Genomic DNA, 230,686 nt, shown 5'->3' with positions numbered 1-230,686 from the left:
ATGTTACTGAATAAGTGTTGAGCAAGTTTAGTTACAAGCGTTTGGTGAGAAAGCTCGAGTTTGTCTTGAATCAGTTGGTAAACCTTTTCAAGCAGAACCGGCACTACATTTTCACGCGCGGTCATATTCACACTCCACATTAGAATTGTTGTTTTGTAGGGGGACTTAGTAGCTAGGTTGTTACCTTAGAAACTAAGCATAGGTAATGCATGTGCCCATTGTAAAAGCATAATTACAAATGTTTAACAACTAATCGTAGTGGTAAGAGGTGAAATGTCCGATTCTGTGACTAAGATTCCTATTTAACTCTCTGCAAATACAATACATCACAGAGTTTCTAACTTAAGAAACTTATTATTTTGGTCAGTTGTTAGTCTAAACTGGCCTCTAACGCCCAATTGACTAAGAAATGGTCTAAATCTCGCGGCGGGTAACTGCAAACGCAAACCGTTGTGTGTGACAACTTGAACAACACTTGCCGCACCAGAATAATGAGATAAAAACGTTTGATATGAAATGTTGAGATTGAAGTAGTAATAGTTCATGAAGTGAAAACTAAGTGACATAAACAAATAAGGTGGTCTAAATGACCACCCTATTGTGTTGTTTACTATTCGTCTAGTGCTTTAGTCACTTTTTCGAATAGATCTTTAGCAAGATTATCCATTGCTTTGAGCTTTTCAAGTTCTGCACGAATCATTGCTTGGCGAGCTTCATCGTATTTACGGAACTTAAGCAAAGGATCAATCATTCGAGAAGCTACTTGTGGGTTCGAATCATTTAGTTGGCGAAGAATTTCACCGGCAAACTGGTAACCTACACCGGATTTATCATGGAAACGTACAGGGTTCGCACTTAAGAACGAGCCAATTAAGCTGCGCGTACGGTTCGGATTTTTCAAACTAAATGCTTCGTGGTTCATGGTTGCTTTTACTTTTTCAAGAGCATCCTCTGCAGGATTGCTACCTTGAAGTGCAAACCACTTATCCATAACCAAACCATCGTGCTTCCATTTATCGCTATAATCAGCCATAAGTGCTTCACGACACTCGAGCTGAGCGTTATTTGCGGCACTCATCGCAGCAATCGTATCTGTCATGTTATTTGCAGATGCGTACTGCGCGTTGACTAAATCATTACCTTTTTCCGTATATGCTAGGTACTGAAGGCAACGGTTACGTAAAGCACGCTTGCCAATAGCAGCATGGTCGATCGTATACTCTGTTTGCTTAAGCGTGTGATAAGTTGCACTTAGCTCATCTTCTAATTCCTTAGAAAGTGACACTGTAATGCTGTTTAGCACTTTGTCTACGGCATCGATATCAATTTGCTGGTACCAACCAGTAATCTCATTGATTGAAGGCATAGAGAAAACTTGAGCAATGAAAGCTGGCTCAAGCGTTTCATCCAACAGCACACCGCGGAAAGCATCTATCACACCTTCAGAAAGCGATACTTCTTGTCCCGCTTGAACATTTTTCACATTCTGACGAATGTATTTAGCCAATAGCATTTGGCTAGCGTCCCATCGAGCAAAATCGTTCGTTGCGTGCTTCATCAAGAAGACTAACTCGTCATCGCTGTAATCGTATTCTAATTTGACTGGTGCCGAGAATTCACGCAACAAAGATGGCACTGGCTGTTCTTCGACATTTTCAAATACGAACGTTTGCTTATCTTGTTTAATATCCAGCACGTTATGAACAGATTCACCGTTAATCACCAGTGGGATAACTCGACCTTTCGAATCATACAACTCGATATCGAACGGAATATGCAGCGCTTGTTTTTCTGCTTGGTCTTGCGTCGGCTCCGTAAATTGCTCTACCGTTAGTGCGTAAGTTTTTGCATCAGCGTTGTATTCGCTATTTACGCGCAGCGTTGGTGTACCCGATTGGCTGTACCACAGGCGGAACTGTTTTAAATCAACACCGGTGGCATCTTCCATTGCAGAAACAAAGTCTTCACACGTCGCGGCGGTACCATCGTGACGTTCAAAATAAAGTTTCATTCCTTTTTGGAAGCCCTCTTCGCCAAGGAGTGTATGGTACATGCGAATAACTTCGCTGCCCTTTTCATACACCGTTAGCGTGTAGAAGTTATTCATCTCAATGACTTTGTCAGGACGAATCGGGTGAGACATTGGGCTTGCATCTTCCGCAAATTGAGGACCACGAATAATACGTACGTTATCAATACGGTTATCAGCACGAGAGCCTAAGTCAGAAGAGAATTCTTGGTCACGGAATACGGTTAAGCCTTCTTTTAGACTTAGTTGGAACCAGTCACGACAAGTGACACGGTTGCCAGTCCAGTTGTGGAAGTACTCATGACCGATCACAGCTTCGATGCCTAAATAATCACGATCTGTCGCAGTTTGATCGTTCGCCAGAACATATTTTGAGTTAAAAATGTTCAAGCCTTTGTTTTCCATTGCACCCATGTTGAAGAAATCAACAGCAACGATCATGTAAATATCCAGATCGTATTCCAGGCCAAAGCGTTCCTCATCCCACTTCATCGAGTTGATCAGCGATGTCATCGCATGACCTCCACGATCTAAGTTACCTTTATCAACAAAGATTTCTAAATCAACACTGCGACCTGACATCGTTGTATATTTGTCACGCAATACATCAAAGTCGCCTGCAACAAGGGCGAACAAGTAAGCTGGTTTTGGATGCGGATCCTGCCATTGAACCCAGTGACGACCGTTCTCTGCATCGCCTTCTGCAATTCGGTTACCATTGCTCAGCAAATATGGGTAAGCCGCTTTATCTGCGATCACTTTTGTTGTGTATTTTGCTAGAACATCCGGACGGTCTAGATAGTACGTGATACGGCGGAAGCCCTCAGCCTCACACTGAGTACAAAATGCGCCGCCTGATTTGTACAAACCTTCGAGTGCTGTATTCGCTTCAGGATCAATTTTGGTGACGATTTCAAGTTCAAACTCGGATGGAAGATCGGTCAGTACCAGCGATGACTCCTTCACCTCGTGATGAGCCCAATCCTCACCATTTACTTTTACAGCGCGTAGCTCAAGCCCTTCGCCATCGAGTTCTAGCGTTGTTGTATCGCCTTTTTGAGCAACTTTTGATACCGCCGTAACGATTGTGTCATTGTCATATAGATCAAACGTTAGATCGATATCAGTAATCGCATGAGATGGCTCTTTATAATCTTTACGATATTTGGCCAGGGGAGCTTGAGACATGAGCATAAATCCTTGTATGTCGAACAACAAAAATACCAGACTGCATGATCAAAAATGCATTTCTGGTATCACTATATAAGCTATTTGTAGGGGTTGTGGTATCAGAATACAAGTCTTTCCATCAAAAAACGGAGCTTTTAGTGCTCTAGCTCCGTTTTTTGATTAACATTTAAACAACATTAATGACTTACCGTACGCACGCGTAATTTGGCGCATGTTAAAGGCATCATGGCGTAACTCTATTGAGTACGGCGTACATATCACCATTGGAATCTTCGATCGTTAGCTCATTCTTGTTGAGCTTATACGTGGTTCCATGCTCGCCATTTTCATACAGCAGAACCAAAAACTCATCTTCTGTGTAAAACACACCTTGTTTGATGGACTCATCTCCTTCTTCGTTCGAAACCCTAAACATGAACACGAAATCAGGTTGAAGTATCAAATCCATCTGATTAATGTTGTTGGCCACAAGACCGTCGCCAGATACGTGAGAGCTAGACCAAATACCTGCAAGTGAATTAGATAATCCTTTAGTGAACGTTACACCATTAAGATCAAGCGTATTATGGTTGTTGCGATAGGCATAAATTTGAGGCTCGTCGGTGTTTAAACCAAGAACGATGGTGTCTTCATTTGCGTTATACAGCCCTTCCCAATGGTCAACGGAATAGTCTTTCTTTTGAATATCAATAGAAAAGCTGTAGTCAGAACCTAATGAGAGTTTGATCGCGCGAAAGTTTTCAGCCGACTCTTCGGGGTTTGGGTTCATTAAATACCAGTCTCCGATGAGAAACGGCGTGTCAAAGTGACTTAATTCATCTTCTCTGGTGTTTTCTCCACCAAACACACTAAAGCAGCAAAAGCTAAGTAAAATAAAGAACCACTTCATATCGGCATCCTTATCGTTTTCTTTTAGCTTAGCCAGTAGTCCTCACTTTCGCGAAATTTTAGATGTAGATCACGTAAATTATTGGGGGAAAATAAGCGAATATCTTGCTCGATATCGAGACAGCGGAAGACAAAAAGGCATAAAAAAAGAGTGAATCTGAAAGACTCACTCTTTTTATTCTAAATTGCCAGTTCTTATGACTGATTTTCCTGCTTAAGTAGATCGACCATAATCGCGACAGACTCATCTAAATAAACATCAGGAGCCTCGTAGTCTTTTGGTATGTCATCCAATGTTTTGAATGCTTTTTTACCCAAAGCAGCTTGACGTTCATTTATGCGTTGTAATCGAAGTGCTTCCGCTTTATCCGATTCAGCTTTACGAACTTTCTCGTTCAAAGACAAAGTATTATCGTCTTTTTCTTTACGATATTTCTCGATGTCTTCATTGATAAAGCGGAACTCCATCTCATCAGAAATACGCTTGTTATGAAGAGCAGTAAGTTTTTCAACTAAGGCGTCGTTACTTGGAAACGTTTGATATTGTGCTTTATCAATCTGATCCCAAGGTAAAGCATTGTCTTCAACACTTTCACCAGTTTCAGAAGCCTCAATTGGCGTTGGGTACGAAATATCTGGTGCAACACCGCGATTTTGCGTACTTCCACCGTCAATACGATAAAATTTCTGAATCGTGTACTGAACATAACCTAGCTCTTTATCGAAAAGATCATAAATATGATTCAGTGAACGATGTTGCTGAACTGTACCTTTACCGAAAGAGTTTTCACCTAAGATGATTGCACGATTATAATCTTGCATTGCCGCTGCAAAAATTTCAGATGCTGAAGCACTGTAGCGGTTAATCAATACCGTCAATGGGCCATCATAACTCACTTTTCCATCGGTATCGGCATTCACCTTGATGCGGCCATAGCTGTCACGGACTTGAACTACAGGGCCTTCTTTAATGAATAGACCTGTCAATGCCGTTGCTTCTGTTAGCGCACCACCGCCATTGTTGCGTAGATCAACGATTACGCCGTCAACGTTTTTGGTTTTCAACTCAGCTAGTAATTTATCGGTGTCTTTCGATAAGCCGACGTAGAAACTTGGTACTTCTAAAATACCAATCTTCTTACCGTCTTTTTCGATGATTTCTGACTTAACCGCACGATCTTCTAAGCGAACTTTGTCACGAACAATTGTGACAATGTAACTCTTCGCATCGTTACCTTCTGGCAAGATCTGTAGATTAACCTTTGTGCCTTTAGGGCCTTTGATTAACTGAACAACATCATCCAGACGCCAACCGATCACGTCGACAATTTCTTCACCGTCTTGTCCAACACCAGTGATTCGGTCCCCTTCACCAAGTTGCTTACTCTTTGATGCCGGACCGCCAACAACAAGTGAACGAATTACTGTGTAATCGTCTGTCATTTGCAAAACGGCGCCGATGCCTTCTAGAGAAAGATTCATTTCCGATTGGAATTGCTCGGCATTACGTGGAGAAAGGTAGCTTGTATGAGGGTCAACCTGTCGCGCGAAGGCATTCATATACAACTGAAATGCGTCTTCATTGTTGGTCTGTGTGATGCGCTTCATCGCGTTGTTATAACGCTTCTCTAAAACTTCTTTAATCTCTGGCCACTCTTTGCCAGTCAGTTTCAGATTTAACGCGTCATATTTCACACGCTTGCGCCACAACTCGTTGAGCTCTGCTTCGTCTTTTGGCCATGCGGCCTCAGAGCGGTCTAACTCTATCTCGTCATCGGTATCAAACTTGATCTCTTCATCGAGTAGAGTTAACGCATAAGCAAAACGATCGAAACGCTTCTGCATTGAGAGGTTGTAAACATCAAAAGCAATTTGGTTGTTGCCCGATTTAAGCTGATCATCAAGCTCGACTGACCAATTTTTAAATGAGCTGATGTCTGCTTGAGTGAAAATATTTCTATTGTAATCAAGCAACTCTACATAGCGTTCAAAGATCGCTTTAGAGAAATCATCATTGAGGCTGAAGTGCTTATAATGAGAGCGGGTAAATCGCGAGGTGACTCGTTTGCTAGCTGTTTCATGCTGAACTTCAGGAGAAAGAACCGGCAGGTCATCTTTATGTAGTTTGGCTTCAAGAGCCTGAGCTGATGCTGCTAGCCATAAGCTAGCAGCAATCAGGGTCACTTTTGAACGGCAATTCATGCGTAGGAGTATCTCCTTTATGCGCGCAAGTGCTCCGCTTTCACAACCATTTGTAGGCCGTTAGCAAGTTGAACACGTACATCATCCTTATTGATTTCAACAATGGTCGCTGCCATGTTTCCTTTGCCCATGTTCACGTTAACTGCGTTACCTACTGTGATTTCATCAGCATTTAGAGCGCGCGTTTCTACAGGCTTAGTTGGTTTTTGTACTTTTGGTTTATTAGTACGACGAGGCTGTTGAGGCTTTTTAGCCGCAGGTTTCACTTTCGCCTTACCCTCTTCACGAGCTTTTTGTGCTTGTTCTTTACGACGAGCCTGAACTTTCGCCTTGCTTTCTGCAAGTGTCGCTTTCGCGTGTTCAACGTGCTCTTCTTCTAGCTCACCACAAGGGTTGCCATCTAGGTCTACACGTACTGCACCTGGTTTTACACCGTGTAGGTAACGCCATGATGAAGTGTACTGTCTTAACGCTGCACGAAGCTGTGTTTTGCTTACTTTTTCGTCTTCATTTAGACGTTCCGCAAGATCTTGAAAAATACCAATTTTCAGAGGTTTTGCTTCACCTTCTAAAGTAAAGCACTTAGGGAAACATTCAGCAATATATGCAATAACTTCTTTGCTGTTTTTTAACTTTTCAGTCATGAGGGGTCCTGATTTGAGCGGATTTCCGCGAGCATTAAGAAAAAATATTCTCGTATTATAGTGACATGCCAAGGAAAAACCACACTCGAAGGCTAATTTATGCGTCGTTCGCGTGTGAATTAAGCAGCTTTTCTACTTCAACCATGAAATGAGTGAGACCTTCTTCGTCTGTTTCATTAAATCGGCCAATACTTGGACTATCAATATCAAGTACACCAACCACCTTTCCATTAATAGAAAATGGAATCACAATTTCTGAATTGCTCGCTGCATCGCACGCAATATGCCCCTCAAATTCGTGAACGTCGTATACTCTTTGTATAGTATTAGTTTGTGCAGCAGTACCGCAGACGCCTCGACCCATTGGGATACGAACACAAGCTGGTTTTCCTTGGAACGGACCAAGAACAAGCTCTTCACCTTTTGTTAGGTAAAAGCCTGCCCAGTTAAGATCGTCAAGTTCCATGAAAAGCAATGAGCTCAAGTTTGCTAGGTTCGCAATAAAGTCTGGTTCAGACTCAATTAGAGCAACAGCTTGTTTGGTTAGTCTTTGGTATTGTTCTAAGTTCATATTAACTTCCTACTTACTATAAAAGCTTCCATTCTCAATGTATGGCGCTAAAATGCAGCCCTACTTTATAATAGGACTTATTCTCAATTACAATGCTTCTGAAAAATGACACTATTAGCCGTTCTTGGTTGATAACACAAGTAAAAAAGCACAAGTCCAAGCTGATCATAGCGAACTTGATAGCGGTGCTTGCAACCTTGATTAGTGTTCCAATTCCCCTCCTCATGCCTTTGATGGTTGATGAGGTCTTATTGGACCAACCTGCAAAAGGCTTAGATGCCATGAATGCCATTCTCCCTGAAGCGTGGCACACTCCGACAGGCTATATTTTCTTCACCCTGTTCTTGGTTGTTCTTATGCGAGCTGCGAGCCAAGGATTAAATATCCTTCAAAGCCGACAATTTACGCTTGTTTCAAAAACCATCACGTTTGAGATGCGCAGTAAAATGATCGACAAACTCGGCCGTATCAGCATCCGACAATACGAGACCAAAGGTAGCGGAGGAATCAACGCACACCTTATCACTGACATTGAGACCATTGATAAATTTATTGGTTCTACGTTAGCAAAATTCGTTATCAGTTTTCTGACTGTTATTGGTACTGCTATCGTTCTACTTTGGCTCGATTGGCGACTTGGTCTGTTTATCCTGTTAGTTAACCCTATTGTCATTTACTTCTCACGTAAACTAGGCAGTATGGTTAAACATCTGAAACGGAAGGAAAATCATTCTTTTGAAATTTTCCAAAACCGTTTAGTTGAAACATTAGATGGAATCTACCAACTACGCGCGGCCAATAAAGAGCGAGAATTTCTCCAGCAACTCAAAGACAGTGCGAACCAAGTTCGCGTTGATGCAGACAAGTATGCTTGGCAATCTGAAGCGGCTGGTCGCGTTTCTTTTCTTCTCTTTTTGATCGGCTTTGAATTATTCAGAGCTGTCGCAATGTTAATGGTCATGTTCAGTGACCTTACTATTGGCCAAATATTTGCCGTTTTTGGTTACCTATGGTTCATGCTTTCTCCTGTTCAAGAGTTGCTTGGGATTCAGTTTTCTTGGTACAGCGCTAAAGCCGCATTAAAACGCATCAACGACTTATTAGAGTTAGAAGAAGAGCAGAGACCGGTTCCTAAGGTAAATCCTTTCAAAGAAGGTAGAGAAGTTGATGTTAAAGTAGAAAACATTAATTTCTCTTACAATAATGAAAACAAAGTCCTAGATAATCTTTCTTTACATATGCCGGCAGGAAAGAAAGTGGCGTTGGTTGGTGCAAGCGGCGGTGGTAAGTCAACCTTGATACAATTACTTATTGGGGTTTACCGTCAAAACTCCGGTAGCATTCGCTTTAATGATGAATTAACAGAAGATATTGGTTTTGAAGTAATTCGCGACAAAATTGCCGTGGTATTACAGCAACCTATACTATTTAACGATACCTTGAGGCATAATCTAACGCTTGGTGGGAATTTTGACGAAATGTCACTTTGGCGTGCGCTTGAAGTGGCTCAGCTGCATGATGTAATTTCTCAACTTAACCACGGCTTGGATACTCAAGTTGGTCGTAATGGCATTCGTTTGTCAGGAGGTCAACGACAACGGCTTGCCATTGCTAGAATGGTGCTGAGTAATCCTCAATTTGTTATTTTAGACGAAGCCACGTCTGCGCTAGATACCGCTACTGAAGCGGCTTTACACAAAGCACTGACCGAGTTCTTACGTGGTAGAACAACATTAATCGTTGCGCACCGACTATCCGCTGTGAAACAAGCCGATTTGATCTACGTGCTTGAAGATGGGAAAGTGACGCAAACAGGTACTCATGGTGAGTTAGTTGAGCAAGAAGGCTTATATCAAACCTTATATGGGGGCATACAGTCCCACGCTTAAATCGTTCAAGCTAGAGAGGTCGTTATGACCTCTCTGTCTAAGCACGCCATGCAACCCAATAACGTACGTTTGTGCCAAGGTTGTGAATTGCCTGTCGACATCGTCGACTTACCCCATGGCAAAAATGCACACTGCCCTCGTTGTGGTACACAATTATATCGCGGAGGTAGCCCTAGCCTCTCTGGTAATCTAGCCGTCGCGATAACCTGTATCCTACTATTTATTCCATCGCACTTTTTTAACTTTATTAGCATCCGACTCTTTGGTGTGATGATTCCGGCAACCCTGCCTTCAGGGATGATCACATTGATGGAAGAAGGATTTGTTCTTCTTTCATTGCTCATTCTATTTTGTAGCTCTCTAGCGCCACTGACGGTTTGTGTTTCAGTGGTAACGGCGCATATTTCTTTACATCAACGATGGTTCCGTGGGCTTCGTATCTCACTGTGGCTAATTCAACATTTGAAGCATTGGGTTATGTTGGATGTGTTCTTAGTTAGCATCGCCATTTCCTGTTTTAAACTCCAAGATTATTCCGACATTTTCGTCGGCCCAGGGTTAATTGGTCTGGTTCTTTTGCAGATATTTACCGTTTTGTTAGTTTCAAGAATCAGCGTGCGTCGTTATTGGGAAGCTTGGAAACCAGAAAGTTTATATGCTTTTGAGCATAAAGATGTGCATTGCCATGAATGCCACTTGTCCCAGCCTGAAGGTGACCATTGCCAGCGTTGTCATCACGAGTTATATCATCGCAAGCCAAACTCCATTCAGAAAACATGGGCTTACCTCATCGCAGCAACGGTCGCCATCTTCCCCGCTAACCTGATCCCTATTTCCATCTTGCTTACCAATGGTAAGCGTTTGGAGGACACTATTTTTTCAGGCGTGGCTGGTTTGGTAAAAAGCGGCATGTATGGAATCGCTGCGATCATTTTTGTTGCCAGTATCGTTGTCCCGGTGATTAAAATACTTGGGCTCGCCTACATCATGCTTTGCATCCAATTCAAACGTTCGGTGTTTAAGAGACAACGAATGATGGTTTACTTTGTTGTTAAATGGATCGGTAAATGGTCTGTGATGGATTTGTTTGTTATTTCTATCATGATGACGTTAGTCGATCGTGGTCAGATACTGGATTTCACACCAGGATATGGCGCGGTAGCATTTGGTGTTGTCGTTGTATTGACCATGCTTGCAGCAGAAAGTATTGATCCAAGGCTAATCTGGGACCAAACAAGCCCAAAACAATCAGAAAAAGAGTCAATGAATGAGTGATCAGAACAGTTCTCAAACGTCATACGTACCAGATGTAAAGCGGAGTAAAGGCATATCTCCTCTTTGGCTGTTGCCAATTTTGACCATGGTCTTAGCTGGCTGGCTTGTGGTGAAGTCGATACACGATGCAGGACAACGAGTGCAAATCTATTTTTCTGATGCCGCTGGTCTGGTCGCCGGCCGAACCACTATCCGTTACCAAGGATTAGAAGTCGGCATGGTAAGAGACATTAACCTCACCGAAGATCTCGGCAGTATTTATGTCGATGCTGATATCTATCCTGAAGCTGCAAAGTTACTGAACGATAAAACACGCTTTTGGTTAGTAAAACCAACAGCTAGCCTAACGGGAGTTTCCGGACTGGATGCGCTCGTCTCAGGTAACTACATCTCGATTCAACCCGGAGATGGTCAAGAGTTTGAGACAACATTCCATGCGTTAGACTCTGCTCCAACAGATTTACGCGTTTCTCAAGGTTTGAATATTAAGCTCAAAAGCCGTGATTTAGGTGGTGTATCGGTTGGCTCTCAAATTGTTTATAAGAAAATCCCAATCGGTGAAGTGTACAGTTACCAGCTAGATGAAGATGCAAAATCTATCACTATTCAGGCCAACATTCAGGATCAATACCGACATATCATTAACAACCGCAGTCGATTCTGGAACGTCAGTGGAATTGGTGCCAGCATCGGTTTTGAAGGTGTCGATGTAAGACTAGAAAGCATGAGTGCCCTCCTAGGTGGCGCCATCGCCGTCGACTCTCCGGATGATGGTGAGCCTGTAGAAGAGAACACCGAGTTCCGTTTGTATAAAGATTTGAAAACTGCTGGTCGAGGCATCGCGGTTAAAATCGTCCTACCTGATGACAGCAAGATAAGCGGAGAAGGCGCTCCAATTATGTATCGCGGAATCGAAATTGGCCAAGTTACGGACTTGAGCCTTTCCGAAGGTCGAGAAGTGATATTGGCGTCAGCGGCAATTCAACCCGCTTTTAGTGACATGCTGACGACAGGTACTCGATTTGTTTTAGAAGAAGCAAAAGTGTCCCTTTCTGGTGTTGAAAACATTGCTAATTTAGTGCGAGGAAACTTCTTAACGATCGTGCCGGGCGCGGGTGAACGCTCTCGCCGCTTTACTGCCATTCGTAAAAACGTGTTTAACCAACAGCAAGAAAAGTCCATCGCGATTCGGTTGGTGTCCGACAATTCGTTTGGCCTAGATAGCGGTGCCAATGTACTTTATAAAGGCATCGTTGTTGGTTCAATTATCAAAGTGGGCCTAGTTAAGGAAGATAAAAAATCACAACACGAAGTATTTATGGATGTATTGATTGACCATGAATACAAACATCTGATCAAATCAAACAATCGTTTTTATGTAACCGGCAGTGCGTCAGCAGAGTTAACTGAATCGGGGCTCAGCGTTACCGTTCCTCCAGCAAAGCAGTTGTTAACCGGGTCAATTAGTTTTGTGAGCGAAGGCAAGCAGGATATTCAAAAAGAGTATCAACTGTTCCAAAATGAATCATTGGCTGAATTGGCGCAGTACAATCAAAGTGGCTCTAGGGCTCTAACACTATTTGCTTCTGAATTGCCGCCGATTTCCAAAGGCAGCCCTCTACTCTATCGTAATCTTCCAGTTGGTAACGTCTCCGATTTCCAACTAGTTGATGGCGGAGTACTAATTAAGGCTACCATCGAAAACCGCTTCGCTTATCTTGTAACGCCACAAACCGTTTTTTGGAATCGTTCAGGGATCGAGATAGATGCATCATTAGCCGGAGTTAGTGTGAAAGCGCACCCTTTAAAATCGTTAATCGAAGGTGGCATCGCTTTTGACTCCGTGCCAGGCGTTGAAAACAAAATCGGAGAAAACTGGAAGCTGTATTCTGATCAAAAAACCGCTCGCAAGTTTGGGCGCGTCATTGCTTTAGAAACCGACGGTTCGCAAGAGATAGCTAAAGGAATGCCGATTGAATATCAAGGTGTTAAAGTTGGTGAAATCACTCTGGTTGTACCGAATTTTCGTCGTAACATGGTTGAAGTCACTGCAAGGATCCTACCTGAATACGTAGAAAACATTGCTGTTGAAGGCTCACATTTTTGGCTAACTGAACCAGAAATTGGTTTAGGTGGCGTTAAAAACCTCGGGGCGTTGGTGTCGAAATCCATCAGTGTTGAACCAGGTAAAGGTAAAGCTAAATTTGATTTTCAATTAGAAAATAGTTCAGAACGCGTGCATGGAATCATGTTTACGTTACAAAGTGAACAAAGAGGCTCAGTACAAGTCGGTACACCTATTCTTTACCGCCAGATGGAAGTTGGCCAAGTGACCGACGTAAGCCTAGGAGAATTTGCTGATCGCATCGTCACGACTATCAAAATACAGCCTGAATACGCTTACCTCGTTCGTCAAAACAGTGTGTTCTGGAATGTTTCAGGAGTAGATGTTTCCATCGGGCTTACCGGCGCTAACATCAAAGCGGGAACCTTTGATAGTTTAGTTCGCGGAGGAATTGCGTTTTCAACGCCAGAGCAATCGACTATTCCACCAGCGGCAAAGAGTGGGCAATCTTTCTTTTTGTATCCACAAGCCGAAGAAGGTTGGACTCAATGGCGTACAGCGATTCCTAAGCCGTAGAATAAAGCTCAATTCACGTACAATTGAAGTTTGAGCACTTTAAAAGAGCAGCAATCGCTGCTCTTTTTTAATGCTCGGCCCTTGTCACTATTCGTTTCTGCTTCGCTTTCGTATATTATTTGCCACAAATTCTGCAAACGAGATCCCACATTGCATCCTAATGTTTACATCCCAGACGCGTTTCTGGAAAAAATCCAAACGATCCTTCCTGCTCACCTCAACATGGAAGACTTTATCGCGTCTTGCCAAAAGCCATTGCGCAAAAGTATTCGAGTTAATACGTTGAAGATCACTGTTGAAGCGTTTCTAGAACGAGCAGAAACAAAAGGCTGGAAGCTTTCTCCTGTGCCTTGGTGTGACACGGGGTTTTGGATTGAAGCGGACGAGTCAGTTGTACCATTAGGCAACACAGCAGAACACATGTCTGGCTTATTCTACATTCAAGAAGCCAGTTCGATGATGCCGGTATCTGCTCTGTTTATGAATGATGAATCTTACGATGCCGTGTTAGATACCGCAGCCGCTCCAGGCTCAAAAACCACTCAAATTGCAGCTTTAATGAACAACGAAGGTGTACTTGTGGCCAATGAATACGCCGCAAGTCGTGTAAAAGTACTGCACGCTAATGTGGAACGTTGTGGGGTACGTAACGCCGCACTAAGTAACTTCGATGGACGCGTTTTTGGCGGTTGGCTACCAGAACAATTTGATGCGGTTTTGCTCGACGCGCCTTGCTCTGGAGAAGGCACCGTTCGCAAAGACGAAGATGCGATGAAAAACTGGACGCAAGCTTCCGTACTCGACATCGCTGACACGCAGAAAGATCTTATTGAAAGCGCCTTCCATGCATTAAAGCCCGGTGGTGTGATGGTTTACTCAACATGTACGCTCAGTACAGAAGAAAACCAACAAGTTTGTCATCACTTGAAAGAAACCTTTGGGGATGCTGTAGAGTTTGAAAGCCTTGAGAACTTGTTTGAGAACGCAGAGGCAGCTCTAACTGAAGAAGGCTTTTTGCATATTTTCCCGCAGGTCTACGACTGTGAAGGGTTCTTTGTTGCAAGAATTCGCAAACTGGCTGCTGTTGAGGCGCCAGAAGTCAAAAAGCGCATGGGGAAATTCCCCTTTGCTAAAACTTCAAAAAAAGAATCGACAGAAATTGCTCAACAACTCCAAAGCGCGTTAGGTATTAAACTTCCAAATGACAGTTCTGTATGGCTTCGCGATAAAGATGTCTGGTTATTCCCTAATGCTTTAGAACCGATGATCGGCGAATTACGCTTCTCCCGTATGGGTATAAAGATCGCGGAAGCCCATAAAAATGGCTACCGTTGGCAACACCAAGTCGCGACTGCCCTGGCGACAGGTTCTGAAAGCAACGCCATTGAACTCAGTATTGAAGAAGCGCGCGAATGGTACATGGGGCGTGATGTTCGCCCACAAACCATTCCTGAGGGAATGAAAACAGGTAAAGGCGAAGTACTTGTCACCTATCAAGGCGCAGTTATTGGCCTTGGCAAGTGGGTAAGCAACCGAATAAAGAATGGTCTTCCTCGCGAATTAGTACGAGATAAGAACTTATTTTAAAGAAGTAGCGAATCATAAATAAATGAAAAGCCATCGTATTTGCGATGGCTTTTTAATTCGTAAGTATGAAAGCAACTGGGCTCGCTAGCGATCCGGATACGCTGTACTAAACTAGTTGTATCAAAGTAATGCTTTGATGTGGCATTTCTCTCTATGTTCACCAACAAAATTATTGTTGGACAAGTTTAGCGCAGGCTCTGCGGAGCCGTTTCCCCTAGGCCCAAAAAAAGGAAAAGTTTGGGCCGTTTTTTTGGCTGCAGATCCGCTATACGTGAGTTAGGACTACGCTAGACGAATACCGTCTTTCTCAATGACAATTTTACCCTGCTTGTATAAGCCACCGATGGTCTTTTTATAAGTCCCTTTACTTGTGCGGAAAGCATCAAAAATCGCTTCAGGAGACGACTTGTCATTCAAAGGCAAAAATCCGCCTTTCTTCTCTAGCAGGTCAAGGATCTTACTAGAAAGATCGTCCATTTTCGCCACACCAACTTTTTGTAGAGCAAGGTCGATTTTGCCATCTTCACGAATGTGCTTAATAAAGCCTTTCAGCTTTTTACCGATGTAAAGCTTACCAAAAACATCCGATGGGAAAATCATGCCCCAATGCTTACTGTTAACGATAGCTTTATAACCAAGTTGACTACGCTCTGCGATGATCAAATCAACTTGCTCGTTAACTTCATAATTCGCTGGAGTTTTATCTAACCATTTATTGAACTTAGTCGTACCAACAATGCGACCTGACGCTTTGTCGGTATAAACATACACTAAAATGGTTTGTCCGGCAGAGAAGCGAGTGCGTTGCTCACTAAAAGGAATCAGTAAGTCCTTTTCTTTGATGCCCCAATTTACAAAAGCACCTGTCGCATTCACACCCTCAATCTTCATTAAACCCCATTCACCCACTTGGGCAATTGGTCTTTCAATGGTCGCAGCAAGTTGGCTTTCTGAATCGAAGTACAGAAATACGTCTACATGCTCACCAATTTCAGTACCCTCTGGTACATACTTACTAGGTAGTAGAACAGAACCGTAATCATCGCCATCCAGAAATACGCCAAAATCAGCCTTTTTAATGACTTCTAAGCTGTTAATTTGACCAATTTTAATCATTGATTTTGTCTCTTTTTAAATTTACGTGGAATTATACCTAAACTAACAAGAAAATCAGAGAGAAAAGCATAGTGCTCTGTTATGCTGTTGTCGTTCAGCTATATGCCCCAGTCACTCTTTTAGCACTCTTATACTTATCTGCTCAACGGAACGCATAAGTTAAGAATGCTTTAGCAAAGTCAGGAGCTTTCTTTGGTCACCGTCGATAAACAAGACTCAATAACATTAAAAATCAGTCATGCACTCGCAAAGAGCAAAAGTGTCGACCTAGATATTTACTTTTTTATACCTGGTGAGCTTGGTTTAAACGCCGATATCATCAGTGAATCCGAATTTTATTACACCTCAATAACACAGCAACGATCTTATTACAGTACTGAAATCCTTCTTCCGCTAGTACACAGTCGACTTGCCAAACGTGGACGCCTGTCGAATCAGCAATACCGAGTAAGTTTGAGTTTGTTCGCTTACCAATACGTTATCGCGCTAGACAAAGCGGTAGCAAGTTTAAACAAACATGAGAACAACTCCGTAACGGAAGATGAAGTGGACGAAGTTATCGAGCTCACGCTTGAGATCTTAAAGCGCTTGCGGCGTTCTATTCCTTACGAAGAGAACTTAAAACGCTACTACGTTAACATCGATAACTATCTGTCTTGGTATACCGAGCAAAAGTTCCTGTCACTGGTGGCCCACCTACCACGTGAAGGCGACTATGGCACGATCAAGAAGCGCCTGATCACGCTATGTGAGAAAGAGCAAGCCCATCGTAAACTCAACAAATACAACTCATCAAGAGTCGTTGAAGACGTTACTCGCTTATCTAACAAAATGCGCTTGCTAAGGCGATTGATTGAACACCCTATCGTGCTTCGTGAAGAAACCATATCGATGGGTAACAACATCAAGCGTGCAATCAAAGGCATTGCAACCGGTTTAGTTATGGTTGTCGTGACCTCTACCGTGATTCTCGCTCGCGATTATCTGGGGGAAATTTCTGCCTCATTCATTATCGCGATGTCTTTTATTTACGCTTTACGAGAAATCTTTAAAGATGATTTACGCGATGCTATGTGGCGATGGATCCGTAAAGGCAAGCCAAAATGGCGTAAGAAGTATGTTGATCCAACGACGAAAAAAGTGGTTGGCAAAAAATTGGAGTGGCTCGATTATCGTACCTTAAGTAGCTTGCCGGATAAGATTCAAAGAATACGTAAAAAACGCGTCGTTCAACGTGAAGAGCAGATTCTTCATTATCACGAGAAAACCGAAATGGCGACCTCTCTTTTCTTGAGTGGTTACGAACAAACGAGAGAAACATTGAACATCAGTTTACGCCCTATCATCCGCTTGATGGATAAAAGCTCAAATCGAGTTTACCGTTTAAATGAAGGTCAAGTAACCAAAGAGTCAGTAGAGAAACGTCATTTGCTCAATGTGATTGTCAAAGAGGACAACCACACCGATGAGCCTGTTTATTACCGCTGGAAAGTGGTCTTAAATCGCTCCAAAATCGTCTCTATCGAGAAGATTGAACTCAATTAAGCCAACGCCTTTAAACAAACGAGCCACAAACCACTAGGCAGCCTCTTTTCTTTGTTGGGCTGCTTTTTTTATCGAAAGAGTAAGCGAGAATTCAGCCATTGGCTCGTCACCATGTAAGTTAGGACACAGCGCGACAATTTTTACGTCACGATTTACTCGTTCACCTGTTGCCAAGGTGTGCTCGAGCATCTCATCAATGACATGACCATCGTTACAAACAAAGTGCACATCGGCTTCCGGGCGCTTTAAAAACTCGGCTTTCACACCTTTAAATGCTAGCGAGATCGCTTCTCCCTTTTCTTGCGCTTTACTCATAGCAAGAAAACCACCAGCAACATCAGCGCCAACGGCTAAAGCGCCGAAATACATGCTATTCAGGTGGTTCTTCGTTCTTCTGCGCAATGGGATACGAACCTCAACATGCTTGCTATCTATCGCAATGATTTTAGGGTGGCAAAGCCAAATCAGCGGCACTTTCGAAAAGCCAAACAGATTTAGATACAAATTCGCACGACGTAGAGCTGATAACATTTTGGTCTCCTTACCAATCTAGTCAGACCAGTTAATCAACGAAAGAAATAGATGTCAAAGAAATGTTAACAAAAGCTCGATCTCACGAGTTATTTAACCCTCACAAAGTGACGGCGTCACCCGTAAGGTATGAAGTTTATCGCAGTTACTTAGATTACCTTACAGCGAGATAGATAAAATGGTTATAAATTCAAATGTATATATATTGATTTAATGATCAAGTTTTGTCATTTATACATAAGTCATTTAAATGAATACCTACACCTTTGTATACAATTCGGTATTTCCTGGCGAAGATTCCCGTGAAACGGTTTATTCCTGCCTGTAATTCCGTTATCTTTACCCCTTCGCAATAGAGAATAAAGCTATAACATGCCTATAAAAACAGATGAATTGAGAACCCAGCCTTTGGGTCCAATGCCTACCCCAGCAGAGCTAGGTAGTGTACATCCTATTACGGATGACGTTGCAGACCGTATCGCTCAATCTCGTCGTCAGATTGAAAACATTTTATCGGGTGAAGACGATCGCCTTCTTGCGATTGTAGGTCCGTGTTCTGTTCACGACACTGAAGCTGCCATTGATTACGCCACTCGCCTGAGTGAAATCCAAGACAAGTACAAAGACGAACTGTTTATCGTGATGCGTACTTACTTTGAAAAGCCTCGTACAGTAGTTGGTTGGAAAGGTTTGATTACGGACCCTAACCTAGATGGTTCTTACGCACTTGAAGCTGGTCTTCATAAAGCTCGTAAACTACTACTGGATATCAACAAGCTTGGTCTTGCGACTGCTACTGAGTTTCTTGATATGATCACTGGTCAATACATCGCGGATTTGATCACTTGGGGCGCGATTGGTGCTCGCACAACGGAATCACAAATTCACCGTGAAATGGCGTCGGCACTATCTTGCCCAGTTGGTTTCAAAAATGGCACAAATGGCAACGTAAAAATTGCAATTGATGCAATTCGCGCATCGAAAGCATCGCATTACTTCTACTCGCCAGATAAGAACGGTCGAATGACGGTTTACCGCACAAGTGGCAACCCTTACGGTCATATTATTCTGCGCGGTGGAGAAAAAGGCCCTAACTTTGATGAAGCATCAGTCAAACAAGCATGTGATGCTTTAGCTGAGTTTGGATTGCCACAACGTTTGGTTGTGGATTTCAGCCATGCAAACTGTCAGAAGCAACACAGAAAACAAATCGACGTAGCTCAGGACATTTGTAACCAAATTAAGTCAGGCAGCACTCGTATTGCGGGTATCATGGCTGAAAGCTTTATTCTTGAAGGCAATCAGCCAATGACTGACATCAATAACCTAACGTATGGTCAGTCTATTACAGATCCATGCCTAGGTTGGGAAGACACTGCTACAATGCTAGATATGCTGGCAAGCGCTGTTAAGTCCCGAAAGTCCCTATAACAAAATAATCAAGGAATCTTCATGCCATCGTTTGATATTGTTTCTGAAATCGATACGGTTGAACTACGTAACGCCGTTGATAACGCTAACCGTGAATTGTCTACTCGTTTCGATTTCCGCAACGTAAATGCGAGCTTTGAGCTAGTAGAAGAAAACGTAAAAATGTCTGCGGAAGGTGACTTCCAACTTAAGCAAATGCGCGATATTTTACGCGGCCACTTAGCGAAGCGTAACATTGACGCGAACGCAATGGATGCACAAGACCCAGACGTTACTGGTAAAAACTGGCACCAAACTCTGCTTTTCCGCCAAGGTATTGATACTCCAACGGCGAAAAAAGTAGTGAAACTTATCAAAGACGCAAAGTTAAAAGTACAAGCCTCTATTCAAGGCGACAAAGTACGTGTTACTGGTAAGAAACGCGACGACCTGCAAGCGACAATGGCAGCGATTCGTGAAGCAGAGATGGGTATCCCATTCCAGTTTAACAACTTCCGTGATTAATCAATCTGAGAAGTAAATAAAAACGCCAGCGCATAATCCGCTGGCGTTTTTTATTGGCTTTAGTGTAACGAACTACGTATCCACTTTAGCATTTGGCATTGCTAGATAACTAAGTCCTGCCCTTGCAGCAATACGAATTCGCTCGTTCCTTGTGGTATGAACACGCAAATTCGAAGCTTTTCAGCTTTAGCCTTGGCCAGCATATCCGAAAGCTCAGCAGCGCTCGAGAAAGCTTCTCTTTCTGCATCTCTTCGTATTAGTTCTAACACATTCGCTTCACATCGAGTTGAGTACAGAGCCAGCTCCGCTTGTTGCATATAGCGTACGGCTTTTATTGGCAACATCTCAACATCTTTCCCAACATGAACCCAAGTACAACTTCCCTTTTCATCTAAAGGTGTTGCCATGGTCGCTTGGTAAATTGCTTCTAACTCTCGATTATCTCGTGCGTTTTCAACCTCGGGATTCGAGAAGAATTGCTCCCAAAACTTACGGCGTAAATCGACGCTAGGCAATGCCTCTTTAATTGAGTTTCGCTTTGAGTTAGCAAAATCCGCCATCAACCCCATGTTTTGTGGCAGTATCGATTCAAGTTTTTCACGGATGTTTCGAATTAAAACTGGCGAAGCTCCACCACTAGAGATAGCGATTTGGATGCGGCCACGATTAATCATAGACGGCGTGATGAAATCACAATAAGGCTTATCATCCACAACGTTAACCAAGATGCCTAGCTCTTTGGCATCTTTGTACACTTGGTGATTTAGCTCAGGATTGTCTGTCGTCGCCCACACTTGAACAAAGCTTTTAGTGACAATGTCACTCGAATAGAAACGTTGTACCCAGCGCAGTTGATGCTCAGAAGCAAGCTTAGACAGAAAATCAACCAACGTCGGAGAAACGATAGTCACATCCGCCCCAGCCTTTAGCAACGCTTCCACCTTTCGGCTTGCCACCTCACCGCCACCCACGACGAGAACGGGTTTATTAATTAAATCTAAGAACAGAGGAAAATATCGCATTTCAATCCATGATTACTCTAATTAGCTGTTGTAGACCATGCTACCAAAAATGGGGCAAGCTCATCACCCTGTTTCGGTATCACAAATAATTTTTGTTTGAATTTTTACTAAACTTCACCTTGCTCAGCTAATGACAGTTTTAATAACAACTTTTTATTCTTTTGTATTGTTCACTCTTCTATTGATTGTTCTGATGCACCAAATTGTCCATGAATTGCACTATTTACAAACAATTAACATTTCGTCATTCTAAATCTCAAGGCACTTTGTAAGTTCTCTCAAAACTTCATTTAAATTATATATTTGAGAATTAACAGATCCTTTCCTACGCTTATAACTGGTTGATCTATCGAATGCCGTTTCTTCGAAAATCAATCACGTAGGACGATAACTCTAACGAATTGGACACGTTATTTCAGGTCACTCCTGATTAAACATGGATCATACAGGAAGGATACAAATGGCAAATAAACTCACAGTTCTTGCTTCCGTCGTAGCGGCTTCTACTGCGATGATGGCAACATCAGCTCAAGCAGCAGACACTACTCTGGACAAAGTCACAAAACAAGGCTTTCTTACTTGTGGCGTAAGTACCGGTCTACCTGGTTTCTCTAACCCTAACTCAAAAGGCGAATGGGAAGGTATCGACGTAGAATATTGCCAAGCACTGGCTGCAGCCGTTCTTGGGGATAAAACGAAAGTTAAATATGTACCCCTAACCGCAAAAGAACGTTTCACTGCGCTTCAATCTGGTGAGATTGATGTGCTTTCCCGTAACACGACCTGGACTCTCCACCGTGACACTGCACTGGGCCTAAACTTCGTAGGTGTGAACTACTACGACGGTCAAGGCTTTATGGTGAAGAAGGAACTTGGTATATCAAGTGCTAAAGAGCTTGATGGTGCGTCGGTATGTGTTCAATCAGGTACAACAACCGAGCTAAACCTTGCAGATTATTTCCGCAACCAAGGCATGGCGTACAAACCAGTGGTATTCGACACAGCTGCGCAAACTTCGAAAGGTTTTGATGCGGGACGCTGTGACGTATTAACAACTGACCAATCTGGCCTTTATGCACTGCGTTTGAATTTGAAAGATCCGTCCTCTGCGGCCGTTCTTCCAGAAATCATCTCTAAAGAGCCACTAGGTCCAGTCGTTCGTCAAGGCGATGATCAATGGTTTAACATCGCTAAGTGGACATTGTCTGCGATGATTAACGCTGAAGAATACGGTATTAGTTCGAAGAATGCGGATGAAATGCTGAAGTCAACAGATCCAAACATCAAACGTATCCTCGGTGTTGATGGCCCTAAAGGCAAAGGTTTGGGTATTCGTGACGATTGGGGCTACCAAGTTATCAAACAAGTTGGTAATTATGGTGAAAGCTTCGAACGTACAGTCGGTACTGGTTCGCCGTTAGAAATCTCTCGTGGCGTTAATGCGCTATGGAATGCAGGCGGCTTTATGTACGCGCCACCAATCCGATAGAAAGAGTTAATCAGGGCGGTTCATGCCGCCCTTTTTCTTGATTATATCTCACTGTATGAGTAAGGATCGCTCATTGGATGGCGAAAAGCGCTCGCTTTGTGGAACGGCTTTAAAGGTTCGTAAGCCACTAGACATGAGAGCGTTATTCTTTAGCCAGCAAGGACGAAACTTCGTTATACAGGCCGATATCTATAACTAAGGTTTGAGGTTATCGCTGTATGAAACCGACACAAGATGCATCGCCAAGTACGATGTCCAAACCAAGTGGAAGCAAGAGCCTGATTTATAATCCTGCCTTTCGTTCTGCTATTTTCCAGATCATTGCCATTGCTGCACTGGTATTTTTCTTTTACACGATTGTAAACAACGCTCTCAATAACTTAGATGCTCGTGGTATTGCAACGGGCTTCGGTTTTCTGAATCAAGAAGCCGGGTTTGGTATTGGGTTAACATTAATTGAATACGATGAAACGTACTCTTACGGTAGAACATTTATCATCGGCCTTCTTAATACGGCGTTAGTCTCCGTATTAGGTATTATTCTGGCTACTGTGATTGGCTTTACCATGGGGGTTGCCCGCCTTTCTTCTAACTGGTTAGTTAGTCGTTTAGCGGCAGTTTATATCGAAACTTTCCGAAATATCCCCCTTCTTCTGCAAATATTCTTCTGGTATTTCGCTGTTCTTCAAGCATTACCCTCACCACGCCAAAGCTTAAGTCTTGGTGAAGCTATTTTCCTGAACGTTCGTGGCTTATATTTCCCTGCACCGACTATGGAACCTGGCAGTAGCTACGTTATTGCCGCGTTAATCTTCGGGGTAATCGCAAGCTTATTAATTAATGTATGGGCGAATAATAAGCAACGTCTCACTGGGCAACAAACCCCAATGGGAAGAATAGTTTTGGGTTTAGTTGTTGGCCTTCCATTGGTTGTGTACTTCCTTGCTGGTATGCCAATTTCACTGAATTATCCTGAACTAAAAGGGTTTAACTTCCGAGGTGGTATTAGCATTATTCCTGAATTGGCTGCGCTACTTTTGGCATTGAGTGTTTATACAGCTTCTTTCATTGCTGAGATTGTGCGCTCTGGTATTAATGCGGTTAGCCATGGTCAAACCGAAGCAGCGATGTCGCTAGGCTTACCACGCTCGAAAACTTTAAAGCTTGTTGTCATTCCTCAAGCGTTACGAATTATTATTCCACCTTTAACCAGTCAATATCTCAACCTCACCAAAAACTCATCGTTAGCGATGGCGATTGGTTACCCAGATCTTGTCTCTGTGTTTGCTGGTACTACCCTGAACCAAACGGGACAAGCGATTGAGATCATTGCGATGACGATGGGCGTGTACTTGACATTAAGTCTGATTACGTCTGCATTAATGAACTTGTATAACCGTAAAGTCGCGCTGGTGGAGAGATAATATGAGTACTCATCAATTTCAACCGGATCTCCCACCACCCGCCAATACTGTAGGCTTCGTTGGTTGGATGCGGAAAAATCTATTTAATGGCCCTGTCAATTCCATTGTTACTGTCATTCTTGCGTATATTGTCGTAACTGCAATATGGTATATCGTGGATTGGGCGTTTATTAACGCAGACTGGATTGGCTCAACGCGTGACGACTGTAGCCGAGATGGTGCTTGCTGGGTATTTATCAGCGTGCGCTGGGAGCAGTTCATGTATGGTTTTTATCCAGAGTCCGAACTATGGCGCCCTCGCCTTTTCTATATCACATTGGCCATATTTACTGTTTTACTCGCGTATGAGAAGACACCGAAACGGATGTGGATTTGGCTTTTCTTCGTAAACATCTACCCATTCATCATCGCTGGACTTTTATACGGTGGTGTCTTTGGACTAGAAGTGGTCGATACACACAAATGGGGTGGACTACTCGTTACGCTCATTATTGCGTTAGTTGGTATCGTAGTTTCACTGCCAATTGGTGTGGTGCTTGCGCTTGGTAGACGTTCAGAGATGCCGATCATTCGCAGCATTTGTACCGTCTACATTGAAGTTTGGCGTGGCGTTCCGCTGATTACGGTTTTGTTCATGGCTTCGGTTATGCTTCCATTATTTATGTCTGAAGGTTCAGAGACAGATAAACTGATTCGCGCCCTTATCGGTGTGGTTATGTTTGCCTCCGCTTACATGGCAGAAGTGGTACGCGGTGGTCTACAAGCCATTCCGAAAGGTCAATATGAAGCCGCTGATGCGCTTGGGTTAAGTTACTGGAAAAAGACTGGGCTGATTATCTTGCCACAGGCGCTAAAGATTACTATTCCTTCTATCGTGAACACCTTCATCGGTTTGTTTAAAGACACCAGTTTGGTACTCATCATTGGTATGTTTGACGTACTCGGTATAGGGCAAGCAGCAAACACCGACCCTGAATGGTTAGGCTTTGCTACAGAAAGTTATGTATTTGTCGCGTTAGTGTTTTGGGTGTTTTGTTTTGGCATGTCACGCTATTCGATATGGCTTGAAAACAAACTTCATACCGGTCACAAACGATAACTCATCAAGATCAAGGACGTATTATGACGCAACAACAAGACTACATGATCCAATTGAAGGACATGAATAAATGGTATGGTGAGTTTCACGTACTAAAAAATATTAACCTCGACGTTAAGCGCGGCGAGAAAATCGTTATCTGTGGTCCATCAGGGTCGGGAAAATCAACGATGATTCGCTGTATTAACCGTCTTGAAGAGCACCAAGCAGGCAGCATTTACGTCTCTGGTACGGAATTAACTGAAGACTTAAAGAACATTGAAGCAGTGCGCCGAGAAGTGGGCATGTGCTTTCAACACTTTAATCTCTTCCCTCATTTAACCGTACTGGAAAACTGTACGCTCGCGCCTATCTGGGTGAAGAAGATGCCAAAAGATGAGGCAGAAGCAGTTGCGATGAAATATCTGGAACGTGTAAAAATTCCAGACCAAGCGGAGAAGTATCCCGGTCAGTTGTCTGGTGGTCAGCAACAACGTGTGGCGATTGCTCGCTCTTTGTGTATGAACCCTAAAGTCATGCTTTTTGATGAGCCAACATCTGCACTCGACCCGGAAATGGTTCGCGAAGTACTGGATGTAATGGTCGAACTCGCCGAGGAAGGCATGACTATGCTTTGTGTGACACATGAAATGGGCTTTGCTAAAGAGGTTGCCGATCGCGTGATATTCATGGACGCAGGAGAGATCATCGAAGAAAACAACCCGGTCGACTTCTTTGAGAATCCTCAATCGGATAGGACCCAAAACTTCCTAGCGCAAATCTTACACCACTAAGATTTAGCCGAATCGACATAAAAAAGCACTGGTTTCTATGAAGCCAGTGCTTTTGTTACTAAATTCAAAAATCTGTGTGAGAATCAACATAGCTATGCTAGGCAGTAATATTGTGTTACAAGTTGCCAAATACATAACATCTTATTTCCATTATCATTTTATCTAGGATATGCATGAAAAGGGCTTGATTTTTTGAACTTTCAGCCCCATAAATGTACCAATAGTAAACTCCCTTATTGAGGATAATTATGAACAGTCCAATGTTTACTCGTTCAACAAGTGTTCCTAATACACTAGAAACTAACAAAGTACTGAAAAACACTTACTTCCTACTGTCGATGACACTGATGACCAGTGCTATCGCAGCAGTCGCGACTATGGCAATGCAAATTTCACCAATCATGGCAATTGTGATGCAGCTTGCAGCGATTGGTATTTTGTTCTTTGTTATGCCAAAGGCAATCAACTCATCATCTGGTATCGTTTGGACATTCGTTTTCACGACTCTAATGGGTGGTGCTTTAGGTCCAATGCTTAACTACTACGCATCAATTCCAAACGGTCCTACTATCATTGCTCAAGCTCTAGGTTTGACTGGTATGGTGTTCCTTGGCCTATCGGCTTACACCATTTCAAGCAAGAAAGATTTCTCTTTCATGCGCAACTTCCTGATGGCAGGTTTGATCATTGTGATCGTTGCAGCGCTGATTAACATCTTCGTTGGTTCAACAATGGCTCACCTAGTAATCAGCAGTGTTTCTGCACTCGTGTTCTCTGGTTTCATCCTATTCGATACAAGTCGTATCGTTCGTGGCGAAGAGACAAACTACATCAGTGCAACAATTTCGATGTACCTAAACATCCTTAACTTGTTCACTAGTCTACTAAGCATTCTAGGTATTATGAACGACGATTAATCGTTTCTCGTTAAGTAGAATAAAAAAGCCCGAAGGTAATTCCTTCGGGCTTTTTCTTTGTGTGCAATTCAGTGTATTACGCCTGCTCTACAGACAACTCGATAACTTCGTCAGCTTCTGGATTTTCTCTAAAGCGTCTTACTTTGATCGTTTCCTCTCCTAACATGATTTGCTTGGCGATTCGGTGCATACCGTCAAAAACACGATAGTCACTGGTTAAGATTACCGGATACGACAAATCAGCATTGTTGATTCGTTGGCAATGTTTTGCAATTTCACGGCAGGTTGGCCGTGGCCCTTCATGACTAAACCAAGTCACTTCATTTGGGCCCTTTATATCATCAATCGCAATTTCTTCTACAGGTAAGGATTCTGCAAGTTGCCAAATTCGCTCGATGGACCAAGTGGATTTTACATTGTCATTAATCTCAATGTAACGTTGTTTCGACATGACTAACTCCTTGTCATCATTGTTGTTTCTAACCTGAATACAGGCTTTTCATCAATCAAAGAGAATATCGGTCTATGAAAACAAACACAACGTTGTCAGCTATTCATTCACCCATAAAATCCCATAATCAGACAAGTAGCCAAGAAAAAACCAAAACAAAAATGAATAAGCCTGGGTATCCATGCAATTTCGTTGGTACTCACCCCGAAAAATTTCTAACAAACTGAATAGTTTCCTATTTATTTGAATAAAAGAGCATTTATATCAAAGCACCTGGCTTAGTCAAAAAGCACTCACCATTTTGTACGCTTTTGCTTCGCTCGGCACTACTTCGAGATTCTTTTGTTGAGAACATTCTCGGCTGTCGCTAATCTATAAACATCCATGTTTACTTAACGGATAAAACGTTATGTTCGTTTACAACGGCAAAGAAATTGAAACGGATGCTCAAGGCTACTTATTGGATCATACTCAATGGGAAGAAGGTATGATTGAGCTTTTAGCAAAAGAAGAAGACATCGAGCTTACGGATGCTCATTTGGAAGTTGTGCATTTTGTGCGAGACTTTTATGAAGAGTTTAATACCTCCCCTGCAGTGCGTATGCTTGTGAAAGCGATGGAAAAAGCGCACGGCCCAGAAAAAGGTAACAGTAAGTATCTATTCAAGCTGTTTAAAAAGGGACCAGCCAAACAAGCAACCAAATTAGCCGGCCTACCAAAGCCAGCTAAATGCTTGTAGATTCATAAAATTTTAAAACCGCGTAACGGCTTATACGACGCAGGCTCCTGCATCACATGCTCTACTGTTGCCGTTCGCGGTCCTTCTTGTAACCATTCCGAAAACGCAACTATTTGCGCGTCTGTTCCACACGCCATCACTTCAACATCACCATTGTTTAGGTTCTTCGCATAACCTGTTAACCCTAGCTTCAATCCTTGATGGGAAGTATGGTAACGAAAGCCCACGCCTTGAACGTGACCTTTTACTATAAATCTCTCACACTTTACGTTCATCTTTGTACCGCTTCTTTTTACTGAGTGATATATTCTTTTCGTCTATTCACCCCACTAAGGATAGTGGGTTTTTGTACGGTTATTATAATTATGAAAGAAATTCCATTCCGCTGGATTGATAAGTATCTCATTCACTTAAAGATTCAAGAAAAGTTCTATTTGCTCTTCGTTCTCCCTCTTCTTGCTTTAGTCATTCTCACACTCGTCCTTAATAGCGCGGCTAATACACTGATTCTCAAATATGTACCAAGAAGAGCTCATGCTTATGAAAGGTCTGATAGAGGCAGGCAACCTTTCTCAATCTCAAGTAGCAAGCCTCATAGCGGGTTCAGAAACCGTTTCTATTGGCTCAGGGCCGCAATCCGTGTCAGTTTTAAATGGTGCGTACAGCTTGGTTGCAAACCATGAACTTTCTTTATGGACTGCCCTATCAACGACTCAAGTGAGCATCATCTGTGTGAGCTTGTTTATTCTCGCTCTTGGCGTTTACTACATCATGACGTTTATTGGCGGCGCGATGTTCACGATGAACAAAGCCTTAAACACTCTTGCTGGTGGCGACCTAACCGCGAGAATGAACTTCTTCCCTGTTCGCGACGAGTTTAGTGAAATTGCTATTACGATAGACAAAGTTGCAGAACGAGAGCAACAAATGGTGCTGTCGATTCAAGAGTCTGTGGCTTTAATGCAACAAATTAGCTCAGATTCTGAATCAATCGATTCATCACAGTTCAGATATTTCAGCGACTCAGCAGGAACACCTCAACTCTCTTGCGAGTGCAACTGAACAGATGGCATCAACGATTCGAGAAGTCGCGACACTAGCTCACGATTCAAGCACGCAAACCGATGATGCACGTAACGTGGCTCAGTCTGGACAAGTGAAAGTTGAGAATACGCTTCACTCGATTTCGAACCTTTCTAATGAGATTCAATCTGCGTCTCAAGCCGTTGCCGAGTTAGATGCCAATGCAGCACAAATTGATGAAGTCGTGACAACCATCAATGGGATCTCCGAGCAAACCAACCTACTTGCTCTGAACGCGGCTATTGAAGCTGCACGTGCTGGAGAACAAGGTCGTGGATTTGCGGTCGTTGCGGATGAGGTTCGCGCTCTTGCGGGACGCACTCAGCAAGCGACAGTTGAAATCCAAACGATGATTGAATCATTACAGCGTAACAGCCAGTCGCTTACTAAGCTGATGGAAGTGACAGTTAATAATGCAAATGAGGGACAAAACCTCATGACGGAAGTGAATCACGAAATCGGCTCTTTGGCAGATAAAAATCAAACTATCTCCGACAGTAGCATTCAAATTGCAACAGCAGCTGAAGAGCAAGGTGTAGTCGCGGACAATATCGCCTCAAGCGTTGAAGAAATTCGAGTTCAAGCAGATAACGTGTGCAATATGATAAGCACGACTTCACAAAACGTTGATCAACTGCGTAAGCAAAGCGACACAATGGAAGCACTACTTACTGGACTTAAAGCATAGCAACGGAATCTGTTACAGCAAATTCAAATAAAAGGGTCACTTTAGTGACCTTTTTTGTATTTAAAAGTCACTACAATGTACTGGATTGCCGAGGGATATTGCTTTTACCATTCACATCCCGGACAATACGCCCCTTTCAAAATTCAACAAGAGCTAATGAAATGACAGCTGCTATCTATTTGGTTAAAGGTCGCGAGAAATCGGTCAAGCGCAAGCACCCTTGGATCTTCTCTCGAGGCATCAACAAAGTTGAGGGCGAACCTGCTCTTGGCGAAACGGTTGATGTATTCACTCACGACGGTAAATGGCTAGCTAAGGCGGCATATTCGCCAGCTTCACAAATTCGTGCTCGTATTTGGAGTTTTGAGAAAGAAGAAATCGACACCGCGTTTTTCGTTAAACGACTTAAAGACGCACAACTTCTTCGTGAAGACATTATCGAACGTGATGGCCTTACGGGTTATCGCCTTATCGCAGCAGAGTCTGACGGCTTACCAGGCGTTACGATCGACCGTTACCAAAATTTCTTTGTGTGCCAACTTCTCAGTGCTGGCGCAGAACACAATAAGCAGGCTATTGTTGACGCTCTGGTTGAGTGCTTCCCTGATTGTAATGTGTACGAGCGCTCTGACGTGGCCGTTCGTAAAAAAGAAGGTTTAAAAGAGATCACAGGCGTCTTGCACGGCGAAGAGCCACCTAAATCAGTCGTCATCGAAGAAAATGGCGTAAAGATTAGTGTAGATATCGTTGGCGGACACAAAACAGGTTTCTACCTAGATCAACGTGATAGTCGCCAGCAAGCGATGAAATATATGAAAGGCAAAGAAGTTCTTAACTGCTTCTCTTACACTGGTGGCTTCGGACTTTACGCTCTAAAAGGTGATGCAAAGCGTGTGATTAACGCTGACGTGTCGCAACCTGCTTTAGATACCGCAAAATTCAACGCAGAGCTAAACGATTTTGATATTTCGAAGAAGCGTGCCGTGTTCCTAAATGCAGACGTGTTTAAGCTGCTTCGTGAGTATCGTGATCAAGGAACTCAGTTCGATGTTGTGATCATGGACCCACCGAAGTTCGCAGAGAGCAAAGCACAACTCAACGGCGCATGTCGTGGTTACAAAGACATCAACATGCTAGCAATGCAAATTCTAAAACCGGGCGGCACGCTACTGACCTACTCTTGCTCTGGCTTGATGGATCAAGTTCTGTTCCAGAAAATCATCGCTGATGCAGCCGTAGACGCTAACCGCCAAGTAAAGTTTGTGGAGCGTTTTGAACAAGCCGCTGACCACCCAACCGATACAGCATATCCAGAAGGTTTCTACTTAAAAGGTTTTGCATGTAAAGTGCTTTAATTATTGCCTGAACTTACTGCATTACTAAATGAAAAACGGAGCTTTCGCTCCGTTTTTCATTTTGAATCATTTACTCTCGTAATTGTTCAAGATTAGAAATCAAACTATTGGCGATATCAGAAGCAGAAGCTCCGTCAAAATTAACCTCCAACTGTTGTCCATCTTTATTTATGGTCAGAGTTGAGTTACCTCCACTTTCAGTCACCGCCACCGTGATATCATCCACGCTTCCGTGATAATCGCCAGAGCCGAGATCATCAAGTAATGTGGAAATATCAGTACCACTCATATCATCAAATACATCGGTAAAATCGAGCTGATCCCCGTCACTGAAATCCGTCACGGTGTCAGTTGCGGATTGCATCTCTGTCCACTTGAAGATGTCATCACCTCCGCCACCAGTCAAAATATCATTACCTAGACCACCAATTAGAATATCATTACCATCGGTGCCTACAAGAACATCATCTTGGTCTGTTCCCATGATGATATTAGGCTCTTGCTGTAACGAAGCAGTCTGTGTACCGAAAGCGGTCACTGTTTCAAAAGAGACATTGTTAAAATCAATATCAACGGTTGCAGTGGTATCGCTTTCTAAACCATCTGAGTCAATCGCTTTGTAATCAAACGAGTCGTTTACATTATTAAAACTTGTAATCTGAGTACCAACTAGAGTAAAGCTGGCTTTATCACTTGAACTGTCTGTTTCAGGGAACAAGCGAATCTCATCAAAACTGCCATTACTTAGCGATACGTCAGCGTAACCTTCTTGATTACCAGTAAATACGATGTCACTGGTGTGTATGGTTTGTATATCAACAAGAGTATCGCCCATATAAAAGTATGCTTGAATCCAAGCGCCGCCACTGTTAAACCTATCATTCAAGCTTGCTAGGTTTAACCTTGCTTCTTTAGCTTCAAGCCCTTCATCTAATTCAATGGCAATGAACTCACTCGTACTAATTTCATCCCCTTGGCCAGTTTCGCCCGGTGACACTACAACTAAACCTACCTGCTGAGCGGCAAAGTCGACCTTGATTTGAGCATTATTGACAAAGTCACCATTACCATCAATGGTTCCTCCAAAGAAACTTAAACCGTTAACATCGACTGAATCGGCAATGAAGTCTTTAGAAAATTCATCGAGTAAATCTTGGGAATCAAAGCTTTGCTCATCAAAGAAGTCTTCCGTTAGTGCATATCTGACTTCCGTAGTTTCTGGAATCACATCACCAATGTCCAATATGACTTCATTGTTCTGATCATCCAAGTAATAGAGATAGCCATAGTCTGGAAGCGTCGTGACACAGATGCTCGTTTCTTTATCATCTTGAAGATCAAAGTCATCTTCAAAGTCTTGCGCATGTGGTGCAAAGTCAATTAAAGCGTCTCCTCCCACACTAAGGTCAACCGAAATGCCAAAGTCTTCTACTGTCGGAGGTGTATTGTCATCATCAATAATAGTACCAAGGCCTGACGCTGCAGGTGATTGCCCTTGAATCGAACCAGTTAAAACAAAGTTTTCTGAAGATTCATAAATCTGGTCTTCAACAGTGTTTACCGTAACACTAAAGTTAGTATCACTCGCAGGTACCGAGACATCAAACGTTCCATCAGGGTTTACCGCAATAACTTCCGTCGTGTTATCAGCATAAGTAATGGTCACACTCGTAGCGTTAAAATCATCTCCAGCGACAGCGGTTCCGTCTAAGAGAGACATACTAACCATAATCGCAACCGCACTTGCATTACTCAGTGTAACGTTAAACTTCGCATCGTTACCTTCCACCACTTGAATATCCGTAATTTCAGTGACAGTTGGTATGTCTGCATCATCGTTAATCGTTACGGTACCGACCGCAGCAGTTGTTTGCACAGTAGTGGCACCGGATAATGTAAAGTTCTCATCACCCTCATAAATATCATCGTTTAACGTCACCATAGTAACGCTAAATGTTGTGTCTAAAGCTGGTACAATGACATCAAACGTACCATCTGGGTTCACTGAAATAACGTCGGTACTACTATCAGCGTAGGTAACGGTTACTGTCGTATTTGTATAATCCGAACCTCCTTCAGCTGTCCCATTTGCTAATGTCATATTAACAACGGTGTTTGTGGTACTTGCATTGCTTAAAGTGACTTCAAGCGTTGCCAGCTCACCTTCACTAACTATGGCATCCGTAATCGCTGCTACAGTCGGGCGGTCATCATCAGGATCTGGTCCTGGGCCACTACCATCATCAACAATAGTACCGGTACCAATCACAGAGCCAACTTGGTTATCAGTGTTACCTGATAACGTAAAGGTTTCAGGTCCTTCGAATAAGTCATCATCTGTTGTACTTACAGAAACACTATAAGTCGTATCATTTGCGGGCACATCGACAATAAAGCTGCCATCTGGATTTACCGTAACGACTTCTATGCCGCCACTCTCATAAGTAATTGTTACTGAAGTATCGGTGTAATCAACACCGCCTTCTGCTGATCCGTCAGTCAGCATCATATTGACAGTGGTGTTGGTGGTGCTTTCATTACTCAACGTTACATCTAGTGTTGCAATATCACCTTCGTTTACCGTTGTAGAGGTAATCGCTGCCACTGTTGGGCGATCGTCATCTGGATCAGGTCCTGGCCCCGAACCATCATCAAGAAGAGTCCCTGTACCCATTGCAGATGTAATTTGAGTGGCAGTTTTACCCGAGAGTGTTAAAGTCTCTGCGCCTTCGAATAGGTCATCATCAATAGTATTGACTGTGACGCTGAATGAGACGTCGTTCGCGGGAACTGAAACATCAAATGTTCCGTTTGCGTTGACAGTAATGACATCTGTTGAGTTATCCGCATAGGTAACTGTAACCGATGTATTGATGTAGTCTATGCCCCCCTCTGCGCTACCATCAGCGAGCACCATATTGACCAAACTTTCACTATCACTAGGGTTACTTAAAGTAACATCAAAAATGATAGGTTCACCTTCATTAACCACTTCACTAGAAATAGAGGCAACGCTGACTGTATCGTTATCAAGAATCGTTACCGTGCCTATAACCGGAGTTGTTTGTATCTCGGTCTGTCCAATTAATGTGAAATTTTCATCGCTTTCGAACAGCTCATCGTCGGTGGTACTTATCACAACGTCAAAGGTCATATCACCAGCTGGTACGGACACATTAAATGTACCATCAGGGTTCACAGGGATAACGTCTGATGAACTATCTGCATAGGTAACAGTAACAGACGATTTGGTGTAATCTACCCCTCCCTCTGCTGTGCCATCATTAAGTGTCAGATTAACGAGAGTATCCGTAGTGCTTAGGTTACTCAAAGTGACAACCAACGTAGCAGACTCACCTTCGTTTACGGTTCTATCACTAATTGCCGCAACAACCGGACGGTCATCATCCGGATCGGGTCCAGGGCCACTGCCATCATCCACAATCGTTGCTGTACCCGTATCGCTGCCTTGTACCGCCCCAATGCCAGTCACCGTCACACTGAAATCTTCAGGGCCTTCATAAACGGTGTCATCAATGGAAGCGATACGCACATCAAACTCGGTTTGCCCGGCTGGCACCGTCACCACGCCATCATTTGGCACTGCAACCCAACCACTTCCCGTGTTGTATTCTAAGGTACCTAAGTCACCGGCTTCGGTATCGCCGAGATTAAGACCCAGTTCCACCTGCGTTTCCGCTTCAGACGCGTTCGATAAGGTGACTTTGAAGTTCGCAGTCTCACCCTCATTAATGGTGCCAGCATCCGTAATAGTCACACTTGGGCGGTCATCGTCCGGATCAGGGCCCGGGCCACTGCCATCATCCACTATCGTTGCTGTACCCGTATCACTGCCTTGCACCGCCCCGATGCCAGTTACTGTCACACTGAAATCTTCAGGGCCTTCATAAACGGTGTCATCAATGGAAGCGATACGCACATCAAATTCGGTTTGCCCGGCTGGCACCGTCACCACGCCATCGTTTGGCACTGCGACCCAACCACTTCCCGTGTTGTATTCTAAGGTACCTAAGTCACCGGCTTCGGTGTCACCTAAGTTGAGGCCAAGTTCCACTTGAACTGCAGATTCGGAGGCATTCGATAAGGTGGCTTTGAAGTTCGCAGTCTCACCCTCATTAATGGTGCCAGCATCGGTAATAGTCACGCTTGGGCGGTCATCATCGGGATCAGGTCCTGGACCACTGCCGTCGTCCACTATCGTCGCCGTCCCCGTATCACTGCCTTGTACCGCCCCAATGCCAGTTACCGTCACACTGAAATCTTCAGGGTCTTCATAAACGGTGTCATCAATGGAAGCGATACGCACATCAAACTCAGTTTGCCCGGCTGGCACCGTTACCACGCCATCGTTTGGCACTGTGACCCAACCGCTTCCCGTGTTGTATTCTAAGGTACCTAAGTCACCGGCTTCGGTATCGCCGAGATTAAGACCCAACTCCACTTGCGTTTCCGCTTCAGACGCGTTCGATAAGGTGACTGTGAAGTTCGCAGTCTCACCCTCATTAATGGTGCCAGCATCCGTAATAGTCACATTCGGGCGGTCATCGTCCGGATCTGGACCCGGGCCACTGCCGTCATCCACTATCGTCGCCGTACCCGTATCGCTGCCTTGCACTGCCCCAATGCCAGTCACCGTCACGCTGAAATCTTCTGGGCCTTCGTACACCGCGTCATCAATGGAAGCGATACGCACATCAAACTCGGTTTGCCCTGCTGGCACCGTCACCACGCCATCGTTTGGCACTGCAACCCAACCGCTTCCGGTGTTGTATTCTAAGGTGCCTAAGTCACCGGCTTCAGTGTCACCCAAGTTTAGGCCTAGCTCGACTTGAACAGTGGACTCGGAGGCATTCGATAGCGTCACTTTGAAGTTCGCCGTATCACCTTCATTAATAATGCCAGCATCGGTAATAGTCACGCTTGGGCGATCATCATCGGGATCAGGTCCTGGACCACTGCCATCATCCACAATCGTTGCTGTACCCGTATCACTGCCTTGCACCGCGCCAATGCCAGTCACCGTCACGCTGAAATCTTCTGGGCCTTCATAAACGGCGTCATCAATGGAAGCGATACGCACATCAAATTCGGTTTGCTCGGCTGGCACCGTCACCACGCCATCGTTTGGCACTGTGACCCAACCGCTTCCCGTGTTGTATTCTAGGGTGCCCAAATCTCCAACTTCGGTATCACCAAGATTAAGACCCAGTTCCACCTGCGTTTCCGCTTCAGACGCGTTCGATAAGGTGACTGTGAAGTTCGCCGTATTCCCCTCATTGATGGTGCCAGCGTCTGAAATAGTCACGCTTGGGCGGTCATCATCCGGATCAGGGCCCGGACCACTGCCATCGTCCACTATCGTTGCCGTACCCGTATCGCTACCTTGCACCGCGCCAATGCCAGTTACTGTCACACTGAAATCTTCAGGGCCTTCATAAACGGCATCATCAATAGAAGCAATGCGCACATCAAACTCGGTTTGCCCTGCTGGCACGGTCACCACGCCATCATTTGGCACTGCAACCCAGCCACTTCCCGTGTTGTATTCTAAGGTACCTAAGTCACCGGCTTCGGTATCGCCGAGATTAAGACCCAGTTCCACCTGCGTTTCCGCTTCAGACGCGTTCGATAAGGTGACTTTGAAGTTCGCAGTCTCACCCTCATTAATGGTGCCAGCATCGGTAATAGTCACGCTTGGGCGGTCATCATCCGGATCAGGGCCCGGGCCACTGCCATCATCAACAATGGTTGCCACCCCGGTTGCAGGTGTATTTTGTTCTTCTGTTGTGCCAGAAAGCGTAAACGTTTCTGGGCCTTCGAATATAGAGTCATCTATAGAGTCGAGAGAAACCGTAAACCCGCTTTCACCTAATGGGACCGAGACTGTAAAAGTACCGTTATCATCAACCAAGATTTCTTCCGTTGTACCATCAGAAAATGTTATGAGAACACGCTCATTAACGTAGTCACTTCCGCTCTCGTCAGTTGAACCGCCAGTTGCGGTACCATCAAGTAGCGACAAAGTGACATCAGTATTGTCCTCTGTTGCTTGGTTTAAAGTAATATCGAATACAACCTGATCACCTTCGTTGATAGTCGGACTGGATATTTCCTGAACAATTATCGTTGCAGGAACGGGGATTGCTGTTGGTTCTGGTGGTTGTATTTGGAGAATATCGAGTAGCGTCTCTACCTGAGTACTTGAAAATCCTGTTCCGTCAGTTCCCACTGTCTCAAAATTGGTACTAGCGAGTAATTCAGCACCTGTGCGATCTATAGCTCCCGTATTCTGTGGGCTAGACCCGTTTCCTTCACCTGCAGCAGGTTCAAACTCTTCACCCAGCTCAGTCGGGTCTTCCCCACTCGCAATTGCTTCAATTAACGCAGTGATATCATCAGTTACATTTATTGAACTTCCTTGTGGTGTCACCTGCTCGATAACAAGTTCAGAAGTATCTGATACTTCATCGATTATTAACTCTCCTGGTTGAGGTAGTTGACCCTGACCTAAAGTCCTAATCTCACCGTCCAACCCGATAACGACAATGTTGCCCGCCAATGAGCTAAAAGTTACACGTTCCATATCTACCTCGCCCCACTTCAAACCAAGTCAAAAGTTTGTCACCCCTACATTTACGTCTATAGTTTAGTCAAAATCATCATATTTTCGTTGTATGTGTAGCTTGTAGGACGTTTGATAACTCTAGGGGCAGAGTTACAAAAAAGCGCAGAGTGACACAGGCCGTGAAACGCTATGATATTAAGAATTCAAGCTTTTCTCCGAGCTAAACTTGCTATGTTGCTAAGCAACATTCGACATATGTGCTAAGGTTTTAAAAGGCGAAATCTTGGATTTTTGAAACAAAAGCTTTGTTTTAACAGTAGGTTGATAAATCCCTTACTCAAGCACTGTTATTTATGATGTTTCGTCTCAGTTATGAGATGAAATAGCAAAAAGCAACACGAATTTTTAGGAGAAATACCGTGAAATGGAACCGACTAAATATTGCTTGCTGCTGTAGTTTAATGGTGTCTATACCCGTTTTCGGTCAAACTTTAGAGCAAGCCGTGGCATTGACGTTAAAAAACAACCCTGACATTAAGAGTGCATTTAATGAATTTACGAGCCGAAAATACGTAAATGAAGCATCTTCGGGTGCTTACTTGCCCTCTATTGATCTAGATGCGGGGATTGGGTATGAAGGATTAGACCCTTCTGACGAGGTGGGACGTGGAGATACAGATTACACTCGAAAAGAAGCATCGGTGACACTAACCCAACTTATCTGGGACGGCAGTGCGACTCTTAATGATATCGACCGAACTGCAGCGGATGCTGAATCAGTAAGATTTCAACTTTTGGCCGACGCATCGGATAAAGCACTTGAAGTCACCAAAGTGTATCTAGACGCTGTAAAAGCTTACGAAATACTCAAGCTGTCTGAAAACAACCTGGCTGTTCACAAAGATATCTACGATGACATTAAAAAACGAGTCAACTCGGGTATCGGCTCTACCGCTGACTTAACGCAAGTAGAAGCACGTTTGGCAAAAGCACACGGCAACTTAGCCGCTGCTCAAAATAACCTGTATGACTCTCACACGATGTTCACTCGTTTAGTCGGTCAAACACCGCAAGGGCTAATCTTTCCGAGAGCTGACCAAAACTTTATTCCGTACACAGTTGATGAAGCGGTAGGCTTGGCATTTGAACTGCATCCCGTTATTCAAGTGGCGCTCGCAGACGTAGACTCGGCTAAGTTTCAATACAAACAGTCTAAAGGTGTTAACTACCCAACCATTTCCATTGAAGCTTCGCAAACATGGCGTGACGACGCTGATGGTTTAAAAGGTCGCAGTGATGAGACACTTGCCATGCTGCGCCTACGCTACAACCTATTCAATGGCGGCAGTGATGCAGCGAACTCAGAAAACTTCGCCTACCAGCTAAATAAAGCAAAAGACTTGCGTGAAGGTGCCTATCGCAATGTTGAAGAAGGGTTAAGACTTTCTTGGAGTGCGCTTGATTTAACATTACAACAAAAAGAGTTTCTATCAGATCATGTAGACTCTGCGTCTGAGACCGTAATTGCTTACGAGAAGCAATATCGCATCGGTAAACGAACACTGCTTGATCTATTGAACACTGAAAACGAGCTCTTTGAGGCGCGTAAAGACTACTTAGATTCTAAATACGCAGAGCAGTACGCCAAATATCGAGTGATGAACGCAACAGGTCAACTGTTGAGTGCATTAAGGGTCGAAATGCCTAAAGAATGGCTAGAAGAAGTGGAGTATTAATTATGAAACACATAACTCTTATTGCACTCTCATTGATGATTTCGGCATGCAGTTCATCCGATAAAGGCGATGAGTATGATTACATCGATACGCCAATTGCCGATCAGTGGGCTGATCATATAGATGATGACTCAGACGGTGTTATTAACGAGCGCGATTTGTGTCCGGGTACTCCTTTAGGAGCCGAGATAGATAACGATGGCTGCGGTTCGTATGTCGACTCCTCACAAGAAATGCAAATTCGAGTCCTATTTGCGAACGATTCCGATGTTATAAACCCTATCTTTACGCAACAAATTCGTGAGTTGTCCGATTTCTTGAAAGAGTACCCAAATACGTCTATCGAGATTCAGGGCTATGCTAGTCGCACTGGTACTGCAGAACACAATCTCGACTTATCCAAGCGCCGGGCTGAGAACGTTAGAAAAGAACTCATGACGAATGGTATTAGTGGGGATAGAGTTACCATTGTGGGCTATGGAGACACAGTGCTTGCAACACAAGGCACTGACCAAGTGAGTCACGCGCTAAACCGTCGAGTAACCGCAACAGTGATTGGTCACAAGGGTGAAGTTAAGAAAGAGTGGACCGTTTTCACTACACTTCCAAAAAGCTAACACAACCATAAACAGAACGTAAAAATAAAAGGTCTAGCAAATTGCTAGACCTTTTTTGATTTTCAATTTTACCTAAATGGTAACGCCACTACATATCTTTGTATTGCGCCTCTAAACTTGCAATCAAGCTTTGAGTCACATCATCAACACTTGCACCGTCAAAATGGATGTCTAATGTCGAGCTACCTTTTGTAATACTCAGGTTTGCCTCAGAGCTGCCATCTGGTGCCACTTCTACGTGATACTCTCCGACATCACCGGTATGATCACCTGATTGAAGATCATTAAGAAGCTCTCCAATTTCATCTTTAGATAAGTCATCAAAGAGATCAGAGAAGTCTAGAGTGTCTTCTTCTTTATTGAAGTCAGTGACAGTGTCGCGTTCATTGGACACATCAATCCATTTAAAGATGTCTTCACCGTCCCCCCCTGTCAAAATATCATTGCCGAAACCACCAATTAAAATATCATTATCTGCACCACCGAACAGCTTGTCGTCACCGCCTTGTCCAAACAAAATATCATCTCCTGAACCACCAGAGATGGTATCTGCCTGGTCGTAATAACGAGACTGTTCAAATTCTGCTTGGTTTTCAGTAATGTAGTGATGAACTTCTTCTTTGGTAACTAACGAAACATCCTTACCTAGTTGAGAAGCTACGTAGTTTTGCAGCGCGGAAACTCCTTGCTCACCATCGACGTCGAAACGCATGGCATCACCAAAAATAATGTCATTTCCATCAAGGCTGTTAATCTCATCTTTGCCTTGCATCAATGAAACTTCCTTACCAAGGATCACTTCTGCTAGTTGGTTTACATCTATGTTAGCTCTTACTACACCATCAGAGTCGAAGTTTTCTAACGAATCTTCATCTAAGTAGCGACCAAGACCTATCGAACGAACCTCACTAAATTCAGCCAATGCTTGATATGCGTTATTCGCTTGAGATAGAACATTATTTCCATAATCATCATAGACATATGAGTTAAGCATTCTCCCCACCTGTTCACCAGTAGAGAGCGAATACACCGCCCCGCGAAAATCTATGATTGTTTTATTGTTGTATGTGACTGTATCACCAAACCTGTAATCACTTGGCAAAACATCCGCTAGCGTCACTAACTTTTGTTCTGACACGCCAAGTACGACACCCTCCCAACCACTAAACCAACTCGTATTGTTATCCGTAGCTTGGTTTGGTTGACCATCAGATATGAAATAACTTAGGTTTGTTGCGCCACTATCGGCATTAGCAAACCAGTCTAGTGCAGATTGGAACCCGGCTTCATAATTTGTATTACCATCACCGATTTGTAAAATTGCATCCAATGTAGACTCTATTTGCGATGTTGCGTTGTCAGCACTCAAATCTAATTCAAGTACCTGAGAACTCCCAGTAGCAAATGTGGTCAATAAAACGTTCACTTTGCCCGAATGAGGGCCACAAGCACTTTCGGTAAGAGTATTCAACACTGTTTTTAGCTCACCTAGCGCTAGACCAACGTCGTAACCCATGCTGCCTGATGTATCGAGCATAAAAGCAATGTTGTAGTCCTGCCCCTCGACAATCTGTAATCCTTGAACATCGCCAACAATCACATCATTGCTATCAGATCCAGCTATCTTGTTATCACCATGCGTACCGGAAACAAAATCATAATCTCGAACTGAAACAGAAGCCGTGTCCGTTCCCATTTGAGTATTGTTATTAACTTCAACACTTCCTGCCGTCGCTGTTACATCAAAATCTAACGAACCATTGTAATCGGCTGGTACAGTAATCGTACCGCTTAGTTGATGACTGGTTTGATTTGGTTCACTTGAAAGGTCAACCGTGTAAGAACCATCGCTGTTTTCAGTAACCGTTTTGCCATTCACCTCTAATGTTAGCCCTGAAGGAATTCCCGTTAAGGTGACGCTATCGTTAATGAATGACTCACTTCCATCCACATCGATAAGATCAAGGTTCAGGTCAAAAGAGACTTGCTGCTCTGTAAGTACAACATACTCTCCTGTGTTGTTATTTAGCTTGATAATGGCATCTTGGAAGATAAGTTGTTCAATTTCATAAAGGTGGTCACCCGACTCTTTATGAGTGCTCGAAACAACATCTTTTGTATCAATAAATCGGCTATCTTCGACAATCCAATACGGGACCTCTGAGTGGTCAGATGCAGGGTAATAGTTGAAGTTGTAATCAGACAACTTGCCAGAGTAAACAACTGTGTCCGTCTCCGCTTGATCATCTAATGAACCAATACCGCCATAGATAGAATCATTACCTCCTCCAGTCACAAAGATATCACTGCCTTGAGCATCAACGTTCGCACCTGCTTGTTGATCTCCGACAAAGCTCAGTGGCGATTCAGTGTCACCGCTTAGCATTAAGTCATTACCAACATGTCCGTTATTAAACGTTTGTGTCACCACATGTTCAAAGTCAAGCCCTGGTAAATTACTTGCCTCAAGCAGCTCTTTAAGTTCTTCGTCTGTAGACCAGCTTCCGCCTAGTGTCACAGGTACAGACGTTACTGGACCGAAAGTAAGGTCAATCTTAATTGGGTCCGCGACAGGCTCTATGTCGATACTCAACGTACCTGAAGCAGAAGAATTGCCATCACTAACAGTGAAATGAATCTGCTCGTAAGTATCCAAGCCGTTCCCAACACCGTCTTTATCGAAAACATTTGCACCAGACTCATGTTCAGCAGGAACATAACGAACAAGACCATTTTCGATATCAGAAGCGAGTACACTGCCAGAAACCTCTTCCCAACCATCAGAACCTTTCACTTGCAGTGAGCCATTTAGAGCAGAAGTGTCAAACTCAACACTTATACTACTATCAACGATGCCTAAATGTTCTAGTGTTATAACAATAGCTTCGTCTTCTAATCCGGAAATTTCGTTGCTTTGAACTGCTGGCGGAACATCATTATCATCAATATAGCCAACGCCAGATACATCTCCGACTTTAATCACAAGACTCTCTGTTGATTCAACCAACTGATCATCAATACTTGGAATGGTAATCTCAAAGCCATTCACTCCGGCTGGAACAATAAGGTATCCACCCAAATACTTCACGCCATTAGTAAAAGTTGCGTTCGACAAATCAATGTCTTGAGAGCTCACACTAGAACCCTCTGCAGAGAAATCCACTTGATACTTAACGGTCTGATCTGTCGCGTTATTTAGAGAAACAGAAAACGTGACATCGTCACCCTCAACAACAGTAACACCTGCAATGCTCTCCACCACAGGTCCATTTTCCGCAACATTACCATCTAGTATTTCGTTAACGATATTGACCGTAGACGGATCACTAACTCCACTTTCAGAATCGACTGCCACATATCCAAAGCTATCTCCGGCAGGAATACCTTCTACATAACGTAACTCCCAGTTCCCTTCATTTTTCGTAGAAAAATCTAACTGAGTAATGACCGAACCTTCAGGAAGAGCTAGTTCCTGCCCAAAACCAACGCTTGTTTCTTGGAATAGCATGAAGTTGCCTTCAGGCTTCAAGAACTCGAACGTTTGAGTCTGTTCGATATTATTTGAATCTAAATACGTAACCGTAATAAGCGCAGCGTTGTCATCACCGTAATCAAACAATCCACCTAATCCATCTAAGCCAAGGTTTACGCTGCCCACAGGGTTATTAGACAAATCGATCGTAATTGTCTCGCCTTTCTCAATACCCTGCCCATCATTGTCAGCAATACCGTTTCCGATATGTGACACTTGGCGGTTGTATTGAGCAAGTTCACCACTATCAGAAGATATAGTGATGGAGGAACCATTAACTAAATGCTCAGTACGGGAGTGTGATGGACCTCCGTCCTCACTTAGCCCCCAATTATTGAAATCTGTTGTAGACTCGGAACTATTTGGTGTATCTGGGCGATCCTTGATACCTAATAAGAAACCCACATTATCAGCTTCATAGTAAAGGCTATCTTTTTCATAAAGAGTGTCACTGACTTCTTTTATTTCATGCAGTTCACCGTTGTTATCTCTGAAGAACAATGTTCCTGAGGTCGGTAGTTCAGTAATCTGCACATGCAAGTCGTTGCCATTTAAGTCATCTTCAATATCCGCTATATGATCCTGAGAGTCGCCATCACCTAAAGGTTTCGTATCAGTATCAAATACAACTTGCGTCACAGGCTTGTCAGTCACATGCGTAAAGTCCTCACTGTCAGGCTTGTCATTGACTGGTGTGACATCGACGTTCACCGTGGTGGACTCACTGACCCCACCGGACGTGACGATGTAGGTAAAGCTGTCTGTACCGTGGAAGTTGTCGTTTGGCGTGTAAGTCACGCTGCCGTCCGGGTTGACCGAGACCGTGCCGTTCGCTGGACCGTTGTTGGTATCGAGCGACACCACTTTGTCGTCGCCTTCGAACGTGTCGTTACCTAAGACCTTGATGATGGTTGGCGTGTCTTCCACGACCGTTGCTTTATCTGCCACGATGTCCGCCACAGGCGCCACTGTGAAGTTCACCGTTTGGCTAACACTTTCGCCGCTTGGATCGGTAGCCGTAAAGGTTAGGATTTCTGAGCCGTTCCAGTCAGCGGTTGGAGTGAACGTAGCAATGCCATTGACGATCGCCACTTGAATGTTGCTGTTGCCAGAGACACTGAAGCTCAACTCGCCATCCACGTTATCCACATCACTGAAAGCGGTATTCAGATCGATGCTGTATGGCGTAAAGTCTTCCGCCAAGGTTTGGTCTGCAATGCTGCTTTCAACCACAGGCGCGTCGTTCACCGCATTCACGGTGACGTTGACCGTTGCTTGGTCAGTCAGTGCACCATCGGTGACGGTATAAGTGATTTCAGCATCACCATGGAAGTTCTCAGCCGGTGTGAAGACCAATTTGCCGTCAACAATCTCGACTGTGCCTTGTGTTTCAGGTACGGACGCCGATTGGATAGACAGCATATCACCATCGATGTCGGTGTCGTTTGGTAGGACATCAATTGTCACTGGCGTGTCTTCGTCAGTAACAGCTGTATCATCTTTTGCCACTGGCGCATCGTTCACTGGCGTGACATCGACGTTCACCGTGGTGAATTCCGATACCCCACCGGACGTAACGATGTAGGTAAAGCTGTCTGTACCGTGGTAGTTGTCGTTTGGCGTGTAGGTTACGCTGCCATCTGGGTTGACCGAGACCGTGCCGTTAGCTGGACCGTTATTGGTATCCAGCGACACCACTTTATCGTCGCCTTCAAACGTATCGTTATCTAAGACCTTGATGATGGTTGGCGTGTCTTCCACCACCGTCGCTTTGTCTGCCACGATGTCCGCCACAGGCGCTACTGTGAAGTTCACCGTTTGGCTAACGCTTTCACCGCTTGGATCGGTCGCCGTAAAGGTTAACGCTTCTGAGCCGTTCCAGTCTGCCGTTGGGCTAATGGTCGCGATGCCATTTTCAATCGACACCAACACGTTGTTGTTGCCAGAAACGCTGAAGCTCAGCTCGCCATCCACGTTATCTACATCGCTGAACGCGGTATTTAGATCGATGCTGTATGGCGTAAAGTCTTCTGCCAAGGCTTGGTCTGCGATGCTACTTTCAACCACAGGCGTGTCGTTCACCGCATTCACGGTGACGTTGACCGTCGCTTGGTCAGTCAGTGCACCATCGGTGATGGTGTAAGTGATTTCGGCGTCGCCATGGAAGTTCTCAGCCGGTGTGAACACCAACTTACCATCAACAATCTCGACTGTCCCTTGCTCACTCGGCACAGACGCTGATTGGATAGACAGCGTATCGCCATCAATATCGGTGTCGTTTGGTAGGACATCAATTGTCACTGGCGTGTCTTCGTCAGTAACAGCGGTATCATCTTTTGCCACTGGCGCGTCATTGACTGGTGTGACATCGACGTTCACCGTGGTGGACTCCGATACCCCGCCCGATGTAACGATGTACGTGAAGCTGTCTGCCCCGTGGTAGTTGTCGTTTGGCGTGTAAGTGACGCTGCCGTCCGGGTTGACGGAGACCGTGCCGTTAGCTGGGCCGTTATTGCTATCCAGCGACACCACTTTGTCGTCGCCTTCGAACGTGTCGTTACCTAAGACCTTAATGATGGTTGGTGTGTCTTCCACGACCGTTGCTTTATCTGCCACGATGTCCGCCACAGGCGCCACTGTGAAGTTCACCGTTTGGCTAACGCTTTCACCGCTTGGATCGGTAGCCGTAAAGGTCAGCGCTTCTGAGCCGTTCCAGTCTGCGGTTGGAGTGAACGTAGCAATCCCATTGACGATTGCCACTTGAATGTTGCTATTACCAGAGACGCTAAACGTTAACTCACCATCGGCGTTATCCACATCGCTGAAAGCGGTATTTAGATCGATGCTGTATGAGGTGAAGTCTTCCGCCAAGGTTTGGTCTGCGAGGTTGCTTTCAACCACAGGCGTGTCATTTACGGCATTTACGGTGACGTTGACCGTCGCTTGGTCAGTCAGTGCACCATCGGTCACGGTGTAAGTGATTTCGGCATCGCTATGGAAGTTCTCGGCCGGTGTGAAGACCAGTTTGCCGTCAACAATCTCGACTGTGCCTTGCGCTTCAGGTACGGACGCTGATTGGATAGACAGCGTATCGCCATCAATGTCAGTATCGTTTGGCAGGACATCAATCGTCACTGGCGTGTCTTCGTCAGTAATCGCCGTGTCATCTTTTGCCACTGGCGCATCGTTCACTGGCGTGACATCGACGTTCACCGTGGTGGACTCACTGACCCCACCCGACGTAACGATGTACGTGAAGCTGTCTGTACCATGGTAGTTGTCGTTCGGCGTGTAAGTGACGCTGCCATCCGGGTTGACCGAGACCGTGCCGTTAGCTGGACCGTTGTTGGTATCCAGCGACACCACTTTGTCGTCGCCTTCAAACGTGTCGTTATCTAAGACCTTGATGATGGTTGGCGTGTCTTCCATGACCGTTGCTTTATCTGCCACGATGTCCGCCACAGGCGCCACTGTGAAGTTCACCGTTTGGCTAACGCTCTCGCCGCTTGGATCGGTAGCCGTAAAGGTTAGGATTTCTGAGCCGTTCCAGTCAGCGGTTGGAGTGAACGTAGCAATGCCATTGACGATCGCCACTTGAATGTTGCTGTTGCCAGAGACACTGAAGCTCAACTCGCCATCCACGTTATCCACATCACTGAAAGCGGTATTTAGATCGATGCTGTATGGCGTAAAGTCTTCTGCCAAGGTTTGGTCTGCAATGTTGCTCTCAACCACAGGCGTGTCGTTCACCGCATTCACGGTGACGTTGACCGTTGCTTGGTCAATCAGTGCACCATCGGTCACGGTGTAAGTGATTTCGGCGTCGCCATGGAAGTTCTCAGCCGGTGTGAAGACCAGTTTGCCATCAACAATCTCAACTGTACCTTGTGCTTCAGGTACAGACGCTGATTGGATAGACAGCGTATCACCATCAATATCGGTGTCGTTTGGCAGGACATCAATCGTTACAGTGGTATCTTCTTGTGTTGTTGCCGCGTCATCGTTTGCCACTGGCGCATCGTTCACTGGCGTGACATCGACGTTCACCGTGGTGGACTCTGATACCCCACCGGAGGTGACGATGTAGGTAAAGCTGTCTGTACCGTGGTAGTTGTCGTTTGGCGTGTAGGTTATGCTGCCGTCCGGGTTGACCGAGACCGTGCCGTTCGCTGGACCGTTATTGGTATCCAGCGACACCACTTTGTCGTCGCCTTCAAACGTGTCGTTACCTAAGACCTTAATGATGGTCGGCGTGTCTTCCACAACCGTCGCTTTATCTGCCACGATGTCCGCCACAGGGGCAACTGTGAAGTTCACCGTTTGGCTAACGCTTTCGCCGCTTGGATCGGTGGCGGTAAACGTTAGGGTTTCTGAGCCATTCCAGTCTGCGGTTGGAGTGAACGTAGCAATCCCATTGACGATCGCCACTTGAATGTTGCTGTTGCCAGAGACACTGAAGCTCAGCTCGCCATCTACGTTATCCACATCACTGAAAGCGGTATTTAGATCGATGCTGTATGGCGTAAAGTCTTCTGCCAAGGTTTGGTCTGCAATGTTGCTCTCAACCACAGGCGTGTCGTTCACCGCATTCACGGTGACGTTGACCGTTGCTTGGTCAGTCAGTGAACCATCCGTAACCGTGTAAGTGATTTCAGCGTCACCATGGAAGTTCTCAGCCGGTGTGAACACCAACTTGCCGTCAACAATCTCGACTGTACCTTGGTCACTCGGCACAGACGCCGATTGGATAGACAGCGTATCGCCATCAATATCGGTGTCGTTTGGCAGGACATCAATCGTCACTGGCGTGTCTTCGTCAGTAACAGCGGTATCATCTTTTGCCACTGGCGCGTCGTTGACTGGCGTCACGTCGACGTTCACCGTGGTGAATTCCGATACCCCACCGGAGGTAACGATGTACGTGAAGCTGTCTGTACCGTGGTAGTTGTCGTTCGGCGTGTAAGTCACGCTGCCGTCCGGGTTGACCGAGACCGTACCGTTAGCTGGACCGTTGTTGGTATCGAGCGACACCACTTTATCGTCACCTTCGAACGTGTCGTTACCTAAGACCTTAATGATGGTCGGCGTGTCTTCCACAACCGTCGCGTTGTCTGCCACGATATCCGCCACTGGCGCTACCGTGAAGTTCACCGTTTGGCTAACGCTTTCGCCGCTTGGATCGGTCGCCGTAAAGGTTAGGATTTCTGAGCCGTTCCAGTCAGCGGTTGGAGTGAACGTAGCAATACCGTTGACGATCGCCACTTGAATGTTGCTGTTGCCAGAGACACTAAACGTTAACTCACCATCGGCGTTATCCACATCACTGAAAGCGGTATTTAGATCGATGCTGTATGGCGTAAAGTCTTCTGCCAAGGTTTGGTCTGCAATGCTGCTTTCAACCACAGACGTGTCGTTCACCGCATTCACGGTGACGTTGACCGTCGCTTGGTCAGTCAGTGAACCATCGGTCACGGTATAAGTGATTTCAGCGTCACCATGGAAGTTCTCAGCCGGTGTGAACACCAACTTGCCGTCAACAATTTCAACTGTACCTTGGTCACTCGGCACAGACGCCGAGTCAATACGTAATGTATCGCCATCAATGTCGGTGTCGTTTGGCAGGACATCAATCGTCACTGGCGTGTCTTCGTCAGTAACGGCATTGTCATTGGTCGCCACTGGCGCGTCATTCACTGGCGTCACATCGATGTTCACTGTGGTGGACTCGGATACCCCACCGGAGGTAACGATGTAGGTGAAGCTGTCTGTTCCGTGATAGTTGTCGTTTGGCGTGTAAGTCACACTGCCGTCAGGGTTGACCGAGACCGTGCCGTTCGCTGGACCGTTATTGCTATCCAGCGACACCACTTTGTCGTTGCCTTCGAACGTGTCGTTATCTAAAACCTTAATGATGGTTGGCGTGTCTTCCACAACCGTCGCGTTGTCTGCCACGATGTCCGCCACAGGCGCTACCGTGAAGTTCACCGTTTGGCTAACGCTCTCGCCGCTTGGATCGGTAGCCGTAAAGGTCAACGCTTCTGAGCCGTTCCAGTCTGCGGTTGGGCTAATGGTCGCGATGCCATTTTCAATCGACACCAACACGTTGTTGTTGCCAGAAACGCTGAAGCTCAGCTCGCCATCCACGTTATCCACATCGCTGAAGGCCGTATTCAGATCGATGCTGTATGGCGTAAAGTCTTCCGCCAAGGTTTGGTCTGCAATGTTGCTTTCAACCACAGGCGTGTCGTTCACCGCATTCACGGTGACGTTGACCGTCGCTTGGTCAGTCAGTGCACCATCGGTGACGGTGTAAGTAATTTCGGCGTCACCATGGAAGTTCTCAGCCGGTGTGAACACCAGTTTTCCATCAATAATTTCGACTGTACCTTGTGTTTCAGGTACGGACGCTGATTGGATAGACAGCGTATCACCATCAATATCGGTGTCGTTTGGCAGGACATCAATCGTGACAGCGGTATCTTCTTGTGTTGTGGCCGCGTCATCGTTTGCCACTGGCGCCTCATTGACTGGTGTGACATCGACGTTCACCGTGGTGGACTCACTGACGCCACCGGACGTGACGATGTAGGTGAAGCTATCTGTACCGTGGAAGTTGTCGTTTGGCGTGTAGGTTACGCTGCCATCTGGGTTGACCGAGACCGTGCCGTTCGCTGGACCGTTATTGGTATCCAGCGACACCACTTTGTCGTCGCCTTCAAACGTGTCGTTATCTAAGACCTTAATGATGGTTGGCGTATCTTCCACAACCGTCGCTTTATCTGCCACGATGTCCGCCACAGGGGTAACCGTGAAGTTCACCGTTTGGCTAACGCTTTCACCGCTTGGATCGGTGGCGATAAAGGTTAGGGTTTCTGAGCCATTCCAGTCTGCGGTTGGAGTGAACGTAGCAATGCCATTGACGATCGCCACTTGAATGTTGCTATTACCAGAAACGCTAAACGTTAACTCACCATCGGCGTTATCCACATCACTGAAGGCCGTATTCAGATCGATGCTGTATGGCGTAAAATCTTCCGCCAAGGTTTGGTCTGCAATGTTGCTTTCAACCACAGGCGTGTCGTTCACCGCATTCACGGTGACGTTGACCGTTGCTTGGTCAGTCAGTGCACCATCGGTCACGGTGTAAGTGATTTCGGCGTCACCATGGAAGTTCTCTGCCGGTGTGAAGACCAGTTTGCCGTCAACAATCTCGACTGTCCCTTGGTCACTCGGCACGGACGCTGATTGAATAGACAACTTATCGCCGTCGATGTCGGTGTCGTTTGGCAGAACATCAATCGTCACTGGCGTGTCTTCGTCAGTGATAGCGGTGTCATCGTTTGCCACTGGCGCGTCATTGACTGGCGTCACATCGACGTTCACCGTGGTGGACTCTGATACCCCACCGGAGGTAACGATGTAGGTAAAGCTGTCTGTCCCGTGGTAGTTGTCGTTTGGCGTGTAAGTCACGCTGCCGTCCGGGTTGACCGAGACCGTGCCGTTCGCTGGACCGTTATTGCTATCCAGCGACACCACTTTGTCGTTGCCTTCGAACGTGTCGTTACCTAAGACCTTAATGATGGTTGGTGTGTCTTCCACAACCGTCGCTTTATCTGCCACGATATCCGCCACTGGCGCCACTGTGAAGTTCACCGTTTGGCTAACGCTTTCACCGCTTGGATCGGTGGCAGTAAAGGTCAGCGCTTCAGAGCCGTTCCAGTCTGCCGTTGGGCTAATGGTCGCGATGCCATTTTCAATCGACACCAACACGTTGCTGTTGCCAGAGACGCTGAAGGTCAGATCGCCATCGACGTTATCCACATCACTGAAGGCCGTATTCAGATCGATGCTGTATGGCGTAAAGTCTTCCGCCAAGGTTTGGTCTGCGATGCTGCTTTCAACCACAGGCGTGTCGTTCACCGCATTCACGGTGACGTTGACCGTTGCTTGGTCAGTCAGTGCACCATCAGTAATCGTGTAAGTAATTTCAGCGTCACCATGGAAGTTCTCAGCTGGCGTGAACACCAACTTGCCGTCAACAATCTCAACTGTGCCTTGCGCTTCAGGTACAGACGCCGATTCAATCGACAGCTTATCGCCATCGATGTCAGTATCGTTTGGCAGAACATCAATCGTCACTGGCGTATCTTCGTCAGTAACAGCGGTATCATCTTTTGCCGCTGGCGCATCGTTGACTGGCGTCACATCGACGTTCACCGTGGTGGACTCACTGACGCCACCGGAGGTGACGATGTAAGTGAAGCTGTCTGTACCGTGGTAGTTGTCGTTTGGCGTGTAAGTGACGCTGCCGTCCGGGTTGACCGAGACCGTGCCGTTGGCTGGACCGTTATTGGTATCCAGCGACACCACTTTGTCGTCGCCTTCAAACGTGTCGTTATCTAAGACCTTGATGATGGTTGGCGTGTCTTCCATGACCGTTGCTTTATCTGCCACGATGTCCGCCACAGGCGCCACTGTGAAGTTCACCGTTTGGCTAACGCTTTCGCCGCTTGGATCGGTAGCCGTAAAGGTTAGGATTTCTGAGCCGTTCCAGTCAGCGGTTGGAGTGAACGTAGCAATGCCATTGACGATCGCCACTTGAATGTTGCTGTTGCCAGAGACACTGAAGCTCAACTCGCCATCCACGTTATCCACATCACTGAAAGCGGTGTTTAGATCGATGCTGTATGGCGTAAAGTCTTCTGCCAAGGTTTGGTCTGCAATGTTGCTCTCAACCACAGGCGTGTCGTTCACCGCATTCACGGTGACGTTGACCTTTGCTTTGTCAGTCAGTGCACCATCGGTCACGGTGTAAGTGATTTCGGCGTCGCCATGGAAGTTCTCAGCCGGTGTGAAGACCAGTTTGCCGTCAACAATCTCGACTGTCCCTTGGTCACTCGGCACAGATGCCGAGTCAATCGACAGCTTATCGCCATCAATATCGGTGTCGTTTGGCAGGACATCAATCGTCACTGGCGTGTCTTCGTCAGTGATAGCGGTGTCATCGTTTGCCACTGGCGCATCGTTGACTGGCGTGACATCGACGTTCACCGTGGTGGACTCCGATACCCCACCCGACGTGACGATGTACGTGAAGCTGTCTGTACCGTGGTAGTTGTCGTTTGGCGTGTAAGTGACGCTGCCGTCCGGGTTGACCGAGACCGTGCCGTTGGCTGGACCGTTATTGGTATCCAGCGACACCACTTTGTCGCTGCCTTCAAACGTGTCGTTACCTAGGACGTTAATGATGGTCGGCGTGTCTTCCACAACCGTCGCGTTGTCTGCCACGATGTCCGCCACAGGCGCAACTGTGAAGTTCACCGTTTGGCTGACGCTTTCACCGCTTGGATCAGTAGCCGTAAAGGTTAACGCTTCTGAGCCGTTCCAGTCTGCCGTTGGGCTAATGGTCGCGATGCCATTTTCTATTGAGACATTGACATTACTGTTGCCTGAGACGCTAAACGTTAACTCACTATCAACGTTATCCACATCACTGAAGGCCGTATTCAGATCGATGCTGTATGGCGTAAAGTCCTCCGCCAAGGTTTGGTCTGTAATGCTGCTTTCAACCACAGGCGTGTCGTTCACCGCATTCACGGTGACGTTGACCGTCGCTTGGTCAGTCAGTGAACCATCGGTCACGGTGTAAGTGATTTCGGCGTCACCATTGAAGTTCTCAGCCGGTGTGAACACCAGTTTGCCGTCAACAATCTCGACTGTCCCTTGCTCACTCGGCACAGATGCCGAGTCAATCGACAGCTTATCGCCATCAATATCGGTGTCGTTTGGCAGGACATCAATCGTCACTGGCGTGTCTTCATCAGTAACAGCGGTATCATCTTTTGCCACTGGCGCATCGTTCACTGGCGTCACATCGACGTTCACCGTGGTGGACTCCGATACCCCACCGGAGGTGACGATGTAGGTAAAGCTGTCTGCCCCGTGGTAGTTGTCGTTTGGCGTGTAAGTGACGCTGCCGTCCGAGTTGACCGAGACCGTGCCGTTAGCTGGACCGTTATTGGTATCCAGCGACACCACTTTGTCGTCGCCTTCGAACGTGTCGTTATCTAAGACCTTAATGATGGTTGGCGTATCTTCCACAACCGTCGCTTTATCTGCCACGATATCCGCCACTGGCGCTACTGTGAAGTTCACCGTTTGGCTAACGCTCTCGCCGCTTGGATCGGTAGCCGTAAACGTCAGCGCTTCTGAGCCGTTCCAGTCTGCCGTTGGAGTGAACGTAGCAATGCCATTGACGATCGCCACTTGAATGTTGCTGTTGCCAGAGACACTAAACGTTAACTCACCATCGGCGTTATCCACATCACTGAATGCGGAATTTAGATCGATGCTGTATAGCGTAAAGTCTTCTGCCAAGGTTTGGTCTGCGATGTTGCTCTCAACCACAGGCGTGTCGTTCACCGCATTCACGGTGACGTTGACCGTCGCTTGGTCAGTCAGTGCACCATCGGTGATGGTGTAAGTGATTTCAGCGTCACCATGGAAGTTCTCAGCCGGCGTGAAGACCAGTTTGCCGTCAACAATCTCGACTGTCCCTTGCTCACTCGGCATAGACGCCGATTGGATAGACAGCTTATCGCCATCCACATCGGTGTCGTTTGGCAGAACATCAATCGTCACTGGCGTGTCTTCGTCAGTGACAGCGGTATCATCTTTTGCCACTGGCGCGTCATTCACTGGCGTCACATCGACGTTCACCGTGGTGAATTCCGATACCCCACCGGAGGTAACGATGTACGTGAAGCTGTCTGTACCGTGGAAGTTGTCGTTTGGCGTGTAAGTGACGCTGCCGTCCGGGTTGACCGAGACCGTGCCGTTGGCTGGACCGTTATTGCTATCGAGCGACACCACTTTGTCGTCGCCTTCAAACGTGTCGTTACCTAGGACGTTAATGATGGTCGGCGTGTCTTCCACAACCGTCGCGCGGTCAGATTCAATATCTGCCACAGGCGCAACCATAAAGTTTACCGTTTGGCTGACGCTTTCACCGCTTGGATCAGTAGCCGTAAAGGTTAACGCTTCTGAGCCGTTCCAGTCTGCCGTTGGGCTAATGGTCGCGATGCCATTTTCTATTGAGACATTGACATTACTGTTACCTGAGACGCTAAACGTTAACTCACCATCGGCGTTATCCACATCGCTGAAAGCGGTATTCAGATTGATGCTGTATGGCGTGAAATCTTCCGCCAAGGTTTGGTCTGCAATGCTACTTTCAACCACAGGCGTGTCGTTCACCGCATTCACGGTGACGTTGACCGTCGCTTGGTCAGTCAGCGAACCATCGGTGATGGTGTAAGTGATTTCGGCATCACCATGGAAGTTCTCGGCCGGTGTGAACACCAGTTTGCCATCAACAATCTCAACTGTCCCCTGGTCACTCGGCACAGACGCCGAGTCAATACGTAATGTATCACCATCGATGTCAGTATCGTTTGGCAAGATATCAATCGTAACAGCGGTATCTTCTTGTGTTGTTGCCGCGTCATCGTTTGCCACTGGCGCGTCATTCACTGGCGTCACATCGACGTTCACCGTGGTGGACTCCGATACCCCACCGGAGGTAACGATGTAGGTAAAGCTGTCTGTTCCGTGATAGTTGTCGTTTGGCGTGTAAGTGACGCTGCCATCCGGGTTGACCGAGACCGTGCCGTTAGCTGGTCCGTTATTGGTATCCAGCGACACCACTTTGTCGTCGCCTTCGAACGTGTCGTTACCTAAGACCTTAATGATGGTCGGCGTGTCTTCCACAACCGTCGCGTTGTCTGCCACGATGTCTGCCACAGGCGCAACTGTGAAGTTCACCGTTTGGCTTACGCTTTCGCCGCTTGGATCGGTAGCCGTAAACGTTAACGCTTCTGAGCCGTTCCAGTCTGCGGTTGGAGTGAACGTAGCAATGCCATTGACGATCGCCACTTGAATGTTGCTGTTGCCAGAAACGCTAAACGTTAACTCACTATCCACGTTATCCACATCGCTGAAAGCGGTATTCAGATCGATGCTGTATAGCGTGAAATCTTCCGCCAAGGTTTGGTCTGCAATGCTACTTTCAACCACAGGCGTGTCGTTCACCGCATTTACGGTGACGTTGGCCGTCGCTTGGTCGGTCAGTGCACCATCGGTCACGGTGTAAGTGATTTCGGCCTCACCATGGAAGTTCTCAGCTGGTGTGAAGACCAATTTGCCGTCAACAATCTCGACTGTGCCTTGTGTTTCAGGTACGGACGCCGATTGGATAGACAGCGTATCACCATCGATGTCGGTGTCGTTTGGTAGGACATCAATCGTGACAGCGGTATCTTCTTGTGTTGTTGCCGCGTCATCTTTTGCCACTGGCGCATCGTTCACTGGTGTGACATCGACGTTCACCGTGGTGGACTCCGATACCCCACCGGAGGTAACGATGTAGGTAAAGCTGTCTGTACCGTGGTAGTTGTCGTTTGGCGTGTAAGTCACGCTGCCGTCCGGGTTGACCGAGACCGTACCGTTAGCTGGACCGTTGTTGGTATCCAGCGACACCACTTTGTCGTCGCCTTCGAACGTGTCGTTACCTAAGACCTTAATGATGGTTGGCGTGTCTTCCACAACCGTCGCTTTGTCTGCCACGATGTCCGCCACAGGCGCAACTGTGAAATTCACCGTTTGGCTAACGCTCTCGCCGCTTGGATCGGTAGCCGTAAAGGTCAATGCTTCTGAGCCGTTCCAGTCTGCGGTTGGAGTGAACGTAGCAATGCCATTGACGATCGCCACTTGAATGTTGCTGTTGCCAGAAACGCTAAACGTTAACTCACTATCCACGTTATCCACATCGCTGAAAGCGGTATTTAGATCGATGCTGTATGGCGTGAAATCTTCCGCCAAGGTTTGGTCTGCAATGCTACTTTCAACCACAGGCGTGTCGTTCACCGCATTTACGGTGACGTTGACCGTCGCTTGGTCAGTCAGTGCACCATCGGTGACGGTGTAAGTGATTTCGGCATCACCATTGAAGTTCTCAGCTGGTGTGAAGACCAATTTGCCGTCAACAATTTCAACTGTCCCTTGGTCACTCGGCACAGATGCCGAGTCAATACGTAATGCATCACCATCGATGTCAGTATCGTTTGGCAGAACATCAATCGTCACTGGTGTATCTTCGTCAGTAACGGCATTGTCATTGGTCGCCACTGGCGCATCATTCACTGGTGTGACATCGACGTTCACCGTGGTGGACTCACTGCCCCCACCGGAGGTAACGATGTAGGTGAAGCTGTCTGTACCCTGGTAGTTGTCGTTTGGTGTATAAGTGACGCTGCCATCAGGATTGACCGAGACCGTGCCGTTAGCTGGACCGTTATTGGTATCGATCGACACCACTTTGTCGTCGCCTTCGAACGTGTCGTTACCTAAAACCTTAATGATGGTCGGCGTGTCTTCCACAACCGTCGCTTTATCTGCCACGATGTCCGCCACAGGCGCTACTGTGAAGTTCACCGTTTGGCTAACGCTTTCACCGCTTGGATCAGTAGCCGTAAACGCTAGGGTTTCTGAGCCGTTCCAGTCCGCGGTTGGAGTGAACGTAGCAATACCATTGACGATCGCCACTTGAATGTTGCTATTACCAGAGACGCTAAACGTTAACTCACCATCCACATTATCCACATCGCTGAAAGCGGTATTTAGATCGATGCTGTATGGCGTAAAGTCTTCCGCCAAGGCTTGGTCTGCAATGCTTCTTTCAACCACAGGCGTGTCGTTCACCGCATTCACGGTGACGTTGACCGTCGCTTGGTCGGTCAGTGCACCATCGGTCACGGTGTAAGTAATTTCAGCATCGCCATGGAAGTTCTCAGCCGGTGTGAAGACCAGTTTGCCATCAACAATCTCGACTGTGCCTTGCGCTTCAGGTACGGACGCCGATTCAATCGACAGCGTATCGCCATCAATATCGGTATCGTTTGGCAGGACATCAATCGTTACTGAGCTATCTTCCTCTGTAATTGTTGTATCATTAGAGGCAATAGGCGCATCGTTAACTGAGTTTACTGTTACCGAAACTTGAGCTTCATCCTCTAACTCACCATCTGAGATGGTGTAGCTAATCGTTGCATTACCGTTGAAATTTTCAGCCGGAGTGAAAACAAGCTTACCATCGATAATCTCAACGATACCTTGCTCTTCTGGTACAGAAGCAGAGGTAATAATTAAATCATCACCTTCAATATCACTGTCGTTAGCGAGCACATCAATTACAACCTGGGAATCCTCGTCAGTTTGAATCGCATCATTAGTTGCTATTGGCGCGTCATTAACAGGCGTAATATCTAAGTTAGCAGTGCCATTAATAACACCGCCATCGTTATCAATAATGTCATAGGAGAATGACACTTCAGTGTCATCGTCAGCCTCTGGAATGTAAGTCCAAGATCCATCGCTGTTATCAATTAAGGTGCCATTCCCACTCTCAATAGTGACGTTTGTAATGACAAGAGTATCGGCATCATCAATATTGACGTTCGATAGTAATTCTTCAGTAGTTATCGTGATTGGATCGCTATCTTCCTCAACAGCGCTTAATGTCACTGGAGAATTAGTAAGTGGCTTACTTGAGCCATCCCCACTTGTCTCGATACCTGTTGTGAAGAAGTCATTTAAGGTCAACGCTTGAGTTTCAGATAAGCCGAGGGATTCTAAGCCAATAGTTTCAAAGTTTGTTGAGGCTAGCACTTCAGTACCATCTCGTACAATCGTGGCACTATTTTGCAAACTGGAGCCACTATTTTCACCCGCTGCAGGTGCGAGTTCTTCATCAATAGCAGAAGGGTCTTGACCTTGCTCAATAGCACTAATAATCTGTGCTACATCGTCTGAAATATCTTTTAAACCTTGCTCTTGAGCAAGCTGAATTTTCAGGTCTTGAGGCGCAGCATCTGTCATTGCCACTATCACTTCACCTGGTAGAGGCTGCTGTCCTTCTGCAAGGACTCTCAGCTGCCCATCCAAACCTATTACGACGACTTGATTACCGAGTGGCACTAATGCTGTACGATCCATATAAACCTTAACCCTAAATAACTGTCAAGTTTTTGACTAACAATACTAATTTGCTATATATTGCCCGAATATATAGTGCAATAACAGCAATTTGATGCTCAATAAAGTAATTATGTGTCATACATCAATAAGAATCCAGATGCATAAGTGTTTTATTTTATTAAAATCTGGACACACGTTCCTAGCTATTACCTTCATCTTTAATTTGAGATCTTAATTCAAGTTTCAGGCAGATTTAGTAGGTTGATTTATCAAAATTGAAACAAATGAACAGCGAATCAACAGGTTACTTCATCGCATATTAATGTTATTGTGCGCTAAATTATTGACGCCCTTATAAGTATTCCACTTATAAGCCCTATCACCTCGAGAATTTTTACCATTATCTAGGAGAATCACAGTGAAGTGGACTCGTGCCAACGCCTTTTGTATTGGTATGTTCACCGCTAGTCATGCTTTTGGGCAAACGCTAGAGCAAGCGGTTGAAAACACATTAAAAACCAATCCTGACATCAAAAGTGCGTTCAATGAATTCGTTAGCAAGCAGTATGTGAATGAAGCATCTGGTGGTGCTTACCTCCCATCCGTAGACTTAGATGCCGGTATCGGTTACGAAGGAATCAAACCTGCAGAGTCAGGGCGAGATTCAACCGATCTGACAAGAAAAGAAGCCACCGTGACACTAACCCAGCTAATATGGGATGGCTCAGCGACACTTAATGATATGGATCGAACAGCAGCTGATGCTGAATCGGTCCGTTATCAACTTCTAGCTGATGCCCAAGACACCGCTCTAGAGGTCGCGAAAGTTTATTTAGACTCAGTAAAAGCTTATGAAATTCTGACACTTTCCGAGAATAACTTGAAAGTGCATAAGAAGATCTATGAAGACATTAAAAAGCGAGTTAACTCAGGTATCGGTTCTACAGCAGACCTAACCCAGGTAGAGGCTCGTTTAGCAAAGGCTCATGGTAACTTGGTGGCAGCTCAGAACAACTTATATGACAGCCACACCACCTTTACACGCCTTGTCGGACAGTCACCACAAGGATTGATTTTCCCAAGAGCGGACCAAAACTTTATTCCCTACACCATCGATGAAGCGATTGACTTGGCATTCGAGTCACATCCAGTCATCAAAATTTCGGTAGCTGATGTGGACTCTGCAAAGTTCCAATACAAGCAATCTAAGGGAACTTACTACCCAACGATATCGGTAGAAGCGGCTCAAACATGGCGTGATGATGCAAGCGGTATCGAAGGAAGCAGCGAAGAGACAACAGCAATGTTACGTATGCGTTACAACCTCTTTAACGGTGGTAGTGACGTAGCCAACGCTGAAAGTTTTGCCTACCAACTAAATAAAGCAAAAGACCTAAGAGAACGTGCATACCGCCAAGTAGAAGAAGGTCTTCGTCTATCTTGGAGTGCGTTAGATTTAACACTTCAACAAAAAGAGTTCCTAGCGGATCACGTAGATTCGGCCTCTGAAACTGTCATCGCCTATGAAAAGCAGTATCGCATTGGAAAACGCACTCTGCTGGACTTGTTAAATACTGAAAACGAACTTTTCGAAGCGAGAAAGAACTACTTGGATGCTCGATACTCAGAGCAGTACGCCAAGTACCGCGTTATGAACGCGACTGGCCAATTGTTAAATGCCTTGCGTGTCGATGTACCTACAGAATGGAATGAAAAGGTGGAGTACTGATCATGAAACCAGTGAAGATTCTATTTGCATTGGGTATGCTCGCCATCACTCAACACGTTGTTGCTGAAGACGAATATGAGTATCGTCCTGTACCAAATGCAGAACAAATAGCAGATTTGCAAGATGACGATAACGATGGTGTCATCAATGCTCGAGATATGTGCCCAGGTACACCTGAAGGCTCAGAGGTCGACAACGACGGTTGTGGAGAATACATTAAAGCATCAGATAACATGCAAGTGCGGATACTTTTTGCTAACGACTCTGATGAGATCAATCCAGTCTTCAGAAGACAAGTCCGAGAGCTTTCCGACTTTTTAAAAGAGTACCCTACTACTTCGATAGAGCTGCACGGCTATGCTAGTAAAGTTGGTGGTTCAAAGCATAACCAAGATCTTTCTGAAAGACGAGCACGCAATGTCCGTGAAGCCCTACTAAGCTACGACATCGAACCGAGTAGAGTCCGCATTGTTGGTTTTGGTGACACTCACTTAGCACAGCAAGGGACCGATGAAGTCAGCCATGCTTTAAATCGTCGAGTAACCGCATCAGTCGTTGGTTACAAAGGCGAGATAAAAAGAGAGTGGACAATATTCACAACTCTTCCAGAAAGGTAAAGTACCTGTTTTTGTTTGCTCTGCAAGCACAAAGCAAACAAAAACGAGTGAATACTTAACCTCAGAAAAGGAGCTTCGGCTCCTTTATTTTTACTCATTTCGACAACCGTATTATGCTTTAGGAATCGGCACTTTAGTGTTACTCTAGCCACGTCATAACAACGAGAGTTTTGAAATGAGCAAACTTACATCAGATATCCAAGCGAACCTTGACCTTTTTGTTGCAGAAACGAAAGAAAACCAATTGGTTTGGGGTTTACGCAATGAAGAAGGTTGGCTATCTTGCGATTCAACTGAATTCGAAAACAGCGAAGTCATGCCTTTCTGGTCTTCTAAAGAAGATGCAGAAGCACATAATGTTGAAGAATGGGCAGATTTTACTGTACTAGAAATCCCATTAGATATCTTTGTTGAAGATTGGCTTTTGACTCTTGCTGAAGATGGTGTTCTTGTTGGAACTAACTGGAACGATCAGTTAGAAGGCAAAGAAATGGAGCCTCAAGATCTAGCAAAGCTTTACATTGATTAAAGATTTCTGACCTCAACTTTATGTTGAGGTCTTTCTTTTTTATGCCTCTTCTTTCAATATCTCGACCAAGTGCATAGTTTTACTACTCTTTTTCTTAGTACACCCAACTTAATCACAACGCTGATGCGTTAAAAGCGCTATGATAACTCAACTTTAAAGGCACCTTAAATTAAAGGCTCGTTTAAACATGCGCGTGCTCTATCCCTTGCTTGCGTCACTTTTGCTCACTCCAGTATATGCAAGCGACACTCAAGATATTGAACCAAACCAAAATATCACACAGTGGCACTCTGTCTACCAAACCACACTACGAAGCAACCCTGAGTCGGCATTGAGCATGCTTCAAGATCGCTACCATACAGCGAAATCGGACAGCGAAAAGCTCTACGTAAGTGGATTGATTTATGAATATATGTCAAACATAAATCAGCCTTACTATGGCAGCAGTCAAGTCTTAGACAACCCTTTGTCTCAATTAGAATCAGAATATATTCTTGCGTTAAATGAACGTAAGCATGGTAGTTACGAGGCCTCAGTAGATAGCTTTTCTTCTTTGCGACAGACAATGAAGAAAATATCCGATTCCGAAGGCAAGGCTCTGATGAACTATCAACTTTGTTATACGCTGAATCAACAAGGTCGTTATCACAAAGCAAACTTTTATTGCTCATCCATAGAGAGCCACTTAAATCATAAGCATCAAGAAAACTTCCCTGTTGATCTTGCTTTGCGCGTGGTAGCAAATAACTACAATTACCGTGGTGACTATGAAAAAGCCTTAAGTTTGTATCGACAGTTGATGGCCAACATGTCGACGCAAAGCGATCCTTCAGGGATTTACAATGACGTCGGCAATTTACTTGCAGAGCTGGGGCAATTTGAACAATCAGAGCAATATCTCATTCAAGCCTTACTGGTTCGCCAAGATGAAGGGACACCTCTTGAAGTTGCGCAAGTCGAACATAGTCTAGGAGCGATGTACAGAAAATCCAAAGAACTCGATAAGTCCATCAGCCACTACAAAAATGCATTAACGATTCTCGAACAACTTCATTATCCATACGGGCAAGGGTTGACCTATTTAGGGTTATCTGCTGCTTTGGCCGATTCTGGGCAATTGGATACCGCGGTAGATTACATTGGAAGAGCATTAAACATTGCCCAAACTTATGAGAATACGCACCTTGAAACAGAGGGTCATTTGGCTGCTGGATTGGCATATTTAAAGAACCATACACCTGAAAAATCGATTGAACACGGTACAATTGCGTTAAGATTAGCGGTAAAAAACGCTAGGCCCTTATTGCAAGCGCAAGCCCAATTACTCCTCTCAAAAGCATACCAAGCTCAAAATGATTACAAAAAGGCGCTGGAGCATCACAAGGCCTACTCGACGATTGAACTAACGAACCGAGACGCGAGTAATATCAAGGCGTTAGAGGCACTAGATCTCACTAAAAAAGAGTATGAATATGATCTACAAGTCGCGCAGTTGAACAACGAAACTCTTCTAAGTCAGTACCAGTTTGAAAAACTCACAGACCAACAACGCACTTATAATTTTGTTGTTTTCTGTTTATTGCTTCTCCTCGCTCTGGCATTGATGATTCAGCGACAAACACGCTTAAAAGCCAAAATAGACAGCTTAACGTGTGCATTAAACAGAGCGGCAATTATAGAGACGATTAAAAGCCAAACCTCCAAAGCGGAAGGAGACTTCCGCTACGTTCTAGCATTAATCGATCTAGATGACTTTAAGGCGATTAATGATCAGTATGGTCATCCAACTGGCGACTTAGTACTACAACAGGTGTGCAAAGCGCTTAAAGCTAAACTTAATAAGGGAGAGTACTTGGGTCGTTTAGGTGGAGAAGAGTTTATCTTGCTATTGAAAAACGTCGATGAGATTGACGTTCCCTTTAGAATACAAAGTCTGCATAAAACAACTTCAGAAAAGAGTGTACATTCGCTTAATAACCATCAATTGAATATATCTGCGAGTCTGGCCTATCTATCAACCTCAATGCCACTCACCAACTTTGATGAGCTCTATTCGATATTAGACCAAGCGTTATACAATGCTAAGAAGCAAGGAAAAAACTCTCTTGTGGACGCATACAACGAGCCGATCAGTTTAAGTGCTGAGTATATTCTCTAATAAAGCCAAACCACCAGCGTAGTGGTTTGTTATAGGTGGAAGCATCAGTAAGCCATTCAGATGCAACACCATCATCAAGGAGTCTTTGTGCCCAAGGCAAGAAAAAACATTCAGTCTCTAGAGCGAGGTTTTCTAATCCTCGAGTTGCTCTCGATGAGTGAGTCTCCCCTATCATTACAGACGATCAGTAATGCGATCCAGTTAAATAAGACGACTGTTCACGGGTTACTTGCGACTCTACACTCTCTTGGATATGTATCCAAACACAACCATAGCTACAGCCTAGGGTTTAGATGCTATGAACTGTCTAAGCCGATTGAACAAAAAAACGAAGCTATCCGACAACATTTTGTTCCATTGCTGAAAAAAATGGCCCAAATGACTAACAACACAGCTTACCTCGCTGTACAAAGTGGCGCTAAAGAGTACTTGTATATCGATGCTATAGAGCAGGATAACCCTCTTACTATCCGCAGCCCGAGAGGGAAACGAGAAGGACTCACAACATCTGCGATCGGCAAAGTTTTTCTTAGTTTTGATGATGAGCTTCGCCGAACATTGCGCCTTGAAAGCCAAATATCCCCCACGTTAGAAACTGAACTTAATCAGGTTGTATTATCAGGTTACGCACTCGATTTAGAAGAGGCAGAGCCAAACCTCAATTGCTTAGCGATCCCCCTTTACTTGGATGGTAAGGTCGTTGCTGTTGCAGGTGTCAGCGGTGCTGCCTCCGAACTGACGGTCACTAGGCTAAAACACTTTGCCAGCATCTTTCTCAAGCTTTAAGATTTGACAGTGTCGAATCCTAGGCCATTTTTATACTGTTTTGATTACATGCTTATACGTCGCCTCTAATATGGTCGTTGTTCAACTCAACAACGTAGGAGAAGCGATGTCTACTGTATTAATCACTGGCGCTAACCGTGGCTTAGGCTTGCAATTTGTCCGCCACTACCTTGGAAAAGGTTGGCAAGTTATCGCAACTTGTCGTTCACCAGAAAATGCTAAGCAGCTCAATGAACTAGTAACCCAATCTAATCAACTTCAACTGATGGCTCTAGACGTCACTAACCAACAAGATATCGATCAGTTAGCCACTCGATTAGCGGATCGTCCGCTCGATCATTTAATTCTGAATGCAGGTGTATTAGGCGAAGAGTGTGCAACGCTTGGCGAAATGACCCAGAAAAAATGGCTAGAAGTACTAAACATAAATACCGTCGCACCTGCCCTGCTAATTCAAGCCCTACAAGACAACGTTGCGAAAAGTCAGCACAAAACCATCGTGGGAATCTCAACCCGAGTTGCGAGTTTAAGCGATAACAGTTCAGGTAACATGTACAGTTATCGAGCATCTAAAGCAGCGCTTAATCAGGTTCTAGTATCAGCAGCACGCAATCTCGAATCGCAAGGAGTAAAAACTGTCGCAGTTCATCCCGGCTGGGTAAAAACCGATATGGGCGGTGAGGACGCAACCTTTTCTGCCGAGGAAAGTGTTGCAGGCATTGTTTCGGTCGCAGAACAGCTAACACTTGAGCAATCCGGAAGCTTCCGCGTATTTGATGGCTCTACAATCGAATGGTAACTGTTCTCTAAATGACGTCTCCCGGCCAAATTGAAGGCCGGGAGAATACAGTAAACTAATAGGCCAAAAAGATAAAAGCTCGCACTATCGTCAGACAAGCGAGCCGTTATCGTCTATGGTGTTGTACTACCGTCAAACGCTGAGGAAGTCAGCGATTGCAGAGGTGTCATTTAGGCAATGATTTCCCGTGAAACTCACTCAATCATCCCACTCAGGCGCTAGCCCTTCAGGGTTTACTTCGCGGCCATTTCTTTCCAACGCATCTATCTTTGCAATCGCCTCTTCACTCAGATTAAGTTCAAGTGCTTTCAGGTTACTTGCTAAATTCTCTCGTTTAGTTGAAGACGGGATCACCGCGTAACCTTTTGACAAAGCCCAAGCAAGCGCGACTTGAGCTGGCGTGGCCTGATAGTCCTCAGCAATACCTGCAATAGTTGGGTCCCCAAGTACTTTCCCATATGCCAAGGTCATGTAAGACGTTACCTGAATATCGTTTTCCTGCATGAAGCTGACCAACTTACGATTTTGCAAATAAGGGCTAAGCTCGATTTGGTTAGTAACAATATTCTCTTTACCGACCACTTCTATCGCTTGTTGCAACAAGTCAATATTAAAGTTGGATACGCCAATATTACGGGTTAACCCTTGCGATTTAGCTTCAAGTAATGAAGCCATGTATTCGTTCAAGTTATTGTTATTGCCAGGCCAATGGATCAAGGTCAAATCCACATAATCTGTATTTAGCTTTTCTAAGCTCTCTTTTAGACTTGGAATGAGTTGTTCCGTGTTCATGTTATCAACCCAGATCTTGGTCGTAATGAATAGCTCATCACGTGCAATACCGGACTGTGTCAATACTTCACCGATTTCTGCCTCATTACCGTAAATCTGTGCAGTATCAATTACGCGGTAACCCACTTCTAACGCATTACGGACTGAATCCTTAACTACTTCACCCTCTAAACGAAACGTGCCGACGCCAAATGATGGTACTTTCATCTAAATCTCCTGAATTATCGATTTTATAGTTGATTCGAAGCAAAACTTTACGCCGCAAGAAACTTTCCGTAAAGTTAACAATACTCAAATCTAATTTGAAATATATTCAACAATGAAAGCTACTCTAGATGAAATGCGCACCTTTATGGCCGTGGTCGATACGGGTTCAATCAGCTCTGCGGCTGAACTGTTATCGATGACCGTCTCGGCGGTGAGTCGATCGGTATCTCGGCTAGAAGCCAAACTCGAAACGACCTTGTTAAATCGCACAACCCGTAAGTTAGATGTTACTAATGAAGGAACGATATACCTCGATAAAGTCAGACATATTGTAGAAGCAGTAGAGAATGCCGAAGCACAACTGAAAAGCCAGAAATATAAGCCCTCTGGCCTCCTACGAATAAACGCAGCTACCCCCTTCTTACTGCACGTACTAACGCCGCACATTGCTAAATATCAGAGCTTGTATCCGGAAGTCGAAATCGATCTCAATTCCAATGAGGAAAATATTAGCCTTTTGGGAACAAAAACCGATATTGCTTTTCGTATCGGTGAGCTACAAAACTCAACCATGCGCGCGATATTTCTTGGTAAAAGTCGGATTCGAATCGTCGCGAGTCCAGAGTATTTAAGACAACATGGTACTCCAACCTCAATAGATCAGTTACTCAATCACAAGCTACTTGGATTCAACAAGCCGGAGTATCTTAAGGAATGGCCGATCATGGATGATAAGAACAAACTTCTGCGTATTATGAGTAGCCTAAGATCTGATAATGGCGAGACGCTAAGATGTTTAGCCTTACATGGTGCGGGGATAGCTTGCCTGTCTGACTTTATGACCTACTCTGACCGACAAGCTGGTCGCTTAGTGGGCGTGCTTAGTGAACACACGCATAATGTCGAACAGCCCGTTCATGCGGTGTATTACAAAAATGCCAGCACCTCACGCCGGATCAGCTCTTTTATTGACTTCATCAAGCAAGAAATCAAGGTAGAGAACCACCAGTTCCTTTAAAGACCACCGCTGTTTGTGGCAAAACACTTTTGTCTTTTTGCCGCTTTTTCTCACAACAAAAATCTCATAGTGTCCTGAATATCAGGGAGGCACCTTGCCTCCTAGTACTCACAGTAATAGTCAGGCTTCATAATGCATAAAGATTTAAGTAACAGATTCACCATCGGGGTTGAGCTCCCCCTAGATAATGACTGGACCCAAGAAGGCCAGAAAAAACGCCTGCTCCAACGAAAACCGTTCGGCGTACCAGACATGAGTGCACATAAACAGCGTATTATGTTAGCCGATAAGTTAGGCTTTAACGTAGCGTGGGTGAGAGATGTCCCGTTGTACGACCCTAACTTTGGAGACGCGGCACAAATTTATGAACCGTTCAGTTATCTTGGCTATCTCTCTGCGTGCACCGACAACATTCTACTAGGGACAGCAGCGATAGTATTACCGTTAAGACAACCTTGGCTAGTGAAAAAAGCCGCTGCGACCATCAACGAGTTAAGTGGTGACCGCCTGATACTCGGTGTGGCTAGTGGAGACCGCCCTAGTGAATATCCCGTTTTTAATGCCAACTTTGACAGCCGTGGCTCAGCTTTTCGAGAAAGTGTAGAGATTTTGAAAGATACGCAAAATGATAAGCTGGGTAACGATCTACAGTTATTACCCGAGTTTGCTGATATTCCTATCTATGTCGCAGGGTTAGCGCAGCAAAGTCCACAATGGATAGGAGAAAACCTAGACGGCTGGCTCGCCTACCCAGGCACACCTGATGATCATGAACACCGCGTTGCACTTTGGCGCTCCGTAGCGAGAAACAAACCCTACGCCAGCTTTATTCATCTTGATTTAGTCGATAACCCAAATGCACCAGTCGTTCGGCATCATTTTGGTATCCGGGCCGGAGTCAATGGCTTGAGCGATGAGCTAGAAAAAATGCAAGAAGCAGGAGTCAATCACATCGGGTTGCATTTCCGTCGTAATAGCCAACCAATTGATAAATCAATGGAACAGATCGCTCAGTACGTGTTGCCACGCTTTAACTAAGATCAAATAAAAATATGTGCCACCTTACTAAGGGGTGGCACGCTAGGCTTGGCAGTTGGAAAAACAAAATCCGCAATAACGACAAAACTCTTTTGTTAAAACAACAATAATAGTGTTATTTTAAAGTAAGTCTTGGTTGAATAAAGTCGATGAACGCGGAAATACGTTTAGAGACTGAAGAAGATTTGTAGAACACAGCATTGACCTGTTCTCGTCCAGTATTTGTGATTTTTTCCGATTCAAACAATGCCACTAACCGTCCAGAATCAAGATCATCTTTCACCATAAAGCCAGATAAACATGCAATGCCGTTCCCTGCCAGCACTAACTGTCTAACCGTTTCACCACTGCTGGATAGGATATCAGGCTCTATCATCTCAAACCCTCGTAATGGCCACTGATTTAACACTTTAGCGCCAGAAAAACCGATCAAGTTATGACTGCGCAAATCGCTCACCGCTTCAGGGAAACCTCGTTTAGATAAATAACCAGGCGTGGCAACGATAAATAGTGGACTTGTTCCTAAAGGTTTAGCATGCAGTGTTGAATCCGATAATCGTCCAATACGTATCGCCACATCGGTTCTTTTTTCCAATAGATCCACAAAACCCTCATTAGAGGTAAGATCGAGTTGAATATCAGGATAAGCCTCTTTAAATGGCTGAATTAACGGCACGAGTTGATGTAAAACAAATGGGCTAGCGGCATCAACTCTTAAGCGCCCCTTGGGTAATTCACCTCGTGTGATGATCTCTTCTTCAGCTTGCTGTATTTGTAGTAAACCTAAGCGAACCGCTTCAACAAACTGATGCCCTTCCTCAGTAACTTCCACTCTGCGTGTCGTGCGATTCAGCAAGGTTACCCCCAGCTGTGATTCAACTTTACTAACCGCACGAGATACCCTAGCGACTTGAATACCTAGTGCATCAGCAGCGGAAGAAAATCCACCACTATCCACAACTGCCATAAGAATCTCTAATTCATCTGATCGGGTTAACATTTCATCCCCTTTCTTAACTGCGCACTTTCATCATTTATAACAAAAGTATTTTGTAATAAACACCATTTTTCGCAACGAATAACTCTTTAATAATACACGACATGGAAACGGGCTATTCGTTTATCCATTCATATTCAATGATTATAAGAGAGAGTTGTTATGCCTTTAGCTTTACTTGCATTGACGCTGAGCGCCTTTGCTATTGGAACCACGGAGTTTGTAATTGTCGGTCTGATACCGACTATGGCCTCCGACCTCAACGTATCATTACCTTCAGCGGGTCTTTTAGTTAGCCTGTACGCACTTGGTGTTGCGGTTGGTGCTCCCGTTTTAACAGCGCTGACTGGTAACTGGAAAAGAAAGTACGTTCTGCTTTCTGTTATGGCACTGTTTGTTCTTGGCAATCTGTTAGCCTGGCAAGCACCTGGATACAACACACTAGTTACAGCAAGGATACTGACCGGGCTTGCACACGGTGTGTTCTTTTCGATCGGCTCGACTATCGCCACTGGCCTAGTGTCAAAAGAAAAAGCCGCTAGCGCAATTGCTATTATGTTTACCGGTCTGACCGTAGCTCTAGTGACGGGCGTGCCACTTGGCACCTGGATTGGCCAGACATTTGGTTGGCAGGCAACCTTCCTAATCGTCGCGATCCTTGGAATCATCGCACTGATAGGAAGCGCTCTGCTAGTGCCGAGTAATCTGAAACAACCACCAGCAACCAAGCTGTCATCGCAAGTAAAAGTCTTGACTCAGCCTCGTCTACTTTTGGTGTACGCAATCACCGCGCTCGGTTACGGTGGTACGTTCACTGCCTTCACTTACTTGGCTCCTATTTTGGAAGAAGTATCGGGGTTTGGCTCTAGCGCTATCAGCCTAATTATGTTGGTTTATGGTGTATCAGTCGCATTCGGCAACATCTGGGGCGGAAAGATGGCCGACTCTATGGGGCCAATCAAAGCTCTGACAGCCATTTTCTCGGGCCTAATTGTGGTATTGCTCGTGTTTAGTGTCACAGCATTTAATCCAATTTCTGCAGTAGTGACCATTCTTGTCTGGGGTGCGTTTGCCTTTGGTAACGTTCCAGGGCTTCAAGTTTATGTTGTCAAACTAGCAGAGAAATATTCACCTGATGCAGTCGACGTCGCTTCTGGTCTCAACATTGCTGCATTTAACGTAGGTATTGCACTGGGTTCTTGGGGTGGTGGCCTTATCGTGGCCAATGCTGGGCTGATGCACACACCTTGGATTGGCGCGATCGTAGTATTAGGTGCTCTACTACTAACCCGTTTCAGCGGAATGCTAGACAAGCGTGGAGAGCAGCCCGCAACGGCACACTGATTCACGTTCCAAATCGATAAAAATCACTTAAATTAGCCCGGCATTACGTCGGGCTTTCAATACAGAGTTCAAATACACCATTGACTGAGGTAGAAAGTTTATTCTACCCTTAGGTAAAACAAACGTTCTACCTGGTGTATCAAATAGTGAAAGAAAAAATCGCAGCAAGCCTAGAAAAAGCATTCAGTCAGTATGGCTTCGCCGAGCCTAGCGTACCCCAACTCAAAAACGCCTGCGAAGTCAGCCTGAGAACCCTGTACAAATACTACCCCTCCAAGGAAGCGATGATTGTTGCAGCTCTCGAGCATCGCCATCAAAGGTATTTGAGTTTTTTGCTCGAAGACGCCCCTGCCAATGGAACACCGGCTGTATTACACCTATTCACTCGCCTCGAGGATTGGATGAAGGAGTTTGCACCGAATGGCTGCATGTCCATCAATGCATTAGCAGCCTATCCAGAAAATCTATCAATTAATCAAGCAGTAAAACAACACAAATTGGCGGTTCGTCAGCTTATGCTCCAACTAAGTCAGCGAGAAGACCTCGCAACCACACTCTTCTTGTTACATGAAGGTCTATCCAACGCATGGCCGGTTCTCGGTCACGCTGCCTTTGCATCCGCTGAACACACTCTGCTAGAACTAATGAAGGAGAACAATCAATGACCACAATCCCGAAAGTCATGAAAGGCGTCCAACTTATCGGTCATGGTGGGCCAGATATGCTTCGTTACCGCGATGATATACCTGTGCCAGTCCCCTCGCCTGATGATGTATTGATCCAAGTTGCCGCCGCCGGGGTCAATAACACCGACATCAACACCCGAACAGCATGGTATTCTAAAAACGACGCCAATAGCATGGATGCAAGTTGGTCAGGAGACGCGCTATCTCTCCCTCGAATCCAAGGTGCCGATGTATGCGGTACCATCGTCGCTGTTGGTGAGAATATCTGCCCATCACGAGTCGGCCAGCGCGTGCTCATCGAACCATGTATTACGCGCTTCAACAGTCAAGCACTTAGCTCGCCTTGGTACTTCGGTTCAGAATGTGATGGTGGCTTCGCTCAGTTCACTGTTGTTGACAGTAAACATGCATATGCAGTGAAGAGTAGTTTATCGGATATCGACTTGGCCTCCTTCCCTTGTTCTTATTCAACTGCCGAGAACATGCTTGTCCGCTCTAATGTCACAGCGAGCGATACTGTACTGATTTCAGGGGCATCCGGTGGTGTTGGCTCTGCCGCAATCCAACTGGCGAAGGCGCGTGGAGCATACGTCATTTCTATCGCCAGCCCAGAAAAGAAAGAACAGATCACGGCATTAGGAGCAAACCAAGTTATCCCTCGCGATACAAATTTAACGGCGACTCTCGGAGAAAACAGCGTTGACGTAGTGATTGATTTGGTCGCAGGAGAGCAGTGGCCACAATTTCTTCAGGTACTAAAACCAGGATCAAGATACGCTGTTTCCGGCGCCATAGGCGGCCCAATTGTCGAGCTGGATGTAAGAACTCTTTACCTTAAAGACCTAGCGTTATTTGGTTGTACCGTTTTGGCACCAGAAGTATTCGGTAACTTGGTTCGCTATATCGAACAGAACGCAATTCGTCCCTTAGTCGCGGAGTCATTTCCCTTGAACCAGATAGGTCAAGCGCAAGAAGTATTTTCACGCAAGCAACATACTGGAAAACTGGTTTTGGAAATCACATAGCTTTTGTGATTAACAGCGGCCTATACAAGTCGTTGTAATTTGAGAACACTTTAAGCATCCTAAAAAGTTCTCAATACTTAGAAGATCGCTACGGTTGGCTTAGCTTGTTATCCCTTTTCATCACGCTAAGCCAGCTTGTAAAAATATGCGGTGTTTGCTTCTGAGTTATAAATGTTTAATACCAACATTATCTTACTTCTGGCGTTCATGAACAGAACCGAGATCTGAACGACTTCGGTGTTAAACCTACGATCCTATTAAATATTTTCCTGAACGCGCTCACATCTTGGTAACCCACTCTAAATGATATTGCGTCAAATGTTAGGGTTGTCGACTCAAGTAAATCACAAGCTTTTTGTACTCTTAAGCTTTGTATGTATTGGTTAACATTTAAACCTGTCGCCTTTTTAAAGCGTCGCTGCAATGTCCTTTCTGTTAAACAACTCAACTCTGCAAGCTCTTTATTGCTCAGTTTTCCTTGATAATGATCGTTTATATAGTGCTGTAGTTGAACAATTACCCCATCACCATGTTGGAAGTTTGGAGTAAACTGTTGATAAAAGCGTTGCTCTCTCGGACCAGTATCAATAACCAACATTTTTCCTAGCAGGCGCATTACTGCCGGTGACGCAAATAAGGAAACCAATTCCAAACCTAAATCCACCCATGACATCATACCCCCAGCCGTAATGATCGTTCCTTCGTTAATAAGGATGGCTTCTTGTCTTACGTGGATATCGGGAAACTGACTCGCTAATGAAGGAGCCAAGCCCCAGTGTGTTGTACAAGACTTATTGGTCAACAACTGGGTTTGAGCAAGAATAAAAGTACCGGCGCAGGCGGAGGCTAAAATCGCACCTTTACTATGTTGGACATTTAACCAGTCGAGTAGCTCTGGCTCTGGTTCTAAGTAATATTGACCAGTGCCGCTAGGCGGAATCATTACCGCTGTTTTCACATCGAAGTGCGTGTTTGGCCAGTGATCCAATATCTCTACTTCAAAGTGCACATCAACGCCCAATTTAGCCGCCGCACGGTTTGCCATCTCGAAGAGTTCGCTTAAACCATATACGGAGGCTTGCGAGCTATCTGGGTAATTAACGAGTGCTATTTTCATTTATCTTCAAGTGTCGCTTTTTGACTCTTTTGTGTCATTTTAGACTCTAAAGAAGGTGGCTAAAAGTCTTTATATTATTCGTACCGCAATGATCCTCAATAAAAGGAAAAGAAAATGACTCAAAAAGCCCTACTTGTAATTGATTTGCAAAACGACTATTTCCCGGAAGGAAAGTTTCCTTTATGGAATACAGAATCGACTTTAGACAATGTTAAGAGAGCAATAACTAAAGCCAATGAGCAAGACATTCCTGTGATTCATATTCAGCATATTGCCGACCCTGCCATGGGTATTGCCCCATTCTTCAATGAAGGCAGCGACGGTGCCAATATTCACCCAGAAGTTCTTGCTTTAGCGCCGAATTCCGAAATCGTGGTAAAGCACTTCGCAGATAGCTTTGAAGGAACACGTTTAGAAGAAGTATTGGCAAGCAAAAATGTAACGGAGTTACTTGTATGCGGAATGATGACACAAAACTGCGTGACACATACCGCTATTTCAAAATCTGCGGACAAGTATGATGTTTCGATCTTAATGGATAGCTGTACCACGGTCGATGAAATGATTCACAACATTGCACTTCACGCTGTCTCAACGAGAGTTCCCCTCGTAACTATTGAAGATAAGCTGTAATACACGCAAAACCTTTCGCTCACACAATGCGAGCGAAAGGTCACACATATATGCACTTCCATTGATATTTGCTTACTTTGTGTTAAACATTGGTTTCCAAATAGTTACAAGGAAACGTTTATGAAATGGATAGTCGTATTGTTTATTAGCTTATTTTCAGTTTTCAGCCATGCGAAAGAGTGGAAACAAATTCGCTTCACTGTTGAAGGGGCTTACCCCCCATTTAGCTGGACGACAAAAGAGCGAAAGCTAGAAGGGTTTGAAGTCGACCTCGCTAACGCGTTATGCAAAGAGTTAGAAGTAAAGTGCGTTATCTCAAAAATGGATTGGGATGGCATCATCCCTTCTCTCCTTAGTCGCAAGAACGATGCGATTATTGCTGCAATGACAATCACAGAAGAACGAGAAAAGAAAGTCGATTTCACCGTCCCTTATGCAAAAGTACCGACCCGTTTTGTAATGAAAAATGATAGAGAAATCAACATGGATGACGGCAGCCTAAATCGTTTATCTATTGGAGTTCAAAGAGCCACAATTGGTGATAAGTACCTTTCTGCCTTGTATCCAGATATTGATATTCGTCGTTATGGTACGTTCGATGAGGCATTTACCGATCTACTCAATGGACGGTTAGATGCTGTATTTGGCGGCTCAATCGGTTTAAGTGCTGGTTTTCTTGAAACTGCACAAGGTAAAGGCTATCACTTTACTGGACCAGCGTTTACAGAGGAAAAGTGGTTCGGCCGTGGCATTGGCGTAGCAGTGAGAAAACAAGACAAAGAATTAAAAGCATTACTCGATAGCGGAATACAAAAATTGATCCAGAGCGGTAAGCATAAAACCATCGCCAGCAAATATTTCTCCTATAGTATTTACGAGTAACCTCTTTATCTTTTTATTGCCTGCGCGGTATAGGAAACTTCCCTTTCCCTATATGGCGACAAAAACAGAGCCCTCGAGCAATCGCCCGAGGGTTATTTTTATAAAAAAGCCCACGTATATAAGTAACCCGCTCCCATGGCCATCGTTAAGATAACGATTAGGAAGGCAGCGATCATTTGGTTCTTAAAAATTGATTTCAACAAAATCACTTCTGTAAGACTTGCGCCAGCACTACCAATAATAAGCGCCATAACAGATCCAAGAGCCATACCTTTTTGTACTAGTGCCGCGCTAAGTGGAATGACCGCCTCTGCACGGATGTACAATGGAATACCAATGATTGCTGCGACCGGAATCGCGTACCACTTCGCTTCACCAGCGAACTCCGCAATGAACTCCGTCGGGATGAAGCCATAGATAAATGAACCAATCGCAATGCCCATCATGAGATAAGGGAACACTTGCTTAAAGTCTTTCCAAGTTGATTGCCAAATACGTGCCCAGCGGCTAGGTTCTTTCTCTTCCAAGACTGTCGCTGTTGCACTACCGTCTGATGAGCAGCAAGACACTTCCACTTTAGGTTCAGGTTTTGGTGCATCACCACAGCAAGATGTTTTCGCCACAACTGGCGTAGGTTCATTGCAGGCGCTGGTACCACAGATTGATGCTGGTCTCGCTTCTTCTTTTTTCTTGCTTGAATCGCCACAAGAAGTACCGCACGAAGAAGAACCTACCGCTTGATATGCTTCTGGTTTGACGTAACGTTCAAACCCTAGTTTTTCAAGTACATAGCCTGCTACCACTGATACTGACATCGCAATAGCAAAGTAAAATACCGCAACTTTCCAACCAAAAGTCACCACAAACAAGCCAATAATCACTGGGTTAAGCAACGGGCTTGCAAATAGGAACACCATCATAGGTCCAAAACCTGCTCTTGCACGCAACAAGCCTTTTAAGAAAGGAATGGTCGAACACGAACAGAAAGGCGTAATCGAACCTAGCAACGCAGCAATGAAGTAACCTTTACCCTTTTTCGAGCTGAGAATAGATTGAATTTTTTCTGGCGTTAGAAAATCTTGCAACACACCGACAATGTAGCTAATTGCCAGAAATAAGATGATAAGTTCGGTTGCTAGAAACGCAAACATATCCAGCGCTTCTTTAGCCATAGTTATAATTTCTGTATTCACATTTACTCTCCTCGTCATTTTTCGCTAACAAGCTTACCTGATAGACAAGCCTTTATTTCGACATTTCTGGAATTATAGAATCGCAAAACAAAAGATCAACAAAATATTTCCATAAAAATGGAATAATAAAACTAGTCATTACTTATCATAAAGTTACATGTCGTTAGCTATGCAGACTGGTTGTCGATGATAATTTCAGAGCATCTCGAATCCTTTTTATCAAACATAACCTAAAATTATCAAAATAAGAAAAAACGATAATTATTGCAGCAGCATCCTCTGAGTTAGTATGACTTTCGACCATTCTTAATAATAAGGAAAACCTATGAGAGCGATAACTTACCAACGAGATAACGATACTTTCTCTTTATCCGAATTACCTACACCAAAACTAGAAACCCAATTTGATGTATTGGTTAAAGTTAACGCTGTTGGTTTGAACCCTGTCGATGCAAAAATTCATTATTGGTCAGGCATGGTCACTAACATGGATAACCATTTTGTTGGCGGGTTAGACGTATCAGGAGAAATAGTCTCTGTAGGCGATGCAGTCGTTGATTGGAAGGTTGGCGATAAAGTGTTGTATCACGGCAACATGAGGCGCCATCACGGTGGATTCGCTGAATTTGCTATCCATGATTCAAGAACGCTCATAAAGCACCCTCAGGTTCCGGTTGAAGTGGCAGCATCCACACCTTGCGCAGCCTGGACCGCATATCGCGCTTTGGTAGACAAGCTCGATATTTCAAATCGAAGCAGCATTTTTATCGCCGGAGGTGCTGGCGGCGTTGGAAGCTTTGCTATTCAGTTAGCAAAGACATTTGGTGTTGAACAGATCATTGCTACTAGTTCAGAAGCTAATCACGCATATTTGTCCTCGTTAGGAGCAACCCATATGATTGATTATCATCATGAAGATGTAATTAAGCGAGTAATGGACATTACCGGAAATCATGGCGTTGAGGTTGCACTCGATTGTGTAGGCGGTGATAACGACCGAATTGCAGCCTCGGTATTAACCTTTGAGGGCGAAATGGTGGAGCTCGTCAAGACTGTCGACCCTTCTCAATATCCAGATGCCTTCTTAAAAGGCTTGGGCTTCCATCAAATAAGTTTGGGCTCTGGTCATGTCTTTGGCGAGAGAGGGTTTGCAAGTATCGTTAATGCCGGAAAAGAAGTGTCTGAGCTATTAGAAAATGGAGAATTGGAAGTGCCGAAACTGAAGATCATCGGCTTAGAGGATGTAAGCAACGCACTCTTGGACATGCGAAATCAGAGAACAGTTGGAAAGATTGTCGTTAATCTGAACCAAAAATAATTAATAAAGATCTCGAGGCAAACTGGCAAAGTAATGAGCAAGTTAAAGCATCTTGTTACTTTGCCAGATATGAAAGACCTTTATTTTGTCTATAACGATGAACGAAAAACAAAATCTCTTGCCATACTTCCCTACGCTTCACCAAAATTAGGCGTTTTCGAGAGTGTCTCTCCAAGTCGCTAGCAATTTAATATGACGTGGTTCAATCCCACAGCAACCACCGATAATGCTCGCTCCCTGCACATGCCACTTTTTAGCATACTCAAGATATTCAGTCGGAGAGAAATGACGAACTTCCTGAATGGTCTCGTTGGCTTGGTGCGCTTGCTTTATCGGAGCAAAGCTATTTGCGAAAACACCTATCGTCAATTCTCTACCTGACTCACTCAATACTGCTAGTGTATCAATGATCGCTTGCTCGACAACTTCAGGAATAGAGCAATTGAAAAAGATACCTGAAACATTTGTTTTCAACAGCGTATTGACCGCGACTTTAAGAGATTCCCCTGAGCGAAGACGAGGCAAAGAGTTAGGCTCATCCATTAAGGTGAAAGCAAGATAATTGGGCTTATCTGTTTTGGCTAAAATTATTGATAGAACTTCAACTTCAGCGAGGCTAGACACGGTCTCAGCTAACCAAATATCAACATATTGATCTTGAGCTTCAAATAACTCAGAAGCCACTTCCAGTGCCCTTTTCGGCTCGAATAATTCAGGCCTGTAAGACCCCATTACAGGAGGAAGAGAACCCGCAACGAGCACTCTACCGTTAGAGCTGGTGACTACATCTCTGGCAATTTTAGCTGCAGATTTTGCTAACTCAGTCCCCCGTTTTGCATAGAGTTCCTCGCCTAAGTGAAATGGGACACATGCATAACTGTTGACAGTGATAATCTCAGCGCCAGCGTCTATGAAATTCTCATGGGCCATTTTTACATGTTGTGGTGATTCAATTAGCGCTTGTGCACTCCAAAGCGGCTGAGAAAAAGGGGCGCCAATACGTTTCAACTCTCGCCCCATGCCACCATCTAAAATTGTTACTTTCTTCATTTAGACATCCATACCGCCAAACATCCATAAGCTCTATTCAAACACAATTTTTATCAATTCAAAATGAAATTGTTATGTTTAAAGTGAACAAAGACTTAATGGCTGATTAAACACTTTAGTATTTACCAGACCTTTCATTCGGACCAAGCTAATGTTATCGCCATTAACTTCGAGTAAAAAGCCCATTATCTATGTCTCTCGGCGAGGCGAACGTTACGAGCCACAATAGTGCATGAAGTGATTGAGGGACTCGCCCTCAATCAAATTTTCTTTTTATTATAAGACTTTAGATAAAAACTTCTGCAATCTAGGGTTGGTGGGGTTATCAAAAAATCGCTCAGGAGAGTCAGAAACCAAAAGCTCACCATCTTCCATAAACAACACCCTATCAGCGACCTCTTTTGCGAAACCCATTTCATGAGTAACCACGACCATCGTCATTCCGTCCTTGGCCAAATCTTTCATCACATCAAGAACTTCTCCAACCATTTCAGGGTCTAGTGCTGATGTGGGTTCATCAAACAACATAATGTTGGGCTTCATTGCTAACGCACGAGCGATTGCGACGCGCTGCTGCTGTCCACCTGATAAATGATTAGGATAATTATCCATTCTCTCCGACAGACCGACTTTATAAAGCAAATCTTTTGCTTCTTTCTTCACCGATTCAGGGTCACGTTTAGAAACCTTTAAAGGTGCTAACATGACGTTCTCTATCGCCGTTTTATGTGGAAAAAGGTTGAAGCCTTGAAATACCATGCCCACATCAGCGCGTAGTTTATTGATATCCGTAGATTTGTGGTACATATCGATACCATCTACGATTATAGACCCACTATTTATTGTCTCTAATTGATTGATCGTCCGTAAGAATGTTGACTTACCAGAACCTGACGGTCCTACGATGACAATCACTTCCCCTTTTTCTACATTTACCGATACGTCCTTGAGCGCATGGCAGCCATTAGGGTAAATTTTATTAATTGTTTTTGCTGAAATAATGTATTCCATTAATGACTCCACCATTAATCACTTGCTGCCAATTTCTTTTCTAACGTTTGTATTGCCCAAGATAAGGTACTAGTTAGAAGCAAATAAAGGGCCGCAACGGTAAACCAAACTTCAAATGGGGCAAAACTACCACTTACGACTTCCCTGCCCGCTTTTGTCAGATCAGTAATCGAAATCACGGAGACAAGTGAGGAATCTTTTATCAGGTTGATAAACTGCCCGGCTAAGGGAGGTAATGTCTGCTTAAACGCTTGAGGTAAAATGACATAAATCATCGCTTTGGGATAATTCATTCCTAGTGAACGCGCCGCTTCCATTTGTCCTCTTGGGATTGACTGGATTCCTGACCGCACAATTTCTGCGACATAAGCAGCGGTAAACACGGAGAGCGCTATCACTCCCGCAGTAAAACGCTCAAGGTCAAGCACAGTACCAATAAAGAAGTAAACGATAAAAATCTGTACTAAAAGAGGCGTTCCACGAATAACCTCGACATACACAAGCGCCAGCTTTTTTAATGCCGGATTGCTGGATATACGCATTAGTCCGACAACTAAGCCCAACGCTAGAGCAATGATAAGTGACCAGAGTGAGATTTTAATGGTCGTCACAACACCATCTAAAATTGGGCCAGAGCGCCACTCTTTTATAGTTGCTAAGGTATCTCCTTCAAAAATAAGATCACCTTCATAGACGTCCACAGACTTATATTGGCTTAGTTCAAGAACAATATCACCATGAATACTCTCCAGAGCCAGTTGGTTATTCTCGTCGAGAATGATGTTCCCATCGACAGGCGCGGTAATGGATGAAGCAGCGTTAGTGGCAATATAAGGAAGGACACGCTCCCAATTCCAGCTGTAATCGATTCGCTTACCTGACAGATAGACAAGACCGCAAATTGATAGCAAAACAAGAACAAAAACAGCGTTCCACAATAGGGATTTAAAGTTATTTTGCATGTGATTCCGAGAATGACTTTGATTAAAGTTGGTTGGGTATTTGAATAAAGAAAAGCGTTAGCTTCACAGCGCGAACCGTTTGGTTGGCGATGAGCCGAGCCAGAAGCTAGCCGCTCCTCTACAATAACAAAATGATTACTTAACTTGCTTTAACCATTTATCGTCGTTAAACCACTTATCGTAAATGCGATCGTAAGTTCCATCGCCCTTAATTTGACGTAAATAGTTGTTCAAGAAGTTGAGCGTATCTGGATTTCCTTGCGGCACAGCCCAACCCAAAGGCTCGTAAGTAAACGGTTTAGCCAAGTGCATTAACTGCCCTTTGTTTTCCGCCACATAAATAGAGTTGTAAGGAAAGTCATAAACAAACGCATCTACCTTTCCGTTGGCAACCTCAAGTACCGCTTCAGACTGAGTTTCGTATAGATTTATCTTAGCTTTCGGAAGGTATCGTTTTACCGCTTGCTCACCCGTTGTCCCAAGCTTAGTTGCAACAACATATTCTGGACTATTGAGATCACGGTAACTAGACACTTTACCTTCATGTTTGAGATCTACGAGAATGGATTGGCCAATAACCACATAGGGATCAGCGAAATTCACCTGAGTATTTCGCATAGGTGTGATAGTCATCCCGCCCATAATCATGTGACACTTACCAGTCAACAGTGTTGGGATAATGCCATCCCATGAAGTGTTTACCGGCACAAACTTAACATCCATGGCACGCGCCATTTGCTTACCCAAATCGATATCAAACCCAATGTACTGCCCATTTTTTGCTGTCATTTCAAAAGGCATATACCCAGAATCAAAGCAGACTTTTAGCTCCCCTGTACTTTTGATGTCGTCTAAAATTGGGTCTGCATTAACCGTCGTCGAAACAGCTAACCCCAGTGCAGCAAAACACAATAACTTTTTCATGGATATTCCTTTATCATTTGTTGTAAAGTTTTTTTATACACGACAATAGAATAAAAAACCACAAACAATGACTTTTTAATCACTAGAGTTTGTAGAATCGTTACTAAGCTGGAAGATCTGAATGAAAATCTATACCAAGCCATTGCAATTGAATTGCATGCATTAAGTGATTAAGTTGTAGGCAGGTCACTATAACGACAAGAAACATACGCTTTGACTGAATAGTCAGCGTTTCCGAGAGTGGTTTAATTATTAACGAAACCATACAGATATTCGCTTTTTCACATTGACCGTAATGTCAAAAGTGCTTGAGTTTTATTGTTGACAATTCTTCCATAGTCAATGGTCACAAATGTGATGTACAGCACATTTCTATAATGGCACTATCACCTTTGTCGAGAGATATTAACAAGGATTCGTTGGACATCTTGACTTTGTAATACAAATAAAAAGGTGACTATATGAAAAAACTAATGACGCTCTCATCACTATTATTATTCAGTTTATCTGCTACTGCTGGTATTCATGTCGAACACTCTACAAACAAAGTTGTTCTCAATGACTTTACGACAAAAGATGCCGCTTATAGCTCTGCGTTTGATCTTGTCGATGAATACCAAACGCTATCAAAACATGAACTTAGAAATCGTCTAAACATCATTGGAAGCGGTTTCCCTCGTGATATTGCAATCGATGATAGTAAGGTGAGAGTTGAAGAATACGCACTTAACCGTGATGAAGTTAAATATCGTGCAATCATAAACTTCGATTATCACTTCAGAACAAGTGACGGCGGTAAAAACTAAAAAATCATCTGCACCTTTACTTTCTTAGAGCCCTCCCTATTTTAAGAAAGTAAAGGTGTCTAATCACATTGAAACGACGGCTTTTCATAAATCGCTCTCTCCTTACATAAACAGTATCAATCCCTACCTCTATCGTTTACATAAAAATCATTTTTCCAATCTTCATTGAGATACATTTCGTCGTTTGGCGCTTTATCATTCACTTGGTTCGCCATATGGATTCCACATCACTTAAATGAAAAAGACCCTTGAAATTGAGTTCACTTTTTTATGAAGATTAACTCAACCTAAGATTGACAATTGTCGTTATATTTTTCTCGTTTATAGCAATATATAAAAAACTCTTTTTGTTTTAATTAACCATAAGACGTAAAAATAAAAAAAGGCAACAAGATACTTCTTGTTGCCAAAGAAAAAACTCATCATTCAAAAAATATGAAAATGAAAACTAGCAGTGGACTAGCTAACAAAACAATTATATCCAAAACACTTTAACAAGTAACGATCAATATAATCCATTATATATGGATGAAAATCAGCACTTATAAAATTACACCGATAAATAAAAAAGCCTGAAAATAGTTTCAGGCTTTTTAGCTTTATTAATTTTTTAGAATGAATATCTCGCAGCTATTGCAAGAATATCGTCTTCATTGTCTACATCTGTAATTCTGTATTCTGCTAGTGCTTTAAAATTAGAAGTCAAATCGTACTCTGCACCTAGTGAGTAATAATCGACGACATCTTCATCATCACGCTCTAGGTTGTTATAGCCAACTAGTGCCCAAAGCTTATCTGTTACTTCATAAGTGGCAACTGCTTCAATACCGGTGTAATCAATATTACTTTCAGAACCATCTTTAGCCCAGTTTTCACCATCACTGTATAAAACAGAGGCATAAAACTTGTCGTATTCAAATGCAATAGCACCCGTTAGCAGCTCTGCATCTTCTGCACCCGATTGCCCTTCACCTTCGTTGTAACCAAGCGCAACTTTGAAGCCATATGGCAACTTGTAGTCAGCCGCCGCACCATAAGAGGCTGCATCTGTTGACACTTCATCGTTTTCAGCCTGATAGCTAACATGAATATTCAAACCTTCATAGCTTGTCGTTAGCTTAAATACTGAATCGGAGCGACCGGTACCATATAGATCCGCACTTACGCCAGCAGCTTCATTACCAAACTCCGGGAAAATATCCGTGTAGTCAGATACTAAAGTGACCGCACCGTATTGACGTCCATAACTTACTGTTCCGTAATCTGCACCAACTCCTACATAGCCTTTTCGGATATCAAATTCATCATCTTCAATCCCATCTGCATCTCTGCGATTAGACTTAAATTCCAACTCATATAATCCGAAGGCATAAAGATCTTCATTTATTTTAGACTCACCTGAAAGTCCTACACGAATGTAGCTATTATCTCCGTCAGCATTTTTATCATCAGAGAAATAATACATCCCTTGCGCTCGGCCATGAATATTTAACACTGATTCTTGATCTTCATAAACTACGGCTGAATTTGCAGCACTTGCAGAGAAAAGTGCTGCGATTGCGATCGACGTTCTTGTCATTTTCATTTAATTACCACTACTTGTGTTGTTTGAATCGAGTGAAATTATGAACAGTGGCAATTATTTTTAAAGTGCAAATTCAACCATATTCTATGGATAAATATAAACAAGCCCTCAATCTAAAACATTATGTCCTAGTACTCATATTAGTTGAGATAATCCATCCAAACAGGAGGCGTCCCTATTATTTTTTGAACAGTATCAATGAATAGTTTGGCTAATGGTTGTTGATTTCGGTGAGTATACATTGCATATATTTCCCCTATTGCGGGAAGATTATAATCAGGAAGCAACTGGACAAGATCTTGTTTACTCAAACTCTCCTGAAGAAAGAACTGCCCTATTAAAGCATAACCTAGATCAGATTTTACGGCATCGAGCATTAACTCAGTTTCATTCACGAAGTACTGCCCGTTGATATTATACGTTCTAACGTCGCTTGATGACTGGCTTGGCGCTATACGTAGCTTATCCGCCTTAAAGTTAGCATTAGAGTATATTACTGCTGGCATTTTTATAAGCTCTTCTGGAGAGCTCGGGGCTCCATACTTGTCAATAAAACTCTTCGATGCAACCAGTGCCATATTATTGCTTGCCAACTTACGCACTATCATGTTGGACTCTCGGATTGGTCCGATACGAAACACAACATCAAAACCTTCGTGGATAACGTCGACTCGATTATCATCGAGCAGCAGCTCTACAGTAATGTTTGGGTACTGTTTTATAAACTCTTTAACTGCCTGATTTAAGTATGCTCTGCCAAAGAAAGTGGAGCTTGATATTTTCAAGTTACCCTTCGGTTCATCCTGAAATGTAGCAGCAATACTACGAGTTTCGGTTAGAACCTCTCTTACTTTCTTGGCTTGCGCCACCATCTCAACACCTGCATTGGTCAGGGATAGCGAACGCGTGGAACGGTTTAACAGCCGTAAGCCCAATTCATCCTCTAGCTTTTTGATCTGTTTTGACAAAGCTGAACGATCTATATGATTTCTGTCAGCAGCCTTAGCAAAAGTTCCGTATTCAGAGACATCCAGTAGTAATTCAAGTTGGCTTGCGAGATCCACTGCACAATTCCTTATTTAGTTTTTATTCTTTATGTGATGGGAAATGGATTTTACAAAATTAATTTCAATTTTTTATGGTTCAAATTGCATCAGTGAATTGCAAATAATGCACGAATTAAAAAAGCTTTAATTTTCGTCGCTATCTTTAGCTTCTGTTTAGTTATTCCTATCTATTATGGCTTATTACATTTAACAATACTCCACGTCTTTAAAACCCTAAACTGACCTTTTTCAAACCAAAATGCGAGCATTTTGACCAATATTTAATCGTGCATTTTTATCACTACTCTATGTTCGCTGAGGGCCTATTTACCCATAGGTACAATGAATACAATGCCGTTCCTTTTAGTATGAACAGAATCATTTAGGGCGCGACAAATGTTAAAGAAAGTTTTCGGCATTGGCCTTTTATCCGTTTTAGCTGCTTGTGCAGACGAAGAGATAACCAGACAACCTAATACTCCCTTACCTACGATAGACGTCTCCAAAGTCATCTATGAGCCCGTTCAATCGTGGTTCACCTTTACAACAAGGCTTCAAGCCCCAGAGAAAGTTTCTTTAATGCCACGCGTTTCCGGAGTTATTGAAACGGTAGAATTCAAAGACGGACAGAGTGTCAACAAAGGTGACTTACTCGTCACTCTTGATGATCGAACCTTCAAAGCTCAGGTCTCACGACTTGAAGCGCAAGTTAAGAGTGCTCGAGCTGCGCTAGAGCAAGCAGCAAACGAACAAAAGAGAGCCGCTCAACTGGTTAAGCGAAAAGCCATCTCAGCGGAACAAGCAGAGGCCCGAGATACCGCAGTAAAACAACGCTCTGCAGAACTAATGGCTTTGCGTGCTCAGTTAGAATCCGCAAAGTTAGATCTTGAGTTTACGAAGATATATGCCCCTATTAGCGGCACTATTTCAAGAGCATTCATTACTAAAGGAAACAATGTAAACGCAAATCAAAGCGTTATATCAAACATTGTCTCTAACGATCAGGTATATGCATACTTTGATGTCGATGAGCGAACTTGGAACCGTTACTTCTCGACAATCAATGCCGACTCTAACTTACCTACTCGTCTTGAACTATCTGGACAAAATGGGCAGGAGTTTTTTGGACGCGTTGACTTTGTCGACAACTCCATCAACGAAAACACCGGTACTTTGCAGGTTCGAGCGGTATTCGATGCAACAAAATCAAACTTAAAAGTGGGATCGTTTGGCCGAGTTCAGATATCAACAACCAAACCAGTTGAACGAGTTCTCGTTCCAGAGCGTTCTATTGGCACAGATCTAGAAAACCGCTTTGTATTAACACTCAATGAAGAGAATACGTTGCAATACAGCATCGTAACCTTAGGCGAACGTTACGGAACATTTCGTGCCATCGAGAATGGCTTGAACGCCGACTCAGTTATTGCGGTAAATGGCCCAGCAAAAGTTGGCCCAAATAGCAAAATCTCACCAAAAAATGTCACGCTAGATATCAGCAACACCTCATTGATTATGGCTTCAAACTCAACATCGTTGCCAAATAAACGTTTAGCTCAAGACTAAGAAGACAACCGAATGAAATTTGCACACTTTTTTATTCAAAGACCCATATTTGCCTCTATGTTATCGCTATTGATATTAATAGTAGGCGCAATTTCACTTTTACAGTTGCCTGTGAGTGAATATCCAGAGGTTGTCCCTCCTACAGTGGTAGTTACAGCAAACTATCCTGGTGCGAACCCAAAAGTAATCGCAGAAACAGTTGCTACGCCTCTGGAGCAAGAAATTAATGGTACAGAAAACATGTTATATATGTTTTCGCAAGCAACCAGTGACGGTAGAATGACATTGACCGTAACCTTTGCTTTGGGTACGGACTTGGACAAAGCTCAGGTTCAAATTCAAAACCGCGTCACTACAGCTTTGCCCCGATTACCAGAAGCCGTCCAACGGTTAGGAGTTGTTGCCGAAAAAGCCTCTCCTGATCTCACCATGGTTGTGCATATATATTCTCCAGATTCTAGCCGTGAAGTCAGTTATTTAGCTAACTACGCTAATTTAAACTTGAAAGATGAGATAGCTCGGCTCGGAGGCGTTGGTGATGTGCGCCTTTTCGGTGGTGACGAGTACTCAATGCGCTTGTGGTTAAATCCAGATGAGCTCGCTTCTAGAAATCTAACCGTAATGGACGTTGTCTCCGCCGTCCGATCTCAAAACCAACAGGTGGCAGCAGGCTCATTAGGTGCGCAACCAGCCGCTAATGAAAACCAATTCCAAGTTTTGTTGAACGTAAAGGGCCGCTTGGAGAATATTGATGAATTCAACGACATCGTAGTAAAAGTTGACGAAACAGGGGCTTTGACGCGTCTTAAAGACGTTGCACGCGTAGAGCTAGGTCAAAACTCTTATGCACTGCGCGCCTTGTTAAATGGTAAACCAGCGGTGGCGATGCCCGTATTCCAACGCCCTGGTGCTAATGCTATTGAGCTATCTAATCAGGTTCGTTCAACCATGGACCGTTTACAAGCAGCCTTTCCAACTGGAGTTTCATATGAAATAGCCTACGACCCGACCGTCTTTGTTCGTGGTTCGATAGACGCGGTGGTTCATACTCTGCTAGAGGCAATTGTACTTGTTGTTGTCGTAGTTATTTTGTTTTTGCAAACATGGCGCGCGTCTATCATCCCTATCATTGCGGTGCCTGTTTCATTAATCGGTACGTTCGCTGTAATGCAAATGCTCGGAGTATCGATTAACACACTTTCGTTGTTTGGACTTGTTCTCGCCATAGGCATCGTCGTCGATGACGCCATTGTCGTCGTCGAAAACGTGGAACGGAACATCCATAATGGTCTTGCACCACTAGAAGCAACGAAACAAGCAATGACCGAAGTTACCGGGCCAATTATTGCAATTGCATTAGTGTTATGTGCGGTGTTTATCCCGACAACCTTTATTACAGGGTTATCCGGTCAGTTTTATAAGCAGTTCGCACTAACAATTACGATCTCGACGATTATTTCAGCAATTAACTCGTTGACGTTATCGCCTGCTTTATCAGCACTGCTATTACAAGATAAGAACGCAAAACCCGATCGGCTAACCAAACTCTTGGATGCGGTTTTTGGTAAGTATGTTTTTGCGCCATTCAATAGAATTTTTGAGTATAGCTCGAACCAATATCAAGCTCTGGTCAAGAAGCTGATTCGTTTTAGCCTTGTTGTTGTGGTGGTATACATTGCGTTACTCGGGGGAACGGTTTCTCTATTCAAAGCGGTTCCTGGAGGATTCATTCCTCAACAAGATAAGCAGTATTTAGTTGCGATCGCCCAACTTCCAGATGCAGCAAGTTTAGATAGAACAGAGTCCGTTATTAAAGAAATGGAAAACCTCGCGCTGGCAACACCTGGCGTAGCACAAACCATTTCTTTCCCAGGCTTATCGGTTAATGGTTTTACTAACAGTCCGAATAGTGGCATCGTTTTTGTTACGCTTGAGGACTTCGATAAACGAAATGATCCAACTCTCGGAGCAAATGCGATTGTTGCATCTTTGAATAAGAGCTTTTCAATCATTGATGAAGCCTTCGTTGCGATTTTTCCACCACCACCAATCCAAGGACTTGGCTCAACTGGCGGCTTTAAGCTTCAAATCGAAGACCGTGCGAACAAGGGGTTTGATGAGCTCTTCAAGCAATTGAACTTGGTAATAAGTGAGGCATCAACAAGACCCGAGCTGATGGGATTATATTCCACATTTCGTATACAAGTGCCGCAGATGGACATCCAAATAGACCGTGAACAAGCTATGCTGCAAGGTGTTCCTCTAGAGCAGGTTTTTGATGCGCTTCAAGTTTATTTAGGATCGTTATACGTCAATGACTTCAATATGTTTGGTAGAACATACAAAGTGAATGCCCAGGCAGACATGAACTATCGTCTCGAACCTGACCAAATACTTAATTACAAAGTAAGAAATGCTGCCGGAAAAATGGTTCCTCTCGGCGCTGTACTGGAGATCATACCCACGATTGGGCCTGACCGCGTGATGCACTATAACGGCTACCCTAGTGCAGAACTAAACGGCAGTCCTGCTTTTGGTTACAGCTCTGACCAAGCCCAAACGGCTATTGAGGAAGTACTGGATCAAAACCTAGCAGAGGGAATGGTTTATGAATGGACTGATGTAACCTACCAGCAGATTTTGGCTGGTAACACGATGGTGTATATATTCCCACTTGTTGTTTTGTTAGTTTTCATGGTGCTAGCTTCGCAGTACGAGAGTTTAAAACTGCCATTCGCTATCATTTTGATCGTTCCTATGACCATTTTTTCTGCACTAGCAGGTGTTTGGTTCATTGGTGGTGACAACAATATATTCACACAAATTGCTTTGATTGTCCTTGTGGCTCTAGCGTGTAAAAATGCCATCTTGATGGTGGAGTTCGCTAAAGAACTTAAAGACAATGGCCAAGATACCTTATCAGCGATTTTGGAAGCATGTCGTTTACGTCTTCGACCGATTCTAATGACATCAATTGCATTTACCGCTGGTGTTATTCCATTAATGATTGGTACAGGGGCCGGAGCGGAAATGCGACAAGCAATGGGTATTGCTGTATTCTCGGGTATGGTAGGCGTAACGGTATTTGGATTACTACTCACACCTGTTTTTTACATGTTAGTGAGTCGAAACAAAAAACGTCAAACACTATAACCATAATATAAATACTCATTTAAATTCATACTAAAGGGAGCTATTGCTCCCTTTTCTTTTGGTTATTAAGTATATTAATAATTTCTAGACAGAGCAGTAGTTATACATGAAACTAATACGCTAATATCTAACGTGGATAAACATTGTGGATTTAGCAAATAAACTACACCTGCTTTTAGAAGTCTCTAAAGCTGGATTTTTTGCAAAAGCAGCAGATGGGATGAATATCGACCGCTCTGTTTTGTCTAAACACATCAAGCAGTTAGAAGAGCACTTAGGCGTTAGGCTATTAAACAGAACGACTCGCTCTCTTTCATTAACACAAGTCGGCCAGCAAATAGTAGAAAAAGCAGACCAAATATCTCAACTCCTTGATGATACTCAACAAATAGCGGAGAATTTTCAGACTGAGCCTTCAGGGAAAGTACGAATTTCAAGCTCAACATTATTTGGAAAACTCTATCTACAACCTTCGATAGAGAAATTTTTACATAAGTACCCAAAAGCAAGTGTTGAACTAATGCTAGATGATCTTCATGTAGACGTGATTAGAAGTAATTTTGATATTGCTTTTCGAATCGGACCTATGAGGGATTCATCAATGGTAGCAAGAAAATTAGCAAAAAATACGACTGCAATCATTGCTTCTCGAAATTTAATTGAAAAACATGGTAACCCAGAAACGCCTGATGAGTTAGTTAAGCTACCTTTTATTATTTATTCAAATGGTAATTTTATTGTCGATAAACTTAAATTCTACGACAAAGCAAAATCAGATGGTTTAGATACATACCCAATATCAGGGTCATACATGGTAAATGAAGCTGAGCTAATAATTGAAAGCGTAAAGTCAGGTCTGGGCGCTGCACTTATAGGTCAATTTATGCTTCCTAACAACCTAGAGTCTTCTAATTTAGTTCAACTTTTACCAGAATATGAAACTCAAGATTTTGGTGATATTTATGCCATGTACTCACACCGTCAGCAATCACCATTGGTTAGGGCATTCATTGATATCGTTCAAGAAGAAGTTGGCATACCACCAATATGGGAAAAGCATTTCAATAAAAGCTAGTTGATTCTATTTAATCAAAATTAACAGAAAATCAAATAAAATCAATAAGTTAAAACAGAAATGTTTAAGATCCATCGAAGTTTAATGTTAGGTGAATTAAGTTCCATTCTAAATGGCGCTTAATTCACTAAATATAAAAAATTCTTGATTTATAATACTAACAAATCCATCACCTATACAAGTTACGATGTATATTAAAGAAAAACACACCTCGGTCACTAGTTTGTTAGTATATAAAATATCTTATCTTATTTTTTTGGTTATTTATACGTTAGCAACGATTTATTTTAGCGTAAAAATGGACAAAAGCACATCGGAGAACTCTCTTATAGAAATGACTCAAATAGCATTTGTGCTTTTTTCATCGTTAATGTGTTTGTATAAATCTAAGGAGTATCTTGAACTCAAACACATATTAGTAATAATGTCTTCATTTTTTATGGTTATATTCGTTAGAGAAATGGACTACCACATAGAGCAGTATTTCTCTCACGGTTCATGGAAGTACCCTGCTTGGATTATAATAGTCTCGGTCTGTTATTTTTGTTTTAATAACATAGTTAACATAAAAAATGAGGTCAAACTTTTCATTTCTCATTCTAGCTTCACGACATTAACGATTGGCTTTTTCATTGTTTTCTTATTCTCACGCTTTGCAGGGTATGGTGATTTTTGGGTCGAGTTTATGGGGAACTCATATAATAGAGACGTGAAAAACTTGGTCGAAGAAAGCTTAGAGTTACTAGGTTACGCGATACTTTTAAACGGTGTTTTACTTATTAAAGTAGAAAACCATTAAGTATAAATAAAAGTTCATAGCTTGTAGTTCAAGCTTTGAACTTTTTTGGCTAAAAAAAAGCAGCAAATTATATTTGCTGCAAATGATGAAAAAACAATATGCGTAAGTTAACTTCCTAGCAATGGATGCGTTAACGAGGTAATAATAACGAACCGTAACAATTAAGTCTCGTTGAAAATAATCCATAAAGAATGGCATTTATTACACTGTTAATTATGTAATCTAATCTAGTTATCACACGCCGTCGTTTTTATATCTTATCTCTTTCCGTCAATAAATAGCTCTTCACATCAGATCCCATTTATCATCCCACAACAGTCGGATTCAAAACAAAGTAATAAAAATCAATAAATTAGAAGTAGCCACTTAAAAAATAAAAAGGAGTAAAAACGAAACTATATCAGATAGAACATATTAAAGATCACCGACTCTGAGTAGAAAGCCGTTCATACTCGTTACGCATACAATCAATAAAGACTTCCATCGCCGGCGTCACACACTTCCCAGCATGATAAGCGCAGAGTGGCTTGATCATCTGTGAAAATTCGGTGAACTCAAGCTCTTGTAAACTGCCCTCTTGCAACTCTTTTTCAACCGTAAAACGAGGTAAGTAAGAGATACCAATATTACTCTCAACGCAATTTTTGATCGTATTAATACTGCTAAGTTCGATCATGTTGTCGATGCTAATATCACGCTCTTGAATAATGCTCTCAAACATCTGTCGAAAAAGGCACTTAGGGCCATTGCTTATAAACCCTAAATCAATATGTTGCTCTCTCTTCTTTAAATCTAGCCCTTTTAAAGCGGTGAAGCAACCAATACCAATGGCTCCTGCTCAAACTCGTGGACCTTGAGCGTATCGTCATTACCTACTCGATAAAACACACCTAAATCAGCTTTATCCGCTATCAACTCATCTCGAATCTGATAGCAATTTTGTGATTGCAGAGAGAGTCGGACATTGGGCGCTCTGATCCTGAACTCTTTTAAAACATTAGCCATCTTATAAGCAAGTTGAGTCTCAGCAATCAGCACTTTCAATTCACCGGTCGGCTCCGAGTTTTCTTGCTGTGCTGTTCCCTCAATATTTTCCATCACTCGCGCCAGTTCATAGACGTAAGGCAGTATCTTTTCTCCTGCTTGAGTCAAAACCATCTTACGCCCTATTTTTTCGAACAGCTGCAGAGACAGATCTTGTTCCAACTGCTTGATTTGAAAGGTGACGGTTGATTGCGTGCAATAAAGCTTCTGTGACGCTTTTAGAAACGATCCTTCTTCAACAATAGCTTTAAAAGTAAGAAAGCGTTTTAGATTCATGACTAGACTCCACAACCAACAGTTCAATAAATTAAAAGTCTAAGTTTTAATTTATTCAATTTTTTAATCAATTGTAGCGAAGTATAGTGCAGTAAAAACAGGAGAGATAGAGATGACCGCCATCTACACCGCATTTTTTACTTACGTAATCATTACTTCAATTACACCAGGGCCAAACAACATTTTATCGCTCAGCATCGCGACGCAATATGGACTAAAACGCTCAACAAAAGTGATTTCGGGGATGTTTTGTGGCTATGTTGTTTTGATGCTACTTTGTGGCGCTTTCACGTATAACATGATCAGCCTCTTGCCCGTGATTACACCTTGGCTAACATGGATTGGAGCAGCTTATATTGTTTGGTTGGCTTGGGGGCTTGCTACGAGTGAGATCAAAACTTCATCGGATAATTCTAAAGGTATCAGTTTCTTAACAGGTTTCGGTTTGCAGTTCGTTAATGTGAAAATCATTCTTTATGGAATTACCTCTATTTCTACGTTCGTACTGCCCCACACTCAGAATATCTACTGGATCTTAGCGACTAGCCTCATTCTTGCTTTGATCGCACTTCTTAGCAACGTAGTTTGGGCCGTTGCAGGAAAGCTACTTCAATCGCAATTCCAGAGATATGGCAAAGTCATCAATATGAGCTTAGCAGCAGCTCTGATCTATTGTGCGACACAGTTATTTACTTAAGTATATAGTTGATCATCAAGAACAATATTGCTCTTCAACTTAGACGACTACGTTTATGTGAAGAGCAAATTCTGCTCTACAAATCGCTGCGGTTTCTCGTGCCCTTACTCGCTCCTTCATACGGCAGTTTTTGAAGAAGTAGGTTCAACGTCACTTAATCAACCTAAAGATACGAAATCTTTTTTAGTTTTACAGACACGGCCTTGGCGACCTCGGCAATAACTAAGCATTACTTAGTATACACAAATCAGAAAAACTAAGATAATCTTAGTCATCCAAGTCCTTCGTATGAACTTTAAGTGTTGTTTAATAACCCACTCCCAGCCCGCCTTAAGCATGCGCGTAAACAAGCGAATCTGTCCCAAAAAGCACTGGGCATCCGTATCGGCATGGATGATAGTTCTGCAAGTGCAAGGATGAATCAATACGAAAGGGAGCGCCATACTCCCGACGTAAAAACGCTCAAACTTATCGCAGATGAGCTAAACGTGCCTCTAAACTATTTTTTTTGTGAAGATGAAATCACCGCTGAACTTGCTGTGAATCTCCACAAGCTGTCAAATGATGACAAGCAAAGAGTGCTTGAGAGCACAGCCCAGCTGATTGCAGACGCAATCGCCACGAAGTCGAGTACGTAATTGGGATTAAACGCCTAAGAATACGTATCAATACCAAAGAATCAAAGAGCATAACTAAGGGTTCAACATGGCTACAACAAAAGCACTTGTGGTTTTTTCCGGTGGGCAGGACTCTACGACCTGCTTAATCGATGCATTAAATACATATGATGAAGTTCATGCTATAACGTTTGATTATGGCCAGCGTCATTCAGATGAAATAGATATCGCTATCGAATTAGGTAAGCAACTTAACATCAAAAGCCACAAAGTCCTGGATGTAAAATCAATTAATGAGTTAGCGATAAGCTCGCTGACAAGAGACAACATTCCGGTATCTAATGACTTAAGCGACGCTAACGTACCCAATACATTCGTTCCAGGGAGAAACATTCTCTTTCTTACTTACGCATGTATCCATGCTTACCAGCTTGGCATTCAAGACATCATTACGGGAGTTTGCGAAACAGACTTTAGTGGTTACCCTGACTGCCGAGACAACTTTATTCGCTCTCTAAATCTCTCTTGCAATTTAGGTATGGATAAAGCCTTCAATATTAAGACTCCTTTAATGTGGCTTACTAAAGCCGAGACCTGGGCTCTAGCTGATAAGCACAATATGTTGGAGTTTGTCCAAAACAATACTTTAACATGTTACAACGGAATCGTTGGTAAAGGCTGTGGTGAATGTCCAGCGTGCCTACTGCGACAAAGCGGCTTAGAAGAATACTTAGCGAGCAAATAGTCTTTGTTAGCGGTAATAGCGCTGGGATAAAACCTTTTGCGTTAGCTTCTAAACGTTTTATCTCAGCGTGAAACTCCAGCCAACAGAGCTTCATTTTGATGCCGCCAGATTGGTGGCATCAATTAAATGCGAAACGATTGTCGAACCAAAGATAGCACCACACCACAGCAGCCAACACTGCTTAGCTTTTACAACGCTATAAATTGTTTAGATACATCGACAATGATTCCATAGCAAAGCTACCAACGGCATTACTCGCGAAACCGGGATTAGATAGAAAAGCCACTTCGAATGATGACGAGCCTCTCGTCTAAGCAATACTCAAATATTTATGAGTTTGAACAGACAAACGCCAATTGCGGGCAATACACGTATCAATACACAATTGCGTAGCACGAGGCTTCTGGCTAATTGGTTGTAGTGCAATGATAGTCTCAGCCGCTACGTTCGCATTTGCTAAAAGATCATCAAGGTGGTCGATGTCTTTCTGGGTGCCGACTGGATGCTTAATCTCATTTGCCCGCTCTAACGCGCTATTAAGCACTGGTAATTTACCTTTCATTGCCACTTTTGGTGACACTGTCACCCACGTGTTTTCTGAAGTAATCACTTCTGATGTGCCACTGGTTTCAATTTGGCATTGGCACCCCATACCTTCAAACGCCTTTGTTAAAGGGCGCAGATCATAAATACAAGGCTCTCCACCAGTAATCACGATATGCTTAGCATTAAAGCCTTGCTGTTGATATTGCTCTACGATGTTCTCGGCAGATGCAACACACCACGTCGGAGAGTCTTCCGTTTTCACCAGAATATCGCCTATTTGACGTTGATCATTCTCATCTGCATACCACGTTTGTTTGGTATCGCACCATGAGCAACCAACCGGACACTCTTGAAGCCGAACAAAAACAGCAGGGACTCCAGTGAAAACCCCTTCCCCTTGGATGGTTTCAAACATCTCATTTAGCTTATACAACGCAGAACTCACTCAACTCATAACATTTCGAGGCGAAGACCATAATGGACACGCGTGTCTAGGTCAATTTAAACCAAAAATTAATTGTTAAAATAGACCATTTTGTAGTTTCATAGCGTAATGAATATAGGTTTCTGGTTAACGTTAAACCAAGCCTTATTCACTGACAGCTCCCAAAAAACTTTAAGGTAAGAAATGATGTATAAACTGATCGCACTAGATATGGATGGCACGCTACTCAATAGTGATAAAGCCATTTCTGAAGAAAACAAACAAGCGATCGCAAAAGCTCGAGAAGCAGGCGTTACTGTCGTTCTCGCTTCTGGTCGCCCATTAGAAGGAATGCAAGACAAGCTCGACGAACTGAATATCCATTCCGATCGAGATTTTGTTCTTTACTACAACGGTTCGATGGTCAAGAACGTAGGCACAAACGACATCATCCACCAGCAAATCATAGATGGTAAAGCTGCAAAATTGGTGGCGCGAAAAGCCGAAGAGCTAGGTGCGTACGTCCATGCTTTTAGTCAAGTTCATGGTTTAATCACCAACGAACACAACCCTTACACCGATATTGAAGCAAAGATAAATGGCTTAAATGTCACCGAGATGAACTTCGAATCACTAGAAGACGATCATCCAATCATCAAAGCTATGATGGTTGCAGAGCCAAGCAAACTAACAGAAGTTATAGCAGCACTGCCAGCTGAAATGCGCGAAGCGTTTACGGTTGTTCAAAGCGCTCCGTTTTTCCTTGAGTTTCTTAACCCTGCGAGCAACAAAGGTATTGGTGTTGCCGCAATTGCCGAGTATCTGGGAATTAAACCGGAAGAAGTTATCTGTATGGGTGACGCAGAAAATGACCACCACATGCTGAAATACGCTGGCCTTGGTATCGCGATGGCAAATGCAATGGAAGAAACCAAGCAAATCGCTGACTACATTACGGCAAGTAATGATGAGCACGGTGTCGCTAAAGCTATAGAAAAGTTCGTGCTCAATGCATAGTCCTTTCCGCCATGTCTGTTGCGTTAAGCTTCTTACGTTTAACATCCCTAGCCGTCCAAGATAGGCAAGCGGCGTTGTTCGTGGACTAAACGTGTAAAAGCCTTGCTGTAATGCAAGGCTTTGTTTTTACTTAAATACTAATAGATAACAAATACAGCCATCAATCTAGCAACGTTTTGCTCGGTTGGTTTTCACAAGTCAGCTTCCTTGCAAGCAGCATAAATAACAACATTAATAATGGATAATGTAACGTCGACAAGACTAATGACCACAAACCGCTAAACGATACGATATTAGCCGAGTACAAATAGAGTTGATCAACAAGCAACAATGCCAGCGTCACAAAGATCATCTGCCGAGTATCTAAATGTGCTTTCGACTCTTTAAATGTCATGACCAACGCTGATGCAGTGATTAAAATTGCTAGCCAGCGACCAAACACAGGTAATGGCCAGATGACGGAGATGACCGCTGTTGCCGCAGTCATAATGAACCAGACGCCTTTTGAGCTTAGAACTTGATCAACGTTCACATCTTGATTTGTTTCCAATCGAAGAACATGCCAAGCCACCAAGCTGCCTAACAGCGCGCCAAATAACATATCTAAAATAAAGGCACTGCCGAGGAAAAACTTACCTAACACCACTGTAAGAGTGATGAACACGAAGACTGCCGTTGTTCCATTCAAACCGAAATACTGGGTTCTATGAAACAAGAACGTCAGAACACAAAACCACACAGCGATAGGCAAGCTAGGAAAACTAAAGCCAAAGCTGTGCGTTAACTCCATCATTGGTATATAGACATGTGGGCGCGGTAACGAAAAGCCTTGTTGAGCGACAAGCACCATAAGCGACGTTGCACTAATTGCAAAAAAGAGTCGGTACACAAACCGGCTACCAAAGCGCATCATGGCAAAAGGAAATAGAAAGAGTAGTACCGTCGGTTCTGTCAGGTCTATAACCAGTTTCGAGATCTGACTAGCTACCTCGTAACTCGTTTCTGACAACGCCCCTACCCAACTCTGTAAATCTATCAGCCACGCCAATTCAACCTGACGAAATGAAGGCGCGGATTCGATCAACTGAGTCACATAAGATACTGATTGCTTGGTAGCTTGATCAAAAAACTGAGTGGCTTGTGGCCATTGCTCAGGATAACGATATAAAGATGATGGTAATTCAGATGGGCTAAGCAACATCGCTGACGCAACTTCTACTCCATAATGAGGGGCAAACCAAATAGGCAGTTCATTTCCACCTAAAGAATTATTCATAGAAAAAGCGATAATGTCAGAGTCTGATATACAGTCGTAAAAAACCGCAGTGTCCGTTCTGCCAAGCTCCTCTCCAACCGTAACCACTATACCGGTTTCTTCCCACGTTTCTCGTTGAGCAGCAACTTGTGGAGACTCACCATCAATGATGGTTCCGCCAGGTAGAGAAATCTTATCCGTTAATACTTCATGAACTAGCACTAACTTGTCATCAGCGCGAACAATACAGAGCGCTCCTTTAACTTCGCTCGCAGTGGCTTTAGCCGTAGAGATCGGTGAAACAGGTAACAAAATAAAACAAAGGATGAGTAATAACAGCTGTCTCAACACAAAATATGACCTTAAATAAACATAATGATAACCAATGAATCATGGCAGTTAATCTTATCTTTTTCGACAAAAATTAAGTAACGAGTTATGCCAAACTGAGTTGATCGCGTAAAACCTGATCTCAACGCTCACTGGAGAATAATTTAATGCAAACCTGACAAAAATCAGACAAAACATAAAATGTTGATCGCAATTCTGCCAGTTATATAAAGATAACGTCAGGACAAAGTCATACACATTTTGTGGGTTCTCATAGTTGACACAATAAAAAAGGGCTTATTATTCGCAAACAATAAACCCCAGTTATGGTAACTATGTACTGATCGTTGAAACCAAGAATGAATCTTATCTCATGGTCAACGACTCAAATTCACTGGCCCGATCGTTAGTTAGACGTGCAATTCTCATCCCCTACTTTTTGCCAAACACCCCAAGGCCCTGAGTCTGCTGGGTTATCACCTTGAGTCCACCACTGCGCTTGCCAAACTTTACCATTCCAAGTGACCGTATCTCCTTTGAGATACACTAAGCTGGCTTGCCATACAGTTGTACAGCTATCTGTGGGAGGCGTTGTCACCGTTTTCGCTTGAGCAGATACTAACGCTTGGTATTGTGTGCTGGTCTTATCAACGTTGAAGTTCAAAGCCACTCTTGCTTCTCCGCTCTGAGTAGCACCAAATTCAACATCAACACGACAACTTGCATTCATTGCTAACGTCGCCTGAGAGCACTGATCATTGGCAATAACAGCTGCATCAGTAACACCCGAAGCAAACGCGCGAACATTTTCCACAGTGAACGTGGTGTTCCCTGAATTCTGGATAACAAAGCTATGTTGCTGTAACTCCCCAACATTAAATGATGCCAGTGTCTGTTCGGTGGTGTATCCAACAGAAACATTCTGTTTTGGTGGTGTTGCTGTTCCGATAACACCATCGACAAAATTGCGCATAGCAGCGATATCGCTATAAACCCCATACATACCAGGACGAGCACAACCTATTCCCCAACTGACCACACCAAGTTGAGTAATTACACCACTGCGATTAATAACGATTGGACCACCACTATCTCCCTGACAAGAATCTATCCCACCTTGAGGAATACCCGCACAGAATGACACTTCTCCAACCGTTGTGTAGTTGCCACCGGCTTGACGGCAAGTCATATCCGACACAAGTGGGACGTCAACCTCTTGCAATCGAGACGGAGAGCTTCCTCCTTCAGAAGTTCGCCCTAAGCCAGCAACACTGAGCCAATCTCCGATGCTCGCGTATTGCGTTAGACTGCCATTCGCAATCTCAACTGAAGAAACACCTTGAGGCACAGAGTCGAGCTTCAATACCGCGAGGTCATGAGAAAGCGTCGCGCGGCGATATGCCGGGTGCATATGGATCTCACTGACGTTTGCACGAACACCGTCACTACCGTTATAAACAACGCCACCGATTTTAACCGCTATCTGATTCGGAGAATCACCCTCAACACAATGCGCAGCAGTCAGGACGTAACCATTCCCGATATAACTGGCCCCACAATATGATCGGTTACCATAACGACTAACAATTTGGGTGTAGAATTTCCAGTCACGTGGGTCGGCAGTTACTCCGCCTACGATCTGGGGTTGGATAGTGTGATTTTGCGTCTGAGACAAATCATCAGCACTTGCGAACATTGGCAAAACGGCTAAAGCAAGTAACGATTTTGTTAGTTTCAAAATATTGTCCTCTTGTTTTTGTAAGCACGATCCTCGTGCTACTAATAAACAAGCAGACAAAAACGCCGATACCAATGTGGGTGCATATCAATTTGTTAACATTGCGAGCAACTTATAGAGAAAAGTCTATTGACGAACTGAATGATTTCAATTCGATAGAACCTAAATCACAATATTAAAGTTAAATACGATTATTCGTTCAGCGGTTTTCTTAAATAGTGGATATGATGTGCAAATCCTTGTTTTTCATACAAAGATATTGCGCCCTGGTTAAAATGCCATACTTCAACAAACATCTGTTTTGCACCGTAATCAGAGAACGTTGACTCAATTTTATTAATCAATGCCTGCGCCGTACCTTGTTTTCGATATTCAGGCAGCACATAGAGCTCATCCACACTTCCCATCATAACTGGCTGGCTGACGGTAGAAATAAGTTCACAGAAGTGACCAGAGATAAAGCCAATAATTTCATCTCCTTGTTTTGCTACGTAAACAAGGCACTCAGGGTCGTCAATATATCGAGCAATGCTTTTTTCTTGTTCTATCTCCTCTGCCGTTTTGAAAAGCTCAGGAGATTGAAGATGATGCTCATCATGAAGCTCGAACATAAGATCGTTGAGCAACTCTAGGTCGCTAAAACACGCAGGTTTAATCGCAAACGTGGTCATACAAATGGTCACTAAAAATGGAATGGCTGTAGTTTGTGAGGAAAACGTCGTATTGGCAAGTCACAAATGCTTTCACGATACGTTTGTACTGTTTGAACAACAAAAAGGCCCCTGCACTTAATAAACGTACAGAGGCAGAACCAACCAACAGAGTTCGAGGATCAGGGGTTAGTTAGAATTAAGTTTTTCTCAGCGTCGTAGCACTCGCTCAATTTCGTTCAAGCTACTTGGGTCATCAATCGTTGACGGAACGGTGTATTTTTCACCATCAGCTATTTGACGTATAGTTCGACGCAAAATTTTACCTGAACGTGTTTTCGGTAAACGGTCTACAACCAACGCATGCTTGAAGCAAGCAACTGCACCTATCTCACTACGCACTTTGCCAACAAGCTCACCTTCAAGGTCTAGCTCATCCACTTTGACGCCGTCTTTCAGTACAACAAAACCAAGTGGAAGCTGACCTTTTAGATCATCGTGGATACCAACCACCGCACATTCTGCAATCGCTGGGTGGCCTCCTACTATTTCTTCCATTTCACCTGTCGACAATCGGTGTCCCGCGACATTAATCACGTCATCAATACGTCCCATAATAAACAGGTAACCGTCTTCATCCAGATAGCCACCATCACCTGACACGTAGTAGCCTGGGAATTGGCTAAGATAACCAGTTTCAAAACGGTCATGATTACGCCAAACCGTTGGCAGACAGCTTGGTGGTAGCGGACGTTTTAATGCGACAAAGCCTTGTTGGTTAGGCCCGACAGCCTCTCCAAGTTCATTCAGAATTTCGACCTGATAACCCGGAATGGGCTTCGTCGAAGAACCAGCTTTAACTGGCATCATTTCGACACCTGTCGGGTTGCCAGCGATGGCCCAGCCCGTCTCGGTTTGCCACCAGTGGTCAATAACGGGCTTGTCCGCTTTGCTCTGAACCCACTCCAGTGTCGGAGGGTCAAGGCGTTCTCCCGCCATAAAGATGGTTTTCAGATTCGACAAGTCGTACTGTTTTAAGTGCTCGCCTTCCGGGTCCTCTTTCTTAATCGCACGAAACGCCGTTGGTGCAGAGAACAACGCATCTACTTTATATTCATCACACACTCGCCAAAATGCGCCAGGATCCGGTGTTCGAACAGGCTTGCCTTCGAATAGGATAGTAGTGCAACCGTGAATCAGTGGAGCGTAAACAATGTAAGAGTGCCCTACTACCCAGCCCACATCAGATGCCGCCCAAAAGACGCCATCTTGAGGAATGTTATAGATTGTGCTCATGGAGTACTTCATCGCGACAGCATGGCCACCGTTATCACGCACAACGCCTTTCGGCTTACCTGTCGTACCCGATGTATAAAGTATGTAGAGCGGATCGGTTGCTAACACCGGAACACAACCATGTGGCAGCGCTTGGTTGTACTCTCGCTGCCAATCTAAGTCTCTTTCTTGGTTTAGCTCAGCGTCGCACTCTGGACGTTGGAAAACAAACACTTTCTCAGGCTTCCAACGGCTGTCCATAATGGCTTTGTCTACCATTGGTTTGTATGGAATGACTTTGTTGATCTCAATCCCGCACGACGCCGTCATGATCACTTTCGGCTCTGCATCTTCAATTCGTACAGCAAGCTCATTAGGAGCAAAACCGCCGAATACTACGGAATGAATCGCCCCCAAACGCGCGCAGGCAAGCATCGCCATTGCGGCTTCTGGGATCATCGGCATGTAAATAACGACTCGGTCGCCTTTTTCAACACCTTGAGCAGACAGCATGCCAGCAATTTTTGCTACTTGGTCACGTAGGTCGCTATAGGTGTACGTGGCTTTACGACCTGTCACTGGCGAGTCATAAATGAGTGCAGTATTATCACCGCGTCCTTGCTCACAATGGTAATCTAATGCTAACCAGCACGTATTCATTACACCATCTGGAAACCAACGTTCTATGCCGTTTTCATCAGATTTCAAGATAGTTTTAGGAGATTCAAACCAATCGATATTCTCCGCTTGAGCGCGCCAAAAACTCTCCGGTTCATTCTTCGCCCATAAGTATTCTTTTTCGTATGAAGACATATTGCTTCCTCCAGTATGTCCTGACATTGCTCTCGTTCTACTCAAAGATCGCTCTTTTAATCCAAAGATCGTCTCTTTTAATCGAAGACATAGAAGGGTACATGCACAAATCCCTCCATCAGTATTCTCGCACTTCGGCTCATAATGGCTTTTTGCACCACCCAGCCCTGCTCAGTTTGCTTCGCTTGTGCCCCAACTTTTAACGTTCCTGACGGGTGACCAAAAGTCACGGACTCTTTTTCACCGCCACCAGCGGCTAAATTCACTAACGTTCCGGGCACACACGCAGCAGAAGCGATAGCAACGGCTGCTGTTCCCATCATTGCATGGTGAAGTTTGCCCATCGACAGCGCGCGAACGAGCACATCAATATCCGACTCATTAACGGCTTTACCACTTGAAGACAGGTAACTTTTCGGTTTAGAAACAAACGCTATTTTCGGCGTATGTTGGCGTGTTTGAGCTTCTTCTAAATCAGAAATCAGGCCCATTTTTAACGCGCCATATGCACGGATGGATTCGAACATTGCTAATGCTGTGTCATCGTTGTTGATATCGTCTTGCAGCTCGGTGCCCTGATATCCTATCGATTCAGCATCAATAAAAATGGTTGGTATGCCCGCGTTAATAAAGGTCGCGTTGAACGTACCCACATCCGGCACCACTAAATCATCAACTAAGTTGCCCGTTGGGAACATACTTCCTTCGCCATCGGAAGGATCAACAAAATCCACTTGAATCTCTGCCGCTGGAAACGTGACACCATCGAGTTCAAACTCTCCGGTTTCTTGGACGAAACCATTGACGATTGGCACGTGAATCAAAATCGTTTTGCTTATGTTCACTTGCCAAACACGCACCGTCACAATGCCATTTTCTGGAATGCGGTCTTGTGGGATCAGCCCAGCATGAATGGCGAAGGGACCAACTGCCGCAGACAAGTTGCCGCAGTTACCACTCCAATCGACGAATGGTTTGTCGATCGACACTTGACCAAATAAGTAGTCAACATCGTGATCGGCTCTGCTGCTGCGCGAAACAATCACTGTTTTACTGGTGCTTGACGTCGCGCCCCCCATGCCATCAATTTGCTTCGCGTAAGGATCAGGGCTGCCAATAACGCGTAGCAACAGTTTGTCACGTGCGGCTCCAGCCACTTGCGCTTCTTGAGGTAAATCCTCTAGGTTGAAAAAGACACCTTTACTCGTGCCGCCACGCATGTACGTCGCGGGCACTTTTATTTGGCTTGTTTGATTCGGAGTATTATTTGACATACGCACTCCTTATTGTGCCAAGAAATCTTGCGCGAAACGCTGCAAAACACCGCCTGCGTTGTACACGTGAACTTCGTCAGCGGTATCTAAGCGACAAGTAACCGGAACATCGACTCTATCGCCGTTGCTGCGTGTGATAACCAGCGCTAAATCAGCGCCCGGCTTGATTTCTCCAACCACGTCGTAAAGTTCCGTACCATCCAGCTCTAGCGTATTGCGGTTAACGCCTGGCTTAAATTGCAGTGGTAGTACGCCCATGCCAACCAAGTTAGTACGGTGAATACGCTCAAAGCCTTCAGCAACAATGGCTTCTACGCCTGCCAGTCGAACGCCTTTTGCTGCCCAGTCACGGGATGACCCCTGACCGTAATCCGCGCCAGCCACCACGATCAATGGTTGTTTACGATTCATGTAGGTTTCAATCGCTTCCCACATACGAACCACCTGTCCTTCTGGCTCTACACGCGCCAGAGATCCCTGCACGACTTCGCCGTTTTCCTTTACCATTTCATTGAACAGCTTTGGGTTAGCGAAGGTCGCGCGTTGCGCCGTTAAGTGGTCACCACGGTGAGTCGCGTAAGAGTTGAAATCTTCTTCTGGCACACCCATTTTCGCTAAGTATTCACCTGCTGCGCTGCTTGCGAGAATCGCGTTGGATGGTGATAAGTGATCAGTGGTGATGTTGTCGCCCAGAATCGCCAATGGACGCATACCAGACAATGTTCTTTCTCCCGCTAGCGCACCTTCCCAGTACGGTGGTCGGCGGATATAGGTACTCATCGGACGCCAGTCGTACAGCGGGTTGGGATTTTGCTCTTGATCATTCAGCTTAAACATCTGAATGTAAACTTGCTTAAACTGCTCAGGTTTAACATGAGTACCGACAACTGCATCGATCTCTTCATCGCTTGGCCACAACTCATTTAAGTAAATTGGTTTGCCATGTTGGTCAGTGCCCAGTGCATCGCGCTCGATATCAAAACGAATGGTACCGGCCAGCGCATAAGCGACAACCAATGGTGGTGAAGCCAAGAAAGCTTGTTTGGCGTACGGATGGATTCGACCATCAAAGTTACGGTTACCAGAAAGCACCGCTGTCGCATATAAATCACGGTCGATGATCTCTTGTTGGATTTTTGGATCCAGCGCACCACTCATACCGTTACAAGTTGTACATGCGTAACCAACAATGCCAAAGCCAAGCTTCTCTAGCTCTGGTAATAAGCCCGCTTCTTCCAGATACAAGCGTGCAACTTTAGAACCCGGAGCAAAAGACGATTTCACCCAAGGTTTACGTACAAGACCAAGTTCGTTGGCTTTCTTCGCCACAAGGCCAGCAGCAACCACGTTTCTTGGGTTACTAGTATTCGTACATGAGGTAATAGCAGCAATGATCACTGCACCATCTGGCAACTCGCCTTCTTTCTCTTCCCACGCTCCAGAAATGCCGCGCTGTGCCAACTCAGAAGTTGGTAAACGACGATGAGGGTTTGACGGACCAGCCAAGTTACGGCTAACTGATGATAAATCGAACTCAAGTACGCGCTCGTAAACGGCGCTATCAAGACCGTCTGCCCAAAGACCGGTTTGTTTTGCGTAATTTTCTACTAAAGCAACTTGTTCTTCATCTCGACCAGTTAGTTTCAAGTAATTGATGGTCTGCTCATCAATATAAAACATGCCAGCTGTTGCGCCGTATTCTGGTGTCATGTTTGAAATCGTTGCGCGGTCTCCGATCGTTAGATCACGTGCGCCTTCTCCGAAGAATTCAAGATATGAAGATACCACACGCTCATTACGCAGAAACTCAGTAATCGCGAGGACAATATCCGTTGCGGTAATGCCCGGTTGACGTTTACCCGTCAGTTTGACACCGACAATATCTGGTAGACGCATCATTGATGGTCGGCCAAGCATGACGGTTTCTGCTTCCAGACCACCGACACCTATCGCAATAACACCAAGAGCGTCTACGTGAGGCGTGTGACTGTCCGTACCCACACAGGTGTCAGGGTAGGCAATGCCCTGCTTTGCTTGTACCACAGGAGACATTTTTTCCAAGTTGATCTGGTGCATGATGCCATTCCCAGCTGGAATCACGCTGACGTTTTCAAACGCTGTTTTACACCACTCGATAAAGTGAAATCGGTCTTCATTACGGCGCTCTTCAATCGCGCGGTTTTTGTCGAAGGCATCAGGGTCAAAGCCCGCATGTTCAACCGCTAAAGAGTGGTCAACGATCAATTGTGTCTCAACCACTGGGTTCACTTTTGCAGGATCACCGCCCTGATCTGAAATGGCATCGCGCAGACCCGCTAAATCGACTAGAGCGGTCTGACCAAGAATGTCATGACAAACAACGCGTGCTGGATACCAAGGAAAATCAAGATCGCGTTTGCGTTCAATTAACTGTTTCAGGCTATCTGTCAATGTGTTCGGGTCACAGCGACGGACCAGTTGCTCAGCTAGCACGCGAGAGGTATAAGGGAGTGTTTCATAGGATCCAGGAGAAATGGCATTGACGGCTTCGCGTGCATCAAAATAATCCAGTTGAGTTCCCGGAAGCGGCTTACGATATTGGGTATTAATATTTGTGTTCATGATTTGCTTCCATTCAGTCTTTACATCTTGCCTTCATCAAGGTTTTCCATTGCTCCAGAAACACAGTGATGAGAGGATCTCCTTCCTCTGTTAGAGAGAATGACAAAGGAAGGAGGTGGTCAACCAAAGCATATAATGCCCTCGTTGACCTTCGCGCTAGCGATTCTCGATAGGCACCCATTCTTGATGATCTGGACCCGTGTAATCAGCACTTGGGCGAATAATACGGTTATTGGCACGCTGTTCATAAACGTGTGCAGCCCAGCCCGTTAAACGACTCATCACAAAGATTGGGGTGAATAGTTTGGTTGGAATGTCCATAAAGTGGTAAGCCGATGCATGGAAGAAGTCCGCATTACAGAACAGACCTTTCTCTCGCTTCATCACTGATTCAACACGCTCAGAAACCGCATATAGATGTGTATCACCAACTTGTTTCGATAGCTCTTTGGACCATCGTTTTATTAAGGCGTTGCGAGGGTCACTTTCACGATAAATCGCATGACCGAAGCCCATGATCTTGTCTTTATTGGCTAGCATTTTCATGATGTTCGCTTCCGCCTCGTCGGGCGTTTGCCAATCTTCAATCATTTCCATCGCCGCTTCGTTCGCACCGCCGTGAAGTGGTCCACGAAGCGTACCGATTGCTGCCGTGATACAAGAATGGATGTCTGACAACGTTGATGCACAAACGCGTGCTGCGAATGTAGAAGCATTAAACTCATGTTCAGCATAAAGAATGAGCGAGCAATGCATCACTTGTTTGTGCAGCGCAGATGGCGCTTTGTCCGTAAGTAATCGCAAAAAGTAACCACCGATGCAATCTTCAGTCTGATCCTCGGTGTTGATACGCACGCCATCATGACTAAAGCGGTACCAGTAACAGATGATGGCAGGGAACAAGGCTAGCATACGTTCGGTTGCTTTCAGTTGCTCCTCGAAGCTCATTTCCTGCTCTAGGTTACCCAATACAGAACAACCCGTGCGCATCACGTCCATTGGGTGTGCGCTTGCAGGAATCAACTCTAAAGCTTGTTTTAGCTCGGCTGGCAAACCTCTAAGGCTGAGTAGGTGTGTCTTGTACGCATCAAGTTCTTGTTGATTCGGCAAGTGACCGCGTAACAGAAGGTGAGCCACTTCTTCAAACTGTGCGTTGTTCGCAAGATCAGTAATATCGTATCCACGATAAGTTAAACCAGTTCCCGTTTTTCCGACAGTACATAAAGCTGTGCTTCCTGCGCTTTGACCACGAAGGCCTGCGCCACCTAATTCTGCTTTCTTTTCTGCAGTTTGAGACATTGTTTGAACTCCTTTTCTGTCTGACTTTTCCCTCTCTGGGGTGTTTTTAGCCAAACGAATTTCACGTTATTAGATGAGATAAATTCCGATTATCTTTTTCTTGGGCTTCCGTTTATTTTTGCTTTTCCCCCGCTATTTCCCTTCAGAGAATAACTGGTCAAGTTTGTCTTCATAGTCGTGGTAATTCAGGTGCTGATACAACTCTTTACGTGTTTGCATCGAATCAACCAGTGCTTCCTGATTACCCACTTCTAGCAAATGTTTGTAGACCGTTTCAGCAGCTTTGTTCATGGCACGGAACGCACTTAATGGATAAAGCACCATGTCCACTTTTGCTTTCGCTAGCTCATCGCAGCCATACAGCGGTGTCGCGCCAAATTCTGTAATATTCGCCAGAATAGGAACGTGCTTTCCGGTCGCTTGCTCAAGCGCATTTGAAAACTGAAGGTACTGGTCCAGCTTGTTCATCGCTTCTGGGAAGATCATGTCTGCGCCAGCTTCCACACACGCAATCGCGCGCTCGATTGCGCTGTCCATGCCTTCAACAGCTAACGCGTCAGTACGAGCCATAATCACGAAACTTTCATCATTGCGTGCATCAACCGCGGCTTTTACACGATCAACCATCTCTTGCTGGCTGACTATTGCTTTGTTCGGACGATGACCACAACGTTTCTGTGCGACTTGGTCTTCCATGTGCACCGCTGCCGCGCCCGCTTTTTCCATCGCTTTGATCGTGCGAGCAATGTTAAATGCACCGCCAAAGCCCGTGTCGATATCAACCAAAAGAGGCAAATCACATGCGTTAGTAATACGGTCAACATCAACCAAAACGTCGTTTAATGTTGTGATACCGAGATCCGGCAATCCGTATGACGCATTTGCGATACCGCCACCAGACAAGTAGATCGCTTGGTGACCCAAGTTTTTTGCCATCATGGCGCAATACGGGTTTATAGTGCCGACAATTTGTAGTGGATTATTTTGTTCAATGGCGAGTCTGAATTTCGCTCCCGGTGTTAAGCTCATGACGAATTCCTTCTAGTCTTTGTCTAAACTTTCTGTATGTATAATTTGAGATTGGATGAGCTTTCGACTTCCTGATATGTGTCTTCTCATCAACATTTCTGCAAGCTCTTCATCGCGATTGCGAATGGCTTCCAAAATGAATTTGTGTTCGGTGAGCGCCTCATTCGGGCGAGATTGCGCACGTGGCGACTGGTAACGATACATCCGTAATAAGTGATAGAGTTCATCACACAGCAGAGATATTAACTTACTGTTTCTGCTCGCTTGGATGATGCGATAGTGAAAATCAAAGTCACCATGTTGATGGAAGTAAGACGCGCCTTCCATTTGGTCTATATGCTTGGAATGTGTCGACAATAGCATTTCCAAGCTTAAGAGCTCTTCTTGCGTAATATGTCGCGCAGCTAACCTTGCTGCCATGCCTTCCAATGCTTCTCGAACGGCATAAAGTTCTATCAGCTTTTCCGGAGAAAAAGTGGTCACTCTGGCCCCAACATGAGGAATTCGCTCGATGAGCCCTAGCCCCTCTAAGCGCATCAATGCTTCACGCAAAGGCCCACGACTGACTTGATATTTCTTTGCTAGCTCAGGCTCTGATATCTTATGGCCAGGCTTCACATCGCCATTAACAATGACTTCAATCAGTGTTTCGGTCAGCGTTTCGGATTTGGTGTGTTCTTTCTCAGAACCCAGCACTTTATAACGAGCTTTCAACTCAGAGTTCATATTCAGATACTCTTGTTACCGACATCGAAATGTCTACAATTTCTTAACCTGAATATAAAGTAGTCGATCAAAGTGTCGACAATCAAGTAAATTGTCGACAATTTAGACTAAGGTCGTAATTTAAATGGACCTAAAATGCCCATTAAGTGCCTTTTTAGCAGAAATAAAGAATGGGGAATTGATATTGTCGACAACTTATACACCTTTAAGCTTATGATCTAAAAACTAAAAGCTCAGCTGTCGAACAATAATCGGATAAAAAACTATTCTTTAGGTACAAATTGATCAAAGACTTGCTGCGAAGTCATCTTTTGTGAAGCGGAATTGAAGTCATAATAAGCTGGCTTTTCATCGGTAAAAATCTCTAAAGTGAGTTTGAAATCTGGGTTATCGAACAAACCAGCGGAAAGAATGTACTCACCTGTCGGCAACAAATGGTAGAAAAGGTTTGTGCCACACTCACCGCAAAACCCCCTCACTCCCCAGTCTGACGACTGATAACGTTTAGGTTCGCCACCTTTAAACGTCACGTTAGGCCCACAATGCACCGCATGAAGTGCGCCACTCGACCATTTTCGACACATAGAGCAATGGCACAGGCTAACCTCATTTTTAACCTCAGCGATGACTTCAATTGCGCCGCACAAACACGTTCCTTTCATTCTCTTTTCCTCGTTCATTTCCGTCATTTTATTATGGCCTACCAAAGCGTAAAGCCGCGTGACCTAACACCAACTTCTCGCCGTGAACTTTATGAACAAAATAACCGAAATGCTCAATATTCTCTTTATATCTCTTTTACAGACAGATATTTAACACTTAATTAACCTTTACACCAAGTTCAGCTTTAACGCTTACAAGGCATGACAACTGAGCAAAAACAATAAGGCTCAACTAAATAGAGTCGCCAACATAAGGAACGTGAACATGTTAAAGGTACTCAAACCAACGCTCGCCGCTTCAATCATCGCAGCTTCATTTTCATTCAACGCTCTTGCTGCAGATATTGAAAAAATGCACTTTCTTATCCCTGGAGGTGCCGGTGGCGGTTGGGACATGACCGCCCGAGGTACTGGTGATGTATTAATAAAGTCATACATCGTCGAAACCGTATCATTTCAAAACCTATCTGGTGGTGGCGGTGGCAAAGCAATCGCACATTTGATTGAAACGGCTGATCGTCAAGAAGATACACTCATGGTGAACTCAACACCGATCGTCGTTCGCTCGCTCAGTGGGATCTTCCCACAATCTTTCCGCGACTTGACTCCTGTTGCCGCAACGGTTGCCGATTATGGCGCCATTGTTACATCAGCCGATTCTCCTTACAGCTCTTGGGAAGATGTCGTTAAAGCTTTTAAAGAAAACCCACGTAAGGTGAAGGTTGCTGGTGGCTCTGCTCGTGGTTCTATGGATCATTTGGTTATAGCAGCAGCTTTCAAAGGTGAAGGTTTGGATGCGCGTAAAGTTCGTTACATTGCCTATGATGCAGGTGGAAAAGCCATGGCAGCCCTACTTTCAGGCGAAACACAACTGCTCTCTACAGGGCTAGGTGAAGTACTCGAAATGTCTAAGTCTGGACAAGTGAAAGTGTTAGCGATTACAGCACCAAAACGTTTAGAAGCTGCGCCTAACATTCCAACTCTCACCGAATACGGTAATGAAACTGTCTTTGCTAACTGGCGTGGATTCTTTGCAGCACCAGGCACAAGCCAAGAAAAGCTAGATGAATGGAATGCCGCATTTACTAAAATGTATAACACCGACGAATGGCAAGTCGTTCGAGACCGCAATGGTTGGATCGACAACTATAAAGCGGATAAAGCATTCTTCGCGTTTCTTGAAGATCAAGAGCAACAGATGGGTGACTTAATGCGCGAGTTAGGCTTCCTGAAGTAACAGTCGAATTGGGGTCCATCAGATACCAACCTCAATGAATAACGTAGGTTGGTATTTCCCCATTGTATTTGCACTCTAAGTTTCACCGCATATGGACATTGTCGACAATCGGCATGCACACTCCTTTGTTTATATACCCAAAGCGGCTCGACTAGCAGCGAAATGCTTAATTGTTAATGGTTTAGTTTATTCATTGACGTCCATATGCGGTCTTTTTTACTTTTGTTAGGAGTTGAATATGCCTCGTTCAACCAACTTTTTCACCAAAGAGTACTTGCTCTGTCGTGACCGCGTCGGCGCAATGATCTTTCTACTCTTCTGTCTTTGCTACGGTTATCAAACCTCGCAGATTCCATTGTTTCCAGGTGATGAGTATGAACCATTCACCGCACGCACTCTGCCAACCATCCTGACTTACGTTGGTGTCGGCCTTTCTTTGCTATTGCTGGTGACAGGACAACCAGATAAACAAAGTGGCGCAGTGCTGACCTTCAATTGGAAGTTACTGATTGCCTTTTTAATTTTAATGGCGCTCTACGGCGTGGGCCTGACTTATCTAGGTTTTGTGATAGCTACTGGCTTGTTTTTATTGGCTGGCTTTTATCTGCTCGGGGAAAGACGTAAACCCGTTCTGTTTGGCGCGTCGTTTCCATTCGTGATCGCGTTCTACTTATTACTCACTCAAGGTTTGGACATCTATCTCGAACCGGGTTTGATTTTCACCATCTGGTAGTCAAAGAAAGGACTGAATTATGTTAGATGGAATTCTACAAGGTTTATCCACCGCAGTAATGCCAATGAACATTATGATGGTGATCGTTGGTTGCTTCGTCGGTACATTTATCGGCATGTTACCTGGACTTGGGCCGATCTCAGCCATTGCTTTGATGATCCCAATTACTTATGGCCTAGAGCCCTCCTCTGGCCTTATTTTAATGGCGGGTGTTTATTACGGTGCGGTATTTGGTGGTTCTACATCGTCGATTTTAATTAACGCGCCGGGTTGTTCTTCAACCGTGGTCACAGCATTCGACGGCTACCCAATGGCTCAAAAAGGCCAGGCAGGTAAAGCATTAGCTTTGGCAGCTTATTCGTCTTTCACTGGCGGTACGCTATCTGCCATTATGTTGCTTGTTGCCGCACCAGCATTGGCTAGCGTCTCCCTTAGCTTCCAATCGTCGGACTATTTTGCGTTGATGCTACTTGGGTTATCAGCAGTCGCGGCTTTTGCGGGGAAAGGTCAGGTAATCAAAGCGTGGATGATGACCATTCTTGGTTTGATGCTATCTACAGTTGGAATCGATAAAGGCGTAGGCGTTGAACGCTTTACCTTCGGTTTAACGGATTTAATGGATGGCTTTAGCTTCTTGTTGCTTGCAATGGCGACATTCGCACTGGGTGAAACATTGATGGGCATTCTTAAACCATCAAAAGACACCAGCGATGAAGAACAAGAAAAGCTGAGCAACATTGGCTCAATGAAAGTGACCAAGGAAGAAATCAAAGATGTTGCGCCTGTTTCAATTCGCTCTTCAATATTAGGTTTCTTCACTGGCGTTCTTCCTGGCGCAGGGGCAACCATTGCTGCTTTTTTAAGCTATGGTATGGAGCGCAACCTCGCACCTAAAGAGAAAAAGGATGAGTTCGGTAAAGGCAGTATACGTGGTTTGGTTGCGCCAGAGTCTGCGAACAATGCAGCATCTAGTGGTTCATTTGTACCGCTATTAACGCTTGGTATTCCGGGCTCTGGTACAACAGCAATAATGCTCGGTGCGCTGATCGCTTATGGTATTCAACCTGGCCCTCGCCTGTTTGTTGAACACCCAGATGTGTTCTGGTCAGTGATCATTTCCATGTACTTCGGCAACATCGTACTTGTGATCCTGAACTTACCGTTGATTCCGTACATTTCAAAGCTTTTGGCGGTTCCAAGAACGGTGCTTCTACCGATGATTTTATTCTTCTCAATCACCGGCGTTTATTTGGTCTCTTTTAATACTATGGATGTGTTCGTGATGCTGATTGTGGCTATGGCTGCCATTGCACTTCGGCTCGCTAACTTCCCACTCGCACCTTTATTGCTGGGCTTCATCCTTGGAGGATTAATGGAAGAGAACTTACGCCGCGCATTAATGATTTCAGATGGAGAACTGAGTTTCCTATGGGAGCGTCCTATTACCCTTACCTTTACTGTTTTAGCTGTATTGGTATTGGCAAGTCCACTAATCGTAAAGCTGATTCAAAAGTTTAAAGCACAGCCAGTCAGCGTTGAGCAGTAATCGCTGTCTCTTTCAACCTAGATAAAGCCATCCATCGTGATGGCTTTATCTTCCGCCCTCCAAATCGTTCGCTTATTGTGCAGATGGTATTGACAAATCACTGTCGTTATATGAAGGTGATTGTATGAACACACACTTAACGCAACTTAACCAACGAATTATCATCATTCCATAGGAATGGTGGGATTTTTTGATGCGCTCAGTATTTATCGAACCCACCCATAGCGGTGGGTTTTCTGTCTCTACCGTATGGGAAAAGCTCTCTTGGAGGCGGTCACAATGCAAAAAATAGCAGTTTTTGGCAAACCCGGCAGTGGAAAATCGACGGTAAGTAAAGCAATCGCGTCGGCTACCGGTCTTCCTCTTCATCAATTAGATTCAATAGTCTATAAACCAAACGGTGATCCCGTTGAGCGTAGCGTTTTTGATGAAGCCCATAGCAATATACTAAGCTCAGATCGTTGGATTATAGATGGCCTTGGACCGCTCAGCTCTTTCAACGCTCGTTTAGATGCAGCCGATACTCTCATTTATATTGATCTACCATACTCAGTAAGCTATTGGTTTGTGACGAAACGTCTCCTTAAAGGACTTTTCATTAAACCTGAAGGTTGGCCTGATGGTAGTTCGGTACTGAAAGGAACGTTACAAAGCTACAAAGTTCTTCAGCAATGCCCTGCATTCTGGAATGATGACTTTATGTCTCGCCTCGAAGGGTACTCTCAAAGTAAAACCGTTCATGTCATCAAAAACGTTACAGAACTGAACAATTTTGTTTTAGAGCGGGTAAAGTAAACCTCATATCAGAACATTAGAGCATGTAGGTTAGATCATCTGAAGCTCTAACAATGAAAAAGAACATAACAAGGATTGTTTATGCTTTTAGAACTCGCACTTTTATTCGTTGCTGGCGTAATTGGTGGGATCATTAACTCCATAGCGGGAGGCGGAAGCTTTATTACTTTTCCGGCTCTATTGGCAGTAGGTGTTCCTCCTATTATGGCTAACGCAACAAACACGTATGCTTCATGTGCGGGTTACATTAGTGGAGCCGTCGGGTTCAGAGAAGAGATCATGAAGAACAAGCATGAACTGCTGTTCACAGTCTCATTCAGTTTAGTCGGCGGCGCTGTCGGAGCATATCTGTTGCTCAACACGCCAGAATCGCTATTTATGGAAGCTATCCCTTGGTTACTCTTATTTGCCACCGTGCTTTTTCTCACCGGTTCTCGTTTAACAATGCTAATCAAAACTGTCGCGAAAGAGCACAAACATGCTGGCATACTCGGAGCAATCGCGTTGGGTTTACTACTTGTTGGTGTCTCTGCTTACGGTGGTTTTTTCAACGCAGGTTTAGGGGTTATTGTTCTGAGTTATCTGGTAGTAGCTGGCCACCAAGACATTAATTTAATGAACGGTTTGAAATTGCTCGTATCTACGTGTGTTTCACTCATTGCTATCGTGATTTTTGTTGCCAATGGCTCCATTGACTGGCACACAGGTAGTGTTGTTTTGGTCGGTACGTTGGTAGGTGGGTATCTTGCAGCTCGTGTCTCTCGTCAACTGAATCCCAATCATGTTAAAGGGTTTGTTGCTCTTTCTTCTATTCTCATCACTATCTACTTTTTCATTGATGTTTATGTTTAAGCAAAACTTGTACAAGTGGATAACAATCCTACAAAAAACGCTAGCGCGAAAGATTAATGCAGATAGCTTAACGATTTTTTGTGTCACTCCAGCGAGGTTAGGAATCTAATAACACTACACTAAGCGGCTAATGAAACAATTTTGATCACAAAGTGCTCGGATAGAAGATCCTGTATCACGCTCCTTCGTCGCTGTACAGGATGACGAGAAATAGAAATATGCCACTCGCGGTTAAACGAGTGGCATTGATCGAGAAAGATGGCGTTTTACATCAATAATAAGAGAAAGTAACACTTACTTAATCAGCCCTACTTCTTTGTAGTATTTGAGCGCTCCTGGGTGAAGAGGCGCAGATAAACCGTCTTTTACCATTTCCTCTTTCTTCAAGTTTGCAAACGCTGGGTGGAGACGGCGGAAATCATCGAAGTTTTCAAATACCGCTTTAACCACGTTATAAACCACATCTTCTGGTACCGCAGTAGAAGAAACAAACGTCGCGCCCACACCAAAGGTTTGAACATCACTATCTGTGCCACGATACATACCACCCGGGACATTTGCGACACGATAGAAGCTGTTGTCTGCAACCAGTTTTTTTACATTAGGTCCAGCTACCGTTACGATATTACTATCACACGACGTAGTGGCTTCTTTAATCGCTCCACTTGGGTGACCAACGGTATAAATCATCGCATCAATTTTGTTATCACAAAGTGCTTTTGATTGCTCTGCTGCTTTTAACTCAGAGACAAGCTTAAAGTCGTCGTTACTCCAACCATACTGGTTCATTAGCACTTCCATAGTACCTCGCTGACCAGAACCAGGATTACCAATGTTAACGCGCTTACCTTTCAAATCATCAAAAGTTTTGATGTTCGCGTCTTTACGTGCAACGACAGTAAACGGTTCTGGATGAACGGAGAATACGGCGCGCAGCTCTTTAAAAGGCCCGCTTTCTTCAAACTTACTGGTTCCTTTGTAAGCATGATACTGCCAGTCTGATTGCGCGATACCGAGGTCCAATTCACCAGCACGAATAGTGTTGATGTTATAAATCGATCCCCCAGTACTTTCTACCGAACAACGGATACCGTGCTCTTCTCGCGATTTGTTAACCAAGCGACAAATAGCGCCACCAGTCGGATAATAAACCCCTGTTACGCCACCGGTACCAATCGTGACAAACGTTTCCTCCGCAGACGCAGAAAAGCCTGTTGTGAGTGCAGCCAAAGAAGCCGCAAGTGCGATTTGCTTAAACTTAAACATTGAACATCCCTTTTACTTGTGTTGATGACCGTTTAAGTATAGCAACCGTTAACAATTTGATAACGTTTGAGTTCTCATCCTTGGCGGTTAGCTTAGTAATCACCATTTTATTGGCATATTCTGCCGTTATATAATGGCTCTATATAAGCGTAAACCGTATAGTCTAGAAAATTAAATCTTTAGACTGATATGTCCATTCTAAATTATCTATTAAATAGAAATACTCAGGTCAAATTACTATAATCTTGTTAAATAACCTTTATTCTATATAAATATGATGAGTTATAACTCCAGCCAGAAGACATGATGTACTTGAAATAAATAATACGAATGAGAGAACAAACAATCGTTGAATATGAATTGGAACCTTATCCCTCTTCTCTAACATTTTATATCGTTTCGCATGAAAAGTGCTCAGAAAAACAGTTCCATATTGTAGTACTCCGTGACCTGATAAGAATATATTCAGAGTGTAGTATCGAACTCCATTATCAAGAGCATCTTCAAGATACTTCAACCACTTGGATTTCAAATAAATAACAAACAAAACCCAAGTAAATATACCTAAAATTCCAACCGTAGTCAGATAAATCACTAAATCTGATGCTAAACTGATATCTTCCATCTTCGACTACTTATTAAGTTGAGTTTTATATAATTCTGTTCCCAAATACTCACCAATCGAACTACCATATTTTGTTATTGAGTATCTAATTACACCCTTCACTACAAAAAATTCTTAAACACACTTTTTGTGAATAATAATGGCACTTTAACTTAATTTTACGCAACAAGGCTACTATGAAGTTGTTAGCTTTGAGCTGAGTTCAACAAAAACAGTAACTTTTATGCAATGTAACTCACTACGTTATATTGTTTTACAAACAAATCACCCAGTAAATATCCGTATCTAGTTTAGATAGCTGAAATAAAAAAAGCGTTGTATAAACAACGCTTTGTAGTTAGTGAAACGGATGGTTACACCGTTGGGACTGACGCTCGCCACGCTTGGTTCTGGCTATCTGAGATAGATCGGAACAAGTCACGTAGCTCTTTCAATAAGCCTTCTTGGAAACCAATGTTTTCATCGGCTTTCTGTTTGGCTGCTTGTGCGCGAGTCGCTTGTACTTCATCATCTTTGCTGCGCGCTTGCGCTTTGGTTTGCTCTACATTCGATGCTGAGTTTGCCATCTGGCCCAAAGCTTGAAGAATAGCGTTCTTCGCTTGGTTTGAGCTCATCAACTTATCGAACTTACGGCCACCACTTGTCAGCTGCGCTGTCGTGTCTGCGATATTGTCTTTCGCTAGTGAGTGCGCACGCTTAACCTGATCTTGCTGAGTTTTAGACAAGCTATTGTTATTTAATAACTCTTCTGCTTGATCGAAGCCAGCTTTTTGCGTTTTCAGTACATTATTGCTCGCCATTTCATTCTTGATTTCTTTCCCTGCTTTGAAAGAACCAAGGGCACCAATAATTGCGGTAGCACCCGCTAATACACCCGAAACGACTGCCATCGCGATCATTGCGCTTGCCGAGTTGTTGAGTTCTGCCGCTTGGCTTTCTAAACTCGCGACGTTTGCTTCAACAGCAATTTCACGTTGTAGCACTTGCTGCTCACGGCTCAGCTTTGATACTTGATACAACAATGTTAATAGCGTCAACGATTGTGATACCGCATCTGATGGTGACTTGATCACCTCCTCACCGTTAAGTGCTTTCATCGTTGTGCTCATTAATGAGCTCACCGTCGGCGCAAGAGCACTCATTAAGTTTGCAACAACTTGAGCTTGGTTACTCACTGTAGGAGCTTTAGGTGTCTCTAACTGGTAGCGTGCTGTACCAGAAACACCTGACTCACTTTGGCTTTTAACGGCGCCCGCTTCAAGCTTTGTTTCCGGCGCTTTTTCTGCTTTGTTGGTTTTAATGGTATCGCCTAAACCGTATAGTTCACCACGACCCATTCCGCCTACTTTATCTAGCATAATAAACTCCTTATACCGTTGCAGGACGGCTTAACACCGTTTGCATAGTTTCACTTTTCGCTTGAATCATTTGCATGATGAGGCTCATCAACTCTTGGAAGTCTTCCATCAACTTACCAATCTCTTCTTTGAGCTTATCAATGACAGCCTGGCTTAACGTCATTTTGGCTCGAAGGTCTGTGATATCAGCCTGAATCTCTGTCACGTGAGCATTGTTAGCAGCGTGGACACTGTCCGTTGCGCCTTTACCCACGTTGACGGCGAGATCAACGGTTTCTGCGCCATAACGAATCGCTTTCGCTGTTGTTGTCGCAGCTTTTGTGCCTATATCCGCCACTTTCGCCATGTTTGCAGCGGCTTTCGTAGCGATTTCCGTGACCTTTTGAGCTACCTTACCAGCACCTTTCGCTGCAAGTTTCGCGATACCGCCAGCTGCTGCACCACCAAACGTCACAACAGCTCCGATAACCGCGACGGCGATTTCTAATGCCATTACGACTTTGTTTAACACATCGACATTTACGCCCGCTTCTTTTAGCGCATCTTGAACGGCTGGCTCTTGCAACGCCATGCTCACTGCTCCCATGACGCCACCAGCGATCATAAGTGCACCGGCTGCTGCACCAACACCCGTTGCCACCATTACGGCACCAACAACAATAGAAACCACCGCACTGATCCAACCAAAGATCTTCGCTGCTAAGCCTGATTTTTGGGCTTCTTTTGCAGCGGCTTCCGATTCTTTGATTTTGTCTTGGTTTTCCACCATCTCTTTTTCGTGCTTAGCTTTGGCGACCTTCACTTCCTGAATTTTCAGCTCGTTTTGAGCACTTTTCAGTTTATCCGTGATAGCAGCAAGCTCTACTTCAAAATCATCAGCAGATCCTGCGATGATTTTGACGGCAATCGAACCTGTTTGGTCTGCAACTGCATGGAGAGATTTTGCAATGGTATCGACGATCTTTTGCAGCTGTGTCATGGCTTTTAGCGTCAAATCATTCACTTTGTCACTAACAGCTGCGTTGGGTGCATCTAACTGAACTTTTACTTTTCCGGTGTTCAGTACATCTGCATCTTTACTCTTCACGTTTTCTACCGTCACAGAAGGCGTCGCTGTAGACGCCGTTTTCTGCACGTTATCTAACGTGGCTTGGCCAGATTCAGGGCTATAAACCTGTGTCTGGATGCGGTCAAGTGCAATAGAACTCATAGTCTAATTACTCCTTTTTATTTCTCACCGCTTCTAACATGATGCCTGCACGCTCATGCAAATCTGCATATTGTGATTTTCCGGCAGACATCTCCTTCGCGCTGTAAAACCCACTCTCTGCTTCTGTCAGTTGTTCCAGTTTCAGGTGACATTCAGCAGAGTGAAAAGGTGGGCGTGGATCATTTACGTCCACTAGCGCTGCGTAGCTGTAGGCGTCTATTGCCTGCAGATACTCACCCAACTCCTGACGAGCCGCGCCAAGGCCAATGAAAAATCGCGCCTGATAATGATCAAGCATGCTGAGTAATTGAAATACTTTCGCTGCTTGCTCAATCTTTCCCGATTGGAAAAAGTTGTAACCTACGGCATAAATGTGTTCGATGGTGTCCTGAGACACATCGTGCAACATTTTTAGCGTGCCTCCCTCTTCCAGAAAAGACAGCAGCTCTTCTGCTTGCATTTGGGATGGATCGGTCGCGTTTGTTTTAGTCATGGTTGGTTATCCTTAAATGGCTCGTAGGATTTCTTGTAAAATACTGTAGTACTTCTGAACAAACTTGTTCATCGCTTCAACGGTCGAGTTGTATTGAGAACTGGTGTCGTTCAGCTCAGTGGTTTTGATTTGCACTTCATCGTTAAGCAACTTGGATTTAGCACTGACAGAACTAGAAAAATTAGACAGTTTTTTCGACTTCTCTTCGTCTTGGTACGACGCACCATCACCGATAGTAATACCTTGTGTTTGAAGGAAGTCTCGATGGTTTGTTATCTTATTATCCGTCAAATACTTGTACTCAGGTGAAGCTTCAAAATCCGTTTGATTACTGTAGTTAAAGTCACTCGCTTTGAAGTTACTTTCTGGATATCCCGGTTTATAAACCCCATCAACACTTTGCGTAGAGTGAATTTTTGATTGCACAACACCAAAAACTTTAAGCTGTATTGTGAGATCCTCTAATGCCTCTTTCTGGTCATTACGTTTCTCTAAACGGTTAACACGACGCTCATTTAGTGCAAGCAGCACTTGCTCATCAAAACGGTCTCCAATGCTGGACTCAACAACGGCCAACAAATCACGAGCCGTTAGAGAGTGCTCTGCTCTCACCTCGCGATCTGCTTTCTCTTTATCGGTGATATTGAGTAGACGCTCTTTCAATGCCCCTAAGTTCTTGCGCAATGCCTCGTATCGCTCAGTAAATGAAGCCCCGGTAGATTCACCTTTTACTATTTTTTCAAACTGTAATCGGATATCTCGTTCGGTGTTTTCTTTGATCAAATTAACTTGAGCTGCCGTTATTTGTGTCTTTTGGACATCGGCTATCGCTCTGTCCTGGTAAAAGTCGTCGATTTCTATATTTGTTAAACTCACCGCGAAGTTGGCGAACAGACTAGAAAGGGTCAAAGGCTCAGTTCCACCAATGACAGTATTAAGTGCTGCTTTTAGATTGTTCGTTCCACTCGCCTCACCATAAGCTGCGCTATATTGGCCTTTCACTTGAGCGGCCATTTCATCTAACGCTTCTTTAAGCTGCTGTTTAGAAATACCAGGAGTCCAGGTAATTCTGCTAGCTAGCGCACTTGCGTCATCGGTGCTTAAAGTAATACCAATGCCTTGAAAACTACTTTTTAATTGAGCTGAGACTTGAAGGGCGAAACTCTCTTTAGTCAACAGAAAGTCCGAGCTCTTCAGTTGCGCGAGATTAACGGAACCTAAGCTACTAAAGGCATTGCGAAGAAAAGAAATAGAAGCATCTCTCACTTCACGGGAGCCCATTTGATTAGCAAGCTCTGCAACAAAAAGAGAAATTTCTTTGGTGGCATTAGCCAGACCTGTCTCGGAGAGGTTGGCGATCTGCTCCGCTTGGTTACTCTGAGTGCCCAGATTAAATTGACTAACAAACTCAGTAGACAACGAGCTATCTACGTTTTCCGTCAGTAACTTACTAAACCAAGCCTGAAACTGATTTGATAGCGTTTGGTTTGTTTGAGCATTAAACTCGGCTGCGGTTAATTCGCCATCTGAGTTAGCACTTTGTAGCGACTTTATCCAAACAGATGCGGTGTCGGTCAATGATATACCAGCAAACGCGTTATTTTTCGCTTTTAGGCTTTCAAGTGTATCAACATAAAGCGCGATGCTTTGTGATTCCGTTTGTCCCGAGATAGTTGGCAATGAAGAGATTAGAGAGGCAAGTTGCTGAGTCTCTGCTTCACCCAGTACAGGGGTAAATGCCTCTATCAAGTTTTGTTGGAAAGTGGGTAATGGTGCACTACTCGCAGCTGTGTCTGTTGCTCCTGTCGTAGAGCCAGTCGTTTTCATATTCGTCATTTCCAAACCTCTAAATCATCATGCCGCGCATCACTGTGGGACGCTTTCTGCGTTTACCTGACGTACCTTGTAGCTGATTTTGTTGTTGCCGGCGGCGCTGGACTTCGTCTATTAGCTCTTGCTCTGCACGTTTCATGGTATCTACTGGTGCTTTTATGCCGCCAAGTAAAACATCACCCGCAACAGGACCAACACCTAAGCCTTCCAATAGCTCGTTAAAAATATCGGTTCTGTCTTCAGCTTTTCTAATGGCAAGCTCAGCGTTCTCAATCGCATCGGTAAACGGTTGCTTCATCTTGATTCCTATCTTAAAGCGGGTCATCTCATCGGTGCTGTCAGTAACAGTCGCGAGTTTTTACTTTTTCAACTTTTTCAACTTTTTCAAAGGTCTATAATCTGCTAGGCGTAAACAGTACCAGTCTTCTAGCTCATCATGGCTTGCACCGCATGCTTTTAGATAGAACTGTGCCAATCGCTGGCTGCTCATGTTGCTACCACGTAACACATCGACGTTGCCGCGAATGACCCAATCGGAGGGATAAAGTTGAATGGCATGTTCAGCCAAGAGAAATAAGCCGGCAAAGGGGTTACTCAACCCCAATTTTGGACGAACGCGTTTCAGAAGAACGATGATGATTTCACCGTCCTCCACCCGAAAAACGAGCTCTAAGCCCTCAACTTCAATTCGATAACCAAGTTGAATTTCACTTTGTTGCCAAAAGTATGGCGTCACTTCGATCCCCGCTTGCGCCAGCGAGAGTATTAGTTTTGTTTTCATTACATCCCCACCCTTCCAAGTGGCTGAATATTGATTTGCTGGGTTAGTTCTTGAAATGACAAAACGGGCAGATCGTAGTATTCCGATTCAATAAGCTTTCGCACATATCGGCGTACATCCATAGACACAACTAGCACAGGTTTATTCGGCATGCGGCTTAAGTCACCAATGGTCTGTTTCACATCACTGACAAATTGTTGCGTTACTGACGGGTCTAACGCCAAGTAACTCCCTGCTGAGGTTTGACGAATACCGCTGCGTATTGTGTCTTCGAGATTTTGATCCAATAAGTAAGCGGGCAACATGTTTTGTCCGCTTGCGTATTTGTAGCAAATGTAACGTTTTAAGCTGGAACGAATGTACTCCGTCAGCTGTACAACATCTTTCTCTTTTTGGCCCCACTCAACCATCGCTTCCAAGATCACGCGAAGGTTTCGGATAGAAATGTCTTCAGAAACCAAGCGTTGCAAGATTTCCGTCATTTTTTGCAACGGAACAATACGCTGGGCCTCTTTGACTAGCTCCGAATAACTGCCTTCCATCTGCTCCAACAGATAACGCGTCTCCTGAATACCAATAAAGTCTTGTGCGTACTCCTTGAGAACATGAGACAAGTGGTACGTTAAAATCCTGTCGGGTGTGAGAAAACCGACATGACTGGCTACGAGTTTTTGCTCATAACTCTGCGCCACCCAAATGCTAGAAATACCAGGTAGAAAATCTTCATCTTGCTCATAAGGCACGCCTAATAAATCGATCTGTTCATTCCCTTCTGTCACCAAGAGTTGGTCTTTAACAATTCGTCCTCGTGCAACCGGGACTTCTTGTAACTGAATTAAGTACTCGCCATTTTGCATCCCCTCGTTAAAGCGCAGGTGGATGCCTGGGAAAGGCACGCCTAGGTCAAGATATAGTGCGCGTCTAACCCTTGCTAGCTCTTCATTTAATGCGACCGCTTCCAAGCTTTCCTGAAGGCTCGCGTCAAGATCAATCAACAGCGGGACCGTCATGGCGAACTCTTCTTGCTCACCTAACTTACCTTTGCTGTTTCTAGAAGGCGTGGGTTTGCTTGGCTTCGCTGCTGGCGAACCGGCCCCTTGCGAAACAAAGCTTGATAAGTCGGTGCTATCTGATTCCGCTTGTTTTTTCTGTTGATAGAAAAGGAAGAAACCACCACCACCAACCACGGCGGCCAAGACCAGAAAAGTGATTTTTGGAAACCCAGGGATGAGTGCGAACAGCACCAAAAGCACACCACCAATAAGAAGTGCTCGTGGCTGAGCAATCACCTGCCCACCAATATCCGATCCAAGATCAGAAGAGTCTTCATGAGAAACACGCGTCACGATAATACCGGCGGTAATCGCGATAAAGAGTGCCGGGATCTGCGACACCAAACCATCACCAACGGTCAAAATCGCAAATAACTCAAGTGCTTCAGAAGCACTCATGCCTTTTTGCGTTACCCCGATCGTGACGCCACCTAAGATGTTGACCACAATGATGACCAGACCCGCAATGGAGTCGCCTTTAACGAACTTCATCGCGCCATCCATCGAGCCATACATTTGGCTTTCTTTTTCAATCAGTGATCGTCGGTGCCTAGCTTCGTGTACGTCAATTACTCCAGCACGCATGTCACCGTCAATACTCATCTGCTTACCAGGCATCGCATCGAGTGAGAAGCGCGCACTAACTTCTGCTACCCTTTCTGAGCCTTTGGTGATCACCATAAACTGAACAATGGTAATGATCAGGAACACAACAATACCGACCACTAAGTTACCGCCCACAACGAAGTTACCGAATGTATAAACGATTTGACCAGCATCGCCTTGTAGCAAGATCAAGCGGGTTGTCGTGATAGATAAAGACAGACGAAACAATGTCGTGATCAATAGCACCGCAGGAAATGCAGAGAACTCAAGTGGCGTGGTGATGTAAATCGCTAACATAAGCAGCACCACCGCAATGCTCATGTTGGTGCCAATCAGCACATCCACCAGTGCGGTAGGAAGTGGCAATATCATCATAAAGACGATCGCGAGTAACATCACCGCAAGCATGATGTCTTTGCGTTGCCCTACTTTGTTTAGAATATCGATCAACTTATTCATGTGATTCACTATTTAAAGATTGCAGATAGCGTCGGTGCGCTTGGCGTGCCCCATCGACGTCATTTTGTTTCCAACGCGCTTGGCTTAAACAAAACCAGAGTCCTGCCGAGTCAGGATGAAGGTCGGATTTTAATAAGTGCTCACACACCTCAATCGTCCGGGTATATCGACCACTTTGTAAACACGCCACAGCAAGTGTTTGCATCGCCTCTTTGTGATGCGGTTCTATTTCTAGAACCGCATCGAGAATAGAAATGGCATGCTCTGGCTTTTGGTATTGAACTTGTAGCGCAGCGTGAACAAGTAAGAGTTCAATGTCTTTGGATCTCAACATGTTGGTTAGACCTGAATAAGGAGATTGAGCGCCATAGTGAGGTAACGCTGATCAAGTTGTGTACTTTGTAGCGTTTCAGATGCTTTGATAAAAGAAGCGGAGCCTGAATCCTGTGCAAGAACTTGCAGCTGAGCTAACGTTTCATCAAATTGTTGACGGTATTTTTCTGGACGCAACAACTCTGAGTGCAGCAGCTTGGGCTTAGTTAACGCGATGAGATATTGGTCTGAAGGCCGGAGGTCATAGAGCTTCTCTAAATGTGTAGCGACCGCCTGACCATCAGGAAGCAATTGAAATCGCTCTGGGAAATCGGCCTTAACTTCACTATGAGTAACATGCGTAAAGGCTTCGATGCCTACGTTTAAAGTGCTGACTCGAGTCATGAGCCTGCCACATCGTTATGTAGACGAGCCAAAAGCGTAAACGCTTGCTCTAAGGTCGGAAGTGTTACTTCTTCTCCATTTAGCCTTGCTGAAAAAACCAGAGTTTGTTCATCTAACAAGCCGGTTTTAATTTCGAAAGGCCAGCCTTGATCGGCATGACACAAACACAGTGCACTTTGAATCATGTCACTGGTTTGATGCCAAGATAACGCTCGAGACAACATCAAGAATAACTGCTCACCCTGTCGCTCAATATGCAGCGTACCACTTTGCTCAAAATCCAGCTGCACCCGTCCAGCTGATGAGAAATCGACGGCATCGAGCCCCATTCCTCGGCAAAATTCATCGACGGATGCATCAATCCAACTCATCTTCCCACGCTTCCTCTTCTTCTATATCAATGGCTTCGTCTAGCGCCTTTTGTACCGCTTGGATTAAATTCTGTCGTTGTTCTTCATCGGCGAATACGTCAATTGGGATTGCGCGAACTAACTTATGGAACTCTCGAAAAAAATCGATTTTTTGTTCTACCGCCGTCAATTCCATTGCGTTGGCGACTTTCCATATCTCATCACTGCTTACCCATCGCTGCTCTACCAACGCAATCACATCAGCCATCAAATTAGAAACTTGATAAGCCATAATTCGTCCTTTCCGGTTTAAACATTTGGAACAGCTGACTCACACGATCTTGCAACGTATTTAGAGTTTTGAGTTTTTGCATATCGGACATCAACCACTGCAACTTAACCGAATCGATACTGCTACCTTGAACACTAAGATCTGCACTCATGCCTTGCAGCATAAAGTCAACAGCGGTCGATACCTCCTGCTCACCAAAGCGCGCCACTACATCTTGATAAGCCGCGCCGAGCCCTTGATAACTATGAACGGTATCGCGGTAGAAGCCGCGCAGCTGATGCAAAGAGCTAAACTCTTGCTCTTGGCTGTATTCATCAGCAAAATTTGAGACACGGATTTCCGTATCAATTTGAGACCATGTATCTGGGTTTTGCTCGATTCTTAGAAGTGCTTGGTCAATCAGCGCTAGTAGGTGTTTACTTTCTGGACTCGCACTCAAAAACTTTTTAACGGCTTTTAGGGCGAGGTATTGATGGCTTTTCTCCTCGGAAAACCCATTCAAGTAGGCTTGTAATTGAGCGATGGTCGAGATATTCCCTCCCGCCATTTTTGTAGCCAAATCTTTGATCTTTTGGTTCTTTTCAAGATCAGGGACTTTTCGCAGATAGTCCGAAACGAGTTCGTGCGCTTCATTAACTCGAACACCACTGTCTTTCACTTTGCGCTTGGTCAGATCTTTCTCTGCTTTTTCGGAACCGAGTGAAGTGAGTTCTTCCATCGCATCAAAAAGTGATTGTGTGGCATTGTGAACACGGACGGTTTCACCGCGATAATTGCCTTTTTGTGAAACGTCGGGACGAGACGATTCCAACCCGTTTTGGATAGACGCATCAAACTTTGGATTTGTTGCGATATGATTGTTGATAATACTCATTCACTTGCACTCCTTCCGCACAATACAGGCGAATTATAGGAAGTGCGCTTTGTTGAAGCTGTCAAAATCAGACGTGTTTTTTTAGTGCGCTTTCAGTTTTCTAAAAACTCCCGACTGATATTCACTATAAATTGATTCTTATACTTTCTATCCTCTCAGCATCAATCATTGCGCATATTTTTACCTTGAACGATTTCTCATACATCACTGATATCCAACAATCTGCGATTAAACACACGCGTTTGATCCAAATTCGCGGGCGCGTTACACAAGTCACCGGCACCATTATCAAAGCTGTCGTCCCTGGCGTTCGTGTAGGTGAACTGTGTGAGTTGCGTAATCCCGATCAAACTCTGTCTTTGTTAGCGGAAGTGGTTGGCTTCCAGCAGCATCACGCTCTGCTCACCCCGTTAGGAAATATGTTTGGGATTTCCTCAAATACAGAAGTAAGCCCAATGGGCAAAATGCACGAAGTGGGTGTTGGCGACCACCTGTTAGGTACAACGCTTGACGGGCTTGGACGTCCTTTCGATGGTACGCAGAGTCAGGAACCAAGTGCTTGGTATCCTGTTTATCGCGATGCGCCACCACCAATGCAACGTAAACTAATTGAAAAGCCAATCTCTCTTGGCGTTCGATCCATTGATGGGCTACTGACCTGTGGTGAAGGTCAGCGCATGGGTATTTTTGCAGCGGCTGGTGGGGGTAAAAGTACCCTACTGGCAAAACTGATTCGCTCCGCAGAAGTTGACGTGACTGTTCTCGCCTTAATTGGTGAACGCGGACGCGAAGTACGCGAGTTTATTGAGCATGACCTAGGCGAAGAAGGAATGGCCAAATCGGTTTTAGTGGTCGCTACCTCTGATCGCCCAGCAATGGAGCGCGCCAAAGCCGCTTTTGTTGCCACTTCTATCGCAGAATATTTTCGTGACCAAGGTAAACGCGTGCTACTGCTGATGGATTCTGTAACGCGTTTCGCCCGCGCACAGAGGGAGATTGGACTAGCCGCAGGCGAGCCACCAACACGACGTGGCTATCCGCCTTCCGTTTTTGCCGCTTTGCCAAAGCTGATGGAACGAGCTGGACAATCAGACAAAGGATCAATTACAGCACTGTACACCGTGTTGGTGGAAGGTGACGACATGACAGAGCCTGTCGCGGATGAAACTCGCTCCATTTTAGATGGGCACATCATTCTCTCGCGCAAGCTTGCGGCAATGAACCATTACCCCGCCATTGATGTACTTCGGTCAGCAAGCCGAGTGATGAATCAAATCGTTGAACCCGATCATCAGGCGTCTGCTGCTCATATTCGCGAAATGTTAGCTAAGTATGAAGAAGTTGAGCTGCTAATCAAAATTGGCGAATACCAACATGGCGCAGATAGCCTAGCAGATATGGCCATTGCACAAAGTGATGATATACGCGCCTTTTTACGCCAAGGCACTCATGAACCAAGCGATCTTGATGGCGCTATCGCTCAACTTAAAGGGATGGCGAAACAATGATAGAACGTTTATTAGAAATCAAAAAAATTCGCGCTGACCGTGCGGATAAAGCCGTCAAGCGTCAAGAATACCGAGTGTCAAACGCCGCAGCACAGGTTCAAAAGGCCGAACGTTCTGTCGCGGACTATCACGTTTGGCGCCAGGAAGAAGAAGAGCGACGTTTTGCTAAAGCAAAACAACAAACGCTCGTTCTCAAAGAGCTGGAAACATTAAGACAAGAAATCGCGTTGTTAAGAGAGAGAGAAGCCGAACTTAAACAACGTGTGGCCGAGTCAAAAAAAGCGCTTGAAATCGAACGCTCGGCACTTAAAGAAAAGCAAAAAGAGGCGCGACAAGCCCATAAAACCAAAGAAAAATTCGTTCAGTTGCAGCAACAAGAAGTCGCGGAAAAATCGCGAGAAAGGCAATACCAAGAAGAACTCGAACAGGAAGAGTTTCGCACTGTCGACATTATCTAAAGGTTCACTATGCGCATTACCCCAACAACTGAAGCATCGAATACGCTGCACAAATCAACGCCAGAACAAGCGCCTCTCGAGAAGGAGGCCGAGCTTCAATCACAATTCGAGCATGCAATGACGAAGAAGCCTAGCAAGGGAAAGGAGTCTATCGTTGGGAATCCCCAAAAAAATCATACTGGCGAAAAAGACATACCGCTAAGGCATAAGACATCTCAAGGTCTAGAGAAGAAACCTAACCTATCGAACCAAGAAGCCAACGCTGACAAAAACATCTCCACCTTAAACGGTCAAAGTGACGTCGTCACTAAGAGAGACGTAGAGAAATCGCAAGACGACGCAGCAAATAGCGAAGAAATAATTAGCGAAAACAATAAATTGCTTAAAAATGATGGAAAAAGCGATGGCGACACAGTTCTAAGCTCCCCTTCTACCGAGCGTGTTGATCCTCACTTTCAAGCTCAAGCTCATTTGAAAGATGATAAACCGACGCCGATGGATAAACATACCTCGCCGGATTGTCTCTCTACGCTTGAGTCTGGCTTGCTTCCCCAAAGTGCGACAGAGACAGAGCTCGCTCAATATGGGATTAACATTGTTGGCTTAACGAAAAAGCAAACTGAAAAAACGCACAATAAGCGTGCAACTCCGCCGCTACAGAATACAGGCAAACGATCAGACCAAACTGGTGGCCTGCCTGAAACCAAGCCTCTTGAAAAAATCGTGACGAAAAGCGCACTAGTCGCCGTTAAAACGGATGAAGAAAAAGTGCCTTCTCAACCCTTTGCAAGTGCGGTAACACAAGGCGATGTCATCCTAAAAAGTGTTGCTTCGCAGGCTCAACCAAGCCCAACGCGAGACGTAAACCAATTACTCCAGCAATTGGTGGACAAAATCTATGTTGCTCTACCAACCGCATCGGACAACAAAGAGGTTCGGCTGTTTCTAAGTGAAGGGCAATTAAAAGGTGGTGAAATCCACATAAAGTTGGACGCTCAAGGGTATAGCGTGACGATTCGACAAGAGCATGCCCTTTCCATTATTAGCCAGCAAGCTAGACAAGATCTTGCTGAACGGCTAAACCGATTCGGCGGTGAGCAGCCACTTCGCTTAGCGATCAGCGAACAAACTCAACAGCTCGATCAACAACAACATGAACAACAACACTCACGCCAACAACGCAGCGTGTATGAAGAATGGCAAGCGGAGAATGACCTATGACGCCGTTAATAATACCCAAAGTGGATGCAGAAAGTATCGCGCTCAGCAATCAACTTTGTGCAAAACAGTGCCACTTCCAAGGGACTGATGGTCAGAGCGTATCGATTACTGTTGCTCAAATCCCTTCATTTGAAGGGTTCCGTTTAACCACGTTGATTGGAGGGCAAACCCTACAAGTAGACTTTTCTCGTGCGCAGCTCCAACATTGGCTGAAATCGACCTTAAATGCTACTGCGTTTGAGTCCCTGCCTAACTCCCTCCAGTTAGCACTTTTGAGCTCACAGATAGAACCGCATAGTGAGGCAATCAAAGCGCTATTTGGTCAGTTACCCATTCTTAGTCAACTACAGCCGTTAGAGGCGAGCCAGGCCCAAGAGCATACTTTAATGTTAACCCTCAATAAGCCTAACGGCTCTCTTTGTTTGTGGGTTAGCGAAGGATCAGACGTGTTGTTGGATGCGCTACCAAACAGCGCTGCTCTACAAGCTCGACACCTCGCTTTACCTGTGTGGTTAAGTCTTGGAAGGACCCATTTGACGTTAAGCGAATTTAATTCGCTCGAGCTGGGAGATGTCATCTTTTTTGACGATGGTTACATCGCCAAGCAACAAGCCATTTTTCAAGTATCTAACCAGAATCTCTGGCGCTGCCAGCTAGATGACCAAACTCTTCACATTATTGAAAAAGAAACCAATATGAATGACGTAAACACTTCAGAAATGTTAACCGACCACCAGCAACTGCCTGTGGAACTCACGTTTGATATCGGCCATCAAACCATCACGCTAGAGCAGCTTAACCAGCTTCAGCCAGGGTACGTATTCGAGCTAAACCAGCCTGTATCTAAGCCGGTAACATTGCGTGCCAACGGCAAAATCATTGGTGAGTGTGAACTGGTTAATGTTAACGAACATTTAGGTGTGCGCGTACTGGAGCTGTTCGGTGGCACGCAGGAGCCAGCATGATCCAGTTACCCGACGAGCTCAATCTCATTGTCAGCTTAGCACTGCTGGCACTGATCCCATTTATCGCCATGATGGCGACGTCGTTTGTGAAACTCGCCGTTGTATTCTCACTGCTGCGTAACGCTCTCGGTGTACAGCAAATTCCGCCGAATATGGCGCTTTACGGATTGGCTATCATTCTGTCAATTTTCATCATGGCTCCCGTCGGGTTTGAAACCTACGACTACGTAAAGCAGCATGATATCTCCCTTGAAGATTCTGCAAGTGTAGAAGGCCTCATTGAAAGCGGTTTACAGCCTTATCGAGAATTTTTGAAAAAGCATATTCGGGAAACCGAAGCCATATTCTTCACTGATGCTGCACGCACATTGTGGCCACAGAAGTACGTAGACCGTTTAGAGTCGGACAGCTTATTGCTCTTACTGCCCGCATTTACCGTCAGCGAGCTTACTCGCGCTTTTGAAATTGGCTTTCTGTTGTACTTACCGTTCATCGCTATTGACCTAATTGTGTCGAATATCCTACTCGCGATGGGGATGATGATGGTATCGCCAATGACGATTTCCCTCCCCTTCAAATTGTTGCTTTTTGTCTTGCTTGACGGCTGGACAAAGCTCACCCACGGCTTAGTGTTGAGTTACGGTTAATCACGGAGAAAGTATGCATTCTGCTGAAATCATTCATTTCACGACTCAAGCATTAACCCTAGTGTTGTACTTGTCATTACCGCCGATTTTAGTCGCAGCATTGGTTGGTACATTGGTGTCGCTTATTCAGGCGTTAACTCAGGTCCAAGAACAAACGTTAGGCTTTGTGGTCAAGCTTATCGCGGTCATTATTACGCTGTTCGTCACAACGCAATGGCTAGGGGCAGAGCTCCACGCCTTCGCCTCGCTTGCTATGGATAAAATTCCTCAAATACGATGAGTTATCACGACTTACACCAGGCTTTATTTTTGTACAGCCTGACGTTACCTAGGTTAATGGCATGCTTCATCTTTTTGCCTATTTTGAGCAAGCAAATGTTAGGCGGCACCATGGTGAGAAATGGTGTGCTTTGCTCACTCGCACTGTTTATATTTCCGATGATTAATCAGCAAAGCTTGCCCGCAGAAACCGACGGCATTTGGCTGATAATGATTTTGGGTAAGGAGGTATTAATTGGGCTATTGATAGGGTTTGTTGCTGCTATCCCCTTTTGGGCGATAGAAGCGGCCGGCTTTCTGGTCGACAACCAACGTGGGGCTGCCATGGCAAGTATGTTTAACCCAACGCTAGGCTCACAATCCACACCAACAGCGGTATTACTGACCCAAACGTTGATTACCCTGTTCTTCTCTGGCGGGGGCTTTGTCACTTTTATCTATGCGTTATTCAAAAGCTATACATCTTGGCCGATCGTGGACTTTTTCCCAACCGTTAGCGACGCATGGGTGAGCTTCTTCTACGCGCAATTTGAACAGCTTATGTGGCTTGGTGTGTTGATGTCCGCTCCACTAGTGTTGGCAATGTTTCTTGCTGAGTTTGGTCTGGCGCTTATCAGTCGTTTTGCACCGCAATTGAATGTTTTTTTCCTTGCCATGCCAATAAAAAGTGCCATCGCGAGTGTTTTACTGATCGTGTATCTCGGAATAATGATGGATCACTTTGAAGTACAGTTTTACGGCATTACCCGATTCGCAGAACAACTCAATACCATTTGGCAATAACGCTTAGGATTCTTTATGAGTGCAGAAAAAACAGAGCAACCCACCGCAAAAAAGTTACGCGATGCTCGACAGAAAGGTCAGGTTGCCAAAAGCCAAGAAATCGTATCGTCTGCATTAATTTTGGCGCTCATAATTGTACTGTTTGCGTTCGCCGATTATTACATGTCGCACATCTCAGCGCTTATTCTCCTACCAAGTAAGCTTGCTTATCAGGGTTTCCAAGATGCGCTAGTCGATGTCGCTATCGCCATCGCAAAAGAAATTGCCTATCTACTCGCTCCGATTATTCTGGTTGCTGCACTCGTCGCCATCTTTTCCAATATGGGGCAGTTCGGATTCCTATTTAGTGGTGAGTCCGTTAAACCCGACATCAAAAAGATCAATCCCGTCGAAGGGGCCAAACGCATTTTTTCCCTCAAGAGTGTGATTGAGTTTATCAAGTCGATCCTTAAAGTCTCTCTTCTTTCCTGCATTATCTGGGTGACATTACGCGGTAACATCAACGCTTTAATGCAAATTCCAACTTGTGGGCTAGAATGTGTCCCGACCATTACTGGCGTCATGATTAAACAATTAATGATTATCTCTTCGGTAGGCTTCATCGTCATCGCTGCAGCAGATTTTGCGTACCAGAAGTTTGATCACACGAAAAAGCTCAAAATGAGCAAGGACGAAGTGAAGCGCGAATACAAAGAGATGGAAGGCAGTCCAGAAATAAAAAGCAAACGTCGTCAGTTGCACCAAGAGCTACAAGCCTCCAATCAACGCGAAAACGTTAAACGTTCTAATGTATTAGTTACAAACCCAACACATATCGCGGTTGGCCTTTATTACAAGAAAGGCGAAACGCCCCTGCCCGTCATCACTTTGATGGAAACCGATGCGGTAGCCAAACGTATGGTCGCAATCGCTAGAGAGGAAGGTGTGCCTGTGATGCAAAAAGTCCCTCTTGCTCGTGCACTATACGCCGACGGCAACGTCGACCAGTACATCCCAAGCGATCTTATTGAAGCAACTGCGGAAGTGCTTCGTTGGTTGGCCTCGTTAGAGTCCGAGGCGGACTGACAAACCACATCCCATTCAAGATCTGGGCTTACAACTGCCCAGCTTTCAACCTCGATACTTTCAACGCTATAATGCGGTATCCTTTAACTGTATGTTGTTTTATGAAATCTAGCTTAAGCATCCGCTCCTACACGAAACGTATGAGCCGACATACTCATAGTGATTATCATCAACTCGTGCTTCCTCTCCAGGGCAACATACATATTGATATGGATAGTTATGTCGGAAAGGTGGCGGTTGGCGACTGCATAGTCATCCCCAAAAGTTGTGCTCACGGTTTTAATGCCGAAGAGTCATCACGCTTTATTGTTGCGGATATGACCACTTTGCCCACTCATTTGATGGATAATAGTGTGGCTGTGTTTTCGATTAGCCCGCCTCTACTGAGCTTTATCCAGTTTGTCGAAAAGCAACTTGAGTATCAGGTTAATGATGAAATTGAAAACTCAATGGTTGCAACCTTCTATCTGTTGCTGGAGCAGCAAAAGCGGTCTCGCTCCGTAGATTCGCGTATTCGAGATGTACAGGTTGTGATCGCCGAGCAGCTTGATCAGCCACTCACCATTGCCTCATTAGCGAATGCCGCTTGCTTGAGTCCGACGCAGTTTAAAAAGCTTTTTAAAGAGCAGCTAAAAGTGAGCGTCCATAAGTACATTACACTACAACGTATGGAAAAAGCCAAAGCACTACTGACTCATACAGACCTTCCAGTTCAGTTGATAGCTGAACGAGTTGGCTATAGTGACCTTTCCGCGTTTAGTCGACGGTTTTCAATGCATTTTGGTATGTCTCCTAGAGAGTTTTCCCGGTAGTCACTAAAATAGTCCTCTGGAACAAGTATTCCGTCTTTTCAGCACAAAAATCTCTATCGCTTTCTTTTATTCTTTCTACCCTAAAACAGCCATTCACTAGGTAGAAATTACAGTGTTAAAAAAACATTTCACCGACTATCAATTAGGAACTTTATCCATACTTTTTGCTTCAACCCTGTGGGGAACGACGGGCACCGCTGCCAGCTTGGCACCGGATGTCAGTGCTCTCGCCATTGGCGCATTTTCTATGGGTATTGGTGGATTTATGCAAGCATGTCTGTCTGCGAAGTCACTGAAGAGAGATTTTCGAAAAGTCGTACATAAGAAGAAAACGTTACTGGTTAGTATTATCGCCTTAGCCACCTACCCACTGGCTTTTTATTCATCAATGCGATTCGCCGGTGTGGCTATTGGTACGGTTATTTCTATCTCCACTGCACCTTTCTTTTCTGCTTTGTTAGAGTGTCTCTTTAGCCGAAATCAGACCATAACCAAGCGCTGGATGATGAGTTTCGCAATCGGGGTCATTGGCATTACCTTGTTGTTGGCTTCTGAGTCATCCGCAAATAGCTTATTTGATCATGATATGAAGCATTGGGGTGTATTACTTGGCCTATTGGCAGGTTTGACGTACGCCATTTACTCATGGGGAGTAAAGACTATGATTGACCACGGCATTGAATCGCAAACGGCCATGGGAAGTGTTTTTGGTATTGGTGGAGTTTTGCTTCTACCAACACTTTTCATCACGGGCGATAATCTATTTGCATCATCAACTAATACGACGGTCATGCTCTACATGGCCTTGATTCCAATGGGGTTAGGTTACGTCGCTTTTGGGTTTGGGCTACGGTTTGTTACAGCCAGTGGAGCTAGCATACTCACGCTATTTGAACCTGTTATCGCAGCAGCACTAGCAGTTGCGATTGTTGGGGAAGAAATTTCTTTCATTGGTTGGGTTGGTATAACGTTGACACTTGTGTGTTTGTTTCTTCAGTCGAAAAGTTAAATTCAATGGACATGAGCCAGCCCCAAAAAGGAACGCTGACGGTAGATAAAGTAAGGAGCAGCACCTACCCCCTACTTTACCATTTGAAATTACACCCAGCCTTCAGCCAAGTACATCAATCGCAATTGACTTGGTGAGCCTAGTTTTTCTAGCGCATCTAATTGGACGTCACTCAGGTTTGGGCATTTATCAAGATAAACCCGTCCGTTTGCTGCATCTAGGGGGAGCTTGTAGGTGAGCTTTTCGTTGATTTTACTTGCTTCCCCTTTATCAATCGCTCGAACAGCTGGCATGAGCCAATCCCAATCTTCTCCTAACAGTTTTTTAAATGCCCCGTTAGCAATAGACTCGGTTTTACTTGGTGCATCCTCTGGGCTTAGCTTCAAGATAGAGTCTACGTCAGGGACCAAGTGCTCACTTGGTTCTGAACCCAACATCTTTTTCAGTGTTAATCGAGCGGCTTCCATCTCTTGTGCCTCTTTAGGCGCTTGAGGAGAAGTCATTGCAGTATTCTCCTTAGGACCAAGGTACGCCATTAATGCACGGACAGAAGCCGGATCTTGCATACTGAAGGTAAAGTCTCCTTTTGCATTGGAAACTTCAAGTCTAGGTAAAACACCAGACATTTCACCTTGCATAAGTTGCTCTTTTACTTCCGTATTTAACCCGTATGCCCCAGCTTGGTTCGCCACAAAACCACCGCCGCTCATGATAGCAGTCGTTGCCGCAGAACCGATTGCCTCTTTTGCTATCGGTGTGACGCCCACCGTTGCTACAGAGCTAACACCGAACGTGCCCAGGCTCCCCGTCGCCATACCTAATGTAGCTCCAATGCCACCTTCAGCCGACAGTATCGCATGACCTTGAGCCAAGGTTTGCTGCATCGGCATAGAAAGACGTTGATCTCGCCCTGGCAGCTGTGAAATTTGTTCTAACTGATGATGGTAAGCCTCAGCATCACCATTTACGGCCGCTTTGTGCAGCTCTCGACCTGTAGAAATCAATAAGCCAACGCCAGGTAATGCCAAGTTAATAACGGCGTTCACACCAGAACCTTTTAGCTTTTCTTTGCCCATCTGTAACAGTTCAGCAGCGAAGCCATCCATTTTTCCTGGATACTGGGCTTCTAAACTCACCTGCATACGCGGATCTTTGCTGATCGCATCAAACGTATTTTTAAGCTGCTGGTACGTATCGCTGCTCACTTTTATTTCATCCAATAGGCTGACAACTTCTAAGATTTTACGCTCAGTAAGTGGCTCACCGCGATAGCCTGAAGGACTCACTAGGGAGTAAGCCAACAGCGCAACCTCAGGTTTTTCTTGCTTAAGTAGCGCCTGCTTTAAATCAAGGTGAGTTTTGATGTTTTCTTGGAAAAACTTAGTGTATTTGCTTCTCAATACGCCTTCGTGAATAGAAGCAAACTTATGACCTTTGTGGAATGTGGAAGGTTCTTTTACTTCACCTCTTTTACTGATCACTCGATCATCTTTTTGCGCAGCAACTGCACGAAACTGTTCTAGATCAGGTACTGGGCTTTGGCTGATTTTTTGTGTTGTATTAACCATTTTTCTCTCCTACACACGAAGTGATTGAACATGAGCTTGTTCATGATTAGAGGTGGTTGGAATCGCTTGATCCAACATTGCGAAACGCGCTTGCCACAGCTCGGCCTGTTCAATAACTTCGTGAAACCAAGCGGTAAGGTTCGTCGTATTTAGATGCTCAACGGGTTTACGTCCTGCTAAGACAAGCTGTCGACCGTTTGGAGCCAAAGCAAGTGCGAGGCTGCCACTACCTATTCCTTGATAGTTAGCATGAGCAAGAAGCTCTAAACCTTTTAGTCGTTGTTCACCGGATTTTTCTAACCCTCCGAACGTTACAGACAACATCAAATCATCCGTATCTGTCGCGATGAAATACAACATGTAGCGATCATCGACCAGTAGCTGACAACGTTCATTTTCTTCAAAATTCAGTTCGGGCAACTCATTGAGTTGGCAAAACTCCAAGAGCAGTTGTTGAATCGTGTTCATAACTTTTTCCTTTTGTTTCAATAACTCTATTGAACAACGATTGCAGATTGAACGATGTCGGTAATGGCTTTATTTTTGTCACTTTTTCGCCTTCATTGTGAGGTTTTCCGCAGAAACCTCGCTCTAAAAACGAGTTGCCAGAGTAATAAAAAAGAGCAGCTCAGAGCTGCTCTTTCAATAAAGGTTAGATGCTTAGCATGATGTATTTGCTCACTTCTTTTGCAGAGTGACTAACCCAGTTTATGGCTATCAAAAATGACTTCTGTTGGCGGGAACATATTCGAAACAGGTGGTCGTTGTGCATCTCCAAACATTGGTGCACCGAATGCAGATGTCGCCCACGGGTCAACAATTTTCACATCCTTACTCCACGTTGATGGATCTTTTATGTCGCTCCCCTCTTGTCGACCAACCAGTACATAAAGGTGTGTACCTGAATGACCCTTTTTAAACGCAACCACTTCTACTTTGGGTTCACTTTCAGGTGTTCCTGACATGCCTTGAATCATCTCAGCGGCGGCAGCAAAGGCAAATGTAGTACAGCAGCCGGCTTTCGCGGTTTGTACTGCCTTAGCAATGTTCTGTAGAGTGCTTAATTGCGGTGCGGTTCCTCTTTGTGCTGCAGCTTGAACTCCGTTTGCGGACATCGTCGCTCTGTGATCTTGCATGATTCGCGCTTGATCCGCGTGAAGCTCTTTTAGTCGTGGCTTTCCTTTTGTTTCATAAAACTGTGACCCCTTAACACCGAACGTATTTAAGTCCGTACAGGCAAAATCACCAAGCTTTTGAAGGTTGGCTTTATGTTCGTTGATAAGCGCGACACTCGATGAGGCTTTATTGGTTTTGGAAGAAGAGGCTGCCGTTTGTGAAGTGGGCCAATTTGAGCTAGGACCAGACGACAATCTCTCAAGATTTTTCAGGCTCCCAAGCGTTAACTTGTTTTCACCGTTCAACACATTTTTCAGCATGAGCTTCGCAACATCTTTAGGAATACCCTGCTTAGTAAGCAGGTTCACTACAATATCTTTCGCTTTATTCTGGTGGCTAATACGCGCGCTGATACTTTTATTTTTTGGTGCGCCCTCTTTAACAAAAATATCTTTACCGTTGTGTGCTCGAACCTCTTTGTCGTCAGCTTGATTTTGTGTCGCCAAATGTGACGTTAACTGACTCAACGAGTGCATTTGCGATGTATTAATATTGACCATGTGTGATGCCTTAAACTTGAATAAATGCGTGTACGTCTGTTTGGCTAAAATCTACAACCGTGTTGTTTTGAAATAACTGTCCCCAAGTATCAACTAATTCGTTCAACTGAATGATTAAGTTAGCAATGTTGGTGAGTTCGCTTCCAGTCGCGATAGCAACTTGAAGAACAACGTCTTTGCGTGTTGGATTCACACAAAACTGCACACCACCTGTTTCTCGATACAAAAAGTTGTATTCAAGTAAAACTTGAAGTTTATCTAGCGTAATATCATCTTGTTCTATAAGCAGGTTTTTGGAAATCAATAACTCGCCTTTTTCCTCTACGAGCAGAACATCAACACTGTTGTTTTCAGCAAAATGCAGTGACCACATTTGATCGTCATACGCTGTCACGCGCTCAAGGTTCAGCACTTCTCCTAGCTCAGAGAGAAGCATATTAATCTTTCCTGTATCCATGTTGTGTCCTGTCTAATCTATTATAACTAAGTGACATCGATATATTTATTTCAGCGAAGCCACTTGGGTATAACGGCTCATTTAAATAAGCGAATAAGGATAAAAGAGATTTTATGGCGAGATAGAAACCGACACTTTATTTCAACGTCTCATTTTTATTGCTATTAGCCGTTTTATTGAGAAGAAAAATTAAGGTTAAGCTGGAAAATAAAAGAGCGGCAATCGCCGCTCCGAAAATTAAATATAAGTAGAAAATCACTTAATACCGTGAAGGCTATTTTCTGCATCCATAGCTAAAGGATTGAACGAGTCGTTACGAAGTTCTGCTATCGCGTATAGCATACGCCCCATGCGACCATTTCCATCGGTAAAGCCATGGTACCCGATAACTCCGGCGAACAAATGTTTACCTAAGTCTTTATCTTCTACAGGGTTCTCTTTCAAAAAGCCTTCAATGTGCTGCTTTAACATGCCCTCACCGCCAATACTTGAAGGCAAAGTGCCACCCGAAATATTTGGCCCTCGGTAATCACGCTCAACATTAGGCACCAATCGAGCGTGTAGCTCTTTTAGGTTTTCCATATTCAATAAGTCTTTACCATTAGACGCGTATTCTTTCAGTAAAGACGTAATATTTTCGGCATCGTTTCCTTTAGAGTTAGAAGCATTAATGATCCACGCCGCAGCTCTTTCAACATTATTGGTTACGCCACTTTTGTTAAACGCATCCTCCGCCAGTCCTTCAGCGTATACACCTTGGCTTAGATCGGTGCTTGCTAGACCTTCGATATGACGTTGTGCCGATTTAAGATGCATCACCTCCATATCAAACACCGCTTGCATTTGATTAATGCTAGCTGCCGGGTTTTTCTGCGCTGCAGATACACCACCTCCGTAGTCTTTTACTACACGTCCAGCAAGCGACTTCGCTGCACTTTCGCCAATCAGTGATGTGAGGTTTTTACCAGAATCGGTTTCTAACATTGCCTCTGTCATCGCTCGCTCTGCTAACTGGTTTAGCTCAGCAGAGTTCGACTGAACTGATTTACTGTCTAACTTCGCAAAGGCATTTAAGACATCTGATGCGGTTTTTATGCTTCCATCTTTGAAGAACATTTGTCCATGCTCAACAGAAGAAGCAGCTTGTAAACGCTGAGCTTGTCCTTGCTCATTATCAAATACGGCTTTTGTAAGGGCTTTCGCTACCGATTGTGGGCTACCTTCGCGAAACAGTTTTCCTGTCGCTTCAAAAAATCGCGCTACTGCACCATTCGTAGGATTGGCGCGAGTAAATTCTTGGGTCGCTGCGTTGATTTGGTATTCTTTGCCACCAATACTCAGCTTACCTTCGTTAAGTATCTCGTTACGAGCTTGCGGCATGGCGGCCTGCAACGCGCTAACACTTCCAAAACTGATCATGTTTTAAACCCTTAATGTGGAAAAATGAGTGGTATTCGTTTCCGGTACTTCGGTTGTTTTATTGGTTACTTCTTGTGTATTCGCACTTTTTAACCACTCGATGAAATTCGCAAATGACTCATCGAAAAAAGATGCAGTTAGCAGTTGCTGAGGCAGGTGTATGAAACCGATATATCCGGTCTCTTCCTCCCAGCATACCGCTGGAGAGCCTTGCGTTAAGGCATCTTTCATATGTTGATGCAAAATATCAGCACTCGGTTTATTACCTGAAATCAGCCCGATAAGCGTCACACGATCTTCTTGTGCACGAATTGTGATTGCTGTGTTTTGCTCAACGAGTAGATGGCAACAATCATCCTCATCAAAAACCAACGGCTCCAATTGGCAGCGGCTGGCAAAATCTGTCAGTAAAGAAGTTATAAATCCATTAGCCATTCGACTAAATAATCCTATTTTTGTTGTTTTAGAGGCGCTGCTTGGTTGCAACACTTATCAACTAAGCAGCTTTCTTAGGTGTATTCTTAAGGATTTATGGCAGTGAATATTTTAGAAATGGTCGGATTTTTTTTGTTTAAAGGCATTAAAATGAAAAAACTCAGCAAGTGCTGAGTTTTTAAGGTTTATTCATGAATCGTAATTTTACGCTCGCTGAGCTGCTTCACCATAGCTTGCTTTAACGCATGCAGCTGTCCATCAATACTGGCGTCGATGATCCCAACTTCTGTTTCCAAAATGCAGCCTCCATTTTTCAAGCGCGCATCTGCTACCACGTCAACGTAACCGACTTCAGGGAAATCACTTAATACTCCAGCCACCTTTTCTCTCACCTCAACAACCTGCTCTGGGTGGACATGTAAAATGACCTGCTTTTGGTTACTCACCAGTTGCAACGCTTCTCGAACTACACTCACCGTGGTATCGACATCATCGAAGGTATCGATGATCTTGCGTACTGCTTCTAACACCACACCTGTCATTTTTTCTTCGACTTGCTGATAGTAGTCATTACAACGTGCTAAGGTTTCAACCATCGTTTGCGCATTTTCAATCTTGGCTTGTGCAAGGCCATCTTGATAACCACGTTGTTTTTCGGTTTCGTAGGCTTGCTGGGCATTAGCAATGATGCTTTCAGCTTTGGAGTTCGCGGCTTCAACTAAGTGTTGCGAATCCAGATAACTGGCATAATCTTTCGCTTTCAGCACCTTTAAGCCAGGTGCCAGCTGCAAATTGTCTGTTTTTATTTCAACAAATGAAACCATTGAGGAATAACCTGTTTTGCGATTTTTTTTGTGAGTCGATACGCCAGATCTCGTTGATCCGCTTCCAACCAGTTAGCTGTTTCCGCGTTTTCGCTAAGTTGCTTTTCTAATTTGAATTGCCAACGAAGAACAACATCTTCCGGTGAGTTAATCAAAATAAACCTCATCCAAAAATATCCCAGCGCCCTCATGCTTGCTTCAACAGACCTTTCATCCAGTAGTTCTGGTAACGAACGCTGCCAGCCTTGCGGCCAGCTGGATAACAGCATAGGCCCGTTTTGAATTAAGAACCGAGCGCCTTCCAAACCAAATACGTTGTTCAGAACCTGTTTAGGATGTTTTAAAACAACGCCTCGCATTGCCACACAATGTAAAGCTCCGCCCACCATCAATACGAGTTGGTTCAACGCATCCGCTGGGAGCAACGCCAAGCTATGGCAAGGTTTGTTAAAAGCCGTCTCAGGAACGGGAGATAACGCCCACTCATTTATGCACCATTGGTTAAACATGGGGTTATCTCTCCAGCCTTCGATATTTAGTAACCAAGGCTGCTTTTGCTCTATCCAACTTCTATGGATGTACTGGCAAGGCGCATAGTTAAACTGGTGTTGTACCTGCGCGAGTGGTGTTTCTGGTTTAACCACGCTTCGTGTTCCTACGACACCATGTAAAAGTAGCGATATTCGAGCCGATGAGTGCCGCTACCAAGAACACCAAAATGGCGATAAGATTATTCGCCGTCTCTTTGGTGACCTGAACCGACAAAATGCTTTTAAATTGATTGTTTTGAGTAGCAACTCGAACCTCTGATGAGGGTACCATCACTACGCTGATTCGATCGTAGTTCAGCCCCTCAATGCTATTGTTCACTAATAATTTGATCTGCGGAACATATGAATCAAGCGCAATATCTGCTGCGTGTTTAATAAATACGGAGGCAGAAGCTGGAGTTGGGCGCTCTCCTGGACGCAGATCTTGATCTTCCAAAACAACATGAACACGTGCCACTAGCACGCCATCAATCTGAGATAAGGTTGAGGAGAGCTCCTGAGATTTTGCGTATACCAAACGTGCTCGTTCTGCTAATGGTGACGAGATCAAATCGTCTTTGGGAAACACTTCTTTCAGTGTGGAAAACTGCTCTCTTGGATAACCTTTTCGCTTTAGCGCGTCTACCGCGAAGGCGATTTGAGAACTGTCTACCATTAACTTGACGGTGTTGTCTTTGTCAGGCTCTTTTGTTGCAACGACACCTTCGGATAGTAAGATCGACAACATCTCATTACCCTCTTTCTGAGTAACGTTGGTGTATAACTCGGTCTGACAACCTACCAGAAACAACGTGAGCATGATGAAAACTGCTCTCATTTTATTCATCATCACTATTGTGCCTTCAATAAGGTTTCTACGTTTTGTGTGGTTTTACCCACGGTTTTCGCGATCAGCTCTTCTTGAAAAGTAATGCGTGTCAGCGCCCACTGCATTTGCAGTAATTGCGCCGGATCATCACCCACCATCTTCATGTTGTCTTGCAGGTTACTTTTCGCGTTATCGATAGTGTTTTTCAACTCGCTGATGTTTTCTAGCAAACCTCCCTCCAGGCCATTACTTGCCTCGGGAACCGACATGGCTTGCTCAAAACGTTCGCTTAAACCGTCTTCGACTTGCGCATCCTGTAACTTATCAATGTTGGTTTGCATCACCTCGGTGTACTGCGTGTTTATCATATGTACTCCTAAGATAAATCTAACTTGTGACTGTGAGTCATGATGTTTTTCACCATCGCATTTTTTTGGATCATGAAGCTAAGTTCATCACGAACCATGTCCAGTGTTGATGCCATATCAGGTAACGACTTCAACTCTGCCCAGCAATGCCATAAGGCTTGTTCTTTCTGGGCACCCAGTGGAAAATGCTGCGCTAGCATTGCTTTTAGTGCTGTTTTATCAGCAGGTGGTTCGGCAATAAGCTGTCCCGAAAAACTCCCTAGTAACTCCTGCTTCAACACCTTTAACAAATCAGATTGTGGCTGTTCGTTGCCTTTTGCACTCTTCGCCTCATGAAAGGCGTACCACATTGCCTCTCGTTTAACTTGAGGGTCGGAAAACGCTTCATTTAACGACGATAAGACACTTTGTTTACTGACAACCTCTGCGTCTTTTAATGATTCATACCACGCTTTGATCTCTGCCAGTTTCGCTTCTGTTTTCTCTAGCGTCTCTTTTGGAGAAACATGTGAAACTTGCTCTTGCTTGTCACTTCGCTCCATGAGTGCTTTCATCTTGTCTTCATCGCTCCGCTCATAATGGCGCGACTCCGACTGGCGCAAAGATTGGTGTTGAAGACCTAGGTTACTCGAATCAATGATCATCCAAGATTCCTAATCTCCTGAGAAAAGCTCGCAGCAAATGCTTGGCTTTCTTCGCTTCCTTGTGACGCAAGTTCTACCCAGCTTTCCGCTTTGCTCAGTAAACCGGCTTTGGCAGAAGCAAGAGCCGCTAAGCTGATCAGATCTGGATAGGCGTTACAAAGTGGTTCGAGTAATTGATGAGCCTCTTCATACAAGCCTTTATTCATGAGGCTCATTGCACGAATCATCGCAACGGTCTCTTCAGAACCTGAGCTTGCTTCAAGGCCGTCTGCAATCGTGTTGGCTTCTTGATGACGATGCATACCTGTTGCCATCAGCGCGATTTCAGCCAGCAGTTGGCGCGTTTCTCGTTCCATGCTTTACACCTTCTGGAGAATCGACTGCATCACATCTTTAATCGCACGAGTGGTGGTCGCATTGATATTGTAAACAACAGACCATTTGTTGATCGCGTGCTGAAGCTCGGCAAGCTTTGATGGATCATCGGCATTGGTTTCTAGGTTCTTGATGGCTGCCGTCACTTCTGTGTTAGCATCTTTCGCTTGTTGTTCTAACTTAGCTTTAACATCATCAAGGTTTACACTGTTACTAGCATCGTAAAATGACATAAGACTTCCTCGTATTTTTTAGTTAGCTTCGTATGATTCAACGACCGCATGGGCGGCTGTGTAAGCTTCATACTGTTTGAGTAGCAATTGGTACTGCTGTGGTGAGCACCCTAAATCCAACTGACGTTTCACCACCGCTTGTGCTTCTAAGAGCTTGCTCTTAATCTTGTGCACTTCCGCACCGTTTGTGTCGTTATTTAAAATTTGTTCAAGATTTGTCATTGTTCGTCTCGCCTTCATATCCGAGTTCTATTGTTATCACCCGCCCGCCTTTAACCAACTCAATACCAGCAGGTGTAACACTGGATATTCGGTAGCCCTGAGGCGTTCTTGCACCGACCATATAGCGAACGTTATCGGTCAGAATCACATATGGAACCTGGCCAAAGTTAACGCTACGAAACGGGAAATCGATGTTGGTGCCTTTACTCACCTTAGGTATGGATTTCAAAACTAAGTACGGTTTCTCACCATATTGTTCCCGGAAGTCTCGGGTCACACCGTAAAATCGAGTCGTTTCGATATCATCAAGCTCACCACGAACTTCGATGCGATCACCGCTGGTGACCAACTGGACTTTTTTCAGTAACTCCGCATCCGTCAATAACGCTTTTAGCGTATCCATGTAGGCACCCGCTCGCTGCAGTTCAACCTTCCACGCAATAAGACCCGGCACGTCTCGCTCCAAGATTTGTTCAACTTGGTTCCAGCGGCTTGCATCATCGATATAGCCCGTCAGCAGCAGTGTTCCGGTCTCATCGCCATTTTCGACTTTCACTTGGTGATAGCCGAGGTTGCGCAAAATAAATCGAACCCCGCGACGGATTTCTTCCATCGTTCTTAAGTCACTTTTGTAATTGATGCCCAATACATCAATTCGACCAAGCAGATCGAGTTTCTGTGTTCGGTCTTCAACATAGCCCTCTAAGACTGCTTGGCGTGCGGCGGCATTCCATTCCACACGAACGTCGCTAAGTTTGAGCTCGCCTAAGATGTTACGTACCAAAACAATGGGTTCTGCTTCTGTAACAATTTCATTGTTGTTTCCGTTAGCTTGGCTGTACCACATACCGGCAAAAATGACACTCGGGACAAAACTACAGAGCAAAGCGATGAGCGTTGTTTTTTTCCAGCTAGAGCGTTGCACAGCAACCACAGGTGTATTCTGTTGGCTAGATTCGTCGCTGACGTTACTCACAATTAACGCATCTTCCGCGTATCCCAGAGCGAACTTCACAACGCCGACCGAGACAACAGCATGGCGTGACAACTCGATACCATCACCTGCAACAGCGATGTCTTCACTGTTAATATTTGCCTCTTCGCAGCCTCGTAAAATGACCGAGTCTTGCTGGCAAACGAGGGTGAAATGGTTCGCTTCGACCCCAGCATCAGACAGTACAAGATCAGCAATAAAGTCGTCACTGCCAAGCACGAGAGCACCTTCAGGTAAGGTGACTTCTACTCCGGTATGCACGCCTGATAAAATACGAATTTTCCATTGCTGCATCGCGGTTAAGACTCCTCTGAAGGGCGCACACACTCACTTTGTGAGTCATCACATTCCAATACTTTCACCCGCCAACCCTTTTGCCCTGTTGGTAATTGGCACTGCGTTAATTGAGACGACTTTTTCTGTGACAATAAGTCTTGTTGATAGCGCTCGGCCTGAACCCTCGATGTGCAGCTATATACTTCCACTACCGATTTAAATTCAGCGCTATTGTTGGAGATGTTGTTAAGCCTGCCTATACTTGGTCGCAAGTCATATTCGTTGCCAATCAACACACTATCGCCAATACCATCCACAACAATTCGAGGTTCTAAAATAAACATTCGTACTGTGCGGCGCTTAGTATTGGTATTACTTCTAAACAGCGCGCCTAAATATGGGATGTCTCCTAGCAATGGCACTTTACGTAACTGATGGCTCACTTCATCTCGGTACACACCACCGATAAGTAAGCTTTGCCCTTGTTTAACCGTCGCTAAGGTGCTGATTTCAGTTTTACGAACGGAAGGAAGATCATCGACACCACCATCAGCGATCTTTGCACCGTCTTCGAGATGAAGGCTCAGGTTAATTTCAGGTCGTGCAGCAAATCTATCACCAACAATACGTGGGACAATTCTCAGTAACGTGCCATACGTGACCTCTTCCAGCGCTGCGGTTTCTTTACCAACCAGCTTGACGTAAAACGTGCTGCTGTTGTTCAGTACCGCTTCGACATTTTCCTGAGTTAACAATGTTGGTCTTGAAACCACTTGAGCACTGCCTTTGGATTCCAATAAACGAATTTGAGCCAGCAAGTAATTTAGGTTGGTTGAATCAAGCAAGGACTTAAAGTTCTGTCCACTGCCGAGCGTCACATCCCCCGAATTCACATCACCGGTTGTTTTGATATCGACAATGCGGTTGTTTCCGACAGACACTCCCGCTCGCCAATCCACGCCTAACTGACTTAAATCGTTGGCACTGATATCGACAATCGATAGCGCGACTTCAATTCTTGATTGCGGCTGGTCTAATTGCGCGACCAGTTTACGATAGAGCGGTAATCGTGCTTGAGTATCACGAACGATAATCGCATTAAGGCCCGGCTCTGCTTCAACTGTTGCGCCACCATGAACTGAGGCGGTTTTATTACTTTTTACAGGCTTATCTGAACTGGTAACTCCTTTGCTAGACGCACTCGTCACTTGAGTTTGAACACCAGACACGACCCGTTTTAACACCGATGCGATGCCCGGGACCGTAATTGTCTGATCTCGATATGCAATTTCTCTATCCGTTGCAGAAGCGTACTTCAAAGGAATTATCTCAACGAATAATTCGTCGGTTGAATTCGATTTCTGCAGCAAGCGCGTTTCCAATGCCTCCGCCGTTTGTACCACTAAGTCGACATAACGTGGAGGACCCGCAAGATAGACTAACCCTTTGCTCTCAGCGGCTCTCCAACCATAACGAGAATCCCAAACGCCGGTGGAAATTAACGTACTGCGTAGCTCTCTAGCCGTAAGTAATTCCAATTGAAGTAAACGTGAGCGAGTTTCTGTCGCCTTATAGACATGTAAGACGGCACCATCGAAATACCACATCAAGTTGTACACTTGCGATAAGTAATCGAGGAATTCCGCCGGATCTTCAGGGGTAAAACGCCCATTCACTCGATCGTTGACTTTGTCACTAACAGAAACCGAGACACGATAATTTGCACCGAAGTTATTCAACAACTCTTTTAATGAGTCGTTATCTGCATAGTAGCGGAACGGTTGTTCAGGCCAGTGTAAGTCTGTTGCTTGCGCATATCCCAAAGGAACAACACTCACTGCGCATAACAATGCCTTTGTTGCAGCACGTCTAATGTTGGGAAAGATTTTTTGCATCATGGTAACCACACTGTATGGTTGATTGTGTGGTTCACGCGTTCTTGTTCCAATAATGCAATGTAACGCTCACATAGATTGACGTGCTTAGAAAGCAAAGCAGAGAACCGTTCCACGGAACAGTCCTCAACCCTTACTTTACTTTGCAAAATCAATTGCTGATCATCATTGGTTGTCAGTACGCCGCCATCCTCACGAATGGTTTTTAATGAGAGCTGCATGCAACGTTGTAACGCTTGTTCTTGTTGATAATCTAGATGCTCTTTAAACTGGAAGGGTAACGTCGCTTCCCATAAAATCCATGACGCATGTTGCTTGATGGTCAGTGATAACTGGTCAACCTCGATGTTGTAAGAACCATTTTCTGAGGCAATAAAATCCCCTACCTTTAGCGCTTCCGCTAAAGATTTCATCATCTTATCTAACATTTAACGCCCTATTTAGATCTGGCTGAGGTGATTGCAAGCCTGGCCGCACTGACCACTTTGAGTATCAAAATAGTAGTGATCGATATCACCAACAGTTTGCATGTTCTTGAACCATTGCCATACTTTCGCAACCGCATTTTGGTCGTTGTAAACCACATCGCATGCATCCCAAACTTCGTTCAGCTCGGGGGCCTCAAGTCGCACTTCCGAACACCAATTTTTCCACTCAGAAATAAATTGTTCGGTTGTCGAGGTGTACTCCGCGAACCCTTTCAGCTCGTCTAAAGACGGTTGCCACTTCTCAATTAACGAACGATGACATTCAATCACTTGCAACTGTTGTTCGCTTAACGTCCCAAGTTGCTTTTTAAGTTGATGCTGCTGGCTCTTAATGAGATCGAGTTGCTGTTGAACAAAGACGGCACTGGTGTCTTCCCCTGATAGCTTCGACCAATATTCCTTCTGAATATCGAGTTGATTGATAAGTTGTTCAACTTTAATCGAAGCATGAAGAGCACTTTGATCGACTTGTCGGTTAATCCACTCGTTGAGTGATAAATGGAAACAAAGCATCAACGTTTTTGGGACAGCCAAATTAAAGCGAAAGCCCAGACGAGAGTTGATGTAGTCCAGCCTTTGTTCGAACGTTGTGATTGTGCTGCTATCACTGAGCTGCGATCCAATTTCCAAAAATAAACGCATGGCAAACCGGTCTATCGAAGCACCAAGTTTTTGATACGTTTTAACTAACTGGCTAGCGCATAGGCTATCGACGACATTTCTATCCAACAAGCGTTGAAGTAAAGATAACTGCTCATAATTTATGACGCCTTCACTCAACAATTGTCGGTGATTGACGTGCACAACATTGAGATCCTGCGTTGGTTTCGAGGCGCTTTCATAACGAGCTCCTCTTTGTAAAACAGTCACTTTCCGCTGTGTAACTATGCTGTCTGGAAAAAGCGAACGGCGTCGCCAATGCTGCTTTTTCATTTATGTTCGTCTCCGCACCCCTTTCGAACAATCCAGAAAGAAAGAGATGTAATAATTTTTAATCGTTCGTTGTTACACGATACATAATAGAATTTACACTGGTGAGTGACTTTCAAAATTAGTCAGAAAATTTTAGTCCCAAGTCATTTCATTTCGCGATAGCCACTTGATCGTCTCCCGAACGTACACGGCTTGGGGTCGTTCCAAAACGACGACGGTAACTCTGCGTAAAGTAAGACTGGCTGGAAAACCCTGCCTCCATCGCCACATCTACAATGCTCATCTTGCTCGTCAACAGCAGTTTATGAGCATGCAGTAGTCGACGCTCACTGATCCAAGCTCTTGGAGAAATGCCATAGTGCTCATTAAAAAGCTCTTTAAAAGTGGTTAAGCTGGCACCAAACTCCTGCGCGTAGTCTGTCAACTTCCATTCTTTTAAGTAATGCTGTTCCATAAATCGACGTAACCGTTCCGACGTACGGTTTGTTTGTTGTGACAGCAACGCATACAGTGATTCTCCTCCTTTGCTGTGTAGCAAGAGAATGAGTAGTTCTTCGTATTTTAGGCACATAATGGCATCAGGGTACGCTTGTTGCTCAAGCGTCTGCATGCTGGAAAGCACTTGTTCAACGAGTATGTTCAAACCAAAAGTAAACAAACCAGAACAAACTTTGTCTACCTTAGGCAGCATCATCAAGAGATCACTGTGTTTTTGCAGCAACTGACTAACGAGTTCATTGTCGTAGGCAATAATCGACGCTTTGTATGCCCCATCTAGCGGAGAGTACTCTAACAAGTAATCCCCATGAGATAGAAATACCCCATTTTCTGCAGCAACATCGATTGTGCAATCACCTGTTTGAACTCGAAGCTGACCATTGTGAACGACAACAATGTGAGACTGGTCTGAGTGAAATACTTCGTCAGATTTTTCATAGCAGGAAAAACTACGAATTTTTCGTGAACTCGAGTCGACCCTTTCTGAGTTTAGTTGGCCTGACACATCCATTTTCTACCCTTCATTATTTTGAGTTTCTCAGTGCAAATGTTGAGAAACTTTCAAAGCACTACTTTGATTGTTGTTATTTCTAAGTACTGCTGTATGAATTAAAGAAGCAAAGAAAAGAGCATAGAAGTTCTATCACTTACCATACCCCCCGAATAATTAGCGAATAACCCAAGCATTACCTTTACCTAAAGGTAAAAGTTTGACTTAGTAAATTTCTGCTGTCCGTCTTTATTATTTTTATCAGATAGCATTTATCATTAGCCAAAACTTAAATATCATTTCGTTATTTAAGTTTGGTTGTTTTGTTATACATTAGAATACAATTAAATAGATTTCAGCATCGTTTCGAGAACAAAATTAAATTTCCAAAATCATAAAAATGTATGTTTTATAGCCTAAAACGCCAAGCCAACGTGTTCAAGGAGCGAGATATAATCATAAAAAATACTGTTTTTGCAACAAGTATGAGTCTAAAAAACAACTGACCCGATGACTTCAAAGTCATGTAATTAATGCTTATAAAAGACAACAAATCTTTCACAAAAGGAAAGATATGGTCTTTATTTTTATAAATTAGAAAATTCTAATAAAAATGTAGTACTTAAAATTTTATCTGTTTATTTTTGGAACAAGAATCAAGTTTTCTTGTTTATTTCCCTCTAAAAATAAATAGTTCTTTTCTTTTTCAGCAACGAGCTCACCGTTTGAATAAAGCTTTCCAATAATCTTCATTTTTCCTTCACCAGCTTGAATTGGTGCAATTAAAAACGAATACTGCACAGGCAACTGAACGCCTTGGTAGCTCTGAGATGCCGATTTAAGACATTGATTATCAATAACTTTACATATTTCCACTTCAAGAGAAGTAATCGAAGGTGGAAAGTAGCCGTCGACAGAAACCCAACCATAGACTGATGCCTGACTCTGTGTATCAAAGCCATCCACCCCATTAACGGACACAGTCTGACTGCACCCACTCAGTATGAATAACCCAATAAAACCAGCCCATATAGAATTGTTCATTATGACCCCATAAACTTATTTTATATAATCTAGCTCATTTGAAATTCACACAATTCTTTATGTAAAAATATAAAAGATCAACTTATATTTATACTACAAGCGGACAATAAATCGCATTTTTCAACAACACGTAGTTAACATGGACTGTAATTTCAAAAACAGTTTCTACTCTCTTTCATTCCTTCCTTAATTGAAGTTCATTAGAGAAAAGTGATATTCATATATATCATTGCCATCGAGATATGCATCTGAACACACTTACTTTTATCTTTCTATTTCTCTCAACACATTTAAAAGCCAAAATATAATAACAACCGACTAATATTGATAAACATGAAGAGATACATCTAATATTTTCCTTGATAAAATTTCAAAAGGGACTATTCCTATGTCAGCACGCCAAACTATCGATGAGATTTTGCTAAAGTTTGCTCATCAAATAGGCTTGCCTGCACTGCATCTAACGGAAAATGAAGTAAGCTTAGCCTTTGATGATAATCTAAGGGTGCATATCATCTTTCATCCTGAATCGACAACTCTGCAGCTCGAAGCTGAGATTGTTGGCCTTCAAATTGTAAATTCCGATCTCTATCGCTCTTTCTTGGCCTTTAATTATCACTGGCCTGAGCACCAGTTATTTTTTAGTTTAGATAACCACCGACATGTCCTATGTTTAAACCGACTCATTAACATTAGGCGACTGGATTACGAATATTTTGAAACAGCTTTAGCAGAATTGCTGACGCACAGCGAGTCGTGGGAAGCGTTATTGTCTTCTCATGTAACCATTGATGAGGCACCACCGATGCCACAAACTTTAGACTTGAGAGTTTAGGTGTCTTTATGTCCAATGACATCCAATCCACATACACCAATTCATCGGTTCATGACGTTCAACAAGCGCAGCAAAGTGATGCAGTGCCGCAAGGAACGTTTCATGGCCGTAAAGTCACCCTACTCTCCTCATCAGAAAGCAGTCTGATGCGAACAAGCTCTAAAAGAGAGCTTGGTGAATGTTTAAATCAATTTGCCAGTCTCGAATCTTGCAATCGCGTTTTGGACTTTGATCCACAACTCAATATTGACAAGCAAAACGCCGCCGTAGAAAAGCTTATGGAACGAAAAGTGGCGATAATTCAACGTTCCTGATATCACAATATAAGCAGGTTAAACATCTAAGTTAACCTTCAGCCGACAAGCTCACGCTAATAAAAAACCCCGAAGATTCGGGGTTTTGATTCATACTGCTTTTTATTTATTAATTACTTAGTTTCACTAGAAGAAGCCTAACGGGTCGATGCTGTAGCTAATCAGCAAGTTCTTCGTGTTCTGGTAGTGATCCAGCATCATCTTGTGCGTTTCGCGCCCGATACCCGATTTTTTGTAACCACCGAACGCTGCGTGTGCAGGGTAAGCGTGGTAACAGTTAATCCAGATCCGGCCAGCTTCAATATTACGGCCCATACGATATGCAACGTTCGCATCACGTGTCCAAACACCTGCGCCTAAGCCATATTCAGTGTCGTTTGCGATTTCCAACGCTTCAGCCTCATCTTTGAATTTGGTGATAGCGATCACTGGGCCAAAGATTTCTTCTTGGAAGATTCGCATCTTGTTGTGGCCTTCCAACATGGTTGGCTGAATGTAGTACCCCTGGTTGATAGACTCTGGCTGTTCTGACACTCCACCACCAAAGACCACTTTTGCGCCTTCTTCACGGCCGATTTCCAGGTAACTTAAAATCTTATCAAACTGTTCTTGAGAAGCCTGAGCACCAACTTGAGTATCGGTATCGAGCGGATTACCTTGTTTAATCAGCTGTGCACGTTCCGTCAGTTTCTCTACAAACTTGTCATAAATCGCTTCATGAACCAGTACGCGAGATGGACAAGTACAAACTTCACCTTGGTTGAAGAAACCAAGTAACGTACCTTCGATACACTTATCAAGATACTCATCTTCGTAATCGAAGATATCTGAGAAGTAGATGTTTGGAGATTTACCACCTAACTCAACTGTCGATGGGATCAAGTTGTCTGCTGCACATTTCAGAATGTGGTTGCCAACTTGCGTAGACCCGGTAAACGCGAGTTTCGCAATGCGGTTGCTGGTTGCTAATGCTTGACCCGCTTCAGAACCATATCCGTTTACAACGTTGATGACACCAGGAGGAAGAAGGTCACCGATTTTTTCCATCAGAACCAGAATGGATGTTGGGGTTTGCTCTGCTGGCTTCAATACCACACAGCAACCCGCCGCTAGTGCCGGTGCTAGTTTCCAAGCCGCCATCAACATTGGGAAGTTCCACGGAATAATTTGACCAACCACACCAATCGGTTCTGGGAAGTGGTAGCTTGCGGTGTGCTCATCCAGTTCTGCCGCACTGCCTTCTTGTGCGCGAATACAGCCAGCGAAGTAACGGAAGTGATCCACTACTAAAGGTAAATCTGCCGCCAAGGTTTCGCGAACTGGTTTGCCGTTTTCCCAAGTTTCTGCAACAGCAAGCTCTTCTAGATGCTGCTCAATACGGTCAGCAATTTTCAGCAAGATGTTCGAACGTTCTGTCACGCTGGTTTTGGCCCATTTTGCTCTGATGTTGTGCGCGGCATCCAGTGCTAAATTAATATCTTCCTCGCCAGAGCGAGCAACTTTACAATACGCTTGTCCGTTGATTGGTGAGATATTGTCAAAGTACTCACCACCCGTTGGTTTTACCCATTCCCCACCGATAAAGTTATCGTAATGCGATTTAAAGTTAACAATGGCATTTTCACTACCTGGCTGTGCATAGATCATAACTCTTCCTTTTGTTTCTCGTTCAATGTGTTATTGCAGTGTCGTATCGCACTGTTCACAAAGAGCATTACGCAAGTCACACGCCAACTACGCCATACTTGTTGTTAATTAAATGTAAAACTATGATTACCAAGCGATAACAAACCAAGTGAGCGATGTTTGAGCGGATGTATGGTGTGAACACCAATGTTCAAGTGTTCCAAAATGGCACACCCTCACTGTGACAAAATGGTACAGTCATGGAACTTCAACATATTAGCGATAACAATTGGCTTTCAACTTCATGGGTCAGAAGTGAACAAGCGGGTTTAAAACAGCGTCGACGCCCTGAAGATATTCGAGTAACGCCAGCGACGCTCCAAGATAGGCGTCACCAACTCAATTTTTTGCTAGAGGCAGTCACTCAATTTGCGCTCCCTTTGTTTAATCAGCTATTTGCTCATAGCGACAGTCGCTTAATTTTGACGGATTCAGATGGTGTCATCATCGGCAGTTGGGGACAGCCTAGATTTCGTGAAAAGTTAACGGAAATCTCGCTAAGCTCTGGTGCATGCTGGCAAGAAAAGGTCAAAGGCACCAACGCGATTGGTACAGCCTTGGTTGAAGCAAAGCCCGTTTCTGTTATTGGTGATCAGCACTTTATCCAACACCATCGTTTTATTAGCTGTTCGGCTAATCCTATTTTCGATCATCTTGGTAACCTCATTGGCGTATTAGATATTACGAGCGAGCAAAAGAGACATGACTTCTCAACGCAAGTACTAGTACAAAACATGGTCCAGCAAGTGGAGAATCAACTACTTAACTTGATTCCACAAGGGCATATTCGTGTGGATTTAGCGTGCGAAAAAGGTTTACTGAATAGTGGTTGGCAAGGAATTATCATTGCAAATGAAGACGGACAAGTTTTGGCTCACAATCAAGTAGCCTCTCAACTTTTTGCGCAAAAAAGTATCATTGGGCAATCCTTAGACGACATTCTATCCACTCGGGGAAATGAGCACCCTTTCGTTTTCAAAACAAAACCGCTTACCGATAAAGATAGCAAGGTCAAGTCTCGTGCTGTAGCGGCGTCCAATGATCTTCATTATGGCGACTCCGCTGTTGAGCACTGTTGGCAGCAAGCCAATCGCGTCATCGATAAAGACATCAGTTTGTTGATTCTCGGAGAGACTGGTGTTGGCAAAAACGAGTTTGTGAAAGCGCTCCATAAAAACAGCCAGAGAAAAACGGGACCGTTGGTTTCCGTCAACTGCGGAGCGCTACCAAAAGATCTGGTTGAATCTGAATTGTTTGGCTACGTAGCCGGTGCCTTTACTGGCGCAAACAGCAAAGGCTATCAGGGAAAAATTCGCCAAGCGCACAAAGGGATTTTGTTTCTGGATGAAATCGCGGATTTACCCTTGGAAGCTCAAAGCCGCTTGCTCCATGTATTGCAAGATAAAACCGTGCTTCCCGTGGGTTCAAACCAAAGTATTCAAGTCGATACGCAAATCATTGCAGCCACGCATAAAGATCTGGAACATTTGGTCAGCGAAGGATTGTTCCGCCAAGATTTGTATTATCGCCTTAATGGCTTGATCATTGAGCTACCTCGCTTTGAGGAACGTGATGACAAACGACAACTGATAGAGAACATTCATCGGCGTCACGCCGAATCTGAACAACAGCTTTGCCCTCACCTACTTTCTCTGATGCTGTCTTACTCATGGCCAGGAAATTTGCGTGAACTCGATAGTTTAATCAAAGTATCCGCCTTAATGGCGCAAGGTGAAGAAATATTGGAACTCACACACGTCCCAGCCCACCTAAGTAAGAAACTCAGCCAAGCTCAAGAAGGGGCAGCATCCGCTGAACCAACTTCAGAACTGCGTGCAACCGTCGAAGATAAGTTGCTCAAAACATATCAAGCCAACCAGGGGAACATTAGCAAAACGTCTCGTATGCTTGGTGTGAGCCGAAATACCATTTACAGAAAGTTGAAAAGCCTTGGCATATTAAGTTAATTCTACGACCTCAGATACAAAAAGAGCACCGTTGCGGTGCTCTTTCTCTTTGAAACCTAGCTTACAGGCCGCCTTGTTGTTGTGCCTGTTTTACTAATGCCTGACGTTGAGTTTCCTTCTCAGAGATCACTTGATTGTCCTTGTGCATTTCCTGTTCCAATTCTGCTGGAATGAAAACAAAGTACTTGTTAAGAGTCATCTTAGAACCTCAATTTGCTGTGTTAATTACCTTCTTGGTCGACGTAAACAAAACCAGAAAAACATGTTTTACTGGATCCTTGTTGCTAGTTTCAAAAAATAAAGGATGTTCATATAATAAACATCCTCCATGTGGGCGCTAATTATAGGCGTAGTTTAAAGGCTTACCTAGCACTCTTTTTCACCTTTTGTGCAATCTGAGTTTCGATCGAAAAACGGGTTTAATTGCCCGTAGTTACTAAGGTATTGTTAAAAAGAGAAAAAAGCTTTTACTGTAACTGACGACAGGGATGAGCTTACGAGTGTAGGTTCACTTGCAATTGTGTATCGTAGAGTTCGAATACGATAATAATAACGCTACATGCCCTTAATCTGCGTAGTTAAAAACTTTGAAGTGATAGACAACCGAAGTCATATCTGTGCAACTCAGTTTAACGATTTGTCTACCAGTTCAATATTTCACCTTTTTTGAGAAATCTTTAGCCACTTTTTTGTGTGAAACGCCCCAAAAGAGCAGACAATTAAAAGTGTGGCATATGACCACAATTGTCTATCCCCACTTAGCTTCGGGAGGCGTTTATGAAAAATAACAAACTTGGCCATGTGATGTCTTTCAGCAGGATGTTTTCCTTCATCGCATTCTTGACGGCCACATTCGCATGGATTCTCAGCATGTACGCCCTATTTACTGTTTCTTTAGTGGCTCTTGTGGTCAGTGCAATTCTCTACCTCAAAGACAGGTTTTATCAAAACAAGAAAACGACCACTGAAAAGAGCGCCTAGGCGCTCTTTTCTATTGAATGTCATTTCTGTGTGACTTGATATAGTTATCAATCCGTTCGAGTTCGTGAAAATAGCCATACATACCAATACGATTAATTTCTGGTTCTATACAGTATTTTTCTTCTTTTACCATAGCTTCTACAAACATTCCGCTTGATGCAATTGTGAAAGGTGGGCACGCTGAGTAACCATTATTTTCTGCAATATACTTCAATCGCCCAAATTCAAAAATTTGACCTGGAATAGCAACGATAAGGGACAAGACAATTGTTATAGTTATCACTTTAATCGGCACTTTGACTAACTGAGTCATTCGATCAAATAAAATATAGACCAATAATGTAGGGCACAAGAGTAAGCTTGCGATACTTAAAACATATGACGCATCAATGTAGACCACTTGAAAACCACTACTGAGCTGACGCGGTAGAGATTTGAAAACGAAATGATGATAAAGGCGATAGATGGAGTAAGTAATCAGTAATATGAACATAAGCAACACGAAAGCTGTGTGAAATGGATGCTTCTGTTGTGTCATTTCTATTACCTTATAGTTGAGGAGACGGCAGAGAGCGGCTTAGCTTCACTCTTCGAAGAGAAATATTAAACTGCTAGCAAATGCATGCTCTCCCATTTCTGAGAAGTGCGTGACGAATCAACGTTTAATGTAACTTTTAAATCTACCAATATCTTACAGACGCAAAAAAGGATGCCACTTGGGCACCCTTTTGCTTTGATCAGCTTACTGACCGCGGATTAAACGTCGTAAGTTGTGGACGCTGTGTCGCCGCCTGTACCAGTCCAGTTAGTGTGGAAGAATTCACCACGTGGACGGTCAATACGCTCATAAGTGTGAGCACCGAAGTAGTCACGTTGAGCTTGAAGCAGGTTCGCTGGTAGACGAGCAGTTGTGTAACCGTCTAGGAAAGATAGCGCAGAAATCGTACATGGCATTGGGATACCAGATTCTAGAGACTTCGCTGCTACTTTACGCCATGCTGCTAGGCTGCCTTGTAGGATATTTTTGAAGTACTCATCAGAACCTAGGAATGCGATGTCTGGGTTCGCTTCGTACGCATCACGGATGTTGCCTAGGAACGCAGAACGGATGATACAACCACCACGCCACATTAGGGCTACATTACCGTAGTTTAGGTCCCAACCGTTTTCGTTAGACGCTTCGCGCATTAGCATGAAGCCTTGAGCGTAAGAGATGATCTTAGAAGCTAGTAGCGCTTGACGTAGTGCATCAACCCACTCTTGCTTGTCGCCTTCAACTGGTGTGATTGTCTTGCCGAATAAAGACTCAGCTTCAACACGTTGGTCTTTCAGTGCAGATAGACAACGAGAGAATACAGACTCAGAGATAAGTGTTAGTGGAATACCTAGGTCTAGTGCGTTAATACCAGTCCATTTACCAGTACCTTTTTGGCCTGCTGTGTCTAGGATCTTCTCAACTAGAGGCTCACCGTCTTCATCTTTGTAGCCAAGGATGTCAGCAGTGATTTCAACAAGGTAGCTGTCTAGCTCAGTCTTGTTCCAATCAGCGAATACTGCTTGCATCTCGTCTGCAGACATACCAAGACCGTCTTTCATGAACTGGTAAGCTTCAGTGATAAGCTGCATGTCGCCGTATTCGATACCGTTGTGTACCATCTTAACGAAGTGACCAGCACCGTCGTTACCAACCCAGTCACAACATGGCTCACCAGCGTCAGTTTTCGCAGCGATACCTTGGAAGATAGGCTTAACAGCTTCCCATGCTTCAGCAGCACCGCCAGGCATGATAGATGGACCGAAGCGCGCACCTTCTTCACCACCAGATACACCAGTACCGATGAAGTGGATACCTTTTTCACGTAGTGCAGCAACACGACGGTTTGTATCTGGGTAGTTTGTGTTACCACCGTCAATAATGATGTCGCCTTTGTCTAGCAGAGGTACTAGCGCTTCGATGAACTTGTCTACAACGTCACCAGCGCGAACCATCAACATTACTTTACGCGGCGTTTCTAGCTTCTCTACTAGTTCTTCTAGAGAGTATGCACCGATGATGTTCGTGCCTTTTGCTGGACCTTCCAGGAACTCGTCTACTTTAGCAGCAGTACGGTTGTGAGCAACCACTTTAAAACCGTGATCGTTCATGTTTAGGATAAGGTTTTGACCCATTACTGCTAGGCCAATTACACCGATATCACCTTTCATTGTTTCTCTCCAATTTTATTTCATCGACGAGCAGCGTCTTAAGCAATTTTTGCTGCCGCGTCTAAATCTAAATACCATTCCGTTAGGCCCGATTTCGCTTGAATCTTAGCCGCTGGGTATGGCAGTGCGTGTGCTGGTGAACTGTTAATTTCTTCAACAATGTCCGCTTTTCCTGCACCAAGCACTAAGTAACTAATGCGTTTCGCTGCTTCTAATACGCGTGCGGTTTTCGACACACGAAGTTGGCCCGATTCAGGATGCGACGCTACAAGAGATAGGTTCGCATCATCATAATTCGTTTGGCCAGGGAACAGAGAAGCTGTATGACCATCTGCACCAACGCCTAATAAGATCCAGTCAAACACAGGTGTGCCGTTTTCACTCGGGATCACCTCTGCCATCTCTTTTGCAAAGCGCTCGGCTTCTGCTTTAGGCTCATCTTCGCCACGGATGCGGTGAATGTTTTCCGCAGGAATATTTACTTGGCTAAACAACAACGTGTTCGCTTCACCGTAGTTGCTTTCTGCATCGTCAGGGGCCACACAACGTTCGTCACCCCACCAAAAGTGGAGGTTTTCCCATTGAATGGAGGTTGCGTAAGCCTCTGAAGCCAGTAGTTTAAACAGCATTTTAGGAGTGCTGCCGCCAGAAAGAGAGATGTGAACAGGTCTGCCCATTTCGCTAAACGCTTTCATATCGTTAGCTAGGCTTTCAACTACCTGTTCTGCTGTTTGGTAGATCTTATGGTTGATCATAGTTCACAGTAATCCGTATCTGTTAAGTTTTTACATGGGAAACGCCAAGCGCGACCATCACGCTGTAACAAGTCATCTGACTCTTTAGGTCCCCAAGTGCCGCATGCGTACCCGAAGAGGGATTGTGGATCTTGCTTAAAATCTAAGATTGGCTGTACGTATTGCCAACACGCTTCCACCGCATCACTACGTGCAAATAGCGTAGCATCACCATTCAAAGCATCAAGTAGAAGGCGCTCGTATGCCGTTAGCATTTGCGTTTCTTGCAAGTCAGCGTAATGGAAGTTCATTTTCACTTCCTTCGCTTCAAAGCCTGCGCCTGGCTCTTTCAAGCCAAAGCTCATTTGAATGCCTTCGTCTGGTTGAATACGAATGATCAGCTTGTTTTCTGGTGCGTTTTGACCAAACACAGGATGCGGTGTTTGTTTAAAGTGGATAACCACCTCAGTAACGCGTGTTGGAAGACGCTTACCAGTACGCACGTAAAATGGCACGCCATTCCAACGCCAGTTGTTGATGTACGCTTTCAAACCGATGTAAGTCTCTGTACGAGAATCGTCTGCAACTCCCGGCTCTTCACGGTAGCCGCGTAGGCTTTGCCCACGAACTTCAGACGCCGTGTATTGGCCTAATACTAGGTCGTTGCGCAGAGCGTTTTCGTCTAATGGCTTTAAGCATTGAAGCACTTTTACCACTTCATCACGCATCGAGTCTGCATTGATTTGCGCTGGTGGTTCCATACCTACCATTGCTAATACTTGTAGCAAGTGGTTTTGGAACATGTCGCGCACAGCGCCAGAGTTGTCGTAGTAACCACCACGCTCCTCTACGCCAAGGAATTCTGCGCCTGTGATTTCAACGTAATCAATGAAGTTACGGTTCCAAAGCGGCTCAAACATCGCATTAGAGAAACGAAGCACAAGTAGGTTTTGTACCGTTTCTTTACCTAAGTAATGGTCAATTCGGTAGATTTGATGCTCTTGGAAGTGCTCGTGAATTTCTTTGTCCAGAATACGCGCCGATTCAAGATCATAGCCGAATGGTTTCTCAATGATCAGGCGTTTCCAGCCATCCTCTTCACTGTTAAGACCATGTGCTGCAAGACTTGCAGGGATCACACTGTATAAACTTGGTGGGGTTGCTAAGTAAAAAAGCGTATTGCGTTGCTCGAATTGATATTCGTCCGCAAGTTGGTCTAAGCGAGAAGATAGCTTACCGTAATCTTGTGTGTCAGAAGTATTAATTGCTTGGTAGTGCAGATGGTTAATAAATGCATCAAGCGTTTCTGGCTCAGTCTTTTCCATTTCCTGAAGCGATTTTTTCAGCTTCGCGCGGTAAGACTCATCACTGTATTCAGTGCGACTTACACCCAGAATGGCAAAATTCTCTGGAAGCTGCTTGTTCGCGTAGAGGTGGTATAAAGCAGGAATGAGCTTACGGTACGTAAGGTCACCTGAAGCACCAAAAATAACGATGCTGCTGTTTTCTGGTATTACCATCATCTTTCCCTTAAAAACGAGGTACTTATTGTGTGCCCGGATACGGCTAGAGAATGAGCCAACCCTATCAATGGCACCTCAAAATAGAAAATTGGTCTTACCTATTACGTTGATAGGTAAAGTCTATGGGCCCAAAGAACCTTAAGAAGTTGCATTTCCGATTCTTGAAAACACGACGTATTGAGGTCATTTAAGTCACTTATGTCTCAAAAGTACACACTGTACTCGCTGGAGGAGAGTCCGACACGGGGCAATATTGTCTACGACTATTTGATTTACATCAACACTTGCCAGTGCAAACGTTTAAATAAGTTGCACAAAACGTCATAAGCGATTGTATTTTATTGATAAAAAAAGTTTCATCTGAACACTCCAAAATTTAAGCAAAAACTCTAATATGGGCAATAATTACTCATCCTTGCAAGCCATTACAGTTTTATCGTGATCTGTGTTACTTACTTTTTATTTCATCATCCTATTGATAATGATACTCAATTAAAGATAATGAATTCACTATTAATGTGAAAGTAGAACGCCATGAAATCAAGCGCCATTAACCCACACCCCATAAACCGAATACAATCGGTGCTTGACTACATTCACACCAACTTAGACAGCACTCTGAGCGTAGATGAAATATCAAAAGCAAGTTGTTGGTCGCGCTGGCAACTGCAACGCGTATTTCAACAACACACTGGCGTATCCGTCGCTCACTATATCAGAGAGCTTAAACTTAGCCTTGCGGCTGAGCGCTTAATCCATACTTCTGACCGCTCGTTAGATATAGCGATAGAAATGGGATTTACATCTGAACACGCATTTAGCCGAGCGTTCAGGAATATGTTTTCAAAAAGCCCCCGTGAATATCGAAAAACGCAACAACTCTCCGGGTTGAGACAACCTTTGACGCTGCGTAAGACACCAAAAGAAGAGAAAACACATCAGCGCTTTATTGAAGTTCGAATAGAAACAAAACCGGCTTTTGAACTTGCTGGTTATCATGAACCTATTCACGGATTGTTTTCTGCTACGCCCGATTTCCAATCCATAGTACCGTCACTTTGGTCACGTCTTTATTCATCTGAAAACCTTAATAATTCGGAAAGTACTTACTTTGGCGTGATTGATGTGACGCAAGCGTATTCAAACAACCAACAACTTGAGTACTGGGCAGGTTATGAGTGTAGTCCAACAACAAACGCATCAAGATCAACGAACTCTTCCAACTCGGGGTTAGACCTCTTGGCTGTTCCTGAGCAAACCTACGCCGTCATTACACACATAGGCAAAGCATCAGAGCTCGCCTCAACGCTGGAATGGTTTATTTTACATTGGCTACCCTACTCTAATTATCATGCTATCGATGGTTATGAGTTAGAGCTTTATCCAGAAGGTTATGATGTTGATAGCGAACAAGCACAAATGCAGTATTGGATTCCTGTCGAGCCAAACGACGCGCTATCTTTAAAACCTAAGGACAGAAGAATAAGTTCCAAAGATTAGTGTTTTGCACCAAATTGTTAACTTTTCCTATTTCTTTGAATATAGAATACAAATAACAATCATTATCAATAAATAGAAAAAGTAGTGGAATTTATAAATATGGAAAGTCCGATTCGATTTCATCGTTCAGCGGTTGCTATCGTCGTATCCGCATTGCTCGCTGGCCACGCCAATGCGACTGAGAGCGTATCCCAACACGAAACGATTACGGTGCTAGGAGAAACATACCGAAACACCGCAACTAAAACCGTTTTAGAACCGGAGGAAACACCGCAAGCAATCACGGTAATCACTAAAGATGACATGGACCTGCGCGGCGTAAACTCGGTGAGCGAAGCATTGCGTTACGCGCCTGGCGTAAATACAGAATTGCGTGGCGGTGCCGTTTCCCGACTTGACCTATTCAATATTCGTGGTTTTATTAACTACACCAACTTTTATGATGGTCTTCCTTTGCTGTACAACGGTTGGAACCTTCAACCGCAGGTCGATTCCGTTGCTCTTGAGCAAATCGAGGTTTTTAAAGGGCCAACGTCTGTTCTTTACGGCAATATTCCACCAGGAGGTATGGTCAACATTATCGCCAAGGCGCCTCAGTCAACACCCTCACACTCTGTCTCGATTAGTATAGGGACTAACAGCCTAAAAGAACTGACGTTCGACACCACAGGACAAATTGGTGATTCTAATGTGGATTACCGTATCGTCGGCCTGGCAAAACAGCGAGATGGTCAAGCCGATACGTCTGAAGATGAACGTTATGTACTCGCCCCATCTTTCAATTGGCAAGCGACAGAAAGCACATTAGTGAACGTGAATGTTTACTATCAAAATGATCCATCAGCAGGTATCTACACGACTGTGCCTGCATCTGGCTCAGTGATTAAAAACCCACTTGGCTCGATGTCACCAAGCACTTATTTAGGGGATGAGGACTGGAACACTTACGAACGCGAAGTTCTGATGATGGGTTACAAAGTCCAACACGACTTTAACAACAATTGGCAATTTCTACAGAATGCCCGCTACATGACCGCCGATGCCTATCAGGAAAACACATATAACGGTGCACTTGAAGCGGATAACCGTACCGTTGGTCGAAATGCCTATTTAACCGATGAAAAGTCCAAATCCTTTGTGATTGACAACCAACTATCTGGCTACGTTAAAACAGGAAATTTTGAACATAACTTATTGTTCGGGCTTGATTATCAGTATCTAGATTCAGATGTAAAATACAAAGACACGCTTGGGTATTCGCTAACTCAGGACATTTTTAATCCTGACCACAACAGCATTGATCGTAATGCACTGAATTTCCAATACAAACAAAACTTGGATATCAAAACGAAGCAGATTGGCGTTTATTTCCAAGATCAAGTTCGTTACGACCAACTTGTAATGATTGCAGGTCTTCGTTGGGATAAATACGATTCAAATACAGACGCCGTTAGCGATTATCTAGGAACAGTATCCAAGAGCAAGGAAGAGTTAGACGATACCAACGTATCTTTCCGAGTCGGTGGTTTGTATGAGCTAGATTTTGGTCTCTCGCCATACCTTACTTACTCGGAAAGTTTTGAGCCAATTGCGGGTGCCGACTCTTCTGGTAAAGCATTTGAGCCATCAACCGGTCATCAATGGGAGTTAGGCTTTAAATACGCACCATTATCTGGTGATATCTCAGGTAACTTAGCACTCTTCCATATCACGAAGAAAAACGCGATCTTGACCGATCCGAATAATCCTTATGCACCGAACTATCAAGCGGGCGAAGTGGTATCACAAGGTATTGAACTTGAGGCGAAATGGCAAGCCACAGCACAAGCTGATTTCACTCTAGGCTATACATATACCGATATGGAGATTACCGAGGACAGTTATTACAACCAAGAAGGTAAAACGCCGGTTTGGGTACCTGAGCAAACGGCCTCTCTATGGGCAAATTACTTCTTTGAAGGAAATCTTTCAGGCCTTCGTACCAGTGCTGGCGTTCGCTATGTCGGAGAAGCACAAATTGATGCACAGAATAGTCAAAAAGTACCGGACTACACCTTGTTTGATTTGGCAGCAAGTTACGATTTCTCAACGGTATCTGAATCAATGAAAGGGGCTAGCGTCACGCTTTCTGCAAGCAATCTATTCGATAAAGAATACTATTCTTGTTACGACAAAAATAACTGTTGGTTTGGCGCTGAGCGCTCTATCGAAGCGAAGTTAGAATACAACTTCTAACCTCTTAGAGCGGAACAGCAGTAATTTGTAAAGCGATGGTTTCTACAATAAGCCATCGCTTTTTATTTTGCATAGAGCATCAATATAAACGCTACCGTGTCACTTTTTTATAGCACCTTTCTGGCCTACCAACAGAGCCATAGTTTAAATCAGCCTCTAGTTCACCAGTGCTGATAAGATACTCCAAATAGCGCCTCGCCGTTGTTCGGCTCGCGCCGATCTTTTCGCCTGCCTCATCAGCGGTCAGCGCACTGCCATTTGGGAACAACTCCCTGATCTTGTCTAGGGTTACACCATCAATCCCTTTTGGTAATCGGTTCGGCAAGTTGTCTTGATTGGCGTGAGACTGCAGCATTTTATCAACGAGGTTCTGATCCAAACTCCCTACGATGTCTAGTTGTTGGCGTTGGGACACATACTTTTTCAGTGCGGCATCTAAGCGTGGAAACATCACTGGTTTTAACAGGTAATCGACAACGCCACCCCTCATCGCCTGTTGTAATGTATCGACATCCCTTGCGGCTGTAATCAAAATGACATCACACGTTTGGTTACTTGCACGCAGTGTATTTAGTATCTCAAGCCCTGTGCCATCGGGAAGATAGACATCCATCAATAGTAAATCTGGCTTAAGAATGTCGAGTTGCATTTCTGCTTCCATTCTCGTGGTCGCAATTCCAACCACTTCCAAACCTGTCAGTTGGCTTAAGTATTTGTGGTGCAGCTCAGCAATAGCCAGATCATCTTCAATGATCATTACGCGAGTCGCCATACTCATAATTGTTCTTCCTTGGGTAAGTACACCGTTATTCTTGTCCCATAATTTGTATTGGGTATCATCTCAACATGGCCGTGATATCGAGTAGCAAGCTGATTGACAAGGTGTAACCCAACACCTCGATTTTGGCGAGATTTCGTCGAAACGCCTTTTGTAAATAATGTTTGTGGATCCATTGTTTTTGGGAGGCCACAGCCATGATCTATCACCTCAAGTATCACTTCATTTCCGTAATCGCTAACGGACACATCAATGTTTCTGCGTTCTGACGCAACATTTGATTCATCGCGAATTGAAGTTAACGTGGCATCGAAAGCGTTATCAATCAAATTACCCAAAATTGTGACTAGGTCTTCCGAATTTAGCCACTCAGGCAGGGGCTCCAGACGACTGCCTTCCTCAACCACCAGTTGTAAGCCTAACTCGCGAGCACGTTCAGTTTTTCCAAGCAACATACCTGCAATTAGCGGGTCCTTAACGGTATCTCTTAAAAACTCAATCATTGCTTGATAGTGAGCGGTTTCTTGTCCAATTAACTTTTGCACCGCATCAAGCTCACCCATTTGTACTAGCCCGCTGATAGTGTTTAGCTTATTGCGATGCTCATGGGTTTGCGAACGTAACAAATCTGCATATTCCTTGGTTTGTGATAGCTGCTCGGTTAGATCATTAATTTCATCCCTTAAACGGAAACTCGATACCGCCCCCACGATTTTTCCATCAACATAAATTGGAGAGCGATTTGCAATCAGGCGCTTATGATTAAGGAATATTTCAATATCATGATCTTCCTGCCCACTTTCTAACACTGTATATAGATCGCTATCACGCAGCGTATCAGTCAAAGGTTTATTGAGCGCTGATTCTCTATCAATACCGAGAATCTGGCAGGCACTACGATTTATCGAGCGAAGTATCCCTTGGGCATCAATGCTTAACACGCCCTCTTTGATAGTGCTCATCGTCACTTCTAATTCGCCGTACAACCGCCCTATCTCTTCAGGCTCAAAGCCTAAAATGGCGCGCTGAAACTTTCTCGACGCATAATTGGATACAATGGCATTAGCGACGACAACTACGATGACCATTAAAATCAAAAAGGCCAAAAATGGTTCGATGCGGTCTTGCAGTCGGTCGAGCAAATAGCCAACCGAAACCACACCAATGATGTTCCCTTCCTCGTCAAAAATCGCAGCTTTACCACGAACTGAATAACCTAACGAGCCCTGTGCCGTCGAAACATAAGACAACCCCTGTTCTAGCGCTCGACGATTGTCGCCACCTCTCATTGGCTTGCCCAACCGCTCATCAACAGGGTGGACTAAGCGTACTCCCTTATGGTCGCCAATAACGATGAATGCAGCACCTATGGCTTCGGTTAATTCTCTAAAGCGAAGTTGGTATGGCTGGGGGTTTTGGGTTTCGATCATTTCACGAACAACCGCTGAGTCCGCTAAAAAACGGGCAACACCCAGTGCTTTTTCTCCCATTTCTTGCTCTTGATTGATTTTGAGATAAGTGAACCCCGCGGCGACAAGCAATAACAGCTCTATCAACCCCGATAGCGTCATGATAATGAGCATCCGCTTACGAAAGCTGATGGTTTTCCAACTCATTGATACATCCTTGTGATTCACTCTTGAGCGTAACGTTAACACTCAGTTAACAGCATGACGTTGTCGCGGTGATAAATCTGTGAGGAAGGCAAACAAACCGCAGAGTTTACGGTTAATTAATCGACGAGCTGAAACATAAAATTACAACCATTCACCAAATTTAGCATTCCTCTCTGATACTCAATTCCATACATAAATTGCCCTTAAAATCATGATCGCGATCACATCGATTTTAGCGGTTTTTGAGGCGTTTTTAGACTTTACAACGTATAATTTTTAATCAACGAAACCAATGAGAGTTTCGGTTTGAAAGCAGTGAAGCTGGAAGTCTATTAAAAGCTCAACATTGATGTCAGTGGTTTGGACAAAAATAAAACAAAACACAAATACTGACTATATGACAAACACTTAGACACCATCTGAAAACTGGAAAACTATAAACAGAGGTGCATTTATAGTTAGAAGGAACACCAAACATGGAACGCGATACCTTTGGAATATGCCTGAATAAGGCGATGCTGTCAGAGAATATGTATTCAACATTTACACACGTCAGGGCTTATGAAAAAAACGGAGGCGGTACTTCTGATCTCAAAGTCCTGTTATCATTCCCTCAAATGAGCGGAAAAGATCTATTGAATACGATGCGAGGTTCTCGTCAGCTCGAGTGGAGAGCAGAGTTTCACTGTCCATATACGAAATAAATTTGTAACATCTCCCGCGCCCAGCACAAATATAACTGGGCGCATACTACTGCCCAATTTTCCCTCCTACTTAACACGCAGTTACGAATCCTTTATATTAGAGCTAATACTCTACGACAAAGCAGCCATTATGAAAAAAACAGGAAAGGTTTGGATACTGGGCTTACTTAGCAGCTCGATTTCCCTTGCCTGTCATGCGGCACCGATCACTTTTGATACCGCATGGCAGCTATTGCTAGAAAACAACTATTCTCTCAAAGCTCAACGCTCAAACGTCGAGAACTACCAATACCAAGAGAGTGCCACCAGCAATCTCAACTTACCTCAGGTTACTATTGGCGCGAATTACACGCGTTTAGATACCGATATCACGCTGTCGGGAAAACAGATCCTAGACAGCACAGGAGTACACATTAACGTACCTCCTGCTTTTCAGCCTATTTTTGGTGCCTTAGCTAATACCACTTCGACCATAACCGAGCGCGATATTTTCTCTTCGTCTATTCGTGCCATTTGGCCAATTTTTACTGGTGGTCGAATTTCTGCGGCTCAATCAGCAGCAGAAGGCAAAACGGATGAGGCGAAAAGTCAGCTTTTAATGGAACAACAAGCGCGTTTTGAAGATTTATCGAAGTACTACTTTTCTGTCGTACTGGCAAAGGAAGTACTCGCAACGCGGCAAGCGGTTGAAGCTGGGCTAAAAAAGCATCGAGATTTTGCCATTAAGCTTGAAGAGCAAGGACAAATCGCGCACGTTGAGCGCCTGCAAGCAGAGGCTTCTTTAGATAAAGCATCTGTAGAAACACGTAAAGCAGCCAGCGATTTGAGTATCGCTCAGGCTGCATTAGGTAAATTACTCGCGCAAGATGATGCCGTAGAGCCCGCTGAATCTTTGTTTATCAACGACAGTCTTCCCCCTCTTAGCGCTTTTGTCGATCAAACGCTGCTTACCTATCCGGGGTTAGAACTTCTGAGCGCTAAACACAAACAAGCCTCTAGCTTAATCAAAGCAGAAAAAGGGAAATACTACCCTGAAGTTTATCTTTACGGCGACTACAGCTTGTATGAAGACGATTCTCTCGCAAGCCAAATGAAGCCTGACTGGTTAGTTGGTGTTGGTGTCAGCATTCCACTGATTGAATCATCAGGGCGAAGCGAAAAAGTCAAAGCCGCTCAAAGCGTCGTCTCGCAGGTCGACTCATTAAAGTCCCAAGCCAAACAAGACTTATCGCTGTTAGTCCAAAAGACATACTTGGAGGCTCAGCAAGCCATTGATGAAGTACAAGGGCTCGCATCTAGCATTGAACTCGCTAACGAAAACCTGCGCTTGCGTGAAAAAGCATTTACTCAGGGTCTGTCGTCTTCTCTGGATGTTGTGGATGCACAACTTTATGTCGCGAGTATAGAAACACAGCGTTCAGCGGCGCGTTTCCGCTATTTAATATCTTTAACCAAGCTACTCGCATTGAGCAGTGAAATGAACAGCTTCGAACAATATCAAAATACCGCTTATATCCCTGCTTCAACATCCAAAGAGGTGAAATAAATCATGGCAGCTAAATCACTAAAACCCGTTTTACTCTCACTTTGTGCTTTGGGTGTTGCCTCTTGGGTTGGGTATCAATTTTACCAAGCCTATCAACCGGAACCGATCCGCTTACAGGGATTAATTGAAGCCCAGCAATACAGTATTTCCTCAAAAGTTCCAGGGCGTATTGATGAGGTCATGGTACGTAAAGGCGACGATGTAGAGAAAGGTCAGCTTATTTTTACCCTTCATAGTCCTGAAATTGAAGCGAAGTTAGAACAAGCAAAAGCAGGTGAAAAAGCGGCGGACGCCTTAGCTCAAGAAGCTGAGAAAGGCGCACGTGAGCAACAAATCCAAGCAGCAAAAGATCAGTGGATGAAAGCCAAAGCCGCTGCGAATTTAATGGAAAAAACCTACAATCGTGTGAATAACCTTTATAACGATGGCGTGGTTGCAGAACAAAAACGCGATGAAGCTTTAACTCAGTGGCAAGCAGCGAAATACACAGAAAGTGCTGCGTTTCAAATGTATGAAATGGCAAAAGAAGGCGCTAGAAGTGAAACCAAAGTGGCTGCGGCGGAAAAAGCGCGCATGGCATCAGGTGCCGTAGCCGAAGTAGAAGCGTATGCGAAAGATACTCAGATCTACAGCTGGTTCGACGGCGAAGTCTCTCAAGTTCTGCTTCAAAGTGGTGAATTAGCACCTCAGGGCTTCCCAGTAGTTACTGTGATAGATACAGAAGATGCCTGGGCGACACTGAATGTGCGTGAAGATTACCTTCAACACTTTAAAAAAGGAGCAACCTTTGATGCCTATTTGCCTGCCTTAAATAAAAATGTTGAGTTCAAAGTAACGCATGTTGCCGTTATGGGTGACTTTGCAACGTGGAGAGCAACCGATGCTTCTCAAGGTTTTGATCTTCGTACCTTTGAAGTAGAAGCTCGTCCAGCTCAACCCGAACCTGAACTGCGTATGGGAATGAGTGTTGTCGTTGAACTTTAATCACAACCACTAGGTTAATGCTATGACGATTAAGATTTCACAGCGGCATATCTTACGACGAGACAAGTGGTTGCTTTCGTGCCTTACTTGGATACCGATTTTGCTCGCGATGATGATTTGGGGAGTGTTCTCTGCGGGCATTGCCCGGGATCTGCCAATCGGTGTGGTTGATCTACAACATTCCCAACTATCTCGAAAGCTCATTCAATCTTTGGATGCGTCGTCGAGTCTGGCTGTTAACTATCACTACACCAGTGCAAGCGAAGCAAAAAATGCGATAATTGAAGGCGATATCTACGCTTACGCGGTCATCCCATCTAAGTTCGACCAAGATATTCTCCAGCACCGCCAACCTCAACTTTCTGTCTTTTACAACAGTCAGTACATTTTGGTAGCGAAACTGATCAACTCTGCCGTTGCGCAAGCACAAGGCTATTTCGACGCTCAGGTTGAAGTAATGGGAAACTTGGCTAAGGGTAACACCACAACGTTAGCAGCGGCTGGACAGGCTGTACCAGTGTCGACACAAATAACCGCATTATTTAACCGTAACAATAACTACGCACAATTTTTGGTAACGGCTATCGTGCCAGCCATTTGGCAAATATGTATTGTAGTAAGCACTATTTTGATTCTTGCCGCGCACTTTCGCATTTATGGTGGAAAGAATGGCTTTGCATTTTTGGGCGAAAAGCCATACGCCAGGCTCACTACCCTATTAAGTCAGTACATTCCGGTCTTTATGGCGCAAGGTGCGTTGTTCTTGTACTGGTTTTATTCCGTGCTTGATTGGCCAATGGAAGGCAGTTTTGTGGTTATGCTACTAGCACAATTGGCGACGGTTATCGCCTGTATCATTATGGGAGCGTTGTTCTTCTTCTTGTCGATGGATCCTGCACGTGCGATGAGTTTTGCTGGCGCGTTTACGGCTCCAAGTTTCGCGTTCATGGGAATTACATTCCCAGTTTCTGACATGAACACGCTCGCTTATGCATGGCGTTCATTATTGCCGATTACCCATTACATTGAAGTACAAGTGAGTCAAGCAAACTATGGAGCATCGGCCGCACAATCTTTAAGCTCGCTATGGCCTATGATTGGTTACGTTGTGCCCCTGCTCATTACCGCAGCCTTGATGGGTAAACATCGAACAGATTCATCAACACGCCAAGCGAAGGAGGCGGTATGACATTGTGGCAACTGATTAAAGCGGAACTCAAGGCCGTTCTAACCAATCCAGTCGTTACGTTGACCGTGTTTGGTGGTGTCGTATTTTACTCGTTTTTATACCCTTTGCCTTATGCACAACAAACGCCTCGTGAACAACCAATCGCGATTGTTAATCTAGATGGTAGTCAGACGAGTTTAAAGCTGGAACGTATGGTTGATGCCACTCCGCAAGTCAACGTAGTCACTCGACTTCATACGATTGCCGATGCAAAGCAAGCATTTTTACAACGAGAGATCACCGGTTTTTTAGTCATACCGGAACACTTTTACAAAGACCTAATGCTAGGTAAAAGCCCGACTCTAGCCTACGCTGCGGACGCCTCGTATTTTCTCGTGTACGGAACCGTGGTAGAAGGATTGGCCCAAGCTGGAGGCACATTAGGGGCACAAGTGAAAGTCAGTAAAATGGTGATAGATGGTGTGCCCATGAGTATGGCTAGCCATAATTACTCTGCTATCAAGCTTAATATGAAGCCGACGTTCAACCCAACCATGGGTTACATCGAATACGTAGTGCCGGCAGTATTTGTTCTGATTTTACAACAAACGTTGATCATGGCGGTTGGATTACAAACGGGAACACAGCGTCATGGTCGTGGCTATTGGTCACAAGTATCAACGGGATCGCTGCTGCTTGTGAGAACGTTAGTATTTGTGGCAATTTATTATTTACTCGGCGCCTATTATTTTGGTTTTAGCTTCGAACGCTTAAACGTAAACCATATCGCCAATGCGGGCGAATTGTTGGCTATGTTGTTCCCGTTCCTTTTAGGTTGTTGCGGACTAGGCTTCTGGCTAGGTTACTTATTACCTCGGCGTGAACTTGTCACCTTAGTCGTCTTAGTGAGCTCTATGCCGCTCATTTTCTTGGCTGGTTTTATTTGGCCAATTGAAGCCATACCTACTCCCTTATTATGGATTGCTGATTTAAGCCCAAGCACTTGGGCGATAAAAGCTTTCTTAGCGCTAAACCAAATGGGGGCAACCTGGCAACAAGTCGCTCCACATTGGACGGCGCTTTGGGCACTCACCGTGCTTTGGGGTAGCGTTGCGTACTGGATTGCTAAGCGAAGTAACAAGCCAGTTGTAACAGAGAGCTTGGGGTGACAGCTGACATTTTTTATTACTATAAAAAAAGCCGGGTAACTAAACCCGGCTGAAAATCTGCGTCCTTGCAGCGGACATATGGTAAAAACACTTTTTGCTCTGGGCTTACCCATTGAGCGAGGTTAGATTAAGCCAAAAAGTATGGATTCCATACTCTCATATAGAGGGTCATATCCTTCCAATAGACATTAGCTCTTCGCTAGAGCGATAACGTTTTTCAGACACAAAAAAACAAGACTCACATTGAGTTTTGTTGTTGATAGGGATGAGCAGGATACATGTCGCCGCTAAGTCATATCACGGATTATTTTCTCTCGGTATTCTGTAACGACCTTCATGATTGAATTTTTTACATCACCGACTTGCTTAGAGGGTTGGCACCATAGGCCAAAACCAAACTTAAAACCTTCCAATAATTCAGAAGCTTCCACTGGCTCTATATGATTATTAGAAAACTCCGAATGGGCAAACGTTCTGGGGAGAATCGCCCATCCTAAACCTGCTTCAACCATTTTCACTACAAGGGCCAATTGGTCGACCTCTTCATGGTTCGAACTTACGATGACTTTTTCGCCCATTCCCTCTTCAATAAGAGACCGCAGTACAAATTGTTTACTATTCCTCAAGGCTGTCAATACTCGATCTGGTGCCATAGAAGCGAGTTCACCACCTTTCTGGACGAAAGGAACAAATTCAAAATGACCTAAAAACGTCGCATCCAGACTATGTATTGCTCTACTATCATGCACATTGACAATACCGAATTGATAATCACCATTCTGTAAACCCTCTTTAATTTCGTTGCGATTACGAACAAGAAAGTTAACTCGCATCATCGGAAAATCTGCTGCTAATTGAATACGAAGCAATACAAGAAAACGGTGTGGTATAGCGCTTGAATAGGCGATACTAACATTCTCTAACCCACCGTAAGCTAGACTTAATGCGACTTTATCGAAAGTACGTGCTTGTTCGATGGTTTGCTTAGCATAGTGGTAAAGAAGATGACCATCTTCTGTCGGTTCTACCGAGCGCCCCACTCGCTCAAACAGGTTGACCGCCAGTTGGTCTTCAAGATTGGTAATCACCTGCCCTATTGTGGTTCGGTGCTTATTGAGTTTGACCGCCGCCTTACTAAACGAAAGCTGTTCATAAACGGTTACGAACGCGAGAAGTTGTTCAAAACTAAAATTCATAGGTTGTGCTTACTTTTTAGAGTTATCTAATTAAATTACCACAAGATCGTAGAATTGCTACTTGGTAACGGAAACAATCTGCGTTTGAATTCCTTCTCGACGACACAAAAAAACCTACTAGCTTCAGTAGGTTTTCTCTAACTTAGTTGTACTCAACGACACGAGCTAAATAGTTGAATTCTCCTGAGTCACCATGGTAATCGCGGTAGACATCGACACTGAAATATTTAGGTTGATCAGCGTAAATGTGGTCAACGACTTTTTGCTCAAGTGACTCCAACGTTTCACCGACCTGAGAGTACACGAACTGCTTGTTCACTTTTTCCAATTTACGTTGTTTCGCTTCTTTGTGTGACACATAGTTGTTGATCTCTTCCCACTTTCCCACGAACTCGATCGCCACGTAACTCGAGTTCTCGTCAATCATAATAAAGGCTGCACCTTCTTCTTTGATTGCAGACAGTTGCTGCATGTCACTATCCACTTTTTGCTGGTCAAGATGGGCTCCACTTTGGGCGAATGCAGTCGCGGAAGCGGTAAGCATCATGAGTGTAAGAACGGCTTTTTTCATTGTATCGTTTTCCTGTATTAAGGGAGTTCAGTTACCCAAAGTTGCCCTTGGGTGGCTTTTTTGAATCCATATTCGTAAATCGTCAGCAAGTAGCGGTGATCGAACATATCTTTCGTTACTTTGGCGTATCTGAAATCTTGATCAATGTAGGTAAACTGCATCTCGATATCGTTGATTTCACTGATGTATTTCATTCGATAGAGATCACCACGAGTTTGCGCTAGCGTAAGGCTTGAGACACTCTTCGATACCAAGTCCAAACCTTTGTCTTTTAGTGGACGATACGGCGCTTTTAACGCACCATTGCGAATCACATCCAACTGAGGCGCTTTTTCTAACCCCAAAGCATCTGAGATTTGTTGATAGTTGAAGTTAGACGGATTAAAGAACACCTGCGCTGCGAGACCGCCATCTACGTGTAACTCCTCAAGTGTTTCTCCATCATGTTCAACATCGATAAATTGTGGAGGGAAAACACCAGGGATCGATGCGCTCGCAGCAAGCACCTTGTAAATAAGTTCAGATTTGTCCGCTAAATCACTGTTCGCAATCGCACCAATATTCCAAATCACCAGTTCGCCTGAATCAAAATGGGTACTGCCAATAAAGAGGCGTTTACCATTGCGGTGTTGCTGAGCCATCGCCTCGATCATGGGCTCAGGGTAAGCGTCTGCGATGAAATCATAGAGGTTCTCACCATCGGTAAACGCGTCCTTAAACAAGGTATTTAAGAAGTTCTTCTTACCCAAAATATTCTTATCATTGATGTTGAGCATGACTTCTTTCATCTTTGGCATCGCATCACCGCCAATGAAAACAAAAGGAGCGATTAGGGCACCCGCACTGACTCCAGTAATGATGGCATAATCTTTTAGCTCCCCCTTTTCCTGTAGCCCCATCAAAACGCCGGCCCCGTATGCGCCGTTTACGCCACCACCCGATAAGGCCAAAATATTGAGCTGTTCACCCTCTACTTTGATCGGTGTGGTTTGATTGTGCGCTGAGTAGAGAAAATCCGGCGCTTCATTGGCCCACATTCGAAGTGGCTCATTTGGTGTCGAACTCGCGATCTCGACATCTTTATAGTTGCTTTGAGAAACACGAACATCCAGCGTATGAGGTGAACTACAAGCTACTATCAGCAGCGAAAGTGCAACCGTCACACCAGAGGAAATTAAACGATTCATAATCAGTCTCATTTAATGTTCTCTGGCGTATGACCAGAGACTCAGTTTGAAGTTAATTGGGTCAAAATGAAGTCCGTTTCGTTGTGTGGAGTTACTATAGCTAGGCACGGCTAAACCCCATAATCGCGATTGTAGGATGCTATCCATCAAAGCAATTATGCCAAGTTTCTATATGCTAACTTTACGCTTCTCCGTTAATTAGGTACTGCGCTAAGCAATTTTCACGACGTTGAACTCATGCGTCGGTTCGACAAATTCGTATTGGGCATTGATCGTCTGTAGCTCCCATGTGCCATAGCCTTTGGTGATCTCCAATACACCGTAAACGGCGTTATGTGTATGACGAAAGGCTGCGACAGGAGACATCTTCTTCACCAAACAAGAGGTAAAAATCGCAGAAATTAAATCACCGACACCGACTGGCTGCATAGCAAATTCAACACTAGGGCGTTGGGCCAAATAGCTTGCTTTCGGCGTCGCTAAAATCATACTGAAGGCGTCATCTGTTAGAGCATGCAGATGTTTCACCAATACCATTTTCGGTCCTAACTCTAAGGCTTTTTTACATGCAGTGACCGCATCATAAAGAGAGTCAATTTTCACACCTGTTAACTCGCTCAGTTCAAACTGGTTAGGAACAATCACATCAGCGATGGGCAACAAGCTATGGCTTATCGCTTCTTTGACACCGTCTGCCACAATGCAACCTTTGTCTGGATCACCCATAACTGGGTCACACACATAAAGTGCACTATGGTTACGCGATTTGACTAAACTTACCGCTTCGGCCACCGCTAGACATTGCTCTGCGCTGCCTTGATAACCGGACAGTATCGCGCCACATTCGCCTAACTTCTCAATGTTATCTAAGCCTCTCATTAGAGAATGAATTTCATCTGCCCCAAACTTCTGTCCAGTCCAACCTTGCTGGTACTGAGTGTGATTTGAAAACTGAACCGTGTGAATTGGCCATACTTCGAGGCCCATTCTCTGCATTGGGAAGACTGCAGAACTGTTTCCGGCGTGGCCATAAACCACATGAGATTGAATAGAAATAATACTTTTCATAAGTCACTCTTAATTGAGAAGTTTGTTAGCTTGGCGACTAAATAAACACAATGACGTACACTGTGCTTATTTGGTCGGAATAGCCTCGACAACGCCGAGGCTTATTCTTAATCAGGCTGGATTCATTAGCCTTGGAATTCAGCAAAGTACTCATCCAACACTTTGCGTGTTGCACGACCGATAAGCTCGTATTCGTGGTGAGTAAGGTTTGCTAGCGAAACTCGAACTGATGCATGCACTACATCGAAGCCTTGGCCTGGAAGTAGGATAACGCCGGTTTCATGTGCAAGGCGGAACAGGAAGTCTTTGCCCTTCTCGCTCGCTTTGAACCATTCAACGAATGCTGGTCCGTACAATTTGCCGCCCAGAGTGTCGAGCTCAAGCAGTGTGTAGTAGTCCACACGATCTTTGTTTTCTTCAATTTCTACACCCATGTTTTTGTACAGAGTTTTGTAACGCTCGCGGATGATGCGTTTACATGCTTCTTTGTAGTTTTGTTCCGAGTCCATCAAGCAGTTCAAAGAGAACAGCGCCATTTGAACTTGTTGAGGAAGAGACAAACCTGCTGTGTGGTTAAGCGCTACGCTGCGGCTGTCTGCTACGATACGGTCAATAAACTTAATCTCACGAGGTTCCGGAGTCAGTGTTTTGTAACGATCGTCCAACTCAAGTTGACGCGCTTCAGGAAGGCTGCGCATTGCATCGTCAAACACGTTGTTGTGTTGAATCGCAATCGAGCCTAAACGCCAGCCTGTTGCACCGAAGTACTTAGAGAACGAGTAAACACAAAGCGTGTTGTATGGAAGTTTCGCGAACAGTGAGACAAAGTCGTCCGCAAATGTGCCGTATACATCGTCAGTCACAATGAACAGGTCGCTACGTTCGTTGTTCACGAAGTTTGATAGGTTATCCAGAGTTTCATCCGAGAACTTCACAGACGCTGGGTTTGCTGGGTTAACAACACAAAGCAGTTTGATGCCTGTATCTGCAAGCTTTTCGATTTCAGACATCGGCAGTTGCCATGTTGTCTCATCCAGACGTAGTTCAACGATTTCCAGTTTGTATTCACTCAGTTCTGGAATCTCTAGGTACGGCGTAAAGATTGGAGTGATTAGCGCAACCTTGTCACCTTTCTTCAATAAACCGTTGTTGAACATAGTTTGGAACGTGTACGTCATAGACGCCGTACCGCCTTCCGTTGCAAACAGATCGAAGTCTGTTGTCATTGGCATTGGGCCGTACATCTCTTCTGCAATGTATTGCTTCACAACGGTTTCGATGTTCGTCAACATACGTGGTGGCACTGGGTAGTTACATGCAAGGTATGCGTTAACCAGTTCATTCAAGAATGCTTGTTTCTCTAGACCCAAACGGTCTTTTGCGTAGCTCAGCGACTTTTCCAAGAACTGTACGCCTTGGTCTTGTTTATTCTTGCTTGCAAACGTATCGAAGCGTTCAACAATGCCCACACCATCTGGAATGCCACCGAAACCACCATCTAGGTATGAATAAGTGCGCTCGGCTTCCAATATTGCGAACTCACCCAAACGAATGAACGCTTTACGTGGTAGTGTCGCAAGAAAATTAGGATTACCACGACCTGCATCTAATAACGCGCGGTCAGGAACAGTTTGTGCCACTTCAATTAGTTTATCTTTTAATTCAAATGGGCTTAAATCTGCAAATTTTGAAAAATCAATTGTTGTGTTTTGCGTAGTCATAATATTTACCTGAATCTATTATTTAGTAAAATTTGGATAATACTTCCCCTACCGCCTATTTAATTAGGCGATAAGCGTGTTCGAATTTATTTAAATTACATGCCTGCGTTTAAAGTAATAATGCCGACAATAATTGGACCCCATAGGGTAAGCAGTACATTGGCGACTGCATAAGTCACAGTGAATGAGAATACTGGCGTTGCGTTACCTGTTTTTTCCATTAAAGCCGCGAATGCTGGGTTCGCACTTCGTCCACCTGTCACACAGCCAAGTGCTTCAACCGGGTTCTTAATCTTCAATACAAAATATGAGAAGAAGAACGAAATAATCTGAGGGATAATCGTTACACCCATGCCAAGGAACAACAGAGACATACCGTGTTCTTTGATGGTGTCGACCGCTTGAGGGCCAGCCTCAAGGCCAACAATGCCTACAAATGCTGCCAAACCGAAATCTCGAATAAAGTTTGCGGCACCCACAGGAAACTGAGCAACATGCGGATTGCGGCTACGCAACCAACCGACAATCAAACCTGAGATCAAACAACCTGCACCAGAACCGATAGTGACGGGAATACCAGCAATCTTAAAACTGATTAGACCAATTAATAGGCCAACCACCATGCCCATACCAAGCACGACTAAGTCAGTCACGTTTGCTGAGCCCATTCGCTGACCAATGTTTTTCTCAACGCGATTGATGTCTTTTGCGGTACCTGTAAGCTGGATGACGTCGTTTTTCTTCACCACAAGATCCGGCGTCATTTCAATTGAGTTGCCTTCACGAATATAGTCTGTCACATAAATACCGCGCATAGAGCCTTGGTTCGAAGCCTCTTTAATCTCTTGCAGCGACTTACCAATCAGTTTGCGGTTGTCTGCGATCAGTTGACGGTTTTCTTCTATAACTTCATAGCCTTCTGGAAGTGCAATCTCGTTGTCAGCCAAATCATCTTGCAGCTGATGTACTGCATTACGGCGGCCTGTTACAACAATGACATCCCCTTCTTTCAGTGCTGTGAATTTGTCCACGTCTAGCACTTTGCCATCGCGTTGAATCAATTCAATACAAGCAGCCAGAGCGTGTTGGTTTAACTGAGCTAAGGTTTTGCCTGCTAGCCCACCATCTTTGCTCACTTTAAATGCTCGTGTAACCAGCGCTGTGACAGCGTTGAACTCACCCGGCGCTAAATCACGCTTACCATTTGAGTTTTTCTCTTCTAGAGCAATCGCTTCTGCTCGGATATCCCACTTCATCAGTGTTGGGAATACCCATGTCACCATCAGAATTGGACCAAGCGAACCAAAGATGTACGTAACTGCGTAGCCTACTGCGACGTTGGTCTGCATTAGGTGCTTCGCTTCTTCTGTCACACCACCAAGACGTGCGATCGCATCACCCGCTGTACCGATGATTGCCGATTGAGTCAAACCACCAGCTGCAAGGCCTGCTGCCGTACCTCTGTCTAGATCGAACATCCAAGCTGCTGCTAGTACACAAAGCAGGCCAGACACCGTCATCACTACAGCGGAAAGTAGAATGTTGATGGTTCTAAAGTTCAGTGCTTTGAAGAACTGCGCACCACCTTGATACCCTACTGCGTAAATAAAGAGCGCAAAGAAAATGCTTTTTACGCCGGGATCAATATGAACACCAAATTGCCCAATAATTACACCCATTAATAATGTTCCCGCAACACCGCCAAGAACAAATCGACCAATGGTAATTTTACCTACCATATAACCGAGAGAGAGCGTAATAAAGAGAGCAACAAATGGTGCCATGTCAAAAAGGTTAGAAATAATTTCCATGACAATTTTACTCTTACTAATAAATATAGAACTCAAATAATCTAACGAATAATCTGTCACTCATATTTGTTGGATTATTTAATTTAAAAAGCATCTCGTTTGCTTCGAAGCGAATATTAGAAACAAAACCTCACAACTCGTAATCCCATTTGAAGGATGAAACCATCACTTCGCATATTCAAAAGCAAACATTGAACAATAATTGTCGAAAATTTAATAACTTAGTGGTCTTAAATGAGCATCAAATAAATTGGAAAATAAATTTATTTTTATGTTCACTGTCCAAAAAGCTACTTTGTTGCGCTATTCCCTCTATATAGCGCATGACACCTTTCTCTTGATGGATTAGATCCTACAAAAGCGATTATCACTGATGCCATCACTTGCCTTATCTTTACATTCATCAAGTTAATAGAGAAAAACACCATGAACTCAATGCCACATGAACTTGTGTGGGGCGAAGCTTACTTCCCTCCCTTGTTGCTGGTTATTGCATTGGCTTACATGCTCACCATTTTGGTTGGAACCGTTGCAACAAAACTGGGGCTCCACAAATACGTTGCATTTCCCGCGCTCGCTGAGCTAAGCCTAATTGTGATTTTTACTGGCGTTATTGGTCGATTCATTAACATATTTTGAGGCAAATTCCGTGATAAAACGTTATCTCATCACACTGCTACTACTGTGTTCAGCTGGCACCGTGATTTTCAGCTACTACCAATCATACACTGACAACCCATGGACTAGAGATGGCCAAGTTAGCGCGCACATCGTTTCTATAACCCCCCGCGTGACAGGACAAATCATCCAAGTCTACGTTGAAGACAATTCGCAAGTGAAACAAGGCGATTTGCTGTTTGAGATTGACCCAAGCATCTATAAAGCGGCGTACCACAAAGCGCTAGCAGCTCAAAAGCAAGCCATTGCATTACTAGCAAAGGCCAAAAATGAAGAGCAGCGAGCACTTAAGTTAGAAAAGCGCACACCTGGCGCTGTACCTGTACTGACATTGAATAACCTAGACAATGCGGTGGAGACAGCCGTTGCCAACGTAGAGCTCGCGAAAGCCAATGTTGAAGAAGCCAAGCTAAACCTTGATTACACAAAAGTTTATGCGCCAACGAATGGTTATATCACTAATTTGAACTTACGCGTCGGCTCTCAAGTCGTCGCTAACTCCCCAATCGTGGCTTTGATTGATGAAGACAGCTTTTGGATCGAAGGATATTTCAAAGAAACGGATTTAGTTGGCGTTGATCCACAAGATAAAGCCTACGTGACCTTAATGATGCACAATGAAGCTGTGCTGGAAGGCAAAATCAAAAGCATTGGCTACGGCATTGCGAAGCAAGATGGTAGTACTGGTAACGATCTTTTGCCCAATGTGAACCCTAACTTTCAGTGGATACGCTTAGCTCAACGCATTCCAATTAAAGTTAAATTAGATCACTTACCGAAAGATTTTCAACTACGTGTTGGTATGACGGCCTCTATCAAAATCATCAAACAATAATGCGGTGGAATGTATGTTTAATGCCTCAACCAAAGAAGCAATCAAAGCTGCGCTGTCTATCGTTATCGCGATCTGCCTTGCCTTATGGTTTCAATGGGAGAAACCGTATTGGGCAGCGATCGCAGTCGCGGTAATGGCATTAAATGAAAGCTTCGCTCACTCAATAAACAAAGGTCATAATCGCTTATTAGGAACCCTCCTTGGCATCGGTTATGCCTTTTTCCTCATCACGACGTTTTCTCAAGATCGCTTTTTGTTTCTCACCTTCTTCACCTTGTTTTTAGGTGCGTGCATTTTTATGTCGAGCGACGAAAAGTATGGTTATGTGTTCTCTATCGGTTTTGCTGTGTGCTCCATCATCGCATGTATGGGAGGATTTGATAGTCAAGCAACGTTCCACTTCGCTGTTCTTCGCATGCAAGAGACGATTCTTGGTGTGATCACGTTTTCTGTTGTGTACCGATTAGTCTGGCCAGTCAGTACAGAACAAAACTTCATTCAACGTTTTGAGACCAGCAGAGAGGCGATGCTTAACGCTATGAAATCGCCCAATGATATAGATATTGAAGCTCTTGAGACCAACAGCGCCAACATAGAAAAGTTGTTCCAACTGGTCGGCTTACCACTTACTGGCAGCTACCACTTGAAAGAACATCGTCAGCTATGGCGTGCGCGTTTAAATGAGATGGCACAAATCCAAGACCGATTGCTAGAACAAGCAGATAAATCGCAAAGTCGTGAGATCGATTGGCCAACGCTAACGCAGCAACTTCAAAGCTTTGATATTAGAAATCCAAGTACTTCGCTCATTGGTCACGTTGCTTGTGTCATGCAAAGAGAGAAAAACACAGTTTGGCATCACGAGCATCGAACGTTTATCCAGCATTTGAATGAAGACGGCAGAAAGGTATTGCAAGGTGTATCCATGTTCGTCACTTCTTTGTTGATCTGGATTTATCTGCCCGTACCCGGAGGTTTCATTTTTCCGATGCTAGCAGGCGTGTTCTCTTCAATCGTTCCTACTATGCCACCAAGCATTATTAAAGATGCATTTTTTGGTGTGATAGGCACTGGCACGGTGATTCTATTGCAATACATTTTCATAATGCCAATGATGACCGAGCTTTGGCAGCTTGGGCTATTCTACTTCATCAACATCATCGTAATTTGGAAGGTATTTTCCACACCAAAACTGATGGTACACAGAATTCTAGGTATTAACTTATTGGTTGTCTTGACATCAGGAGCGCTCAATTTAACCCCAGCGTATCGAATTGAAACACCATTGCTCATGCTGGTAAACATTATGATCATTTTGATGATTGCCAAGTTGTTTACTGATCTGTTTCGTGTTCGCGTTACGGCCTAAGCGTCACCTCTGTTCTTGAAACTAAAGCCCTGCATTGCTTCTGCTATGCGGGGCTGTTTGTTTGTGAGCTAGCCATTATTTCTTCGTAACCCATAAAGCGAGGATAGTATCCATCAAAAGCGATTAACGGAATCTCTCTTCACCTCATAAAATCCTCTCATTGATTCACGAAATGCAATCGAAAACCATGCATTCACAACATCAATCACAGCAAACATATCTATCTAACTGAACAAGAAGTTCAGTGACACATTAACTGTCTGAGTCTCGAAGGTTTGAGACTATTCAGAGTGGAAACTGTCATGAGTTTTTTTGAATTACGCGCCGGCAAGACGTCTTCTCTTACTGTGCTCGCGAGCGCACTAATGCTTACTACCCCCACTTTTGGCTTCGCCGCTGAAGAGACGACGACCTACAACGAAGTAATCGAGCAAGGCCGAGCACTGTTCGACAAATACGGTATCAGTCATGATTTACCAAAACTGGCCATCAGCTCTCTAGTTCAAGGCGAGCATTTGGTCGAGCATGCCCACCGAAGTGTTAAAATCGGTGATAGCGTTCGCGATTCGTCCGTCTACTTGGTTAAGAACACCGATAACAAAGGCAACATTGATCTGCGTATCAAGTACAACCCTGAACAACTCGATGAAAATGAAAAAGTACTTGATGAGATCGAAGCTTTCACACGAACAGAATACCGCCTTCGAAACTACGCGGAGAGTTTTGATCCGTCATCAGTAAGAGCCAAAGAGGATCAGAATGGTAATGTGATCATCAGTTTTAATTACTCAAAATACGGTCTTCCTCAAGATATCGCCTACTTTCGCTTTTTAAGCGTTGATATTGAGTTGGTTAATGGTGAACCGAAACGTATGGTCATTACCAACGATAAACCGTTCACACATCACAACTACCAAGTGGATTCTTACGATCAAGAGATCCTCTTCCAGAAGTTAGCGTCAGGCAAAATTGCGATTGCCAGTAAAAACACCAAGATAGTTGGTTCAAAGAAAAATAAACCCCTCGAAATGATGAGCAGCGTAAAACCGGTAGCGATTTATGAAGATAAGCTTGGCGTGCAAGTACTAGACGAAAAACGCTTGAATGAGGTCTCTGATCCACGCATGCAAGAAGCCAGTGTTAAGCTAGACCGAGTTTTTCCTTTAATGGGTGATATGGTTCGTCGTCAAGGTATCGATTTGCCTCTGCCGTTTGGTGTGTCGCTAGCGTATCGAAATCAAGATATGAATATTCCATTTAATGATTTCACGATTGAAGGCATCGGCCTTAATGAACTGTTTGATCCAGAAGACAGTGTCGGCATCGTGAGTGCTGAGAGCATGACGCTTCGTGGCGATGTAAACATCCTGCCATTTTGGAATGTATTTGGTTACATCGGAAAAGTTAATGTCGATGCCAATGTTGATGCCGCCTACACGGGTGAAGGTGGCCAGTACATAAAAGATAAGCTGAACGATAAACTGCCAGGATTAGGTGATAAGTTTTGCGATGGTTTATCTGCACTTTGTAGTCGCGGACGCCTAGACGTGCCGCTGCATTTGGAATATGACCTTCGTGGTATAGGTACAACCCTTTCGGTTGGCTATAAAGAATTCTTTGCTTCTGTCACTGGTACCTATTCGCAAACTCGCTTAAAGGGCTTAGATGATTGGGGCGATGGTATTGTTACTGTACAGCCGATGTTGGGTTATCAACTTGTCGATTATCGCACGCAGTTTTTTGTCGGAGCAGAATATCAAGGACTGGACGCTCGAATGGACGGGCATGTAAAAAGTGGTGATATCGAATTCGATTACGACATTGGTGTAGATCTTAATCAATGGGCGTTTTTGACTGGTTTCAATAAGCAAATCGGCAAAAACTACAACCTGACCTTTCTCTATAACAAAGGGGAAACTCGAGAGTCAGTAACCTTAAATCTTGGTTACCGTTTCTAGCTCTCATAAAGAGCCCGCCCCTAGACGATGGTAGGACTGCATCCTACAAAGGCGATTACTGAAACTGTCGCCGATGTCCTACCATTTGAGCCATCAATACAACAAGCCATCCAACCATTCACGGATTAATGCCAAAGCGTCAGGACGTCGCTTGTTAGATGCCGTTTAACATTTTCGGTGTACGCACCAAATGACTTTTGGACATAACAATGACTTTACTCAATCGCTCAACTTTAGCCATTACCATCACTCTTGCCTTAGCAGCTTGCAGTGATGACTCTGGTAAACCTAGCGTTCCTAACGGCCCGAAGCCACTACAACCCTTACCACCAGAGCAAATCGCTTTGGAAATTGGCGATGCAACCATTCAAGCGACCAAAGAGTCCCTTGTCATCACGCCTCTTGATGCGGATGAAAAACTGGCAGCGGTAGAGGCGTTCAAAGGTATCCAGTTTGCGCAAGCAGACCGCTTTCAGCACAGCATTGCGGTCCCACTTGAAGGCGATGTTGATGCGACTCAGTTCGGTGATGCGTGTCCGCAATTAAAAACCACGACACAAACGCAATCAGAAAATTGTTTGAACCTAAACATTTGGCGACCTGCCGGGACAGAAGCGTACGCAGATTTGCCAGTTTATGTCTTTATTCACGGTGGAGACTTTGAATACGGCGCGGGCTCAGAACCGCTGATTCATGGTGATATGGTGGTTGCACAAGGTGCTGACGATGGTAACCCGTTTATTGCAGTTACTTTTAACTATCGTTTGGGCTTGCTAGGCAGTGTTTGGATCGATGGTTTGGACAACCCTGAGGGCGGTAACTTTGGTCTAGGCGATCAAAAACACGCGCTTGAATGGGTTCAACAAAACATAGAGGCATTCGGCGGCAATCCGCAAAACGTGACACTCATGGGTCAAGGTGCGGGTGCCATGTCTGTGGGAATTTTACAGCAATCAAAAGGCGATGCTGCAATCGCAGGTGAGCACTTTCAACGTGCCATCATGCAAAGCAACGCTTACGGCTTTGAATATAAAAGTTACGATGTTGCCAAGAGCCAAAGACCAGAGCAAAGCGTTGAAGATCTTGCGTTACTGCCACTTGAAGAGGTTATGAAGGTACAGAGCGAGATGCTTGACCCTATTCAACGTCTTAAGAACTGGGTACTGACCGCCGCGAATATTCCGGTTATCAGTCCAACACGCGACAACAGCCCATTAGCTACGTTGATGCCATTTTCGCCTTACATCGAGCATCGCCCACCAGCGTTTCTAGTGAAAGAAGTACCGGGCTATCACTTTACTGAACAAGCGATTGAGAGTGAATGGATCGTACCGACGGTAATTGGCTCAAACAGTGCAGAAAGCAATACTCTGGGCATGCTGCCGAGCCTGACATTTTTGATCCCAACTATTATTGAAATCTTGAGCCAAGAAGCGCCAGAAATCATTGAAAGTGGTGACGAAACCTTAATCGTCGAATACATGGTTGAGTGGCTAGAATCGGAAACGAACTTAAACCGTTTACGTGCTGAATATCGTTCATTACTCAGCGATTCAGCTTCAATTGAACTCGATCTTTCTGACTTATTGGAACTGCTGCCTAGCACCGCTTATGAGGCGATGACTAAGTTGTTCTTCGGTTTGGGGAACTCCGATTCAACCACGGAGTTACTTGCTCTGGCTGACTTCTTCCCTAACCATGAAAGCGAACTGAATGGCGCGGCCAAAAACATGCAGCAATTCAAAACCACGTTGCATGATTTGCTCTTCACGGGTCCAAACCGTCATAAAGTTTCAACTGAAGAAGCAACAGGAGCAACGCCAAGCTTCTACTACTTTGACTACAAACCTGGATTCAACGTATGGACTTACAACACCAAAGGTGAAAATGGCGATCTCGACGTTGGCGATTTACTCAAAAGCATCAGTTGTATTGTGGGCGCTTGCAATGCATCGGAATTACCATTTGTGTTTAATAAAGCATTAAAACTCGATGGTTCAAGTGTTCGTCCAGGTAGCAAAGACAAAGCAATGATGAACGAACTCTCTCGTATGTGGTTTAGCGAACGTTTATTTGAGGACTTCCAATACAGCAGTGCGACTGACCGAGTATTGCTGATCGATAACGATGGCGGCATTCAATCCACGCAAGACTGGGACAATGCTCATCACTCAGGCATCGATCCAAAACTGCGCCAAGGTCGCCTCAACGGTCTCGAGGAGCTTGGGCTGATTCTGAGTCACATGTAACGTCATCTTCAGTCACTAAAAACTCGTTACCGAATACCTAAAAGCCAGTTCGCTGGCTTTTTTCATCCTTATTCCTTGAACATAATTAGGAAGGTTTACTCATGTTTCCTAACGCCCTCCGTGCTCTGCTACTCTTTATCTTCGGCGCGCTGTTGGTTGGCTGTGCTCAGCCCTACCCTCAAGTTGAACCGGATTTTGAAACCAATTGGCAAACTACTCAGCATCAATCCGAAGTTTACTTAATTCCTACCGCTCCAGAAGCCTTTGCTCGTCGTGTTGAACTGGTAAGAAACGCTCAGCAAAGCATCGATATGACTTACTTTTCTTGGGAGAGTGACACGCTTGGTTTGATGCTACTCAATGAACTCAAGCAAGCAGCAGATCGAGGCGTGCAAGTTCGACTCACTCTCGATGATTTATTGGTGTTTAACGAGAAATGGCTTGCTGATCTCAGCGCTCACGACAACATTCAAATCCGTTTATTCAATCCGTTTGATTCACGTAAGTCAGGTTGGATTGGTCGCGCCGTCAACTTCTCTACTCATCAACAACGTTTGGACAATCGTCTGCACGAGAAGTACTTCAACGTCGACCATCAATGGATGATTCTAGGTGGACGCAACATTGGCGACGACTATTTTGGTTACAGCCGCAAAGCCAACTTCTTTGATATGGATGTCTTGTTCAAAGGCAGCATTATTCGAGCGTTCGACCAGAACTACCAACAACTTTGGGACAGCGAGCATGTCACGCCAATAGAAAACATCGTTAACGTTACCCCAAACTATTCCGCGTTTACTAAAGCGCTTAATAAAGGTGAGAAAGACAAAAGCATCATTCTGGCGGAAGTTGAAAAACAGGTTAAACACCTGACCAGTCCCGACTTCATCGCTGCGCAAGTCACCCCCGTTTTCGACTCATTAAACAAGTTAGAAAACAACAAACCCTACTTTAGAAAACGTGCAGAACACCAAGTTTGGCAACAAATAACCTCTGCATCCAAAGCAGTGATATCAACGCCTTATGTGGTACCAAGTGATGGTGAATTTGTCTTTATTGATACCTTGATGGAGCAAAAAGCGGACATCACGTTAATGACGAACTCGTCTGCATCTAATGATTCTGGCTTTATTCCGGCTTATTACGAGGAGCATCGCCAAACTTTGTTGGATAAGGGCGTTCATATACTTGAGTACAAAAACCAAGCGAAAAATGATGACCATTACTTCCATGCGGATACTTATTATCACAACAAGACGGTGATACTCGATGATCGGCTAACTTATATCGGCTCATCAAACTTCGACCCAAGATCGGATTTCCTCAATGTGGAATTTGGTGTGTTGGTCCAAAGCGAAGCCTTTGCAGAACATGTCATGCACTACTTAACTCGACAACAAGATGAACTGTTTTGGCGAGTATCTCGAGATGGACAAGGCCAAACTCAGTGGCAATCAATGAATGAAACCCATACTAAGAATCCAAACTATGGTGGATGGCATAACGCGCCTAACTGGATATTCAAGAAACTGAATGGTGAGTTCGAACTCTAAACAATCAAGACTTAAAAAGGCTCTCTATCTGCAAGGATGAGAGCCTTTTTAATGCACGCTAAAACTGCGTGCCTAGTGAGAAGTGAACGCGGAATTGGTCTCCTTGTGGGGCATCTAAACCATAAGCAAAGTCCACTTTGACAGGCACGTATTTTGAGTTCCATATCAAACTCAACCCTGTTCCACTTTTCCAATCCACCCTTTTGTTGAAGGCATCACCAACATCATAAAATGCCCCAAGCCACAGTTGGCGGTAGACCTGATATTGATATTCCAACCCAGCAGTAAACATGTAACGAGCACCGGTTAAATCGCCATTTTCGTCTCTCGGAGAGATAGACTCATAACCATAACCACGAAGATTGCCGTCACCTCCCGCAAAGAAACGTAATGATGATGGAATATCGCTCAAAGTGTCAGCGACATTAATACCGACATTGGAACGAAAGTGAAACTTGTGTTTTTCACTAATATCCCACGACAGCACACTGTTGCCTTCAATGCGCAGCAAACGAGAATCCGAGAAAAAATTAGGGTCTGAGTATTCCAATGAGTAAACGTGACGGTGCTTTACTTCTAATTGATCGTTCTTGCGATCAAGCAGTGAAAATGTCACCCCCGGTAATAACAACTGTGATTCGTTATTCTCCGACGCTTGTCGATAACTTTCTTGCAAATAACGAACGTGCATGGTGCTTTGCCAATCACTGTCTAACTGCCAGTGTTTTTCAAACGATAAATCATTAGAAAAACTCGATGTGTCTCGATAGTCGACATGCTTAGATTCAAACTGAATCCCGTAGTAATCCGTTAGAACATTTTGGGTGGGAATTTTATAACCTAGTAATAGCGATTGTTCCGGTTTGGAAGCGTACGCTTGTGCCTCAAAACTGTGTCCACGTGCGTTATACCAAGGCTTGGTCCAGTTCAGCGAAGCGCGTAATCCCAAGTCTGTCGAATATCCACCACCGACTTGCACAATATTGCGTGAATTCGGCTCTGCGAGCACTTCTATCGGCACCTTATAGCCATCGGATGTCTCCTCGAAATCCGCTTTCACAATCACACTGCGAAACCAATCAGTATTGGAGAGGTCGGCCTGATATTGACTCAATTTCAAAGTGTCAAAATCGTCGCCCCTTTCAAATGTTCTCATCGCTTCTATTCGTGCCGTTTCGATACCCGACGTAAGGACAGACAGCTCTCCAAATTGGTAACGAGAACCACTAGCGAAATGCAGATTCACATGGGCTTGATTCACACTTGGAATGACTTCCAAAGACGATTCGATAAAACGTCCATCCAAGTAACCTTTTTGCTGAGCCAATGAAATCAAGTTTCGCTTTAGCGTATCGTACTCAGAATGAAGCAACGGCTGCCCTTGTTTAAGTTGAGCTTGATTAATTAGTTCGATGAAATCCTGATCATTACTGGCCTCTCCCGACACAGCAATATTAGATTTTTTGACCAACATCACCTCCCCAGCGTCAACCTCAAGCGTGATGAGATCATTCTCTGATCTCTGAACATTGAGCTCGGAATGATAGTAGCCATAAGGGTTTAACGCATTATTAACCATCTGCGTTAGTCGATTTGAGGTAATGTTTGAAACAGAGAGTTTCGTTAGTGGTGTAAGGTGACTTTCAAGATTTTTCTCTAATATTGGTGTTAGCCCTTTGATTTTAAATTGCGCTCCGAGTGCATGATGTAAAGGCATAGAAGCTAAAACTGATATACCTATTATTTGTTTAATGAGAGGAGACACACCGCTACCTAGTTTAGCAATACACTCGACAAGGTTAATGATGGAATGGCATATCTGTTAATCGCGTTTGTAGGATTGCTCCCTACGAAATCCTCTCGAAAATTCACGTTTCACAAGTAGATTCTTTGAACAATAAGTGGGCTCAAGCTAGGAGGTGGCAAATCATGCGGTCTGAAATAGGTATACTGTTTGCCAAAAATACAAAACCCAACGCTGAATGGATCTCATCAAGCGTTGGGTTACATTGATAATGTGTTTTTTAATCTAAAAAGCGGTCTGTTTGTAAAACTAGATCGAAGAACAGTTTCCTTTTTCTGCCATGTCGACTTTTAGTACTTCGGCTTTACCTTTGCTTTCGTCTACGAGTTCTACGCCCGCACCACCAACAAATACACCCATTTTAATGTATTGATTAACGAAATAGTTACGGCCCTCTTCCGTTAAGATAGTTAAGTGATTTTCAGAAAACTCAGACTCTGTACTTACTTGATGTTCTTTATTGCCTTCGACCTCATGGTAGAAGAATACACCAGGAGCGGTTTCACCAATACATTCCCCATCGACGTAAACATACTTTTTAAGCGCTGCTCCGACAAAAGCATCTTCTCGGTAAATGTAAATCCCTGCGTTCCCCTTTTGAGGTGCTTCAAATGATTTCATTTGATTTGATACTGTCGAATCAACAGTAGGAACAGAAGCACAACCTGACAAACCTAAAAGGAATGCGGAACACAGAATTACTTTATTTTTCATGTTATTAACCTAGCTACGATAAAATCGCGCCAACCATACTATAAATAAATACGTTCACTTATTGGTATTTTTGAAATTTGTGATTCAACCTATGCAATAGCACTCATTTAACGTATGGATTGAGCAAACATTAGCCATATAATAATCACGAGAATAAAATACCCCGTATCTAACGATCACTAAATGCCACTTTACTCGCTAGACTGATAAGTAGAATACCTGAAACACCTTCAAGAGTTCTTGAATAACGCTGAGAGTGTGGACGACTAAATACCCAATTACCCACAGAGGTGTACAAAACGTTACATGTCGTCGCAAGTACGCTGAACAGCAAGCCAAGTACTAATAATTGCATTGATGTTGAGCTTGCAGACGTATCAATAAATTGAGGCAGAAACGAGAGAAAGAATAGCGCTACTTTTGGATTCAAGACGCTGACGATAACTCCCTGAACAAACACATTTTTATTATTATCAACATTTTTGTTTTCAACGATTTTACTTTCTCCACGCCACATGGACAGTAATGACTGAACACCTAAATAAACTAGGTAAGCGGCCCCTAACCATTTAACAACGCTAAAAGCCAAAGATGAACTCAGAATTATTGCTGACAAACCTAAACATGCCGCTAGTGTATGAAAAAAGTAACCTACACCAAGCCCCAGAGCCGCTTTCAGCCCAGCAGATAATTTACCTTTCATTGTATTGGAAACAATATAAATTACATCAGGTCCAGGAATCATGTTGATAGCGAGACAAGCGACAACAAATAATAATAGTGAGTTTGAATCCATTCTTTTCTCCAAATTAACGTCTTGCGGGATAACATTTCATCGAACTACAAGTAATGCAACGTCCAGGTTTCAATTGGTTATATTTCGTATTAACAACACGTTACTAATACTACAGCACTGCGCGAAGAGCACAATCATGAACAGTGATACGAATTAAATTATGGGCCTTTGTTAGCCCTTTGAATGATAATATTTAGCATCATTTGGTTGTAAGCTTTTTCTAGCCAGCAGCTCTTATGGAAGTTAACATATCGGCTACTTAGTATACTTAACAGGCCGTCAAATCAGATAGATTATCTATTCTTATTTCTTCAAGCCTTTTGTGCTTCATTTTCCTGCCTCACTAAGCAGCAACTTAATACTTGCTACACCAAAAAATAACGCGAATACGCCTTCAAAAACTGCTTTGGATCTGAGATAGGTTTGTCTGACCTTTTTATGCGCGAAAAGAAAAGCATAGCCAAAGAAAACCAAAGCACTAACCAACCCCACAACAAAAATGACCGACAACAATTCCAACGGACTGGCCGTAGGAGGAACCCCTATCGAATAAAGCGCACCGAAAAACAGAATAGCCTTTGGGTTAGTTAAGTGAATTAACACTCCGGTTAAGTAGTTACCCTTCTTTGTCGTTACGTATGTTTTGGGTAACTTTAGCTGCTCGATGTTGCAGGCAGAATGTACGGACTTTAAAGCCAAATATAAAAGATAAAATGCCCCACAATATCTAAGAATTTCAAAAAGCCAAACATTGCTATAGAGTATGGTTGCGAGACCAAAAGCGGCTGAGGTTGACCAAAATAAAGACCCCGTTAAAACACCTGCAGCCAAATACCCACCAAAGCGTCGACCGTGGTTCATTGACGTGCCTGCTATCGCAAGAGTTGCAGGTCCGGGGCTAGCGATGGCAGCGATAGCTGATACGACAATCAGTGAATAATTTATCTCTTCCATTTTTACTCTAAGCCTCCAAATGGAGTTTTATCAACACTTATCGCGGAATACTCTATTGAACGTACGTCAGAAGCGTAATACTGATTAAAACACCAAGTGTCACGAATCGAGTTGAGATTCTTTGGTATTTTACTGCTCCAAAATAACATCAAATCCGCCATAAATGAGACGCTTTCCATCAAAGGGCATTGGGTTATTATCTGGACTCATTCGAGGATCACCCATGATCCGCTGCCACCCTGAGTCCCGAACTTCTTTTGAAGGCCAGACTACCCACGAAAACACAACTGTTTCGTTGCTTTCAGCGTTAACTGCCATGGGAAATGATGTGATCTCACCATCTGGTACTTCACTCCCCCACGTCTCAACAACCTTTAAGGCCCCAAACTCCCTGAACATTTCTGCTGCTATTTTTGCGTGTGCGATATACTTTTCTTTATTCGCTGTCGGTACTGCAGCGACAAACCCATCAATGTATGACATAAGTAAACTCCTTTCATTGGAGTTATAACCATAGCTCAATAAAAAGAATGCACATGATGCCAAACCATAGAAGCAGGTACGTAATACAGCTTGAGAGCTACATTCCTAGCTTGGACTTTATATGCATATTTGAAAGGTATGTGTTTGGATCAAGCTTGGTTAGCATATTTATAATCTCCAAAACACTCGAATACTCAATACGTTCCTCTTCAGCATGCCCGATCCCACCTATTGTAAAGTGAGTAAAGCGGTAATCACGATAAACGTTTTGCAGCTGGCTAGAAATATCTTTGAGTAATCTTTTACTGAGGGCGAATGCAGGGTATTCACTACTTTCTGAAAGCTCTGCTGTAGAGCCAATAGATACAATATTGCATTTATCGTTAAGTGAACCTAAAGCGTTAAGCTCATTGACTAAATTAAGGTACCCAATCGGGCCAACATTCATAAACTCAATCAGTTCGTTTGTTGTCAATTCTGAAGACTCTCCCCACATCGACGCCAAATAAACTATGATGTCAAACTCTACACCTTTGAAGCACGTGTAATCTGGTTTTTTATCGGGATCAACGTCAATACAAACAGAAGCGACTCCCTCCTCAACTAGCTTTGATCTAGAAATCGCATAAATTTCTGTACCCTGTACGTTCGTAGCCAAGAACCTTCCTAGCCCCTTACTACCCCCAACGATTAAAATCTGCATAACCCTATTCCTTGGTTAAGGTTGTCTTTCATATTGTCCGCCAAACTGTTCATTAGGCATCACTTTAACGTTTCTATTGCCCTACTTAGTTCTATCTTCAATTTCATCGAATGGTTCAACTGAAACACGCTCTGCAATTTCACTCATCTTCTTCATTTTTTCTGGGTTACTAGTTCCCCAAAACCGCTCCCAGTCTTCACGTGTTCGCCACTTGGCAATAGTTAAAACCTTTTCCGGTACATCGTAAGAACGAAGCATAAAACTACCAAGCGCCCCATCTACTGACTGATGAATTGAATCTGTCGTCGAACGCCATATATTTTGAAACTCATCCATTTTTTCACTTGGCACACGCCATTCATACACAACTCTAAACATAACACTTCCATTAAAATTTCTAGATTTAATACGGCAAAGTATCAAGAACACTAAGCCAGGTTAATAGATGAATAAAGCAACATAATAGCAGAGCGTAGAGCAACCTAAAAACAAAGAGTAAACGCTCTAAATCACTCCGATTCGATTAGTCATGCACACATTCAAAGATTTCGTATTGACGTTTAACATTGGCAGTTACTTTTCCCCAATGTGAGGCTTGAACTCTTTCCTGATGTTGCTTAAAAGAGGCTTTGTCGACGAACTCTTCATAGACATCAAAACGAAAAGGATTAGTCGAGCTTTGAGTCACAAGAAAAGTAAGGCAGCCCGGCTCTTCTAACGTGAGCCTTTTGTGAGTTATTAACGCATGTTTTACTAATTCTAAATCCTTTTCCGGAACTAAAATAAAGCCTTTCAATGTTACTTTCGACATATCATCCTCTCGCCCCTGTAACCTTTCGTTAAGAACTAGCCAACACGCCCTCAATCTCAACCATCATATCGCAAATGTGAATCTCACCATGAATTAAAATGCCACGTGTTAGGAATCTATTTCTAATGCCCTATCGACTTACGAGCATAAGGTTATCTCTACCCTTTCTTTGCCTTTACCGATGTTCTTGCGTTTTAACTGAATTTGGCCGACTTCTGATGTGCGCTTTAAATGAGTGCCACCGCAAGGTACTTGCGCAAACCCATCCACTCTCCAATACCTTCTTTCACTCTCTTGATCGGAAAAGTCACTAATAATAACTGAATCAGAGTTAATCAAATCTTGCACATCAGTTTCAATTTCTTTCAATAACGGACCAATATTTTCAGACCACTCGAAATCTATGCGACTCTTATTTTCAGAAATATGCGCGCCTATCTTAAGAATGCCTTCCCGACGCTGATAAAACATCTCGAGCACCACTTCAGCCGCAAAGTGTAGCTTCATTAAGGCGTATCTACGCTTCCAATCAATACTCGTAGTTACAATGTCACCAAGAGTAAAATTTGGAGAGGATTCCAATGTGTAAATAAGTCGAACACCTAACTTTTGAGCAATCAAAACCGGAATACCATTAATCGTTCCTTTATCACTCTCTTGGCCTCCAGACTCTGCAAAGAAGATAGTCTGGTCCAATTCAACCTTACTTCCGTCTACATTGGTCACTCTTGAGTTAAGTTCTGTTTGGTAGGGATTAACCCAAAATAATTTCTCGCTCATGCTGCTATCCTTGCAGTAAGTCCTATCCTTGATAGTACATTCAGTGACCACCAAGTCAATTCAAGAAACCTCGCCGTCAAGTGTAAGGCTGTGTATTGAGTACGAGCAGGCTAGATCTATTAGATGCTTTTAAGGCTGGGTACTAAACGCTGTCCAGGGGTTTAGCTAACAACCCGTAAATAGCTGAATCTGAGACTACTCCATTCACTTCCCAACGCTGCCTAAGGAAACCTTCCTTTATAAAACCTAACCGTTCCAAGACTTTACCTGAAGAAGCATTGTCTGGATCTATCTCAGCCTCGATTCGACGTAGATTCAGTGTTTTGAATGCGTGTTCGATTAATGCAGTTCCCGCCTCTAATACCATGCCTTTACCCCAGAAATGACGACTCACGCCAAAGCCAATTTCTGCGCGCCTAGACTCTTTCACGTGATTAAACAGCATTATCTTACCCAGAAGTTGGCCATTGCTCTTTAGGAAGATGCCTAGTGTCACTTCTGTATTCCTATTCATGGCCTGTGTACTCTTGGCTATAAATGTCCGCGCTTCTTCAATTGAAACCCAAGGGCCAGAGTTCCAATATTTCATGACCTCATGGTCTGAGAAGATGTCAAACAATTCGCTTGCATCATCTTCAACTAGCTCTCTTAGAATTAATCGTTCCGTTTCAATCTTTGTTACTAACATTTAGGAGTCAGCCTTTTGGTTTGTTATTGGTGACGAAAATCCAATAAAAGTATGAGACACGTAATACAAATGATTTCGTATGAGACTTTTAAACAAGCTCAACGCACGGTAAAAGCGCCACGTGTAACGACTCTATATTGAAGCAAATTTTAGACATTCAAGTGCGTCAACAAGTAACCGTTGAACGCATCAAAGCTTGGGGTGAGTTGATCATAAGTCCTAAACTCAGGCTCAAAATAGTCCATATACTTTATTATCGCTTAGTGACGATTTCCTTCAGTACTCTGGCTGGGTTGCCACCAACAACGACATTGTCTCTAAAACTCTTTGTAACGACTGCGCCAGAGGCGACCACCACGTTGTTCCCAAGTGTTACGCCAGGGTTGATTACGGCATGGCCACCTATCCAACAATTGTCACCAATGTTTATGGGCTTTGCTAGCTCTAAACCACTGTTCCTCTCGATAGGATCTAAGGGATGAGTCGCAGTATAAATGCCAACTTGAGGCCCAAGTAAACAGTTATCACCAAACTTAACTTCCGCAACATCCAAAATCACACAACCAAAATTAGCGTAAAAATTATCTCCAACGTGAATGTTGGATCCGTAGTCGCAATTGAAAGAAGATTCAACATGAATATCGTCACCTGTTGTGCCGAACAAGTGCTTAGTTATTTCAACTCGCTTTTGTTTATGCTCAACAGAGGTAGCATTCAATTTTTCAGTTAGTAACCTAGCGCTCAACCTTAACTTTAATAACTCTTCATCACTTGGGTCATAAAGCTCACCTGCTAACATTTTCTCTTTTTCTGACATAAAACTTGGACTCCAATACCAATTTCTTACAACGCTACATTAAGTATGTGAGTAACGCTACCTCCTAAGCGAGGCTGTTCCACCACGAAAACAAAGCCCGACTTGAACCCTAGTCCTCAGCGCTATCAATTTTTTCAACAAGTTAGTGAACTACCACCACCGTTCTCACTAACTTATCACCGAGACGTTGCCTCTTTTTACCAAGAATGAAAATTGAGTCAATAAAACCGAAGAATGGAGTAATAACATTTCGAAAGAGCGACTGAAAAATATTGCACTTTTTACCCGTTCTTGCACTGATAACTGCAATGCCCAAAAGTTTTTTACCCACACTTTGACCATTTGGTAAACAATCAGAAAAAAGGTAGTACGATACAGTCGCAGTTACTGCTGTAGCGCGCACAAGCTCTTTTTCAATACCGATTTCTAAGCCGACCCATAAAACGAGAGTAAAAATGCTAAAACTGACAAAAAGATCAATCATTTGTCCAACACACCTAACTCCCGGACTAGCCAAAACGTAATTTTCTAGAGTAAATTTTCCTGCATTTTTCATTTTAAAATTTGGACTAACAATTGTTTATTTGTGAACTAACGCTATTGAGACAGTAACATCCCCACTAAACCTAATCCATACTTCCGTAAAGCAAGGTCGAACCTGATTTTTCTATCTTTTCAATATATTACCACGCTTGTTCTAAAGGCTAGATTGGTAATATTTCAACATCTCTTCTTGATTAAGCGCTTTACTTTCTAACTTTTGTTGATCTTTAAAGATTTGAGCTAATGAAGGGAGAATTGAGCGATTTACTTTATAGTCATCAGACCAAAGTTTCCCTCTCATCACCGCTTTCGCACAATGAAAGTACATACTCTCTATGACTATTTTGATAACAACCTTAGGATCTTTACTTCCATCGGGGCAAGCAGATATCAAGTTGGCGTCGGTGTGAATACTTGCGATTCCTTTAATACGGAGCACTTCATCAATACCGTTTACCATCAATAACAACCCTACCTTGGGGTTACTAATGATATTTTTTAGACTATCGATACGATTGTTCCCCGAGCTATCAGGGAGCAGCAATGTTGATTCATCTAAAACTTTTACGAAGCCAGGCTCCCCTCCTTTAGGAGAAAGATCGATATACCCTTGTGAATCAGCGGTACTTAGAACTGCAAAATGGCAGTTATTAATTAATGTAATCGCATGAACATCCAGCACAGGCAGAGCTTTATTTTTAGCTCTCGCACTTGGCTCTGCGTAAATTTCTTTTAACTGCTCTATTGTTTTAATTTCACTCATTCAATGTTATTCCTTCACTATCGTATAATGCTTTGCTTGTAAGCAAGCAGTAACTCTGACTTCTTGTATAGGCACTCGACATAACTCATCGTAAAAATACTACGAGTACAAATTATCTCTTTAATGCCTTGTTATCTAAAGATTTAAAGTTTTTCACTAAACTCCCCACACTGCTTACACTTATAACCATGCTTGTAAAAAAACAGTGGAAAACCCAGTAAAATAAAAACTAAGAAAGCTGGGCGTTTACCTTTTGTAAATGCAAATAGATCTTTACTACCACATTTAGGGCAAACGTCTTTTTCTTCATCAACGTCAACTTCATTTCCCAATGATTCTGAGAAATCGCTACTAAGTATTTGTTTCGCATCTTCTGCATCACTTTCGGCCACCATCAGACGGACGCCGCCTATTGCATTTGAATAAAGCCACTGAGTATTTACCGTGTGCTCGTCAGCGATGTAACTTTCTATTCCGACACTATCTAGGCTTGCTCTCGCAATATGAGCTTCATGAGGAAAAGAAAACCTTGCTACTACAATCACATATTACTCCTTGTGGGAAAACGCGCACGTAAGGCATAAGAAACGCTAATTGAAAATGCCACGTGTAGTATTTCTTTTTTAACAATTTATTAGCCCACTACAGACTAATACATATACCCTAACCAATCTATATGACCAACAGCCCAAGTTTTACCGCTGATAGGTTTAACATATAAATCATCTAGTTGCTCTACAGCGACACCGTAATTTTTATGTTCGTGAACTCGCAACCAAGAACTTAGAGAGTTAAGGCGCATATAACCATTAGCCACATAAAAACGCTCCAAATCGGAGACTAAAATGATGAAGTCGACATCTTTAGTGGACGCATACTCGCTGAGTTGAGACAACATTTTTGTGCCAATACCTTGTCTTTGAACTGTGCTCTCGACACAAAAGTCACTCACACCTAATACTTTATAAATTTCATCACCAACGCGAACAACTCTGTAGTCTAATCCCATGTAACCAACTAACTGATCACCTTCGTAATTCAGAACTCTCATATGCGGGAGTTGCTTATAGTAAGAGCGAGTAACTTAATGTTCAGGAAACGACTGGTTTCTAAGAGCTTCAATTGCATTATGCTGTGCTTTAGATAACTCGATTTCTGGGTAAATATCCATATTTGACCTTTGAGTATTAATGACCTTTTGGAGTTGAGCAACGCAATACCGAACCTTCCGCATACCGATTTAATCACTGAGCTCAACGCACAGTTAAAATGCCACGCGTTGCGAATCGCTATTGAACAGTTTGTTAGAATAAATTTATTTACAGCACTTTTTCCGCTGTTTAGTTGAACCGCAAAAGCACAGATCATTTTTTGAAGTTACTTCTCGCACTAGTTTTTCAAGCTTTGAATACGCTAGAGCACGTCTAAAGTCGAACTCGTTAGCTACTTGCGCCGTTATTGCTCCAGCACCTGAAAGATGCAAAGCCTCAAATTCTGCCTCAATGTCTAAAACTTGTTGAACAAGCTCATGTTCTTTTATTGCCATATGCTTTATCGGCATACGACCATTTTTGATGAGAACGGAGATTTCAGGGTCTGGTATGAACTTTACTTTTTTCGCATTTAACGCCGATGGCGATACACAGACTAATTTTCCGTCGGGCTTCTGAACAACTACGTGTGCAGTTAGTCTTAGAACAAGATTACCCCAGACTGAAGTTACCCAGCCAAACACCATCGTGCCAGCATTGTTTTCTAAATGCTTTTGAACATTGTTATAGCAATAATTCAATTGAGAGAACGACTCCGGTTGAATTGGCACATCTAAAACGCTTGATAAACCTAACTTAGTGAGAGCACTTGAAGGAATTATTTTTGGTTCGAACGACTTATATTTAGATATCATCTCTGAAGCTTCCAATTTATTCTAACGCCTTGCTAAGGTGTGAGTAACGCAATACAAAAGCTACCGCACAGCGCCTTAATCACATAAGCCACCGCAAAGTAAAATGCCACGCGTTACGAATCACTCTTAAGCAATTTGTTAGTACATGCGCTACTTCTATTTATGCGCTCCAAGATATTGAAAACTGGCATGATATGAAAGGCTTTGAACACTGAAGTGAGACGGGCAGCTACAAAACTTTACCGCCATTGAGAAACGTGAGTTGGCTAGAAGAAAAACGCACTGAACAGCCCTACTTTCACTGGCTTCAAATTAGAAAAGGATTCTTTCCTCGTACTTCAACAGCCACACCAAAAATAATCAAGGTTCTCTCAAAAGCCACCACGAAAATGAAGAAGCGCCAAAGAAATAGGCTAAGAGTTAGAAACCGTAAACGGAGAAATCAAAGCGAACACTCCGCATATAGTGCCACCGGAAAGAACATGAAAGGTACAAACTGTAAGGTGTAAAGACGAGCGCCGAAACAGATAAACACCAAAACTGATGACCTTTGATTTCAACCCCGTACAAACGCCCTATTAAGGGGTGAGTAACGCAATACCAAAGCCGCCGCATACCACCTTAATCACTTAAACTAACGCATTGTGAAAATGCCACGCGTTGCGAATCCCTCTTAAACAGTTTGTTATGTGACGGCGACAAAGCCGAACTTACTCCCTATAAAACTTTGAAAACCAATTACTGAATGACTCTTGATACTCTTGCTGAGCCTCTTTAACAATTTCATCAGCATCTTCGGTTTGCTCGATACCACGAACTTTTAACCAAGTGCAATATTCTCCACTATGTTCACTAGGCTCATAGTCATCGGGATCTCGATAGTAGCACACGCTATCCCATTCAATCATGGGCTCACAATCAAACGTTAATATTTGAAGTAATTCATTAAAATTACGAGCTACTACGTGGTAACCACCTTCACTACCAAAAGCAACTATTGGCGCATTTTCTAAGTTTCTATTACCGTCTTTTAGCCAAAAACCATAGGAAGATCCACTTGCATCTGCACTTGCAAATTCATAAATAGAGTTGAGAAACTCTTTACTCTCCGAGTACGTTTTTAAACCCAGTTTCTCTTGATCGATTGAAAACTCAAACCCTTCTGAAAAGTACGCATCTGATGCGACTTCATCATCAAAACTAATCAGTGGCAACAAATTCTCAGGCAACATTAATCCCTCAAAGTGCTCTATTAATTCGTTTTTGATACTCATTAGATACTCCTTACTACTTGAATTACATAACGCCCTGTTAAGGGGTGAGCAACGCAATACAAGAGCCGCCGCATACCGCCTTAAACACTAAAACCAACGCATAGTGAAAATGCCAAGCGTTGCGAATCCCTCTTGAACAGTTTGTTAGGCTATTGACCCTCTGAGATTCTCACGTACGTCCCATTGAAAGTGACATGTAGCCCACCACAACCGTTGTCTTTGCTAACTACGAGGGTATCTTGATCTAATAAAACTTGGAGAGTAAAGCCGTCAACGTCATAGTCTATTTGATAACCTTTTAACGTTACAACTCCGTCGATTTCTCCAAAATTTACAAGGCCAGAAGAAGAGTCACCTACCCAAACTGATGTACCAGATAGTTCGTATGTGTTCGAACCCACCTTAGTTAAGTCAATAAAGGCAGTGTCAGTATCCAATTGATCATTGTTATACCGCTCATAATGCCCCTGAAAACCAGGAAAGACTGCTGCATATGCAAGCGATGAAATAAGCAACATACTTAGAGCTACGCAAACTGTTTTCAAGCTCAAATTCTCCTCAATAGCCTAACGCCTTGTTAAGGTGTGAGGCGCGCAATACCAAAGCTTCCGCATACCACCTTAAACACAAAAACTAACGCATAGTAAAAAAATGCCACGCGTGCCGAATCACTCTTAAACAATTTATTAGGCATAATTCCACGGGGCTTTTACGTCGAAGTTAGACCCAGGGTCTTCACCGTTGAAAGCGCCCACATATAGTACTTTATCGTTTCTAATTATCCACTCCATACCATGCTCAGGTTCCCACTCACAGTTAAGTTCCATGTGAATTACTGGCTCACCGACTTCTGAGTAAGGAACCAACAACACGCTTGGATATATTAGTTTGAGAACTTCGTGTGGACTAGAGAATGATTTGAGTGGTTCACCTATTGCTTCTAGGTAACTATTACAATAGCTGATAGATGCTCTACAAAGTTCATCGACTATCTCGGCTTGTAACCCATCCAAGTAATTCGCACACATTTCTGCAAAATGAAGGTCATCAGTTTCAGCGGATAAAGCGATGTACTGACCGAACATTCGAAAATACACTTCACCTTCGATTTCACATTCACTTATTTCAACATTCTTTATAAGTTTCATTGTGTTTTCTTCCTTTGCTGGTGTACCCCACAAAAAGTAGACAGTACATAACTACATACTTTCGTACTCAACTGGGCTGACGTGCCCCAACGCTGAGTGTCTTCTTCTGCGATTGTAAAATACCTCGATGTATTCGAAGATGCCCATTCGGGCTTCTTCGACAGTTTGATAGTCTTCTGCGTATATCAGTTCGACTTTCAGTCGACTGTAGAACGACTCCATCACCGCATTATCCCAGCAGTTACCCTGCCGACTCATGCTCGGTACACCTCCATGCTTGCGCATGAAGTCTTGATATTTGTAGGCTCTGTATTGTACACCACGGTCTGAGTGGATAATGACGCCCTTAGGCGGCTTACGTGACTCAAACGCCATTTTTAGAGCGTTAGTGATTAGCTCGACGGTCATCGTTGTCCCAAGCGACCAACCCACAATGCGTCTTGAATGCAAGTCCATCACTGTCGCTAAGAAGAGCCAACGGCTCTTCACCCAGATATACGTAATGTCCGTAACCCACTTCTGATTTGGTGTCTCGGACTCAAAGTCTCTACGCAGTAAATTGTCGGCAACATTCGTCATCGCAGCTACATCCTTGCTGTATTTAAACCCTTTGCCATTACGTGCCCTGATACCTTTTTCCTTCATGATATCAGCGACATAATTCACGCAGCAGGCATGGCCTGCTTCGTTTAGCTCTTCTGCTATTCGCACTGAGCCGTAACGTGCCCGATATTGGGCAAAGGTACACATGACGAGCTGTTCAAAGCGCTTTCGCCGCTTTGAACGCTCACTCGGCGTATGATGACACCACTTATAGTAACCGCCTCGACTCACCTCTAACGTACGGCACATTAAGCTAATGGAGTACTCACCGACATAGCTTTCAATGAACTCGTACTTCACTCTTGCTGCTTCGCGAAGTACGCCGAGACCTTTTTTAGGAATTCCATTTCATCTTTGAGTCTCTTGTTCTCGCGCCTTAGCGCTCGAAGCTCTTCGGACTCTTTCTTCGAATAGTCGACACCATCTAAGGTGTTAAACTGTTTATCAGATAGGCGTGTGAACTGGCGCTTCCAGTTCCGGATCTGCTGAGCACTGATACCCAGTTCCTTGGCAACGGAGACGGCTGTTCGGCCAGGAAGACTGGCCAAGCGAACTGCTTCTTTACGGAACTCTTCGGTGTACGCTGGATTACGATGTTTAGCCATAAATCACCTCTCAATTAGACCCTAGATCTAACTTAGTAAAGTGTCTACTAAACGTGGGGTACTCGGTTGCATAACGCCCGCTTAAGTGGTGAGCAACGCAATACCGATGCCGCCGCACACCACGTTAGTCACTAAAATCAGCGCATGGTAAAAACGCCACGCGTTGCGAATCCCTCTTAGGCAGTTTGTTATGCATTTTTTGTGAAGTGCTGTTCTATATCGTAACCAACAGCAGTTCCTCTTTGCTCAAACATACTAATAAACTTCTTGATTTCTTGCTTGCCGTTAGAGCCAAAAATCAAACTATTCAATGTGGCTCTGACGCCGAATTGATTTTTAAGAGTATTTACTGGATTAGATTGTGTAACCATTTTAAAAACTCCCACACCCGCTTCCATAGTTACTGGTTTGGTAGCAGAACCTAGCCCTATTTTTGAATTAACATACTCCTAAACAGAATCTAATTGTTTTCGATAGTTAGCAACCGCCTTCAGATTGCCTTCAGATAACGCATTTTGAAATAACTTTAACCACTCTCTCAATTTTGCAAAATCTTGTCTCATCGGGAGCGCAATCTCAATAAGCTGACTAGGCGAGGAAGATTCCTGAATAACTCGAATAGGAATAGCCGGCATATTAACAAATAATGAATACAGTGAATCTGTTCCATACGTCTTTTTTGATACCTTCATCTGTTCATCGTTTAAAAACGAGGTAAGTTGATGTAAAGCATCACCCGCAGGTAACATAAAACCTGAATTAACAAAGAACCTCTTGCGTAGAGGATGCGGAGTATAACTTTTTTCATAAACAAAGCTTCGAGCACATATTCCAGCTCCACCTCACATGGTTGCTGATAAAAGTGGATGCTGAGGCCTTTTGGTTTCTTGCCAGCTCAATACATTTTCTTTACGAGCTAACATCAAAGACTCCGTTGAGCTCATATGTTCAATTATTCGATTTCGTGGTTCAACTAATTTATGAGGCTCTTCTAAAAAAGGAAAACTCCGAACTACACCTAAGTTTTTGGCTGCTAATATCGGGCTGCTTGTCCTCACCCATGCATGTTCAAATTTAGCCTCAACCAAGATCTCATCTCTCAAAACTAGGTCAGTTAAAAAATCGAACAAAGCTTCCGTTTAAATTGATGGATAACTAACAGCTTTATAGCTATGTTTACCATTTGCTATAGTAATTTCATCCGCAGATGCGTTCTCCATACCATCCACAAACAAGCTAGATATATCTTGAAGAGACCAATTATCTGAAATTATACCTTGCGCCACTCTAAACACCTCTCTGAGAGACACATTGAAGAAAATGCATAACGCCTTGTTAAGGTGTGAGGCACGCAATACTGATTCCTCCGCATACCACCCTAATAACTAAAGCCAACGCATAGTAAGAATGCCACGCGTTCCGAATCACTCTTGAACAATTTGTTAGGAGTTTTATTCATAGCGTTCACAATCTTTCGGTATGTCTATATATGTTTCATTTGCCCTCCAGTCCTGAGTCCGAGGGTCAAAGTAAAGCTCATACGTCGAGACGCTGTTATATGTACCCGATGTTATCTGATTTCCAATAGAAACTATATTTGGCTCTGAAATAGTGAAAACCCAGACGTTGTCACCTGAAACTAACTCAAGGCGACTATCAGAAACAAACAAAGCCTCTTCTGTAGAAAAAAACTCTCTAGGATAACTTTCACAATACCACTTTAAATTCTGACCATAAGAACTATAGACAGTTCTCATATTGAATTTCTCGTACAAGTCTTTTGTAGTCACTTGCTCTGCTCCGTTAGAGCTGAATGCAAGAAATGTTAAGGCGAAACTAAAAATCAATTTCATGTTCAAACTCCTACCGCGCAATTAAGGTGTGAAGCACGCAATACCGATGCTACCGCATACCTCCTTAATCACTAAAATTAACGCAGACCAAAAATGCCACGCGTGCTGAATCACTCTTAAATTGTTTGTTATGGCGCTCCACTCAACATTAGCTCTTGTATGTCAATTTGGTCTACTTCCCTGCCCAATATTCGCTTGTACTCGACTAAACGATAAACTGGGATAACTGGCAACTCGATACCTTGATAATTTTTAATAACTGATTCTGAAAAGTAGATTTCAAGCTGGTGCCAAGAGCCATCTTGATGTGATTGTATCTTAGTATGTTCAGACAAACCGATTTCAATTTTTTGATTTTGGTAGATCAATTGGAAATACTCTAGATCCCAACCATATTCAGCATAATGAGTTAACGGTTTGGATATGTGTTTTGCTACATGCGATAGTACTTTGTCTGCGTCTGAGTTTCGAATATAAAGATCTATATCTGCTATTTCCCGACTTCCACCATGAATAGTTGCCGCTAATCCACCTACTATTTGATACTCCACAGCCTCTTCATCCAAGATCTGTGTGAGGCACGCAATACAAAAGCTACCGCACAGCGCCTTAATCACCCTAAGCCACCGCATAGTAAAAATGCCACGCGTTACGAATCACTCTTAAACAATTTGTTAGAAGTTTACTCACCTAGTGCTCCGACTTTCCCTTTTCGCATCATGTGGGAAACAGTTTGTATACACACAAGCGACATGACTCTTGCCATAATCATCTACGACTACACAAACTAGATTGCTCGGATTTCCCAATGCACTCCGCCAATTATGATGACGGACCTCATAATCTACTTCAAATTCAACGTAAACGTATGCTGAGCTAACCCATTCAAACGGAATTGAACGTTTTACAATCAACCCTTTAAACATCTTTGAATAGCGTTCAGTTATGAGGTCAAAGTGTGGGTCATATGGAGCAATCTGTTGGGAGCAAAGGTCTATTGAAACACACTTTCTTTGAAGGTGGTCTACGAACAGGTAGAGCTTACCGATACCCCAATAACCATCGACATCATTGTTTCGACTCCTAAACGAGCCAATAATACCGCTTGCGGTACTACCTAGATCTCTCCTGCGTCCCATATTTATTCCTAAAACTTCTAAAGCCGATTCAAAGCGAAAATGCCATGATTTGGGAATCCGTCTTAAACGCTTTGTTATGTATAATTTTTCACGAAAAACATAACCAGCCAGCCATTAGTAAGAATGCTACCGTCGCAAGTAAAAAGGTTAGATCCCAAAGAAAGTACAGAGGGTATATAAACTTTAAAAGACTTTTTAACCAACCATTTTGTAGTTGGAGAAATGCTTTCTCTTCCATGAAACTAGACATGCTAAACCACAGCCCTCGAACACAATCAACCTCTTTCAAAATCACATAGCGCCCTTTAATTAACTCATTATTTTGCGACTTCAAAACCAACCAAACCACAAAAAACAAGGCAAAAAAGACAAACGTCGGGATTGCCATCCACCCTAGAGCAGCAAGTAAGATTGAGACTACAATATTATCCAATGTTCCACCTAACCAAATTATTCATAACGCCCAATTAAGGTGTGAAGTACGCGACCACGAAACTTAATTTGACCACCGTAAACACTAAACTTAACTCAAACCAAAAATGCCAAGCGTGCTGAATCACTCTTGAATTGTTTGTTATACGCCGGGCTTAGAAATAAAAGTCATTATGACTACAAAAATAATCAATATGAACAACTACTTAGTAATGCACTGACAGTATAATGTAAAAAAACTAACCAATAAAGGAACCATATATGTCAGCGTCATTTATATCTAGTGCTGTAGAGCAAATTTACGGGCAAATCTCAGGCAAACAAAAAGCAAATGAGTGGTACAAACTACTTGTTCCGGAGCTCCATGAAGCACTTGAACGAGGCACTCCTATGTCAGACCCTCAACTAAAAAGCTAGCAGAGGCAATAACCAACCTTACTCCTGTAGGAGCTAAGCGTAATAATTTTAAAAGACGTTACATGGAAGATCGTGAATCAATGTTATCATTGCCTAGAGTTCCAAATAGCATAATGTATGGATATTGGTGGTAACGATAATGAAACGTGCATTTTTAAGCCTCTACATAGCAATAACATCACTTGTTGTATTACGAGCACTGTTCTATGGCCAAGATTTAATTAGCTATTTTGATTTTACAAGTCTGTCTTTGGTTTTGGTTCCATGTACTCTGGTATTCTTATTGACTAAGAAACAAAAAAACTGTTTCAAATGCGTCATTTTAACATCTATTTTAGCTGGTTTTTTGGGACTTGTTCTAGGCGTGATACTTACGTTTTCAAATGGTCATCTTGATGTAGAAGGTGCTTTCATGGGGCTCAGCGTAGCTCTATTACCAATGCTTTATGCTCTACTTGTAAGCCTTTTGATCTTCCCTCTCCACCTAGTCTCGAACGATAAATAGAAACAAGCCCACGACTGTGTGGGCTAAATTATCTAGGCGTTGGTGTACCCCACAAAAAGTAGATAGTACATAACTACATACTTTCGTACTCAACCGGGCTGACATGCCCCAACGCTGAGTGTCTTCTCTTGCGATTGTAAAATACCTCGATGTATTCGAAGATGCCCATTCGGGCTTCTTCGAGAGTTTGGTAGTTTTCTGCGTATATCAGTTCGACTTTCAGTCGGCTGTAGAACGACTCCATCATCGCATTATCCCAACAGTTACCCTGTCGACTCATGATCGGTACACCTCCATGCTTGCGCAAGAAGTCTTGATATTTATATGCCCCCGCATTGCATACCACGATCTGAATGGATAATGACGCCCTTAGGCGGCTTACGTGACTCAAACGCCATTTTTAACGCATTAGTGATGAGCTCGACGGTCATCGTTGTCCCTAGCGACCAACCCTCGATGCGCCTTGAATGCAGGTCCATCACTGTCGCCAAGAAGAGCCAACGGCTCTTCACCCAGATATACGTAATGTCCGTAACCCATTTCTGATTTGGCGTTTCAGACTCAAAGTCTCTTCGCAGTAAATTGTCAGCAACATTCGTCATGGCAGCCACATCCTTGCTGGTGTACCCCACAAAAAGTAGACAGTACATAACTACATACTTTCGTACTCAACTGGGCTGACATGCCCCAACGCTGAGTGTCTTCTTCTGCGATTGTAAAATACCTCGATGTATTCGAAGATGCCCATTCGGGCTTCTTCGACAGTTTGATAGTCTTCTGCGTATATCAGTTCGACTTTCAGTCGACTGTAGAACGACTCCATCACCGCATTATCCCAGCAGTTACCCTGCCGACTCATGCTCGGTACACCTCCATGCTTGCGCATGAAGTCTTGATATTTGTAGGCTCTGTATTGTACACCACGGTCTGAGTGGATAATGACGCCCTTAGGCGGCTTACGTGACTCAAACGCCATTTTTAGAGCGTTAGTGATTAGCTCGACGGTCATCGTTGTCCCAAGCGACCAACCCACAATGCGTCTTGAATGCAAGTCCATCACTGTCGCTAAGAAGAGCCAACGGCTCTTCACCCAGATATACGTAATGTCCGTAACCCACTTCTGATTTGGTGTCTCGGACTCAAAGTCTCTACGCAGTAAATTGTCGGCAACATTCGTCATCGCAGCTACATCCTTGCTGTATTTAAACCCTTTGCCATTACGTGCCCTGATACCTTTTTCCTTCATGATATCAGCGACATAATTCACGCAGCAGGCATGGCCTGCTTCGTTTAGCTCTTCTGCTATTCGCACTGAGCCGTAACGTGCCCGATATTGGGCAAAGGTACACATGACGAGCTGTTCAAAGCGCTTTCGCCGCTTTGAACGCTCACTCGGCGTATGATGACACCACTTATAGTAACCGCCTCGACTCACCTCTAACGTACGGCACATTAAGCTAATGGAGTACTCACCGACATAGCTTTCAATGAACTCGTACTTCACTCTTGCTGCTTCGCGAAGTACGCCGAGACCTTTTTTAGGAATTCCATTTCATCTTTGAGTCTCTTGTTCTCGCGCCTTAGCGCTCGAAGCTCTTCGGACTCTTTCTTCGAATAGTCGACACCATCTAAGGTGTTAAACTGTTTATCAGATAGGCGTGTGAACTGGCGCTTCCAGTTCCGGATCTGCTGAGCACTGATACCCAGTTCCTTGGCAACGGAGACGGCTGTTCGGCCAGGAAGACTGGCCAAGCGAACTGCTTCTTTACGGAACTCTTCGGTGTACGCTGGATTACGATGTTTAGCCATAAATCACCTCTCAATTAGACCCTAGATCTAACTTAGTAAAGTGTCTACTAAACGTGGGGTACTCGGAAATATAACGCCGCGTTAAGTGGTGAGCAACGCTACCACCAGACCTAAACCATTGTGCCGTAAACACTAAAGCTGAATCAAACCGAAAATGCCAAGCGTTGGGAATCCGTCTTAAACGCTTTGTTAGGCATTTCTTTCCACGCCTCTTAACCAGATTTCGAATTGTTTTCTATGTCTATCTGTCCACTGTGTATTAACTAAATATAAGTAACTATCTCTAACTACAGGCATTTGTGTAGACCAGCGATTATATCCATTTATCTGAGCAGCAAGCCGAACTTCATTTTGACTTGCTGGCTGAGGGACTTTCTTGAGGACCGCAAAGTTGAGACTAAATGTTCTATGACAGTAATCACTATCAAGTAAATTAGAAAATTCATCGGCATTCAATGTTGGAGCAATTCTACGTATAGCGTTAGTAATTTCAGAGTTGCTCATTAACCGTTTTTCTGGTTCTTCCCTTAGCTTCAAAACATCATTAGAAACACCCAAGTCTACTTTTGATGTTGTTTCATCATATTTTTGGTGACAAGAACGACATAACACAAGTACTGCTTCATCTATTGGGTCGTGAGCTTCCAAAAACAGGTTTTCAAATACTTCTAAATCTACAGTAATTATTTCACCATTCTTGAACTGAGAAAGGATGTCTTCGATTATCTTCGGCCGTTCTTTACCTGTTACATGCGCAGCTTCAAGAGTTTCAGAGCTTGTGAAGCAATGCTCACAACGTCCAATTGCCTGTTTGTGCTTTCGAGTAATTGAATTGACCACGTTCTTCGCACGAGGATTAATATATCGAATAAACTCCTCAATAGTCCCAACGAATGATGCCATTAATTTATTCCTCTTTTAATGCCTAACGCCTTGTTAAGGTGTGAGGCACGCAATACCTAAGTCTCCGCATACCACATTAACCACTAAAACCAACGCATAGTAAAAATGCCACGCGTGCCGAATCACTCTTGAACAATTTGTTATGCGCGTTCTCCACGATTGAACGCAACTACAGTAGCGCGTAATTTAGTCAGCTTAAACTCTGTAAGTAACACTGTAACAAAAGACAATATAGAAACGGAGATAAGTGCAATATTTATCAAAGCATTACCACTAAACTCATAAATACCTGACAGACCAATAAATAGCAAAAGACAGGCAATTATCGATAGAATCGAATCATTAGTTTTCACTTTATACTCATCATCAGGTATATCTTTTATTATCGAAACCGGATTTGAAAGCCCGTCAAGCCGAACTGCAATTTTTCCTTTTTTAATTTTGACTTTTAGGCCAGAACTTCTTAACGAATTAGCTAAATCTTCCATGATTGATTATCTCCATTTCTGCGAGCGCATAACGCTCTGCTAAGGGGTGAGCAACGCAATACCTAAGCCGCCGCAAACCACCTTAATCACTAAATTTAACGCACAGTAAAAATGCCACGCGTTGCGAATCCCTCTTGAGCAGTTTGTTAGCTGTGTTTTACAACACGAGCTTTGCTCCCAACATACCAAGAGCTGCGATAGCTACCATCGTAAACCAAAGGTAAATCATAAAAGATAGGTATAACGAAAATAAACCTCTCACAGCTTTATCTAAGTTTGCACCTTCATCGTGCTGTAAGAAGTACGCTAGTTCTGCTGTAGGTATTGATCCAGCAAAGCTCTTAAATTTGAACTTTACCATCATCAAGCCCATTGAGACTGGAAGACTAGATACTAATAAAATGATTCCCACCGAAGTCCAGACATTCTCAGGGGAGTCATTACCTAAAACTACTGCTGCCCCGATCAACACTAAAAGCATTCCCAGAAAGCCCTTAAAAGATGACAACAATGAGTCTCTTGTTTTTATATACAGCCAGAATAGCGGCTTATCGAATTTTCTCATTTTTTCCTCAAACAGCTAACGCCCTGCTAAGGGGTGAGCAACGCAATACTGAAGCCGCTGCATACCACCTTAATCACTAAAATCAACGCATGCTAAAAATGCCACGCGTTGCGAATCCCTCTTGAGCAGATTGTTAGCAATCACGTTGGCGCTGCAATTATTTACTTTCCAAGTCATTAGACACATAGCTCAGTTTTTTCATAAGCCTTCGAGCATCTTCTTGCGATATTTCAGCGAGTTTGAAAACTTGTTGTTCACGACTTGGAGCAGTAATAACCGTTGCATTACCATCAATGAAAACCATATCTGTCGTTAGTTTGTTGGAAGCATGCGCTAGCTCCCACCCTTGGTATAGATAGACCGTTTGACCTTGCTTGAGAGTGAACTGTTTGTCCCAGAAGAGCCTTGAAGGGATTAAAGGATCATAAAATTCAAGATTTTTTTCACCAGGCTCTGCGTAAAACCAAGTATAAGATCCGTTCAGCAACTTCCCTGTTGGCTCTCCATTTACTCGATAGGTTTGGACATTTTCCAACAGCCCTTTGTTGTTGCCTTGCAAAATATAAACGATTGACTTTCCGTTATTAAAATTAGGCTCAACTTTATTTGCTTCCACTCTATCAGGTGCTGATGCACATCCCCAGAGAGAAACTAGCAACACTGCCATTCCTATTACATTTTTCATAATACTCCTTTTTGTTATTAGTGAATGCTAACGCCCAATTAAGGTGTGAAGCACGCAACCACGACACTTAATTTGACCACCGTAAACACTGAACCAAATCCAAACTAAAAATGCCAAGCGTGCTGAATCACTCTTAAATTGCTTGTTAGCCCTATGCCCAAAGGTTGCACGCCTCTACCGCTTGGATTTTAACACCGAAACTAGAAATACTAGGTAACGTGGCATTATGGTGCGCTCGAATTTGAGCCCCACTTGCGTGCTCCTTGTCATGAGTTGTGTGAGCATCCGACACCAACGTTACGGGATAGCCTAAACCTGCAGCTCTGCGAATGGTAGTATCAACGCAAAACTCTGAGGCGTAGCCACACACAATTAAGCTATCTACATCGAGTTCATTTAAAACACTTTGAAGATTAGTATTCAAGAAAGAGTCTGGTGTTGTTTTGCGAACGAAATGGTCACCAGTTTGTGTAATTAAGCTCGACTGTAATGCCCAACCAACGCTTTCGTATTCAATAACAGATTTAGGTTGCTCGTGCTGAACAAAGATAACTGGAACAGACTTAGCACGCGCTAATTTCGTAACCTCATTAATTTTGGTGAGTACGATTTGTGATTCAAATGGTTGAGGTTCCGGGTCGAACAGAATCGGCTGAACATCAATAACTAATACTGCAGATTTCATTGTTTTCCTCTGATAGGGCTAACGCCGCGTTAAGTGGTGAACAACGCGACCACCTAACCTAATCCATTGTGCCGTAAACACTTAAGCTGAATCAAACCGAAAATGCCAAGCGTTGTGAATCCGTCTTAAACGCTTTGTTATACAAACTGTTACAGCTTATCCGCCAATTTCTTAAGGTAAGATTTGGCTAGTTCATTTTTACCTCGGCTTAACCACTTTATACACTCTAAAAGTTCCCAGGTTAAACCTTGGTCACCATTTGTATATGCAGGAAAATCTTCGTGCTTTGGTGCTGGAGCATCGGTTAATCGTGATTCCACGGCACCCGTTTTATCAAATAGCACTTTGAAAGGTTTGGAGATATCAAAAGGTTCGCTTAGATCTAGGCAATGAATCTCTGTGCTGGTTAAGTCTGTGAAAATGTATTTTGTAAAGTAAGCATTCTCGTTATGAAATCCTTGATTGCGATAGAAAATTTCTTTACCACGCTCAAAAACCGAAAAGCACTCTTGTGTGGATTTATGGAATTCATTTTGAGTAAGAATCAAAATATCAGCGTCAGATACTCGGTCACCCTTACCTGCAGCCAATGAGCCTAGTAACACTGCGGCAACCACATTGTCTTCGGAAATAAACGCAGAACAAGCAGATTTAACCAGTTCTCTTTGAAGGGGAAGATTTTCAAGGTTAAGTTCTTCTAAACTCACAGTTACCTCCGTTTGTATAACGCCCTGTTAAGGGGTGAGCAGCGCAATACCGATGCTTCCGCACACCACCTTAAACACTAAAAACAACGCATAGTGAAAATGCCACGCGTTGCGAATCCCTCTTGAACAGTTTGTTAGGGCGCAGAGCCTATTGATACACGCTGACTTCTATTAAGTTTTTATCAAGATCCAAAAAATAGACCGATTGGATTGCACCAACAGCTCCTGATTTTTCGACTGGACCCTCAATGATTTTGACATTTTCTTTGACTAAATGATTTACCACTGATGTCAACGGCCAATCTGAAACTAAGCAAACATCACCTGAACCAACATTAGCTACATTTCGTGGTTCTTGACCAAGAAGCTGAAAGTTAATCTTTTGATTTCCGAACGTTACTGCCTTACGGCCATTGGCAAAAGTTACTTCTTCCATGCACAAAACCCGTTTATAAAAGTCCACTGATTTTTCTATGTCGGAGACTGTGAGAACAATATGATCTATGTGATGAATCATCATTTTACTCCTTGCGCCCTAACGCCCTGTTAAGGTGTGAGCGACGCAATACAGAAGCTCCCGCATACCACCTTAAACACTAAACGCAACGCATAGTGAAAATGCCACGCGTTGCGAATCACTCTTAAACAGTTTGTTGTGCCTATGCTAACCACCTAGAAAATCTAGTATTTTTTGTCCAGTACCTAGACCTCGTTTGTAAAACTCAGTGTGACCGCAACTAGTGCATGATAAGAAATAAAAACGGTGTTTGTTGTAATTGAAAAATGTACTCCAAAATCCACCACTGGCTCTTAACTCACCAACCTCATATGACTCTGAACCACATTTATCACAGCAGTATTCGAACTTCGAATTCACTTTTTCATTCCCTAACAGGTGGTTTGCCATCTGCTTGTTTGCAAGCTCTTTGCCTAAAAACCCGCACTTTTCACACTTCAATGATGAGTGTTCATTGCTATGCCCGCACCCAAAGCACTCCCATTTACTATCCATATTTCCTCTTATAGGCATAACGCTCTGTTAAGGTGTGAGCAACGCAATACCGATGCTACCGCATGCCACCTTAAACACTAAACACAACGCATAGCAAAAATGCCACGCGTTGCGAATCACTCTTAAACAGTTTGTTAGGCAAAAAATCGCATAAGACCTTTGTTTTCCATACGCTCTATTTCCTCGAAAAGCGAATTATAGAGTTCGAATACCTTTGTACAGTCTGTACGAATACCCTGGATAACATCATCTCGCTTTCGTTCTCTTGGTAAAACGCTTACCCTTCCTGTAGGGGCGTAATCAAGTTTCATTGAAAGCATACTATTGAAGTTTTCTAACTCCGAGGCAAATAATTTCGCTTTACTGTTTAGAACTTTGTTCTGGAATCTAAAGTCCAAATTCAATATAAGGCTACATAGCTCTTCTATCCTATCGTTCTGAAAATCAGTGATCGCTAAATTTGTAGATATATATTCAATAGTCGAACGAAAACTGTCCAAAGTATGCTTGCTTCTTACTAAATTTATCTTTTCAAGATCTTTGATGTATAGCGACTTATAGTACTCAAAAATTTGGACAAATATAGGAGATAAAGCTCCAAGCACAATCAAGATTATGGCTATTGCTGTATATATATCATTCTGAGCGACAACTACATCTTTCAACGTAGGTTCAACAGCAATCAATATATATGGAACAAGGTTGTTAAAACCTAGTATCGATAATCCAGCCGCCATTAGCCCATAAGATATCTTTAAGGAGATTCTTGTCTTGACGAAACGTTCCAATAGTGTGATTGCTTGATTGATTTCTTTTTTATAATTAGTACTCATGATCTTCCTATTTTGCCTAACGCCGCATTAAGGTGTGAGCGACGCTTGGCTATACTTGAGCGAAGCGAAACTGCCAAGCGTTGCGAATCACTCTTAAATGCTTTGTTATGTAAATTTGAAGACCACACCGTACTCTAAGAAACGATAGAGAGCCCAAGAACAGAAACAGCCAAACACAATTGGGAAAATTATGTCACTGATATATAGCCATAAATTGTATGCCGCAACAAACTTAGATTTATAGTCACGATCCATTTTGTTTCGTTTACGTTCAATGTCAGCAGCTTCTCCTGAAAGCGTACCTAGGTCTTCATTTACGTGATATTGACCTTGCCTTTCATATTCATCATGGATATCTTTTTCAGAAAACCCCATTATATCTCCACGAAGATCTTTGCCCTTATAGCTAATCCAACGAGGTAGCGCTTTTTTCACGACTTCAAAAATGGAAAGTACTGAGAACTTGAGAAGGAAATAGCCAAGAATTATGAGCAAAAACCAGCCAGCTGTTTCTTTGCTTCCGGAAAGGTCTAAGCCGATAATTGCAATTTTTTCTGGCAATGCCGCTGTAATCGAAATGAATAGTGCGATTCCAGAAAGAGTCAATGTTTGAGTTTTTAACTTCTGGACTTCTTCGCTAATCTTGAACAATCTATATCTCCGAACTTAACCAATTTACATAACGCCGCATTAAGGTGTGAGCAACGCTACCACCTAACCTAAACCATGCCACCGTAAACACAAAACCCAACGATGGAATGAAAATGCCAAGCGTTGGGAATCACTCTTAAATGCTTTGTTATATTTTTAAACTACTGTTTCTTAAGGGCTTTCCTTGCTTTCTCTCGCTTTGAAATCAATGCACTTTCATATTGTTTATAGTCTTTTGTTTGAAGGTTAATTCGTACTTGATTTAATTTTCTGAAATGTTCTTCAAAATCTCGCTCAAAAGCAACAGGGCTAACAACCAAATCATTGATCGCATCAGCAAGGTTGTTAATTAAGGAAAATTTAAACCTTAATGACTGCAAATTTTCTTTGTTAATTAAAAGATATTTGTCATTTTCAACTTTAGTACATTCATTATTAAGCGGATAAACCCACTGCCCATGGGCTAACTTATTTCTTATCTCTATAATTATTCGTAGCTCATTTTCTAAAGTCTCATGCAGCGCGTCTCTACGTGCAGAATGATCAACACCTAGAGTAACAGCATTTAGTTTTGCTTTAGGAACCTTGTGGTGCTTTCGGAAAGCTAAGTCAATTGTTAACTTCCAACGATCTAACTGACTATTTTGAGATTCAATTTGAGCTCTTTTTTCTTCACAAAACCCAAACTCTTCATGCAAAAGCTTATTGAGACGTGTTTCAGCCCATGCGCCAATAAGAAAGGAATATAAACGTAGAAGTGATCTTAAACTTTGCTGTGGATCTTTCGATGAAATCGAGTCTTTAGCCAAACGGAATGTGTGACCTAAAGCTAATTCGATTTCTTGCAGGTTAGCTACGTGGTAGCCATACATTTTAGATAGGTTTGTTTTCATTTTCACCGCCAAAAGGCACTCAATTAAATGCCTTTTGGCGGTGAGGACTCGAACCTCACAAAACTCTCCGAAAGGAGCGTGTTTTCTTTCTTTTTACAGAAAGCCCGTTACACCATCACCCAAAAGCAAATATAACATATAACTCTGAATATTCTACAAAAATTTTCAGATAACTTACAATAATCTTAAGCCTAGAAATATAACGCCTTGCTAAGGTGTGAGTAACGCAATACAAAAGCTACCGCACAGCGCCTTAATCACCATAAGCCACCGCATAGTAAAAATGCCACGCGTTACGAATCACTCTTAAGCAATTTGTTAGTACATGCGCTACTTCTATTTATGCGCTCCAAGATATTGAAAACTGGCATGATATGAAAGGCTTTGAACACTGAAGTGAGACGGGCACCTACAAAACTTAAAATCGATAGAGAGACGAGAGTTGGCTAGAAGAAAAACGTACTGAACTCACCTACTTTTACTGAGTTCAAATTAGAAAAGGATTCGTTCCTCGCACTTCGACAGCAACACCAAAGAAAGACAATTTTGACTTAGTAAAAAACACGAAAAAGAAGAAGCAATAAAGAAATAGATTAAGAGTTAGAGACCGTAAACGATGAAGTCAAAGCGAACACTCCGCATATAGTGCCACCGGAAAGAACGTGAAAGGTACAAACTGAAAGGTGTAAAGGCGAGCGCCAAAACAGATAAACACCAAAACTGATGACCTTTGATGTCAAACCCGTACTAACGCCGCATTAAGGTGTGAGCGGCGCTTGGCTATACTTGAGCGAAGCGAAACTGCCAAGCGTTGCGAATCACTCTTAAATGCTTTGTTATATTTTTTTGCTTGCTAATAATAGGCAGTAGTTCTTTACCTTATCTACTTTTTCGCCAACCAAATAAACAAGGGAATTTGAGTTTACCCAATCTATGTTTCTTGTTTGTAGTTCTTTTTGGAGAGTACTTTTTGGCTTAGCTAGCTTTCTTTTATGTTTGAACTCCCAAGACTGAAATTGAACAGGAAGTTCTTCGCAGCCCAACCACCAATGGGGAATTGCCGTTTTCCATTTATCTTCAAGCCAGACATCAGACAAAACAATTATGTATTCATGATCAGCATAAAGGTCATTGCAATTGATAAAAGACCGATCACTACTAACTACCCTTTCAATATCTTTCACCACTAGTGACTTTTGAATCGATTTAGAAAGGCGCTTTGCTTCAATGTAAAATATTGATTTATATTTTGGAGAAAATACCATCCCATCAATATGCTCATTCTTCTTGACCCACGGGAACTCTAACCAATGTACCGAGTTTTCATCATCTAACGCAGTTTTTAATGCGTTCACAAAGTTGTGAACCTGATTTTGCTCTGTAAATCCTGTTGAGTCTCTCGCTGGATAAAATGAACATAGCATCCGCTCATAAGTACCACACATATCTACAAAAGCTGTTGATATTATTTTCTCCATAACTCACCTAAAAAAAATAACGCCCTGTTAAGGTGTGAGCAACGCAATACCGAAGCTTCCGCATACCACCTTAACCACTAAAACCACCGCATAGTAAAAATGCCACGCGTTGCGAATCACTCTTAAACAGTTTGTTATGTACGTACTTTACTCAGTATCAGATACTTCTCGGCACATTCAGAGAACAAAGTATATGGATTCATACTATTCCCATAGTTTTGAAACAATAGCTCCCCACTTTCTATCCGAGCACTTACCTCTCGCTTTGTAAGTCCACTCGCTTCAGACGCAGTTAACCCCTCAAAAATCACGTATTGCTCATCTAGTATATATTCTCCACTTAATAGACGTTTTTCGAACTTGACCTCAAAGTAGTTTCTACCCTGTTTTTCAAACAGCTTAACTTCTAAGTTACAAGATAACTTGTCGCTATTCAGATAAGTTCCAATAAGTCCGTCGTTAGGTTCAGCAAGTACAGATGTCGATAAAAGCCCCAAGAGAAGATAGCTTACTTTCTTCACATTACCTCCTAGTACATAACGCCCTGTTAAGGTGTGAGCTACGCAATACCGAAGCTCCCGCATACCACCTTAAACACTAAAACCAACGCATGATAAAAATGCCACGCGTTGCGAATCACTCTTAAACAGTTTGTTATACGCACGAACGTTTAAGCCAAGATTTTATGCCAAGCCCCACTTTGAAACCATGATCTTTATGTGCTTTGATGCACTCCAGTCAGGCTTAGACTTGCAGCCACTTGCCACTGAAACCACTTGGAACAAACCGCGCCGCAGAAAGCGGACTAGCAACACCAAAAAGCACTTTTGGAAAGACAATTTCACAATGAGGTCTTTCCACAAACTCACTGGAACCACGTGAACTCACCACACCAGAGAAAGCGACATTTCAGCATGTAAATCTGCTTTTAGAAAGGCAGACATGCGGGGCTGAGTTTCAGCAAAAAGCGCAGCCTGGGCGACCCCAAACAATCAGCACCAAAGAAGAAAACCACCGATAAACGGCTGGCCAAAATTGAGCCAAGAACCAAGGAAAATTGAGATTGAAGCCGGAATATCTCGACGCCCAAATACCACGAATCAACGCTGAAATCGCGATTTTTGACCTGAATTTTTAGGCTTTCTTTATATAGCGTATAACGCCCTGCTAAGGGGTGAGCAACGCAATACCGAAGCCGCCGCATACCACCTTAATCACTAAATTCAACGCATAGTAAAAATGCCACGCGTTGCGAATCCCTCTTGAGCAGTTTGTTAGTTTGCAAACCCAAAACGTTGATTTTAAGTCATTTTAAACTTTGCAAACAACAAACTTTATGTGTTTTGATGCATTTGAGTCAGGCGTAGTCTAAAAGCGGCTAGTCAATGAAACCACGTGGAACAAACAACGCCGCAGAAAACGAACTTACAACACCAAAAAGCGCTTTTGGAAAACCAATCTCACAATGCGGACTTTCAACAAAGCCACTGAAACCACATGAACTTACCACACCAGAGAAAACGTTATTTCAGCGAGTAAATCGGCTTTTGTACCAGCAAACTCAACGAGCAGAGTTTCAGCAAAAGAGTTCAGCTCAATTAACCCAAAAGTCACCGCACCAAAGAATAAATCAACCGTTGAAACGATGCCAATTTTGGATTTTAACCACGCTAATTAACACTGAAATTGAACACCAATACGACAATTTCAACTTTGAACTTTTACCGCTAGATCTTGCGATATAGCTACGTTTTTCCTCTTGCAAACTAACGCCCTGTTAAGGGGTGAGCAACGCAATACCGAAACCGCCGCAAACCACCTTAAACACTAAAATCAACGCATAGTAAAAATGCCACGCGTTGCGAATCCCTCTTGAACAGTTTGTTATGTGGTTTTCCCACGTAGTCCTATTAAGTTTCCAAATGGATCCTCAACTTGGCACATTGAAAGACCATCTTCAATTTCCATTTGTCCGCGATAAAGGCGCGCACCTAGTTTTTGAAAATGAGCCAGTGCAACACATAAGTTATCTACTGACCAGTAAACAACTGTGCCACTTTTACCAGCACCAACCTTTTTATCTGCTTGGACTATTTCTAGGGAGAAACCATTTATATCAAGCGCTGTGAAGTCAAAGTCAGGATGATAAACCGGAACGGCTTCTGGAAAAGCTTTCTTGTACCATTCAAGCCCTTTCGTTACATCTGAGACATGAACAAGAACCGCTGATGGATTCATAATTTTTCTCCAACCACATAACGCCCTGTTAAGGTGTGAGCAACGCAATACCGAAGCCCTTGCATACCACCTTAAACACTAAACGTAACGCATAGCAAAAATGCCACGCGTTGCGAATCACTCTTAAACAGTTTGTTAGGTTTTATTAACTGATACTTTTCTCAAGCTCTCTTTATCTTCATCTACCTTATGAAGTAAGTGTTTAGCGGAAACCCAATCTCTATTTAAGTAGTAGTTGAACGCACGATGATCGACGCTGTCCAGTAATGCTTTTAGCTCATGAGCTTGGTCTTTACCTGAATTTGTTTGCTTCGAGCTATACTTGTAGATCATCATCGTTGGTAAGGTTCCACCTTGCCGGTAGATGAAATAACCATCATCAATCCCATATTCAAAAGAAACCTTGGGGTCTTTACTAGACGAATCAATTTTTTTAATCCAAATTTCCATCTTATGGTATAGCTTCAAGTATTTTGTAAAGATATCATCATCATTGAACTTTGACGTAGCCCAATTCGAGTCTCGATAATAGCTATCAATATCATTACTAGAAGTCGGGTATCGAGCTTTAAACAATATATCTTTCTTCAACTCAGATAAGAGGTGCTTATCACCTTTGGATAAGTCAACCGACAAATCTTTAGCCATCAATGATAAATTGTGACCATATTTGCTCTTAATGTCCTTTTCAAATAATGACTTGGGAAGTCCTACGTAAATAGATAAAATACCTGATTTAAGAAGCAATTCGAAAGCATATCCCAACAAAAGAAAGCTTGTTTTGTTGGCACTATGTCTATCATTTAATAACGCAGTAACCTCATTACTTGGAACTCTTCGCCCTTTATACTTTTCTTCTAATAAGCCTAACTCTTTTAGCTTTTCACTTGCTATTAGCCTTAGCATTTCTGCAGATCTCAACTGGGTCCTTGATTCACTCAACCAATCGCTCTTACTGAAAGTACCTTTTTCTCCAAAAAGATCTAATCGTTGTCATCATCTACTACCAATATATGCACAGTGAAACCTAACGCCGCATTAAGGTGTGAGTGGCGCTTGGCTATACTTGAGCGAAGCGAAACTGCCAAGCGTTGCGAATCACTCTTAAATGCTTTGTTAGCCATTTTTCCGATGAAGTGAAAAATGTTGAGACCACTCTAACCCATTACGAGAGTTTTGAGATTTTTCCCAGAACTTGTCGCAATATACGCTATAGAACTCGTCTACTAACTCTGTAACCAAAGGTAATAGACATTCGACTTCATCGACAACTTTTGAATAAAGCTTATCACGAGCTTTCTCGTACTCAAGAACCAAGTCATAATCATTTATCTTTCCGTGCCCCTCACACCAAGCCATATTCTTGAACATGCTATCGTCTTCTGTGAACAAGTTAATATGACCTTTATGAGCGCGAGTATTCCTGTCAACACGGAAGCTTTCACCCGATTTATCTATAGCTTTTAATAACTCTACGATCTTAGGATGCTCAACTTTAAGCTCACGCTTTAAGCTTTTTAGATTGAGTTTGTGATCAGGTATATCTTTTCCAAAGTTTCGATAACAAAATGAAATGCAATATCTCGAATGCTGGCAAACCTTAACAACGCCAAATCAGTTATAGATTTAAGCCAGTCATACCTATTAATTGCTTGCACTGATGAAGGTAAAGGAAGTTGTTCTACACCTAGCATTTGAGGGATAACACGTAGGTCTACAAACTGTTGTTCTAGAGCTTCAAAGCGTCCATTTATCAGTAATGCGTAGGCCATATGAGGATCGTTTTTCGCAAAATCTTCATAACTTTCGTAGCCATAATGACCTAAGAAATACATACCCATGGAGTCGTATAAAGCTCCTTTAAAGATGGAGTCTTCTAATCCCCACCAGTGATACTCTGTGTTCAAAATTACCTCTTAACTATCAAGATGGCTAACGCCTTGCTAAGGTGTGAGTAACGCAATACAGAAGCTACCGCACAGCGCCTTAATCACATAAGCCACCGCAAAGTAAAAATGCAACGTGTTACGAATCACTCTTAAGCAATTTGTTAGTACATGCTCCACTTCTATTTATGCGCTCCAAGATATTGAAAAGTGGCATAATATGAAAGGCTTTGAACACTGAAGTGAGACGGGCAGCTACAAAACTTTACCTCGATTGGAAGACGAAAGTTGGCTAGAAGAAAAACGCAATGAACTGCCCTACTTTCACTAGTTTCAAATTAGAAAAGGATTCTTTCCTCGTACTTCAACAGCCACACCAAAAGTAATCAAGGTTCTCTCAAAAGCCACCACGAAAATGAAGAAGCGCCAAAGAAATAGGCTAAGAGTTAGAAACCGTAAACGGTGAAATCAAAACGAACACTCCGCATATAGTGCCACCGGAAAGAACGTGAAAGGCACTCACTGAAAGGTGTAAATACGACCGCCAAAACAGATAAACACCAAAACTTATGACCTTTGATGTAAAACCCGTACTAACGCCGCATTAAGGGGTGAACAACGTCACCACCTAACCTAAACCATTGTGCCGTAAACACTAAAGCCGATTCAAACCAAAACTGCCAAGCGTTGTGAATCCCTCTTGAATGCTTTGTTAGTTGCCAAAACCAAGGCTTGGGTTTGGAATTAACTGCCGCTTTGCCAACACTAGCTTTACGTGTATTAAAAACTCAAATCAGGCGCAGTTTAAAAGCGCCTGTCACTGAAACCACTTGGAACAAACAGCGCCGTAGAATACAGCCTAACAACACCAAAAAGCTCATTTGAAAAGACAATATCACAGAGCTGACTCTCAACAAGTGAATCGGCTTCTGAAACAGAAAGTCCGACCACAAAAAACCAAAGCCTGACTTGCTCAAACCTAAAAGACTAAAATTTGGAATACAAAACCGATCCAAAAACACCGGACCTTAGCCCTAAACATTTTGTTTTAGCTGAGTTTTTCCTCGTTGGCAACTAACGCCCTGCTAAGGGGTGAGCAACGCAGTACAAAAGCCGCCGCAAACCACCTTAATCACTAAATTCAACGCATAGTAAAAATGCCACGCGTTGCGAATCCCTCTTGAGCAGTTTGTTAGTCGCGAGGCACCGAGCGACAATTTTAAGCCGAACTAAACTTTGCGAACAACAAACTTTATGTGCTTTGATGCACTTAAGTCAGACGTAGTCTCAAAGCGGCTACTCAATGAAACCACTTGGAACAAACAGCGCCGTAGAAAACGGACTGACAACACCAAAAAACGCTTTTGGAAAGCCAATCTCACAGTGCGAACTTTCAACAAAGTCACTGAAACCACGTGGAACTTACAACACCAGAGAAGACGACTTTTCAGCGAGTAGATCTGCTTTTGAACCAACAAACTCACCGGGCAGAGTTGCAACCAAGAACAAACGCTCGATTGCCCAGTTCTGTCAGCGCCAAAGAACAAAAAACCGCTTGGACACTTGCAAAACTTTGGATTTGAAACAGCTGAAACTGAGTTTTGACCATCGATGAAGAGCCTGCATAGCAAACAATCATCAGCCAAATTTTAAGCTTAGAAACATGATTTTGATTGCTAGCTTTTTCTGGCGACTAACGCCGCGTTAAGGGGTGAACAACGCGATGCCACCCCACTTAAACCATTGTGCCATAGACACAAAAGCTAAACTTTGAACCAAAACTGCCATGCGTTGAGAATCCCTCTTGAACGCTTTGTTATGTGCGTACTAAAGTTGTGCGTATAATCTCAGCATGTCTTTGTGTTGAATACCATTTCCATAGATTGGCTCTGGATAATTCATCAAAAAGTGATCTTTGACGATTGAGTCAACCCGAAAGCCAAGACGCTGATAATAAGTCAGTTGATAGCCAAAGGTGCCTGTACCCAGTTCAACACGAGAGATTCCCTTACTTGATAACTGAGACAGAACTGACTTAAGCAATTCAGAACCAACACCTTGACCTTGTAACTTTGGATATACAGAGACATTAAATATCTCAGCAAGCCTATTGGTTTGTGGCTTCACTATGCAAGCGGCTAAAACACGCCCATTATCTAGTGCAGCAAAGCACCATGACTCGGATAAATATGAAGAAATACTCGCTTCAGAAGGGTCAGCTTCAAGCAGCAAATCTAGCGGAATCTGGCTACTTTTGACTTCGATATATTGCATTTTCCTCCAAGCACATAACGCCCTGTTAAGGTGTGAGCAGCGCAATACCGATGCTTCCGCATACCACCTTAAACGCTAAACACAACGCATAGTAAAAATACCAAGCATTGCGAATCACTCTTAAACAGTTTGTTATAACACAGTATTACACGTCATCTTCCGATAAAATTTGACGACAATTACGAACTGTTAGTACGCGGATTTCGTGACTTAAACTGTAGATAATACGATAGTTTCCAAAGATGATTTCGCGATAGTTCGTGTGGGGCATTTCAGGAACAAACCGCCCCATTTCAGGCATACTTCCAAGTAGTTCAGTTTTATCAAAAACTTCATTTACCCACCTCTCTGCCGCAAGTGGATTATCTAAAGAAATAAACTCCGCGGCATCACCTAGTTTCTGAAGTGCTAATGGAGACCAGACTACTTTCATTTCTTAATGCGCCCAAGTACTTGAGCACGCGCGTCATCATTGGAAACACCGAGACCAGAAGCTAACTGAGCTTCTGCTGTGCGCATTTCTTCCAGTAATTCGATTTTCTCTTGCATTGCTTCATATTCAGCAACATCGAGAACAACAGCAACACCTTTGCCACGTTGCGTAATAACCAATGGACGACGAGTCTCATTGATTTGTTTGATGTATGAAGCTACACCGGCACGAAACTCAGACAAAGGCTGAATATCTTGATCGAAATGAATACGACTCATATTGAACTCCCATTAGTACAAAATAACGTACAAATAATAGTTCAACTAAGCCTTTTGAGCAAGAAGTTGATTCTGTGTTATAACGCTGCGTTAAGGTGTGAGTAACGCACATCTGAAACTGCTGCATAGCGCCTTAAACACTTTACTCAACGCAAACTAAAAGTGCCAAGCGTTACGAATCACTCTTAAACGCCTTGTTAGCATTGCTCTCACACCCATAACTTCACTTTGAAAGCTCTTGTCGTAAATCGCAACAAGTTCTTCAGCACAAGTGATGCTTCTCGAATCAGTAACCTTTAAGTAAGCAACCCGAGCAAGAACTACTGCAAACGTCGCTACAAAAAACAAGCCGCCTAGTAGCGATAACGTAAGAATCCTATCTTTTGAATAGACGGCTAAGATTTGTGTGTATACCCAAATAGCAGAATATGCCGATGGCATTGCACAAAGCATATAGAAAAAGAAATTTCTGGGATACTTCGCTAACCTTTCAAAGTTTCTAGTCTTCGAGCTAGTGTATTTGGTTTTAAGAACGAACTGATCGTTTTTAGGTTCCACATAACAATCACTATAACGGTAAAGCTCAATGGCTTTACTTGGTTTATCCGATGAAAGTAAAAGTGAAATAACATCAAAGTCAGCTCGAATTTTGAAGACAGACTTAAACTGCTGTTCTACTACGAGCTTTCTTGCTTTATTAGCCTCTGAATCAAAACACTGATAAAAGAACTCTAAATTTTTAACTCTGAATTGGTTTCGATTCAGCACCCAATCATGAAAGAACTTTAAGAATGGTAATGCTCCTGCTAGAAAGCCTACCATTGCAGCCGAAGATATCTCCAAGTAACTCTCCTAAACTCACTTTTTCGAAAAAATGCTAACGCTCTGTTAAGGGGTGAGCAGCGCATTACCGAAGCGACCGCATACCACCTTAAACACTAAAACCAACGCATAGTGAAAATGCCACGCGTTGCGAATCCCTCTTGAACAGTTTGTTAGCTGCCACCTGCCGCCATTACCGTAGCTCCTACAAATACAGCAGGCACAACGACTGCAGAATCGATGATGATTGCAGCTGGTGTGGCAACTATTTTTCCTGCTGCTTCAGAAAATGTAGATGGTTGTGCAATAGTTATACGCCGACTCTTTTCTAGCTTTACTAGCGGGAAATCACCCTTTACCGTGAATCGCTTTCCTTTTACTTTTTCCGTAAGTCTAAATTCTCTTAGCAAAGCATCCTTTTTGAAGCCTAGCGACAAAAGTTGATTTTCTAGTTCTGCGGTCGGCTCACCGCCTAGCAGTGTTAGCGATACAGTGCCAACAATTGTATTGTCTTTCCTTAGTTCAAATTCATTAAACGATGGAGAGAAATCTACTTCTCTGGATAAAGTAAGAGCATCTCCAAAATTTTTATTGATTTTGAAAAGATAAGCTGAACTAGAGGAGGTAACAAATAGCTCTCCGGAATCACTTTTTACGTAGAAGCCATCTATCATCTCTTGCTTATATTCAGGAGCCCAAAGAGCAGTTGTACATCCCGATAGAAATAACGTAACAAGTAATAAGAGTGTTTTCATAAAACTTCCATTTCCAAGCGTAATTAAGTTAAACAATATGACAGCTAACGCCTTGTTAAGGTGTGAGGCACGCAATACCGAAGCCTCCGCATAGCACCTTAACCACTAAAACTAACGCATAGTAAAAATGCCACGCGTGCCGAATCACTCTTGAACAATTTGTTATGTAGCCGACTTTCAGCTTAGTGCTTTCTGCCCAATTAGGATTTTGGGGACAATACCAGCTTTGCGATACAAACCTAAAGCAGATTCATTGAAGGAATATACTTCTAAAAACAGCTCTTCTCCGCCGTTAGAAATAGCCCTTTCCTCAAATGCCTCTATTAGCGCCAATCCAACGCCTTGGCTTCTAAAGCATGAATCCACTACTATTTGTTCAATGCTCGCGATTTTTCGCTGTTTGAGCGTCCAAGACTTACGAACCCATAGCTCACCAAAAACAAAACCTACTAACTGCCCTTTGCTTTCGGCTACCAGAAAAATCGAGCTTTCACTTTTGATTATCTTGTGTAGGTCTATTTTTTGTTCAATTTCTTCCGGTGATAAAAAGTCATCAGGTAAATTTGCTTGATGATACTCATTAAGCTGAAACTGTAGTTTCTTGATAACACTGATATCTTCAATGCGAGCTTGCCGAATATTTAACATATATAAATCCTTTTAGCTTACCGTCCTCTCGCGGCTACATAACGCCCTGTTAAGGTGTGAGCAACGCAATACAAAAGCCGCCGCATACCACCTTAATCACCAAATTCAACGCATAGTAAAAATGCCACGCGTTGCGAATCACTCTTGAACAGTTTGTTATGTGCGTGGTTGAAACCTACTCTACACTTGGCTCCGGTAAAACTGGTGGTGTACTGTCCATATAAGTTAAAAAGTTTTCCCATAATTCGTGTGTTCTTTGTTTAGTTAACTTAGTTTTGCACGATATCGC

The 230,686-nt window shown here is 43.7% G+C and carries 207 protein-coding genes and 3 pseudogenes (2 of these 210 only partly in view); 72 read left to right on the top strand and 138 right to left on the bottom strand.

What is annotated here, in order from left to right:
- From UQW94_RS14895 to UQW94_RS14865, 7 genes are all read right to left on the bottom strand, one after another.
- On the bottom strand, positions 1-125 hold the 5' end (the start) of the coding sequence (locus UQW94_RS14895; RefSeq protein ID WP_086046766.1) for an NAD-glutamate dehydrogenase. The gene continues 4,717 nt to the left of window position 1, outside the view; the window shows 125 of its 4,842 coding nt (coding positions 1-125); the start codon lies at positions 123-125; the stop codon falls past the left edge of the window.
- A gap of 201 nt (positions 126-326) precedes the next feature.
- On the bottom strand, positions 327-545 hold the full coding sequence (locus tag UQW94_RS14890; RefSeq protein ID WP_005377440.1) for a DUF2835 domain-containing protein: 219 nt from the start codon (positions 543-545) through the stop codon (positions 327-329).
- A gap of 65 nt (positions 546-610) precedes the next feature.
- Positions 611-3,217, bottom strand: a complete 2,607-nt coding sequence (gene pepN, locus UQW94_RS14885; protein ID WP_322142340.1) for an aminopeptidase N — start codon at positions 3,215-3,217, stop codon at positions 611-613.
- 226 nt (positions 3,218-3,443) lie between these two features.
- Positions 3,444-4,109, bottom strand: coding sequence for a hypothetical protein (locus tag UQW94_RS14880; protein ID WP_005377438.1), 666 nt, complete (start codon positions 4,107-4,109; stop codon positions 3,444-3,446).
- A gap of 194 nt (positions 4,110-4,303) precedes the next feature.
- Complete coding sequence (gene prc, locus UQW94_RS14875) at positions 4,304-6,310, bottom strand: carboxy terminal-processing peptidase (protein ID WP_158156488.1); 2,007 nt, start codon at positions 6,308-6,310, stop codon at positions 4,304-4,306.
- Between the two features lie 17 nt (positions 6,311-6,327).
- Positions 6,328-6,954 carry an RNA chaperone ProQ gene (proQ, locus tag UQW94_RS14870; protein WP_031781145.1) on the bottom strand — a complete coding sequence of 209 codons (627 nt, stop codon included), beginning with the start codon at positions 6,952-6,954 and terminating at the stop codon, positions 6,328-6,330.
- 97 nt (positions 6,955-7,051) lie between these two features.
- Positions 7,052-7,525: a GAF domain-containing protein gene (locus tag UQW94_RS14865; protein WP_005377433.1), complete on the bottom strand. Its 474-nt coding sequence runs from the start codon at positions 7,523-7,525 to the stop codon at positions 7,052-7,054.
- A 92-nt stretch (positions 7,526-7,617) separates the two neighbouring features.
- Here UQW94_RS14865 and UQW94_RS14860 point away from each other — a divergent pair, with 92 nt between their 5' ends.
- The 4 genes from UQW94_RS14860 to rsmF all read left to right on the top strand — a co-directional run bounded on the left by UQW94_RS14860 (position 7,618) and on the right by rsmF (position 14,917).
- Positions 7,618-9,414, top strand: coding sequence for an ABC transporter ATP-binding protein (locus tag UQW94_RS14860; RefSeq protein WP_005377431.1), 1,797 nt, complete (start codon positions 7,618-7,620; stop codon positions 9,412-9,414).
- A gap of 24 nt (positions 9,415-9,438) precedes the next feature.
- Positions 9,439-10,689: a paraquat-inducible protein A gene (locus UQW94_RS14855; RefSeq protein ID WP_005377429.1), complete on the top strand. Its 1,251-nt coding sequence runs from the start codon at positions 9,439-9,441 to the stop codon at positions 10,687-10,689.
- Complete coding sequence (locus UQW94_RS14850; protein WP_017634276.1) at positions 10,682-13,330, top strand: MlaD family protein; 2,649 nt, start codon at positions 10,682-10,684, stop codon at positions 13,328-13,330. The genes UQW94_RS14855 and UQW94_RS14850 overlap by 8 nt, the downstream gene beginning before the upstream one ends.
- Positions 13,331-13,480: 150 nt before the next feature.
- On the top strand, positions 13,481-14,917 hold the full coding sequence (gene rsmF, locus UQW94_RS14845) for a 16S rRNA (cytosine(1407)-C(5))-methyltransferase RsmF (RefSeq protein ID WP_158156489.1): 1,437 nt from the start codon (positions 13,481-13,483) through the stop codon (positions 14,915-14,917).
- A gap of 282 nt (positions 14,918-15,199) precedes the next feature.
- Here the strand turns inward: rsmF and UQW94_RS14840 are convergent, their stop codons facing one another.
- A complete protein-coding gene (locus UQW94_RS14840; protein WP_322142339.1) occupies positions 15,200-16,033 on the bottom strand; it encodes a S1 RNA-binding domain-containing protein in 834 nt (277 codons plus the stop codon).
- 192 nt (positions 16,034-16,225) lie between these two features.
- Between UQW94_RS14840 and UQW94_RS14835 the strand changes: the two genes are divergently transcribed.
- The gene (locus tag UQW94_RS14835) at positions 16,226-17,578 is read left to right on the top strand and encodes a hypothetical protein (protein WP_005377421.1); all 1,353 of its coding nucleotides are present in this window, start codon (positions 16,226-16,228) and stop codon (positions 17,576-17,578) included.
- Between the two features lie 33 nt (positions 17,579-17,611).
- On the opposite strand, the gene UQW94_RS14830 is transcribed toward UQW94_RS14835, so the two are convergent.
- Positions 17,612-18,109 carry a DUF4442 domain-containing protein gene (locus tag UQW94_RS14830; RefSeq protein ID WP_005377418.1) on the bottom strand — a complete coding sequence of 166 codons (498 nt, stop codon included), beginning with the start codon at positions 18,107-18,109 and terminating at the stop codon, positions 17,612-17,614.
- Positions 18,110-18,481: 372 nt separating this feature from the next.
- Between UQW94_RS14830 and UQW94_RS14825 the strand changes: the two genes are divergently transcribed.
- A complete protein-coding gene (locus UQW94_RS14825; RefSeq protein ID WP_005390197.1) occupies positions 18,482-19,540 on the top strand; it encodes a 3-deoxy-7-phosphoheptulonate synthase in 1,059 nt (352 codons plus the stop codon).
- Positions 19,541-19,561: 21 nt separating this feature from the next.
- The gene (locus UQW94_RS14820; RefSeq protein WP_005377415.1) at positions 19,562-20,044 is read left to right on the top strand and encodes a YajQ family cyclic di-GMP-binding protein; all 483 of its coding nucleotides are present in this window, start codon (positions 19,562-19,564) and stop codon (positions 20,042-20,044) included.
- Between the two features lie 101 nt (positions 20,045-20,145).
- On the opposite strand, the gene UQW94_RS14815 is transcribed toward UQW94_RS14820, so the two are convergent.
- A complete protein-coding gene (locus UQW94_RS14815) occupies positions 20,146-21,066 on the bottom strand; it encodes a precorrin-2 dehydrogenase/sirohydrochlorin ferrochelatase family protein (protein WP_005390199.1) in 921 nt (306 codons plus the stop codon).
- Positions 21,067-21,526: 460 nt separating this feature from the next.
- On the opposite strand from UQW94_RS14815, the gene UQW94_RS14810 reads away from it, so the two are divergent.
- The 5 genes from UQW94_RS14810 to UQW94_RS14790 all read left to right on the top strand — a co-directional run bounded on the left by UQW94_RS14810 (position 21,527) and on the right by UQW94_RS14790 (position 26,768).
- On the top strand, positions 21,527-22,555 hold the full coding sequence (locus tag UQW94_RS14810; RefSeq protein ID WP_005377403.1) for an amino acid ABC transporter substrate-binding protein: 1,029 nt from the start codon (positions 21,527-21,529) through the stop codon (positions 22,553-22,555).
- A gap of 218 nt (positions 22,556-22,773) precedes the next feature.
- Positions 22,774-23,979, top strand: coding sequence for an amino acid ABC transporter permease (locus UQW94_RS14805; protein ID WP_005377402.1), 1,206 nt, complete (start codon positions 22,774-22,776; stop codon positions 23,977-23,979).
- A gap of 1 nt (position 23,980) precedes the next feature.
- A complete protein-coding gene (locus tag UQW94_RS14800; protein ID WP_104979214.1) occupies positions 23,981-25,078 on the top strand; it encodes an amino acid ABC transporter permease in 1,098 nt (365 codons plus the stop codon).
- Between the two features lie 23 nt (positions 25,079-25,101).
- Entirely contained in the window at positions 25,102-25,851 is a 750-nt protein-coding gene (locus UQW94_RS14795) for an amino acid ABC transporter ATP-binding protein (RefSeq protein WP_005377400.1), read from the top strand.
- 248 nt (positions 25,852-26,099) lie between these two features.
- The gene (locus UQW94_RS14790; RefSeq protein WP_005494926.1) at positions 26,100-26,768 is read left to right on the top strand and encodes a Bax inhibitor-1/YccA family protein; all 669 of its coding nucleotides are present in this window, start codon (positions 26,100-26,102) and stop codon (positions 26,766-26,768) included.
- Positions 26,769-26,844: 76 nt separating this feature from the next.
- On the opposite strand, the gene UQW94_RS14785 is transcribed toward UQW94_RS14790, so the two are convergent.
- Positions 26,845-27,219 (bottom strand): chromosome partitioning protein ParB, encoded by a 375-nt coding sequence (locus UQW94_RS14785; RefSeq protein WP_047102337.1) that lies wholly within the window; start codon positions 27,217-27,219, stop codon positions 26,845-26,847.
- A 409-nt stretch (positions 27,220-27,628) separates the two neighbouring features.
- Between UQW94_RS14785 and UQW94_RS14780 the strand changes: the two genes are divergently transcribed.
- Entirely contained in the window at positions 27,629-27,958 is a 330-nt protein-coding gene (locus UQW94_RS14780; RefSeq protein ID WP_005377396.1) for a TusE/DsrC/DsvC family sulfur relay protein, read from the top strand.
- 2 nt (positions 27,959-27,960) lie between these two features.
- On the opposite strand, the gene yccX is transcribed toward UQW94_RS14780, so the two are convergent.
- Entirely contained in the window at positions 27,961-28,233 is a 273-nt protein-coding gene (gene yccX, locus UQW94_RS14775) for an acylphosphatase (RefSeq protein WP_017634611.1), read from the bottom strand.
- A gap of 90 nt (positions 28,234-28,323) precedes the next feature.
- Between yccX and UQW94_RS14770 the strand changes: the two are divergent.
- Positions 28,324-29,729 (top strand): annotated as a pseudogene (locus UQW94_RS14770) (methyl-accepting chemotaxis protein).
- Between the two features lie 161 nt (positions 29,730-29,890).
- Complete coding sequence (locus UQW94_RS14765; RefSeq protein ID WP_165439096.1) at positions 29,891-31,084, top strand: class I SAM-dependent methyltransferase; 1,194 nt, start codon at positions 29,891-29,893, stop codon at positions 31,082-31,084.
- A gap of 70 nt (positions 31,085-31,154) precedes the next feature.
- Here the strand turns inward: UQW94_RS14765 and UQW94_RS14760 are convergent, their stop codons facing one another.
- Positions 31,155-37,688, bottom strand: a complete 6,534-nt coding sequence (locus UQW94_RS14760) for a Calx-beta domain-containing protein (RefSeq protein ID WP_322142338.1) — start codon at positions 37,686-37,688, stop codon at positions 31,155-31,157.
- Between the two features lie 401 nt (positions 37,689-38,089).
- Here UQW94_RS14760 and UQW94_RS14755 point away from each other — a divergent pair, with 401 nt between their 5' ends.
- Together UQW94_RS14755 and UQW94_RS14750 are read left to right on the top strand one after the other, a co-directional pair.
- Positions 38,090-39,406 carry a TolC family outer membrane protein gene (locus tag UQW94_RS14755; RefSeq protein WP_005389970.1) on the top strand — a complete coding sequence of 439 codons (1,317 nt, stop codon included), beginning with the start codon at positions 38,090-38,092 and terminating at the stop codon, positions 39,404-39,406.
- Positions 39,407-39,408: 2 nt separating this feature from the next.
- Positions 39,409-40,023 carry an OmpA family protein gene (locus tag UQW94_RS14750; RefSeq protein ID WP_031781371.1) on the top strand — a complete coding sequence of 205 codons (615 nt, stop codon included), beginning with the start codon at positions 39,409-39,411 and terminating at the stop codon, positions 40,021-40,023.
- 88 nt (positions 40,024-40,111) lie between these two features.
- On the opposite strand, the gene UQW94_RS14745 is transcribed toward UQW94_RS14750, so the two are convergent.
- Positions 40,112-58,606, bottom strand: a complete 18,495-nt coding sequence (locus UQW94_RS14745) for a tandem-95 repeat protein (protein ID WP_322142337.1) — start codon at positions 58,604-58,606, stop codon at positions 40,112-40,114.
- 400 nt (positions 58,607-59,006) lie between these two features.
- On the opposite strand from UQW94_RS14745, the gene UQW94_RS14740 reads away from it, so the two are divergent.
- The 6 genes from UQW94_RS14740 (at position 59,007) to UQW94_RS14715 (ending at position 65,206) form a co-directional block, all read left to right on the top strand.
- Positions 59,007-60,317, top strand: a complete 1,311-nt coding sequence (locus UQW94_RS14740; RefSeq protein WP_017635971.1) for a TolC family outer membrane protein — start codon at positions 59,007-59,009, stop codon at positions 60,315-60,317.
- A gap of 2 nt (positions 60,318-60,319) precedes the next feature.
- Complete coding sequence (locus UQW94_RS14735) at positions 60,320-60,934, top strand: OmpA family protein (RefSeq protein ID WP_005377354.1); 615 nt, start codon at positions 60,320-60,322, stop codon at positions 60,932-60,934.
- 175 nt (positions 60,935-61,109) lie between these two features.
- Entirely contained in the window at positions 61,110-61,463 is a 354-nt protein-coding gene (locus tag UQW94_RS14730; RefSeq protein ID WP_005377352.1) for a DUF2750 domain-containing protein, read from the top strand.
- A gap of 187 nt (positions 61,464-61,650) precedes the next feature.
- A complete protein-coding gene (locus UQW94_RS14725; RefSeq protein WP_322142336.1) occupies positions 61,651-63,621 on the top strand; it encodes a tetratricopeptide repeat-containing diguanylate cyclase in 1,971 nt (656 codons plus the stop codon).
- An 87-nt stretch (positions 63,622-63,708) separates the two neighbouring features.
- The gene (locus UQW94_RS14720) at positions 63,709-64,407 is read left to right on the top strand and encodes an IclR family transcriptional regulator (protein ID WP_017635969.1); all 699 of its coding nucleotides are present in this window, start codon (positions 63,709-63,711) and stop codon (positions 64,405-64,407) included.
- Positions 64,408-64,513: 106 nt separating this feature from the next.
- Entirely contained in the window at positions 64,514-65,206 is a 693-nt protein-coding gene (locus UQW94_RS14715; protein ID WP_017635968.1) for an SDR family oxidoreductase, read from the top strand.
- A gap of 198 nt (positions 65,207-65,404) precedes the next feature.
- On the opposite strand, the gene dkgB is transcribed toward UQW94_RS14715, so the two are convergent.
- Positions 65,405-66,205 (bottom strand): 2,5-didehydrogluconate reductase DkgB, encoded by an 801-nt coding sequence (gene dkgB / locus UQW94_RS14710; RefSeq protein ID WP_053304418.1) that lies wholly within the window; start codon positions 66,203-66,205, stop codon positions 65,405-65,407.
- A 112-nt stretch (positions 66,206-66,317) separates the two neighbouring features.
- Between dkgB and UQW94_RS14705 the strand changes: the two genes are divergently transcribed.
- On the top strand, positions 66,318-67,223 hold the full coding sequence (locus UQW94_RS14705) for a LysR family transcriptional regulator (RefSeq protein ID WP_005377343.1): 906 nt from the start codon (positions 66,318-66,320) through the stop codon (positions 67,221-67,223).
- 132 nt (positions 67,224-67,355) lie between these two features.
- On the top strand, positions 67,356-68,261 hold the full coding sequence (locus UQW94_RS14700) for a TIGR03571 family LLM class oxidoreductase (protein WP_322142335.1): 906 nt from the start codon (positions 67,356-67,358) through the stop codon (positions 68,259-68,261).
- A gap of 115 nt (positions 68,262-68,376) precedes the next feature.
- Here the strand turns inward: UQW94_RS14700 and UQW94_RS14695 are convergent, their stop codons facing one another.
- Entirely contained in the window at positions 68,377-69,261 is an 885-nt protein-coding gene (locus UQW94_RS14695; RefSeq protein ID WP_005377338.1) for a LysR family transcriptional regulator, read from the bottom strand.
- Positions 69,262-69,420: 159 nt separating this feature from the next.
- Between UQW94_RS14695 and UQW94_RS14690 the strand changes: the two genes are divergently transcribed.
- The 3 genes from UQW94_RS14690 (at position 69,421) to UQW94_RS14680 (ending at position 72,313) form a co-directional block, all read left to right on the top strand.
- Positions 69,421-70,602 (top strand): MFS transporter, encoded by a 1,182-nt coding sequence (locus UQW94_RS14690; RefSeq protein ID WP_176310984.1) that lies wholly within the window; start codon positions 69,421-69,423, stop codon positions 70,600-70,602.
- A gap of 143 nt (positions 70,603-70,745) precedes the next feature.
- On the top strand, positions 70,746-71,267 hold the full coding sequence (locus tag UQW94_RS14685) for a TetR/AcrR family transcriptional regulator (protein ID WP_042523849.1): 522 nt from the start codon (positions 70,746-70,748) through the stop codon (positions 71,265-71,267).
- Positions 71,264-72,313, top strand: coding sequence for an alcohol dehydrogenase family protein (locus tag UQW94_RS14680; RefSeq protein WP_322142334.1), 1,050 nt, complete (start codon positions 71,264-71,266; stop codon positions 72,311-72,313). Before UQW94_RS14685 ends, UQW94_RS14680 begins: the two co-directional genes overlap by 4 nt.
- 205 nt (positions 72,314-72,518) lie before the next feature.
- On the opposite strand, the gene UQW94_RS14675 is transcribed toward UQW94_RS14680, so the two are convergent.
- A complete protein-coding gene (locus UQW94_RS14675) occupies positions 72,519-73,430 on the bottom strand; it encodes a GlxA family transcriptional regulator (RefSeq protein ID WP_322142333.1) in 912 nt (303 codons plus the stop codon).
- 114 nt (positions 73,431-73,544) lie between these two features.
- Between UQW94_RS14675 and UQW94_RS14670 the strand changes: the two genes are divergently transcribed.
- Positions 73,545-74,063, top strand: coding sequence for a cysteine hydrolase family protein (locus UQW94_RS14670; protein WP_033906138.1), 519 nt, complete (start codon positions 73,545-73,547; stop codon positions 74,061-74,063).
- 120 nt (positions 74,064-74,183) lie between these two features.
- Positions 74,184-74,945 carry a transporter substrate-binding domain-containing protein gene (locus tag UQW94_RS14665; RefSeq protein ID WP_322142332.1) on the top strand — a complete coding sequence of 254 codons (762 nt, stop codon included), beginning with the start codon at positions 74,184-74,186 and terminating at the stop codon, positions 74,943-74,945.
- A 98-nt stretch (positions 74,946-75,043) separates the two neighbouring features.
- On the opposite strand, the gene UQW94_RS14660 is transcribed toward UQW94_RS14665, so the two are convergent.
- Complete coding sequence (locus tag UQW94_RS14660) at positions 75,044-76,117, bottom strand: permease (RefSeq protein ID WP_416153104.1); 1,074 nt, start codon at positions 76,115-76,117, stop codon at positions 75,044-75,046.
- A gap of 346 nt (positions 76,118-76,463) precedes the next feature.
- On the opposite strand from UQW94_RS14660, the gene UQW94_RS14655 reads away from it, so the two are divergent.
- Complete coding sequence (locus tag UQW94_RS14655; protein WP_322142330.1) at positions 76,464-77,456, top strand: zinc-binding dehydrogenase; 993 nt, start codon at positions 76,464-76,466, stop codon at positions 77,454-77,456.
- Between the two features lie 147 nt (positions 77,457-77,603).
- Here the strand turns inward: UQW94_RS14655 and UQW94_RS14650 are convergent, their stop codons facing one another.
- The 4 genes from UQW94_RS14650 to UQW94_RS14635 all read right to left on the bottom strand — a co-directional run bounded on the left by UQW94_RS14650 (position 77,604) and on the right by UQW94_RS14635 (position 81,403).
- Complete coding sequence (locus UQW94_RS14650; RefSeq protein ID WP_322142329.1) at positions 77,604-78,506, bottom strand: homocysteine S-methyltransferase family protein; 903 nt, start codon at positions 78,504-78,506, stop codon at positions 77,604-77,606.
- A gap of 276 nt (positions 78,507-78,782) precedes the next feature.
- A complete protein-coding gene (locus UQW94_RS14645; RefSeq protein WP_170893395.1) occupies positions 78,783-79,517 on the bottom strand; it encodes an amino acid ABC transporter ATP-binding protein in 735 nt (244 codons plus the stop codon).
- Positions 79,518-79,531: 14 nt separating this feature from the next.
- Positions 79,532-80,479 carry an amino acid ABC transporter permease gene (locus UQW94_RS14640; protein WP_005377325.1) on the bottom strand — a complete coding sequence of 316 codons (948 nt, stop codon included), beginning with the start codon at positions 80,477-80,479 and terminating at the stop codon, positions 79,532-79,534.
- A gap of 135 nt (positions 80,480-80,614) precedes the next feature.
- Entirely contained in the window at positions 80,615-81,403 is a 789-nt protein-coding gene (locus tag UQW94_RS14635) for a transporter substrate-binding domain-containing protein (RefSeq protein WP_005377324.1), read from the bottom strand.
- A gap of 461 nt (positions 81,404-81,864) precedes the next feature.
- Between UQW94_RS14635 and UQW94_RS14630 the strand changes: the two genes are divergently transcribed.
- Positions 81,865-82,209: a DUF3316 domain-containing protein gene (locus UQW94_RS14630; RefSeq protein ID WP_005377323.1), complete on the top strand. Its 345-nt coding sequence runs from the start codon at positions 81,865-81,867 to the stop codon at positions 82,207-82,209.
- 610 nt (positions 82,210-82,819) lie between these two features.
- Here the strand turns inward: UQW94_RS14630 and UQW94_RS14625 are convergent.
- Together UQW94_RS14625 and UQW94_RS14620 are read right to left on the bottom strand one after the other, a co-directional pair.
- On the bottom strand, positions 82,820-83,794 hold the full coding sequence (locus UQW94_RS14625) for a porin (RefSeq protein WP_005377322.1): 975 nt from the start codon (positions 83,792-83,794) through the stop codon (positions 82,820-82,822).
- A gap of 140 nt (positions 83,795-83,934) precedes the next feature.
- The gene (locus UQW94_RS14620; RefSeq protein ID WP_085570005.1) at positions 83,935-84,858 is read right to left on the bottom strand and encodes a LysR family transcriptional regulator; all 924 of its coding nucleotides are present in this window, start codon (positions 84,856-84,858) and stop codon (positions 83,935-83,937) included.
- Positions 84,859-85,236: 378 nt separating this feature from the next.
- On the opposite strand from UQW94_RS14620, the gene UQW94_RS14615 reads away from it, so the two are divergent.
- From UQW94_RS14615 to UQW94_RS14605, 3 genes are all read left to right on the top strand, one after another.
- Complete coding sequence (locus UQW94_RS14615; protein WP_017634772.1) at positions 85,237-86,406, top strand: efflux RND transporter periplasmic adaptor subunit; 1,170 nt, start codon at positions 85,237-85,239, stop codon at positions 86,404-86,406.
- Positions 86,407-86,418: 12 nt separating this feature from the next.
- Positions 86,419-89,559 carry an efflux RND transporter permease subunit gene (locus tag UQW94_RS14610; protein WP_225466585.1) on the top strand — a complete coding sequence of 1,047 codons (3,141 nt, stop codon included), beginning with the start codon at positions 86,419-86,421 and terminating at the stop codon, positions 89,557-89,559.
- Positions 89,560-89,704: 145 nt separating this feature from the next.
- The gene (locus UQW94_RS14605) at positions 89,705-90,634 is read left to right on the top strand and encodes a LysR family transcriptional regulator (protein ID WP_322142328.1); all 930 of its coding nucleotides are present in this window, start codon (positions 89,705-89,707) and stop codon (positions 90,632-90,634) included.
- A gap of 1,220 nt (positions 90,635-91,854) precedes the next feature.
- Here UQW94_RS14605 and UQW94_RS14600 read toward each other — a convergent pair.
- Positions 91,855-92,753: pseudogene (locus tag UQW94_RS14600) on the bottom strand (LysR family transcriptional regulator).
- Between the two features lie 112 nt (positions 92,754-92,865).
- Here UQW94_RS14600 and eamB point away from each other — a divergent pair.
- From eamB to queC, 3 genes are all read left to right on the top strand, one after another.
- Positions 92,866-93,450, top strand: a complete 585-nt coding sequence (gene eamB / locus UQW94_RS14595; RefSeq protein WP_005388201.1) for a cysteine/O-acetylserine transporter — start codon at positions 92,866-92,868, stop codon at positions 93,448-93,450.
- 299 nt (positions 93,451-93,749) lie between these two features.
- The gene (locus UQW94_RS14590; RefSeq protein ID WP_005388200.1) at positions 93,750-94,088 is read left to right on the top strand and encodes a helix-turn-helix domain-containing protein; all 339 of its coding nucleotides are present in this window, start codon (positions 93,750-93,752) and stop codon (positions 94,086-94,088) included.
- Positions 94,089-94,155: 67 nt separating this feature from the next.
- A complete protein-coding gene (gene queC, locus UQW94_RS14585) occupies positions 94,156-94,812 on the top strand; it encodes a 7-cyano-7-deazaguanine synthase QueC (RefSeq protein ID WP_005377298.1) in 657 nt (218 codons plus the stop codon).
- A gap of 310 nt (positions 94,813-95,122) precedes the next feature.
- On the opposite strand, the gene queE is transcribed toward queC, so the two are convergent.
- Positions 95,123-95,773: a 7-carboxy-7-deazaguanine synthase QueE gene (queE, locus tag UQW94_RS14580; RefSeq protein ID WP_053350378.1), complete on the bottom strand. Its 651-nt coding sequence runs from the start codon at positions 95,771-95,773 to the stop codon at positions 95,123-95,125.
- 216 nt (positions 95,774-95,989) lie between these two features.
- Between queE and UQW94_RS14575 the strand changes: the two genes are divergently transcribed.
- Positions 95,990-96,799 carry a Cof-type HAD-IIB family hydrolase gene (locus UQW94_RS14575; protein ID WP_017821691.1) on the top strand — a complete coding sequence of 270 codons (810 nt, stop codon included), beginning with the start codon at positions 95,990-95,992 and terminating at the stop codon, positions 96,797-96,799.
- Between the two features lie 160 nt (positions 96,800-96,959).
- On the opposite strand, the gene UQW94_RS14570 is transcribed toward UQW94_RS14575, so the two are convergent.
- The 10 genes from UQW94_RS14570 to UQW94_RS14525 form a co-directional block, all read right to left on the bottom strand.
- Positions 96,960-98,405 carry a bifunctional NUDIX hydrolase/phosphatase PAP2 family protein gene (locus UQW94_RS14570; protein ID WP_213906145.1) on the bottom strand — a complete coding sequence of 482 codons (1,446 nt, stop codon included), beginning with the start codon at positions 98,403-98,405 and terminating at the stop codon, positions 96,960-96,962.
- 385 nt (positions 98,406-98,790) lie between these two features.
- Positions 98,791-100,122, bottom strand: a complete 1,332-nt coding sequence (locus UQW94_RS14565; protein WP_322142327.1) for a trypsin-like serine protease — start codon at positions 100,120-100,122, stop codon at positions 98,791-98,793.
- A gap of 191 nt (positions 100,123-100,313) precedes the next feature.
- Complete coding sequence (locus UQW94_RS14560) at positions 100,314-100,793, bottom strand: GNAT family N-acetyltransferase (RefSeq protein WP_005377290.1); 480 nt, start codon at positions 100,791-100,793, stop codon at positions 100,314-100,316.
- A 189-nt stretch (positions 100,794-100,982) separates the two neighbouring features.
- The gene (locus tag UQW94_RS14555; protein ID WP_213886847.1) at positions 100,983-102,860 is read right to left on the bottom strand and encodes a propionyl-CoA synthetase; all 1,878 of its coding nucleotides are present in this window, start codon (positions 102,858-102,860) and stop codon (positions 100,983-100,985) included.
- Positions 102,861-102,937: 77 nt separating this feature from the next.
- Positions 102,938-104,134 carry a 2-methylaconitate cis-trans isomerase PrpF gene (gene prpF, locus UQW94_RS14550; RefSeq protein WP_322142326.1) on the bottom strand — a complete coding sequence of 399 codons (1,197 nt, stop codon included), beginning with the start codon at positions 104,132-104,134 and terminating at the stop codon, positions 102,938-102,940.
- Between the two features lie 9 nt (positions 104,135-104,143).
- Entirely contained in the window at positions 104,144-106,735 is a 2,592-nt protein-coding gene (gene acnD, locus UQW94_RS14545) for a Fe/S-dependent 2-methylisocitrate dehydratase AcnD (RefSeq protein ID WP_322142325.1), read from the bottom strand.
- 156 nt (positions 106,736-106,891) lie between these two features.
- Entirely contained in the window at positions 106,892-108,034 is a 1,143-nt protein-coding gene (prpC, locus tag UQW94_RS14540; RefSeq protein WP_005377283.1) for a 2-methylcitrate synthase, read from the bottom strand.
- A 132-nt stretch (positions 108,035-108,166) separates the two neighbouring features.
- The gene (prpB, locus tag UQW94_RS14535) at positions 108,167-109,063 is read right to left on the bottom strand and encodes a methylisocitrate lyase (RefSeq protein WP_005388185.1); all 897 of its coding nucleotides are present in this window, start codon (positions 109,061-109,063) and stop codon (positions 108,167-108,169) included.
- Positions 109,064-109,075: 12 nt separating this feature from the next.
- Positions 109,076-109,789, bottom strand: a complete 714-nt coding sequence (locus UQW94_RS14530; protein ID WP_005377279.1) for a GntR family transcriptional regulator — start codon at positions 109,787-109,789, stop codon at positions 109,076-109,078.
- Between the two features lie 263 nt (positions 109,790-110,052).
- Positions 110,053-110,451, bottom strand: a complete 399-nt coding sequence (locus UQW94_RS14525; protein WP_213986809.1) for a GFA family protein — start codon at positions 110,449-110,451, stop codon at positions 110,053-110,055.
- Positions 110,452-110,716: 265 nt separating this feature from the next.
- On the opposite strand from UQW94_RS14525, the gene UQW94_RS14520 reads away from it, so the two are divergent.
- The 5 genes from UQW94_RS14520 to UQW94_RS14500 all read left to right on the top strand — a co-directional run bounded on the left by UQW94_RS14520 (position 110,717) and on the right by UQW94_RS14500 (position 115,614).
- Entirely contained in the window at positions 110,717-111,688 is a 972-nt protein-coding gene (locus UQW94_RS14520) for a tripartite tricarboxylate transporter substrate binding protein (protein ID WP_322142324.1), read from the top strand.
- 238 nt (positions 111,689-111,926) lie between these two features.
- Positions 111,927-112,421 (top strand): tripartite tricarboxylate transporter TctB family protein, encoded by a 495-nt coding sequence (locus UQW94_RS14515; RefSeq protein ID WP_005377273.1) that lies wholly within the window; start codon positions 111,927-111,929, stop codon positions 112,419-112,421.
- 19 nt (positions 112,422-112,440) lie between these two features.
- Entirely contained in the window at positions 112,441-113,967 is a 1,527-nt protein-coding gene (locus UQW94_RS14510) for a tripartite tricarboxylate transporter permease (protein WP_005388177.1), read from the top strand.
- Between the two features lie 279 nt (positions 113,968-114,246).
- Positions 114,247-114,762 (top strand): adenylate kinase, encoded by a 516-nt coding sequence (locus UQW94_RS14505; RefSeq protein ID WP_033906155.1) that lies wholly within the window; start codon positions 114,247-114,249, stop codon positions 114,760-114,762.
- Positions 114,763-114,843: 81 nt separating this feature from the next.
- Positions 114,844-115,614: a sulfite exporter TauE/SafE family protein gene (locus tag UQW94_RS14500; protein WP_005388172.1), complete on the top strand. Its 771-nt coding sequence runs from the start codon at positions 114,844-114,846 to the stop codon at positions 115,612-115,614.
- Between the two features lie 294 nt (positions 115,615-115,908).
- Here UQW94_RS14500 and UQW94_RS14495 read toward each other — a convergent pair whose 3' ends face one another.
- From UQW94_RS14495 to sctW, 14 genes are all read right to left on the bottom strand, one after another.
- Positions 115,909-116,880 carry a TAXI family TRAP transporter solute-binding subunit gene (locus tag UQW94_RS14495; RefSeq protein ID WP_262653942.1) on the bottom strand — a complete coding sequence of 324 codons (972 nt, stop codon included), beginning with the start codon at positions 116,878-116,880 and terminating at the stop codon, positions 115,909-115,911.
- A gap of 259 nt (positions 116,881-117,139) precedes the next feature.
- Positions 117,140-117,505: a hypothetical protein gene (locus UQW94_RS14490; protein ID WP_238967046.1), complete on the bottom strand. Its 366-nt coding sequence runs from the start codon at positions 117,503-117,505 to the stop codon at positions 117,140-117,142.
- A 353-nt stretch (positions 117,506-117,858) separates the two neighbouring features.
- A complete protein-coding gene (vopD, locus tag UQW94_RS14485) occupies positions 117,859-118,863 on the bottom strand; it encodes a type III secretion system translocon subunit VopD (protein ID WP_322142323.1) in 1,005 nt (334 codons plus the stop codon).
- Positions 118,864-118,873: 10 nt separating this feature from the next.
- Positions 118,874-120,073, bottom strand: coding sequence for a type III secretion system translocon subunit VopB (gene vopB / locus UQW94_RS14480; protein WP_322142322.1), 1,200 nt, complete (start codon positions 120,071-120,073; stop codon positions 118,874-118,876).
- 7 nt (positions 120,074-120,080) lie between these two features.
- Entirely contained in the window at positions 120,081-120,566 is a 486-nt protein-coding gene (gene vcrH / locus UQW94_RS14475) for a SycD/LcrH family type III secretion system chaperone VcrH (RefSeq protein WP_005377258.1), read from the bottom strand.
- A 12-nt stretch (positions 120,567-120,578) separates the two neighbouring features.
- Positions 120,579-122,402 carry a virulence-associated V antigen gene (locus tag UQW94_RS14470; protein WP_322142321.1) on the bottom strand — a complete coding sequence of 608 codons (1,824 nt, stop codon included), beginning with the start codon at positions 122,400-122,402 and terminating at the stop codon, positions 120,579-120,581.
- Between the two features lie 10 nt (positions 122,403-122,412).
- Positions 122,413-122,697: an LcrG family type III secretion system chaperone gene (locus UQW94_RS14465; RefSeq protein WP_005395092.1), complete on the bottom strand. Its 285-nt coding sequence runs from the start codon at positions 122,695-122,697 to the stop codon at positions 122,413-122,415.
- Positions 122,698-122,757: 60 nt separating this feature from the next.
- Positions 122,758-123,180, bottom strand: a complete 423-nt coding sequence (locus UQW94_RS14460) for an LcrR family type III secretion system chaperone (protein WP_033906159.1) — start codon at positions 123,178-123,180, stop codon at positions 122,758-122,760.
- Positions 123,180-125,306: a SctV family type III secretion system export apparatus subunit VcrD gene (gene vcrD, locus UQW94_RS14455; protein ID WP_086013006.1), complete on the bottom strand. Its 2,127-nt coding sequence runs from the start codon at positions 125,304-125,306 to the stop codon at positions 123,180-123,182. The genes UQW94_RS14460 and vcrD overlap by 1 nt, the downstream gene beginning before the upstream one ends.
- Positions 125,290-125,631 (bottom strand): type III secretion system chaperone VscY, encoded by a 342-nt coding sequence (vscY, locus tag UQW94_RS14450; RefSeq protein WP_158156522.1) that lies wholly within the window; start codon positions 125,629-125,631, stop codon positions 125,290-125,292. The genes vcrD and vscY overlap by 17 nt, the downstream gene beginning before the upstream one ends.
- A gap of 5 nt (positions 125,632-125,636) precedes the next feature.
- Positions 125,637-126,014, bottom strand: a complete 378-nt coding sequence (gene vscX, locus UQW94_RS14445) for a type III secretion system protein VscX (protein WP_005377246.1) — start codon at positions 126,012-126,014, stop codon at positions 125,637-125,639.
- On the bottom strand, positions 126,011-126,385 hold the full coding sequence (sycN, locus tag UQW94_RS14440) for a type III secretion chaperone SycN (protein WP_137282051.1): 375 nt from the start codon (positions 126,383-126,385) through the stop codon (positions 126,011-126,013). The genes vscX and sycN overlap by 4 nt, the downstream gene beginning before the upstream one ends.
- The gene (locus UQW94_RS14435; RefSeq protein WP_005377239.1) at positions 126,372-126,656 is read right to left on the bottom strand and encodes a TyeA family type III secretion system gatekeeper subunit; all 285 of its coding nucleotides are present in this window, start codon (positions 126,654-126,656) and stop codon (positions 126,372-126,374) included. Before UQW94_RS14435 ends, sycN begins: the two co-directional genes overlap by 14 nt.
- Positions 126,637-127,530 (bottom strand): type III secretion system gatekeeper subunit SctW, encoded by an 894-nt coding sequence (sctW, locus tag UQW94_RS14430; RefSeq protein ID WP_017821331.1) that lies wholly within the window; start codon positions 127,528-127,530, stop codon positions 126,637-126,639. The genes UQW94_RS14435 and sctW overlap by 20 nt, the downstream gene beginning before the upstream one ends.
- A 185-nt stretch (positions 127,531-127,715) precedes the next feature.
- Here sctW and vscN point away from each other — a divergent pair, with 185 nt between their 5' ends.
- The 10 genes from vscN to UQW94_RS14380 all read left to right on the top strand — a co-directional run bounded on the left by vscN (position 127,716) and on the right by UQW94_RS14380 (position 136,277).
- Positions 127,716-129,038 carry a SctN family type III secretion system ATPase VscN gene (vscN, locus tag UQW94_RS14425; protein WP_005377237.1) on the top strand — a complete coding sequence of 441 codons (1,323 nt, stop codon included), beginning with the start codon at positions 127,716-127,718 and terminating at the stop codon, positions 129,036-129,038.
- Positions 129,035-129,496, top strand: a complete 462-nt coding sequence (locus tag UQW94_RS14420; protein WP_005377236.1) for a type III secretion protein — start codon at positions 129,035-129,037, stop codon at positions 129,494-129,496. Before vscN ends, UQW94_RS14420 begins: the two co-directional genes overlap by 4 nt.
- 9 nt (positions 129,497-129,505) lie before the next feature.
- On the top strand, positions 129,506-130,717 hold the full coding sequence (locus UQW94_RS14415) for a type III secretion system needle length determinant (protein WP_322142320.1): 1,212 nt from the start codon (positions 129,506-129,508) through the stop codon (positions 130,715-130,717).
- The gene (gene vscQ, locus UQW94_RS14410) at positions 130,714-131,682 is read left to right on the top strand and encodes a SctQ family type III secretion system cytoplasmic ring protein VscQ (protein WP_025768125.1); all 969 of its coding nucleotides are present in this window, start codon (positions 130,714-130,716) and stop codon (positions 131,680-131,682) included. The genes UQW94_RS14415 and vscQ overlap by 4 nt, the downstream gene beginning before the upstream one ends.
- Complete coding sequence (gene vscR, locus UQW94_RS14405) at positions 131,679-132,329, top strand: SctR family type III secretion system export apparatus subunit VscR (protein ID WP_005377232.1); 651 nt, start codon at positions 131,679-131,681, stop codon at positions 132,327-132,329. The genes vscQ and vscR overlap by 4 nt, the downstream gene beginning before the upstream one ends.
- Before the next feature lie 13 nt (positions 132,330-132,342).
- On the top strand, positions 132,343-132,609 hold the full coding sequence (gene vscS, locus UQW94_RS14400; RefSeq protein WP_005377227.1) for a SctS family type III secretion system export apparatus subunit VscS: 267 nt from the start codon (positions 132,343-132,345) through the stop codon (positions 132,607-132,609).
- Entirely contained in the window at positions 132,606-133,391 is a 786-nt protein-coding gene (gene sctT / locus UQW94_RS14395) for a type III secretion system export apparatus subunit SctT (protein WP_031778955.1), read from the top strand. Before vscS ends, sctT begins: the two co-directional genes overlap by 4 nt.
- Positions 133,392-133,406: 15 nt before the next feature.
- Complete coding sequence (vscU, locus tag UQW94_RS14390; RefSeq protein ID WP_053350339.1) at positions 133,407-134,456, top strand: SctU family type III secretion system export apparatus subunit VscU; 1,050 nt, start codon at positions 133,407-133,409, stop codon at positions 134,454-134,456.
- Between the two features lie 101 nt (positions 134,457-134,557).
- Positions 134,558-135,268 carry a helix-turn-helix domain-containing protein gene (locus tag UQW94_RS14385; RefSeq protein WP_206958226.1) on the top strand — a complete coding sequence of 237 codons (711 nt, stop codon included), beginning with the start codon at positions 134,558-134,560 and terminating at the stop codon, positions 135,266-135,268.
- Positions 135,269-135,374: 106 nt separating this feature from the next.
- A complete protein-coding gene (locus UQW94_RS14380; RefSeq protein WP_416153103.1) occupies positions 135,375-136,277 on the top strand; it encodes a DMT family transporter in 903 nt (300 codons plus the stop codon).
- 89 nt (positions 136,278-136,366) lie between these two features.
- On the opposite strand, the gene UQW94_RS14375 is transcribed toward UQW94_RS14380, so the two are convergent.
- From UQW94_RS14375 to UQW94_RS14280, 20 genes are all read right to left on the bottom strand, one after another.
- On the bottom strand, positions 136,367-137,845 hold the full coding sequence (locus UQW94_RS14375) for a hypothetical protein (RefSeq protein WP_005387135.1): 1,479 nt from the start codon (positions 137,843-137,845) through the stop codon (positions 136,367-136,369).
- A gap of 9 nt (positions 137,846-137,854) precedes the next feature.
- Positions 137,855-138,313 (bottom strand): CesT family type III secretion system chaperone, encoded by a 459-nt coding sequence (locus UQW94_RS14370; protein ID WP_005387141.1) that lies wholly within the window; start codon positions 138,311-138,313, stop codon positions 137,855-137,857.
- 230 nt (positions 138,314-138,543) lie between these two features.
- Complete coding sequence (vopR, locus tag UQW94_RS14365; protein ID WP_005377210.1) at positions 138,544-139,521, bottom strand: type III secretion system effector VopR; 978 nt, start codon at positions 139,519-139,521, stop codon at positions 138,544-138,546.
- Positions 139,522-139,531: 10 nt separating this feature from the next.
- Positions 139,532-139,978 (bottom strand): type III secretion system chaperone, encoded by a 447-nt coding sequence (locus UQW94_RS14360; protein ID WP_025768119.1) that lies wholly within the window; start codon positions 139,976-139,978, stop codon positions 139,532-139,534.
- A 255-nt stretch (positions 139,979-140,233) separates the two neighbouring features.
- Positions 140,234-141,397 carry a VopS family T3SS effector adenosine monophosphate-protein transferase gene (locus UQW94_RS14355; RefSeq protein WP_322142319.1) on the bottom strand — a complete coding sequence of 388 codons (1,164 nt, stop codon included), beginning with the start codon at positions 141,395-141,397 and terminating at the stop codon, positions 140,234-140,236.
- 3 nt (positions 141,398-141,400) lie between these two features.
- Positions 141,401-141,832: a type III secretion system chaperone gene (locus UQW94_RS14350; protein ID WP_005377206.1), complete on the bottom strand. Its 432-nt coding sequence runs from the start codon at positions 141,830-141,832 to the stop codon at positions 141,401-141,403.
- Between the two features lie 185 nt (positions 141,833-142,017).
- Entirely contained in the window at positions 142,018-142,656 is a 639-nt protein-coding gene (locus UQW94_RS14345) for an HrpE/YscL family type III secretion apparatus protein (RefSeq protein ID WP_005387146.1), read from the bottom strand.
- Positions 142,635-143,300 (bottom strand): SctK family type III secretion system sorting platform protein VscK, encoded by a 666-nt coding sequence (vscK, locus tag UQW94_RS14340; protein WP_137282060.1) that lies wholly within the window; start codon positions 143,298-143,300, stop codon positions 142,635-142,637. Before vscK ends, UQW94_RS14345 begins: the two co-directional genes overlap by 22 nt.
- A complete protein-coding gene (gene sctJ, locus UQW94_RS14335; protein ID WP_086012989.1) occupies positions 143,293-144,039 on the bottom strand; it encodes a type III secretion system inner membrane ring lipoprotein SctJ in 747 nt (248 codons plus the stop codon). Before sctJ ends, vscK begins: the two co-directional genes overlap by 8 nt.
- Positions 144,039-144,383 (bottom strand): type III secretion system inner rod subunit SctI, encoded by a 345-nt coding sequence (gene sctI, locus UQW94_RS14330; RefSeq protein ID WP_005387149.1) that lies wholly within the window; start codon positions 144,381-144,383, stop codon positions 144,039-144,041. Before sctI ends, sctJ begins: the two co-directional genes overlap by 1 nt.
- An 8-nt stretch (positions 144,384-144,391) precedes the next feature.
- Positions 144,392-145,027 carry a YopR family T3SS polymerization control protein gene (locus UQW94_RS14325; protein ID WP_054575039.1) on the bottom strand — a complete coding sequence of 212 codons (636 nt, stop codon included), beginning with the start codon at positions 145,025-145,027 and terminating at the stop codon, positions 144,392-144,394.
- Entirely contained in the window at positions 145,024-145,383 is a 360-nt protein-coding gene (locus tag UQW94_RS14320; protein ID WP_017634556.1) for a YscG family type III secretion system chaperone, read from the bottom strand. Before UQW94_RS14320 ends, UQW94_RS14325 begins: the two co-directional genes overlap by 4 nt.
- A 3-nt stretch (positions 145,384-145,386) precedes the next feature.
- Complete coding sequence (gene sctF, locus UQW94_RS14315) at positions 145,387-145,635, bottom strand: type III secretion system needle filament subunit SctF (RefSeq protein ID WP_005377199.1); 249 nt, start codon at positions 145,633-145,635, stop codon at positions 145,387-145,389.
- Between the two features lie 18 nt (positions 145,636-145,653).
- Positions 145,654-145,857 (bottom strand): EscE/YscE/SsaE family type III secretion system needle protein co-chaperone, encoded by a 204-nt coding sequence (locus UQW94_RS14310; RefSeq protein ID WP_005377198.1) that lies wholly within the window; start codon positions 145,855-145,857, stop codon positions 145,654-145,656.
- Positions 145,844-147,145 (bottom strand): type III secretion system inner membrane ring subunit SctD, encoded by a 1,302-nt coding sequence (gene sctD, locus UQW94_RS14305; protein WP_005377197.1) that lies wholly within the window; start codon positions 147,143-147,145, stop codon positions 145,844-145,846. Before sctD ends, UQW94_RS14310 begins: the two co-directional genes overlap by 14 nt.
- A 5-nt stretch (positions 147,146-147,150) precedes the next feature.
- Positions 147,151-149,025 carry a type III secretion system outer membrane ring subunit SctC gene (sctC, locus tag UQW94_RS14300; RefSeq protein WP_374041084.1) on the bottom strand — a complete coding sequence of 625 codons (1,875 nt, stop codon included), beginning with the start codon at positions 149,023-149,025 and terminating at the stop codon, positions 147,151-147,153.
- Positions 149,022-149,450: a YscB family type III secretion system chaperone gene (locus UQW94_RS14295; protein WP_005377195.1), complete on the bottom strand. Its 429-nt coding sequence runs from the start codon at positions 149,448-149,450 to the stop codon at positions 149,022-149,024. Before UQW94_RS14295 ends, sctC begins: the two co-directional genes overlap by 4 nt.
- 12 nt (positions 149,451-149,462) lie before the next feature.
- A complete protein-coding gene (locus tag UQW94_RS14290; RefSeq protein WP_025768113.1) occupies positions 149,463-150,443 on the bottom strand; it encodes a T3SS regulon anti-activator ExsD domain-containing protein in 981 nt (326 codons plus the stop codon).
- A 148-nt stretch (positions 150,444-150,591) separates the two neighbouring features.
- Entirely contained in the window at positions 150,592-151,452 is an 861-nt protein-coding gene (locus UQW94_RS14285) for an AraC family transcriptional regulator (RefSeq protein ID WP_238958996.1), read from the bottom strand.
- Between the two features lie 609 nt (positions 151,453-152,061).
- Entirely contained in the window at positions 152,062-152,475 is a 414-nt protein-coding gene (locus tag UQW94_RS14280; RefSeq protein ID WP_054579559.1) for a YscW family type III secretion system pilotin, read from the bottom strand.
- A 388-nt stretch (positions 152,476-152,863) separates the two neighbouring features.
- Between UQW94_RS14280 and exsC the strand changes: the two genes are divergently transcribed.
- Positions 152,864-153,310 (top strand): type III secretion system regulatory chaperone ExsC, encoded by a 447-nt coding sequence (exsC, locus tag UQW94_RS14275; RefSeq protein ID WP_005377174.1) that lies wholly within the window; start codon positions 152,864-152,866, stop codon positions 153,308-153,310.
- Between the two features lie 8 nt (positions 153,311-153,318).
- Positions 153,319-153,624, top strand: a complete 306-nt coding sequence (gene exsE2 / locus UQW94_RS14270) for a T3SS regulon translocated regulator ExsE2 (protein ID WP_017821350.1) — start codon at positions 153,319-153,321, stop codon at positions 153,622-153,624.
- Positions 153,625-153,750: 126 nt separating this feature from the next.
- On the opposite strand, the gene UQW94_RS14265 is transcribed toward exsE2, so the two are convergent.
- Positions 153,751-155,271 carry an aldehyde dehydrogenase family protein gene (locus tag UQW94_RS14265; RefSeq protein WP_005377169.1) on the bottom strand — a complete coding sequence of 507 codons (1,521 nt, stop codon included), beginning with the start codon at positions 155,269-155,271 and terminating at the stop codon, positions 153,751-153,753.
- Between the two features lie 239 nt (positions 155,272-155,510).
- Here UQW94_RS14265 and UQW94_RS14260 point away from each other — a divergent pair, with 239 nt between their 5' ends.
- Positions 155,511-157,277, top strand: coding sequence for a sigma-54-dependent Fis family transcriptional regulator (locus tag UQW94_RS14260; protein ID WP_005377167.1), 1,767 nt, complete (start codon positions 155,511-155,513; stop codon positions 157,275-157,277).
- Positions 157,278-157,338: 61 nt separating this feature from the next.
- On the opposite strand, the gene UQW94_RS14255 is transcribed toward UQW94_RS14260, so the two are convergent.
- On the bottom strand, positions 157,339-157,476 hold the full coding sequence (locus UQW94_RS14255) for a hypothetical protein (protein ID WP_005377165.1): 138 nt from the start codon (positions 157,474-157,476) through the stop codon (positions 157,339-157,341).
- 578 nt (positions 157,477-158,054) lie between these two features.
- On the opposite strand from UQW94_RS14255, the gene UQW94_RS14250 reads away from it, so the two are divergent.
- On the top strand, positions 158,055-158,258 hold the full coding sequence (locus UQW94_RS14250; RefSeq protein WP_238958994.1) for a DUF4407 domain-containing protein: 204 nt from the start codon (positions 158,055-158,057) through the stop codon (positions 158,256-158,258).
- Positions 158,259-158,268: 10 nt separating this feature from the next.
- Here the strand turns inward: UQW94_RS14250 and UQW94_RS14245 are convergent, their stop codons facing one another.
- From UQW94_RS14245 to zwf, 4 genes are all read right to left on the bottom strand, one after another.
- A complete protein-coding gene (locus tag UQW94_RS14245) occupies positions 158,269-158,796 on the bottom strand; it encodes a hypothetical protein (protein ID WP_238958993.1) in 528 nt (175 codons plus the stop codon).
- A gap of 218 nt (positions 158,797-159,014) precedes the next feature.
- Positions 159,015-160,463: a decarboxylating NADP(+)-dependent phosphogluconate dehydrogenase gene (gene gnd, locus UQW94_RS14240; RefSeq protein WP_005377160.1), complete on the bottom strand. Its 1,449-nt coding sequence runs from the start codon at positions 160,461-160,463 to the stop codon at positions 159,015-159,017.
- 38 nt (positions 160,464-160,501) lie between these two features.
- Positions 160,502-161,218, bottom strand: coding sequence for a 6-phosphogluconolactonase (pgl, locus tag UQW94_RS14235; protein WP_017634562.1), 717 nt, complete (start codon positions 161,216-161,218; stop codon positions 160,502-160,504).
- Positions 161,215-162,717 (bottom strand): glucose-6-phosphate dehydrogenase, encoded by a 1,503-nt coding sequence (gene zwf, locus UQW94_RS14230; RefSeq protein WP_017634563.1) that lies wholly within the window; start codon positions 162,715-162,717, stop codon positions 161,215-161,217. The genes pgl and zwf overlap by 4 nt, the downstream gene beginning before the upstream one ends.
- 537 nt (positions 162,718-163,254) lie before the next feature.
- Here zwf and UQW94_RS14225 point away from each other — a divergent pair.
- Positions 163,255-164,220, top strand: coding sequence for a helix-turn-helix domain-containing protein (locus UQW94_RS14225; protein WP_154204530.1), 966 nt, complete (start codon positions 163,255-163,257; stop codon positions 164,218-164,220).
- Between the two features lie 99 nt (positions 164,221-164,319).
- Positions 164,320-166,455, top strand: a complete 2,136-nt coding sequence (locus tag UQW94_RS14220; RefSeq protein WP_322142318.1) for a TonB-dependent siderophore receptor — start codon at positions 164,320-164,322, stop codon at positions 166,453-166,455.
- 91 nt (positions 166,456-166,546) lie between these two features.
- Here the strand turns inward: UQW94_RS14220 and UQW94_RS14215 are convergent, their stop codons facing one another.
- Positions 166,547-167,233: a response regulator gene (locus tag UQW94_RS14215; RefSeq protein ID WP_238958991.1), complete on the bottom strand. Its 687-nt coding sequence runs from the start codon at positions 167,231-167,233 to the stop codon at positions 166,547-166,549.
- Entirely contained in the window at positions 167,230-168,849 is a 1,620-nt protein-coding gene (locus UQW94_RS14210; protein ID WP_322142317.1) for a sensor histidine kinase, read from the bottom strand. Before UQW94_RS14210 ends, UQW94_RS14215 begins: the two co-directional genes overlap by 4 nt.
- Before the next feature lie 476 nt (positions 168,850-169,325).
- Between UQW94_RS14210 and UQW94_RS14205 the strand changes: the two genes are divergently transcribed.
- The 5 genes from UQW94_RS14205 to UQW94_RS14185 all read left to right on the top strand — a co-directional run bounded on the left by UQW94_RS14205 (position 169,326) and on the right by UQW94_RS14185 (position 174,420).
- The gene (locus UQW94_RS14205) at positions 169,326-169,553 is read left to right on the top strand and encodes a hypothetical protein (protein ID WP_005377125.1); all 228 of its coding nucleotides are present in this window, start codon (positions 169,326-169,328) and stop codon (positions 169,551-169,553) included.
- A 130-nt stretch (positions 169,554-169,683) separates the two neighbouring features.
- Positions 169,684-171,099 carry a TolC family protein gene (locus tag UQW94_RS14200; RefSeq protein WP_238958990.1) on the top strand — a complete coding sequence of 472 codons (1,416 nt, stop codon included), beginning with the start codon at positions 169,684-169,686 and terminating at the stop codon, positions 171,097-171,099.
- Between the two features lie 3 nt (positions 171,100-171,102).
- Entirely contained in the window at positions 171,103-172,083 is a 981-nt protein-coding gene (locus UQW94_RS14195; protein WP_005377122.1) for an HlyD family secretion protein, read from the top strand.
- A 22-nt stretch (positions 172,084-172,105) separates the two neighbouring features.
- A complete protein-coding gene (locus UQW94_RS14190) occupies positions 172,106-173,272 on the top strand; it encodes an ABC transporter permease (protein ID WP_322142316.1) in 1,167 nt (388 codons plus the stop codon).
- On the top strand, positions 173,269-174,420 hold the full coding sequence (locus UQW94_RS14185; RefSeq protein ID WP_104975370.1) for an ABC transporter permease: 1,152 nt from the start codon (positions 173,269-173,271) through the stop codon (positions 174,418-174,420). The genes UQW94_RS14190 and UQW94_RS14185 overlap by 4 nt, the downstream gene beginning before the upstream one ends.
- A 287-nt stretch (positions 174,421-174,707) precedes the next feature.
- On the opposite strand, the gene UQW94_RS14180 is transcribed toward UQW94_RS14185, so the two are convergent.
- The 6 genes from UQW94_RS14180 to aspT form a co-directional block, all read right to left on the bottom strand.
- Complete coding sequence (locus tag UQW94_RS14180; RefSeq protein WP_017634569.1) at positions 174,708-175,616, bottom strand: LysR family transcriptional regulator; 909 nt, start codon at positions 175,614-175,616, stop codon at positions 174,708-174,710.
- Between the two features lie 142 nt (positions 175,617-175,758).
- Positions 175,759-176,187, bottom strand: coding sequence for a hypothetical protein (locus tag UQW94_RS14175; protein ID WP_322142315.1), 429 nt, complete (start codon positions 176,185-176,187; stop codon positions 175,759-175,761).
- 17 nt (positions 176,188-176,204) lie between these two features.
- Complete coding sequence (locus UQW94_RS14170; protein WP_017634571.1) at positions 176,205-177,374, bottom strand: patatin-like phospholipase family protein; 1,170 nt, start codon at positions 177,372-177,374, stop codon at positions 176,205-176,207.
- A gap of 210 nt (positions 177,375-177,584) precedes the next feature.
- Positions 177,585-178,442, bottom strand: coding sequence for a pyridoxal kinase PdxY (gene pdxY, locus UQW94_RS14165; protein ID WP_151514840.1), 858 nt, complete (start codon positions 178,440-178,442; stop codon positions 177,585-177,587).
- Between the two features lie 125 nt (positions 178,443-178,567).
- The gene (locus UQW94_RS14160; protein ID WP_322142314.1) at positions 178,568-180,163 is read right to left on the bottom strand and encodes a bifunctional aspartate transaminase/aspartate 4-decarboxylase; all 1,596 of its coding nucleotides are present in this window, start codon (positions 180,161-180,163) and stop codon (positions 178,568-178,570) included.
- Positions 180,164-180,258: 95 nt separating this feature from the next.
- The gene (aspT, locus tag UQW94_RS14155) at positions 180,259-181,974 is read right to left on the bottom strand and encodes an aspartate-alanine antiporter (protein ID WP_322142313.1); all 1,716 of its coding nucleotides are present in this window, start codon (positions 181,972-181,974) and stop codon (positions 180,259-180,261) included.
- A 426-nt stretch (positions 181,975-182,400) separates the two neighbouring features.
- Here aspT and UQW94_RS14150 point away from each other — a divergent pair, with 426 nt between their 5' ends.
- From UQW94_RS14150 to UQW94_RS14125, 6 genes are all read left to right on the top strand, one after another.
- Complete coding sequence (locus UQW94_RS14150; RefSeq protein ID WP_322142312.1) at positions 182,401-182,613, top strand: DUF1656 domain-containing protein; 213 nt, start codon at positions 182,401-182,403, stop codon at positions 182,611-182,613.
- A gap of 10 nt (positions 182,614-182,623) precedes the next feature.
- On the top strand, positions 182,624-183,487 hold the full coding sequence (locus UQW94_RS14145; RefSeq protein WP_322142311.1) for an HlyD family secretion protein: 864 nt from the start codon (positions 182,624-182,626) through the stop codon (positions 183,485-183,487).
- A gap of 13 nt (positions 183,488-183,500) precedes the next feature.
- On the top strand, positions 183,501-184,856 hold the full coding sequence (locus UQW94_RS14140; protein WP_318133773.1) for an FUSC family protein: 1,356 nt from the start codon (positions 183,501-183,503) through the stop codon (positions 184,854-184,856).
- A 302-nt stretch (positions 184,857-185,158) separates the two neighbouring features.
- Positions 185,159-186,814, top strand: a complete 1,656-nt coding sequence (locus UQW94_RS14135; RefSeq protein ID WP_064354002.1) for a hypothetical protein — start codon at positions 185,159-185,161, stop codon at positions 186,812-186,814.
- A gap of 209 nt (positions 186,815-187,023) precedes the next feature.
- Positions 187,024-189,063 (top strand): carboxylesterase family protein, encoded by a 2,040-nt coding sequence (locus UQW94_RS14130; protein ID WP_322142310.1) that lies wholly within the window; start codon positions 187,024-187,026, stop codon positions 189,061-189,063.
- A gap of 101 nt (positions 189,064-189,164) precedes the next feature.
- Complete coding sequence (locus UQW94_RS14125) at positions 189,165-190,616, top strand: phospholipase D family protein (RefSeq protein ID WP_322142309.1); 1,452 nt, start codon at positions 189,165-189,167, stop codon at positions 190,614-190,616.
- A gap of 58 nt (positions 190,617-190,674) precedes the next feature.
- Here the strand turns inward: UQW94_RS14125 and UQW94_RS14120 are convergent, their stop codons facing one another.
- The 26 genes and pseudogenes from UQW94_RS14120 to UQW94_RS13995 form a co-directional block, all read right to left on the bottom strand.
- Positions 190,675-192,333 (bottom strand): autotransporter assembly complex family protein, encoded by a 1,659-nt coding sequence (locus UQW94_RS14120; protein WP_322142308.1) that lies wholly within the window; start codon positions 192,331-192,333, stop codon positions 190,675-190,677.
- Positions 192,334-192,669: 336 nt separating this feature from the next.
- Positions 192,670-193,134, bottom strand: coding sequence for a DUF2846 domain-containing protein (locus tag UQW94_RS14115; protein WP_005377099.1), 465 nt, complete (start codon positions 193,132-193,134; stop codon positions 192,670-192,672).
- Between the two features lie 169 nt (positions 193,135-193,303).
- Entirely contained in the window at positions 193,304-193,930 is a 627-nt protein-coding gene (locus UQW94_RS14110; protein ID WP_322142307.1) for a LysE family translocator, read from the bottom strand.
- A gap of 327 nt (positions 193,931-194,257) precedes the next feature.
- On the bottom strand, positions 194,258-194,884 hold the full coding sequence (locus UQW94_RS14105) for a LysE family translocator (protein ID WP_025768094.1): 627 nt from the start codon (positions 194,882-194,884) through the stop codon (positions 194,258-194,260).
- Positions 194,885-195,013: 129 nt separating this feature from the next.
- On the bottom strand, positions 195,014-195,367 hold the full coding sequence (locus tag UQW94_RS14100) for a DUF1428 domain-containing protein (protein WP_017821465.1): 354 nt from the start codon (positions 195,365-195,367) through the stop codon (positions 195,014-195,016).
- 97 nt (positions 195,368-195,464) lie between these two features.
- On the bottom strand, positions 195,465-196,070 hold the full coding sequence (locus tag UQW94_RS14095) for a hypothetical protein (RefSeq protein ID WP_270055106.1): 606 nt from the start codon (positions 196,068-196,070) through the stop codon (positions 195,465-195,467).
- A gap of 81 nt (positions 196,071-196,151) precedes the next feature.
- Positions 196,152-196,448, bottom strand: coding sequence for an antibiotic biosynthesis monooxygenase family protein (locus tag UQW94_RS14090; protein WP_017634583.1), 297 nt, complete (start codon positions 196,446-196,448; stop codon positions 196,152-196,154).
- A gap of 145 nt (positions 196,449-196,593) precedes the next feature.
- A complete protein-coding gene (locus UQW94_RS14085) occupies positions 196,594-196,881 on the bottom strand; it encodes a putative quinol monooxygenase (RefSeq protein WP_005377083.1) in 288 nt (95 codons plus the stop codon).
- A gap of 138 nt (positions 196,882-197,019) precedes the next feature.
- Positions 197,020-197,661 (bottom strand): alanyl-tRNA editing protein, encoded by a 642-nt coding sequence (locus UQW94_RS14080; protein WP_322142306.1) that lies wholly within the window; start codon positions 197,659-197,661, stop codon positions 197,020-197,022.
- Positions 197,662-197,803: 142 nt separating this feature from the next.
- Positions 197,804-198,349, bottom strand: a complete 546-nt coding sequence (locus UQW94_RS14075; RefSeq protein WP_322142305.1) for a GNAT family N-acetyltransferase — start codon at positions 198,347-198,349, stop codon at positions 197,804-197,806.
- A 253-nt stretch (positions 198,350-198,602) separates the two neighbouring features.
- Positions 198,603-199,166 carry a sugar O-acetyltransferase gene (locus tag UQW94_RS14070; RefSeq protein WP_258634681.1) on the bottom strand — a complete coding sequence of 188 codons (564 nt, stop codon included), beginning with the start codon at positions 199,164-199,166 and terminating at the stop codon, positions 198,603-198,605.
- A 142-nt stretch (positions 199,167-199,308) separates the two neighbouring features.
- Complete coding sequence (locus UQW94_RS14065; RefSeq protein WP_031781318.1) at positions 199,309-199,722, bottom strand: RDD family protein; 414 nt, start codon at positions 199,720-199,722, stop codon at positions 199,309-199,311.
- Between the two features lie 141 nt (positions 199,723-199,863).
- Positions 199,864-200,472, bottom strand: coding sequence for a pyridoxamine 5'-phosphate oxidase family protein (locus UQW94_RS14060; RefSeq protein WP_005389306.1), 609 nt, complete (start codon positions 200,470-200,472; stop codon positions 199,864-199,866).
- Between the two features lie 143 nt (positions 200,473-200,615).
- Entirely contained in the window at positions 200,616-201,017 is a 402-nt protein-coding gene (locus UQW94_RS14055) for a DUF2007 domain-containing protein (RefSeq protein WP_005377076.1), read from the bottom strand.
- 104 nt (positions 201,018-201,121) lie between these two features.
- Positions 201,122-201,643 (bottom strand): annotated as a pseudogene (locus UQW94_RS14050) (GNAT family N-acetyltransferase).
- A 144-nt stretch (positions 201,644-201,787) separates the two neighbouring features.
- A complete protein-coding gene (locus tag UQW94_RS14045) occupies positions 201,788-202,393 on the bottom strand; it encodes a hypothetical protein (protein ID WP_213867171.1) in 606 nt (201 codons plus the stop codon).
- 695 nt (positions 202,394-203,088) lie between these two features.
- Positions 203,089-203,652: a hypothetical protein gene (locus UQW94_RS14040; RefSeq protein ID WP_225473990.1), complete on the bottom strand. Its 564-nt coding sequence runs from the start codon at positions 203,650-203,652 to the stop codon at positions 203,089-203,091.
- Between the two features lie 149 nt (positions 203,653-203,801).
- A complete protein-coding gene (locus UQW94_RS14035; protein WP_225473987.1) occupies positions 203,802-204,197 on the bottom strand; it encodes a hypothetical protein in 396 nt (131 codons plus the stop codon).
- A 141-nt stretch (positions 204,198-204,338) separates the two neighbouring features.
- A complete protein-coding gene (locus UQW94_RS14030) occupies positions 204,339-204,800 on the bottom strand; it encodes a DUF6985 domain-containing protein (RefSeq protein ID WP_225473984.1) in 462 nt (153 codons plus the stop codon).
- A gap of 51 nt (positions 204,801-204,851) precedes the next feature.
- Positions 204,852-205,703, bottom strand: a complete 852-nt coding sequence (locus UQW94_RS14025; protein ID WP_230238872.1) for an IS3 family transposase — start codon at positions 205,701-205,703, stop codon at positions 204,852-204,854.
- Positions 205,700-206,008, bottom strand: coding sequence for a transposase (locus UQW94_RS14020; RefSeq protein WP_004413754.1), 309 nt, complete (start codon positions 206,006-206,008; stop codon positions 205,700-205,702). Before UQW94_RS14020 ends, UQW94_RS14025 begins: the two co-directional genes overlap by 4 nt.
- Before the next feature lie 188 nt (positions 206,009-206,196).
- Positions 206,197-206,379: a hypothetical protein gene (locus tag UQW94_RS14015; protein ID WP_262634518.1), complete on the bottom strand. Its 183-nt coding sequence runs from the start codon at positions 206,377-206,379 to the stop codon at positions 206,197-206,199.
- Positions 206,380-207,459: 1,080 nt separating this feature from the next.
- Positions 207,460-207,861 (bottom strand): hypothetical protein, encoded by a 402-nt coding sequence (locus UQW94_RS14010; RefSeq protein WP_262634519.1) that lies wholly within the window; start codon positions 207,859-207,861, stop codon positions 207,460-207,462.
- Positions 207,862-207,989: 128 nt separating this feature from the next.
- Positions 207,990-208,478, bottom strand: coding sequence for a MazG-related protein (locus tag UQW94_RS14005; RefSeq protein ID WP_318070194.1), 489 nt, complete (start codon positions 208,476-208,478; stop codon positions 207,990-207,992).
- A gap of 69 nt (positions 208,479-208,547) precedes the next feature.
- Positions 208,548-209,000, bottom strand: a complete 453-nt coding sequence (locus UQW94_RS14000) for a hypothetical protein (RefSeq protein ID WP_225474324.1) — start codon at positions 208,998-209,000, stop codon at positions 208,548-208,550.
- 88 nt (positions 209,001-209,088) lie between these two features.
- Complete coding sequence (locus UQW94_RS13995) at positions 209,089-209,433, bottom strand: hypothetical protein (protein WP_225474323.1); 345 nt, start codon at positions 209,431-209,433, stop codon at positions 209,089-209,091.
- Between the two features lie 260 nt (positions 209,434-209,693).
- On the opposite strand from UQW94_RS13995, the gene UQW94_RS13990 reads away from it, so the two are divergent.
- Positions 209,694-209,849 (top strand): hypothetical protein, encoded by a 156-nt coding sequence (locus UQW94_RS13990; RefSeq protein WP_225474322.1) that lies wholly within the window; start codon positions 209,694-209,696, stop codon positions 209,847-209,849.
- Positions 209,850-210,427: 578 nt separating this feature from the next.
- On the opposite strand, the gene UQW94_RS13985 is transcribed toward UQW94_RS13990, so the two are convergent.
- The 28 genes from UQW94_RS13985 to UQW94_RS13850 all read right to left on the bottom strand — a co-directional run.
- Positions 210,428-210,634, bottom strand: a complete 207-nt coding sequence (locus UQW94_RS13985) for an IS3 family transposase (RefSeq protein WP_225474320.1) — start codon at positions 210,632-210,634, stop codon at positions 210,428-210,430.
- 40 nt (positions 210,635-210,674) lie between these two features.
- Entirely contained in the window at positions 210,675-211,004 is a 330-nt protein-coding gene (locus tag UQW94_RS13980; RefSeq protein ID WP_225474319.1) for a DDE-type integrase/transposase/recombinase, read from the bottom strand.
- A 2-nt stretch (positions 211,005-211,006) separates the two neighbouring features.
- Complete coding sequence (locus UQW94_RS13975) at positions 211,007-211,858, bottom strand: IS3 family transposase (RefSeq protein ID WP_230238872.1); 852 nt, start codon at positions 211,856-211,858, stop codon at positions 211,007-211,009.
- Positions 211,855-212,163: a transposase gene (locus UQW94_RS13970; RefSeq protein WP_004413754.1), complete on the bottom strand. Its 309-nt coding sequence runs from the start codon at positions 212,161-212,163 to the stop codon at positions 211,855-211,857. Before UQW94_RS13970 ends, UQW94_RS13975 begins: the two co-directional genes overlap by 4 nt.
- A gap of 189 nt (positions 212,164-212,352) precedes the next feature.
- Positions 212,353-213,066, bottom strand: coding sequence for a hypothetical protein (locus UQW94_RS13965; protein WP_322142304.1), 714 nt, complete (start codon positions 213,064-213,066; stop codon positions 212,353-212,355).
- Positions 213,067-213,206: 140 nt separating this feature from the next.
- Positions 213,207-213,554, bottom strand: a complete 348-nt coding sequence (locus UQW94_RS13960) for a hypothetical protein (protein ID WP_031781294.1) — start codon at positions 213,552-213,554, stop codon at positions 213,207-213,209.
- 157 nt (positions 213,555-213,711) lie between these two features.
- Complete coding sequence (locus tag UQW94_RS13955; protein ID WP_176311035.1) at positions 213,712-214,119, bottom strand: hypothetical protein; 408 nt, start codon at positions 214,117-214,119, stop codon at positions 213,712-213,714.
- 157 nt (positions 214,120-214,276) lie between these two features.
- Positions 214,277-214,804, bottom strand: coding sequence for a DUF2846 domain-containing protein (locus UQW94_RS13950; RefSeq protein WP_225492310.1), 528 nt, complete (start codon positions 214,802-214,804; stop codon positions 214,277-214,279).
- A 151-nt stretch (positions 214,805-214,955) separates the two neighbouring features.
- Positions 214,956-215,489: a cysteine hydrolase family protein gene (locus tag UQW94_RS13945; RefSeq protein ID WP_322142303.1), complete on the bottom strand. Its 534-nt coding sequence runs from the start codon at positions 215,487-215,489 to the stop codon at positions 214,956-214,958.
- A gap of 149 nt (positions 215,490-215,638) precedes the next feature.
- Positions 215,639-216,196 (bottom strand): nucleotidyltransferase domain-containing protein, encoded by a 558-nt coding sequence (locus UQW94_RS13940; protein ID WP_322142302.1) that lies wholly within the window; start codon positions 216,194-216,196, stop codon positions 215,639-215,641.
- A gap of 148 nt (positions 216,197-216,344) precedes the next feature.
- Complete coding sequence (locus UQW94_RS13935) at positions 216,345-216,713, bottom strand: VOC family protein (protein ID WP_017449638.1); 369 nt, start codon at positions 216,711-216,713, stop codon at positions 216,345-216,347.
- Between the two features lie 147 nt (positions 216,714-216,860).
- Positions 216,861-217,103, bottom strand: a complete 243-nt coding sequence (locus UQW94_RS13930) for a zinc ribbon domain-containing protein (protein WP_250154986.1) — start codon at positions 217,101-217,103, stop codon at positions 216,861-216,863.
- 239 nt (positions 217,104-217,342) lie between these two features.
- On the bottom strand, positions 217,343-218,041 hold the full coding sequence (locus UQW94_RS13925) for a hypothetical protein (protein WP_222717012.1): 699 nt from the start codon (positions 218,039-218,041) through the stop codon (positions 217,343-217,345).
- A 105-nt stretch (positions 218,042-218,146) separates the two neighbouring features.
- On the bottom strand, positions 218,147-218,692 hold the full coding sequence (locus UQW94_RS13920; RefSeq protein ID WP_322142301.1) for a hypothetical protein: 546 nt from the start codon (positions 218,690-218,692) through the stop codon (positions 218,147-218,149).
- Positions 218,693-218,853: 161 nt separating this feature from the next.
- Entirely contained in the window at positions 218,854-219,585 is a 732-nt protein-coding gene (locus tag UQW94_RS13915) for a hypothetical protein (RefSeq protein WP_322142300.1), read from the bottom strand.
- A gap of 836 nt (positions 219,586-220,421) precedes the next feature.
- Positions 220,422-221,063 carry a hypothetical protein gene (locus tag UQW94_RS13910; protein ID WP_054702880.1) on the bottom strand — a complete coding sequence of 214 codons (642 nt, stop codon included), beginning with the start codon at positions 221,061-221,063 and terminating at the stop codon, positions 220,422-220,424.
- 134 nt (positions 221,064-221,197) lie between these two features.
- Positions 221,198-221,584, bottom strand: coding sequence for a hypothetical protein (locus UQW94_RS13905; protein WP_225474337.1), 387 nt, complete (start codon positions 221,582-221,584; stop codon positions 221,198-221,200).
- Positions 221,585-222,947: 1,363 nt separating this feature from the next.
- Positions 222,948-223,301, bottom strand: coding sequence for a glyoxalase/bleomycin resistance/dioxygenase family protein (locus UQW94_RS13900; RefSeq protein WP_322142299.1), 354 nt, complete (start codon positions 223,299-223,301; stop codon positions 222,948-222,950).
- Between the two features lie 135 nt (positions 223,302-223,436).
- The gene (locus tag UQW94_RS13895) at positions 223,437-224,222 is read right to left on the bottom strand and encodes a hypothetical protein (RefSeq protein ID WP_322142298.1); all 786 of its coding nucleotides are present in this window, start codon (positions 224,220-224,222) and stop codon (positions 223,437-223,439) included.
- Between the two features lie 195 nt (positions 224,223-224,417).
- Positions 224,418-224,672 (bottom strand): hypothetical protein, encoded by a 255-nt coding sequence (locus tag UQW94_RS13890; protein ID WP_322142297.1) that lies wholly within the window; start codon positions 224,670-224,672, stop codon positions 224,418-224,420.
- A gap of 146 nt (positions 224,673-224,818) precedes the next feature.
- Entirely contained in the window at positions 224,819-225,208 is a 390-nt protein-coding gene (locus UQW94_RS13885; protein WP_322142296.1) for a hypothetical protein, read from the bottom strand.
- Between the two features lie 1,806 nt (positions 225,209-227,014).
- Complete coding sequence (locus tag UQW94_RS13880; protein ID WP_322142295.1) at positions 227,015-227,461, bottom strand: GNAT family N-acetyltransferase; 447 nt, start codon at positions 227,459-227,461, stop codon at positions 227,015-227,017.
- 145 nt (positions 227,462-227,606) lie between these two features.
- A complete protein-coding gene (locus tag UQW94_RS13875; protein WP_137282146.1) occupies positions 227,607-227,894 on the bottom strand; it encodes a type II toxin-antitoxin system RelE/ParE family toxin in 288 nt (95 codons plus the stop codon).
- The gene (locus tag UQW94_RS13870) at positions 227,891-228,172 is read right to left on the bottom strand and encodes a type II toxin-antitoxin system Phd/YefM family antitoxin (protein ID WP_000086647.1); all 282 of its coding nucleotides are present in this window, start codon (positions 228,170-228,172) and stop codon (positions 227,891-227,893) included. The genes UQW94_RS13875 and UQW94_RS13870 overlap by 4 nt, the downstream gene beginning before the upstream one ends.
- Before the next feature lie 156 nt (positions 228,173-228,328).
- Positions 228,329-229,015 carry a hypothetical protein gene (locus UQW94_RS13865; RefSeq protein WP_136677212.1) on the bottom strand — a complete coding sequence of 229 codons (687 nt, stop codon included), beginning with the start codon at positions 229,013-229,015 and terminating at the stop codon, positions 228,329-228,331.
- A gap of 152 nt (positions 229,016-229,167) precedes the next feature.
- A complete protein-coding gene (locus tag UQW94_RS13860; RefSeq protein WP_322142294.1) occupies positions 229,168-229,749 on the bottom strand; it encodes a hypothetical protein in 582 nt (193 codons plus the stop codon).
- A gap of 177 nt (positions 229,750-229,926) precedes the next feature.
- Positions 229,927-230,397, bottom strand: coding sequence for a GNAT family N-acetyltransferase (locus UQW94_RS13855; protein WP_005386960.1), 471 nt, complete (start codon positions 230,395-230,397; stop codon positions 229,927-229,929).
- Between the two features lie 175 nt (positions 230,398-230,572).
- Positions 230,573-230,686: the 3' end of a lysozyme inhibitor LprI family protein gene (locus UQW94_RS13850; protein WP_025767307.1), read on the bottom strand. It continues 303 nt past the right edge of the window; the window shows 114 of its 417 coding nt (coding positions 304-417); its start codon lies beyond the right edge, outside the window; the stop codon is at positions 230,573-230,575.

It is taken from the genome of Vibrio sp. PBL-C16 (genome assembly GCF_034321865.1).
In the GTDB taxonomy this organism is placed as follows: domain Bacteria; phylum Pseudomonadota; class Gammaproteobacteria; order Enterobacterales; family Vibrionaceae; genus Vibrio; species Vibrio alginolyticus.
This window is presented reverse-complemented; position numbering and strand designations above follow the sequence as displayed.

Coding starts and splice junctions, on each gene's coding strand:
- UQW94_RS14225 (WP_154204530.1), top strand. CDS start 163,255: ATGAAATCAAGCGCCATTAACCCACACCCCATAAACCGAATACAATCG.
- UQW94_RS14265 (WP_005377169.1), bottom strand. CDS start 155,271: ATGATCTATGCACAGCCAGGTAGTGAAAATGCCATTGTTAACTTTAAA.
- UQW94_RS14630 (WP_005377323.1), top strand. CDS start 81,865: ATGAAAAAACTAATGACGCTCTCATCACTATTATTATTCAGTTTATCT.
- UQW94_RS13900 (WP_322142299.1), bottom strand. CDS start 223,301: ATGAATCCATCAGCGGTTCTTGTTCATGTCTCAGATGTAACGAAAGGG.
- UQW94_RS14140 (WP_318133773.1), top strand. CDS start 183,501: ATGTTTAATGCCTCAACCAAAGAAGCAATCAAAGCTGCGCTGTCTATC.
- UQW94_RS14750 (WP_031781371.1), top strand. CDS start 39,409: ATGAAACACATAACTCTTATTGCACTCTCATTGATGATTTCGGCATGC.
- sctT (WP_031778955.1), top strand. CDS start 132,606: ATGAGTTATCACGACTTACACCAGGCTTTATTTTTGTACAGCCTGACG.
- UQW94_RS14500 (WP_005388172.1), top strand. CDS start 114,844: ATGCTTTTAGAACTCGCACTTTTATTCGTTGCTGGCGTAATTGGTGGG.
- UQW94_RS14705 (WP_005377343.1), top strand. CDS start 66,318: ATGAAAGCTACTCTAGATGAAATGCGCACCTTTATGGCCGTGGTCGAT.
- UQW94_RS14170 (WP_017634571.1), bottom strand. CDS start 177,374: ATGAATCGTTTAATTTCCTCTGGTGTGACGGTTGCACTTTCGCTGCTG.
- UQW94_RS14610 (WP_225466585.1), top strand. CDS start 86,419: ATGAAATTTGCACACTTTTTTATTCAAAGACCCATATTTGCCTCTATG.
- UQW94_RS14645 (WP_170893395.1), bottom strand. CDS start 79,517: ATGGAATACATTATTTCAGCAAAAACAATTAATAAAATTTACCCTAAT.
- UQW94_RS14855 (WP_005377429.1), top strand. CDS start 9,439: ATGACCTCTCTGTCTAAGCACGCCATGCAACCCAATAACGTACGTTTG.
- UQW94_RS14670 (WP_033906138.1), top strand. CDS start 73,545: ATGACTCAAAAAGCCCTACTTGTAATTGATTTGCAAAACGACTATTTC.
- UQW94_RS14525 (WP_213986809.1), bottom strand. CDS start 110,451: ATGAAAGGAACGTGTTTGTGCGGCGCAATTGAAGTCATCGCTGAGGTT.
- UQW94_RS14210 (WP_322142317.1), bottom strand. CDS start 168,849: ATGAGTTGGAAAACCATCAGCTTTCGTAAGCGGATGCTCATTATCATG.
- UQW94_RS14490 (WP_238967046.1), bottom strand. CDS start 117,505: ATGGAAGATATCAGTTTAGCATCAGATTTAGTGATTTATCTGACTACG.
- UQW94_RS14115 (WP_005377099.1), bottom strand. CDS start 193,134: ATGAAAAATAAAGTAATTCTGTGTTCCGCATTCCTTTTAGGTTTGTCA.
- UQW94_RS14200 (WP_238958990.1), top strand. CDS start 169,684: ATGAAAAAAACAGGAAAGGTTTGGATACTGGGCTTACTTAGCAGCTCG.
- UQW94_RS14290 (WP_025768113.1), bottom strand. CDS start 150,443: ATGAAAAAGCAGCATTGGCGACGCCGTTCGCTTTTTCCAGACAGCATA.
- UQW94_RS13870 (WP_000086647.1), bottom strand. CDS start 228,172: ATGAGTCGTATTCATTTCGATCAAGATATTCAGCCTTTGTCTGAGTTT.
- UQW94_RS13980 (WP_225474319.1), bottom strand. CDS start 211,004: ATGTACTGTCTACTTTTTGTGGGGTACACCAGCAAGGATGTGGCTGCC.
- prc (WP_158156488.1), bottom strand. CDS start 6,310: ATGAATTGCCGTTCAAAAGTGACCCTGATTGCTGCTAGCTTATGGCTA.
- UQW94_RS14345 (WP_005387146.1), bottom strand. CDS start 142,656: ATGGTTTCATTTGTTGAAATAAAAACAGACAATTTGCAGCTGGCACCT.
- gnd (WP_005377160.1), bottom strand. CDS start 160,463: ATGAAAGGTGATATCGGTGTAATTGGCCTAGCAGTAATGGGTCAAAAC.
- UQW94_RS14470 (WP_322142321.1), bottom strand. CDS start 122,402: ATGACGAATATGAAAACGACTGGCTCTACGACAGGAGCAACAGACACA.
- UQW94_RS14520 (WP_322142324.1), top strand. CDS start 110,717: ATGTTAAAGGTACTCAAACCAACGCTCGCCGCTTCAATCATCGCAGCT.
- UQW94_RS14830 (WP_005377418.1), bottom strand. CDS start 18,109: ATGTTATCAGCTCTACGTCGTGCGAATTTGTATCTAAATCTGTTTGGC.
- UQW94_RS14375 (WP_005387135.1), bottom strand. CDS start 137,845: ATGGTTAATACAACACAAAAAATCAGCCAAAGCCCAGTACCTGATCTA.
- UQW94_RS14015 (WP_262634518.1), bottom strand. CDS start 206,379: ATGGTTACACAATCTAATCCAGTAAATACTCTTAAAAATCAATTCGGC.
- UQW94_RS13990 (WP_225474322.1), top strand. CDS start 209,694: ATGTCAGCGTCATTTATATCTAGTGCTGTAGAGCAAATTTACGGGCAA.
- eamB (WP_005388201.1), top strand. CDS start 92,866: ATGACCGCCATCTACACCGCATTTTTTACTTACGTAATCATTACTTCA.
- UQW94_RS14690 (WP_176310984.1), top strand. CDS start 69,421: ATGCCTTTAGCTTTACTTGCATTGACGCTGAGCGCCTTTGCTATTGGA.
- UQW94_RS14890 (WP_005377440.1), bottom strand. CDS start 545: ATGAACTATTACTACTTCAATCTCAACATTTCATATCAAACGTTTTTA.
- UQW94_RS14105 (WP_025768094.1), bottom strand. CDS start 194,884: ATGGAAGAGATAAATTATTCACTGATTGTCGTATCAGCTATCGCTGCC.
- UQW94_RS13970 (WP_004413754.1), bottom strand. CDS start 212,163: ATGGCTAAACATCGTAATCCAGCGTACACCGAAGAGTTCCGTAAAGAA.
- UQW94_RS14510 (WP_005388177.1), top strand. CDS start 112,441: ATGTTAGATGGAATTCTACAAGGTTTATCCACCGCAGTAATGCCAATG.
- UQW94_RS13860 (WP_322142294.1), bottom strand. CDS start 229,749: ATGAAAACACTCTTATTACTTGTTACGTTATTTCTATCGGGATGTACA.
- UQW94_RS14800 (WP_104979214.1), top strand. CDS start 23,981: ATGAGTACTCATCAATTTCAACCGGATCTCCCACCACCCGCCAATACT.
- UQW94_RS14040 (WP_225473990.1), bottom strand. CDS start 203,652: ATGAGTATCAAAAACGAATTAATAGAGCACTTTGAGGGATTAATGTTG.
- UQW94_RS14125 (WP_322142309.1), top strand. CDS start 189,165: ATGTTTCCTAACGCCCTCCGTGCTCTGCTACTCTTTATCTTCGGCGCG.
- UQW94_RS14310 (WP_005377198.1), bottom strand. CDS start 145,857: ATGACAAATCTTGAACAAATTTTAAATAACGACACAAACGGTGCGGAA.
- UQW94_RS13875 (WP_137282146.1), bottom strand. CDS start 227,894: ATGAAAGTAGTCTGGTCTCCATTAGCACTTCAGAAACTAGGTGATGCC.
- UQW94_RS14515 (WP_005377273.1), top strand. CDS start 111,927: ATGCCTCGTTCAACCAACTTTTTCACCAAAGAGTACTTGCTCTGTCGT.
- UQW94_RS14660 (WP_416153104.1), bottom strand. CDS start 76,117: ATGGCTAAAGAAGCGCTGGATATGTTTGCGTTTCTAGCAACCGAACTT.
- UQW94_RS14130 (WP_322142310.1), top strand. CDS start 187,024: ATGACTTTACTCAATCGCTCAACTTTAGCCATTACCATCACTCTTGCC.
- UQW94_RS14735 (WP_005377354.1), top strand. CDS start 60,320: ATGAAACCAGTGAAGATTCTATTTGCATTGGGTATGCTCGCCATCACT.
- UQW94_RS14420 (WP_005377236.1), top strand. CDS start 129,035: ATGATAGAACGTTTATTAGAAATCAAAAAAATTCGCGCTGACCGTGCG.
- UQW94_RS14745 (WP_322142337.1), bottom strand. CDS start 58,606: ATGGATCGTACAGCATTAGTGCCACTCGGTAATCAAGTCGTCGTAATA.
- UQW94_RS14840 (WP_322142339.1), bottom strand. CDS start 16,033: ATGATTAAAATTGGTCAAATTAACAGCTTAGAAGTCATTAAAAAGGCT.
- UQW94_RS14060 (WP_005389306.1), bottom strand. CDS start 200,472: ATGAGTGAAATTAAAACAATAGAGCAGTTAAAAGAAATTTACGCAGAG.
- sctD (WP_005377197.1), bottom strand. CDS start 147,145: ATGCAGCAATGGAAAATTCGTATTTTATCAGGCGTGCATACCGGAGTA.
- UQW94_RS14460 (WP_033906159.1), bottom strand. CDS start 123,180: ATGAAAACAAAACTAATACTCTCGCTGGCGCAAGCGGGGATCGAAGTG.
- UQW94_RS14780 (WP_005377396.1), top strand. CDS start 27,629: ATGTTCGTTTACAACGGCAAAGAAATTGAAACGGATGCTCAAGGCTAC.
- UQW94_RS13890 (WP_322142297.1), bottom strand. CDS start 224,672: ATGTTCAAGAATATGGCTTGGTGTGAGGGGCACGGAAAGATAAATGAT.
- UQW94_RS14355 (WP_322142319.1), bottom strand. CDS start 141,397: ATGATCAGTTTTGGAAGTGTTAGCGCGTTGCAGGCCGCCATGCCGCAA.
- prpF (WP_322142326.1), bottom strand. CDS start 104,134: ATGTCAAATAATACTCCGAATCAAACAAGCCAAATAAAAGTGCCCGCG.
- UQW94_RS14095 (WP_270055106.1), bottom strand. CDS start 196,070: ATGCAGATTTTAATCGTTGGGGGTAGTAAGGGGCTAGGAAGGTTCTTG.
- UQW94_RS14435 (WP_005377239.1), bottom strand. CDS start 126,656: ATGGCTTATCAAGTTTCTAATTTGATGGCTGATGTGATTGCGTTGGTA.
- UQW94_RS14810 (WP_005377403.1), top strand. CDS start 21,527: ATGGCAAATAAACTCACAGTTCTTGCTTCCGTCGTAGCGGCTTCTACT.
- vcrH (WP_005377258.1), bottom strand. CDS start 120,566: ATGACTAAAACAAACGCGACCGATCCATCCCAAATGCAAGCAGAAGAG.
- UQW94_RS14325 (WP_054575039.1), bottom strand. CDS start 145,027: ATGATCATTGATTCGAGTAACCTAGGTCTTCAACACCAATCTTTGCGC.
- UQW94_RS14825 (WP_005390197.1), top strand. CDS start 18,482: ATGCCTATAAAAACAGATGAATTGAGAACCCAGCCTTTGGGTCCAATG.
- sycN (WP_137282051.1), bottom strand. CDS start 126,385: ATGAGTTGGATTGATGCATCCGTCGATGAATTTTGCCGAGGAATGGGG.
- UQW94_RS14730 (WP_005377352.1), top strand. CDS start 61,110: ATGAGCAAACTTACATCAGATATCCAAGCGAACCTTGACCTTTTTGTT.
- UQW94_RS14150 (WP_322142312.1), top strand. CDS start 182,401: ATGAACTCAATGCCACATGAACTTGTGTGGGGCGAAGCTTACTTCCCT.
- exsC (WP_005377174.1), top strand. CDS start 152,864: ATGTCAGCACGCCAAACTATCGATGAGATTTTGCTAAAGTTTGCTCAT.
- queC (WP_005377298.1), top strand. CDS start 94,156: ATGGCTACAACAAAAGCACTTGTGGTTTTTTCCGGTGGGCAGGACTCT.
- UQW94_RS14790 (WP_005494926.1), top strand. CDS start 26,100: ATGAACAGTCCAATGTTTACTCGTTCAACAAGTGTTCCTAATACACTA.
- UQW94_RS14880 (WP_005377438.1), bottom strand. CDS start 4,109: ATGAAGTGGTTCTTTATTTTACTTAGCTTTTGCTGCTTTAGTGTGTTT.
- UQW94_RS14675 (WP_322142333.1), bottom strand. CDS start 73,430: ATGAAAATAGCACTCGTTAATTACCCAGATAGCTCGCAAGCCTCCGTA.
- sctC (WP_374041084.1), bottom strand. CDS start 149,025: ATGATGCAAAAAATCTTTCCCAACATTAGACGTGCTGCAACAAAGGCA.
- UQW94_RS13965 (WP_322142304.1), bottom strand. CDS start 213,066: ATGGCATCATTCGTTGGGACTATTGAGGAGTTTATTCGATATATTAAT.
- UQW94_RS14650 (WP_322142329.1), bottom strand. CDS start 78,506: ATGAAGAAAGTAACAATTTTAGATGGTGGCATGGGGCGAGAGTTGAAA.
- UQW94_RS14010 (WP_262634519.1), bottom strand. CDS start 207,861: ATGAAATTGATTTTTAGTTTCGCCTTAACATTTCTTGCATTCAGCTCT.
- UQW94_RS14635 (WP_005377324.1), bottom strand. CDS start 81,403: ATGAAAAAGTTATTGTGTTTTGCTGCACTGGGGTTAGCTGTTTCGACG.
- UQW94_RS14160 (WP_322142314.1), bottom strand. CDS start 180,163: ATGACTACGCAAAACACAACAATTGATTTTTCAAAATTTGCAGATTTA.
- UQW94_RS14805 (WP_005377402.1), top strand. CDS start 22,774: ATGAAACCGACACAAGATGCATCGCCAAGTACGATGTCCAAACCAAGT.
- UQW94_RS13915 (WP_322142300.1), bottom strand. CDS start 219,585: ATGAAAACAAACCTATCTAAAATGTATGGCTACCACGTAGCTAACCTG.
- UQW94_RS13910 (WP_054702880.1), bottom strand. CDS start 221,063: ATGGAGAAAATAATATCAACAGCTTTTGTAGATATGTGTGGTACTTAT.
- proQ (WP_031781145.1), bottom strand. CDS start 6,954: ATGACTGAAAAGTTAAAAAACAGCAAAGAAGTTATTGCATATATTGCT.
- UQW94_RS14085 (WP_005377083.1), bottom strand. CDS start 196,881: ATGTCGAAAGTAACATTGAAAGGCTTTATTTTAGTTCCGGAAAAGGAT.
- UQW94_RS14295 (WP_005377195.1), bottom strand. CDS start 149,450: ATGTTAGATAAGATGATGAAATCTTTAGCGGAAGCGCTAAAGGTAGGG.
- UQW94_RS13960 (WP_031781294.1), bottom strand. CDS start 213,554: ATGGAAGATTTAGCTAATTCGTTAAGAAGTTCTGGCCTAAAAGTCAAA.
- UQW94_RS14100 (WP_017821465.1), bottom strand. CDS start 195,367: ATGTCATACATTGATGGGTTTGTCGCTGCAGTACCGACAGCGAATAAA.
- UQW94_RS14465 (WP_005395092.1), bottom strand. CDS start 122,697: ATGAAGCAACCGTTTACCGATGCGATTGAGAACGCTGAGCTTGCCATT.
- UQW94_RS14110 (WP_322142307.1), bottom strand. CDS start 193,930: ATGGATTCAAACTCACTATTATTATTTGTTGTCGCTTGTCTCGCTATC.
- UQW94_RS13925 (WP_222717012.1), bottom strand. CDS start 218,041: ATGAGTACTAATTATAAAAAAGAAATCAATCAAGCAATCACACTATTG.
- UQW94_RS14815 (WP_005390199.1), bottom strand. CDS start 21,066: ATGCGATATTTTCCTCTGTTCTTAGATTTAATTAATAAACCCGTTCTC.
- UQW94_RS14135 (WP_064354002.1), top strand. CDS start 185,159: ATGAGTTTTTTTGAATTACGCGCCGGCAAGACGTCTTCTCTTACTGTG.
- acnD (WP_322142325.1), bottom strand. CDS start 106,735: ATGAACACAAATATTAATACCCAATATCGTAAGCCGCTTCCGGGAACT.
- UQW94_RS14030 (WP_225473984.1), bottom strand. CDS start 204,800: ATGAAACTTATAAAGAATGTTGAAATAAGTGAATGTGAAATCGAAGGT.
- UQW94_RS14385 (WP_206958226.1), top strand. CDS start 134,558: ATGAAATCTAGCTTAAGCATCCGCTCCTACACGAAACGTATGAGCCGA.
- UQW94_RS14655 (WP_322142330.1), top strand. CDS start 76,464: ATGAGAGCGATAACTTACCAACGAGATAACGATACTTTCTCTTTATCC.
- vscX (WP_005377246.1), bottom strand. CDS start 126,014: ATGACTCGAGTCAGCACTTTAAACGTAGGCATCGAAGCCTTTACGCAT.
- dkgB (WP_053304418.1), bottom strand. CDS start 66,205: ATGAAAGTACCATCATTTGGCGTCGGCACGTTTCGTTTAGAGGGTGAA.
- pdxY (WP_151514840.1), bottom strand. CDS start 178,442: ATGAAAAGTATTATTTCTATTCAATCTCATGTGGTTTATGGCCACGCC.
- UQW94_RS14415 (WP_322142320.1), top strand. CDS start 129,506: ATGCGCATTACCCCAACAACTGAAGCATCGAATACGCTGCACAAATCA.
- vscS (WP_005377227.1), top strand. CDS start 132,343: ATGCATTCTGCTGAAATCATTCATTTCACGACTCAAGCATTAACCCTA.
- UQW94_RS14065 (WP_031781318.1), bottom strand. CDS start 199,722: ATGAAAAATGCAGGAAAATTTACTCTAGAAAATTACGTTTTGGCTAGT.
- vscY (WP_158156522.1), bottom strand. CDS start 125,631: ATGTTGAGATCCAAAGACATTGAACTCTTACTTGTTCACGCTGCGCTA.
- UQW94_RS13955 (WP_176311035.1), bottom strand. CDS start 214,119: ATGAGAAAATTCGATAAGCCGCTATTCTGGCTGTATATAAAAACAAGA.
- vscR (WP_005377232.1), top strand. CDS start 131,679: ATGATCCAGTTACCCGACGAGCTCAATCTCATTGTCAGCTTAGCACTG.
- UQW94_RS14205 (WP_005377125.1), top strand. CDS start 169,326: ATGGAACGCGATACCTTTGGAATATGCCTGAATAAGGCGATGCTGTCA.
- UQW94_RS13930 (WP_250154986.1), bottom strand. CDS start 217,103: ATGGCAAACCACCTGTTAGGGAATGAAAAAGTGAATTCGAAGTTCGAA.
- UQW94_RS14215 (WP_238958991.1), bottom strand. CDS start 167,233: ATGAGTATGGCGACTCGCGTAATGATCATTGAAGATGATCTGGCTATT.
- UQW94_RS14560 (WP_005377290.1), bottom strand. CDS start 100,793: ATGACCACGTTTGCGATTAAACCTGCGTGTTTTAGCGACCTAGAGTTG.
- prpB (WP_005388185.1), bottom strand. CDS start 109,063: ATGAGCTTAACACCGGGAGCGAAATTCAGACTCGCCATTGAACAAAAT.
- UQW94_RS14850 (WP_017634276.1), top strand. CDS start 10,682: ATGAGTGATCAGAACAGTTCTCAAACGTCATACGTACCAGATGTAAAG.
- UQW94_RS14185 (WP_104975370.1), top strand. CDS start 173,269: ATGACATTGTGGCAACTGATTAAAGCGGAACTCAAGGCCGTTCTAACC.
- UQW94_RS14370 (WP_005387141.1), bottom strand. CDS start 138,313: ATGAACACGATTCAACAACTGCTCTTGGAGTTTTGCCAACTCAATGAG.
- yccX (WP_017634611.1), bottom strand. CDS start 28,233: ATGAACGTAAAGTGTGAGAGATTTATAGTAAAAGGTCACGTTCAAGGC.
- aspT (WP_322142313.1), bottom strand. CDS start 181,974: ATGGAAATTATTTCTAACCTTTTTGACATGGCACCATTTGTTGCTCTC.
- UQW94_RS14505 (WP_033906155.1), top strand. CDS start 114,247: ATGCAAAAAATAGCAGTTTTTGGCAAACCCGGCAGTGGAAAATCGACG.
- UQW94_RS14245 (WP_238958993.1), bottom strand. CDS start 158,796: ATGACACAACAGAAGCATCCATTTCACACAGCTTTCGTGTTGCTTATG.
- UQW94_RS13855 (WP_005386960.1), bottom strand. CDS start 230,397: ATGTTAAATATTCGGCAAGCTCGCATTGAAGATATCAGTGTTATCAAG.
- UQW94_RS13985 (WP_225474320.1), bottom strand. CDS start 210,634: ATGAGTCGACAGGGTAACTGTTGGGATAATGCGATGATGGAGTCGTTC.
- vscU (WP_053350339.1), top strand. CDS start 133,407: ATGAGTGCAGAAAAAACAGAGCAACCCACCGCAAAAAAGTTACGCGAT.
- UQW94_RS14640 (WP_005377325.1), bottom strand. CDS start 80,479: ATGCAAAATAACTTTAAATCCCTATTGTGGAACGCTGTTTTTGTTCTT.
- UQW94_RS14795 (WP_005377400.1), top strand. CDS start 25,102: ATGACGCAACAACAAGACTACATGATCCAATTGAAGGACATGAATAAA.
- UQW94_RS14760 (WP_322142338.1), bottom strand. CDS start 37,688: ATGGAACGTGTAACTTTTAGCTCATTGGCGGGCAACATTGTCGTTATC.
- UQW94_RS14715 (WP_017635968.1), top strand. CDS start 64,514: ATGTCTACTGTATTAATCACTGGCGCTAACCGTGGCTTAGGCTTGCAA.
- UQW94_RS14220 (WP_322142318.1), top strand. CDS start 164,320: ATGGAAAGTCCGATTCGATTTCATCGTTCAGCGGTTGCTATCGTCGTA.
- sctW (WP_017821331.1), bottom strand. CDS start 127,530: ATGAGTATTATCAACAATCATATCGCAACAAATCCAAAGTTTGATGCG.
- UQW94_RS14555 (WP_213886847.1), bottom strand. CDS start 102,860: ATGTCTTCATACGAAAAAGAATACTTATGGGCGAAGAATGAACCGGAG.
- UQW94_RS14020 (WP_004413754.1), bottom strand. CDS start 206,008: ATGGCTAAACATCGTAATCCAGCGTACACCGAAGAGTTCCGTAAAGAA.
- UQW94_RS14080 (WP_322142306.1), bottom strand. CDS start 197,661: ATGAGCGAGAAATTATTTTGGGTTAATCCCTACCAAACAGAACTTAAC.
- vscQ (WP_025768125.1), top strand. CDS start 130,714: ATGACGCCGTTAATAATACCCAAAGTGGATGCAGAAAGTATCGCGCTC.
- prpC (WP_005377283.1), bottom strand. CDS start 108,034: ATGTCTCAAACTGCAGAAAAGAAAGCAGAATTAGGTGGCGCAGGCCTT.
- vopB (WP_322142322.1), bottom strand. CDS start 120,073: ATGAGTTCTATTGCACTTGACCGCATCCAGACACAGGTTTATAGCCCT.
- UQW94_RS14765 (WP_165439096.1), top strand. CDS start 29,891: ATGACAGCTGCTATCTATTTGGTTAAAGGTCGCGAGAAATCGGTCAAG.
- UQW94_RS14360 (WP_025768119.1), bottom strand. CDS start 139,978: ATGGATACAGGAAAGATTAATATGCTTCTCTCTGAGCTAGGAGAAGTG.
- UQW94_RS14615 (WP_017634772.1), top strand. CDS start 85,237: ATGTTAAAGAAAGTTTTCGGCATTGGCCTTTTATCCGTTTTAGCTGCT.
- UQW94_RS14860 (WP_005377431.1), top strand. CDS start 7,618: ATGCTTCTGAAAAATGACACTATTAGCCGTTCTTGGTTGATAACACAA.
- UQW94_RS14700 (WP_322142335.1), top strand. CDS start 67,356: ATGCATAAAGATTTAAGTAACAGATTCACCATCGGGGTTGAGCTCCCC.
- UQW94_RS14625 (WP_005377322.1), bottom strand. CDS start 83,794: ATGAAAATGACAAGAACGTCGATCGCAATCGCAGCACTTTTCTCTGCA.
- UQW94_RS14090 (WP_017634583.1), bottom strand. CDS start 196,448: ATGTTTAGAGTTGTGTATGAATGGCGTGTGCCAAGTGAAAAAATGGAT.
- UQW94_RS14575 (WP_017821691.1), top strand. CDS start 95,990: ATGTATAAACTGATCGCACTAGATATGGATGGCACGCTACTCAATAGT.
- UQW94_RS14195 (WP_005377122.1), top strand. CDS start 171,103: ATGGCAGCTAAATCACTAAAACCCGTTTTACTCTCACTTTGTGCTTTG.
- UQW94_RS14820 (WP_005377415.1), top strand. CDS start 19,562: ATGCCATCGTTTGATATTGTTTCTGAAATCGATACGGTTGAACTACGT.
- UQW94_RS13935 (WP_017449638.1), bottom strand. CDS start 216,713: ATGATTCATCACATAGATCATATTGTTCTCACAGTCTCCGACATAGAA.
- UQW94_RS14865 (WP_005377433.1), bottom strand. CDS start 7,525: ATGAACTTAGAACAATACCAAAGACTAACCAAACAAGCTGTTGCTCTA.
- exsE2 (WP_017821350.1), top strand. CDS start 153,319: ATGTCCAATGACATCCAATCCACATACACCAATTCATCGGTTCATGAC.
- UQW94_RS14075 (WP_322142305.1), bottom strand. CDS start 198,349: ATGTTAGTAACAAAGATTGAAACGGAACGATTAATTCTAAGAGAGCTA.
- sctI (WP_005387149.1), bottom strand. CDS start 144,383: ATGATAAACACGCAGTACACCGAGGTGATGCAAACCAACATTGATAAG.
- sctF (WP_005377199.1), bottom strand. CDS start 145,635: ATGTCATTTTACGATGCTAGTAACAGTGTAAACCTTGATGATGTTAAA.
- UQW94_RS14320 (WP_017634556.1), bottom strand. CDS start 145,383: ATGGAACGAGAAACGCGCCAACTGCTGGCTGAAATCGCGCTGATGGCA.
- UQW94_RS14255 (WP_005377165.1), bottom strand. CDS start 157,476: ATGACTCTTAACAAGTACTTTGTTTTCATTCCAGCAGAATTGGAACAG.
- UQW94_RS14180 (WP_017634569.1), bottom strand. CDS start 175,616: ATGAATTTTAGTTTTGAACAACTTCTCGCGTTCGTAACCGTTTATGAA.
- pepN (WP_322142340.1), bottom strand. CDS start 3,217: ATGTCTCAAGCTCCCCTGGCCAAATATCGTAAAGATTATAAAGAGCCA.
- UQW94_RS14725 (WP_322142336.1), top strand. CDS start 61,651: ATGCGCGTGCTCTATCCCTTGCTTGCGTCACTTTTGCTCACTCCAGTA.
- UQW94_RS14120 (WP_322142308.1), bottom strand. CDS start 192,333: ATGCCTTTACATCATGCACTCGGAGCGCAATTTAAAATCAAAGGGCTA.
- UQW94_RS14280 (WP_054579559.1), bottom strand. CDS start 152,475: ATGAACAATTCTATATGGGCTGGTTTTATTGGGTTATTCATACTGAGT.
- UQW94_RS14665 (WP_322142332.1), top strand. CDS start 74,184: ATGAAATGGATAGTCGTATTGTTTATTAGCTTATTTTCAGTTTTCAGC.
- UQW94_RS13950 (WP_225492310.1), bottom strand. CDS start 214,804: ATGAAAAATGTAATAGGAATGGCAGTGTTGCTAGTTTCTCTCTGGGGA.
- UQW94_RS14350 (WP_005377206.1), bottom strand. CDS start 141,832: ATGGCTAATGGATTTATAACTTCTTTACTGACAGATTTTGCCAGCCGC.
- UQW94_RS14000 (WP_225474324.1), bottom strand. CDS start 209,000: ATGGGACGCAGGAGAGATCTAGGTAGTACCGCAAGCGGTATTATTGGC.
- UQW94_RS14285 (WP_238958996.1), bottom strand. CDS start 151,452: ATGGATGTGTCAGGCCAACTAAACTCAGAAAGGGTCGACTCGAGTTCA.
- vopD (WP_322142323.1), bottom strand. CDS start 118,863: ATGCTAGATAAAGTAGGCGGAATGGGTCGTGGTGAACTATACGGTTTA.
- UQW94_RS14680 (WP_322142334.1), top strand. CDS start 71,264: ATGACCACAATCCCGAAAGTCATGAAAGGCGTCCAACTTATCGGTCAT.
- UQW94_RS13945 (WP_322142303.1), bottom strand. CDS start 215,489: ATGAAATCTGCAGTATTAGTTATTGATGTTCAGCCGATTCTGTTCGAC.
- UQW94_RS14250 (WP_238958994.1), top strand. CDS start 158,055: ATGAAAAATAACAAACTTGGCCATGTGATGTCTTTCAGCAGGATGTTT.
- queE (WP_053350378.1), bottom strand. CDS start 95,773: ATGTTTGAAACCATCCAAGGGGAAGGGGTTTTCACTGGAGTCCCTGCT.
- UQW94_RS14070 (WP_258634681.1), bottom strand. CDS start 199,166: ATGTCAGAAAAAGAGAAAATGTTAGCAGGTGAGCTTTATGACCCAAGT.
- UQW94_RS13880 (WP_322142295.1), bottom strand. CDS start 227,461: ATGCAATATATCGAAGTCAAAAGTAGCCAGATTCCGCTAGATTTGCTG.
- zwf (WP_017634563.1), bottom strand. CDS start 162,717: ATGGTAATACCAGAAAACAGCAGCATCGTTATTTTTGGTGCTTCAGGT.
- UQW94_RS14530 (WP_005377279.1), bottom strand. CDS start 109,789: ATGAACTCTGAGTTGAAAGCTCGTTATAAAGTGCTGGGTTCTGAGAAA.
- UQW94_RS14495 (WP_262653942.1), bottom strand. CDS start 116,880: ATGTTTAAGTTTAAGCAAATCGCACTTGCGGCTTCTTTGGCTGCACTC.
- UQW94_RS14695 (WP_005377338.1), bottom strand. CDS start 69,261: ATGTTAACCCGATCAGATGAATTAGAGATTCTTATGGCAGTTGTGGAT.
- UQW94_RS14785 (WP_047102337.1), bottom strand. CDS start 27,219: ATGTCGAAACAACGTTACATTGAGATTAATGACAATGTAAAATCCACT.
- pgl (WP_017634562.1), bottom strand. CDS start 161,218: ATGATCAACCATAAGATCTACCAAACAGCAGAACAGGTAGTTGAAAGC.
- UQW94_RS14175 (WP_322142315.1), bottom strand. CDS start 176,187: ATGAAAAAAGCCGTTCTTACACTCATGATGCTTACCGCTTCCGCGACT.
- UQW94_RS14260 (WP_005377167.1), top strand. CDS start 155,511: ATGGAACTTCAACATATTAGCGATAACAATTGGCTTTCAACTTCATGG.
- vopR (WP_005377210.1), bottom strand. CDS start 139,521: ATGGTCAATATTAATACATCGCAAATGCACTCGTTGAGTCAGTTAACG.
- UQW94_RS14190 (WP_322142316.1), top strand. CDS start 172,106: ATGACGATTAAGATTTCACAGCGGCATATCTTACGACGAGACAAGTGG.